The 230,686-nt window shown below is 55.4% G+C and carries 189 protein-coding genes (1 of these 189 cut by a window edge); 94 read left to right on the top strand and 95 right to left on the bottom strand.

Annotation, left to right across the window (positions count from 1 at the left end; translation table 11 throughout):
• Window positions 1–28 precede the first annotated feature (28 nt).
• Entirely contained in the window at window positions 29–2,494 is a 2,466-nt protein-coding gene (locus MUN82_RS00730) for a TonB-dependent receptor (protein WP_245093967.1), read from the top strand.
• 106 nt (window positions 2,495–2,600) lie between these two features.
• Here the strand turns inward: MUN82_RS00730 and MUN82_RS00735 are convergent, their stop codons facing one another.
• From MUN82_RS00735 to MUN82_RS00745, 3 genes are all read right to left on the bottom strand, one after another.
• Window positions 2,601–3,662: an IS110 family RNA-guided transposase gene (locus MUN82_RS00735; protein ID WP_245091357.1), complete on the bottom strand. Its 1,062-nt coding sequence runs from the start codon at window positions 3,660–3,662 to the stop codon at window positions 2,601–2,603.
• A 425-nt stretch (window positions 3,663–4,087) separates the two neighbouring features.
• The gene (locus MUN82_RS00740) at window positions 4,088–6,625 is read right to left on the bottom strand and encodes an ABC transporter permease (RefSeq protein WP_245093969.1); all 2,538 of its coding nucleotides are present in this window, start codon (window positions 6,623–6,625) and stop codon (window positions 4,088–4,090) included.
• A 70-nt stretch (window positions 6,626–6,695) separates the two neighbouring features.
• On the bottom strand, window positions 6,696–7,364 hold the full coding sequence (locus MUN82_RS00745; RefSeq protein ID WP_245093971.1) for an ABC transporter ATP-binding protein: 669 nt from the start codon (window positions 7,362–7,364) through the stop codon (window positions 6,696–6,698).
• A 271-nt stretch (window positions 7,365–7,635) separates the two neighbouring features.
• On the opposite strand from MUN82_RS00745, the gene MUN82_RS00750 reads away from it, so the two are divergent.
• From MUN82_RS00750 to MUN82_RS00785, 8 genes are all read left to right on the top strand, one after another.
• Complete coding sequence (locus tag MUN82_RS00750; protein WP_245093973.1) at window positions 7,636–8,343, top strand: arylesterase; 708 nt, start codon at window positions 7,636–7,638, stop codon at window positions 8,341–8,343.
• Between the two features lie 96 nt (window positions 8,344–8,439).
• Window positions 8,440–8,730, top strand: a complete 291-nt coding sequence (locus tag MUN82_RS00755) for a YciI family protein (RefSeq protein ID WP_245093975.1) — start codon at window positions 8,440–8,442, stop codon at window positions 8,728–8,730.
• A gap of 631 nt (window positions 8,731–9,361) precedes the next feature.
• The gene (locus tag MUN82_RS00760) at window positions 9,362–10,171 is read left to right on the top strand and encodes a TlpA family protein disulfide reductase (RefSeq protein ID WP_245093977.1); all 810 of its coding nucleotides are present in this window, start codon (window positions 9,362–9,364) and stop codon (window positions 10,169–10,171) included.
• Between the two features lie 104 nt (window positions 10,172–10,275).
• The gene (locus MUN82_RS00765; RefSeq protein ID WP_245093979.1) at window positions 10,276–11,478 is read left to right on the top strand and encodes a TlpA disulfide reductase family protein; all 1,203 of its coding nucleotides are present in this window, start codon (window positions 10,276–10,278) and stop codon (window positions 11,476–11,478) included.
• 179 nt (window positions 11,479–11,657) lie between these two features.
• Window positions 11,658–12,065, top strand: coding sequence for a BlaI/MecI/CopY family transcriptional regulator (locus MUN82_RS00770; RefSeq protein ID WP_245093981.1), 408 nt, complete (start codon window positions 11,658–11,660; stop codon window positions 12,063–12,065).
• Entirely contained in the window at window positions 12,062–14,623 is a 2,562-nt protein-coding gene (locus MUN82_RS00775) for a M56 family metallopeptidase (protein ID WP_245093982.1), read from the top strand. The genes MUN82_RS00770 and MUN82_RS00775 overlap by 4 nt, the downstream gene beginning before the upstream one ends.
• Window positions 14,624–14,810: 187 nt before the next feature.
• A complete protein-coding gene (locus tag MUN82_RS00780; RefSeq protein ID WP_245093983.1) occupies window positions 14,811–17,354 on the top strand; it encodes a DUF5916 domain-containing protein in 2,544 nt (847 codons plus the stop codon).
• Between the two features lie 104 nt (window positions 17,355–17,458).
• Complete coding sequence (locus tag MUN82_RS00785) at window positions 17,459–17,863, top strand: VOC family protein (protein WP_245093984.1); 405 nt, start codon at window positions 17,459–17,461, stop codon at window positions 17,861–17,863.
• 97 nt (window positions 17,864–17,960) lie between these two features.
• On the opposite strand, the gene MUN82_RS00790 is transcribed toward MUN82_RS00785, so the two are convergent.
• Window positions 17,961–18,689 carry an NADPH-dependent F420 reductase gene (locus MUN82_RS00790; protein WP_245093985.1) on the bottom strand — a complete coding sequence of 243 codons (729 nt, stop codon included), beginning with the start codon at window positions 18,687–18,689 and terminating at the stop codon, window positions 17,961–17,963.
• Window positions 18,690–18,803: 114 nt separating this feature from the next.
• Window positions 18,804–19,151: a DUF3592 domain-containing protein gene (locus MUN82_RS00795; RefSeq protein ID WP_245093986.1), complete on the bottom strand. Its 348-nt coding sequence runs from the start codon at window positions 19,149–19,151 to the stop codon at window positions 18,804–18,806.
• Between the two features lie 123 nt (window positions 19,152–19,274).
• Between MUN82_RS00795 and MUN82_RS00800 the strand changes: the two genes are divergently transcribed.
• A complete protein-coding gene (locus MUN82_RS00800) occupies window positions 19,275–19,766 on the top strand; it encodes a hypothetical protein (RefSeq protein ID WP_245093987.1) in 492 nt (163 codons plus the stop codon).
• A gap of 155 nt (window positions 19,767–19,921) precedes the next feature.
• On the opposite strand, the gene meaB is transcribed toward MUN82_RS00800, so the two are convergent.
• From meaB to MUN82_RS00820, 4 genes are all read right to left on the bottom strand, one after another.
• Complete coding sequence (gene meaB / locus MUN82_RS00805; protein ID WP_245093988.1) at window positions 19,922–20,890, bottom strand: methylmalonyl Co-A mutase-associated GTPase MeaB; 969 nt, start codon at window positions 20,888–20,890, stop codon at window positions 19,922–19,924.
• A gap of 122 nt (window positions 20,891–21,012) precedes the next feature.
• Window positions 21,013–22,107 carry a WD40 repeat domain-containing protein gene (locus tag MUN82_RS00810; protein WP_245093989.1) on the bottom strand — a complete coding sequence of 365 codons (1,095 nt, stop codon included), beginning with the start codon at window positions 22,105–22,107 and terminating at the stop codon, window positions 21,013–21,015.
• A 91-nt stretch (window positions 22,108–22,198) separates the two neighbouring features.
• Window positions 22,199–22,735, bottom strand: coding sequence for an NUDIX hydrolase (locus MUN82_RS00815; RefSeq protein WP_245093990.1), 537 nt, complete (start codon window positions 22,733–22,735; stop codon window positions 22,199–22,201).
• 37 nt (window positions 22,736–22,772) lie between these two features.
• Entirely contained in the window at window positions 22,773–23,516 is a 744-nt protein-coding gene (locus MUN82_RS00820; protein WP_245093991.1) for a L,D-transpeptidase family protein, read from the bottom strand.
• A gap of 133 nt (window positions 23,517–23,649) precedes the next feature.
• On the opposite strand from MUN82_RS00820, the gene MUN82_RS00825 reads away from it, so the two are divergent.
• From MUN82_RS00825 to MUN82_RS00845, 5 genes are all read left to right on the top strand, one after another.
• A complete protein-coding gene (locus MUN82_RS00825; RefSeq protein WP_245093992.1) occupies window positions 23,650–24,810 on the top strand; it encodes an NAD(P)/FAD-dependent oxidoreductase in 1,161 nt (386 codons plus the stop codon).
• A 46-nt stretch (window positions 24,811–24,856) separates the two neighbouring features.
• On the top strand, window positions 24,857–25,297 hold the full coding sequence (locus MUN82_RS00830) for a DUF4174 domain-containing protein (RefSeq protein ID WP_245093994.1): 441 nt from the start codon (window positions 24,857–24,859) through the stop codon (window positions 25,295–25,297).
• Between the two features lie 66 nt (window positions 25,298–25,363).
• Window positions 25,364–26,341: a YitT family protein gene (locus MUN82_RS00835; protein ID WP_245093996.1), complete on the top strand. Its 978-nt coding sequence runs from the start codon at window positions 25,364–25,366 to the stop codon at window positions 26,339–26,341.
• Window positions 26,342–26,404: 63 nt separating this feature from the next.
• Window positions 26,405–26,941, top strand: a complete 537-nt coding sequence (locus MUN82_RS00840) for a DUF4136 domain-containing protein (protein WP_245093998.1) — start codon at window positions 26,405–26,407, stop codon at window positions 26,939–26,941.
• Between the two features lie 60 nt (window positions 26,942–27,001).
• Window positions 27,002–27,505 (top strand): ankyrin repeat domain-containing protein, encoded by a 504-nt coding sequence (locus MUN82_RS00845; protein WP_262922859.1) that lies wholly within the window; start codon window positions 27,002–27,004, stop codon window positions 27,503–27,505.
• Between the two features lie 215 nt (window positions 27,506–27,720).
• Here the strand turns inward: MUN82_RS00845 and MUN82_RS00850 are convergent, their stop codons facing one another.
• Window positions 27,721–28,818, bottom strand: a complete 1,098-nt coding sequence (locus MUN82_RS00850; RefSeq protein ID WP_245094002.1) for an acyltransferase family protein — start codon at window positions 28,816–28,818, stop codon at window positions 27,721–27,723.
• A gap of 751 nt (window positions 28,819–29,569) precedes the next feature.
• Between MUN82_RS00850 and MUN82_RS00855 the strand changes: the two genes are divergently transcribed.
• Both MUN82_RS00855 and MUN82_RS00860 read left to right on the top strand, forming a co-directional pair.
• Window positions 29,570–30,556: an SDR family oxidoreductase gene (locus MUN82_RS00855; RefSeq protein WP_245094004.1), complete on the top strand. Its 987-nt coding sequence runs from the start codon at window positions 29,570–29,572 to the stop codon at window positions 30,554–30,556.
• A 150-nt stretch (window positions 30,557–30,706) separates the two neighbouring features.
• A complete protein-coding gene (locus MUN82_RS00860) occupies window positions 30,707–31,831 on the top strand; it encodes an MBL fold metallo-hydrolase (protein ID WP_245094006.1) in 1,125 nt (374 codons plus the stop codon).
• Window positions 31,832–31,862: 31 nt separating this feature from the next.
• Here MUN82_RS00860 and MUN82_RS00865 read toward each other — a convergent pair whose 3' ends face one another.
• The 3 genes from MUN82_RS00865 to MUN82_RS00875 all read right to left on the bottom strand — a co-directional run bounded on the left by MUN82_RS00865 (window position 31,863) and on the right by MUN82_RS00875 (window position 37,843).
• On the bottom strand, window positions 31,863–33,245 hold the full coding sequence (locus MUN82_RS00865) for a Fic family protein (RefSeq protein ID WP_245094008.1): 1,383 nt from the start codon (window positions 33,243–33,245) through the stop codon (window positions 31,863–31,865).
• Window positions 33,246–33,823: 578 nt separating this feature from the next.
• Window positions 33,824–35,944: a methylmalonyl-CoA mutase gene (gene scpA, locus MUN82_RS00870; RefSeq protein WP_245094010.1), complete on the bottom strand. Its 2,121-nt coding sequence runs from the start codon at window positions 35,942–35,944 to the stop codon at window positions 33,824–33,826.
• A 108-nt stretch (window positions 35,945–36,052) separates the two neighbouring features.
• Window positions 36,053–37,843 (bottom strand): methylmalonyl-CoA mutase family protein, encoded by a 1,791-nt coding sequence (locus tag MUN82_RS00875; RefSeq protein WP_245094012.1) that lies wholly within the window; start codon window positions 37,841–37,843, stop codon window positions 36,053–36,055.
• Between the two features lie 436 nt (window positions 37,844–38,279).
• Between MUN82_RS00875 and MUN82_RS00880 the strand changes: the two genes are divergently transcribed.
• The 4 genes from MUN82_RS00880 (at window position 38,280) to dnaA (ending at window position 42,818) form a co-directional block, all read left to right on the top strand.
• Entirely contained in the window at window positions 38,280–39,266 is a 987-nt protein-coding gene (locus tag MUN82_RS00880) for a porin family protein (RefSeq protein ID WP_245094014.1), read from the top strand.
• A 72-nt stretch (window positions 39,267–39,338) separates the two neighbouring features.
• The gene (locus MUN82_RS00885; protein WP_245094016.1) at window positions 39,339–40,109 is read left to right on the top strand and encodes a 5'-nucleotidase C-terminal domain-containing protein; all 771 of its coding nucleotides are present in this window, start codon (window positions 39,339–39,341) and stop codon (window positions 40,107–40,109) included.
• A gap of 133 nt (window positions 40,110–40,242) precedes the next feature.
• A complete protein-coding gene (locus tag MUN82_RS00890) occupies window positions 40,243–41,166 on the top strand; it encodes a bifunctional metallophosphatase/5'-nucleotidase (protein WP_245094018.1) in 924 nt (307 codons plus the stop codon).
• A gap of 155 nt (window positions 41,167–41,321) precedes the next feature.
• Window positions 41,322–42,818 carry a chromosomal replication initiator protein DnaA gene (gene dnaA / locus MUN82_RS00895; RefSeq protein WP_245097628.1) on the top strand — a complete coding sequence of 499 codons (1,497 nt, stop codon included), beginning with the start codon at window positions 41,322–41,324 and terminating at the stop codon, window positions 42,816–42,818.
• A gap of 52 nt (window positions 42,819–42,870) precedes the next feature.
• On the opposite strand, the gene MUN82_RS00900 is transcribed toward dnaA, so the two are convergent.
• Both MUN82_RS00900 and MUN82_RS00905 read right to left on the bottom strand, forming a co-directional pair.
• Window positions 42,871–43,356, bottom strand: coding sequence for a hypothetical protein (locus tag MUN82_RS00900; protein WP_245094020.1), 486 nt, complete (start codon window positions 43,354–43,356; stop codon window positions 42,871–42,873).
• A 192-nt stretch (window positions 43,357–43,548) separates the two neighbouring features.
• Window positions 43,549–43,977: an OsmC family peroxiredoxin gene (locus MUN82_RS00905; protein ID WP_245094022.1), complete on the bottom strand. Its 429-nt coding sequence runs from the start codon at window positions 43,975–43,977 to the stop codon at window positions 43,549–43,551.
• 268 nt (window positions 43,978–44,245) lie between these two features.
• Between MUN82_RS00905 and MUN82_RS00910 the strand changes: the two genes are divergently transcribed.
• From MUN82_RS00910 to MUN82_RS00940, 7 genes are all read left to right on the top strand, one after another.
• Complete coding sequence (locus MUN82_RS00910) at window positions 44,246–45,742, top strand: GH3 family acyl-acid amido synthetase (protein ID WP_245094023.1); 1,497 nt, start codon at window positions 44,246–44,248, stop codon at window positions 45,740–45,742.
• 86 nt (window positions 45,743–45,828) lie between these two features.
• On the top strand, window positions 45,829–46,674 hold the full coding sequence (locus MUN82_RS00915; RefSeq protein WP_245094025.1) for an endonuclease/exonuclease/phosphatase family protein: 846 nt from the start codon (window positions 45,829–45,831) through the stop codon (window positions 46,672–46,674).
• 15 nt (window positions 46,675–46,689) lie between these two features.
• Window positions 46,690–47,076 (top strand): PIN domain-containing protein, encoded by a 387-nt coding sequence (locus tag MUN82_RS00920; protein WP_245094026.1) that lies wholly within the window; start codon window positions 46,690–46,692, stop codon window positions 47,074–47,076.
• The gene (locus tag MUN82_RS00925) at window positions 47,061–47,516 is read left to right on the top strand and encodes a 3-oxoacyl-ACP synthase (RefSeq protein WP_245094028.1); all 456 of its coding nucleotides are present in this window, start codon (window positions 47,061–47,063) and stop codon (window positions 47,514–47,516) included. Before MUN82_RS00920 ends, MUN82_RS00925 begins: the two co-directional genes overlap by 16 nt.
• A gap of 104 nt (window positions 47,517–47,620) precedes the next feature.
• The gene (locus tag MUN82_RS00930; protein ID WP_245094030.1) at window positions 47,621–48,805 is read left to right on the top strand and encodes a 1-deoxy-D-xylulose-5-phosphate reductoisomerase; all 1,185 of its coding nucleotides are present in this window, start codon (window positions 47,621–47,623) and stop codon (window positions 48,803–48,805) included.
• A 77-nt stretch (window positions 48,806–48,882) separates the two neighbouring features.
• Window positions 48,883–50,226 carry an RIP metalloprotease RseP gene (rseP, locus tag MUN82_RS00935; protein ID WP_245094031.1) on the top strand — a complete coding sequence of 448 codons (1,344 nt, stop codon included), beginning with the start codon at window positions 48,883–48,885 and terminating at the stop codon, window positions 50,224–50,226.
• Window positions 50,226–50,723 (top strand): DUF6702 family protein, encoded by a 498-nt coding sequence (locus tag MUN82_RS00940; protein ID WP_245094032.1) that lies wholly within the window; start codon window positions 50,226–50,228, stop codon window positions 50,721–50,723. The genes rseP and MUN82_RS00940 overlap by 1 nt, the downstream gene beginning before the upstream one ends.
• A 143-nt stretch (window positions 50,724–50,866) precedes the next feature.
• Here the strand turns inward: MUN82_RS00940 and MUN82_RS00945 are convergent, their stop codons facing one another.
• Window positions 50,867–52,891, bottom strand: a complete 2,025-nt coding sequence (locus MUN82_RS00945) for an OmpA family protein (RefSeq protein ID WP_245094033.1) — start codon at window positions 52,889–52,891, stop codon at window positions 50,867–50,869.
• 268 nt (window positions 52,892–53,159) lie between these two features.
• Between MUN82_RS00945 and lon the strand changes: the two genes are divergently transcribed.
• The 6 genes from lon (at window position 53,160) to MUN82_RS00975 (ending at window position 64,290) form a co-directional block, all read left to right on the top strand.
• A complete protein-coding gene (lon, locus tag MUN82_RS00950; RefSeq protein WP_245094034.1) occupies window positions 53,160–55,655 on the top strand; it encodes an endopeptidase La in 2,496 nt (831 codons plus the stop codon).
• Between the two features lie 108 nt (window positions 55,656–55,763).
• Window positions 55,764–56,822, top strand: coding sequence for a type IX secretion system protein PorQ (porQ, locus tag MUN82_RS00955; protein WP_245094035.1), 1,059 nt, complete (start codon window positions 55,764–55,766; stop codon window positions 56,820–56,822).
• A 165-nt stretch (window positions 56,823–56,987) separates the two neighbouring features.
• Entirely contained in the window at window positions 56,988–58,406 is a 1,419-nt protein-coding gene (gene hslU, locus MUN82_RS00960; RefSeq protein WP_245094036.1) for an ATP-dependent protease ATPase subunit HslU, read from the top strand.
• 120 nt (window positions 58,407–58,526) lie between these two features.
• On the top strand, window positions 58,527–59,252 hold the full coding sequence (locus MUN82_RS00965) for an SDR family NAD(P)-dependent oxidoreductase (RefSeq protein ID WP_245094037.1): 726 nt from the start codon (window positions 58,527–58,529) through the stop codon (window positions 59,250–59,252).
• A gap of 286 nt (window positions 59,253–59,538) precedes the next feature.
• Entirely contained in the window at window positions 59,539–62,733 is a 3,195-nt protein-coding gene (locus tag MUN82_RS00970; RefSeq protein WP_245094038.1) for a SusC/RagA family TonB-linked outer membrane protein, read from the top strand.
• Between the two features lie 12 nt (window positions 62,734–62,745).
• The gene (locus MUN82_RS00975) at window positions 62,746–64,290 is read left to right on the top strand and encodes a SusD/RagB family nutrient-binding outer membrane lipoprotein (RefSeq protein ID WP_245094039.1); all 1,545 of its coding nucleotides are present in this window, start codon (window positions 62,746–62,748) and stop codon (window positions 64,288–64,290) included.
• Between the two features lie 61 nt (window positions 64,291–64,351).
• On the opposite strand, the gene prfB is transcribed toward MUN82_RS00975, so the two are convergent.
• The 8 genes from prfB to MUN82_RS01015 form a co-directional block, all read right to left on the bottom strand.
• Window positions 64,352–65,429 (bottom strand): peptide chain release factor 2 gene (gene prfB / locus MUN82_RS00980; RefSeq protein WP_245094040.1). Its coding sequence is split into 2 segments (ribosomal slippage): window positions 64,352–65,377 and window positions 65,379–65,429, totalling 1,077 coding nucleotides; the frame shifts between segments, so codons are not numbered across the junction.
• Between the two features lie 171 nt (window positions 65,430–65,600).
• Entirely contained in the window at window positions 65,601–66,665 is a 1,065-nt protein-coding gene (locus tag MUN82_RS00985; RefSeq protein ID WP_245094041.1) for a branched-chain amino acid aminotransferase, read from the bottom strand.
• Between the two features lie 45 nt (window positions 66,666–66,710).
• Complete coding sequence (locus tag MUN82_RS00990; RefSeq protein ID WP_245094043.1) at window positions 66,711–67,259, bottom strand: cob(I)yrinic acid a,c-diamide adenosyltransferase; 549 nt, start codon at window positions 67,257–67,259, stop codon at window positions 66,711–66,713.
• A gap of 67 nt (window positions 67,260–67,326) precedes the next feature.
• A complete protein-coding gene (locus MUN82_RS00995; RefSeq protein WP_311136414.1) occupies window positions 67,327–68,043 on the bottom strand; it encodes an ABC transporter ATP-binding protein in 717 nt (238 codons plus the stop codon).
• A gap of 11 nt (window positions 68,044–68,054) precedes the next feature.
• Window positions 68,055–71,090 carry a hypothetical protein gene (locus MUN82_RS01000; protein WP_245094044.1) on the bottom strand — a complete coding sequence of 1,012 codons (3,036 nt, stop codon included), beginning with the start codon at window positions 71,088–71,090 and terminating at the stop codon, window positions 68,055–68,057.
• Between the two features lie 12 nt (window positions 71,091–71,102).
• Entirely contained in the window at window positions 71,103–71,390 is a 288-nt protein-coding gene (gatC, locus tag MUN82_RS01005; protein WP_185281045.1) for an Asp-tRNA(Asn)/Glu-tRNA(Gln) amidotransferase subunit GatC, read from the bottom strand.
• A gap of 65 nt (window positions 71,391–71,455) precedes the next feature.
• Window positions 71,456–72,313, bottom strand: a complete 858-nt coding sequence (locus tag MUN82_RS01010; protein ID WP_245094046.1) for a lysophospholipid acyltransferase family protein — start codon at window positions 72,311–72,313, stop codon at window positions 71,456–71,458.
• A 93-nt stretch (window positions 72,314–72,406) separates the two neighbouring features.
• Complete coding sequence (locus MUN82_RS01015) at window positions 72,407–72,994, bottom strand: NUDIX domain-containing protein (RefSeq protein WP_245094047.1); 588 nt, start codon at window positions 72,992–72,994, stop codon at window positions 72,407–72,409.
• 389 nt (window positions 72,995–73,383) lie between these two features.
• On the opposite strand from MUN82_RS01015, the gene MUN82_RS01020 reads away from it, so the two are divergent.
• On the top strand, window positions 73,384–73,647 hold the full coding sequence (locus MUN82_RS01020; protein ID WP_245094049.1) for a hypothetical protein: 264 nt from the start codon (window positions 73,384–73,386) through the stop codon (window positions 73,645–73,647).
• A gap of 101 nt (window positions 73,648–73,748) precedes the next feature.
• Window positions 73,749–74,324 carry a ribonuclease HII gene (rnhB, locus tag MUN82_RS01025; RefSeq protein WP_245094050.1) on the top strand — a complete coding sequence of 192 codons (576 nt, stop codon included), beginning with the start codon at window positions 73,749–73,751 and terminating at the stop codon, window positions 74,322–74,324.
• 49 nt (window positions 74,325–74,373) lie between these two features.
• Here the strand turns inward: rnhB and MUN82_RS01030 are convergent, their stop codons facing one another.
• Together MUN82_RS01030 and MUN82_RS01035 are read right to left on the bottom strand one after the other, a co-directional pair.
• The gene (locus MUN82_RS01030; protein ID WP_245094052.1) at window positions 74,374–74,817 is read right to left on the bottom strand and encodes a response regulator; all 444 of its coding nucleotides are present in this window, start codon (window positions 74,815–74,817) and stop codon (window positions 74,374–74,376) included.
• A 55-nt stretch (window positions 74,818–74,872) separates the two neighbouring features.
• Complete coding sequence (locus MUN82_RS01035) at window positions 74,873–76,411, bottom strand: sensor histidine kinase (protein ID WP_245094053.1); 1,539 nt, start codon at window positions 76,409–76,411, stop codon at window positions 74,873–74,875.
• Between the two features lie 199 nt (window positions 76,412–76,610).
• Here MUN82_RS01035 and gcvT point away from each other — a divergent pair, with 199 nt between their 5' ends.
• Together gcvT and MUN82_RS01045 are read left to right on the top strand one after the other, a co-directional pair.
• On the top strand, window positions 76,611–77,714 hold the full coding sequence (gene gcvT, locus MUN82_RS01040) for a glycine cleavage system aminomethyltransferase GcvT (protein WP_245094055.1): 1,104 nt from the start codon (window positions 76,611–76,613) through the stop codon (window positions 77,712–77,714).
• A gap of 106 nt (window positions 77,715–77,820) precedes the next feature.
• A complete protein-coding gene (locus MUN82_RS01045) occupies window positions 77,821–78,534 on the top strand; it encodes a 2-phosphosulfolactate phosphatase (RefSeq protein ID WP_245094057.1) in 714 nt (237 codons plus the stop codon).
• A gap of 170 nt (window positions 78,535–78,704) precedes the next feature.
• Here MUN82_RS01045 and MUN82_RS01050 read toward each other — a convergent pair whose 3' ends face one another.
• Window positions 78,705–79,031: a nucleotide pyrophosphohydrolase gene (locus tag MUN82_RS01050; protein ID WP_245094059.1), complete on the bottom strand. Its 327-nt coding sequence runs from the start codon at window positions 79,029–79,031 to the stop codon at window positions 78,705–78,707.
• An 87-nt stretch (window positions 79,032–79,118) separates the two neighbouring features.
• Window positions 79,119–79,559 (bottom strand): D-aminoacyl-tRNA deacylase, encoded by a 441-nt coding sequence (dtd, locus tag MUN82_RS01055; RefSeq protein ID WP_245094061.1) that lies wholly within the window; start codon window positions 79,557–79,559, stop codon window positions 79,119–79,121.
• Between the two features lie 74 nt (window positions 79,560–79,633).
• Between dtd and MUN82_RS01060 the strand changes: the two genes are divergently transcribed.
• Genes MUN82_RS01060 through purN form a run of 4 tightly spaced genes read left to right on the top strand, consistent with a single transcriptional unit; the run spans window position 79,634 to window position 83,508 of the window.
• Entirely contained in the window at window positions 79,634–81,154 is a 1,521-nt protein-coding gene (locus tag MUN82_RS01060; RefSeq protein WP_245094063.1) for a hypothetical protein, read from the top strand.
• 32 nt (window positions 81,155–81,186) lie between these two features.
• The gene (locus MUN82_RS01065; RefSeq protein WP_245094064.1) at window positions 81,187–81,885 is read left to right on the top strand and encodes a WbqC family protein; all 699 of its coding nucleotides are present in this window, start codon (window positions 81,187–81,189) and stop codon (window positions 81,883–81,885) included.
• A gap of 9 nt (window positions 81,886–81,894) precedes the next feature.
• On the top strand, window positions 81,895–82,824 hold the full coding sequence (locus MUN82_RS01070; RefSeq protein WP_245094066.1) for a glycosyltransferase family 2 protein: 930 nt from the start codon (window positions 81,895–81,897) through the stop codon (window positions 82,822–82,824).
• Window positions 82,825–82,830: 6 nt separating this feature from the next.
• On the top strand, window positions 82,831–83,508 hold the full coding sequence (gene purN / locus MUN82_RS01075) for a phosphoribosylglycinamide formyltransferase (RefSeq protein WP_245094068.1): 678 nt from the start codon (window positions 82,831–82,833) through the stop codon (window positions 83,506–83,508).
• Window positions 83,509–83,519: 11 nt separating this feature from the next.
• Here purN and mltG read toward each other — a convergent pair whose 3' ends face one another.
• Window positions 83,520–84,587: an endolytic transglycosylase MltG gene (gene mltG, locus MUN82_RS01080; protein ID WP_245094070.1), complete on the bottom strand. Its 1,068-nt coding sequence runs from the start codon at window positions 84,585–84,587 to the stop codon at window positions 83,520–83,522.
• 86 nt (window positions 84,588–84,673) lie between these two features.
• Window positions 84,674–85,846: a ribonuclease D gene (locus MUN82_RS01085; protein ID WP_245094072.1), complete on the bottom strand. Its 1,173-nt coding sequence runs from the start codon at window positions 85,844–85,846 to the stop codon at window positions 84,674–84,676.
• Window positions 85,847–86,393: 547 nt separating this feature from the next.
• On the opposite strand from MUN82_RS01085, the gene MUN82_RS01090 reads away from it, so the two are divergent.
• Together MUN82_RS01090 and MUN82_RS01095 are read left to right on the top strand one after the other, a co-directional pair.
• Window positions 86,394–89,372: a SusC/RagA family TonB-linked outer membrane protein gene (locus tag MUN82_RS01090; protein ID WP_245094074.1), complete on the top strand. Its 2,979-nt coding sequence runs from the start codon at window positions 86,394–86,396 to the stop codon at window positions 89,370–89,372.
• 57 nt (window positions 89,373–89,429) lie between these two features.
• Complete coding sequence (locus MUN82_RS01095) at window positions 89,430–90,827, top strand: RagB/SusD family nutrient uptake outer membrane protein (protein WP_245094076.1); 1,398 nt, start codon at window positions 89,430–89,432, stop codon at window positions 90,825–90,827.
• A 77-nt stretch (window positions 90,828–90,904) separates the two neighbouring features.
• Here the strand turns inward: MUN82_RS01095 and MUN82_RS01100 are convergent, their stop codons facing one another.
• Window positions 90,905–91,378, bottom strand: coding sequence for a hypothetical protein (locus tag MUN82_RS01100; protein WP_245094078.1), 474 nt, complete (start codon window positions 91,376–91,378; stop codon window positions 90,905–90,907).
• 173 nt (window positions 91,379–91,551) lie between these two features.
• On the opposite strand from MUN82_RS01100, the gene MUN82_RS01105 reads away from it, so the two are divergent.
• Window positions 91,552–91,827 (top strand): hypothetical protein, encoded by a 276-nt coding sequence (locus tag MUN82_RS01105; RefSeq protein ID WP_245094080.1) that lies wholly within the window; start codon window positions 91,552–91,554, stop codon window positions 91,825–91,827.
• Between the two features lie 181 nt (window positions 91,828–92,008).
• The gene (locus tag MUN82_RS01110) at window positions 92,009–94,597 is read left to right on the top strand and encodes a M14 family zinc carboxypeptidase (protein WP_245094082.1); all 2,589 of its coding nucleotides are present in this window, start codon (window positions 92,009–92,011) and stop codon (window positions 94,595–94,597) included.
• A 77-nt stretch (window positions 94,598–94,674) separates the two neighbouring features.
• Here MUN82_RS01110 and MUN82_RS01115 read toward each other — a convergent pair whose 3' ends face one another.
• The 3 genes from MUN82_RS01115 to MUN82_RS01125 form a co-directional block, all read right to left on the bottom strand.
• Entirely contained in the window at window positions 94,675–95,061 is a 387-nt protein-coding gene (locus MUN82_RS01115; protein ID WP_245094084.1) for a hypothetical protein, read from the bottom strand.
• A gap of 93 nt (window positions 95,062–95,154) precedes the next feature.
• Window positions 95,155–96,399: an S-adenosylmethionine:tRNA ribosyltransferase-isomerase gene (locus MUN82_RS01120; protein WP_245094086.1), complete on the bottom strand. Its 1,245-nt coding sequence runs from the start codon at window positions 96,397–96,399 to the stop codon at window positions 95,155–95,157.
• A 96-nt stretch (window positions 96,400–96,495) separates the two neighbouring features.
• Window positions 96,496–97,284, bottom strand: a complete 789-nt coding sequence (locus MUN82_RS01125; RefSeq protein WP_245094088.1) for a class I SAM-dependent methyltransferase — start codon at window positions 97,282–97,284, stop codon at window positions 96,496–96,498.
• A gap of 416 nt (window positions 97,285–97,700) precedes the next feature.
• On the opposite strand from MUN82_RS01125, the gene MUN82_RS01130 reads away from it, so the two are divergent.
• A complete protein-coding gene (locus MUN82_RS01130) occupies window positions 97,701–98,276 on the top strand; it encodes a hypothetical protein (RefSeq protein WP_245094091.1) in 576 nt (191 codons plus the stop codon).
• A gap of 145 nt (window positions 98,277–98,421) precedes the next feature.
• Here MUN82_RS01130 and priA read toward each other — a convergent pair whose 3' ends face one another.
• Window positions 98,422–100,962: a replication restart helicase PriA gene (gene priA, locus MUN82_RS01135; RefSeq protein ID WP_245094094.1), complete on the bottom strand. Its 2,541-nt coding sequence runs from the start codon at window positions 100,960–100,962 to the stop codon at window positions 98,422–98,424.
• A gap of 359 nt (window positions 100,963–101,321) precedes the next feature.
• Here priA and MUN82_RS01140 point away from each other — a divergent pair, with 359 nt between their 5' ends.
• Both MUN82_RS01140 and MUN82_RS01145 read left to right on the top strand, forming a co-directional pair.
• Window positions 101,322–102,083 carry a ferritin-like domain-containing protein gene (locus tag MUN82_RS01140; protein WP_245094096.1) on the top strand — a complete coding sequence of 254 codons (762 nt, stop codon included), beginning with the start codon at window positions 101,322–101,324 and terminating at the stop codon, window positions 102,081–102,083.
• 47 nt (window positions 102,084–102,130) lie between these two features.
• Window positions 102,131–103,009, top strand: a complete 879-nt coding sequence (locus MUN82_RS01145) for a ferritin-like domain-containing protein (protein ID WP_245094098.1) — start codon at window positions 102,131–102,133, stop codon at window positions 103,007–103,009.
• A 58-nt stretch (window positions 103,010–103,067) separates the two neighbouring features.
• Here MUN82_RS01145 and MUN82_RS01150 read toward each other — a convergent pair whose 3' ends face one another.
• From MUN82_RS01150 to rpsF, 4 genes are all read right to left on the bottom strand, one after another.
• The gene (locus MUN82_RS01150) at window positions 103,068–105,236 is read right to left on the bottom strand and encodes a GSCFA domain-containing protein (protein ID WP_245094100.1); all 2,169 of its coding nucleotides are present in this window, start codon (window positions 105,234–105,236) and stop codon (window positions 103,068–103,070) included.
• 241 nt (window positions 105,237–105,477) lie between these two features.
• A complete protein-coding gene (rplI, locus tag MUN82_RS01155) occupies window positions 105,478–105,921 on the bottom strand; it encodes a 50S ribosomal protein L9 (protein WP_245094103.1) in 444 nt (147 codons plus the stop codon).
• A gap of 105 nt (window positions 105,922–106,026) precedes the next feature.
• Window positions 106,027–106,278, bottom strand: a complete 252-nt coding sequence (rpsR, locus tag MUN82_RS01160; RefSeq protein ID WP_185281021.1) for a 30S ribosomal protein S18 — start codon at window positions 106,276–106,278, stop codon at window positions 106,027–106,029.
• Window positions 106,279–106,282: 4 nt separating this feature from the next.
• Window positions 106,283–106,657 (bottom strand): 30S ribosomal protein S6, encoded by a 375-nt coding sequence (gene rpsF, locus MUN82_RS01165; protein ID WP_245094106.1) that lies wholly within the window; start codon window positions 106,655–106,657, stop codon window positions 106,283–106,285.
• Between the two features lie 384 nt (window positions 106,658–107,041).
• Between rpsF and MUN82_RS01170 the strand changes: the two genes are divergently transcribed.
• The 18 genes from MUN82_RS01170 to MUN82_RS01255 all read left to right on the top strand — a co-directional run bounded on the left by MUN82_RS01170 (window position 107,042) and on the right by MUN82_RS01255 (window position 131,844).
• The gene (locus tag MUN82_RS01170; RefSeq protein ID WP_245094109.1) at window positions 107,042–108,394 is read left to right on the top strand and encodes a cytochrome c3 family protein; all 1,353 of its coding nucleotides are present in this window, start codon (window positions 107,042–107,044) and stop codon (window positions 108,392–108,394) included.
• Window positions 108,395–108,537: 143 nt separating this feature from the next.
• The gene (locus MUN82_RS01175) at window positions 108,538–111,573 is read left to right on the top strand and encodes a TAT-variant-translocated molybdopterin oxidoreductase (protein WP_245094111.1); all 3,036 of its coding nucleotides are present in this window, start codon (window positions 108,538–108,540) and stop codon (window positions 111,571–111,573) included.
• Between the two features lie 83 nt (window positions 111,574–111,656).
• The gene (gene nrfD, locus MUN82_RS01180) at window positions 111,657–113,114 is read left to right on the top strand and encodes an NrfD/PsrC family molybdoenzyme membrane anchor subunit (RefSeq protein ID WP_245094113.1); all 1,458 of its coding nucleotides are present in this window, start codon (window positions 111,657–111,659) and stop codon (window positions 113,112–113,114) included.
• Window positions 113,107–113,634 carry a DUF3341 domain-containing protein gene (locus tag MUN82_RS01185; RefSeq protein WP_245094115.1) on the top strand — a complete coding sequence of 176 codons (528 nt, stop codon included), beginning with the start codon at window positions 113,107–113,109 and terminating at the stop codon, window positions 113,632–113,634. Before nrfD ends, MUN82_RS01185 begins: the two co-directional genes overlap by 8 nt.
• The gene (locus MUN82_RS01190; RefSeq protein ID WP_245094116.1) at window positions 113,634–114,374 is read left to right on the top strand and encodes a c-type cytochrome; all 741 of its coding nucleotides are present in this window, start codon (window positions 113,634–113,636) and stop codon (window positions 114,372–114,374) included. The genes MUN82_RS01185 and MUN82_RS01190 overlap by 1 nt, the downstream gene beginning before the upstream one ends.
• A 6-nt stretch (window positions 114,375–114,380) precedes the next feature.
• Window positions 114,381–115,682, top strand: a complete 1,302-nt coding sequence (locus tag MUN82_RS01195) for a quinol:cytochrome C oxidoreductase (RefSeq protein ID WP_245094117.1) — start codon at window positions 114,381–114,383, stop codon at window positions 115,680–115,682.
• 87 nt (window positions 115,683–115,769) lie between these two features.
• A complete protein-coding gene (locus MUN82_RS01200; protein ID WP_245094119.1) occupies window positions 115,770–116,858 on the top strand; it encodes a cytochrome c oxidase subunit II in 1,089 nt (362 codons plus the stop codon).
• A 24-nt stretch (window positions 116,859–116,882) separates the two neighbouring features.
• The gene (locus tag MUN82_RS01205) at window positions 116,883–118,745 is read left to right on the top strand and encodes a cytochrome c oxidase subunit I (protein WP_245094120.1); all 1,863 of its coding nucleotides are present in this window, start codon (window positions 116,883–116,885) and stop codon (window positions 118,743–118,745) included.
• A gap of 148 nt (window positions 118,746–118,893) precedes the next feature.
• Window positions 118,894–119,979, top strand: coding sequence for a COX15/CtaA family protein (locus tag MUN82_RS01210; protein ID WP_245094121.1), 1,086 nt, complete (start codon window positions 118,894–118,896; stop codon window positions 119,977–119,979).
• A 55-nt stretch (window positions 119,980–120,034) separates the two neighbouring features.
• Window positions 120,035–120,886, top strand: a complete 852-nt coding sequence (gene cyoE, locus MUN82_RS01215; RefSeq protein WP_245094128.1) for a heme o synthase — start codon at window positions 120,035–120,037, stop codon at window positions 120,884–120,886.
• A 12-nt stretch (window positions 120,887–120,898) separates the two neighbouring features.
• The gene (locus MUN82_RS01220; protein ID WP_245094130.1) at window positions 120,899–121,486 is read left to right on the top strand and encodes a cytochrome c oxidase subunit 3; all 588 of its coding nucleotides are present in this window, start codon (window positions 120,899–120,901) and stop codon (window positions 121,484–121,486) included.
• Window positions 121,487–121,507: 21 nt separating this feature from the next.
• Entirely contained in the window at window positions 121,508–122,284 is a 777-nt protein-coding gene (locus tag MUN82_RS01225; RefSeq protein ID WP_245094132.1) for a cytochrome c oxidase subunit 3, read from the top strand.
• An 85-nt stretch (window positions 122,285–122,369) separates the two neighbouring features.
• Window positions 122,370–122,714 carry a cytochrome C oxidase subunit IV family protein gene (locus MUN82_RS01230; RefSeq protein ID WP_245094133.1) on the top strand — a complete coding sequence of 115 codons (345 nt, stop codon included), beginning with the start codon at window positions 122,370–122,372 and terminating at the stop codon, window positions 122,712–122,714.
• Between the two features lie 36 nt (window positions 122,715–122,750).
• The gene (locus MUN82_RS01235; protein WP_511184982.1) at window positions 122,751–123,368 is read left to right on the top strand and encodes an SCO family protein; all 618 of its coding nucleotides are present in this window, start codon (window positions 122,751–122,753) and stop codon (window positions 123,366–123,368) included.
• Entirely contained in the window at window positions 123,343–123,897 is a 555-nt protein-coding gene (locus tag MUN82_RS01240) for a DUF420 domain-containing protein (protein WP_245094135.1), read from the top strand. Before MUN82_RS01235 ends, MUN82_RS01240 begins: the two co-directional genes overlap by 26 nt.
• 65 nt (window positions 123,898–123,962) lie before the next feature.
• The gene (locus tag MUN82_RS01245; protein WP_245094136.1) at window positions 123,963–124,220 is read left to right on the top strand and encodes a CAMCR motif-containing small membrane protein; all 258 of its coding nucleotides are present in this window, start codon (window positions 123,963–123,965) and stop codon (window positions 124,218–124,220) included.
• Between the two features lie 123 nt (window positions 124,221–124,343).
• Entirely contained in the window at window positions 124,344–128,075 is a 3,732-nt protein-coding gene (locus tag MUN82_RS01250) for a sensor histidine kinase (protein WP_245094138.1), read from the top strand.
• Window positions 128,076–128,256: 181 nt separating this feature from the next.
• On the top strand, window positions 128,257–131,844 hold the full coding sequence (locus MUN82_RS01255) for a DUF8818 domain-containing protein (protein WP_245094140.1): 3,588 nt from the start codon (window positions 128,257–128,259) through the stop codon (window positions 131,842–131,844).
• Window positions 131,845–131,965: 121 nt separating this feature from the next.
• On the opposite strand, the gene MUN82_RS01260 is transcribed toward MUN82_RS01255, so the two are convergent.
• From MUN82_RS01260 to MUN82_RS01290, 7 genes are all read right to left on the bottom strand, one after another.
• On the bottom strand, window positions 131,966–134,068 hold the full coding sequence (locus tag MUN82_RS01260) for a beta-N-acetylhexosaminidase (RefSeq protein WP_245094143.1): 2,103 nt from the start codon (window positions 134,066–134,068) through the stop codon (window positions 131,966–131,968).
• Between the two features lie 311 nt (window positions 134,069–134,379).
• The gene (locus MUN82_RS01265) at window positions 134,380–135,717 is read right to left on the bottom strand and encodes a DUF58 domain-containing protein (protein WP_245094145.1); all 1,338 of its coding nucleotides are present in this window, start codon (window positions 135,715–135,717) and stop codon (window positions 134,380–134,382) included.
• 154 nt (window positions 135,718–135,871) lie between these two features.
• On the bottom strand, window positions 135,872–136,906 hold the full coding sequence (locus tag MUN82_RS01270) for an AAA family ATPase (protein WP_262922833.1): 1,035 nt from the start codon (window positions 136,904–136,906) through the stop codon (window positions 135,872–135,874).
• Window positions 136,907–137,053: 147 nt separating this feature from the next.
• Complete coding sequence (locus tag MUN82_RS01275) at window positions 137,054–138,355, bottom strand: DUF4350 domain-containing protein (RefSeq protein ID WP_245094148.1); 1,302 nt, start codon at window positions 138,353–138,355, stop codon at window positions 137,054–137,056.
• A 14-nt stretch (window positions 138,356–138,369) separates the two neighbouring features.
• Window positions 138,370–139,113, bottom strand: coding sequence for a DUF4129 domain-containing protein (locus MUN82_RS01280; RefSeq protein ID WP_245094151.1), 744 nt, complete (start codon window positions 139,111–139,113; stop codon window positions 138,370–138,372).
• A gap of 105 nt (window positions 139,114–139,218) precedes the next feature.
• Window positions 139,219–140,136 (bottom strand): hypothetical protein, encoded by a 918-nt coding sequence (locus MUN82_RS01285; RefSeq protein ID WP_245094154.1) that lies wholly within the window; start codon window positions 140,134–140,136, stop codon window positions 139,219–139,221.
• Between the two features lie 19 nt (window positions 140,137–140,155).
• Complete coding sequence (locus MUN82_RS01290) at window positions 140,156–141,106, bottom strand: stage II sporulation protein M (RefSeq protein WP_245094157.1); 951 nt, start codon at window positions 141,104–141,106, stop codon at window positions 140,156–140,158.
• Window positions 141,107–141,301: 195 nt separating this feature from the next.
• Here MUN82_RS01290 and MUN82_RS01295 point away from each other — a divergent pair, with 195 nt between their 5' ends.
• The gene (locus MUN82_RS01295) at window positions 141,302–142,015 is read left to right on the top strand and encodes an RDD family protein (protein WP_245094160.1); all 714 of its coding nucleotides are present in this window, start codon (window positions 141,302–141,304) and stop codon (window positions 142,013–142,015) included.
• A gap of 280 nt (window positions 142,016–142,295) precedes the next feature.
• Here the strand turns inward: MUN82_RS01295 and MUN82_RS01300 are convergent, their stop codons facing one another.
• On the bottom strand, window positions 142,296–143,933 hold the full coding sequence (locus MUN82_RS01300) for a bifunctional GNAT family N-acetyltransferase/carbon-nitrogen hydrolase family protein (RefSeq protein WP_245097633.1): 1,638 nt from the start codon (window positions 143,931–143,933) through the stop codon (window positions 142,296–142,298).
• A gap of 272 nt (window positions 143,934–144,205) precedes the next feature.
• Between MUN82_RS01300 and MUN82_RS01305 the strand changes: the two genes are divergently transcribed.
• Window positions 144,206–144,439: a hypothetical protein gene (locus MUN82_RS01305; protein WP_245094162.1), complete on the top strand. Its 234-nt coding sequence runs from the start codon at window positions 144,206–144,208 to the stop codon at window positions 144,437–144,439.
• Window positions 144,440–144,581: 142 nt separating this feature from the next.
• Here MUN82_RS01305 and MUN82_RS01310 read toward each other — a convergent pair whose 3' ends face one another.
• From MUN82_RS01310 to MUN82_RS01360, 11 genes are all read right to left on the bottom strand, one after another.
• Window positions 144,582–145,238 carry a CoA transferase subunit B gene (locus tag MUN82_RS01310; protein WP_245094165.1) on the bottom strand — a complete coding sequence of 219 codons (657 nt, stop codon included), beginning with the start codon at window positions 145,236–145,238 and terminating at the stop codon, window positions 144,582–144,584.
• Window positions 145,239–145,282: 44 nt separating this feature from the next.
• Complete coding sequence (locus tag MUN82_RS01315) at window positions 145,283–145,660, bottom strand: GxxExxY protein (RefSeq protein ID WP_245094167.1); 378 nt, start codon at window positions 145,658–145,660, stop codon at window positions 145,283–145,285.
• Between the two features lie 49 nt (window positions 145,661–145,709).
• Complete coding sequence (locus tag MUN82_RS01320; protein WP_245094169.1) at window positions 145,710–146,405, bottom strand: CoA transferase subunit A; 696 nt, start codon at window positions 146,403–146,405, stop codon at window positions 145,710–145,712.
• Between the two features lie 30 nt (window positions 146,406–146,435).
• Window positions 146,436–147,644 carry a carboxypeptidase-like regulatory domain-containing protein gene (locus MUN82_RS01325; protein ID WP_245094171.1) on the bottom strand — a complete coding sequence of 403 codons (1,209 nt, stop codon included), beginning with the start codon at window positions 147,642–147,644 and terminating at the stop codon, window positions 146,436–146,438.
• A gap of 78 nt (window positions 147,645–147,722) precedes the next feature.
• Window positions 147,723–148,922 carry a carboxypeptidase-like regulatory domain-containing protein gene (locus MUN82_RS01330; protein WP_245094172.1) on the bottom strand — a complete coding sequence of 400 codons (1,200 nt, stop codon included), beginning with the start codon at window positions 148,920–148,922 and terminating at the stop codon, window positions 147,723–147,725.
• A gap of 244 nt (window positions 148,923–149,166) precedes the next feature.
• On the bottom strand, window positions 149,167–150,114 hold the full coding sequence (locus tag MUN82_RS01335; RefSeq protein WP_245094174.1) for a bifunctional riboflavin kinase/FAD synthetase: 948 nt from the start codon (window positions 150,112–150,114) through the stop codon (window positions 149,167–149,169).
• Window positions 150,115–150,324: 210 nt separating this feature from the next.
• Window positions 150,325–151,140 carry a tRNA pseudouridine(55) synthase TruB gene (gene truB / locus MUN82_RS01340; RefSeq protein ID WP_245094176.1) on the bottom strand — a complete coding sequence of 272 codons (816 nt, stop codon included), beginning with the start codon at window positions 151,138–151,140 and terminating at the stop codon, window positions 150,325–150,327.
• Window positions 151,141–151,142: 2 nt separating this feature from the next.
• Window positions 151,143–151,973, bottom strand: coding sequence for an undecaprenyl-diphosphate phosphatase (locus MUN82_RS01345; RefSeq protein ID WP_245094178.1), 831 nt, complete (start codon window positions 151,971–151,973; stop codon window positions 151,143–151,145).
• Window positions 151,974–152,054: 81 nt separating this feature from the next.
• Window positions 152,055–152,378, bottom strand: coding sequence for a DUF3098 domain-containing protein (locus MUN82_RS22330; protein WP_311136415.1), 324 nt, complete (start codon window positions 152,376–152,378; stop codon window positions 152,055–152,057).
• A gap of 72 nt (window positions 152,379–152,450) precedes the next feature.
• A complete protein-coding gene (locus MUN82_RS01355; RefSeq protein ID WP_245094180.1) occupies window positions 152,451–153,344 on the bottom strand; it encodes a cell division protein FtsX in 894 nt (297 codons plus the stop codon).
• A 135-nt stretch (window positions 153,345–153,479) separates the two neighbouring features.
• Window positions 153,480–156,473, bottom strand: a complete 2,994-nt coding sequence (locus MUN82_RS01360; protein WP_245094182.1) for a glycosyltransferase family 117 protein — start codon at window positions 156,471–156,473, stop codon at window positions 153,480–153,482.
• A 286-nt stretch (window positions 156,474–156,759) separates the two neighbouring features.
• Between MUN82_RS01360 and MUN82_RS01365 the strand changes: the two genes are divergently transcribed.
• Entirely contained in the window at window positions 156,760–158,142 is a 1,383-nt protein-coding gene (locus tag MUN82_RS01365; RefSeq protein ID WP_245094185.1) for a sensor histidine kinase, read from the top strand.
• A gap of 115 nt (window positions 158,143–158,257) precedes the next feature.
• Window positions 158,258–158,938: a response regulator transcription factor gene (locus MUN82_RS01370; RefSeq protein ID WP_245094188.1), complete on the top strand. Its 681-nt coding sequence runs from the start codon at window positions 158,258–158,260 to the stop codon at window positions 158,936–158,938.
• 19 nt (window positions 158,939–158,957) lie between these two features.
• Here MUN82_RS01370 and MUN82_RS01375 read toward each other — a convergent pair whose 3' ends face one another.
• On the bottom strand, window positions 158,958–163,517 hold the full coding sequence (locus MUN82_RS01375; protein WP_245094191.1) for a translocation/assembly module TamB domain-containing protein: 4,560 nt from the start codon (window positions 163,515–163,517) through the stop codon (window positions 158,958–158,960).
• 347 nt (window positions 163,518–163,864) lie between these two features.
• On the opposite strand from MUN82_RS01375, the gene tsaD reads away from it, so the two are divergent.
• From tsaD to MUN82_RS01395, 4 genes are all read left to right on the top strand, one after another.
• Window positions 163,865–164,872: a tRNA (adenosine(37)-N6)-threonylcarbamoyltransferase complex transferase subunit TsaD gene (gene tsaD, locus MUN82_RS01380; RefSeq protein ID WP_245094193.1), complete on the top strand. Its 1,008-nt coding sequence runs from the start codon at window positions 163,865–163,867 to the stop codon at window positions 164,870–164,872.
• Window positions 164,873–165,046: 174 nt separating this feature from the next.
• Window positions 165,047–165,514 (top strand): SsrA-binding protein SmpB, encoded by a 468-nt coding sequence (gene smpB, locus MUN82_RS01385; protein WP_245094196.1) that lies wholly within the window; start codon window positions 165,047–165,049, stop codon window positions 165,512–165,514.
• Window positions 165,515–165,604: 90 nt separating this feature from the next.
• Complete coding sequence (locus MUN82_RS01390) at window positions 165,605–166,402, top strand: C40 family peptidase (RefSeq protein ID WP_245094199.1); 798 nt, start codon at window positions 165,605–165,607, stop codon at window positions 166,400–166,402.
• A gap of 290 nt (window positions 166,403–166,692) precedes the next feature.
• Window positions 166,693–167,187, top strand: a complete 495-nt coding sequence (locus MUN82_RS01395; RefSeq protein WP_245094201.1) for an HNH endonuclease — start codon at window positions 166,693–166,695, stop codon at window positions 167,185–167,187.
• A gap of 242 nt (window positions 167,188–167,429) precedes the next feature.
• Here MUN82_RS01395 and MUN82_RS01400 read toward each other — a convergent pair whose 3' ends face one another.
• Window positions 167,430–168,308, bottom strand: coding sequence for an alpha/beta fold hydrolase (locus MUN82_RS01400; protein WP_245094204.1), 879 nt, complete (start codon window positions 168,306–168,308; stop codon window positions 167,430–167,432).
• A 117-nt stretch (window positions 168,309–168,425) separates the two neighbouring features.
• Here MUN82_RS01400 and MUN82_RS01405 point away from each other — a divergent pair, with 117 nt between their 5' ends.
• Both MUN82_RS01405 and MUN82_RS01410 read left to right on the top strand, forming a co-directional pair.
• The gene (locus MUN82_RS01405; protein ID WP_245094206.1) at window positions 168,426–169,649 is read left to right on the top strand and encodes a PdaC/RsiV family protein; all 1,224 of its coding nucleotides are present in this window, start codon (window positions 168,426–168,428) and stop codon (window positions 169,647–169,649) included.
• A 234-nt stretch (window positions 169,650–169,883) separates the two neighbouring features.
• Window positions 169,884–170,765: a sterol desaturase family protein gene (locus tag MUN82_RS01410; RefSeq protein ID WP_245094209.1), complete on the top strand. Its 882-nt coding sequence runs from the start codon at window positions 169,884–169,886 to the stop codon at window positions 170,763–170,765.
• Between the two features lie 10 nt (window positions 170,766–170,775).
• On the opposite strand, the gene MUN82_RS01415 is transcribed toward MUN82_RS01410, so the two are convergent.
• Both MUN82_RS01415 and MUN82_RS01420 read right to left on the bottom strand, forming a co-directional pair.
• Entirely contained in the window at window positions 170,776–171,987 is a 1,212-nt protein-coding gene (locus MUN82_RS01415; protein ID WP_245094212.1) for a porin, read from the bottom strand.
• A gap of 169 nt (window positions 171,988–172,156) precedes the next feature.
• Window positions 172,157–172,858 (bottom strand): hypothetical protein, encoded by a 702-nt coding sequence (locus MUN82_RS01420; protein ID WP_245094215.1) that lies wholly within the window; start codon window positions 172,856–172,858, stop codon window positions 172,157–172,159.
• A 389-nt stretch (window positions 172,859–173,247) separates the two neighbouring features.
• On the opposite strand from MUN82_RS01420, the gene MUN82_RS01425 reads away from it, so the two are divergent.
• Window positions 173,248–173,661 (top strand): tellurite resistance TerB family protein, encoded by a 414-nt coding sequence (locus MUN82_RS01425; protein WP_245094218.1) that lies wholly within the window; start codon window positions 173,248–173,250, stop codon window positions 173,659–173,661.
• 81 nt (window positions 173,662–173,742) lie between these two features.
• On the opposite strand, the gene MUN82_RS01430 is transcribed toward MUN82_RS01425, so the two are convergent.
• Complete coding sequence (locus MUN82_RS01430; protein ID WP_245094220.1) at window positions 173,743–174,549, bottom strand: alpha/beta fold hydrolase; 807 nt, start codon at window positions 174,547–174,549, stop codon at window positions 173,743–173,745.
• 157 nt (window positions 174,550–174,706) lie between these two features.
• Window positions 174,707–175,729: a hypothetical protein gene (locus tag MUN82_RS01435; RefSeq protein ID WP_245094223.1), complete on the bottom strand. Its 1,023-nt coding sequence runs from the start codon at window positions 175,727–175,729 to the stop codon at window positions 174,707–174,709.
• A 347-nt stretch (window positions 175,730–176,076) separates the two neighbouring features.
• Here MUN82_RS01435 and MUN82_RS01440 point away from each other — a divergent pair, with 347 nt between their 5' ends.
• Window positions 176,077–176,943 (top strand): DUF4261 domain-containing protein, encoded by an 867-nt coding sequence (locus tag MUN82_RS01440; protein ID WP_245094226.1) that lies wholly within the window; start codon window positions 176,077–176,079, stop codon window positions 176,941–176,943.
• A gap of 7 nt (window positions 176,944–176,950) precedes the next feature.
• Here the strand turns inward: MUN82_RS01440 and MUN82_RS01445 are convergent, their stop codons facing one another.
• Window positions 176,951–178,762 carry an ABC transporter ATP-binding protein gene (locus tag MUN82_RS01445; protein WP_245094229.1) on the bottom strand — a complete coding sequence of 604 codons (1,812 nt, stop codon included), beginning with the start codon at window positions 178,760–178,762 and terminating at the stop codon, window positions 176,951–176,953.
• Window positions 178,763–179,063: 301 nt separating this feature from the next.
• On the opposite strand from MUN82_RS01445, the gene MUN82_RS01450 reads away from it, so the two are divergent.
• Window positions 179,064–181,136, top strand: a complete 2,073-nt coding sequence (locus MUN82_RS01450; RefSeq protein ID WP_245094232.1) for a tetratricopeptide repeat-containing sensor histidine kinase — start codon at window positions 179,064–179,066, stop codon at window positions 181,134–181,136.
• Window positions 181,137–181,209: 73 nt separating this feature from the next.
• Window positions 181,210–182,781, top strand: coding sequence for a M28 family metallopeptidase (locus MUN82_RS01455; protein WP_245094234.1), 1,572 nt, complete (start codon window positions 181,210–181,212; stop codon window positions 182,779–182,781).
• Between the two features lie 231 nt (window positions 182,782–183,012).
• Here MUN82_RS01455 and MUN82_RS01460 read toward each other — a convergent pair whose 3' ends face one another.
• From MUN82_RS01460 to MUN82_RS01470, 3 genes are all read right to left on the bottom strand, one after another.
• The gene (locus MUN82_RS01460; RefSeq protein ID WP_245094237.1) at window positions 183,013–184,482 is read right to left on the bottom strand and encodes a carbohydrate-binding protein; all 1,470 of its coding nucleotides are present in this window, start codon (window positions 184,480–184,482) and stop codon (window positions 183,013–183,015) included.
• 455 nt (window positions 184,483–184,937) lie between these two features.
• A complete protein-coding gene (locus MUN82_RS01465) occupies window positions 184,938–185,312 on the bottom strand; it encodes an L-rhamnose mutarotase (protein ID WP_245094240.1) in 375 nt (124 codons plus the stop codon).
• A gap of 79 nt (window positions 185,313–185,391) precedes the next feature.
• Entirely contained in the window at window positions 185,392–186,252 is an 861-nt protein-coding gene (locus MUN82_RS01470) for a dienelactone hydrolase family protein (protein WP_245094243.1), read from the bottom strand.
• A gap of 212 nt (window positions 186,253–186,464) precedes the next feature.
• On the opposite strand from MUN82_RS01470, the gene MUN82_RS01475 reads away from it, so the two are divergent.
• Both MUN82_RS01475 and MUN82_RS01480 read left to right on the top strand, forming a co-directional pair.
• Window positions 186,465–188,105: a carboxylesterase/lipase family protein gene (locus tag MUN82_RS01475; RefSeq protein ID WP_245094245.1), complete on the top strand. Its 1,641-nt coding sequence runs from the start codon at window positions 186,465–186,467 to the stop codon at window positions 188,103–188,105.
• 196 nt (window positions 188,106–188,301) lie between these two features.
• Window positions 188,302–188,979: a GAF domain-containing protein gene (locus tag MUN82_RS01480; protein WP_245094248.1), complete on the top strand. Its 678-nt coding sequence runs from the start codon at window positions 188,302–188,304 to the stop codon at window positions 188,977–188,979.
• Between the two features lie 43 nt (window positions 188,980–189,022).
• Here MUN82_RS01480 and MUN82_RS01485 read toward each other — a convergent pair whose 3' ends face one another.
• Together MUN82_RS01485 and MUN82_RS01490 are read right to left on the bottom strand one after the other, a co-directional pair.
• Window positions 189,023–189,394: a cupin domain-containing protein gene (locus tag MUN82_RS01485; RefSeq protein ID WP_245094250.1), complete on the bottom strand. Its 372-nt coding sequence runs from the start codon at window positions 189,392–189,394 to the stop codon at window positions 189,023–189,025.
• A 20-nt stretch (window positions 189,395–189,414) separates the two neighbouring features.
• Window positions 189,415–189,660, bottom strand: a complete 246-nt coding sequence (locus MUN82_RS01490; RefSeq protein WP_245094253.1) for a Kazal-type serine protease inhibitor domain-containing protein — start codon at window positions 189,658–189,660, stop codon at window positions 189,415–189,417.
• 243 nt (window positions 189,661–189,903) lie between these two features.
• On the opposite strand from MUN82_RS01490, the gene MUN82_RS22335 reads away from it, so the two are divergent.
• A complete protein-coding gene (locus MUN82_RS22335) occupies window positions 189,904–190,338 on the top strand; it encodes a YtxH domain-containing protein (RefSeq protein ID WP_311136416.1) in 435 nt (144 codons plus the stop codon).
• 135 nt (window positions 190,339–190,473) lie between these two features.
• Complete coding sequence (locus MUN82_RS01505; protein ID WP_245094255.1) at window positions 190,474–191,172, top strand: YtxH domain-containing protein; 699 nt, start codon at window positions 190,474–190,476, stop codon at window positions 191,170–191,172.
• 400 nt (window positions 191,173–191,572) lie between these two features.
• Here MUN82_RS01505 and lysS read toward each other — a convergent pair whose 3' ends face one another.
• From lysS to MUN82_RS01540, 7 genes are all read right to left on the bottom strand, one after another.
• A complete protein-coding gene (lysS, locus tag MUN82_RS01510; RefSeq protein ID WP_245094258.1) occupies window positions 191,573–193,129 on the bottom strand; it encodes a lysine--tRNA ligase in 1,557 nt (518 codons plus the stop codon).
• A 134-nt stretch (window positions 193,130–193,263) separates the two neighbouring features.
• Entirely contained in the window at window positions 193,264–194,292 is a 1,029-nt protein-coding gene (locus MUN82_RS01515; RefSeq protein ID WP_245094261.1) for a hypothetical protein, read from the bottom strand.
• Window positions 194,293–194,534: 242 nt separating this feature from the next.
• On the bottom strand, window positions 194,535–196,685 hold the full coding sequence (locus tag MUN82_RS01520) for a carboxy terminal-processing peptidase (protein WP_245094264.1): 2,151 nt from the start codon (window positions 196,683–196,685) through the stop codon (window positions 194,535–194,537).
• A 286-nt stretch (window positions 196,686–196,971) separates the two neighbouring features.
• A complete protein-coding gene (locus MUN82_RS22340; protein WP_311136417.1) occupies window positions 196,972–197,781 on the bottom strand; it encodes a hypothetical protein in 810 nt (269 codons plus the stop codon).
• A gap of 185 nt (window positions 197,782–197,966) precedes the next feature.
• A complete protein-coding gene (locus MUN82_RS01530) occupies window positions 197,967–198,335 on the bottom strand; it encodes a hypothetical protein (RefSeq protein WP_245094267.1) in 369 nt (122 codons plus the stop codon).
• Window positions 198,336–198,423: 88 nt separating this feature from the next.
• Complete coding sequence (locus MUN82_RS01535) at window positions 198,424–199,623, bottom strand: proline dehydrogenase family protein (protein WP_245094270.1); 1,200 nt, start codon at window positions 199,621–199,623, stop codon at window positions 198,424–198,426.
• A 127-nt stretch (window positions 199,624–199,750) separates the two neighbouring features.
• Window positions 199,751–200,203 (bottom strand): hypothetical protein, encoded by a 453-nt coding sequence (locus tag MUN82_RS01540; protein ID WP_245094273.1) that lies wholly within the window; start codon window positions 200,201–200,203, stop codon window positions 199,751–199,753.
• Between the two features lie 141 nt (window positions 200,204–200,344).
• On the opposite strand from MUN82_RS01540, the gene aroB reads away from it, so the two are divergent.
• Both aroB and MUN82_RS01550 read left to right on the top strand, forming a co-directional pair.
• The gene (gene aroB / locus MUN82_RS01545) at window positions 200,345–201,385 is read left to right on the top strand and encodes a 3-dehydroquinate synthase (RefSeq protein ID WP_245094275.1); all 1,041 of its coding nucleotides are present in this window, start codon (window positions 200,345–200,347) and stop codon (window positions 201,383–201,385) included.
• 111 nt (window positions 201,386–201,496) lie between these two features.
• Window positions 201,497–202,729 (top strand): 3-phosphoshikimate 1-carboxyvinyltransferase, encoded by a 1,233-nt coding sequence (locus tag MUN82_RS01550; protein WP_245094278.1) that lies wholly within the window; start codon window positions 201,497–201,499, stop codon window positions 202,727–202,729.
• Between the two features lie 166 nt (window positions 202,730–202,895).
• On the opposite strand, the gene MUN82_RS01555 is transcribed toward MUN82_RS01550, so the two are convergent.
• The 6 genes from MUN82_RS01555 to xseA all read right to left on the bottom strand — a co-directional run bounded on the left by MUN82_RS01555 (window position 202,896) and on the right by xseA (window position 207,281).
• The gene (locus MUN82_RS01555) at window positions 202,896–203,309 is read right to left on the bottom strand and encodes a response regulator (protein WP_245094281.1); all 414 of its coding nucleotides are present in this window, start codon (window positions 203,307–203,309) and stop codon (window positions 202,896–202,898) included.
• Window positions 203,272–204,117, bottom strand: coding sequence for a sensor histidine kinase (locus MUN82_RS01560; protein ID WP_245094284.1), 846 nt, complete (start codon window positions 204,115–204,117; stop codon window positions 203,272–203,274). The genes MUN82_RS01555 and MUN82_RS01560 overlap by 38 nt, the downstream gene beginning before the upstream one ends.
• A gap of 93 nt (window positions 204,118–204,210) precedes the next feature.
• Window positions 204,211–204,936 (bottom strand): hypothetical protein, encoded by a 726-nt coding sequence (locus MUN82_RS01565; protein WP_245094286.1) that lies wholly within the window; start codon window positions 204,934–204,936, stop codon window positions 204,211–204,213.
• Window positions 204,937–204,945: 9 nt separating this feature from the next.
• On the bottom strand, window positions 204,946–205,350 hold the full coding sequence (locus MUN82_RS01570; RefSeq protein WP_245094288.1) for a hypothetical protein: 405 nt from the start codon (window positions 205,348–205,350) through the stop codon (window positions 204,946–204,948).
• Window positions 205,351–205,460: 110 nt separating this feature from the next.
• Window positions 205,461–205,679 carry an exodeoxyribonuclease VII small subunit gene (gene xseB, locus MUN82_RS01575; RefSeq protein WP_187319121.1) on the bottom strand — a complete coding sequence of 73 codons (219 nt, stop codon included), beginning with the start codon at window positions 205,677–205,679 and terminating at the stop codon, window positions 205,461–205,463.
• 66 nt (window positions 205,680–205,745) lie between these two features.
• Complete coding sequence (xseA, locus tag MUN82_RS01580; protein WP_245094291.1) at window positions 205,746–207,281, bottom strand: exodeoxyribonuclease VII large subunit; 1,536 nt, start codon at window positions 207,279–207,281, stop codon at window positions 205,746–205,748.
• Between the two features lie 169 nt (window positions 207,282–207,450).
• On the opposite strand from xseA, the gene MUN82_RS01585 reads away from it, so the two are divergent.
• Entirely contained in the window at window positions 207,451–209,577 is a 2,127-nt protein-coding gene (locus MUN82_RS01585; RefSeq protein ID WP_245094293.1) for a M13 family metallopeptidase, read from the top strand.
• 269 nt (window positions 209,578–209,846) lie between these two features.
• The gene (locus tag MUN82_RS01590; RefSeq protein ID WP_245094295.1) at window positions 209,847–211,964 is read left to right on the top strand and encodes a M13 family metallopeptidase; all 2,118 of its coding nucleotides are present in this window, start codon (window positions 209,847–209,849) and stop codon (window positions 211,962–211,964) included.
• Between the two features lie 150 nt (window positions 211,965–212,114).
• Here the strand turns inward: MUN82_RS01590 and MUN82_RS01595 are convergent, their stop codons facing one another.
• From MUN82_RS01595 to MUN82_RS01605, 3 genes are all read right to left on the bottom strand, one after another.
• A complete protein-coding gene (locus MUN82_RS01595; RefSeq protein WP_245094298.1) occupies window positions 212,115–212,891 on the bottom strand; it encodes a peptidylprolyl isomerase in 777 nt (258 codons plus the stop codon).
• Between the two features lie 98 nt (window positions 212,892–212,989).
• Window positions 212,990–213,895 (bottom strand): manganese catalase family protein, encoded by a 906-nt coding sequence (locus tag MUN82_RS01600; protein WP_245094300.1) that lies wholly within the window; start codon window positions 213,893–213,895, stop codon window positions 212,990–212,992.
• A 130-nt stretch (window positions 213,896–214,025) separates the two neighbouring features.
• Window positions 214,026–215,243 (bottom strand): zinc dependent phospholipase C family protein, encoded by a 1,218-nt coding sequence (locus MUN82_RS01605; protein WP_245094302.1) that lies wholly within the window; start codon window positions 215,241–215,243, stop codon window positions 214,026–214,028.
• 134 nt (window positions 215,244–215,377) lie between these two features.
• Here MUN82_RS01605 and MUN82_RS01610 point away from each other — a divergent pair, with 134 nt between their 5' ends.
• Window positions 215,378–216,406 (top strand): hypothetical protein, encoded by a 1,029-nt coding sequence (locus MUN82_RS01610; protein ID WP_245094305.1) that lies wholly within the window; start codon window positions 215,378–215,380, stop codon window positions 216,404–216,406.
• A gap of 116 nt (window positions 216,407–216,522) precedes the next feature.
• On the opposite strand, the gene MUN82_RS01615 is transcribed toward MUN82_RS01610, so the two are convergent.
• Both MUN82_RS01615 and MUN82_RS01620 read right to left on the bottom strand, forming a co-directional pair.
• The gene (locus MUN82_RS01615; RefSeq protein ID WP_245094308.1) at window positions 216,523–217,053 is read right to left on the bottom strand and encodes a CinA family protein; all 531 of its coding nucleotides are present in this window, start codon (window positions 217,051–217,053) and stop codon (window positions 216,523–216,525) included.
• A 74-nt stretch (window positions 217,054–217,127) separates the two neighbouring features.
• Entirely contained in the window at window positions 217,128–218,186 is a 1,059-nt protein-coding gene (locus tag MUN82_RS01620; RefSeq protein ID WP_245094311.1) for a sodium:calcium antiporter, read from the bottom strand.
• Window positions 218,187–218,357: 171 nt separating this feature from the next.
• On the opposite strand from MUN82_RS01620, the gene MUN82_RS01625 reads away from it, so the two are divergent.
• Window positions 218,358–218,606 (top strand): acyl-CoA-binding protein, encoded by a 249-nt coding sequence (locus MUN82_RS01625; RefSeq protein ID WP_245097639.1) that lies wholly within the window; start codon window positions 218,358–218,360, stop codon window positions 218,604–218,606.
• A 178-nt stretch (window positions 218,607–218,784) separates the two neighbouring features.
• Here the strand turns inward: MUN82_RS01625 and MUN82_RS01630 are convergent, their stop codons facing one another.
• Together MUN82_RS01630 and MUN82_RS01635 are read right to left on the bottom strand one after the other, a co-directional pair.
• Complete coding sequence (locus MUN82_RS01630) at window positions 218,785–219,009, bottom strand: CDGSH iron-sulfur domain-containing protein (protein WP_245094313.1); 225 nt, start codon at window positions 219,007–219,009, stop codon at window positions 218,785–218,787.
• Window positions 219,010–219,075: 66 nt separating this feature from the next.
• Entirely contained in the window at window positions 219,076–219,594 is a 519-nt protein-coding gene (locus tag MUN82_RS01635) for a GNAT family N-acetyltransferase (protein ID WP_245094315.1), read from the bottom strand.
• A gap of 147 nt (window positions 219,595–219,741) precedes the next feature.
• On the opposite strand from MUN82_RS01635, the gene MUN82_RS01640 reads away from it, so the two are divergent.
• Complete coding sequence (locus MUN82_RS01640; RefSeq protein WP_245094318.1) at window positions 219,742–220,389, top strand: hypothetical protein; 648 nt, start codon at window positions 219,742–219,744, stop codon at window positions 220,387–220,389.
• A 33-nt stretch (window positions 220,390–220,422) separates the two neighbouring features.
• On the opposite strand, the gene MUN82_RS01645 is transcribed toward MUN82_RS01640, so the two are convergent.
• The gene (locus tag MUN82_RS01645; protein ID WP_245094321.1) at window positions 220,423–220,860 is read right to left on the bottom strand and encodes an STAS/SEC14 domain-containing protein; all 438 of its coding nucleotides are present in this window, start codon (window positions 220,858–220,860) and stop codon (window positions 220,423–220,425) included.
• 284 nt (window positions 220,861–221,144) lie between these two features.
• On the opposite strand from MUN82_RS01645, the gene MUN82_RS01650 reads away from it, so the two are divergent.
• The gene (locus MUN82_RS01650) at window positions 221,145–221,768 is read left to right on the top strand and encodes a deoxynucleoside kinase (RefSeq protein WP_245094324.1); all 624 of its coding nucleotides are present in this window, start codon (window positions 221,145–221,147) and stop codon (window positions 221,766–221,768) included.
• A gap of 170 nt (window positions 221,769–221,938) precedes the next feature.
• Here the strand turns inward: MUN82_RS01650 and MUN82_RS01655 are convergent, their stop codons facing one another.
• From MUN82_RS01655 to MUN82_RS01670, 4 genes are all read right to left on the bottom strand, one after another.
• Window positions 221,939–222,604 (bottom strand): DUF2461 domain-containing protein, encoded by a 666-nt coding sequence (locus MUN82_RS01655; protein ID WP_245094328.1) that lies wholly within the window; start codon window positions 222,602–222,604, stop codon window positions 221,939–221,941.
• Between the two features lie 308 nt (window positions 222,605–222,912).
• Window positions 222,913–223,749 (bottom strand): MOSC domain-containing protein, encoded by an 837-nt coding sequence (locus tag MUN82_RS01660; RefSeq protein WP_245094331.1) that lies wholly within the window; start codon window positions 223,747–223,749, stop codon window positions 222,913–222,915.
• A gap of 301 nt (window positions 223,750–224,050) precedes the next feature.
• Entirely contained in the window at window positions 224,051–226,372 is a 2,322-nt protein-coding gene (locus MUN82_RS01665; protein WP_245094334.1) for a T9SS type A sorting domain-containing protein, read from the bottom strand.
• 476 nt (window positions 226,373–226,848) lie between these two features.
• On the bottom strand, window positions 226,849–228,474 hold the full coding sequence (locus MUN82_RS01670; RefSeq protein WP_245094337.1) for a S8 family peptidase: 1,626 nt from the start codon (window positions 228,472–228,474) through the stop codon (window positions 226,849–226,851).
• A 423-nt stretch (window positions 228,475–228,897) separates the two neighbouring features.
• Between MUN82_RS01670 and MUN82_RS01675 the strand changes: the two genes are divergently transcribed.
• A protein-coding gene (locus tag MUN82_RS01675) for a right-handed parallel beta-helix repeat-containing protein (protein WP_245094340.1) crosses the window boundary here: on the top strand, window positions 228,898–230,686 show its 5' portion. The gene runs 110 nt beyond the window's last position; 1,789 of the gene's 1,899 nt are visible here — the first part of the coding sequence; it begins with the start codon at window positions 228,898–228,900; its stop codon lies beyond the right edge, outside the window.

Raw genomic sequence — 230,686 nt, forward strand, 5'->3', positions numbered from 1 at the left:
GCTGTCTGGCTCCCTATCACTTTCTGCTATGTTGAAGTATATCACCCTTTTATGGGTGCTGCTGGGCGTGCTATGCCCGGCCGTAGCCCAAACCAACAGCACCGGCCGCATTGCAGGCACCGTGCTCAACGCCACCACCAAACAGCCCGTAGAGTTTGCCACGGTGGCCCTGCTAAGCAAGGGCACCGGCAAGCCGCTCGACGGAACCGCCTGCGACGCCAAGGGTGCCTTTGCTTTCGAGAAGGTAGCGCAGGGCGAGTACAGCGTCTCCATCAGCTTTGTGGGTTTTGAGACGAAAGTGGTGGAAAACGTGACACCGGGCACTGCGGCCGCGAACCTGGGCCAAGTGCTGCTCACGCCTACCACGCAGCAGTTGGCCGAAGTGCAGGTGGTAGGGCAAAAGGAACTGGTGGAAACCCACGCCGACCGCATCGTGTACAACGCCGAAAAGGACATCAGCAACGCGGGAGCTACGGCCGCCGAGATGCTGCGTAAGGTGCCTCTGCTCACCGTTGATAATGACGGCAACGTGGAGCTGCGCGGCTCTACCAGCGTGCGGGTGCTCATCAACGGCAAGCCCAGCACCATCTTGGCCAGCAGCGTGGCCGACGCCCTGCGCCGCCTACCCGCCGACAAGGTGAAAGCGGTGGAGGTAATTACCTCACCGGGCGCCAAATATGACGCCGAGGGCTCGGGCGGGGTGATTAATATCGTCTTGAAAAAGAACGATTTATCCGGCATCACGGGCTCGATAGACGCTACGGCGGGCACGCGCTATAGCAACCTCAATACCAACCTGACCATTCGGCGCGGGAAGCTGGGTATCACGTCGGAGGCGGGTTCCTACGCCCACTACAACCGTAGTCGGGGTAGCCTCAACCGCACCGATTTTTTGCCTGAAAACCAAACGGCGCAATTGAGCCAGCAGAACAGTCGGCGCAATGGTGGTGGTGGGGTGTATGCTCGCTTAGGCTTCGACTATGACCTGACAGAAAAGGATGCCGTGACCCTGGGGGCGTACACCGACCTCTACCGCTCGGCCAGCACGCAACACCTGTATTCTACCTACGTGGCGCCGTTGAGCTTCGACCAGTTTGCGCGCGACATCCGGCGGCCGTGGGGCGCCAACTGGTGGCCCGAGTTCAGCCTAAACGGCAGCTACACGCACACCTTCAAGCCGAAGCACGAGCTGAGCCTGCTGGCGCTGCAAAACTATGTATCGAACACTTCTATCTACAATCTCGACCAGACCCGCCCCGAGCAGGGCTTCGACTACCGCGAAACCGGCAACAACCGCAGCCGCAGCCGCGAAACCACCCTGCAACTCGACTACACCCAGCCCATTGACAGCACCAGTATGCTGGAACTAGGGGCCAAAACCATCTTGCGTAACGAACAGAGTGACTACCGTATCAGCGCCGATAGCCTCGATGGGGGAGGGTTTCGGTTGGTGCCGTCGCGCTCCAACGAATTCAACTACCAGCAAAATGTGGTGGCGGGCTACGCTTCTTACGGTCTGCGCTTGCTCAAGAGCTACAGCCTGAAAGCCGGGGCTCGGGTAGAGCACACCCGCGTGGATGGCGACTTTCTGACCAGCAGCACCAGCGTGCGGCAGCGCTACACCAACTTTATTCCTACCCTGAACATCTCCCGCGAGTTTGGGAAGGAGAAGGAGCACAAGCTGAATATAGGCTACTCGCGTCGGCTCCAGCGTCCTTCCATCTTCTTGCTAAACCCTTACATCGACGTGAGCAACCGGCGCGTGGTGCGGACCGGCAACCCCAACCTGACGGCCGAGCTAACCGACGCCTACGAGCTGGGCTACAGCACTACCATTCAGAAAACCACCTTGAACGTGTCGGCCTACCTGCGCCGGACCAACAACGCGTTTCAGCCGTTTGCGCGCACGGTGTCCACCAGCCAGGTGTTCCCCACCGATACCAGCAATACCACGGTGTTCCTGACTACCTCCGAAAACGTGGGGCAACGCGCTACCTACGGTGCAAATCTGTACGGCTCCACGAAGCTTTCTGAGAAATGGACGCTCAACGGCAGCCTCAACGCCTACTACGTATCGGTGACGAGCGGCGCGCTGGGTATTGCCAACCAGGGCTGGGTCTACAATGGAAACGTGTCGTCGGCGTGGACCTTTGAGCACGGGCTGAGCGCACAGGCCGCCGTGTACGTCAACTCGCCGCGGGTGTTCTTGCAGGGCCGTACCAACGGCAACGTGTGGCACAACCTGTCGGTGAAGAAGGAGCTGTTCGACAAGAAAGCCAGCCTTACCCTCGGCCTCGACAACCCCTTTGCCCGCACCATCCGCTACCGCACCACCATCACGCAGGCCGACCTGTTCTCCTCCCAGGAAATAACCGACGCCTACAACCGCGCCGTGCGCCTAAGCTTCAACTGGAAGTTCGGCAAGATGGACGACTCGCCTAAAAAAGCCCGCAAAACCATCAGCAACGACGATAGGCAGGGGGGGAAGGGGTAGAGAGGGTGTGAGATACTGTGATAAAGAGCAAGAACTTGGGCAAGTTTTTTATCTTTAGGCTCCTTCAAGGAGAGCCTTCGGGTTCATCCTGTGTAGCCTCGGCCCATTAATCGGCCGGGGCTACTTCTTTTTCGGCCATGTGGGCCGGGTGGAACTGCGGGTCGTAGGGGCGGTCGTTTTTCCAGAGCGAATAGCAGAGCAGCAAGAGCTTGCGCATGACGGCAATGACGCCGGGCTTGCCGCTGGGCTGGCGGGCGCGCAAGCGGGCATAGAAGGCTTTTTGCTGCGGATTATAGCGCAGGCTGCTCACGGCTGGCAGGTAGAGCGCCGTACGCAGGCGCACGTTCCCTCGGCGGGAAATGCGCGTGGCTTGGGAAGAGAGGCCGCTTTGGCGCTGCACCACGTCTAGGCCGGCGTAGGAGGCGAGCTGGCGCTCGTTTTCCACCAGGATGAAGCCGTTGGTTTCGGCCACCACCACGATGGCCGTGGTCAGACCGATGCCGGGGATGCTGGTCAGGTGGGCCAGTTTGCGGGCCAACTCCGGCTCCGCGTCGAGCAGCAGCGAGAGGTCTTGGTCGACGGCTTTTAGCTGTTGGGCAACGAGTTGCTGCTGAGCGGCCAAGCGCTCGAGGGTGCGGGCGTCGGGCTGGTAGCTGTGCTGGTAGGCGTGGCACCGGGTTTTGAGCTGTCCGCCCTGCTCGCTTAGGCGCTGACGCTCGCGGGCCAGGGCCCGCAGCTGGCGCAGAGCGGGCGTTGGTGGTTGCCAGGCGGGCAAGGCCCGCTCCAGGCCCAGGCGGCAAAGCAGGCGGGCATCGAGTTGATCGGTCTTGCTCTTGAGCTCGGTGCTCTGGGCAAAGTGCTTGACTTTGTTGGGCAGTAGCACGCTCAGGGCCTGTGCGTTATCGGAGAGAAAATAGGCTAAGGCTTCGTAGTAGACCCCAGTGGCTTCGACCACGAACCACAATGGGGCGGCGGGCGCCTGTTGCTTGGCCGTCCAGGCCAGCAGGGCCGTGAAGCCGGCCAGCGTGTTGGCAAACGTGGTTTCTTTACCAAAACGCAGCTGCTGGCTGGCCTCGATGCGGCCGAAGCAGGCCACGAAGGTGTCTTTGGCAATGTCAATGCCCACAACGTATTTCAGCGGGGCGGTGGGGGAAGGGACGCGGGGCATCGGCACGGGGTAAAAAGGTGGAAAGCAACCAGCCAGCAAGGTTTTCACCGCAACTCTCCTTGTACAAATGCGGGATGCCATCCGCGCCAGGGCGGGGCTCCCTCCATACTGTGCAGTCTTCAGGCAAAAACGGGAAACGGGGCACAGATTCTCACACGCAACGTCGACGCCAAAGCACCGCATTTAGGGATGGATGGTGTCCCCGTTTCCTTTTCTAGCTACCCTTAAGTTAGGGTAGTACAATCATACAAGGGTAGGAGGGTGTGGGGGTAGGAAGGGTAAATTAAAATACGTCTGTCATCCTGAGCGCAGCGAAGGACCTTCTGCCCGCGGAACGAATCGTTGTTATGTCAATAGTTCTCACGTGATAAGGTCCTTCGCTGTGCTCAGGATGACAGACGTATTTTCACCTACAACTTCACCACCTAGCCCTCCCCACGCAGCACTGCCAGCGGAGGCCGCGTCAGCACGTCGCGGCTGTTAAAGAGACCGATGACGATGGTGAGGACCGTGGTGAGTGCCGCGAGCAGCAATAGGGGTAGGGGTGCGGCGGTGAAGCCAATATCAAACACCCAAATAGCCAGTGCCCAGCCGGCCAGCACAGCCAGCACAAGGCCCGTAGCTGCTGCCAGCAACCCCAGCAAGGCATATTCTACCAGCGTAATGCGTAGCATCTGGCGGCGGCTGGCACCTAAAGTGCGCAGGAGCACGCTTTCCTGCACGCGCTGGTAACGGCTCACAATCACGGAGCTGACGAGCACCACCAGGCCTGTAGCAATGCTGAAGAACGCCATGAAGCGAATCACGAAGGAAATCTTGCTCAGGATGTCGTCGAGAGTTTTCAGGATGAGGCCCAGGTCGATGGCCGACACGTTGGGGAAGCGTTGCACCAGATCACGCTGCACGCTGCCGAGCACCGTGTTGTCGGGCACGTGGGTGAGGAGTACATAGAACTGCGGCGCGGGCTCTAGTACGCCGCTGGGAAACACGACGCCAAAGTTGGTTTGTACCCGCGTCCAGTCCACAGTGCGCGTGCCACTCACGATGGTTGTAAGCGGAGCACCCTGCACGTTGAAGGTTAACGTATCGCCTAGCTTGAGCTTTAAACGCTCGAAAAAGCCCGTTTCCATGGAAATATGCGGAGTGCCATCGGCGGCGAGGTAGGGGAGCTTGCCTTCGGCCAGTTGCTCGGAGCTAATGAGCGAGTCGCGGTACGTAACGCGGTACTCGCGGGTGAGAGCCCCGCGTGAGCGGCCGTTGGTGCTGTCCTTCTTTAGCTCGACGGTAGGATTGCCGTTCAGCTCCGTCAACCGCATCGTTACGATGGGTACCTGTTGAATGACGGGTAGGCGGCGCTGGGTAAGCAACTGCGCCACGCCCGCCCGCTGCGCCGGCTGAATGTCGAACAGCACCAGATTGGGCTGGTTCTCGCCACCCGCCACCTGCACGCGGCTCAGCAGTAAGCCCTGGGTGATGTACAGCGTCGCCATCAGAAACACGCCCAGCCCGATAGAAATAATGAGCAGCAGCGTTTGATTGTTGGGCCGATACAGGTTAGCCAAGCCTTGCCGCCACATGTAGCTCCAGGAGGTAGGGAAATAGCGACGCACCAGCCAGCGCAGGCCCGCCGCTACGCCCGCCAGTCCGCCCAGTGCCACCAGCAGGCCCGCCGCAAAGCCCAGCGCCAACTTCACCTCACGCGTTTGGAGGTAGGCAAAGCCCGTCACAAACACGAAAATCAGCCCATACACGAGGTAGCGCAGCGGGTCGGGCGCGGTAGTGTCTTCTTCAAACGAGGCCCGCAAGGTGCGCAGCGGCGACACCCGCCGGATGCTCAGCAGCGGCAACAAGGCAAACAACACCGCCACCAGCACACCCGTAAGCACGCCCTGCGCCACCGCTCCCCACGACACCTGAATATCCACCGCTACGGGCAGGAACTCGGCAAACACGCGGGGCAATAGCAGCTGCACGGCTGTGCCCAGCGCCGCCCCCAGCAGGGCGCCCGCCAAGCCCAGGGCGGCCACCTGCAACAGGTAAATGAGCAGCGCCTGGCTGCCTCTGGCGCCCAGGCAACGCAGCACAGCTACCGAGGCAATCTTCTCGCGCACGTATAGGCTTACGGCACTCGCCACGCCTACGCAGCCCAGTAGCAAGGCCACAAACGCCACTAGGTTCAAGAAGCGGGTGAGGTCAGCGAAGGAACGGCCGGTTTGCTGTTTGCGCTCGGCAATAGTATCGGAGCCTATGTTGGCCTGGTCGAGGCGTTTTTCCAGGGGCTTGATGGTCTTCGCTACATCAGTGCCGGGCGCAAACAGGTAGTAGGTGCGGTACTGCACCCGGCTGCCGCGCTGCAGCAGGCCCGTGCCCGCCAGCGCCTCGCCGGAGATGAACACCGTAGGTGCCACCGCCGCGCTAAAACCTGATTGCCCCGGCGTTTCGCGCACGCGCCCAGCAATCAGAAAGGTGAGCTTGCCTACCCGGATAGAGTCGCCAGGCTGGGCGTTAAACTGCGCCAGCAGCGCATCGTCTACCAGCGCTACCCGCTGCCCGCCCGTAGCCTGCCGGAACTGCGCTACTGCCGACTCAGGCTCGGTGCGCCAGGTGCCATAGAACGGAAAACCGCCCGTGATGGCGCGTACCTGCGCCAATCGCACCCCCTGCCCTTTCGGGAACTGTACCAGCGAGGCAAACGATACCTCGCGGCTGCGGGTCCGGCCAAGGCGGTCGAGGGTAGGGCGCAGGGTAGAGTCGATGGGCTGGCTACTCGACAGCACCAAATCAGTACCCAGCAACTCGCGGGCCTGCTCGTCGATGCTACGCGCCAGGTTGGCCCCAAAGCCATTGATGCCTACCAGCGCTGCGATGCCTAGCACAATGGCCGCGCTGAACAGCAGGAGCCGGGAGCGGCTGCGGCGACTATCGCGCCACGCCATGCGCCAGAGCCAAATGAAATTCGTCATAATATGCAGAAGAGGCGCGTCGCACGCGCCCGTCGTTGTAGGGTGGGGTAGGGGGGCGTGTAACGCGCCCTTACAGGCTATCAGAAACCAGCTGCCCGCCTTTCAGCCGAATCACGCGCTGGGTTTTGTTGGCCAGCTCCGGGTCGTGTGTCACCAAGACCAATGTAGTGCCGGCTTCGCGGTTCAGCTCAAATAGCAGTTCTTCTACCGTGGCGCTGGTTTCGGCGTCGAGGTTGCCGGTGGGCTCGTCGGCGAAAAGAATTTTGGGTCGGTTGGCAAACGCCCGCGCCAAGGACACGCGCTGCTGCTCGCCGCCCGAAAGCTGGGTAGGGTAGTGGTGGCCGCGCCCGCCCAGCCCTACCCGCTCCAGCAGACCTTGGGCCGTGGCAGTGCCATTCGAGATGCCGCGCAGCTCCAACGGCACCAACACGTTTTCGAGGGCTGTGAGGGTAGGCAACAGTTGGAAATTCTGGAAGATAAAGCCCACATGCTCGTTGCGCACGGCTGCCCGCTGGTCTTCCGTGAGAGTATCGAGTTGAATACCGTTGAGCCACACGCTGCCCGAAGTGGCGCGGTCGAGGCCGGCGCATAGACCCAGCAGCGTCGTTTTGCCGCTCCCCGACGAGCCAATAATCGCTAGCGTATCGCCAGCCATCAGCTCAAAACTAACGTTTTGGAGCACCGTAAGCGCCCGGCCGCCGCTGGTGTAGGACTTGGTAAGATTTTCTATTTTGAGCACTGAGAGAAGAAAGCCAGATGAGAGAATCGTCTAAGTAGGTAACGTTGTAAGGCGAAGAATACTTTATGCGCGATGGGTTTTCCATCATAGAACGTCACGCTAAGCTGACCGTCATTTCGAGATTCCTCGGCAAGCTCGGCATGACGGTCTATGATATATTCAGATTGACAACGAAGCATACAAGTAGACCCTACCCAAACGCGTCTGCACCGGTTAGGTTAACCTTTGCGGCGTGTTCTGTCGTTACCACTCTACTTCTTAGACCTTCTGTATGAAACTTATCTGGACCTTTTTTAGCTGCTGGCTACTACTCGCGCTGGCCAGCTGTAGCACCAACGACTCCCAAACCACCACCGAAACGCCGCCCGCGGCCGGCAAACCCGCCGCCCCCTCTGCCGCTGGCAAACCTACCGTGCTATTCTTCGGCAACAGCCTCACCGCTGGCCTAGGCGTGGAGCCCGACGAAGCCTTCCCGGCCCTGATCGGCCAGAAAATTGACTCGGCGGGCCTGAGCTATACGGTGGTGAATGCCGGATTAAGTGGTGAAACCACCGCCGGCGGCCGCAGCCGGGTAGGGTGGGTGTTGCGCAAGCCGGTAGCGGTGTTTGTGCTGGAACTGGGCGGAAATGACGGCTTGCGTGGCATCCCGCTCACTGACACGCGCCGCAACCTGCAAGCCATCATCGACACGGTGCGGCAGCTGAGCCCGCAGGCGCAGATTGTACTGGCCGGCATGCAAATTCCGCCCAACCTGGGCGCCGACTATGCCGCCAAGTTCAAGCAACTCTACGGCGAATTGGCCCGCAAAAACAACCTCGTGCTAATACCCTTCCTGCTCGAAGGGGTAGGGGGCGTGGCCAAATTCAACCAACGCGACGGCATCCACCCCACGCCCGCCGGCCACCGGCTGGTGGCGCGTACGGTCTGGGGAATCTTGCAGCCCGTGTTGCAACAGCCCCAGCCAGCGGCGGGTAGCTAAAGCTGACCAAATAGTACTGCAGCCCGTTATTCTTCGACAAGCTTGGAATGAGGGGCTGATGATTTGAAGTAGTATGCTAACTCCCTAAATCACTCTATGCAACAATACCTGATTACTGCCTACGATTACACCGACCCTGAGGCCCTGCAACGTCGCCTTGCGGTGCGCGAAAACCACTTGGCTGGTGCGCGTCGGCTCAAAGCAACCGGCAACTTCCTCACCGGCGGCGCTATTTTGGATGCCGATGGTAAGATGATCGGCTCTATGATGGTGGCGCAGTTTGCCACTCCCGAAGAGCTGGCTGCCTGGCAGCGCGATGAGCCCTACCTCACCGGCCGCGTGTGGGAGAAGGTAGATATACGGCCCTTTCGGATGGCCGATGTGTGAGCCCGAAGGGTGCCGCTAATTCTCTGCGGAAAGTGCTAGTAAAACAAAGGGCTACCGACCAGTTAGGTCGGTAGCCCTTTGTTTTTTGGGCGCGGCTGTTGCGTAAACTGGCTTGTGATATAATAGGTGCATGTTGTTCTATGTATAGAAATTTATATATTATTCCCCGAAGCTTATTATCAACTGATTAACTATTCTTAACCGAACGAAAAGTATGTGGATCTATAGCAAAAAGTATTTGCCGATTTTTCTCCTGCTAGCCTTGCTTGCAGGGTGCCAGCAAAAGCCGAAGAAGGAGTACAGTTATCGGATCGTAGTTGACGCGGAAGGGTGTAAAGACTGCTACGCCAGGCTGTTTTTTTTTCAAGACACCACCGGTCACTCCGTTATCGATAGTATAACTAGCCGGGATGGTCATTTCACGTTGCAAGGCAATATCACCCAGCCAGGATTCTATGATGTGTCTTTCCACAGCGAAACAGACAAGACTGTTTCAAATATGATACAAGTGTATTTGCCAGCAGACTCAGTTCATATAAGAGCCGCAAAAAATAATATCCGGACAAAATTCTACCATAGGCCTAATATGGGTTCTTATATGAAAAATACGGTCGTTTCTTCTTCCTCCCCCTTGCAAAAGGAATTAGAAGAGTATTTCATCATACAAGACAGTTTGTGGCATCAATTCTTTGTAGATAGAGAACTAGTCAGAGCCAAGTTTGCCCAGACCTTCGACTCAGGCAACAAAGCCTTAGTGGAGCAGTGGGCCGACTCCGTTAGAAACTTTGAGTACAAGGTTTCCGGCTACTACGCCGCGGCTGCTCATGTATTCGCGCAACAGTACCCCGCCTCCGTAGTGACACTCTACGCCATGCTCAACAACCGCGGCGACCGGCCCTCGACGGAGCGCTTCCGCCAGTACTATCAGGCCATGCCTGTTGAGTTGCAACAAAGCTTCTACGGTCGAAAGCTAGACAAGGAACTGGCCAGAAACGAAAAGCGCGACGTGAACAACCAGCGCTTTGTGGGCCAGCGGGTACAGAGTCTGGCCGGTAAGAACCCGGACGGAAAGGAACTAGATGCCGAGCAGATCTTTCAGCAGAATAAGTTTACACTGGTCGAGTTCTGGGCCAGTTGGTGCGGCCCCTGCCGCATGGAGATGCCCAAGTACTACAGCCTGCACAAACAGTACCAGGGCAAAGGCTTTGGCATGGTAGGCGTCTCGCTAGACACCAACCACAACAAGTGGCAAAATGCCATTGCCGAGGACAGCTTGCAAATGCATCACCTATCAGAGTTGAAAGGCACGAGCGGGGAGGATATGCAGCGGTTTGGCATCAATGCCATTCCGGCCAATCTGCTCGTAGACGAGACGGGCAAGATTGTGGCCGTGGACATTCCCTACCCTAAGCTCAAAAAGAAACTGCAACAGGATTTGTAGAGGCCGATCTGATGCTTAGGTTTTTCTGTGTTTCAGCCTTTCGATATAACTGATTAGCTAATTCTAACCGAGCGAAAAATATGTGGAGCTATAGCAAAAAGTACTTGTCGATTTTTCTCCTGCTAGCCTTGCTTGTAGGGTGCAAGCAAGAAAAAAAAGAGAAATACAGTTACAAAATAGTTGCTGATATAAAAGAATGTAAAGACTGCTACGTCAGGCTGTTTTTTATGCACAATCCTGATGGTAACGATCTTATTGATAGTACAGCAGCTCGAGACGGACGTTTTACATTGCAAGGAAAAATTGCCCAGCCTGGCTTCTATAAAATATTCTATCAAAGTCAAACGGATAAGAATATAGCAGATTGGTTGACGGTATATCTGCCAGCAGACTCCGTTCATATTAAGACTATAGGAAGTAGCGCTCAGACGAAGTTTCACAAGGTGTCTGATGCTGATCCTCCCCAGAAACATGTAGTCATTTCCTCCCCTTCTCCCTTGCAAAAGGAGTTGGAGCAGTATTTTTTATTGGAAGACAGCCTCAGCCATCAATTCTCTGTAGACATAGAACTGATCAAGGCTAAGTTTACTCAGACCTTCGACTCGGGCGATAAGGTGTTGGTCGAACAGTGGGCCGATTCTATCAAAAACTTCGAATACAGGTTCCCTAGCTACTTAGCTGCGGCTGCTCATCTGTTTGTTCAACAACATCCTACCTCCGTGGTGTCGCTCTACGCCATGCTCGGCAACCGTGGCGACCTGCCATCGGTGGAGCGCTTCCGCCAATATTACCAAGCCATGCCTATCGAGTTGCAGCAAAGCTTTTATGGTAAGAGGCTGAATGAGGCATTGGCTGAAGGTGAAGAGCGCAACGTAAACAATCAGCGCTTTGTAGGCCAGCGCGTGCAAAGCTTGGCGGGCAAGACCCCAGATGGTAAGGAACTGAATGCCGAACAGATATTTAGACAGAATAAGCTGACGCTAGTCGAGTTCTGGGCTAGCTGGTGTGGCCCCTGCCGCATGGAGATACCCAAGTATTATAGCTTACAGAAGCAGTACAACGACAAAGGTTTTGGCATGGTAGGCGTCTCGCTGGACACCAACCACAATAAATGGATGCAAGCCATTGCCGAGGACAGTCTGCAAATGCATCACCTATCAGAACTGAAAGGGACTCGTGGGGAGGATATACAGCGGTTTGGCATCAATGCCATTCCGGCCAACCTGCTTGTAGACGAGACGGGCAAAATCGTGGCTGTCGACATTCCCTACCCTAAGCTCAAAAAGAAGCTGCAAAGCACCTTGTAATTGTCGATCCGGGAGAGGTAGGTGCGGCTATTATAGATGGTAGGAAACCATATAGCGGCAGCAGTAAGACCGTAGTAGTATAGTATACGAAAAAAATCGTAGATTACTCTTGCTTCTACGACATGTTTCGTATATACTTGCAATACGAATCAATTCGTACAACGTAATCACCTCGCTTTATGTCCGATACCCCCATCCCCAAGCCTACCGAATCGGAGCTGGAAATCCTGCAGGTGCTCTGGCAACAGGGTCCCAGCACCGTGCGCTTCGTGAACGACGAGCTGAACCGCAAGCGCGAAGTAGGCTACACCACCACGCTCAAGCTGCTGCAGCTGATGCTCGACAAGGGCCTAGTACTGCGCGACGACGATGCCCGCACGCACGTCTACCGCGCTGCCGTGCGGCAGGAAGAAACCCAGAGCCTGTTGCTCGACCGGTTTGTGGAGCAGGCCTTTGGTGGCTCGGCTATGAAGTTGGTGATGCAGGCCCTTGGCGGCGGCCGCACCTCGCAAGCTGAGCTGGAGCAGATCCGGAATCTGTTAAATGAACTAGGCGATACCGACAATCCTAACGCAGACAAGCAATGAACTGGCTCGAACAAACCCTTTCGCCCGCCTTAGTACGCGCCTTAGGCTGGACGCTGCTCCACTCGCTCTGGCAAGGTGCCGTAGTGGCCCTAGCTTTGGTAGGACTCTTGCTGCTCCTGCGCCGCCACAGTGCGCAGGTACGCTATACCACGGCCGCTGTAGCCCTGCTCACGCTGCTGGTGCTGTCGGCCGTTACATTTAGCAAATACTACCTGCTGGCAACGCCTGTAGCACCGGTACCAGCTGCTGTCACCTATGAGGTAGTGAACCTAGCAGCGTCTACTGGCACGGGTGAGGTAGCTTCGAAGCTACCTACCGCCGCGCCGGTAGCCACTACATCGGTATGGCAGCGCAGCCTGCTCTATTTTGATCAAAACATGCCGGTGCTAGTGGCAGCCTGGTTGCTGGGTCTGCTGGCCATGACGCTACGCCTGCTGGGCGGACTAGCCTACGTGCAACGTCTGCGTCACTACCGCGTGCAGCCCCTGGGGCAGGACTGGCAGCGCCGATTGGCGGAGCTGGCCCAGCGCGCTGGCTTGCAGCGCCCCGTGCAACTGCTGGAATCGGCCAGGGTGAAGGCGCCGCTGGTGGTAGGGCACCTGCAGCCCGTGATTCTGCTGCCGCTGGGTACCGTCACGGGGCTGAGTCAGACATATATGGAAGCTATTCTGGCCCACGAACTGGCCCACATAGCGCGCCGCGACTACTTGATGAATCTGCTACAATCTGTGGCCGAAATCCTGTTTTTCTATCATCCTGCGGTGTGGTTTATGACGGCCTGCCTGCGCACCGAGCGCGAAAACTGCTGCGACGACATGGCAATTACCTTGGTAGGCGGCAACCCCCTCACCTTGGCCCGCGCCCTGGCTGCACTAGCGGAGCACACCGTAGCACCAAAAGTCACCCCACAGCTGGCTTTGTCGGCAGTAGGGCCCAATGGCTCGTTGCTGGGCCGTATTCGGCGGCTGGTGCAGGGCCGCACGGCCCCTACCTTCACGGAGGGCTTTATGGCCGCCTGCGTAGTGCTGGTGGGGCTAGTGCTGCTGAGCACAGCCGTAACGCTGGCCGGCCCGCGCGCCGCGACCAATACGTCTGATACTCTTGTAGCCGCTTCCGAAGCAGCTGCAGTGGAACCGGACCCTGTGCTGGTGCGCGAGACGACGGCCCTAGCACCGGCCGCGGCGCCCACCGAAATGCGCATTCTCAGTATCTCGGCTGATGGCAAAGCGCTGGCGCAGATTGGCGCCATGCAGGTGAGCTTCGACACAACCCTGAACCCAAACGTAATGCGCCAACTGCGTGCGTTGGGACGCATTGAGGGTAACGGCAACGGTACCGTAGTCATCAAAAAAGACAAGAAAGGCCGCCTGAAAGAGCTGTACGTAGATGGTAGCCGCGTGGAGTTGGAAGAGTCCAAAGGCAAAAAGGCTAAAGGCGAGCAGGTGCAGGTAGTGCAGTTGCCTCCTCTAGCTAAGAGCAATATCAGTATCGACCTAAATGAGATGACGCGTAATGCATTGAGACAGGCCGAACGCGAGTTGAATCAAATAGATATAAATGCTATTACTGAAGATGCTTTAGCCGAAGCAAATCGTGAACTCAGATTAGTTGATATTCAATGGAATGTAAACCAGGCATTACGAGAGGTAGACAAGGAATACAGAGAAGCACGAAAGAATGCGACAACTGAAGACGAAATAGAAAAGCTAGAGGAGCAATGGCAGAGCAAACGCCATGAAGTAGATAAAGCTCTTAGAAATCTAGTAGAAGATCGGCACGAGATTCAAATTGAATTGAATAAACGTCAGCGTAAACTTGACGAAGCTCATCGGGAGGTAGAGGAATCGCGCCGCGAGATGGAAGAAAGCCGCCGCGACATGGAGGAATCGCGCCGAGAAGCCGAAGAGGAGCGACGCAATGCATTGGATGAAGCCTTGGAAACTGCGTTGCTGAAGGACGGCCTGATTAAATCTGCCGATAACTATCAGCTGCGACTGAGCGCAACAGAGCTGACCGTAAACGGCACCAAGCAGTCGGCCACGCTACAGAAGAAATACCTGGCGCTCTACGAATCGGCTAGCGGACGCAAGCTGAGCGGCACGGGTTCCGTGAACATCAACAAGAACAGCACGGGCCGCACCAACATTATCAGCGGGCCGCGGGGTAGCACGCGGCTGTCTGCCTCCGTAACGCGCTCCGGCACCGGTCGAGTGATGCCTACCCCGCCCGCGCCACCTGCCCCGCCGGCAGCGCCCGGTACGCCTGCCATGCCCGCTCCGCCGGCCCCACCGGCTGCTCCAGCCGCACCTAACGTGCCGGTCCCACCCGCGCCGCCTACCCCACCCACGCTCGGTACTGATGAACTACGCACGCAGCTGCGCAAAGACGGACTATTGGGAGCCAATGAAAAGAGCTTCCAGTTTCAGCTGGATAAAAATGGCCTGCGTGTAAACGGCAAGCCACAACCGGCGGCAATGACGGCCAAATACCGCCGGATCTATGACATACCCACTAGCGGCAACTCCAACCGCACGGTGCAAGTGTCAGTAAGCGAATGAGAAGAGAAAAAGGCCGGTAGCATTACGCTACCGGCCTTTTTTGTAGCAGTAGTAGCGTTGTTGGCAGTGGCCGTTTTTATTCTTCGGCGACTAAGCAACGCTTGTGGTCGGGTCTGCATCTATGGCCCCGTATAGCTGATTCATTGGCCTGCTTTTCTATCGTCCTACCTCTTCCCGCCCTGTATTTATGTTGCGTTTTTGTAGCCTGCTGTGGGTAGGCTTGGCTATGCTGTGCCTGCCCGCCGTGGCCCAGACTTCGGCGTCAGCTTCGGCCGTTACCCTGGCATCCAAAAAGCAATTGCAGGCCCTGCGCATCACAGAAGCCATCAAGCTCGATGGTGTGCTGGACGAGACCGTATGGCAGCAGGCGGAGGTAGCCTCGCAGTTTATCCAGAACCGCCCCGCGCCCGGCCGACCCGAGCGCCACCCCACGGAGGTGCGCATCCTCTACGACGACGCCAACCTCTACATTGGGGCCGTGATGCACGATGTTAGTGCCGATTCCATTCCGCGCCAGCTTACGCAGCGCGACGACCTCGACGGTAACACCGACTTCTTCGGTATCTTCCTCGATACCTACCACGACAAGCTCAATGGCTACGGCTTTTTCGTGACGACGGGTGGCGTGCAAGGCGATGCGCGCTACTCGCCGGCCGGCGGCGAAGACTTCAACTGGAATGCCGTCTGGGACTCGCGCACCGCCTTGCGCGGCACCGACTGGGTGGCTGAAATCCGGATTCCCTACTCTGCCATTCGCTTCAGCAACGTGCCCGAGCAGCTGTGGGGCCTCAACTTCATGCGCCAGCGCAAGCGCGACAACCAAGGCTTCTTCTGGAATGAAGTGAAGCCCGCCGTGGATGGTTTCGTAAACCAATGGGGCGAGCTACGCGGCATTCGCGACGTGAAGCCACCCCTGCGCCTCTCGCTTACGCCCTATTTATCAGCTTACGTGAACCGCAACGCCGTGAGCGTAGAAGGGCAGCGCCGCACCACCACCAGCTTCAACGGTGGTGCGGATGTGAAGTGGGGCATCAACGAGAGCTTCACGCTGGATGCTACCCTGGTGCCCGATTTCGGACAGGTGCAGAGTGATAACCAGGTCTTGAACCTGTCGCCGTTTGAGGTGCAGTTCAACGAAAACCGACAGTTCTTCACCGAGGGCACCGAGCTGTTCAACAAAGGCGGCCTGTTCTACTCACGTAGGGTAGGGGCGCAGCCCATCGGCTATGGCAGCGTGGAGGCCGGTGAAAACGAAAAAATCATCCGCAACCCCGGCGAAACACGTCTGCTGAACGCTACCAAAGTGTCGGGCCGTACTAGCAAGGGGCTGGGTATCGGGGTGTTCAATGCCTTGAGCAACAACGTGTACGCTACTCTGCGCGACACCGAGACTGGGCAGGAGCGCGAGGTGCTAACGCAGCCCTTCAGCAACTATAGTATTGTGGTGCTGGATCAGTCATTGAAAAACAACAGCTACGTCTCGCTTATCAATACCAACGTTACGCGCTTCGGCCGCACCTACGACGCCAACGTGACGGGCGGCTTGTTTCGCTTGGCCGATAAAAAGAACGCTTACGCTGTGAACGGGCAGCTGGTGTACTCGCGTCGGCGTGGCACTGTGTTTGGATCCGATACGCCCATCGACGACCAGGATGGCTACAAATACAAGCTGAGCGCTGGTAAAATCAGCGGCAACTTCACCTGGACTGTCAGCCATGGCATCGAGTCGGCCTCTTATAATCCCAACGATTTGGGCATTCTATTCGGCAACAACAACATCACGCAGGGCGTCAACTTCAGCTACAACAAGTATAACCCGTTCTGGAAGGTCAACAACCTGTATACGTGGTGGGGCATCGACCACTCGCTGCTCTACCGGCCCACGCGCTACCAGAACGCCGTACTATATGGCGGCGCCAATACCACCTTCACAAAGAAATTTCTGACAACAGGCATTAACTTCGATGCCAGCCCCGTAACCCGCGACTACTATGAGCCGCGCAAGTTGCCGCTCGGCGACTACTACGTGCGCATACCCGCCAATGCCAGCGTAAGCGGGTTTATTTCCAGCGACTACCGCAAGAAATTTGCCTACGACGTGAGTCTGGGTACGCGGTGGCATACCAAAGATGAGCGCTTAAATCGGCCGCGCCGCATGCACTACGACGTAGGCGTGTCGCCGCGCTACCGTGCCAGCAACCAGCTATTGTTCATTTACAGCATCGATTGGAGCTTGCGCGAGAACCAGATTGGTTACGTGAATGGTGGGCTGCGGATTGCAGAACCGATGGATTCGGTGTTTCAAGGGCAGGTGCCGCTGGGGCGGCGTCGGGTCGTGACGGTTACCAACGTGCTATCGACGGCCTATACCTTCACCAACCGCATGTCGCTCACGCTGCGCCTACGCCACTACACCAGCGACGTGCACTACCAGGACTTTGCCCGCCTCGACAAAAACGGCGAGGAAACCCTAGTCGACTACCGCCGCAACCGCGACAACACCTACAATGCCTTCAACCTGGATATGGTGTATGCGTGGTGGTTTGCGCCCGGCTCGCAGATTAGCATTGTGTGGAAAGCGGCCAGCACGGCCACGCTAGACGGTAACGAAGCTACACCACTATACTTCGCCAACCTCAACAATACCATCAATACCCCGCAGAATAACTCTGTGTCGGTGAAGGTGTTGTATTACCTCGACTACCTGGCCTTGCGCCGCAAGCGGGCGTAAGGGCGCGTGCAACGCGTCCTTCGTTGCTGATGTTGCTACTGGGGTAGGGCGTATACAATGCGGCAAGCAGCGCGTCTCTACCAGTCACTTGCTACCTTCGACGCATGAAACAGACCATTGGCGGCATCACCCTCTTGGTGTGCGACTACGACGAAGCCCTTGCATACTACTGCGAAAAGCTCGGGTTTGATGTGCTAGAAGATACCGCGCTGGGCGATGGCAAGCGGTGGGTGCTAGTGGCGCCGCCCGGCAGCACGGGCACGCCGCTGCTACTGGCACAGGCCGCTACTCCAGAGCAACAAGTCAGCATCGGCAATCAAGCCGGCGGGCGCGTCTTCCTGTTTCTGCATACCGATGATTTCTGGGCCGCATACCGCCATATGGAAGCACAGAGCGTGCAGTTTCTGGAAGAGCCCCGCCACGAACCCTACGGCTGGGTAGTGGTATTTGCTGATTGCTACGGTAACAAGTGGGATCTGTTGGGGCCGGCTACTTTTGAAAATGGGTAAATTCTATCGCGCAAAGACCATAGAATTGTCCCCACGAATAAAAAAAGAACGTCATGCTGAGCGCAGTCGAAGCATGACGTTCTAAATCGCAAATTGGCTACTTCAGCTTGATGCCTTGCGCCTCCATTTGCTGTTCCTGTTTGGCGTGGTTGTCCAGAAAATCGGTGTGCTGGGCCGCCGTACGCTCCGTGCCGAGGCTAGCCAGTTGCTCGCGCACCTTATCAGCTGGCAAATCGTTGCAGTAGATGGGGCCGCCGGGCTGCTGACGCCACGACTCGTGTAGGGTGCCACCATCCACGGCATCGAAGCCCAACTCTTCTACCAGCGCCATTACCTTCTGCTTAGCGGCGTCATCGTCGCTGGCGACGGGTAGGGCAATGCGGCCGGGCGTACCGGCGGGCTGGCCGTTTTTCTCCAGGTGCTCGGCAAAGATGTTGTTAAAGACCTTCACGACCGGACGACCCAGGTGCTGCTGTACCCAGCCGCTCTCGGTGAGGTCGCCGGTTTCCAACTCCGTCATCTGGCCGTCGCGCAGCAAGGGGTAGTAGTTGCTGGTGTCGATTACGGGTACTTCGGCGGGCACACCCGCGAATAGGTTGTTGGGTAGATCGGGGATGTTTTTCAGCGGGATGGTTACCACGATGAAGTCGCTGCCGCGCTGGGCCGCTTCCTCGGCCGTAACGGGGGTAGCACCGGTTTTCTGGGCTACGTCGTGCAGCGTCTCGGGGCCGCGGGAGTTGGCAATGTATACCTGATGGCCGAGGCTAGTGAGCCGCACGGCTAGAGCGCTGCCGATGTTGCCGGCCCCAATGATTCCAATGTTCATAGTTTGGGTGGTTTACGCGCCGGCATTGTACCGGTGCGGGTAGGTAAACAGCGGAAGTGGAATTTTGCTTTTTTAGTTGAACTGGCAGTTCCTGCTGGTCCAGGTCCATACATTTCAAATGTATTGACGGTCAGCAGCTATAATGCTGAAGTCACGAGGATTTACCGGGTCATACAAAACGGTTACCGTAGTGCCTTCTGGATAACGAGGTACTGCTAGTGCTACTCCGTGTTCATGCAGTGCCTCAATTGTCCGACCGTCCTGAGTCTCAAACCGAATAATGGGTCTAACTACAGTGGTACTTCCCCATTTTATTTTGTTCTGTACTATGACGCCCCGCGCACGCACACCGTTCGTCTGTAATCTATCGTCTCGTTCTTTAGTATTATAAAGAGTAAAAAGTAGCATAGCTGCAACTGCAATAAAAATCAATATTGTAAAAGGATTAAATACAAAAATCATAAGTGCGTAAGGGATTTTCGCAGTGGGTTAATGGCTATTTTAAAGCGAATTTAGGCTGTTGGTATTATGTTTGACAGACGCGCTGTCTTGTTTTTATCCTTTTTTCAACTTTACTTTTTTCTTGTGTATTCGCGTACCTTCCTAGCCGTATCCTTAGCCCTATTGGGCGGCCTCACTAGCTGCGATGATAACTCTGACATAAAGCCTACTCCTATTCTATCGGCAACTGACTTGCTGATGGCTAAAAGCTGGAAAATGACAGCTGTAACCGAAAAAGAAGGCAGTGAGCCAGCTAAGGACCTTTATACGGACGAGCCAGCTTGTATTCGAGACAATGTGTATCAGTTCCAAACCGATGGCGTCTTCGTAATGGATGAGGGGGCTACCCGCTGTGACCAAGCGCATCCGCAGACCCGTACGGGCACCTGGGCGCAGTCGAATAGTGGCATGCTCCTAAAGGCTACCATCGCTCTATCTACCCAGCCTGGGGCCGAAGCGAGTATGGAATTAAGTGGCACCATCGAATCGGTTTCCGCTACCCGCCTTGTGCTCGTGAACAAAGAGACGACGGCCGGGGTAACTACTGAGACCCGTACGACATTTACGGCTCAGTAAGTGGCCGCATAATTAAAAAAGCCGCTCTAATCAGGAGTGGCTTTTTTATTGACCATTTGGCCGTTGGAGACCAACGCGGCGAGCGTGTGCGGGTACCACTGTAGGGTAGTATTTCACAAACAACCTCCGCAACCATAAGCACGTGCAACGCGCCCCTACAGCAACTCCTGCGCCGCCCCAAAGGCCGATTTACTACCCTCGCGCACGGCCTGTTCGAGGGCGGGCAGGCGCTGCTGCACGTCGGGCTGGGCATAGAAGCGGGCCTCTAGGGTCTGGCGGATGGTATCGTGCAGCCAATGTAGGTTTTGCTCCTGGCGACGGCGCTGAAAATAGCCGCTGGCCTGGGTGTGCTGCATGTATTGCTGCACCACTTCCCACACCTCGGGCACACCCGCACCTGTGAGGGCCGAGCTAGTCGTTACCACGGGGCTCCAGCCGCTGGGTGCCAGCGGAAACAGGTGCAGGGCGTTCTGGTACTCGCGCCGGGCTAGGCGGGCGGCTTGCTCGTTGCCGTGGTCTGCTTTGGTGATGGTGAGGGCATCGGCCATTTCCATGATGCCCTTCTTGATGCCTTGCAGCTCGTCGCCAGCCCCGGCTAGCATCAGCAGCAGAAAAAAATCGACCATGCCGTGCACGGCGGTTTCACTTTGGCCTACGCCTACGGTTTCTACGAAAATAACGTCGTGCCCAGCCGCCTCGCAGAGTAGCAGTGCTTCGCGGGTGCTACGCGTGACGCCCCCCAGCGACCGTCCTGCCGGCGACGGTCGAATATATGCCGCTGGGTGCGCTGCCAGCTGGTTCATGCGGGTTTTATCACCCAGGATGCTGCCGCCGCTGCGCTGGGAGGTAGGGTCTACAGCCAGCACGGCCAACTGGTGCCCCTGCCCAACTAGACGCAGCCCCAGCGCCTCAATAAACGTGCTTTTGCCTACCCCCGGTACGCCTGTGATGCCCATCCGCACCGAGCGCCCGGTGTGGGGTAGCACGGCATCCAGCACCTGCTGGGCCAGCTCCTGGTCGGAGAGTAGGGTGCTTTCCACCAGCGTAATGGCCTGACTCAGCCGCACGCGGTTGCCGGCGAGGAGGCCATCGGCGTATTCGTGGGCGGTAAGGCGTTTGGGCATAGCAAGGAGGGTAGGGAGCGAAGTCGCAAGCTAAGACGCGCAGGCGAAACGCACCCAAAAACCATCTGTTACTCTGTCCTCTGCACCTCCACTCAGGATGACAGACTGTGCTAAGGCGCCAGCTACTTCGGCTCTATCAAAAAGCTGGGTAGACCCAGTTTGCTGCGGCGGCCACTTAGGCTTAGGCCATCGTCTTTGTAGTCGGCGGCTTTGCCGGTGGCGTTGGGGTTTTGGATGACGCCCAGGTAGCCGTTGTCTTCGCGGGCCACGTAGATTTTGCCGTCGGGACCGAGCTGGAGGGCGCCCACTTTGCGGTTAGCTGAGTTGCCAATTTGGGTGGCTTTGCTAGTTTTCAGGTCGAACTGCCAGATTTGGGCGTCGCCGCCACCGGCGCCGTTGCGGGTGCCGTAGAGCTTGGTACCGTCGGGCGAGAAGGCTACGCCGTAGGCTTCCTCGTACGGACCAAAGGCGCGCGGCTTGCTCACCTTGCCGGTGGTGCGGTCGAAGTCGAATACCTCGAACTTGTTGGCCTCGCGCCACAGCGCCACCGCTAATTGTTTGCCGTCGGGCGCAAATGCCATGGCCCCAATGGCGTTGCGGCCAGGACCGGCGTGCATAGAGCCCACGTTGCTCAGAATGGGCTTGCCAGCTTCTACCCCTTCGGGCGTGACGAGGTAGGCCACAAAGCCGTTAGAGTTCCAGCGGTGAGCCACTACCCACACGTCGCGGCCATTTTGGTGGCGCACGGCGGCCAGCTTTTCGGCCACGGGCGAGATGAGCAGCAGGTTGGCGCGGGGTACGTCGCCGAGGCCATTGTCGCGGGTCATGTCTACAATGGAGTAGCGCAGGCCCACATTGGTTCCTTGCGGTGCTACCGTGAAGACGTAGAAAATGTTGCCGCTGCCGGGGTCGGGCACCACCAGAGCGCTTTGGGTACTGGAGTTGCTACCCTGGAGCTTGCGGCCGTTGGGCATCACCTGGTGCTGGCGGTTCCAGATGGTTTCACCGTTGGTATAGAACAGCAGCTGTCCGCGCTTGTTGGTGGCCACGGCGCAACCCTCGTAGGTGGTCATCTTGCCATCGTTGAGGGAGGTAGGGGCGCCGTTGGTGAAGCTGAGGCCGGCTTGTTGGCCGAAGTACCAGAAGTTTTGCTCGCTTTGGGCATGGGCAGAAAAAGCCGCACAGCAAGAAATCAACAAAAGCAGGAAGAAGCGCATAGGCTGAAAATCAGAAAAAACTAGTCATTTCCAGGAAGTCTAACGAAATGCCGTGCCAGAATGAGGTATTCGTATGCTTAATCATTCTGTTTTATACCTCCCACTCCCCCGCTACAAGCCGAGGCAGCAGCGTCCGCACCATGTGGTAGCTGGCGCCCCACAAGGGGTAGGGCCCTACCCGGTAAAACGACACCGCCATCGGTGCCAGCCAGCCAGGTAGCTGCCAGGTTTCTGTCACGCGAGCATCGGGGAGCAACAGGTCGTCGACTACCACGCTCAGCACCTCGGCAATTTCGGTGGGCTGCCAGCGCCATTGTGCGGGCGGCTCGATGTGCCCCACAAACGGCCATATCCGAAACCCCGAAACCTCCGTGACAATGGGCGGCAACTTGCCCAGCACCCGCACCTGTGCGGAGGGTAGGCCAATTTCTTCTTCGGTTTCGCGCAGAGCCGTGGCTTCCAGGGTAGCATCCTGCAACTCCCGCTTGCCGCCCGGAAACGCCAACTGCCCACCGTGCACACCAAAATCGGTGCGCCGAATGACTATCATGCGCAGCTGGTTAGCGTCGTCGCGGTAGAGCGGAAGGAGTACGGCAGCATCGCGCAAGGGTGGGGTAGGAGCAGGCATAGTGGGGAAGGAGGAGACGCCGGGTAGGGTCGGGCTATTAGCGTACGGTATAGGCGCCTCTGGCATCGGTAGCCAGCTGCGGCAATTGGTGGTTCTGCTCGAAAAACAGATAGCCGGCACGCAGGTTTTGCCAGAAAGCAGCGTGTGCACTGTGCCGCCGCGCAGCCAGATTTTCCGGCGTGAGCGGAAATGGGAAAATGTGCATCCCAATCGTATCCTGTCCGGCAGCGCGGGCCTCTACGGCCAGCACGTACAGCTCCTCGATACCGGCGTCGGTGATGGGTAGGCAGCCCACGGTAGCGTTGGAACCGTGAATAAAAATGTCGCCGCCAGGATGCTGGGAGTCGCTCTGGCGCAAGTCGCTGGCATTAGGATAGTTGAGACCGAGCGAGAGATGGTACAGGCTGCTGGGATTGAAACGGTCGACTTGGTAGAAGCCCTCGGGCACCTGCCTGTCGCCCTCTCGGTGCTTGGGCCCCAGTGTGCCCGAGGTGCCTGCCAGATAGAACGTCCGAACCAGCACAAAGGGCGTGGCGGTGGTGCGGGTGCGCGCCCACACCTCCAAGCTCCGCCCTACCTTGAACGCGCGTATGAAAAGCTCGGGCTGGTCAGGGTCGATGCCGTGGGCAGCCAGGCGCAGGCGCCATCCCGACCACGTACGCTCATACGCGGTGCGCACGCGCGGAAAACGCTGCTGCTCGTCGCGGAAAGCACTTTGTGAAGGATTGGATTGGCAGAACGTAAAAAGTAGAAAGCCTGTGAAAAGCAGTAGGCGTATCATCTGATAAATAGGATAAAAAGCAGGAACGTGGCTGTTATCTATATAGTGTATAGAGTATATCATAACTTTCGCTTGAGCCCATACCGAGCATCTTTAAACCATAGAAATAAAGAGCGCCTGCTAACTTGCACGCGTGGAAACCCCTCCCGACTACGACGTGGCCATTCTGGGTGCCGGCCCGGCCGGCGCGGCCTGTGCGCTGGCCCTGCACGGCCATGGCTTGCGCGTGGTGATGGTAGACAAAGCCATGTTTCCGCGCGACAAAGTGTGCGGCGATGCCATTCCCGGCTTGGCGCTCAAGGCCCTGCGCCAGCTCAATCCGGCTTGGCATGCCGAGCTGCTGGCCACCCTCACGCCCCGCGCCGACACCCGCGACAGTCGCGTGGTGGCACCCAACGGCCGCGAACTGCGTATCCGCTGGCAGCTGCCTACCTTCAACAGCGCCCGTCTGCACTTCGACGACCATTTGCTGAACCTGGTGCGCCGCCGTACAAATACCGAAATCCGGGAGAGCTACGCCGTGCGCGATGTGCACACCACAGCTGCGGGCGTGCAGCTCCTACCCACCGATTCGTCGGTGGCGCCCATCACAGCCCGCGTGCTGGTGGCCTGCGACGGCGCCAATTCCGTGGCGGCCCGCTGCCTCACCCAGCGCACCATCGACAAGGCTTACCACTGCGCGGCCGTGCGGGCCTACTACTCGGGCATTGCGGAGGTAGATGGCACCACCACCGAGTTTTTCTTCCTGCACGAGTACATGGCTGGCTACTGCTGGATTTTTCCAGTAGGCAACGGCGTCTACAACGTGGGCTTCGGGATGCTCTCCGAGGCCGTGGCCCGCCAGCGTGTCGACCTTAAGAAAATGCTGCCGCAGCTGCTGGCCACGCACCCCGAGCTGGCGCGGCGCTTTGCCGGGGCGCAACAGCTCTCGGAGGTAGAAGGCTTTGGCCTACCCCTGGGCGGCCGCCCGCGTCCGTTGGTAGGGGAGCGGTACCTGCTCTGCGGCGACGCGGCCTCGCTCATCGACCCATTGCAGGGCCACGGCATCGATACAGCCATGCAAAGCGGTATCCTGGCAGCCCAGCAGGTGGTGCGCAGCTGTCAGCAGAATAATTTCAATCACGCCTTCTTAGCTGACTACGAGCAGCAAATACACCACAAAATCAGCCGAAAACTAGCACGCAGCTACCGCCTTATGCGCCTGGTAGCCCCGCGCCCCTGGCTGATGAACGTGGGATTTGCCCTGGCCCGGCAGCCGCTGCTGAAGCGGTGGTTGCTGCGGGTAGCAGGGTAGGACCCTAAGCTTATCCTGCGGCCGCAAGTTTGCGTAGGTACCGATTATGAACACTACGTTTCGTTGCCTGGGTGTGCTAAGCGGGGTAGGCCTGTTGTTGACAGTGCTGCTGGGTGCCGCCCCGCCGGCCTCACTCGCTGCTACCCTGAAAGCCAATCAGTGGAAAAAGCGCGTGCTGCTCCTCCACGCACCCACCGCCGCCGATGCCACGCTGAAGCGCCAGCGCGCCCTGCTTGCTGCCCAGCTGGAAGGCCTCAGCCAGCGCGATATGCTGGTGCTGAACGTGATAGAAGATCAGCTCAGCACCGCCGACAGCCACTACGTCCGCCAGGAATTGAAGCTGCCCGCCGATAGCTTCACTGTTGTGCTGATTGGTAAAGACGGCGGCGTGAAACAGCGCAGCGCCACGCCCCTACCCCCCAACGAACTGTTCGGCACCATTGATAAAATGCCCATGCGCCGCCAAGAAATGCGCAGCGAGAAATAAAGGGATTGTAGCCATAAGGGACAACCGTAGGCTGTTCCTACGTATAGGAAGTATAATTCCTTATACATGTCTAGTAAGCCTACCCCCACCGAATTACAAGATCAGCCCAAAGGTCCCGCGGCCACCGCGGCCACCGAAACCATACCACCGCACGAGGCAGATGCTAAGCCAACTGTGTATGGACCACGTTGGTGGCGCAAGCAAGTGATGCAGGGCCTGATGGTGGTAGCTGGTATTTTCTCGGCAGCGCTGGGGCTCGAAAGCTTTCTGCTGCCCAACGGCTTCATCGACGGCGGCGTGACGGGTATTTCTTTGCTCACCAACCACACCACGCATATTTCGCTGTCCTTGTTGATCGTGGTGCTCAATATTCCCTTTGTGGTGATGGGCTATTTCCAACTGGGTCGCAGCTTTGCAGCGCGCACGCTGGCCGCCATTCTGGGTCTGGCCACGGTGCTGTACTTCGTGCATTTCCCGGTGTTGGCCGAAGACAAGCTGCTGGCCGCTGTGTTTGGAGGCTTTTTCCTGGGCTCAGGTATTGGCCTGGCGGTACGCGGCGGTGCCGTGCTCGATGGTACCGAAATCCTGGCTGTGTATCTCAGCAAGAAACTTCCTTTGACGGTCGGGGATATTATCCTGCTGATCAACATTGTCATCTTTGGTGTGGCGGCATTGCTATTATCCATCACCACAGCACTCTACTCCATTCTGGCCTACCTGGCCGCCGCCAAAATGGTCGATTTCATCATCGAAGGCATTGAAGAGTATACCGGCGTCACCATCATTTCGCCTAAAAGCGAAGATATCCGGCGCATGGTAACCGAGGAGCTGGGTCGTGGTGCTACCCTATACATGGGCAAGAGCGGCTACCAGACTCAAGGGCACGACCAGAGTGGCATCGACATCATTTTTACGGTCGTGACGCGGCTAGAAGTAACCCGTCTCACCGACGAAATCGACAAAATAGACCCCAATGCCTTCGTGGTGATGAGTAGCGTGCGTGACACAAAAGGCGGCATAGTAAAGCGACGCCCGTTGCATTAAAATAAGCAGCGTTGTGGAAGGGGTGTAATAGGCCATACAGGGCCAGGTTGCGTACACAGGCAGATGAAGAAGCTACTGCCACTTTTGCTAGTCCTGGCAGCCTGCGTGCCCAGCGCCCAGGTCACGGCCGTTGACCAGATGGCCGGAACCGATTTCACGGCTTACCATACCTACAACTTTCCGGCTGCCGGTGCCCGCAACGAGGCCGGCTACCAGGTGATGAGCCCAACCCTACCTGTGTGGCAGGCCGCTATTGCCCGCGAGCTGGAAAAGCGGGGTTACCGCCGCGCCCCCCAGCCCGATGTGTGGGTGCATGTGGGAGTGGTGGTAGCCGACAAGGTGCAAACCCGCGAAACGCAAATCTGGGAAGCCCCGCCCTACATGGGGCAACGCCGCTATGGGTGGCAGAGTCAGCAGGTGCCCGTGCAGGCCTACCGCGAGGGTACTACCACCGTCGACGTGGTAGATGCGGCCCGCAACACGCTGGTGTGGCAGGGCAATGTAGCGGGTGCCATCACCAAGAAGCCCAACCGGCAGGTAGAGCAAATCGACAACAGCGTGGCCGAGCTGTTTGCGCGCTACCCGGTGCCCGCGCCCTAAAACATCCGGTTGTGCTGCCTAGTTGGTACAACCAGCCGCGCATGCCCGCGTATCAACATCATCACTAAGCTTGTTTCCTTGGAAAACCCATTCACCTCCGCTCGCCCCGAAGACCTGTTGTTTGATGCCGCCCGCCGGGGCGACGTAGCCTACCTACGCGAGCTGCTTGCCACGGGCGTCGATGTTAATACGCAGGACGCCAAAGGCTTCACTCCCCTCATCATTGCTGCCTACGACGACCACCTGGAGGCCACCAAACTTCTGCTAGAATCGGGTGCTGATGTGAACGTGCAGGACCGCGCTGGCAATACCGCTCTGATGGGTGTGTGCTTCAAAGGCTACCCCGAAATAGCCCGGCAGCTTATTGCCCACGGCGCCAACTTGGACCTGCAAAACGGCAACGGCGGCACCGCCCTTATGTTTGCTACCTTGTTTGGCCGCAACCAATTGCTACCGATCTTGCTAGAGGCTGGTGCTGATACCAGCATCCGCGACGTGCGCGGCCTCTCGGCCCACGACCTAGCAATACAGCAAGGCAACGAAGCCGCATTGGAGCTTTTGTAAGCAGACGATATAAAGACTGGATAATGCCGCGGGTCGCCAGCTTCAACTGACGGCCCGCGGCATTATTCATTATAGCTTCACAGCAAGTAGGAGGCTACAACATTTCTTCAGATAGCGTAGCGACGCATGGCATGCGCCCCATTGTTAACATGGTGCGGTGCCAAAAGATGCGTTAGAACGTAACGCGGCAGTTTCGTAAATGCGGTATGCTGGCGCTAATAGCCCATGAAATATTTGCTCTTATTGCCGGCAACAGCCTTTATTACCGAAATGGCAGCGAAGCAAAACAACAAATCAGCTGCAAAAATGAGCGTAGAGTTGAAAAAAGTAGGCTGCCAATTGAGCAAATCTTCTTGCATCAAATAATCAATGAAATACAAGAAATAATAATGTAGAAAATACAAGGCAAAGCTGACGTTGGATAGTTTCGTTAGGTTAGTAGACAGAAATTTATTCTGCATGATTTTGCCATTGAACTTCCATAGCAAATAGATAATAGTCCAGCAGATCAGCAGCTTTTGGCAATACAGAAACTGCTCAATAAATCGAATTTCCTTTTGATTGAATACGGTGCCGAGCACGAGAAAAGCAGCCGTAAGTCCAATCAGAATGGGCCATAGCATATCGGTGATAGACAGCAGCCGCTTGTGGTACCTGCTCGCAAACATGCCCAGCAGATAGATGGAGATGTAGTGGATAAAAGCCAGGTGAAACCGGTACAGATCTGATGATCTGGTGACTAGCAGCGACAGGCACATGAACACAGGAAGGAAATAATAGACTGTCCTGTTGCGGTCGAGATAGACAAAAACCGGTGCCAGCAGGTAGTAAAAGCAGATCATGGGAATAAACCAGAAGGGCACGAGGTGCATCCCGGTCACGTAATAGGCAATGAGCTGCGTGGGTAGAGAATAGGTATAGAAGGCCGGAAATACTTCTGTTATATCGGGATTGTGGTGGTGGGTGGCAAAACGAATAAGTAAGATAGGAAGCGAAACCAGCACGTAGGGCACCAGAATATTCTGCACCTTCTTGTACCAATATGTCTTCTTTTCGAACCGCTTGGAAAGGTACTGGAACAAGAACCCGGAAATGAACATGAACAGCAACGTGCCCCGTTGCAAGATGATGGGTTCAAACTCGGGCTTGAGGATGCCGTAGCAGTGGATAGCAACAATGAAGAGGATAGCAACAGCACGAGCATTCTGGATATAATCCAGGAAAGCCGGTTTGCGGACAGTGGATGTTGCTATGTTGGCTTTATCTAAGAAAATAGGCGCCCGCTTTGCTACAAAAGTATTTGCTGTTTCCATATCAAGCCCTTGCTAAAGTGGAGCAGAAGATGTTGTTCTATTAATAGTGCCTTTAAAGGCAGGTAAATAGTACTATATCTGTAAAGAGGTATTTATATCTGCATAAATGCCCATTTCTATGGCTTTTTTCAAAGACGCCACAGAATACAATAGGCATATGCTGTACAAATTAAGTTCGGCTATACGCCTTCGGTATAGAAAGGTTGTAGTATGTTAAAATCTAGATGAATTTCACTGTGCTGATAAGGAGAGCAGGTATGTACAACAAATTGTAAGAAGTGGTGCAGTACCCCTATGGTGATAACCTTTCCGACCTATAGAAAGTAGTATATTGTGCTATAGATCAAGTGTTTGAGTAATATGTAGTGTTAAATATAATATATGCTTAATTTGAATAAATTTAATTTTACAATAACCACGTTTCTATTCTAGTTATACGTGTAGTGTAAATGTTTTATAATAATTCGGTGTTATGTAATTATTATTACAGAGTGTATTGTGAAAAACTAAATCGTCTTATCTTAAAATAAATACAAGTCATATCTCCGATTTTTGAAACTATATAATCGCTTTACAAAAGCCATACATAGATACCAGTTTATATTTATGTGAGATGATAGATTTATATCAGATACAGATGAGCTACAGCTGTTTCTATCCACTATCCAGAAAGCCGCTTTAGTGTATACTAATGGCCTTCACAGGAGAGGATGCGTAAGAGGTAGGAATTCAGTTTTTAATTCCTACACCTATGAAACTCAAACCCATCGAGGAGCAGACAATTGTTATTACGGGCGCTACCAGTGGTATTGGCTTGGCCACTGCCCAACTAGCCGCTAAAAAAGGCGCGAAGCTAGTGCTGGCAGCGCGCAGTGAGGCAGACTTACAGAAAGTGGCCCAGGAACTAGGCGGCGAAGTAGCCACTGTAGCGGCCGATGTGGCCAATGCCGATGAGGTGCGGCGCATTGCTGAAACAGCCCTGGCACGTTTCGGCAGCATCGATACCTGGGTGAACAACGCCGGGGTAGGCATTGTCGGGATGATTGAGCAGGGGAGCGTGGAAGACTACCGCAAGCTGTTCGACACCAACTTTTGGGGCGTGGTGAATGGTTCGCTGGAAGCCCTGAAGCACCTGAAACCAAAAGGCGGCGCACTGATTAACCTGGGTAGCGAGGTGTCCGATTTGGGCGTGGCGCTCCAGGGGGTGTATGCCGCCAGCAAGCACGCCATCAAAGGCTTTACCGACGCGCTGCGCGCCGAGCTGGAGCATGAGGGGGCGCCGGTATCGGTTACGCTCATCAAACCGGCCGGTATCAATACGCCCTTTATGCAAAATGCGCGTAACTACCTTGACCGGGAGCCGAAGCTACCCGACCCAGTGTACGCGCCCGAAGAGGTGGCCTACGCTATTGTGTACGCCGCCGCGCATACCGAGCGCGACGTGTATGTGGGTGGGGGTAGCAAACTGTTCAGCTCCCTGAACAAGGTGGCTCCCAATGCCGTCGACTGGGTGAATGCCCACGTGATGCCCAGCCAGGAGGTGCGCCCCGATCAGGCGCCCAGCAACCCCGAAGGTGGTTTGCATCAGCCCGGCGTTGGGGGCCGCGTGCACGGCGACCATCCGGGTTATGTGTTCCAGAAAAGCTACTACACGCGTGCCTCCCTGCATCCAGTAGCCTCGGGGGCACTCTTGGCCCTGATAGGCGGCGCCGTGGCCCTGTGGCTGTCAAAGAAATAAGCGTTTCTTAGAAACATAAAGCCCCCTGCACCGGATACGGGTAGGGGGCTTTTGTGTGGCTGCGTACAGCCGCTGCTCCACAATAGGTATCGGCTACTGATCAGCCGCTATTCTTTCTTCATTGATTTTTTTCTACAGTACTCCGGCGTTATGCGCAATTTCTGGAAAATCGTTGGGTGGTTTGTGGTGAGTGTGGTGGCGGTGTTGGTAGTGGCAGGGGTAGCATTTGCGCAACTGAGCCCGGAGCTGGGCGGCAAACCAACCAAGGCGCAACTGGCAGCTTATGCCGAGTCAGGGCACTACAAGGATGGGGAGTTTCAGAACCTGGTGCCGACGGAAGTGATGACCGGGGGAAACACGGTGAAGGTGTTCTGGCAGTTTTTGTTCAGCAAAACGCCCAACAGCGAGCCGCCCGGCCCGTTGCCTACCCACCAGCTCGACTCGCTTAGTATCACCCGCAAAACGCCGGACATGGTGCGCGTCACGTGGTTCGGGCACTCGGCTAGCTTGGTGGAAATAGCTGGCAAAAACATCCTTTTTGACCCCATGCTGAGCGTGAAGATGGGGCCGCTACCCCTCGTGACGCCCAAGCGCTACAACGATTCCCTGGCCATCACGGCCGAGGAGCTGCCGCTCATCGAAGCCGTTCTGATTTCACACGACCACTACGACCACCTCGACTACAAAACCATCGTCAAGCTCAAGGACAAGGTAGCCCACTTCTATGTGCCGCTGGGGGTAGGGGCACACCTACTGGCCTGGGGCGTAGACCCGGCCCGCGTGCAAGAGCTGGACTGGCACGACTCCATCCAGCTACCCGGCCTGACGATTGTGAGCACGCCGGCGCGTCACTTCTCCGGGCGCGGCCTGGGCAACCGCAACAGCACCTCGTGGTCGTCGTGGGTGCTGAAAACGCCTACCCACCGTGTGTTCTATAGCGGCGACGGTGGCTACGGACCGCACTTCCAGACCATCGGCCAGCAGTATGGCCCCTTCGATCTGGCGCTGCTGGAGTGCGGGCAGTATGATAAGAACTGGGCCGAGATTCACATGCTGCCCGAGCAAACCGTACAAGCCGCCCTCGACGTGCAGGCGCGGGTGTTTCTGCCGGTGCACTGGGGTGCCTTCACCGAAGCCCACCACCCCTGGAACGAATCCGTGAAGCGCGCCACCGCCGAAGCCGCCCGCCGCAACGTGCCCTTCACCACTCCCGAGCTAGGCCAACCCGTGAATCTCGGCGCTGGGCCGCTGCCGCAACGGCGGTGGTGGGAGTAGAGGCTTTGGCGAGGATACAGACTGATTGCAATTACTGTGGTTCAATATTCAACAATGCTTTGCTTTCTAAGTATTCATAAAGCTTTGTTATACTTTTGTAAATATTGTTTTTTATTAACTCTGTATCATAGTCAGAGTGATACACTGACTTTATTGAATTTTCGCGCCAGTAATATTCTAGTGTTTTGTTATCAAAACCAGTTAATACTACGTTACTTACAGTAAAATGGTCTTCTTGAAAGTTGAATACGATCATAATTCCTGTATTAAATCCATTTCCTAATTGTCTAAAGTGATGAAATCTTTTCTGAATTGTTATAAATTCTAATTCCTTATTTAAAGATTTAGAGTAGTTTTTCAAACTATCTTTGAATTCATGTAAGTCATTTTTTTGAATTGTGTGGGATGAATTATCAATATTTGAAGATAAATAAACTAAATAACTTTTTTGCATAAATAAGTCTTCGAAAATTTTGCTCTGGTTATCTAGAATATCAATCCATTTTTCTAGTAAATCGGTGTAAATGTTTTCCTGTGTCTCTTCATTCCATAGAATTTGAATAGCATCTTTTTGATATAAAACTTGCTTTTTTAATAAAGCTAATTTCTTGTCTAAATCATCCGGTTCGTCAATAGATTCACCTTTAGCTGCGCGAATCATGAGCTGAAGTGAAGCGGCCACATTTTCGTTAATAAAACGATAAAAAGGCTCTATTTCACCAGCATCAGCTTCGGCTAATGCCGCTAAGTAGCGGTTACGGTCTGTTGCTTTAATCACCGTCATAGGGTAGCCGTGACGTAACAGAATCAGGTTCATTAGCAGACGCGACATGCGACCATTGCCATCATCGAAAGGATGGATGCGTACGAAGCGATAATGAAATTCGGCGGCCAATGCTACAGGGTGCAGAGTAGACTGTTCTGCCTCCTGACGGTACCAAGCTACGAGGTCCGTCATCTTGGCCGGTGTTTCCTCGGGGCTGGCGAAATAGAACATTTCGCCGGTAACCGTTAAAACGTTATTGGGGCTAGATTTGTAGCGACCAGGTTGAACGTGCTTGCGAGTTGGTTGGCCATCGGGTGTTTGTGCTGGCACGTCGTAGCCTTCACCTAATAATACCTGATGCATTTCGCGGATAAACTGCTCCGTAAGTGGCCGTTCGTCATGCACCATTTCTTCGAGCCCACGAACGGCTTCGTTATGCCCTTTGATATCGAGGTGGTCGCGCAGCGGTTTGCCTTCCGCCGTGAGACCATGTAACAATAGGGAACGAGTTTCCCCAAGCGTAAGTGAGTTACCTTCTATAGCGTTGGAATTATAATTCCAATCCAGCCGAAACTTTTGGAGAATACGGGCTTCCTGTTCCGGAGAAAGAGGACGTAACTCATCTAACTCCCTTTTCAGTAGATCCATTTCTGAGAATAACGACATATTGCAATGCGTGCTAGTTTGTAAGTCAACTGATTTGTAATCTATTATTTGTGTTGCTAAAGATGTGTATGGGTGAATTGTAAATTCAGTTGAGTAGAAACAAATTATGCTAATTTATTCTATAGTTGCTTCTTTCCACAAGTGTTCTAAAGCAAATTCTACAGTAATAACAGTTAAGGAGTAGCTGAAAAGCATTAAATGAAATTCTGGTTGTATAACCAGAATAAAGCCGACTACTGGAAGTAATATAAGAGGTGCTAATACAGAAATAATTATATCGTAATGCAATGTTTTGTGCCATGCTAATTTATTATAGTTATTCTTGTCTTCTAGTACAAGCAATTTGCATAAACGTACTAATGTGGCTACCAATAATATCAAGTATCCCCAATCCTTTTCAGACCAGTACTCAACTATCTTTAAATAGATATATACAAACCCCTTGTATAGTACAAAGAAGATTATCAAGGGCATGATTGTAACTAAAATACTTCTATAAACTTTACTCTGATACATACCACCTAAAAATAAATATTTTTTAAAGCTAAATAAACATTAGCTTACTCTCCCAACTTACCCAAAATCTCCTGCGCCGCCATGGCAATAACCGTCCCCGGCCCGTACACCCCGGCTACGCCCGCGTCATACAGAAACTGGTAGTCCTGCGCCGGAATCACGCCGCCGGCAATGACGAGGATATCCTCGCGGCCGAGCTGCCGTAGCTCCTCCAGCAGCTGCGGAATCAGGGTTTTGTGGCCGGCGGCGAGGCTGCTGACGCCCACCACGTGCACGTCGTTTTCAGTGGCTTGGCGGGCTACCTCGGCGGGCGTTTGGAACAGGGGCGCAATGTCCACATCGAAGCCTACGTCGGCGAAGGAGGTAGCAATGATTTTGGAGCCCCGGTCGTGGCCGTCTTGGCCCATTTTGGCCACCATCATGCGCGGGCGTCGGCCCTCACGGGCGGCGAAGTCGTCGGCCATCTGGCGGGCCTGGGCAAATTGCTCATCGTAGCTCATCTCCGCCGAATATACACCCGAAATAGCCCGAATGGTAGCCTGGTGGCGGCCATATACTTTTTCGAGGGCATCGGAGATTTCGCCGAGGGTAGCGCGCAGGCGGGCGGCGTTTACGGCTAGGTCCAGCAGGTTCTCCTTCCCCGAGCGGGCGGCCTCGGTTAGCATATCTAGGGCGCGCAGCACGGCCACCGAGTCGCGCTCTGTGCGGATGGTGTTCAGCCGCGCAATCTGCGACTCGCGCACGGCGGCGTTGTCGATGTCGAGCAGTTCGATGTTCGTCGGCTCGTCAATCTTGTATTGATTCACGCCTACTACCACCTCCTTGCCCGAGTCGATTCGGGCCTGCTTGCGAGCAGCGGCTTCCTCGATGCGCATTTTGGGTAGGCCGGTTTCGATGGCCTTGGCCATGCCGCCCAGTTCTTCCACCTCCTGAATTAAGGCCCAGGCTTTGTCAGCTAGCTCGTGCGTGAGGGTTTCCACGTAGTAGGAGCCGCCCCAAGGGTCTACCACACGCGTAATGTCGGTTTCGTGCTGGAGGTAAAGCTGGGTGTTGCGGGCAATGCGGGCCGAGAAGTCGGTGGGGAGGGCAATGGCCTCGTCGAGGGCGTTGGTATGCAGGCTTTGAGTGCCGCCGAGCACAGCGGCCAGCGCCTCCACGGTAGTGCGGGCCACGTTATTATACGGGTCCTGCTCGGTGAGGGAGTAGCCCGAGGTCTGGCAGTGCGTGCGCAACGCCAGCGACTTCGGGTTTTGTGGATTGAACTGCTGGATGAGCTTGGCCCAGAGCAAGCGGGCAGCGCGCATCTTAGCAATTTCCATGAAGTGGTTCATGCCAATGGCCCAGAAAAACGACAGTCGCGGCGCGAAGTCGTCAATGCTCAGGCCCGCCGCTAGGCCAGTGCGCACATACTCCAACCCATCGGCCAGGGTATACGCCAGCTCAATATCGGCGGTGGCGCCGGCCTCCTGCATGTGGTAGCCCGAGATGCTAATGCTGTTGAACTTGGGCATGTGCCGCGCCGTATACTCGAAAATATCGGCAATGATGCGCATGCTGGGTAAGGGCGGATAGATATAGGTGTTGCGCACCATAAACTCCTTCAGAATATCATTCTGAATGGTGCCCGCCAGCTTGTCCGGCGTCACGCCCTGCTCCTCGGCCGCCACAATGTAAAAAGCCATAATCGGTAGCACCGCCCCGTTCATGGTCATGCTCACCGACATCTGATCCAGCGGAATCTGGTCGAACAGCACCTTCATGTCCTCCACCGAGTCGATGGCCACACCGGCCTTGCCCACGTCGCCCTCCACGCGGGGGTGGTCGGAGTCGTAGCCGCGGTGCGTAGCTAGGTCAAACGCCACCGACAAGCCCTTTTGCCCGCCCGCCAGGTTGCGGCGGTAGAAGGCGTTGCTTTCCTCGGCCGTCGAGAAACCCGCGTACTGCCGCACGGTCCAGGGCTTCTGCACATACATGGTGGAGTAGGGGCCGCGCAGGTAGGGCGCCACGCCTGCCCCGAAGCCTAAGTGGTCGAGGCCAGCCACGTCCTGCGCCGTGTAGTAGCTTTTCAGCTCGATGCCTTCGGGAGTAGGAGCGGAGGTAGGCGCGGCAGCGGGAGTAGGCAGCGTGCCAGCGTTATAGGGAATATGGGCGAAGTCAGGCGTCATGGGAGTAGAAGTAGGGGCGTGTGGTGGGCGCCTAACGGTGGGGGAGGGAAATGGGGTAGCTTGCAGGGGGCAGCAATGAAACAGCCGTGGGGCGTGTAGTACGCGCCCCTATCGTTTGCCCTGCAAGCGTGCCAGCACGTCTTCGGTGCTGTAGCCTTCCACCACAAACTCTTGGAAACCAAAAAACTGCACGGCTTCCTGCAAAGTAGCCAGGTCCGACGTGAGCAAGGGCGAGGGTAGGAAAGACGGGTCGTCGGCTGGCACCCGGTGCACCAAGCGGGCTAGGCGACTGAACTGCTCCGGCGTGGCGTACATTAGGGTGGCTTCCTCGGAAGAAGAGAACAGCACCGATACCGTGCCTTCCGGATGGCTCTCGCGTAGCTCCGGCCGCTCCGACTCGGGAAGGGTCTGCAGAAACGATTCCAGAATGTGCTGATTGGTATGCGCGCCCAGTAGCACCACGGCTGCCCGCTTCAGCTTCTTCTCGCGCCGCTGGAAGTGCAACGCCGTAGCCAGTTGCAACACCTCCGAAGGGTAGGCCGCTCTGGTCGAGTCGAACTCCGCGCTACGCAACAGGCGCTTGGGGTTGAAGCTGAACTGTTCGCGCGGATTCTGGTAGCGGTTGGTACCTACAATCACCTGCTCGCCGGTGGCAATGCGCCGGAACTGCGCCTGTGTGGTAGTTTGCAGCTGACTTATAACAAGCCGGGTAGCGCGGGGGAAGCCACCCGCCGCGTGCACCTCCTGAAACAGCGCCCAGGCGTTGCGGGCTAGCTCGTCGGTCAGGGTTTCGAGGTAGTAGGAACCGGCAGCTGGGTCGGCTACTTGTTGCAAGTGCACCTCCGTGCGCAGCAGGGTAGGAATGTTACGGGCCAAGCGGTCGGCAAAGGCATTGGGCGCCGCAAACAGGCTGTCGAAGGGCGTCACGCTCACAGCATCGGCACCGCCTACCACGGCGGCCATGGCCGCCGTGGTGGTGCGCAGCAGATTGGTAGGCGGGTCGAGCGTGGTCTGGCTCCAGGTGGCCGTGCTGGCGTAGATGCGCAGTTGGCTGGCCATTTCGGTGGGTAACTGGTGGGCATACAGCAGCGTAGCCCATAACCGGCGCAGGGCGCGCAGCTTGGCTATTTCGGTGAAGTAGCTAGGGTTGATGGCCACTTGCACCTGCACGGCGGCGGCCACCGTGGCCACCTCCAAGTCGTTGCTGGGTAGGCAATCGAGGTAATACGCCGCCGCGCTCAGAGCAAAAGCCAGCTGCTGTGTGGCCGTGCCGCCCCGATTACCGAAGTACGCTCCGTTCAGCGTCAGTGCTTTAAACTCTGGTAGGTGCTGGGTCAACTGCACTACGGTTCGCAGCGCAGCAAGCTGCCCCTGCAAGTCCGGCAGATGATCGGTTATGGGGTCGAAGCGCAGAAAGCCGCGAAGAGTATTGTCACTAGCTGCTAGCAGACGCTCAAGCAAGAGTAGGGGCGTGGCGCGCACCGAGTAGCCCACATACGTAGCAGCCAGGGGTAGGCGCTGGGCCAAGTAGGCAACATCGAAAGCGGTAGTATCGGCCAGGTCGAAATGGGCACCATCGGCCCCGCGTTGCAGCGCCTCCACTGCCCGGTCGATGGCGGCATGGCCGTTGTCTTGGGCTGGTACCAAGTAGGTGGGTACATTCAGCCAAGCGTTGGTTTCAGCGCTGCGCACCTGGGGCGTGGCGGGCGTAGCTAGAGCATCCAGGGCTTCGCGGTGGTAGAAGGGTTCTACTACCACGCCTTCGGGCGATTGCCAGCGCAGGGTAGCCGGATCCTGGCCTTTCAGGTCGCGACGGATGCGCTCCTGCCAGGCGGCCGTGCTTAACGGGCTGAATTCAGAAAAGGAAAGCGGGGTGGAAGAGGATGGGGTATCGGCCATAAGATGTACCACTACTATGCGGAAGACCAGGATGGGACGCTGGAATATGGGATAAAGTTACCGGGTTATGACAAAGGTGCTAGCTGGTAGATGTTGCGCTCTGATTATTGTACTAATGCTATAGCTTTGAGGTTTGGTTAATGCAACCAGCTATATCTTCTAATAAAGTCAAAGTATGCGTAAACTATTACGACTAATTTTTTTAATACTAATGTGCTTGCCAATACTAGTACAAGCACAAACTGATTTCCGAGTGGGGTACGTAGTGCAACCTAATGGCGATACGCTGCGAGGTGAGGTAGACTACCGAGGTGCGCAACGCAGTGCATATGTAGCTCGCTTTCGGCAGCAAGGACAGGTTACTGAATACTCGCCAACACAACTGCGCGGCTACGGTTTCCCCGGCGACCTACTATATCAATCCGAGACAATACAATTGGCAGACTCCACCAAGCAGGTGGTGTTTCTAGAGGTGGTAGTATCTGGGCCAGTGAGTCTCTTCTATATGCGAGACCGAAATGGTACGGATTTGCTTTACCTACGGAATGTAAATAGTGAATTACAAGCCCTAACTCAGACAACCGAGCGTATCGAAAGAGATGGCGCACGCTACGATCAGAAAGATAATGCCTTTCAACGCACATTAGCCGCGGCTTTGGTGGCGTGTCCGGCTGTTCAACCGAGTTTATCTCGACTCGCATATACTACCCGTGCTATTGCAAATGTAGTGCGTCAGTATAACCGTTGTGTAAATGGTGGCTCACATGAGGAGGCTGCATCAACGGAGAAACCTATTTCGCTGGCAGTGGCAGTAATGGCTGGTGGGACTGGCAGTCAACTCCGTTTTGTAAGTGATGTTAATTATGCGAATACTAGTATTAGGTCGGGTCTTGTACCGGTGGGTGGAGTAGCGGCTCACCTGTGGCTGCCTGGCTTGAACAAGCATTTGGCAGTGCGGTTGGAAGCTTTGTATATGGCTAATACTACGTATAAGAACACGTACGAAGGACAAGAAGATATGTATACTGTATACCGGGAAACGTATGCCCAACTTAGCAGCATCCGCGTACCGGTATTGCTACGCTATAGCTGGCCAGGAAAACGTATTCAGCCTTTTGTACAAATAGGAGTAAGCGGCAGCTACTTGCTAAATAGCAAGAATGAAACTCGCTATCGTTACCTCAATCGCGCAGCTTTTCCAGACTATTATCCGTGGCGTGCCATTATAGAACAGCCGCGTAAATTCGAGCAGGGGGCAATAGGAAGTATCGGCTTAAGTGTACTACCTGCTAGTAAGCATGCTATAAATGTTGAGCTTCGGTATGAACGAACAAATGGTTTTAGCGATGCTTATTCAATAACAACTCGGTTGGCATATTATTCTCTACTGATGAGTTACAACTTAACGAAACAGGCTCAATAGCAGAGCTGGGGCGTGGTTCAGTATGGCATACATCGCGAAAAAGGCACAATTCGCGTACCTTTGCGCTTCTGTATGCCCTACCTGCTTATGTCGTTTTTTCGTACGCGTACCACTGCTCTTGGCTGGCTGCTGGCTGTAGCCCTGCTGCCTGCTTGCCAGCGCGCCGTCTACCAGCCCCAGGCTGCCCTGGCCCCCGTTACGGCCCGCCCCGTCGATAAAAATCAGCCCGAGGATGCAAAGATGGCCGCTGAAATTGCCCCCTACCGTCAGCGCGTTACGGAGCAGATGTCGGCAGTATTGGGTACGGCCCCAGTAGCCCTCACCAAGAACGCAGGCGAGTCGCCCCTGGGTAATTTTGTGGCCGACTTGCAGCGGGAACGTGCCGCCGAAGCCCTGCACCAGCCCATCGATTTGGCTGTGATGACCAACGGCGGCCTGCGCACAGCCTTCCCGGCTGGCCCCATCACACTAGGCTCGGTGTTTGAGCTGATGCCGTTTGAGAACAAGCTAGTGGTGCTGGATGCTCCTGGCCCCGTAGTGCAGCAGCTATTCGACTACTCCGCTCGCATCAAAATGGCCGTTTCCGGAGCTACCTATACCGTTTCGCCCGATGGTAAAGCCACCAACATTCGTATTGACGGACAGCCTTTCAATCCGGCCCGCGTCTACGCCATTGCCATTTCTGACTATTTGGCCGGCGGTGGCGACAACCTCCTGTTCTTCAAGCCCCTCACCCAGCGCGACACGGGCGTGCTGCTGCGTCAGGCCATTGCCGACAAAATCACGAGCCTCACGGCCCAGGGTAAACCCGTAGAAGCCCGAGTAGAGGGTAGGGTGAAATGAAAGGTTGAGTTGTACGCGTTGAATTTTGAATGGCTTAGAGAGGTTGTGGAAAGCGCCGCTCTATCCTTCTCATTTCATACATGTGCTAGAAACTCGACTCAAAACGCAACATTCATACTTCAACATTTCCAACGTGAACCGTCGCGATTTTATAAAGCATTCGACGCTGGGTGCGGCCAGCCTGGGGCTATTGGGCCTAAACCACTCGGCGGCTGCGGCCGATACCAAGGGCCGGCTGGTGATTTTGCACACCAACGATATGCACTCGCGCATCGACCCGTTTCCCGACAACGGCGGGCAGTGGGCCAACATGGGCGGCATGGCCCGCCGCGCCGCCCTGATTCAGCAGATTCGACAGCAGGAGCCGCACGTGCTGCTCCTCGACTCGGGCGACATCTGGCAGGGTACGCCCTATTTCAATTTCTTTGAGGGAGAGCTGGAGTATAAGCTGATGACGGAAATGGCCTACGACGCCAGCACCCTCGGCAACCACGACTTCGACAACGGCCTAGAAGGGCTGCAAAAACAGCTGCCCAACGCGGGCTTCCCCTTTCTCATTGCCAATTACGACTTCTCAGGCACCATTCTGGCCGGTAAGTTTAAGCCGTATAAGGTATTCGAGAAAGCCGGGCACCGCATTGGCGTGTTTGGGGTTGGCATTGAATTGGCGGGTCTGGTGGCCGATAAGAACTTCGGGGCCACTAAGTACCTCGACCCCATCACGGTTGCCAACAACATGGTAACCCAGCTGCGCGGCCCCGAGCGTTGCGACATGGTCATTTGCCTTTCGCACCTAGGCTATCAGTACAAAGGCCCTAAAGTGGACGACTTCAAGCTGGCCGCTGGTGCCCCCGGCATCGACCTGATTCTGGGCGGCCACACCCACACGTTCCTCGACAAACCCGATATGGTAGCCGGCCCCAACGGCCACCAAACGCTCATCAACCAGGTAGGCTGGTCGGGCATCAACCTGGGCCGCCTCGACTACACATTTGCGAAGGCTACCCGCCGCCCGGCCGTGGCCGCCGCTGCCGTAGTGCCCATTCACACCGCCTAACAGGAAGTTGACAAAAGCAAGAGGAAGGGGCGTTTTTTTGTCTCCTGACTTTTCCACATTTTTGTCTCCCTTTGCCGGAAACGAACCGCTCCTCGGTCCGTGACGACGGCTTTTTGTCCACTATTCGCTCGCCTTTTTGTTGCTGCAACTGTTTGATGCTGAAGGATTTTAGAACCGTATGGGTCAACTGTCTGCGCGTCATCAAAGCGAATATTGGTGAGCAGAGCTTCCGCACGTGGTTTGAGCCCATTGTGCCGGTGCAGTTGCACAATAACGTATTGATTATCCAAGTACCCAGTCAATTTTTTTATGAGTGGCTGGAGGAGCATTATGTGGACGTGCTCAAAAAAAGTATCTTCCAGGAGCTGGGGTCCGAGGGCCGATTGGAGTACTCTATTGTAGTGGATCAGGGCAACGCTCAGTCGCAGCCGCGCACCCTGAACCTGCCTACCTCGCGCAAAGCGGCTCAACCTGCACCTACGGCCGGACCGGCTGCTGCGCTGGCTGCTGGGCCTATGTCGTCGTCGGCGCGGCACGTGGCGGGAGCGGCGGCGGCTCCGGCGGCCACACCATCTACCCTGCGCAACCCATTCGAGGCCATCAAGGTAGTTGACCGCAACTACGTCAACTCCCAGCTCAACACCACCTACACCTTCGAAAACTACATTGAGGGTGACTGTAACCGCTTGGCCCGCTCGGCGGGTTTGGCAGTGGCCAACAAGCCGGGTACTACCTCCTTCAACCCGCTGATGGTATACGGAGGGGTAGGGTTGGGCAAAACGCACTTGGTACAGGCTATTGGCAACCACATTAAGGCCACCACGCCCGATAAGTTTGTGCTCTACGTTTCGGCGGAGAAATTCACGAACCAGTTTATCGAGAGCGTGCGCATCAACTCGGTGCAGGATTTCGCCAACTTCTATTTGCTGGTGGATATTCTGATCTTAGACGACGTGCAGTTTATGTCGGGCAAGGACAAGACGCAGGAGATGTTCTTTCACATCTTCAACCACTTGCACCAGGCTGGCAAGCAAATCGTGATGACTTCTGACCGGCCCCCGCGCGATTTGAACGGCCTAGAAGACCGCCTACTCTCGCGCTTCAAGTGGGGCCTAACGGCCGACCTGCAAAGCCCTGACTTTGAGACGCGCATGGCCATCATCCAGAACAAGATGCAGCAGGATGGCATCGATATTCCGCCGCAGGTAGTGGAGTACCTGGCGCACTCCGTGAATACCAATGTACGCGAGCTGGAAGGCGTGCTGATTTCGCTGGTGGCCCAAAGTAGCCTCAATCGCCGCGAGATTGACCTGGAAATGGCCAAACAGGCACTTCGCCACATCATTGAGGAGGTAGAAGCCGAAGTAAACCTCGACTTCATCCAGAAAACCGTGGCCGAGTATTTCAGCCTACCCGTGGAGCTGCTGAAGGCCAAGACTCGCAAGAAAGAAGTGGTAACGGCCCGGCAGGTAGCCATGTATTTTGCCAAGGAACATACCACGCACTCGCTGAAAAGCATCGGGCACCACTTCGGGGGGCGCGACCACAGTACCGTGATTCACTCCGTGCAAACCGTATCGGACCTGATAGACAGCGACAAGAGCTTCCGCAGCTCGGTACAGGAGCTACGCAAGAAGTTTGCGGGGAAGTAGGAGTGAGATAGAAGTTTAAAAAGCAGACCGGTCTGCTTTCTTTCTGACGCGTCTACTTTTCCTGGGAGTCGCGCAGGGGAATCTGATGGTTGGCCGCAAACCGCTGCACCTGCTCGTGCAGAATCCGGCGTCGCCGGGAGCCGCGCACCTCGCGCAGGCTCAATACATAACTATTTCCATCCCGGAGCTTTACCCGTAGCTGGCGTAGGGCCAGCTCCAGTGAGGAAATATCCTCGGCCGGGAAAGCCTGCTTAGGCTGAAACAGGCCGCCTTTGTGCACCATGTAGGCGGGGGTGAACTCCAGATACGTCTGCGTGCCGAAAATAGGCGCGTTGTTGACCAGCACGTAGCCGATATAAATCAGGCTGAACACCAGAAATACGTAATCCAGAAAGTGCTGATCAGTGCTATTGCTATCAGTCACTAGGCGCGAACCGACGTAGAAAATCCAGAGCAAGCCGATAGCCATCTGCCCCCAAAACGGGATGCGCGAGTTGTTGGCGGGTTGCAAACGGATACGGGTAGAGGTAGGGGGCATACAGCGCAAGCTAAGGGTAGGACAGCTGCAAAGTAACTCAGTTTTCTGTTGTCCGCTGGTGATTGGTAGAGTAGATCGTCATTTCGAATGGGGTGAGAAGTCTCGCGTGCTGATGTTAAATACTACCTGATATCAGTACGCGAGACTTCTCACCCCATTCGAAATAACGGTCCTTTTCTGACGATAATTAACTTATTTCAGCGTGGCTGAGGTGAGTTCCATCTCGGGGACGGCGCTAAGCAGCTGCGAGATGGGGCAGTTTTCCTTGGCGTTTTCAGCCTGCTTCTGAAACTCTTCCTGCGAGAGTCCTTCCACTTCGCCTTCGGTGGTAATAGCAATTTTCACCACCTTCGGTACGTCGCCGGAGGTGTCGAGCGTTACTTTCGACTCCGTGCGGATTTGCTTCACCTGATGGCCGGCTTTTGTGAGCTGGCTGGTCAGAAACATGGTGTAGCAGCCGGCATGCGCCGCGCCTACCAGCTCCTCGGGGTTGGTGCCTTTTTGGCCCTCAAAGCGGGCGCCTACTGAGTAAGGTGCCTCTACTACGCCACTCTGGGTGCTGATGGTGCCGCTGCCTTTAATGTCGCCGTTCCAGACGGCCTTACCACGTTGGTTGATCATGGAAAATGAAAATGAGATGGTGGAAAATGGCTGTTGAGTTGATACATACCTTGAACGTGGACAGTAGGTTGCGGCAGGACCATTCGTGCTTTTTTCCTGCGAGCGAGGTACCAGGGTAGGCCGCTTCGGCATGTAGTGACTGTAGGCGCTCAGGCTGACCACTTGGCCAACGAGTCGTTTTCTGCGTAGGGCGTACTAAACGCGCGTCGCCCGTGCTAGTGCAGGTTCCTTACCTTTGGGGAATATACTGTTCAGCTGATTTTTTACTATGGCGTTGAAAGCTACTCTGAGCCGACCCTTGGCGGCCTATGTTGCCCACCGCTACCAGCGCTGGATGCAAGACCCGGTAGGTACGCAGCAGCGTGTGCTGACTGGGTTGTTAGGTCTGGCTAGCCGCACATCATTCGGCCACGACCATGATTTTCTAGCCATCAGCGACGCCGCCGGCTTGGCCCGCCAGGTGCCGGTGCGCGACTACGAAGCCCTGCGCCCCTACCTCGACCGGGTGCAGGCCGGTGAGGCCGATGTATTGTGGCCCGGCCATCCGCTGTATCTGGCCAAAACCTCGGGTACCACCAGTGGCGCCAAATATATTCCGATAACCAAAGACAGTATTCCCAACCACATCAACGGTGCCCGCGATGCGCTGCTGCACTACATCGACTACACTGGCCGTAGCCGGTTTTTGGATGGCCGGCTGATGTTTTTGTCGGGTAGCCCGGAGCTGGAAATCGTGAACGGCATTCAGACGGGCCGATTGTCGGGTATCGTCAACCACCACGTGCCGGCCTACCTGCGCCGCAGCCAGCTGCCCAGCTACGCCACCAACATCATCGACGACTGGGAAACCAAGCTCGACCAGATTGTGGAGGAAACCCTGGGGCAGCCCATGTCCCTGATTTCGGGGATTCCGCCCTGGGTACAAATGTATTTTGACCGAGTTGTGGCGCGCACGGGCAAGACGGTGAAAGAAGTTTTTCCGGAGTTCAGCCTGTTTGTGTATGGCGGCGTGAACTTCGAGCCCTACCGCAAAAAGCTGTTCGAAACGCTGGGTGGCCCCGTGGATAGCATCGAAACCTTCCCGGCTTCCGAAGGATTTTTGGCGTTTCAGGATCAGCCCGGTAATCCGGGGTTGCTGCTGCTGCTGGATGCTGGTATTTTCTTCGAGTTTATTCCGGCCGAACGCTTTTTCGAAGACAACCCGCCCCGCCTGACTATTGGGGAGGTAGAGCTAGATCAGCAATACGCTGTGGTGCTTAGCAGCAACGCCGGCCTATGGGGCTACTCCCTCGGCGACACGGTACGCTTTGTAAGCCGCTTTCCGCACCGCGTGGTGGTGTCGGGACGCATCAAGCATTTCCTATCTGCCTTTGGCGAGCATGTGATAGGGGAGGAGGTAGAGCAAACCCTACGCGAGGCCATGCATCAGCACCCTGAGGTAGAAGTGGTAGAATTTACGGTGGCCCCGCTCGTCAGCGATGACCCCGCCGTGCCCTCCCGCCACGAGTGGCTTATCGAGTTTGCCCAGACCCCGCACGATACGGCCGCCTTTGCCGCGGCCCTAGATGCAGGCTTGCGCCAGCGCAACGTATACTACGATGACCTGCTGACAGGCAATATTCTGACCTCGTTGCAACTCACTGCCCTACCCTCCGGGGCGTTTCAGCGGTACATGAAAAGCCAGGGCAAGCTGGGTGGGCAGAACAAGGTGCCGCGCCTCAGCAATGATAGGATGTTGGCTGAAGGCTTATTGCGTGCGCAATAGTATTGGGGAGGGAAGGAAGGTGTAGTTCAACCAAGAAGGCTAACTTGGCCGGTAAATTCGAGGTTTTTACTCTTTTCTTCTTTCCCATGCGCCTACTCGTTCTCTTGCTTAGTTGCCTGCTGTTCACGCAAGCTGCCGTTGCCCAAAAAACTGCCACTACCCCCTTGCGCGTGGCTACCTACAACCTGCGTATGAACACGGCCAGTGACGGCCCCAACGCCTGGCCCAACCGCGCGGAGATGGTGCGCAACCTCGTGAGCTACTACGATTTCGACGTGTTCGGCACGCAAGAGGGCTTTCGAACCCAGCTCAACGACGTGGCCCAGCTCAAGCAATATGCCTTTGTGGGCAAGGGTAGGGACGATGGCAAGGAAGCCGGCGAGCACTCGGCCATTTTCTACAAGAAAGACCGCCTGAAGCTGCTGCAAACCGGCGACTTCTGGTTGAGCCAAACGCCCGACAAGCCCGGCAAGGGGTGGGATGCCACCTGCTGCAACCGCATCTGCACCTGGGGTAAGTTCCAAGATCTACAAACCAAAAAGGAATTCTACTTCTTCAGCGCCCATTTCGACCACGAGGGGGTAGAGGCTCGTCGGGAATCCGGCAAGCTGATGGTGCAGAAGATCAAAGAAATTGCCAAAAACGCCCCCGTTATTTTCGTCGGCGACCTTAACTCTACGCCCGATACTGAACAGGTGAAGATCATCCAGGCCTCACTGCGCAACGCATACGATGCCACGCAAAAGCCGGCATATGGTCCGGTAGGCACCTTCCAAGGCTTCAAGCTGGACGCGCCCTTGCAAGACCGCATCGACCACATCTTTGTGAGCAAAGAATACACCGTGCTCAACTACGCTGTCCTAACCGACTCCATGCGCGGCCGCTACCCCTCCGACCATTTTCCGGTAATGGTAGATGTGGTGTTGAAGTAGAAGCAATTACTGAATATGTGGAGTGACGTAATTGACTACTACGAAATAAGAAGCGCTGGCCCATACGTAGGCACTGCTAAGACTGAGGTAATTAAAGCTCAATTCGATAAACTGCCGGAAATACAGCGGCAGGGATTAATTGAGTATAAGGGTATTGGTAACTATATCGGCATAAGTTTTTGCTTGATAAAAGGAAACAACGGTAACTATGCTTTAGATCACGATACTTGGACAGAGGAATTTAATATGATTCCAATTATATGTGCAAAATCAGAAAATGGAAAAACACCACAGTACCATATAAGCTTTTTAATCAGACTTGCTCGCATATTGAATTGGGAGCTTATTAATGAAGAGAATGACGCAGGTGAAGAAAACGTGATACTATGGCAGCCTCAGTGAAACCCGCTCTCCACGCCGCCTGCCTTGCCTACCTTCAGCAGCGCATCGATGCCGCTCAATCGGCGATGCTAGCCGCGCAGGAGTCGGCCAACTCTGAAACCAAGAGCAGCGCCGGCGACAAGTACGAAACCGGCCGCGCCATGGCCCACGAGGAACGCAACCGAAACGCTGTGCAGCTCCGCGAAGCCCTGAATCTAAAAGCTGAGCTGGAGCGCATCAACCCCGAAGCGGCCTGCGATACAGTGCGCCCCGGCGCGCTAGTTACTACCAGCATGGGCCGTTTCTACCTAAGCATCAGCGCCGGGAAACTGATAGTGCAAGGTGTCGATTACTTCGCCGTGTCGCCGGCTGCGCCGGTGGCCGCGGTGCTGAGCGGCAAGCGAGTAGGAGAGGAAGCAGTGTTTAATGGGAAGAAAGTACAAATAGAGGATATTCTATAGGGTGCGAGGTAGGGACGACTGTCCGCCGTCCCTACCTCGTCCTCTCCGCTGACAGGCCGGAACAGATATTGCCTGCGAAGCAGAACTTCGCCTTACTTTTGTTCATGCCTACTCCTACCCCCAAGCGCGTCACCCTGCTCGGCTCTACCGGCTCCATTGGTACGCAGGCGCTCGACGTGATGCGCGCTCATCCTACCCGCTTCACTGTTACGGCGATTTCGGCGCACTCCAATGCCGAGCTGCTGATTACCCAGGCCCGCGAGTTTCGGCCCGCCGTGGTAGTCATTGGCGACGAAGCTAAATACGAAACCGTGAAGTCGGCGCTGGCCCAGCAGCCCGAAACTGAGGTGCTGGCCGGGGCCGCTGCCCTTGCAGAAGTAGCCGCCCGCCCCGATTCAGACATTGTGCTCACGGCCATGGTAGGCTACGCGGGGCTGTTGCCCACGGTGGCAGCCATTCGGGCGGGCAAAGACATTGCCCTCGCCAACAAAGAAACGTTGGTGGTAGCGGGGCAACTCATCACCGAGCTGGTGCAGGAATACAATGTGAAACTGCTACCCGTCGACTCGGAGCACTCGGCTATTTTCCAGTGCCTGGTAGGCGAGGAGCAAAATCCGATTGAGAAAATCATCCTCACAGCTTCGGGCGGACCATTTCGGGGTAGGAGCCGGGCAGAGCTGGCAACCGTCACCAAAGCGCAGGCCTTGAAACATCCTAACTGGGATATGGGTGCCAAAATCACCATTGACTCGGCCTCGCTGATGAACAAGGGCCTGGAGGTGATTGAGGCCAAGTGGCTGTTCGGCCTGCGCGACGACCAGATTGACGTGGTGGTACACCCGCAAAGCATCATTCATTCCCTGGTGCAGTTTGAAGACGGTTCTCTAAAAGCTCAGCTCGGCCTACCCGACATGAAGCTGCCCATTCAGTATGCCCTGGGCTACCCTGAGCGCCTACCCTCCAATTTTCCGCGCTTCAACTTTCTGGCCTACCCTCAATTCACCTTTGAGGAGCCCGATACGGCTACCTTTCGCAACCTCGCGCTGGCCTTCGAGGCCATGCGCCGGGGTGGTAATGCGCCCTGCATCCTCAACGCTGCCAATGAGGTAGCAGTGGCGGCGTTTCTGCGCGACGAAATCAGTTTCCTGGAAATGTCGGACTTGGTGGAAAGTTGCCTCACCAAGGTTTCGTACCTTGCTACCCCATCGCTCGATGACTACATGCACACCGATCAGGAAACGCGCCGCATGGCACAAACGCTGGTCGGCAGCGGAACAAAGTCGGCATAGGAACTGTCATGCTGAACAACTGTCATCCTGCACGCAGCGCAGAATGACAATCTTACATTTTTAATTTCTTCGCTACTTTGGAAGGATTAGTTATGGCCGGCAACCTGTTGCTGGGCCTTTCGCTTTTGGTTGGTTTGCACGAGTTTGGTCACTTCGCCGCCGCGAAGTATTTCAAGATTCGCGTCGATAAGTTTTACATCTTCTTTGACTTCCTGTTTCCGATGCCGGGCGTGCTCAACTTCGCCCTGTTCAAGAAGAAAATTGGGGAGACTGAATACGGCCTGGGCTGGTTTCCGCTGGGTGGCTACGTGGCCATCCACGGCATGATCGACGAGACGCAGGACGCCGAAAGCCTGGCCGCTGAGCCGGCCCCCAATGAGTTTCGGGCCAAGCCGGCCTGGCAGCGTCTGATTGTGATGCTGGGAGGTATCATCATGAACGTGATTACCGGTATCGTCATTTTCACGGCACTCACCTATACTCACGGCGAAAGCTACCTGCCGGCCTCGGAGGTGCGTTACGGCGTGCTGCCCAACGAGTTGGGTAAGGAAATCGGCTTTCAGATGGGCGACAAAATTGTGAAAATCAACGGTCGGCCGTTCACTGAGTTCAACGAGGTGTATGAGCCCGAAGTAATTTTGGGCAGCAACAGCTACTACACCGTTGAGCGCAACGGCAAGCTCGTCGATATCGACGTGCCGGCTGACTTTATGGACCGCCTCTCTGAGAAAGACCAAGGTGCATTCGTGGTGCCCCTCGACCCGTTTCAGGTAGATGAGGTGGTGCCCAACAGCGCCGCCGCTAAGGCCGGCCTCCAGCCCGGCGACCGGGTAGCCGCCGTGGCCGGAACGCCCATTCACTACTTCCCCGAGCTGCAACAAGAGCTGAAAAAGCAGGCCGGCAAAACCATCCCGCTGACAGTGGAGCGTGCTGGTGCCCCTACCCAACTCACCGTGACGGTAGAGCCGGAAGGTACTATCGGGTTCCGCCCTAAGTCGCTGCTGCATTTCGATACGCGCCACTACTCGTTGGCTGAGTCGGTGCCGCAGGGTACCAAGCAGGCCTTCGGCATCGTGACCACGCAGGCGAAAGCATTTGGGAAGATTTTCCGGGGTGAGGCGTCGTTTCGCAAGTCGGTGGGCGGCCCCATCGAAATTGCGCAGCAATACGGTGGCAAGTGGGACTGGCTGCGCTTCTGGACGCTCACCGGCATGCTTTCCATGGTGCTGGCATTCATGAACCTGCTTCCTATTCCGGCCCTCGATGGCGGCCATGTAATGTTTCTGCTCTATGAGATGATAGCCGGCCGTAAGCCTTCCGATTCCTTCCTTGAGGGTGCTCAGAAGGTAGGCATGGTGCTGATTCTCGGGCTGATGGCTTTCGTGCTGATTATCAACCCCATTCTGAAAAACTTCCTCTAATGCGCGGATGGCTGTTTTTGTTGCTTTTGTTGATAGGCGTAGTGGGCCAGGCGCAGGCCCATGCCTACCACGCCAGCATCATGGACGTGCGCTACAACTCGCAGAAAAAACAGCTGGAAGTGGCGGTGAAGGTATTCACCGATGATTTAGAAAAGGCCCTGTCGGCGAACCAGCCTAGGCCCGTGAGCGTGTTGGAAGACCCGAGGCCGCAGCTGGCTACCCTCACTACGGCGCTGCTGCGGCGGGCATTGGCATTCGGCACCAAACCCGGCGAGTCCCTACCCTGGCGCTACGTAGGCATGGAGCGCGACCATGATGCGCACTGGCTCTATTTGGCAGTACCGCTGTCTACCGCGCCGCCGGCCCTCTACCTGCGCAACCACCTACTGCTCGACACCTTCGATGACCAGATGAACATCGTAAATGTGGAGGCCAACGGCAAGAAGCAAAGCGCTTTGTTTCGCGGTGGCGAAGACGTACAGAAGCTGATGTTGTAGGCTTATAGATCAGCACACCCGGCTGTCATCCTGAACGCAGTGAAGGACCTTATCACACAAGAACAAGTCGTTGGTACGAGTATCGTTCTGACGTGACAAGGTCCTTCACTGCGTTCAGGATGACAGCCGGGTGTGCTCTACCTCTACCAGTCCGAACCGCCACTGGCTGCGGGCTTCTTGCTTTCGCCTTCAGGCTTAATCAACTGAAACTCTACCCTGCGGTTCACCTTCGCGTCTTCCTCAGTTACTTCTTCCTTGAGGGGCTTGGTGCTACCCAAGCCGTTGCTGTCGATGCGGTTGGGCTGGAGCTTGCCTTTCTGCTCGATGTAGCGCCGAATGGCCTCGGCACGATCCTGCGAAAGTTTTTCGTTCACGTCGGGGTTGCCGCGGGCATCGGTGTGGCCCGTGATGCTGAGGCGGTAGGTAGGGTGGTCGACCATAAACAGAGCGATACGGTCGAGGGTGCCGTGCATAGTGGATAGCACGTTAGCTTTTGTGGCCTCAAACTCAATATTGCGGAAAATGAGGGGTAGGCTGCTATCGAAGCTGGCCGTCATCAGTTTCATCAGCGTATCCGATTTCAGGTCGAATTGCTTTTCTACCGTGAAATAATCGGGGCTACGGATAAGCATTACATAGTGTGAGCCTTCCATTAGATCGAAGTCAAACGAGCCATCGGGCCGCAGGTATTTGCTGGCGACTTCAATCCCATTGTTTGTGTCGATGATGCTAACGATGCCGTTAAGCGGCTTGTTGGTCACAGAGTCCACCAACGAGCCTTCGAAGTGCGTAGTGGCCAGCGGCTGCGCCTCCATAGGTAGCGGGAAGGAGTAGAGGTCGAGGTTGTGAGGCGTTTTAGCCTCAGCTCGGGCGTAGTACAGATTTTTGGAGTCGCGGTCGATGGTGAAATAGTATTCCGAGCCTTTGCCATTTACCAACGGGCCAATGTTGCGCGGCTCCTGCCAGCGGCCATTTACGCGGTAAGTTTTGTAGATATCGAAATCACCAAAATTGAGCAACTGCCCCCGCGAGCTGAAATACAGTACATTATATAAAGGGTGGTAAAACGGACTTACCTCGCTTTCACGGGTATTCACTACGGGCCCCATATTTTCGGCTTTCGCCCATTCGCCGTTTTTGGTTTTGTAGGTGTACCAAATATCCGACAGGCCAAAACCGCCTAAACGGTCGGAAGCGAAATACAGGGTGTCCTCATTGGGCGAGAGGGTAGGCTGCGAGTCCCAGGCCACAGAGTTGACGTTTGGCCCCAGGCTCTTGGGCGTCGACCACTGCCCATCCTGGAAGGTAGAGGAGTACAGGTCACAGTTGCCGTGGCAATCGGGGCACTCGCACCGGGCAAAGTAGATGGTTTTGCCATCGTGCGAGAAACATGCCGAGCCCTCGTTGTACTGCGAGTTGATGGGTTTGGGTAGGGGCTCAGCATCGGTCCAGTATTCGCCCTCGCGGCGCGAGGTGTACAAATCCTCGTCTACTACCTGCTTGATGTTGCCGCGCACCTTGCGCTTGGAGGAAAACACAAATAGTCCAGCTTCGCTGCTCAATGCAGGCCCATAGTCTTCCACCGGCGAGTTGATGCCCGCACCCATGCTGGTATACACCCCCACGGGCGGATGAAACGTGGCTAGGTTCTTCCGGTACTCCACCATGGCATAGTACTCCTGCATGGGCACGTACAGGTCGGCCGTTTTCTGCTCCAGCGAGTCGTAGTAGAGCTGCACTTTTTTCAGCTCGCGGCGGCGGTGCTTTAGGGCCAGGCTGTAGTAGATTTTGGCCTGCTGCTCGTTGTCGGTGCGCTCGTAGAGCTGACCCAGCCGCCAGAGCATGTCCGTGTTTCTGGCAAAGTTCTCAATGCCAAACTTACCCACATAAGCTGCCAGCAGCTTGCGGGCCTGCCCCCAGTTGTGGCGCTTCTCAGCCTGCTGAATAGCCTTCAGCTCCTTTTTGTTTTGGTAGAACGCAAGGCGGTTAACATTGGGAAACGTAGGCGTGCCGTCGGGGCGCACGCGCAACTGCTTGGTAGCGCTGGCGTTGCGTGCCAGCTCCCGTTGGGCGAGGGGAGGGGTAGAAGTTGTCTGCTGGGCCTGAGCGGGTAGGAAAGCCGCGCAGCTGCCCAGCAGCACCAGCCACAAACAAAGGGAGCGTAGCATAAGAAGTCAGACAACGCTACCGTTGTCAGGATAGAAAGGAGGGTACCAAAAATAGTGAATTCCTGATACTACCGGGCAGTAGCGTATCCCAATCTGGGGCAAGTGCCGTGCCGTGTTGGCGCAGCTTGCCTCAAAAAAGAATTTTAGCTCGTGATGGCATGACGCTTGCCCAATCCGTAATCTTGCAAAAGGCAGCCGCAACCAAACGTATTTATGCCAGGTAAGCTGTCATTCTGGCACGAACTAATCGTGCATCCCCGCTATTCCCATGAGTAAATCCTTCTTTCAAGACGCTACTCCCTACTTGCTGGCCAAAGACACGGTAGAGATGGTTTCTATTGTTGCCACCGACCCCGATCAGCCGCTTACCGGCGAAGATGCTCCCGAAGTGTTGCCGCTACTGGCCGTGCGCAATACGGTGTTGTTTCCGGGCGTGGTACTGCCCGTTACGGTGTCGCGTAAGAAAAGCGTACGGCTGGTGCGCAAAGCCTACCGAGGCAACAAGATCATTGGGGTGGTAGCCCAGAAAAATACCCAGAGCGACGACCCTGAACTGGCTGATCTGTACCAAATTGGTACTATGGCGCGTATCCTGAAAATGCTGGTGCTGCCCGATGGTAATACCACTATTATTATTCAGGGACAGCAGCGCTTCCAGATTGAGGAGCAGGTGCAGGATATGCCCTACCTCACGGCCCGGGTAGGTTACCTGACCGAAACCTTCCACAACAAAAACAGCAAGGAAGTGAAAGCCCTCGTGGCTTCGCTGAAAGAGGCGGCTGCCAAAATCCTGAAGCTGAATCCTGAGATTCCGCAGGAAGCCCAGGTAGCGCTGGATAATATTGACTCGCCGGCTTTTCTGACGCATTTCCTGTCGTCCAACATCAATGCGGAGGTAGGCACTAAGCAGCACCTGCTGGAAATAAACGACGGCGTGGAGCGCGGCACGCACCTGCTGGAGCTGATGCTAAAAGAGATTCAGCACCTGGAAATCAAGCGCGAAATTCATACGAAAGTCCACACCGACATCGACCAGCAGCAGCGCGACTATTTCCTGCGTCAGCAAATCAAGGTGTTGCAGGATGAGCTTGGCTTTGATGGACCCGATCAGGAAATCGACAAGCTGCGCGCTCGTGCCAAGGATAAGAAGTGGCCTGAAGCAGTGGCTAAACACTTCACCAAAGAGGTGGATAAGCTCACGCGTCTCAACCCGCAGGCTGCCGAGTACCCCGTGAGCGTCAATTACGTGGAGTTTTTGCTCGACCTACCCTGGGGCGAGTACACCAAAGACAACTTCAACCTAAAGCGTACCCGCAAAATCCTCGACCAGGACCACTACGGTATGGAGAAGGTGAAGGAGCGCATTGTGGAGTACCTGGCCGTTCTGAAACTGAAGCAGGACATGAAGGCGCCGATTTTGTGCCTCTACGGCCCGCCCGGCGTGGGCAAAACCAGCCTGGGGCGTTCCATTGCCAAGGCGTTGGGTAGGCAATACGTGCGCATGAGTTTGGGTGGCGTGCGCGACGAGGCAGAAATCCGCGGGCACCGCAAAACCTATGTAGGCGCCATGCCTGGCCGCATTGTCAGCCAGATCAAGAAAGCCGGTGCTTCCAACCCCGTGATTATTCTGGATGAGGTAGACAAGGTAAGCGCTGATTTCCGGGGCGACCCTAGCTCGGCGCTGCTTGAAGTGCTGGATCCGGAGCAAAACTCCACCTTTACTGATAATTACCTGGAAGTGGAGTATGATCTTTCGCGAGTGTTATTTATTGCCACGGCCAACTCCCTCGATACCATCCAGCCCGCCCTGCGCGACCGGATGGAAATCATCGACGTGACGGGTTACACGCTAGAAGAGAAAACGCAGATTGCCAAAAAGCACCTGTGGCCTAAGCTCCTCGCCGACCATGGTTTGCAACCTAAAGATGTGAATATCACGACGCCCGCTCTGCAACGCGTGATTGACGACTACACCCGCGAATCGGGCGTACGTAGTCTGGAACGCAAGCTGGGTGCAGTGGTGCGCAACGTGGCCAAGCATAAGGCCTTGGAGGAAGCCTACCCGGCTACCTTGGAACCAAAAGATGTGGCTCGCATTCTGGGCGCCGCCATCTTCGACCGTGACCAATACCAGGACAACGACACTGCTGGCGTGGTAACGGGGTTGGCCTGGACTTCGGTGGGTGGGGACATCCTCTTCATCGAAAGCCTATTGAGTCGGGGTAGGGGCAAGCTCACGCTCTCGGGGCAGCTGGGCGACGTGATGAAGGAATCGGCTATTACGGCGCTTTCCTACCTGCGCAGTCGGGCCGAGGAGCTGGGTATCGATTACCGCCTGTTCGACCAGTACGACCTGCACATTCACTTTCCTGAGGGTGCCGTACCCAAAGATGGGCCTAGCGCCGGTATTGCCATATTCACCAGCATTGCATCGGTATTTACGCAACGCAAAATTCGCAGCCATCTGGCTATGACGGGCGAAATCACCCTACGCGGTAAGGTATTGCCGGTGGGCGGTATCAAGGAGAAAATCCTAGCGGCGCGTCGGGCGGGCATCAAAGACGTGATTTTGTGCCAGAAGAACCGCAAGGACATCGACGAAATCCCTGCCGAATACATCAAAGGGCTCACCGTTCATTACGCCGACCGCGTGGATGACGTGCTAGCCGTGGCCCTGTTGCCGGAGCTGGTGAAGCACCCCATGAAGCTGACCGTGCGCGACGAGCCAATTACACCGGCTGTACCAAGTGTGGAAGTGCAGTAGCGGTTTCCATAGCTGTCATTTCGACTATTCTGCGCATCAGGCAAAGAGAAGAAATGACAGCTAGGTTCGGATGCGCACCCCTTGCAATTTCCTCAGTATCTTCCGCCAATGATTGCACCGCTACGCCAGTACTTGTTGGGGATTGTCAGCATGTTGGTACTGGGCATAGCCAAGCCAGCAGCGGCGCAGATTGGCGGGCGGCGGGCCTTCTCGTTTCTGAATGTACCCGCGGGTGCTAAGCTGGCGGCGCTGGGTGGTGCTAACGTTTCTTCTCGCGACGCCGATGGCACCATGCTTTTCGCTAATCCGGCTTTGCTGAACCAGGAAATGGATGGCCGGCTAGCCCTGAGCTACGTCGATTACCTGGCAGACATCAGCCAGACCAGCGCTGTGTATGTCTTCAACACCCAGCGTGCCGGTCGTTTTGGGGTGGGGCTGAACTACCTAAGCTATGGAGAATTTCAGCAGGTAGATGCATCCGGTAATGTAATTGGCGAGTTCTCGGTGAATGAATATGCCATCAGTGTAGCCGACTCGTACACCAGCGGCAATTTTACGCTAGGCGGCACACTGAAGCTTGCCGTATCGGGTATTGCTGGCAACCACTCAGTGGGCGTGCTAGCCGACATGGGGGCGTTATTCAAGCACCCCGAGCAAGATTTCACGGTAGGGCTGGCAGTGCGCAACCTCGGGTATCAGCTGAAGCCTTACACCGGCTCTAGCCGTGAGCCTATGCCGTTGAATGTGGAACTGGGTACTTCTTTCAAGCCCGAGCATTTACCATTCCGCTTCTCCCTCACGGCGCACCATCTGCAGCAGTTGGATATTGTATACCTCGATCCTACCCAAAGCACGCAGCTGGACGAAAATGGCAACCCTATCCTGCCCAAAAAAAGCCTGGGCGATAAAATTGCCCGACATTTTGCGGTAGGTGGGGAGCTACTGCTCAGCAAGAACCTACACCTGCGCGTCGGGTACAACCATTTGACTAGGCGTGAATTGCGCCTGGTTGACGTAGGCGGGGGCGCGGGCTTCAGCTTTGGGGCGATGATACGCATCAGTCAGTTCCAGCTGGATTATACACGGGCTGGCTACCATGCTTCGGGCGCTGCCAATTATTTCACCATTGCGCGCAACATTGATTCGTTGTTTACGAAGGAGAAGTAGGGTAGGGGGCAGCAACTCTGTCGGATTGGAGCGGATAAAACACAACCCTGACCAGCTAAATCAGTATTTGTGGCAGACGCAAGCCTTCAGGCAACGTTTTGCCGGATAGTTGCTTCTCACTTGCATAGCCCGACCACATCTTTCGGGCGCTTTCACTTTTGATGTATGATAGAATCCGATGTTTTTCTGACGCCGGCGCAGATTGTAGCCGAGCTGGATAAGTATATCATTGGTCAGCACGAGGCCAAGCGCCACGTGGCCATTGCCTTGCGCAACCGTTGGCGCCGCCTGCATGCCCCCCTCGACATGCAGCACGAAATTGTACCCAATAACATCCTGATGATTGGCTCTACGGGGGTAGGCAAAACCGAAATTGCCCGCCGTCTCGCCAGTATCGCCGACGCGCCTTTCACCAAAGTAGAGGCCTCTAAGTTCACGGAGGTAGGCTACGTGGGCCGCGATGTGGAAAGCATGGTGCGCGACCTAGCAGAACAATCAGTGAATATGGTGAAGCTGCGCCGCAAGGAAGCCGTAAAGACGCAGGCGGCGCAGGTGGTAGAAGACATTATCCTCGATGCCCTGATTCCACCTATCTCTGGCAATGCTACCCCCATCACCCGCCAGGGGGTAGGCTTCGGCACTGCCGCTGATGGCAGCCAAATGCCTACTTCCGACCAGGAACTAAACGAACGCACCCGCGACAAATTCCGCGAGAAAATCCGGAGTGGTGAGTTGGATGAGCGCAAAATTGAGATAAAAGTAGAACAGAGCAGCACTTCCGGTATTGGTATTCTAGGCGGACAGACAGGCATGGACGAAGCCTCGCTCTCGGGCTTGCAGGACATGTTAGGGAACATGCTACCCAAGAAAACCAAGAAACGCCGCGTGACCATTGCTGAGGCCCGCCGCATTCTGCTGGATGAAGAGGCCGCTAAGCTTGTTGATATGGAGGAAGTGAAGGAGGACGCTCTGCGCCATGCTGCCAACTCGGGCATTATCTTCATCGATGAGATTGACAAGGTAGCTAGTCGTAGCGGCAAAGGTGGCGGTGGCCCCGATGTGAGCCGCGAGGGTGTGCAGCGTGACCTCCTACCCATTGTAGAAGGCTCTGCTGTGAGCACCAAATACGGTATCCTCAATACCGATCATATCCTGTTTATTGCCGCCGGTGCCTTCCATGTCGCCAAACCCTCCGACCTGATACCGGAGCTGCAAGGTCGCTTCCCCATCCGGGTAGAGCTGCAAAGCCTGTCGAAAGATGACTTTTACCGTATTCTCAAAGACCCTAAAAACGCTCTGACCAAGCAATACGAAGCGCTGTTGCAAGCCGAAGAGGTGGAGCTAACCTTTGACGATACCGCGTTGGAGCGCTTGGCCGAAATTGCCTTTGAGGTAAACAGCGAGGTGGAAAATATCGGGGCCCGCCGCCTGCACACTGTTATGAGCCGCCTGCTCAACGACATTCTGTTCGACGTGCCAGATAAAATCGGCGCTAATGCCCGCATCCAAATCACGCGCGAGCTGGTAGACGAACGCCTGAAAGACATGGTGCGCAACCGCGACCTGACGCAGTATATTTTGTAAGGTAAAACAGACCGAAAACGTACGGGCCGATCAACGGCGTCCTGCTCTCCCGCGTAGTAGCGCAGAGACAGGGCGCCGTTGATCGGCTCGTACGTTTTTGAGACTCTACCCATTCACCCTATGCATTATTACATCATCACAGGTGCCAGCCGTGGCTTAGGCAAGGCGCTGGCAGAAGCCGTTCTTTCCTATCCCGATACCAACGTGCTGGGCGTATCACGCCACGCCACCATCGAGCACAACCGGTACCAGCATCAGCCCCTGGACCTGTCGGATATGGAAGCGCTTCAAAATAACATCACCAAGATATTTCCAGCGTGGCCAGATGCTGATAGTATTACCTTAATTAATAATGCCGGCGTGCTAGGTGAAATTGCCTATGTGGGCGAGCAAACCAACGAACATTACAATTTCGTGTTTGATGTGAATCTGGTTGCTCCCTCCATGCTGATGAATACTTTCCTAAGCGCCTATTCCAGCTTAAAAGCGCCCCGCACTGTTCTCAATATCAGCAGTGGCGCTGCCCAGCGACCTGTGGATGGTTGGGGAGCCTATTGTGCCTCCAAAGCAGCACTGGAAATGCTGAGTCAGGTAGCGCAAAAAGAACAAGACCTGCGCGGCTCCGGCGTCCGCATCCACGCATTGGCTCCAGGGGTAGTAGACACAGGTATGCAAGAGCAAATACGCCAAGCAAATGGAAAACAGTTTAGTGAGGCAGAGCGATTTGAGGCGCTACATAAGGATGGTAAGTTGATCAAATCAGAAGAAGTAGCACAGAGAATTGTAACGTGGTTGCTCAAGCCAGGGGGGGAATCGGAAGTCGTACTTAGAATAGGATCTGTATAGGGGTATGCCACCGCTCTATAACGACAAGTGAATTCCGTTTGAATAAGTCAGCTATAACTTGCGGACGTTTAGATAGAGTGTATATAAATTTACCATATTACACATAGTCAACGTTTTATGTGTAATATGGGATGATTGTGTAAGCTTATATATTTAATTAATAATAATGAATATGTTAAATTTAAATTAAAAAAATGCTAATATCAGCGCTATTTTTACCTATACTTGCCATGTTAAGTCAATCCGTTTACACCTTTTTTTTCAATTCACTCACCAAATCAACCACATGAAAAAAGGCTTACTTCTAGTCTTGTTTCTGATTACTGTCCTGTTGCAGCAGGCAGTAGCACAGGACCGAGCTATTTCTGGGCGCGTTACCGATAGAGCTAATAGTCAAGGCTTACCCGGTGTGACCGTTCTGGTAAAAGGAACCACAATTGGTGTATCAACCAATGAAGACGGCGTTTACTCAATCAACGTACCGGCTTCAGCTACTACATTAGTTTTCTCTTCTATTGGTTATGTTCCAGTAGAGCAGCCTATTTCTTCTTCTACAATCAACGTAGCACTTGGTGCAGATTCCAAGCAATTAGGAGAAGTTGTTGTGACTGGTGCCCTTGGTATTGAGCGTCAGGCACGCGAATTAGGATATTCTACAGCCACTGTAGATTCTAAAGATTTAACTCAAGCACGTGTTACTAACGTAACGAATGGTCTTGCTGGTAAGGTAGCAGGTCTACAAATTCAGACTGTCAACAATGGTATTAACCCTGATGTACGTATTACACTTCGTGGTAACCGTTCGTTAACAGGCCAGAACCAAGCGTTGGTGGTAATTGACGGTGTGCAGCAGCCTGATCAGAATGTTCTGAACTCTCTGAACCCAGATGATATTGCTGACATCACTGTGCTGAAAGGTGCTAACGCGGCTGCTTTGTATGGTTCACAAGCTACAAATGGTGCTCTAATCGTCACTACTAAGAAAGGTGGCGGCGGCAAGCCCACTGTTACTTTTTCTCATACGTCACAGTTTGAAAGCATCAGTTTTTGGCCAAAGCTGCAAAGCGAGTTTGGACCTGGCTCAACTAGCTGGGAACAGGTATTTGATCCTATCGAAAATCAACAATACGGCCCTCGTTTTGATGGCAGTCCAGTAGAAATTGGTAGCACACTAGCAAACGGTGACAGGCAAACTGTTCCTTATAGAGCTAATAACAAAGAGTATAAGAATTTCTTTAACACCGGTTATCAAATGCAGAACGGTGTTTCGTTTTCAGGAGGCACTAAAGAAAGTAAATTCTTTCTATCAGCTCAGAATTTGAAAAACCATGGTATTGTTCCAAAGGATAAATTCGAGCGTAATTCTTTCCGTGCTAATGCTTCCACCCAAATAGGGAAGCTATCGGCTGGTTTTAACGTATCATATGCGCAGACTCAAACTAATACTACGAGTACCCTCAGTGGTACTCAGCCTGTATATTGGTCTGTTCTCAATACATCTCCTCTAATTCGCTTAACTCAATACAAGGATTGGCGCAATGACCAATTTGCAAACCCCAATGGGTATTACAACGAGTATTATGAGAACCCTTATTATTCAATAGATAATAACCGTAGTAATGGGCGCCAAAATAATCTCATTGGTGATATTAATGTAGGTTATAAGGCTACTGATTGGCTTTCTTTCCAATACAGAATAGGTCTCACTCGGCGTGACCAAGTGAGTAAAGACTATACAGAGAAATTTACTTACACTGCTTTCACTTTAAATCGTCCTGAGAATTTTAGAAGGAATATTCCCGGTTACGTAAACGATTTGAGTAGCTCAATTACTCAAGTAAACTCGGATCTGTTTGTTAATGCAATCAAGACGTTCGGTGACTTCTCGATATCGGCCATTCTCGGTAACAACATCCGTCAGAATAATGCTCAATATTTAACAGCTACAGCTAATGCGCTTTCTGTACCTGGAATTTATAATATTGCTACTAACCGAGTAGGTGAATTATTAGGTGATCAAGGGCAGTATCAGTTCCGGCAATACGCGTTTTTTGGTGATTTGACTCTAGGATATAAGAATTTTCTATTCCTACACGGCTCCGGCCGTCAGGAAAATGTATCTATTCTTAGCAAAGGCAATCGGAACTATTTTTATCCTTCTGTAGATGCGTCTGTCGTTTTCTCCGAAGCTATTCCTGTCTTAAAAGATGTAAGCTTCTTAGATTACGGTAAGGTTAGAGCTGGTTACGCTAAAGTAGGACAAGTAAACCTTCCTACAGGCTTAACAGGCGCTGGAGTTGCTAACTCTCTCGGTGCTTATCAACTTGCTCCTGTTTACAATGCAGGTAGTGGCTTCCCCTTCGGATCTTTAGCTTCTTATACATTATCAAACCGTGATGTTACGCAAAATCTCCAGCCAGAATTTACGCATTCATATGAAGCTGGTTTAGAAGTGAGTTTCCTTAAAGGTAGGGTTAATGCTTCCTCTACTTATTATTTCCAGAAATCGATTAATCAAACACTGGCAGCTAGCGTTCCTCCTTCTACAGGCTTTACTTCCTATTTATTCAATGCAGGTGAAGTTCAAAACCGAGGCGTAGAAGTTACACTGAATTTCATTCCGGTTCGGACTGATAATTTTACTTGGCGTGTAGGTGGTAACTACAATTACAATAATAACGAGGTAATTAAAGTAACTGATCAAGTAAGTTCTCTTGCTCTAACTTCTGGTGGACTTGCTCAAAGTTATGCTATTGAAGGTAAGCCATTTCCCTATTTACAAGGTTCAGATTATGTTCGTGATAAAGAAGGGAGAGTGATTTTGACTTACCTTAACTTGCCTGACGCTGTGGGTCAAGATGGAAATCCAGTAACGCGCAAAGGTTGGGTGCCATCACGAGCTGGTGCTAACGCAGACTTTGGTAATACGCTTCCTAAACATACTGCTGGTTTTAACACGAGTTTCACCTATAAAGGGATTACTTTAGCTGGTCAAGCTGAATATCGCGCCGGATATTACATCATGAACCAAATCGGTTCAGATCTGGATTTCACAGGAGCATCAGCACGTAGTGCACAGTATGGTCGTCAGCCATTCTTGTTCCCTAATTCTGTGATATTGGAAAATGGAGTCTCTGTTCCAAATACTAGTAACTTAACTCCTGGTGGTGCTGAATTTTGGGCTAATACTTCGTATAACCGTAGCATAGCCTCGAATTATATTACTAAAGGAAACTTCTTCAAACTTCGCGAGGTTACGCTGAGCTATAGCCTACCTGCAAGCTTGCTCGGTTCAACAAAGTTTATCAAAGAAGTCAACTTGAATGCTTTCGGCCGTAACTTGTTCCTTTGGGTTCCGAAAGAGAATCAATATACCGATCCTGAGTTTAGCTTTACTGCAGGAAACGGAATTGGTATAAATGACAACCGCCAGACACCTCCTACTCGGTTTTACGGCCTCAGTGTGTCAGCAACTCTGTAATCAAGATCACCAATGAAAAATATAGCAAAGCTTTTTGTTGTCGCATCTTTGCTATCCGTAGCAACGGGTTGCGAATCTTTTCTGGACGTTAATACAAATCCAAATAATCCTTCTTTAGAATCATTGCAGCCCAATTTTGTATTGGCTCAATCTTTAAAAGTCACAGGTGACTTGTCCTATAACACTCTCAATACATATGGTAGTTGGGTCGCTGGTTATTGGGCACAAGCTGGTGGCGTTAATGGCTACGGAGAAGAACGCACATATACTTATACCGCCATATATAATCAAGACTTTTGGCGTGATACGTATGACAATCTTAAGGATTACGATATAATTGAGCGTGACGGACCTGCTGCCGGCTATCCTTATCACGCTGCAATTGCCAAAATCATGAAGGTATTCGATTATCAAATGTTGGTAGACGAATACGGCGATATTCCTTATACACAAGCGCTGCAAGGGGCATCAGTAATTACTCCTAAGTATGATAAAGCTGAGGATATCTATAAAGACTTCATCGTGAAGCTCGATGAAGCAATAACAGAAATAAAGGCTGTACCTGCTGCTACTGCTAAGCCTGGAACGGAAGATATTATCTTTCGAGGTGATATGAATAACTGGGTGAAATTTGCTAACACACTTAAATTGCGCATACTCATTCGGCAATCGTTCGTTCCAACTTTAAACGATTACGTGAAGTCTGAAATAGCTAAGCTTCAGTCTTCTGATGGTTTCATTACCACTGACGTACTTGTACAGCCTGGCTACCTGCAAACCACAGGTAAGCAAAATCCATTTTGGAACCGATACCGTGCTACGCCTGCAGCAGATGCCACTGCACGTAACTATCAGGCAGGAACTCAATACGTTATTGATCAGTATAAAAATAACAACGATCCTAGACTTGCTCAACTATATGTTCGAGCAAATGACGGAACCTATAAAGGGCTAATCCCTGGTGATCAAGCTCCCCCCCTCGGAGGACCAGCTATATCTCGTTGGAAAGATTATGGTGGTATTTTGAAGGGATTTGATGCTCCTAGTCCTATAATGTTGGCAGCAGAAAGTTACTTTCTTCAAGCTGAAGCTAAATCTCGTGGCTTCTTGTCTGGTGGAGATAGTGGTGCTGGAACAGACTTCAATAATGGTATTCGAGCATCCTTCGTGTATTTCTATACCCCTGCTCCATCTGCTCCTGCTGATTCCCGTGTACTAGGTCAAGTAGATAGTGATTATCAGACCTATCTTGCTGCAAACACCAATAATCCTATGGTAAATTGGAGTACTGCTTCTAACCGTGCTGATAAGCTTGATAAAATTATTTATCAGAAATATTTAGCGATGAATTCGGTAACTGGAGGGGAGGCATGGAGTGAATATAGAAGGACAACTTATCCAAAGTTTCCAGCTTCACTAGAATCGGCCTCTTCACGTGCTGATAAGCTACCTGTTCGCTTGCTCTACCCACAATATGAGATTAGCACAAACCCAGAAAATATTCCAAGTGGTGTTAATCAATTTACATCCAAGATATTTTGGGATGTCTTAGATTAAAGAATGGTTTCCATAAAAAAAGGCGGTCAACTTGACCGCCTTTTTTTATGGAAATATATAATTACCCCTGCATCAAATACGCCTTGATATACTCATCCAAATCCCCATCCAACACGGCTTGCACGTCGGTGCGCTCTACGCTGGTGCGGAGGTCTTTAATGAGCTTGTAAGGGTGCAACACATAGTTGCGGATTTGAGAGCCGAAATCGATACGTTTTTTGCCGGCTTCGATCTTGGCGCGCTCCTCGTTGCGTTTGTCTAGCTCTTGTTGGTAGAGGCGGGACTTAAGCATGCGTAGTGCGTGCTCTTTGTTCATGAGCTGGCTGCGCTCAATCTGCACGGCGATGATAATACCAGAAGGTGCGTGGGTGAGGCGTACGGCAGTTTCTACCTTGTTTACGTTCTGTCCACCGGCGCCACCGGCCCGGAACGTGTCCCAGGTGATATCGGCAGGGTTGATCTGGATATCAATGGTCTCATCTACGACAGGGTAGGCGTAGATGGATGCAAAGGATGTATGACGCCGGCCACTGCTGTCGAAAGGAGAGATGCGCACGAGACGGTGCACACCACTTTCACCTTTGAGGTAGCCATAGGCAAAATCGCCAGTTATTTCTAGTGATGCTGACTTGATGCCAGCGCCTTCGCCAGGCTGGTAGCTGAGCTGTTTCACCGTGAAGCCGTGTTTTTCGCCCCACATGATGTACATGCGCATCAGCATCTCGGCCCAATCCTGGCTTTCAGTACCGCCAGCGCCGGGGTTGATTTCCAAGATGGCGGAGAGCTGATCTTCCTCCTCAGAAAGCATGCGCTTGAATTCCAAGTCTTCAACGGCTTTTTGGGCTATTGAGAATTCCTGTTGCAACTCAGCTTCGGTGGCTTCACCTTCGCGATAGAAATCAAACAGTACTTCTACATCAGCAATGCGTTGCTCTACGGTCTCGTAGTCGTCGGTCCAGAACTTCTGGCTTTTGATTTCCTTGAGCGTGAGTTCCGCTTGCTTGGAGTCGTCCCAGAAGTCGGGGGCAAGGGTGCGCTGCTCGGTTTCTTCTATCTGCTCTTTGCGGGCATCGTAGTCAAAGATACCTCCTCAGGGCCTCAGCACGGCCCTTCAATTCCTTCACCTGATCTTGCGTCATTATGGGGAATATTAAATGATGAATACGCAAAGGTCGGTAGGATTACCGACTGTTATGAGGTAGGGCGCAGAATAAGCATGAAATGCAAAGCTCGGCTTCGCAGTGAATAGCTAGAGTCGAAGGATGACTTAGCTGCTCTCTGCAAAGCCGAGCTTGCTGTTGTTGATTTACTTATATGCTCACCATCCAGTTGTGCTCATCAGGAGCACTGCCTACCCGGATATCGGTGAGAGCAGCGCTAACCCGGCGGGCAAAAGAGTCATCGGAGAGAGGGAGCAGTTCGAAGTCTTGGCCACGGTAACCAATAACGGCTATGGGCGCGATGGTAACGGCGGTGCCTACCCCGAATGCTTCCTGCAGCGTACCATTGGCCTGCGCCTCCAGAATTTCCACGGAAGATACTTTGCGCTCTTCCACAGTCATGCCCCAATCGCGGGCAAGTTGCAGCACGCTTTTGCGCGTGATACCGTCTAGGATAGACGAGCTGACGGCGGGCGTAATCAGACGGCCATCTACCACAAACATCACGTTCATGGTACCAGATTCCTCAATGAAACGGTGTTCGGAAGCATCGGTCCAAAGCAGTTGGTTGTAGCCATCTTGCTGGGCAAGCTTGGTAGGATACATAGCCGCGCCGTAGTTACCGGCATTTTTGGCGAAGCCCGCACCACCTTCGGCAGAGCGCACATACTTCTCCTCGAACCGTACGCGAAGCGGCTTATTGAAGAAAGCAGCTACCGGGCACGTGATAATGACAAACCGGTAGGTGCTAGACGGCCGAACGCCCAGCATACCATCGGTGGCAAACATGAACGGGCGGATGTAGAGCGAGGTGCCGGGGGCGTTGGGTACCCATTCGGCATCCACCCGAATCAGCTGGAGCAACCCTTGCATAAACAGCTCCTCGGGTACGGCCGGCATGCACATGCGCTCCGCCGACAGGTTGAGGCGACGGAGATTATCGAGTGGCCGGAACAGGGTGATAGCACCTTCAGAGTTTTTATACGCCTTCATACCCTCAAAAATGGCCTGTCCGTAGTGCAGCGCCGAGTTGGCGGGGCTTACTTCAAAGGGGCCGTAGGGCACGATGCGCGGCTGCTGCCAGCTCCCGTCGTGGTAGTCTACCACCAGCATGTGGTCAGAGAAGGTCTGGCCAAATTCGAGGCGGCTTAGATCTAGCTGTGGGAGGGTAGAAGCCGTAGTGCGTTGGGTTGGGATGTCGAGCGTGAGAGCCATAAAAAAGCGGGAAAAGAAAACAGGGTGGGTGGGTAGGAAACGAGGCTATAAGCGGGGCTTCCAGGTGACTTCTTCGGCACCAAGGTCGTGGGCCATCTGGCGACCCAATACAAACAGGTAATCGGACAGACGGTTCAGGTAGACGACCACCAGATCAGCTACGAAAGATCCTTCGCGCAGATGAATCACCAGGCGCTCGGCGCGGCGGCAGACGCAGCGCGCCACGTGCGCTACTGATACCGATGGGTGTCCGCCGGGCAGGATAAACTCGCGCAACTCGGGTAGAGTGGCGTTCATCCGGTCCATCTCCTGTTCCAGCAGCGCCACGTCTTCCGCGTGCAAATCTGGAATCTTCATCTTCGATTTTTCAGGATCCGAGGCCAGCGAAGCGCCGATGGTGAAGAGTCTATCTTGGATTTCCTTGAGTAAGCCACGGCGGCTGCCATTTACATCTTGGTCGCGCAGCAGGCCGATATAGGCGTTCAGCTCATCCACCGTCCCGTAACAATCAATGCGTAGGCTGGACTTCGGCACACGTGTGCCGCCAATAAGAGAAGTCAGGCCCTGGTCGCCGGTTTTGGTGTAGATTTTCATGGGGTAGGGGTGAATGGGTGAATGAGTGAAGAATGCAAAACAGCTAATCATTCACTCATTCGCTTATTTACCCGTTCACTACGTGCGTTGTCACGTGCTCGTTGATGATGTCGGACTCGATTAGACCGTCGCGTAGGCGAACCACGCGGTGGGCGTAGTTGGCAATATCTTCTTCGTGTGTCACCATGATAATGGTATTGCCCTTCGCATACAGCGCCTCAAACAAATCCATAATCTCGTGGCTGGTTTTGGAGTCGAGGGCGCCGGTGGGTTCGTCGGCGAGGATGATGCTGGGGTCGTTGACGAGGGCGCGGGCAATGGCCACGCGCTGGCGCTGGCCACCGCTCAGCTCATTGGGGCGGTGCAGGGCGCGCTCGGCCAGGCCCACGCTGCGCAGGGCTTCGCGGGCGCGCTCCTGCCGCTCGCTCTTGCCATAACCGGCGTAGATGAGGGGTAGGGCCACGTTATCGAGGGCCGTAGCGCGGGGCAGTAGGTTAAAGGACTGGAAGACGAATCCGATTTCGCGGTTGCGCACGTCGGCCAGCTGGTTGTCCGACATGTGGCTGACGTCGTTGTTATTCAACACGTACCGTCCGCCAGAGGGCGTATCCAAGCAGCCTACAATATTCATCAAGGTAGACTTGCCGGATCCCGAAGGGCCCATAAATGCCACATACTCGCCCCGATTGATGCTGATGGATACGGATTGCAGCGCATGAATCTCCTCCATGCCCATGCGGTATACCTTGGATATATTGGTGGTTTGGATAATAGGCTGCGGCATGGCCAGATAGGTTAGTTCCAGGATTCTGTGGCGGTGGTTAGCGCGGCCCGGCGGGCCTCGTACTGCGCAAGAAAGGTAGCGTATTCGGGGGGCGAAAGCAACGCACGCAACTGGTTAAGCGGATCGGTGGCATAGGTGCTCAGCCCTACGGGTAGAGTAGCCAGCACATACGCTCGTAGGAGTTGGGTCGAATTAGGGGCATACTCCAGACCGCGTACCAATGCGTCGTACGCTTGCTGATATTTCTGCTGATTGGTATAGAAGTCGGCAGCGGCCAATATGGCCTCCGGCTCAAACGGTGCCTCGCGTAGCAAAACGGTAAATGGTTTATCGGCGGTAGTAGATTGGACGTGCGCCGCTAATAGTGCCTGATAGGTCAAATATTTGGGCCGATCAGTAACCGAAAAATAGCCAGTTGATACCAATTGTTGCAATTCGTCCCATCGTTGCTCGGCTAGATACAGCTTGCCGCGCACCACATTCCAACGGGAGGCCAAGCGGCTTTTGGTGGCGGGAGGGGGCGCTGCCTGCTCTACTATCTGCCGAACCGATGCCACTTGTCCGACTTCTAATGCGCGAGGCAACTGGGCCAGCAAGGCTACTGGCCGCACCGAAGCGGGCAGGGCTACTGCTGCTGGCAGCCACTGAGCCGGCGGTAGCGTACTACCCTGCACCACCAAAAAATGCGCTTTCACAGAATCAGGCGCGGTGGCATAGTCGGTGGGGTAGGAGAGAGTAAGCACCTGGCGCAGCAGGCGCCCGGCATAGTCGAGGCTATCGGGGGCAGGTAGAGCCGTGCGGCCCCATTCTGGCTCACCATTCAGTGCAAACGCATAGGCGCGCCCTACCCTCGCTTCGGGGTAGCCATGAACCAGCGCTGAGGTGAACAGGTTTTCAGCACGTGTGTAGAGTTGTTGTTGCAGCAGCCAAGTACCCATCAGGTTCTGGTAATAGGCAGCGCTGGCATTGGTGCCAAGCGTGAGCGGTTGCAGCGTAGTTTGTGCTGCTGCCAGCCGGCCACCGTAGTGCTGGGTAAGCGCTAGCAGGAAGGTAAGCTGCTCGTGGTAGGCGCTGTCGATGGGCTGCTGGTGTAGCTGCCGTAGGGTAGAGAGGAGACTGGTGTCGCGAGCGGTGGCGTGAGCCAGCGCGAGGTGGTAGAGCCGGGCAAACGTAGGCAGCGACAAGCCTTGGTTTACCTCCGGCTGCGGCACCGTGGGCGCGGGCTGTTGCGCAAGCCGCGCCAGCAGCAGCTCATTGCTCTGCAACGCGGGCTGCTCGTTGGTGGCGGCGTGGTTGGCAGACCATTCCCGGGCGGCAGCCAGGTCTTGCTGCTGGATCAGAAAGGCCAAGCGGTTGGTGCGGATAGCCTCGTTGGCGGGGGCAGCCGCTTCGGCCCGGTTCAGGTAGTAATCTACAGAGTCGGTGAGGGTAGAGCGGGAGTAGAGCTGAGCCATGTCGCTGGCCAGAAGCGCATCATCCGGCGCTGCCCGCAGGCCTTCGCGCAACGCTTGCTGACGGTCGAAAAAGTCAGCTGGTTCGTTGTAGAGGGCGGCCAGCCGCAACGACAGGCGTGGGGAAGGCGCCCGGCTTAGAGCGCGGCGTAGTGCGTTAATTTCATTCTGGCGCTGAAACCGGAAGCGGTAGAGGGCCGCCCGCCCCCAACTGGCTTTGTGGTTGAAGCGGTCCAGCACGTCGCTTTCAGCATAGTAGCGCTCGGCCAGCAGGGCAATGGGCGTTACTTCTGGCTGCTGCTCGCTCTGGAGGCGGGTCACATCGCCTAGATTGTTGTAGAAACCTGCCTCTACCTGATCCAGCACGAAAAAATGCGTGCGCAGTCCGGTAATCAGCAACAGACCCAGGCCCATAATGTAGACCACGTAGAACGGCAGGCGGCGCGGCTGGTACACCACCCGGTACACCGGCAGCCGTTGCTTGATAAGTGGCCCAAAATTGAAAATTAGATACAGCAAAAAGCCGCCACCACATCCCAGAAAAGCCAGCGCCGTGAATTGCCGGGCCGCTTCCAGCAACGGGTCGTTGAGGGTAGCCAGGGCGTAGCCCAACGTGGCGGCTGCTATGGCCAGCAGCGTGAGGTAGAGCGGAGCCATGCCCGTAGCGTAGGGCAGCCACTCGTTGTAGGTGGGGGCGCGGCGGCGCAAGCCCAACCACCCAACCAGTGCGGCAGGCGGCAGAAAGACCAGTGGATCGAGGCGGAAGGTAGCCGTGAGCTGCACTGTGCCGTTTCGCCAGTAATACAGAAAAAGCAGCGTGAGGTACAGAATACTAAGCGCTAGCAAGGGTAGGCGCCCGAGGCGGTAGCGTGGCTGTTCGCTCAGCGTGCCTACCCACAGCAGGCCGTGCACATTCTCGAAGCCTAGCCATAGTACTACCAAGGCCACCGCCACGGCGCCGCCACGGGTAGCATAGGTAGCTAATTGCAGCGCCGTGATGTCGGTGGGGTAGGAACTGCGCGTGAAGAGCAGCGCGCTCAGTCCTGCTACCAGCACTGCAAAGGCTGCCAAGCGCTGCCAGCGCGGCACATCGGGCCAGAAAGCATGGAAAGCATACGCTGGCAGCCCCAACGTTACCAGCGCTATTACCAGAAAATACTGCCGTTGCGCATCGAATACCCCCAGCAAATCGGGGCTCAAAGACATCAGCAGAAAAAACACCGATGCCATGCCTGCCACAAAAACCGGCCGGCTGAGGGAGGTGATGGTAGACAGAAAATAAACGAGACTACCCGCCAGCACCGCCAGAAAGACCAGCGCTGCCGTTGGCCGCACAAAGGGGCCTGCTACATCGTGAGTTTGCGTGAGCAGGTAAGCGTTGGCCCGCACGGGCAGGCCCGCCAGCCCTACTCGCACTGTATCGAGGGTGAGGGGTAGGGGCTTGAGCTGTGTGACCGGCTGGAGCGGCAGCGTGTACTGTGCCCCGGTGAAGTAATGAAACAGCGCCAGCCCTACGGCTAGCACTGCCAGCAGCGCCGGACCCAGCAGCCAGGGGCTCCAACGATGCAGTGGAACAGAAGGAGCAGAAGTCGGCACTAAAAGAGGGAGTTAATCCAGAACTTTGGGCACACGGAAATAGTCGGAGTCTTTGCGCGGGGCGTTGCGCAAGCCCTCCTGGTGGCTCACGGTGTTGTGGGCTTCATCGGGACGCAGTACGTTGATTTCCTGCGATAAATGCACCAGCGGAGCCACGTTGCTAGTGTCGAGCTGGCGGAGCTGGTCTACCCAATCTAGAATTTCGTTGAGGGCGCCCAGCATCTCTTGCTCTTTGGTAGCGTCAAACTCGAGGCGGGAAAGGTGGGCCAGCTGGCGCAGGGTATTGATATCGGTGCTCAAAGCAAAGTGGCGTTAGGGTAGGGAAAACAGCAGCAGTCAACTACATCGGCTGCCAGCTTTCAAAATTACGAATTTGGCAGACTTAGTTCGGTCTGGTCGTCGCGGTGCGGCGCGGTTTCCTGCGCTACGGCACGAGGAACAGGTGGGGTAGGGCGCCACGTGAAGGCCGGTGGTAAGCCGGCCGCTTCGGGTTGAAATTCGCTGGCAATGAGGTCGTGCGCGCGTTGTTTCAGGGCAGGCACATCGGCCATCGTAAGATTTATCGTCGGAATGGGCTCGTGCAACACGATGCGCAGGGGCGTGTAGCGGATGCGCAGCCCTCCTACGTCGGGCATAAAGCGGTGGTTCAGCGGCATTGACACGGGTACCAGCGGCACGCCGGCGGCAATAGCCAGCTGGAAAGCACCGTCTTTAAACGGCATCATCTTCTCGCCGGGCTTCTCCGAAATGGTGCCTTCCGGAAAAATGACTACCGAGCGCCCCGCCGCCAAACTTTGCTTGGCCAGTACCATCGAGCGGCCCCGGCTCACGGCGCTGTCGCGGTTTACGGTGATATACGTGCGCCCAAAGATGGGGCCCCACAGAGGAGTATCCGCCAGGGAGCTTTTGCCGATAATGTTCAGAAACCCCGGAATGGCGCGGAAAAGCAGCGGAATATCAATGTAGGAGCTGTGGTTGGCCACGTATACGCACGGCTGGCCTGCGGGCAATTGATTCTTGCGCACAATGCTCACCGGCATACCCCACATAAAAATGGCCGACGACGACCAGAACCGGTTGACGCGGTGCAGCCATGGGTGCCGAGTAGGCTTGCGCGCCAGCACCCATTGCAACGGGTAGGTGTAGAAAAACGGCGACACAAACCAGAACGTGCACCAGGTAGTGTAGAGTCGTTGGCCAATAAAACGCAGTAACTGACGCATAGGGCAAGTAATGTAGCGAACAACAAATACAGCGCTCCGGAAGCGCCGCAAGCATACGCAGAGATTTCTAAAGCAACAGTGAAGACCGGCCGCCTACCCCAGTTGCTGCCGGCTGGCTAGCACGCGCTCGGCCTTCAGCAAACCAGCCACACTAATGGCATCGGTGATGCGGTTTTGCATCACCATTTCCACGGCTTCGGCCAGGGGCAGGTGCCATAGGCGTAGCTCTTCGGTTTCCTCGGGCTCTACTTCACCGGGTACCAGATCCTCGGCCAGGAACACGAATCCTTCTTCATCGGTGACAGAATTGGAAGTATGCAGGCGAGCAATGTTGGTCCAGCGGCGGGCTGTGAAGCCGGTTTCTTCGCGCAGCTCCCGCTGGGCTGATTCCAGAGTGTCAAGCTCCACGGGGCCGCCGCCCATCGGAATCTCCCAACTGTACTCGTTCAGTGTGTAGCGGTATTGGCCTACCAGCCAAGTGTAGCCCTGTGCATCAACGGGCACAATGCCTAGGGCTTTGTTTTTCATCGACACTACCCCATAAATGCCGGGGTTGCCGGCCGGGTTCAGCACCTGGTCTTCGCGCACGCTAATCCAGGGGTTCTGGTACTGCACGGCGGTGCTCAGCACTTGCCAGGGGTTGCGGGTTTCGTCAAAATCAGCGGCTGGAACGGAGGTCATAGGAAGAACTAAATAGGGAAGATACCTCACAAAAATACGATTACACGGTTACTATAGCGGCAGCTGCTGGTCGGTTAGAAGTATGCATTGGTCGACAGAAGCAAGCAAGTAGTCCAGTTTAAGTAGTATTATTCGCTGCTATATGGTAGCTTTGTCTTAATAAAATTAAATAACACAGGTCAGGATAGTGGAAAGGAAGGTTCTGCCTGTGTGCGTTGTTCGGCGAAAGGAATAGGGTGGATGATTTTAACCCCGGACAACGTTCGGAAAGGCCATTGCGGTACGCAATGGCCTTTTTTCGTTGCGGCTGTCCGCTAACCTCCAGCGTAGAGCTGCCGTATCAGACAAGAGCAGGTAGCCGTTCACATTCCGGCTGCCCATTCTGCTCTATGGCTAACGACCCTAAAAAGAACAACCAGACTAACGCCAACCTGCCCAAAGAAGGCGACCCGCTATTCAATCTGCACCATGCCCAAGCCGAAGCCGAACTGGCCAAGCAAAATGGTGGCCTCGGCCCCACCACCAATGAGTACATGACCGAAGACGAGCTGAACGACGTGGACGCCTCTATCGCGCCGCGCGACAGCCAGGGTTTTGTCCGTGGTAAGGACGATTCCGACGTGATTGGCAGCAACGCCGGCGACCATAAATAGCCTGCATCGTATCTGATAGCTATAAAATGGCCCGGCTGGTAGCATATGCGCTGCCGGCCGGGCCGTTTTCATGGCCGGTGTGCGTACGTTTGCACTCACGTATGCTGCTTCCTTCTCACACTACGCACCCACACGAGGCTGGCCTCGACGAAGCTGGGCGGGGCTGTCTGGCTGGGCCGGTGTTTGCCGCCGCCGTGATATTGCCCCCCGATTTCCACTCGCCCTACCTCAACGACTCCAAGCAGATGACCGCCCGCCGCCGCGAGCAGGTACGTGCCGATATATGCCGTGAGGCCATTGCCTGGGCCGTAGCCGAGGCTTCGCCAGTTGAAATAGGAGAGATAAATATTGCGCAGGCCAGCTACTTGGCCATGCACCGTGCCGTGCAGCAACTGCCCATCGTACCCGATTTCTTACTGGTGGATGGCAACCGCTTTCGGCCCTACCCAGGACTGGAACATGCCTGTATTATTGGCGGCGACGCGCTGTACCGCAACATTGCGGCGGCATCAGTACTGGCCAAAACGTTTCGGGATGAGCGCATGCGGGAGCTGGCAGAGGCGTATCCGCACTATGGCTGGGAGCAGAACGCGGGCTACCCTACCCCCAAGCACCGGGAGGCTATTCGACTACACGGCCCCTGCGAGCATCACCGGCTTGGCTTCCGGTTGGTGTAATGTATTGCGAGTTGTTGGTAAAGGCGCGAGTGGCCCTACCTAGCATCCTCTATTGGTCTTTTAGGCGCAGCAAATCCAGAAACAGGCTGAAACCGTCGATAGTGGTAGCACCTTCACCAAACTTATCGAAGCTGAGCGGCTTGATGATGTAGCCGCTCACGGCTAGGTTTTGCGCTTTCAGGCGGTCAGTTTCCAGGTCTGAGGTAGTCGTGATGAACACGTTGAGGCCCACCAGCTCGGGGTCGGAGCGGAATTCTTTGAGCAATTCCAGCCCATTCATGCGGGGCATATTGATGTCGAGGATAACCACGCTGGGCTTGCTGATGCGGGACTCGCCATTCTCGCCGCGCAACAGGTTAAGGGCTTCGCGGCCGTTGCGGGCAATGTGCAGCGGCACGGCCACATTGTGTTTGCGCAATTCGCGCTGCACATTCATAATATCCAGTTGGTCATCTTCAACCAACAGGATACTGGGGGTAGGATCGGCAGACATACGGAAAGAGTACTAAGCAATAAAGTCTATAAGTGACTACGCTTAATACGATAGGTCAGGTGTTTGGATTACGTAAATTAGTTGATAATAAAGCGGCTTCGTTGGCAGGCATCTGCTTCGCCCAGCTGAAAATGAAGGTAGCGCCGGCGCCCTCCGCCGATTCTACTCGGATGGTGCCCCCGTGGCGCTCCACGATTTTTTTCACAATAGCCAGGCCCACGCCGGTACTTTCCAGCGTGTCGCGCTCGGTCAGCGTCTGGAAAATGACAAAAATCCGCTCGTGGTATTCCGGCGCGATGCCGGGACCGTTGTCGGCCACCGCAAATATATACTGCCGACGATTTTCCTGCATGCTGATGCGTACGTGGCCGGTAGCGGGGTGGTCGTGGTATTTGAGCGCGTTGCTGATCAGGTTGGTAAAGACCTGCTGGAGCGGCACGCGGCTGGTAACAAAGGTGGGGAGGAAAGTAGGCAGCTCCACCTGAAAGCCCGCGGGCGGCGCCAGAGAATCCACAATCTCGGTGAGCAGCTCCCGCACGTCTACCCACTCTTCGGATTGCTGCACCCTGCCGATGCGGGTAAGGTCCAGAATGCCGGTAATGAGGTGCTCCATGCGGTGCACGCGGGTGCGCATCAGGGTCAGAAACTCGCGGATATGGGTAGGGAGTTCCTGGTCCATATCTTCCTCAATCCAGCGCGAGGCGCTTTCGATGCCGCGCAGGGGCGCCTTCAAATCGTGCGAAACCACGTAGGCAAACTGGTCTAGCTCCTCGTTGCGGCGGGCCAGCTGCGTAATGTTGGTGTCGATGGTGCGGGCCATGCGGTTCAGCGACTGCGCCAGCTCGCTCAGCTCGTCGCGCTGGGTGTCGCGTATACCCGTACTGTAGTTGCCACTGGCAATCCGGCGGGCCAGCTGTACCATGCTGCCAATACGTCCCGAAATCTGCTGCACAATGTAGGACGCCCACAGCAGGCTTAGCACGCCCGCCAGCACCGATATGGCAATGGACAAGATGCGGGCCTGCTGAATACTCTCTGCAAGCTTTACGCGCTGCTTGTCACGGCTGTCAAACTCTTCTTTATCAAATTTTTCAAACAAGACTCTGATCTGGTCAACCAGCTGCTTACCCGTCAGGGTAGTCATGAGGCTGCTGTGGGGCATTTCGAGCAGTAGGCGCTGCTCCACATTACGGCGGTGTGCCTCACGCTTTTCGCTTACCAGCATGTGCGAGTAGTCGGCCCATTGCTGGTATAGGTGCTGGGCCCGCTCGATGCGCCCCTGCTGCGGCGAGCCGCTTTTAAGCTGAGTCCGCAGGCGCAGAAACCGCCCCAGCAAATCCCGCTCGCCCTTGTAGTAAGACTCCAGCATTTTCTCGTTGCCAACCAGCAGGTAGCCCCGAAAGCCCGATTCCATATCCACAATGCTGCGCAGGAGCAGGGTAGCCTCGGCCGTGATGCGCTGCGACTCCTCGACGCGCTGAGAGTTGCGCAGCACATTGCGCGAGAGCTGGTAGTTGACGGCCACCACGACCGCAAACAGCAGCATCACCACAATAAAACCAGCGAAGAGCTTAGTGGAAAGTTTCAGTTTCATGAATACCACAAACAGTCGGACCGCTGGGGGAGCTAAAAAACCGAGCCGTATTTTCTTTGGCGGCGCGCTGCCAGCGGGTGAGTTTCAAAGATAGCAGGATACAGGCAGGTGCGGACCACCGGCCGGAATTGGCTACTTTTGTCCACATCCGACCCCGGTTGGCCCTGGTTTGTTTTCCTACCCTTCTTCTGTTTTCTCCATGAGCGAAGCTCTCAAAACCGTTGCCCTGAACGACGTGCACCAGCAGCTGGGTGCCAAAATGGTGCCTTTCGCGGGCTTCAACATGCCCGTGCGCTACTCCTCTGACCTTGAAGAGCACCGGACTGTGCGCCGGGGCGTGGGTATTTTCGACGTGTCGCACATGGGTGAGTTCCGAGTGCGCGGTCCGCAGGCCCTCGACCTCATCCAGCGCGTCACCACCAACGATGTCAGCAAGCTCCAGGACGGCAAGGCGCAGTACTCGTGCCTACCCAATGAGGAAGGTGGCATTGTAGACGACCTGCTGGTATACAAGCTGGCCGATGAAGACTACCTGCTGGTGGTAAATGCTGGCAACATCGACAAGGACTGGGCCTGGATTTCGGCGCGCAACACGGAGGGCGCGGAACTGGAAAACCAGTCGGATGAGTGGAGCCTGTTTGCTGTGCAGGGACCCAAGGCCTCGGCAGCGCTTCAGTCGCTCACCGACACTGACCTAAGCAGCATTCCGTATTATTCCTTTGTGCAAGGCACACTGGCGGGCGCACCAGGCGTCATCATCTCGGCCACGGGCTACACCGGCGCGGGCGGTTTTGAACTGTACGTGCCCAACGAGCACGCCCGACAGGTGTGGGAAGCCGTGCTGGAAGCCGGGCAGGAATACGGCATTAAGCCCATTGGCCTGGGTGCCCGCGACACGCTACGCCTGGAAATGGGCTACTGCCTCTACGGCAACGACATCACCGACAAAACCTCCCCCTTAGAGGCCGGTCTGGGCTGGATTACCAAATTCACCAAGGACTTCACCAACGCCGAGGCCCTGAAGCAGCAGAAAGCCGAAGGCGTAACGCGTAAGCTGGTTGGCTTCGTGATGGATGGTCCCGGCATTCCGCGCAGCCACTACGAGCTGGTGAACGAAGCCGGCGAGAAAATAGGAGAGGTAACATCAGGCACCCAATCGCCCTCGCTCAGTAAAGGGGTAGGGCTAGGCTACGTGCAAACCGCCTACAGCCAGCCCGGCAGCCAGATTTTTGTGCTAGTGCGCGGCAAGCAGCTGCCAGCTACCGTTGCCAAGCTGCCTTTCGTATCGGGCACAGAAGCCTAAGCACTGAGTAGATGGACAGGGGTAGGGACGGCTCATCAGCATCCCTACCCCTGTTCTTTGTATAGGGTCATCACGACTATCGGGCGCCTGCAAGGTGCTTATTTACATGCCAAACCTAGATATTTGTTTTTCGCCTGACCTGCTGTCGCTCTACGATTTACGTGGGCGCATAGCTGTAGTGGTGGATATTTTGCGGGCTACCTCTAGCATAGTCACGGCGCTGGCGCAGGGCGTTACGCACTTAGTGCCCGTGGAGACGCTAGCAGAATGCCGCGCGCTGGCCGCCGATAATTACTTGACTGCTGCCGAGCGTGATGGGGTGCAGGCCGAAGGCGTCGACCTGGGCAATTCGCCCTTCGGTTACCTCGATGGGGTAGTGCCGGTGCAGGGCCGTTGCGTGGCCATCACGACCACCAACGGCACCCGCGCCATGCACCTGTCGCGTGCGGCCGATGAGGTGGTGGTAGGGGCCTTCCTGAATCTAGGCGCCGTGGCCGACTTTCTGCGCCAGCAGGGCAAAGATGTGGTAGTGGTGTGTGCTGGCTGGAAAGGACATTTTTGCCTCGAAGACACGCTGTTCGGCGGCGCACTAGCTGCCCGCCTTGCGCAGGACTTCGACATAACCAGCTCCGATGCTACCCTGGCCGCCCTCGACCTGTGGGAAAAAGCCAGCCCCAACGTAGCCGCCTACCTCCTGAAATCGGCCCACGTACGCCGCCTCAACCGTCTCGAAGCTCACAAAGACATGGAGTTCTGCGTGCACCAAGACGAATACAACTTGGTGCCGGTGTGGCGGAATGGTGAGATTGTGAAGTTGTGAGCTGGTGAAATGAGCGTAAAAAACGGTCTGTCATCCTGAGCTTGCGAAGGACCTTCTCACGTTAGAACGACAGATGTACCAACGACTCGTTCTGCGGGCATAAGGTCCTTCGCAAGCTCAGGATGACAGACCGTTTTTTACGCTTATTCCACCAGCTCACAACTTCACCTTTATCTCAACTTCTCATTCTCTTGATGACGAGTGGCGTCTCGCTGCGTCTTTTTCAAAAGGTTTCGCTGCAAAGCCTCGGTTAAGTTGACGCCGGTTTGGTTGGCCAGGCAGATAACCACGAACAACACATCGGCCAGTTCATCGGCCAGCACTTTGTCCTTATCCGATTCTTTGAACGACTGTTCGCCGTATTGCCGGGCAATGATGCGGGCCACTTCGCCTACCTCTTCTGTCAGCATCGCCATGTTGGTTAGCTCGTTGAAATAGCGTACTCCTGTGGTTTGAATCCACTGGTCAACGGTCTTCTGGGCTTCTTCGATGGTCATGAGCGGTGAGATGGTGAGTTTGATGTTCTACTGGCGCAAGTTGCGCAAACTGCGCTGTTAGAACGTCAAACTTACCATTTCACTATCTCACCGTTCTAGCACAATCGTTACGGGGCCGTCGTTTACCAGCTCTACCTGCATGTCGGCGCCGAACTCGCCAGTGGGTACGGGCTGGTTCAGTAGCTGCGTGAGCTGCTCCACAAACTGCTCGTAGAGCGGCACGGCCACGGCTGGCGGCGCAGCGCCTATATAGCTGGGGCGCGTGCCTTTGCTGGCATCGGCCAGTAATGTGAACTGACTGACAACCAATACCTGTCCGTCCACATCCTGCACCGAGCGGTTCATCTTGCCTTCGTCGTCGGAGAAAATGCGGAGCTGCACCAGCTTCCGGGCCATCCAGTCGAGGGTAGCCGGGGTGTCGGTGGGCGTGAAGCCGACCAGCACCAGCAGGCCCGGCCCAATCTGACCTGTTACGCGGTGCTCTACCGTGACTTTGGCGTGGCGCACACGCTGCACAACTATTCGCATACAACAGAAGAAAAGCTTGGATTGGGCACAGATTAGCGAACTTCGTGGTGCGTTGCTACCCGCCAGCCCGCCGAATGAAAGAAGAAATCAGAACGAAATACGCTAATCTGTCGCAACTAGCCATGTGGGCGTGGCTGCTACCCGCGCTGCTGTTGGTGCTGGCAGTGCGGCTGCACGGCTTGTCGCAGGCCTCCTTAGCTGATTTCGACTCGGTGCGCAACTGGCAGATTGTGCAGGAGGTAGCTGCAGGCAATCTGCACGACTGGTTTCACCATCGCAGCCCCGGCTTCTACCTGTTCTTCGCGCCTCTGGCGGCTCTGCACCCCGATTTTCATTGGTTTCTCTACCTGAACGCCCTGCTATCAGTAGTAGCGGTAGGGTGGCTGACGCATTTTATCAGTATCGAGGCGGCCCTGCGTCCTTTCGAAGCGGTCCTGCTGGCGTTGCTGCTGGGCACCTCCACGTTCCTGACCTTTTCGGGTCGCGATTTTGCGCTCAGTTCTCTCAGCCTAGTGCTGTACGTGGGACTGTTGCGAAGCTATTTTTTGCGGCTGCAGCAGCCCTCTCGGCGGCAATTGCTGCGCGCAGTTACTTGGGTAGCAGTGGGACTCACCGTGAATTATAAGTTCTTGCTGGCCCTACCCATTATCGGCCTTTTCGAGCTGTTGCGGGCCGATAAGCTGCTGTTGCAGCGCGGCATGCTGTGGCGGGTGTTGGGTATTCTGGCTGCGCCTTACGTGGTGCTGAGTCTGATCGGCTGGATGTCTGGCCTACCCTGGTGGCGCTGGCTAGCTATGTACTACGACATCGTATTTCCTACCCAGCCTAATGCGGCCGGGCGCACGGGTCACATGCACTTCGATGTATTGTATTACCCGCGCTTTCTGCTCGATTTCGAGTCCCCGCTTTCCTGGCTGGGGGTAGGGCTGTTTCCGGTGGTGTTCTGGCGCGAGGTGCGAGCTACCTGGCAGCGGCCCAGTTTGGCGCTGTACGTGGCCGTGTGGGCGTATTGCTGGCTGGCGGGCATGTCGCTGCTGCTGAAAGCGCCGCGGGGGCTACTATTTGCTTACGGCTTGTTTGCTATCCTGGGGTTCCTGGTGCTGCGACGTTTAGGCCGTGGGCAGAGCGTAGTAGTAGCGGTACTCACTATTGGAGCCATTGGCTGGAATTTCACTCGCATCCGGGCCGAAGTGTATGCCTACACCCCCACAAACTACCCGGCAGTGGCTACGTGGCTGCATGCGCATGGGGCGCACCGCATGGTGAGTACGGTAGGGCTGAGCCTGGCGCCTTATCTTGCGCCTACCGATTCTATTCGGGCAATTACCACAGAGCGGGTGTTGCCCACGTTTCGGCGGCGGGGCTACCGCTACGTATTGCTGGATGGCTACTGGCGCGTGACCAACATTCGGCAGTTCGACTCGCTGCGCCGGCAGCCGCCCGTTGCGGCGTGGTCGGAGCCGATGCTGGTAGCCCCTCTGAATTTTCTGGAGCACTCTGAGTATACAGCCCTCTCGTACACTGAGACGCTGCAGCTGCAACGGCTAGCGCAGCGCGACACCACACAACTCCTCTTATATAAATTACAAGAGTAGGTGCAGTGGCACGACGAATAATTATGCCGTAAATGAAAAAGGTAGCTATTCTGCAATCAAACTATATTCCCTGGAAAGGGTATTTTGATATTATTCACGCAGTAGATGAATTTATTTTATACGATGATATGCAGTATACACGCCGCGACTGGCGTAATAGAAATAAAATTGTTACATCACACGGCTTGCAATGGCTGACTATACCGGTGCAACAATATGACTTCAAGCAAAAAATAAAGGATACGCCCGTCATAAGTTCAATTTGGCAACAAAAACATTGGCGTAGCATCCAGCAAGCGTATGCGAAGTCTTTGTTTTTTAAAAATTATGAAAGCATTTTTCAAAGTTTATACGAGGCTAATCAATATACTTATTTAAGCGAAATCAATTATACTTTTATTAAGGCTATTTGTGACGTGCTTGGTATCACTACCAAAATTTCCTGGTCGATGGAGTATACCTTAGCTGCGGGAAAAACTGAGCGGCTGGTGAAGCTGGTGCAGGATGCAGGCGGTACAGAATACTTATCGGGGCCAGCGGCCAAGGACTACCTGGACGAGTCGTTGTTTGCAGCGGCTGGTATTGCGGTGCGTTGGATGGATTACAGCGGCTATCCGTCGTATCAGCAGCTTGGCAATCAGCCGTTCGAGCACGGTGTTTCGGTGCTGGATCTATTGTTCAACGAAGGCCCGAACGCGCCGAAGTTTATGAAAACCTTTTCTACTCCCTAGCTTTCGTACATGACGGCCGTTGCTTATTCTGTTATCGTACCGGTGTACCAAGGCGAAGAAACCCTGCGCCCATTGGTGGCACAACTGCGCGATTTCTTTGCGCAAGCCGGCTGGACGTACGAAATCATCCTCGTGTACGATTGTGGCCCCGACCAGTCGTGGGCGGTTATTCAGGCGCTGCACCAGCAGTTCGGGAACCAGGTAAAAGGCGTGCGGCTGTCGCGGAACTTTGGGCAGCATAACGCTCTAATCTGCGGGTTTGGGCACGCCCGTGGCCAGTTCATCATTACCCTAGACGAGGATTTACAGCATCGTCCCGCAGATATTGCCTTGCTGATTGCGCAGCAGCAACAAGGCAATTTTGATGTGGTATATGGCAAATATGAAACCCTGCAACACTCCGCTTTTCGTAATTACACTTCTCGTCTGTTAAAGAAGTTGCTGCGCGTAGGTATTCCGGGATTACACTCAGATTACTCGGCTTTTCGGCTGATAAAAACCAGTGTGGCGAAATACTGTCTGGAGATGAATAATTCGTATACGTTTCTGGATGGTTATTTATCCTGGATAACAGATAGTGTGAGTAGCGTAGCCGTGGCACATCAACCACGAGTCGCTGGAAAAAGTAGTTATACTCTACGAAAATTACTCAATCACTCTATCAATATATTTGTTACATTTTCTGATTTGCCCGTGCGGATTTTATCCGTGCTTTCTATTCTTGTCTTTTTAGTTACGCTGATATATTCCACTTATGTGTTGATTCGTAAGCTGATCTATAATGACTTTCTTTCTGGTTTCCCTTCGCTGATTATTGCCATTGGTTTTGGGGTAGGGCTTATTATGCTAGGCATGGGTGTTCTGGGCGAATACATACACCGCATTAATTTAAAAACCACCCGGCGGCCAAACTTTGTGGAGCGGGAAACGCTGGACTAGCACTACATGAAGCACCGAATTGCTTTTCTGGTTTCGGGTGGTGGGGGCACGCTGCGCCTGGTGCATCAGGCAGCGCGCCGCTTGCAGTTACCCTGGGAAATCTGCCTGGTGCTGGCCGACCGGCCCTGCGGTGCTCTGGCCTATGCCGACGATCAGCAATTGCCGGTAGCGCAAGTAACCTATTCCCGGCAGGCGCCCGAAGCGTTGCAGGCGGCGCTGCAACAAGCCCAACCCGATGTGGTGGTATTGGCTTTCGACCGTATCCTGGATGCGGCAACGCTGGCATTGTTTCCTGGGCGCTTTATCAACGTGCATTATTCCTTGCTCCCGTCTTTTGCCGGTCTGGTAGGCATGAAAACCGTGGAGCAGGCGCGGGCGCAACAGGTACGCATATTGGGCGCCACGTGCCATGAGGTGACAGAGCAGGTAGACGGCGGCCCGGTGTTGGCCCAGTGCGCCCTACCTGTCGACTGGCAACGCGATGCGCCTGCTACGCTGCACCAAGTGCTGTTTCGGGGCGCGGGGCTAATATTATTGCAAAGCCTGTTGCACCGGTTTGGGTGGGTAGGCGGCCCCGAGCAAGAGCAACTCCGCTACCTGCAAAAAACGCTGCTGTGCTCCCCGCCGCTAACCTTTGATGCCGGACTGCTGACCGAGGAGTTGTGGCAGCAAGTAAGTGGCTAATCTTAACATTATTACCGCATGATCTTCAGGCTATCCAGTGTGTGCTGGTAACGGCGGGCATTCAGCTTGTGCTCGGCGAAGGTTTCGGCAAAATCGGAGTAGCCGCTCCGGTCGGGGCGGGCGCAAAAGAAGAGGTACTGGTGTGCCGCCGGGCGCAGCACGGCATCCAGGCTCTGGCGGTTGGCCGAGGTGATGGGGCCAGGCGGAAGGCCAGCGTGCTTGTAGGTATTATAAGGCGAGTCCACCAGCTTATCCCTGTTCAGCACCCGCTTCACCCCAAAGTTACCGATGGCCCAGAGTAGGGTAGGGTCTGCTTGCAGGCGCATACGGCGGCGCAGGCGATTGAGGTACACGCCGGCAATAATGGGCTTATCTTGCGGCATGGCCGTTTCGCGTTGCACGATGCTAGCTAGCACATGCACCTGGGTAGGCGATAAACCCAACGAATCGGCCTGCTGGCGGCGCTGGGCAGTCCAGAACCGCCGGTGTGTGGCCGCCGCCGAATCCAGAAACTGCCGCGCCGAGGTGTTCCAGACCAGCTGGTAGGAACCCGGCAGAAACAGCGTCAGCACGGTGGTAGTATCAAGTCGGTACTGCTGCTGAAGCCACTCGTTGTCTTGCAGCAACTGCCGCAATGCCAGCGAATCAGTTTCCAGCTGTTGGACTATCTGCCGGATCAGCTGCGGCTTGTATTTGAAAGCACTTAGTTGAAAATCAACTGTGTCCTGCTCACCTTGCAGCAGCTTGTCGAGTAGGGCCGCATTACCGAGCCCAAAATCGAGGCGGTAGCGGCCGGGCCGAATCTGTGCAGGGTAGCCGCGCCGTTGGGCCAGCCAAGCAAACGTACTGGGCTCGTGCAGGAGCTCCTGCCGCCGCAGCGTATCCAGCACCGACTCAAACGAGGTGCCCGTGCGAATGTACAGGTAGGCTGGCCCCAGTGGTGAGGCCACCACGTTGGGTTTGCGCCACACCCGCCACCACGCATAGCTACCTGCCAATCCTAGCAACGTGAGCACGCCAAACAACCCAAATGCCACCCGCCAGCGCAAGCGGGTAGAAGCAGAATTTTCTGTCATCATACAAAGATAAAACACAAAAAAGCCCGGCACGAACCGGGCTTTTTCGGGAAAAGTCATGGGCTTTCGGAAAATACAGCCGTTTGCTTTTATTGGAAAGGCGATGCAATCGTGTCGTACGGCAACTGGTGCTGCATGGCGGTATCGCGCAGAATGGCGCGTTGCCAGGGGCGCAAAGCGTGGTCAGCACCTTCTTCGATGATATCGGATATCAGCCGGTTTGAGAGCACCAGATTGGCTACATATACGTTGATATCTTCCGTAATAAAGGTTTTCAACTGCAGTAACAGTTGCTCGCGGGCGTCGGCGCGGGCAGCCTTCTCGCCGGTGAGGCGGCGCCGAAACGGGAAGCGGCGCTGCTCTGGCGGTAGGGTAGGCTCAGGTACTGGCACAAACACGTCGGGTAGGAAGCCCGCCAGTTGATCGAGGTAGGGGGCTCGTTTCAGCTCGGGGTGTAAGCCCCGGGCGGCTTGCCACTCGGCCAGGGTGCGGGGCGTGTCGCGGGCCAGTTCGGCCAGACGGTCGTTGGCAAAGACCATGTATGGCGGCCGATCAATTTGCCGGGCTACTTGGTCGCGTAGTAAATACAAATCGCGAAACAGCGGCATTTCGGGCGGCAGAATGCGGTATTTGCCCGCAATGCGTAGGTAGGGCCGTTCGTCGCGGGTGTAGCGTACGTCTTCCAGCGCAACGTTTTCCTCTTCGGCCCATTGGGAGCGGCCTAGCGCCGCTAGCTTCGTTTGCAGGCGGTCGGCCAGCTCAAACAGGTAGAGCACATCGTTGGCGGCATACTGCTTCTGTGCATCCGTGAGGGGCCGCTTCAGCCAGTTCGATTTCTGCTCTCCCTTGTCTACTTCGATGCCCAGCTCGCTCTGAATCAGACGGCCCAACGAAATATTGTTGTCTGACTCGCCCAGCAGGGTGTACTGTACACTGGTATCGGTGATGTGGCGCACGTGCACGCCGTACAGCTCATCAAGCAGCAGAATGTCCGACTTGCAGCTGTGAAATACCTTGTCGATGGCTGAGTCGCGCAGCAGCTCCCAAATGGGCTCCAGCTCGTGGGCCGGGTTGGTAAGAGGCAGCGGGTCGATTAGGTAGACAGTGCGACCATCAAAAAGTTGAATCAGCGCCAGATTGCGGCCGTAGCGGTGGCGCATATCGTCAAACTCCAGGTCAATGGCAATGCGAGGCTGGTTGCGTAGGTCGGCGGCGCACTGCTGCACCTCGGCAGCCGTAGTGAGGTAGTGGATGGGGGGCATTACGTAAGCTAAGCTAGCATAGAAGATACCACATGTAAAGCACAGAGGTAGTGAGTAAAGGTAGGAAGGACAGCCGGCAAAATCAGTAAATTGTGCAACACCTTCGAGACTGCTACCTTGAGAGAAAAAAATATGCGTGATGTGAGTGCTGGACGGATAGCTACTTATCCTGAATAACGTATTGATTTAAAATCTTATTGAATTATCTTTTGAATGTTTTACACTAATTGACGACAAGGAAAATAAGCAAGATACTAGAACAAATAATTTTTGGCTTATAGATTTGTATATCCTGCCTCACCACTCTGTCTTCTGTTGCTGTATGACGATGGAGGAAACTCGCTGATTGAATAACTTCATTAAGCAAAGAATACAGGAGAATAACTATTGGCCGCTGAGCAGCTGCTGTGCATAGCATGTGATGTTACACGTACTTCGCCAAAGAGTTATAGAGAGCACGCCATAACCTTTTCATAACGACAGCACAGTCAATAATGCGCTGTCATGTTGATGTACATTTTCTTTAACCAACCCTCAGACACACTACATGAGACAGAAACTTTTACTAACTCTGGTATGGGCCCTGTTGCTGACTACGGCAGCCTGGGCACAAACACGTGCCGTAAGTGGCCGTGTGATAGGACCGGATGGCGGCGGTATTCCGGGCGTGACGGTGCTGGAACAGGGCACGACCAACGGCATCAGCACAGGCGCAGAAGGTAACTACACTCTTACTGTGCAGCCTAATGCTACCCTAGTGTTCAGCGCTATCGGGTATGTAGGACAAACAGTACCCGTAGGTGCCCAGTCAGTAATCAATGTGACGCTGAGCAACAACGAAACGCTGCTGAATGAGGCAGTAGTGGTGGGCTACGGCAGCCAGACCAAGGCCGACTTAACAGGCTCCGTGACCCAACTGACAGCCAAAGACGTAGAGAATACGCCGGTTGTGAGCTTCGAGCAGGCCATCCAGGGCCGTACGCCGGGCGTTACCATCAGCCAAACGTCGGGTAAGTTGGGAGCTGGTCCTCAAATTCGCGTGCGGGGTTCTTCGTCGGTAACGGCTTCCAACCAGCCGCTGTATGTAATCGATGGTATTCCCGTAACGTCACAGGACGTAAGTTCGGATACGGAACCGCTGAACCCGCTGGCTGATCTGAACCCGAATGATATTGAATCTATCTCTATTCTGAAAGATGCGTCGGCTTCGGCTATTTATGGTTCACGTGCATCCAATGGAGTGATTCTGGTGACCACGAAGAAGGGACGGCAAGGACGCACAAAGGTGAATGTAGGTTACTATTTGGGTACTAGCTCTCCTACCCATACGCGCAAATTTTTGAATGCTGATCAATACCGCGAACTGCTTACAGAAGCGGCGGCTAATTCTCCTTTCGGTGCGCTCGATTTGCAGCAAGAGTTGGATGACAATGGCACCGGGATAGACCTGAACTCAACCGCTAATGAGAATTGGGTGAACCGTGGTCTGCGTCGTGGCAAAGTGTCGCAGTATGATTTCAATGTGAGTGGTGGTGACGCCAAGACGCGCTTCTACCTAAGTACTACCTACAACGACCAGACCGGTATTATTGTTGGCAACCGCTACCGTCGGGGAAGTGCCCGTCTAAATCTCGACCACAGCATTAGCGACAAATTGAAGGTAGGGTTGAACCTATCATTGACCCGTTCTGTGAACGACCGTACGCCCAACGACAACGCGTTTGCTAACCCCATTCAGCTGAATGCGCTACCACCATTGCAGCCAGCTTATCTAGAAGATGGTTCGCTCAATAGAAACACGCTCTACTACAATAACTTGCTGGACCTGCAAAACGGTATGAACCGCGCTGGTAATTATCGATCTTTCAGCACGGCCTACCTAACCTACCAACCTGTGCAAGGCTTGACTCTGCGGACCGAAACAGGGGCAGACTTCCTGAGCTTGAACGAAGAACTTTACCGCGCGGCTGGTACGCAGGATGGTGGGAACACTGGCTATGGATACAACAACCAAGTACAGGTAGTAAATTACACTACCAACAATACGGCTACCTACAACAAAGTCTTTAATGAAGACCATGGGGTAGAAGTACTAGCTGGTTTCTCGTTCCAACGGTCCGATACGAAAGAAACGGCTGCCGAAGGCCGCGGTTTCCCCAACGCTGAGTTTACTAAGGTGGCCAGCGCTGCTATTAAAACGGCAGGTACATCCTCGTCGCGCTCGGAGTTTACTTTCATCTCTTACTTTGGCCGTGTCAACTACGCTTTCCGCAACAAGTATCTGGTGTCAGGTAGCGTGCGCCGAGACGGTTCTTCACGATTTGGTGTTGATAATCAGTATGGTACATTCGGAGCCGGTTCGCTGGGCTGGGTGATTTCAGAAGAAAGCTTCCTGCGGGATAACTCGCTGATTAACTTTTTGAAGCTGCGTGGCAGCTACGGGGTAACGGGTAATGCTGAAATCGGAAACTATTCTTCTCGCAGTTTATACACTGCCTTGCCTTACGCTGACCAAGCTGGTTTACAGCCGAGCGCTACCATTGGTAACCCTAACCTGACGTGGGAAACCACCGCGCAAACCGACTTAGGTTTGGAATTCGCTTTGTTCAATAATCGAATTACGGGTGAGGTAGATGTTTACGAGAAGAAGACCAGCGACCTACTGCTAAATCGCCAATTGCCTTACACGAATGGTTACTCAGTAGTAACAGAAAACGTAGGCAAGCTGCGCAACCGTGGCTTGGAAATATCTCTGAATGGTTTAGTAATCGATAAAGCTGTAAAATGGAATGTGGGTGGCAACATATCGTTTAACCGCAACGAGATTACTTCGCTGACAGCTCCTATCCAAAGTGCCTACTTAGGTAGCGTGCGTGAAGGTCAACCTATTGGGGTGTTCTGGGGCCGCGAATACGCAGGTGTAGATCCGGCTAATGGCGATGCGCTCTATTATACCGAAGGGGGTACTACTACCAACGACTACACGCAGTCGCCCTTGAAGAAGGTAGGCAACCCGAATCCGAAATTTACGGGTGGTGTAACGACAACAGTTTCTTGGAACGGCTTCGACTTCAGCGCCCTGGGGCAGTTTGTGTACGGCAACGATATCTATAATGCATCGGGCATCTACCAGTCGGTAGCCGGCGATTATTTTGATAATCAGACCATCGATCAGCTGCGGCGCTGGCAGAATCCCGGCGACATTACCAACGTACCGCAGGCGCGCCTGTACGGTAGCAACGGTACAGTGGTGTCGTCGCGTTGGGTAACGGGTGGTTCTTTCTTCCGTGGCAAAACCGTTACGTTAGGCTATACTTTCCCCGACTATATGATGAATAAAGGCTTTGTGCAATCTGCCCGTATTTATCTAACGGCACAAAACTTATTCACCATCACTAACTACGACGGGTATGACCCGGAGGTAAATACGGCGGCGTTTGGCCAAGCTAACTACTTGATTGGCCACGATTTCTATACGCCGCCATTGCCAAAGACCTATATGATAGGTATCAACATCGGCTTTTAACCGAAACTAACGAGACTGTACTTGATGAAAACGATATTTTTCCGCTCAGCCACACTGTTGGCACTGGGGCTTACCCTTGGCTCGGGCCTGACCAGCTGCGAAAAGCAGCTGGATCTGGACCCCTACCAATCCGTAGATGCCGCTACGGCACTCAATACGCAAGACAAAGTAGGTAGCGCCGTCATAGGATTGTATAGTCAGCTAGACGATCCAAGCCTTTATGGTACCGACTTGATTCTGGTACCGGAGCTACTGGGAGCTGATAATTATATCACGTTCCAGGGCACTTTTACAAACTACCGACAGCTAACGGCACGCACAACAAACGCACTGAATTCCTCAGCTGAAGCAATATGGCGTGAAGCTTACCAGGAAATTAACCAAACCAACCTGGTGATTGATGCGCTTCCCGTAGTAACGGATCCTACGCTAAAAGCTACCTACGAAGGGGAAGCTCGTTTTGTCCGGGCGCTGATGTATTATAATCTAGTGAACCTGTATGCGCAACAATACGTGGCAGGGGGCACCAACACGCAGCTTGGTGTGCCTATCAGCCTAGTACCCGTTAAATCACTGCAGGAAGCTTCGGTGCTGGGTACTCGTGCTACGGTAGCCCAAGTATATAGCCAGATATTAACTGATCTTACGCAGGCTGCTCAACTTCTACCCACTGCCAACGGGGTACGCGCTACGCGCTACACTGCGCAGGCATTGCAGGCACGCGTGTATCTACAGCAAGGTAACTACACCGCCGCTGCTACTGCCGCAAATAGTGTTATTGCCAATAGCCGTAAAGCACTGTCGCCCACGCTACAGGCAGTATTCACAAACCGTAACTCTTCTGAAACTTTGCTAGAAATTCAGCAAAATGAGCAGAATAACGCGGGAACTTCCAATAGTGGATTGGCAACGCTGTTTGCTAGCATTGGCCAATTGGGACGCGGTGATGTAGCTGTACAATCTACTTTCGCTAATCAATACAGTACAGCGGATGCCCGTGGAAGGGCGCAACTGCTGTATGTAGGTACGGGAGCTAGAGCTGGTTCTTTGCGTTCCGGTAAGTGGACTACCTATGGACAGAATATTCCAGTAATTCGTCTAGCAGAAATGTATCTGATTCGCGCCGAAGCGGCTCTGCAGGCTGGGAACCGGTCAAGTGCATTAGCAGACGTAAATATTGTGCGGCAACGTTCGAGTGCTACGCCACTAACCGATGCTGAACTGACTCAGCAAGCTATTCTGCGCGAACGACAATTAGAGCTGGCTTTTGAAGGATTCCGCATCTATGATTTGAAGCGTACTAATACTGATTTAGTACGCACGGTAACAGATGAAGATGGAAACCCGAGAAACGTGGTTACACCTATCACGAATAACTTACTTACGTTGCCAATTCCCCAGCGGGAAATCAACGTAAATGCTCAGTTAGTACAGAATCCTGGCTACGGAGGCTAGTAGCATATATTTAACAATAAAAAAGAAGCCCGCATATTTCTATGCGGGCTTCTTTTTTAAGTAAGGGTAATAGGAAATCAATCCTCTTCCTCTTCATCTCGCGTAAAATCCAGCTCTCGAGCCAACTCAAGCGCTTCCGCTATTAGGTCGTCCATGCCGGCTACAGAATCGGCTTCCAGCGTTTCGCCGAAAAGGTTTAGCAACTGCTCGCCTTGCTCATTCACATAGAGGTTGGAGTAGAGACGGTCAAATAGTTTGCCTTCTTTGGTGATGACAGCGTCAATTTCCTTGGTAGAGCCGGCGCGCAGGGCGCGGTGCAGCAGGTCTAGCACGGCGCGGCTGTCGGCGTGGTCGCCCAGGTCGGCCAGCAGCTTCATGAGGGCCATGGCTACGGCCAAGCGCACCCGCTCGAAGCGAAACGGCAACTCGGAGCGGCTGGCGCGCTCCAGGTCGTGGTAGGCCGCCAAAGTAGGCTTGCTGAGGTACTGTGTAGCGTCAGCAGGGCCGGGGAAAGCCTGATGCAGGAGTTGGTCGTAGGTGGTAGCGCTCATGGAGAGGGTAGGGAGTGAAACGAGAAGCGGAGCTGAACAGGCAGGTGCTAAAATAGAGCAGCTATGTAACCCCGGTGCCCAAAGATACGATTGCTACTAGGTTGCTGGTCACAGCGGGCTGCTTGTGACGTGCGACGGCGACTGGTTTTACTACACTCACACATCCTACGCATATGACGCATAAACAGAAATGGTTGCTTTTTTCTCCGGCGGGGCTGATAGTAGTTGGCTTTGGCAGCTGCCTGATTCAATGGGCTGCCAAGATGAAAGATGATAAGGCGCCTACCGCGCAGTGGGTAGGCGCGGGTACGGTGGCACTGGGAGTATTCAACGCTGGCCTAAGCCTGCTGGGGCGCGGCATCTTGGAAAATGCGCTCTACGAAATCCGCGAGAAAGGCCCTTCGGCCGTAACGGTTGATAGTATTGCGCCGGCTATGTATGTAGAGTAGTCTATCCTAGGCATAGTTGGTCAACAGACCGCTTTCTTACTCTGTAGCAGGGTAGGAAAGCGGTCTGTTTGCGTTGGCATGGTGCTACTGCTCTGAGAAGAAGTACCGAAAACGAACGGTCAACACTATATTCGGTGCCGTGAACTGCCCGCGGGCACTTATCTATTCTTTCTACACCCCAATGACCAAACTTTTCTCCTCACTGCTTGGCTGGCTGCTGGGCTTCTGGTGTCTGACCAGCACTGCCAGTTACGCGCAGCTGCCCGCTGCCCCGGCTGATGGTCCGCTGCTTACGCCAACGCAGTTTTTGGGCTATCCGCTGGGCTCCCGTTTCACCCCTCATGCGCAACTGTTGCGCTATGTGGCGCACGTAGTAGCGCATACGCCCAACGGGATGCGTCTACAACAGTACGGTAGCACCTACGAACACCGTCCGCTGGAGGTAGTACAGGTAGCCTCCCCCGCAAATATGCAGCGCCTGGATGCCATTCGGCAGAGCAACCTGCGCCGGGCTGGCTTGGCTGAGGGTGCAACCGAGGCGGCGCAGCCGGGCATTGTATGGCTGAGCTATAATGTGCACGGCAACGAAGCGGTGTCGTCGGAGGCGGTGATGCAGGTGCTCTACGACTTAGCCAACCCCCAGGACCAGCAGATGCAGCAGTGGCTGCAAAACACGGTGGTACTCGTGGACCCCTGCGTGAACCCCGACGGCCACGACCGGTACGTGGAATGGTACAACCGTGTGGCCGGGCAGCCAGTCAATGCCTCGCCCTACGCCTGGGAGCACCGCGAGCCGTGGCCCGGCGGCCGCCCCAATCACTACTACTTCGATCTGAACCGCGACTGGGCCTGGCAAACGCAGCAGGAAAGCCGCCAACGCATTGCGCTCTACACGCAGTGGCTACCCCAGGTACACGCCGATTTTCACGAGATGGGCGTTGATAATCCGTATTATTTCTCCCCGGCGGCCAAGCCGTTTCATGAGGACATTACCAAGTGGCAGCGCCAGATGCAGGATGCCATTGGCGACTACAACCGCCAAGTGTTCGACAAAAACAACTGGCTCTACTTCACCCGCGAGGTATACGACTTGTTTGCGCCTACTTACGGCGACACGTGGCCGAGCTTCAACGGCGCCATAGGCATGACCTACGAGCAAGGCGGCTCGGGTAGGGCGGGTGTGCGCATTGCTCGCACCGAGGGCGACACGCTCACGCTCACGCAGCGCATCAGCCACCACCACGCGGCCAGCCGGGCTACCATTCAGGCGGCGGCCGAGCGCCACGACAAGCTGCTGAGCGAGTTTCAGCAGTATTTCACCGATGGCCGCACCAAGCCCCGTGGCGTGTATAAAACCTATGTGCTTTCTGGTTCCTCCGACCCCGCCCAGTTGCGTGCCCTCACGGAGTACTTGGAGCGCCAGCAGATACATTATGGCTACGCCAACCGCAGGGCGCGCGTGCGAGGTTACAGCTACGACTCGGGCAAAGACGAGGTAGTGGAAGTGCAGCCGCAGGATGTAGTAGTGAGCATGTATCAGCCCAAATCGACGCTGGTGAAGGTGCTGTTTGAACCCCAGCCAGCCCTGGAAGACTCGCTCACCTACGATATTACGGCCTGGGCATTGCCTTATTCGTTTGGCCTGAAAGGCTATGCGCTGAAAGAGCGTTTGCAAGGCGTGCGTTCTGAGGCGTCAGCAACTAAGTCCCCCTCACCCGCAACGCGCAACGCACAGTTCGCAACGGATAAGCCCTACGCCTACCTAAGCCGTTGGACCAATCAGCACGATGTGCAGTTTCTGAGTCAGCTACTGCAAGCCAAGGTGAAGGTGCGCGTGGCCGAAAAGGCGTTTGAGGCAGGCGGGCAGCAATACGCGCCTGGCACACTGGTAATTACCCGCGCTGGCAACGAGGCTATGGGGAGCAGGCTCGATCAAGTGGTGCGTGCCCAGGCCGACTCGGCCGGCGTGGCGGTGCAGGACGTGCAAACCGGTTTTTCTACCACCGGCAGCGACCTGGGCTCTAGTTCGGTGCGCTTTGTGGGGCAGCCTACCGTAGGGGTGCTGGCGGGCGAGGGCGTAAGCCCCGGCGCGTTTGGCGAGGTATGGCATTTCTTTGAGCAGCAGATTCACTACCCCCTCACAGTACTGGGCACCAACTACATCAACAGCGTACCCCTACAGAAATTCGACGTGCTGATTCTGCCCGATGGCAATTACTCCGATGTGTATTCTGACCGTGGACTGGAGGCGCTAAAAGCTTGGGTGCGGGCAGGTGGCAAGCTGATTGCCCTAGAAGGCGCCGCCCGCTTCCTGGCGGATAAAAAGGATTTTCTGCTGAAAACCAAGTCAACGGACAGCGCTACCAGCAAGAAAAGCAACCCCTACCAGCAACTTCGTCGCTATGCCGACGCCGAACGGGCGCAGCTTCAGGAACAAGTGCAAGGTAGCGTCTACCGCGTGCAGCTCGACAACACGCATCCGCTGGCCTTTGGCTACGGGCCTTCCTACTTCGCCTTGGTCCGCGACCCACTCAACTATCAGTTTCTGGGCGATGGGGGTTGGAACGTGGGCGTGCTCAAGAAGAACAGCTATGCGGCGGGCTTCACGGGGGTGCAGGCACGCCGCCAGTTGGTCGATACGTTTGTATTAGGTGCCCAGGAACTGGGTAGGGGGCAGGTGGTATATATGGCCGATAATCCTCTGTTTCGGGCGTTTTGGCAGGGCGGTAAGCTGCTGTTCAGTAATGCGGTGTTTCTGGTAGGGCAATAGGGTCTTTACTTTAATACAAACAAAAAGCCCCACCAAACTTGGTGGGGCTTTTTGTTTGTATTGAAAGACGGGACAAACTAGAACGTCTTATCGGCTTGCTCCTCAACAGCGTTGGCGCCTTTTTTCACACCACGCTTGGTTTTGCGAGCGGCTTTCTTTGCAAAGTCGCCAGTAGCTTCAGCACCTTGCTTCACGCCGTGCTTGGTTTTACGGCCGGCCTTCTTAGCAAAGTCGCCGGTAGCCTCAGCACCGGTTTCTACAGCATTGCCGGTTTTTTTGGCGCCCTTCTTCACAGCGCGGCCGGTGGCTTTAGCTCCGGTTTCTACACCTTCTTTGGCGTCGTGAACAACCTCACCAGCTCTGGAGCGCTCTTCGGTGGTTGTAGTGGTGGTTTGCGTGGTAGTCTGGGCAAAAGCGGCCGAAGAAAGGGCCACGGTAGCTATAAGCAAAAGAAACTTTTTCATGATGTCAGGGGGAAAAATATGTCTCTCTCCTATACGATTCGTGCGAAAATGGTTGCCTTTTGCGCGTAATCTTCCTGCCAGCTCCTGGCCATTTTAGCCATTCGGAAGCAGCAATGAACTGTCGCCGTAGCTCAGAAAACGGTAGTCGTGAGCCAGGGCATGGTCGTAAACGCGCCGCCAGTCGGGGCCTAGCAGAGCAGCTACCAAAAGTAGCAAGGTGCTTTCGGGCTGATGGAAATTAGTGATGAGGCCCCGCACCACCCGAAACGTGTAGCCGGGCGCGATGAGAAGCTGCGTAGTGGCGTGCAGCGTATCGGTCTGGTGCTGGTCGAGGTAAGCCAGCAGTGCTTGCAGGGCCGCTTCCAGGGTAGGAGCAGGGGAGGGATGGTAGGGCTCCCATTGCGTGAGATGCAAGGCTGCTACGGCTGCTTGGGGCTCACGCAACAATTGAGCCCCCAGCCAATACAAGCTCTCCAGGGTGCGCAGGCTGGTGGTACCCACGGCAATAACCGGCCGGGGCGCGTGTGTCAGCAGTCGTTGCAGTAAGTCACGCTCCACGCTGATCGGCTCGGCGTGCATGGGGTGGTCGGCCATGTGGTCGGCCTTCACGGGCTGGAAAGTACCGGCCCCCACGTGCAGCGTTACGGTAGCCCGCCCAACGCCCCGCGCATCCAGCTCGGCCAGCACCGCGTCGGAAAAGTGCAGGCCGGCGGTAGGCGCTGCCACTGCCCCTTCGTGGGCGGCATACACCGTTTGATAGCGCACGGCATCCAGGTCGGTATCGGCGCGGTTGAGGTAGGGAGGAAGGGGCAAGTGACCAGCTGCACGCAGTACCTCGGCAAAGGGTAGGGTAGGGGGCGTCCAGCGGAAGGCAATCAGCGAATACCCCTCCGCTACTTCTTGCCGCTCAGCCGTGAGCACTGCCGTTTCGCCGTTCACCTCAAACTCCACCTGTACTGGCCCGGCTTTCCAGCGTTTACCATTGCCTACTAGGCATTTCCAAACGCAGCTGCCGGTTTGCTGCATGGCGAGCTCAATGGCGCGGTGCGGGGCCACTGGTTCCAGGCAAAACAGCTCTACTATGCCACCGGTAGGTTTGTGCGCAAACAGGCGCGCCCGTACTACCTTGGTGTCGTTGAAAACTAATAGCGAGTCGGTGGGCAACTCGGCGGGTAGGGTATGAAAGCGCTGATCGGTGATGTGCCCTTGGCGGTAGACCAACAGGCGCGACTGGTCGCGGTGCGCGAGGGGCTCCGGCGCAATGCGCTCTGGGGGTAGCTGATAGGTGAAGTCCTGGATGGAAAGCTGGCGCGGGTCGGGGGTAGGGGCAACAGACATACGGCAAAGGTCTGCAATCAGGCAGCAGTGAACAACGCCGGGTGAGGAATTGGCTTCCGCCCAACGTTAGTCTGATACTACTTAATTCGTTATCAACTACTTTGCTCTCTGGAAAAACATCAGGTGCTGTTGGGGTAGTGTTTCCACGCTCTCTATAAATTCCAGCCCTACCGCCGCCATTTCCTTGCGGGCCTGGTCTATGCTGAGCTTGTGTAGGCGCTTGATGGGCACGCTAGGGTCCTCGGCGCGGTACTCCACCAACGCTACGCGGCCAGTGGGAGTCAGCGAAGCACGCACAGCGCGCATCATCTCGCGGGGGTAGTCAAACTCGTGGTAGGCGTCTACAATCAGCACTAGGTCAACCTGGTTGGCCGGCAGATTGGGGTTCTGCGTGGTGCCCTTCACAGCCTCTACATTCGTAATATGTTGCTTGGCCTTGTTCTGCTGAATGGCCGTTAGCATTTCAGACTGAATATCCACAGCCAGTACCTTGCCCTGCGGCACCAGTGGCGCCATCCGAAACGTGAAATAGCCTGTGCCCGCCCCTAGGTCGGCTACTACATCGGTAGGTTTCAGTTGCAGTTCCCGCAACAGAATATCCGTGCCCTCTTCCCGGTTACGATTGGGGCGCTCCAGCCAGTCGGCTCCTTCGTGGCCCATCACGTGGGCAATCTGCCTACCCTTGTAGTACTTGCTGATACCGTTGGGGTCAGCGGCTGGCCGAAACTCGTAGCCTGTGGTGTCGGGTGCCATCAGGGTATGGCGCTCCGCGGTGAGGCTCGTGGTATTGACGCTTTCGGTGGGCAACTGCGTGCAGGCAACGGAAAATGCAACACTACCGCACATAGGTAGCAACCACCGCGTAGGAAGAGCAGATAAAGACATGAAGTCAGAAATATTGGTGGGAGTAGCCTCTGAAACGACTGGCAGTGAAGAAGCGTTCTGCCGAGGCACCGGATTACATGGATTACGCCGAAAGTACCAGTTTACTTACCATAGCTGATAGACTGATAGGCACGTGTACTACCTGGTTCGGACGGTGCATAAGACAAGTAGCAGTACAGTTACCTAACGATGATATAAAGAAAAAAATATGGGAACCGCTGAAAAAAGGAGTACCCTGAATCAGCGGAATGCTAGCTGCTGCCGGCGGTCAGATGGGGTATTATCATCTAATTTACCATATATAATATGCTTACTATGTGTTGTTTAGTTATAGTGGGTGCAGCGAAATGCACTACCATTTCAGCCGCGCTACTGCTTTATTCGTATAGGGCGATATTCATTCTACCTTTGCCTGTATGAAAAAACACCTTCTCTCTCTGCAACGTGGTGTTGTTGCCTTGCTGGTAACTGCCACTGCTCTCACAAGCTGCAACCGCGCTGAGTACGCCATGTTGCCCAAAACGCAGGCCTACCATGGCATGCAGTACACCGCTACGGCGCCTAAGCCTACTCCAGCTCCTGAAGTAGCCGCTCCACAAACGCCAGCTGCTGCTCCTATCGAAGCTCCGGTAGTAGCTACAGCGCCTGCAGTTGCAACTGCACCAGTAGAGGCTGCTGCACCAGTAACTACACCGGCACCCGCTACCAAGCCAGCCAAAGCGCAGAAGCTGAACCTGATGCAAAAAGCTCTGGTGAACAAAGTAACCAAGCAGGCGAATAAGGTAGCCAGCAAAATGCAGATAAAGCAGAAAAACGAAACGGCCGAAACCAACCGTCTCGATGGCAATATCCGCACGGGTATCATTCTGGTGCTGGTTGGTTTGCTGGTGAGCCTGCTCTCCTTCATTAGCGGTATCTTCGGTGTGCTAGGTGGTATTATCGCCATCGTAGGTATCGTATTCATTGTATTGGGCTTGCTCGACATGGCTTAATGGTTTAGAACCACATTACCAAAGAAGCGCCCGGCTATCTGATAGATAGTCGGGCGCTTTTTTATGCACTTTTAGTTGTTAGAAGCAAGTACAGTGCTCGAATACTCTTTTTGAAACCGCAGCGTGCCGCGCGTTAGGCCTAAGATTACATCGGGTCCACGTCGGCCGCAATACGCGCCTGCTTGAATTCCTTTTGGTCCTTCACGATGTTAATCGAATCGCGAATATCATTCTTCGCCGATTTCAGAACGGTATGCTCGCGGCTGAGCTTGATCGTGATTTCCTGCAAATAGAAATTGCGGATTCGGAAAATATACGGTGCTTCCGGCCCTAGCACGGCCTCACGGCCCAGGCGGTCCACCAATTCCTGTGTGAGTAGGATTGCCGCTTGCTCGGCTAGAAGCTGGTCTACGTGTTTCACAGTGAGGCGAATCACGCGCATAAACGGCGGGTAGCCGTGCTCGCGCCGCTGCGTGATTTCGTACTCGTAAAACTCCAGGTAGTCGTTGCGAATCACCTTGTCAAAAATCACCTGCAACGGGTCGCCGGTCTGGATAATCACCTTACCCTTCTTCCCCTTGCGGCCGGCGCGGCCACTCACCTGCACAAACATCTGGTAGGCCCGCTCGTGCGCCCGGAAATCGGGGTAGTGAATGATGCTATCGGCATTGATGATGCCCACTAGGCTTACGTTGGCAAAGTCCAGCCCCTTGGTCACCATTTGGGTACCTACCAGGATATTCGTCTTTTGCTGCTCAAAGTCGCTGATAATCTGCTGGTACGCATTTTTGGCGCGCGTAGTGTCCAGATCCATGCGCTGCACCTGTGCTTCAGGCAGCATGATCTTTAGGTCGTCTTCCAGCTTTTCTGTGCCGAAACCTACCGTTTTGAGGTTGCGCGAACCGCAGGCGGGGCACTCCACTGGCATCCGCTCGTGGTATCCGCAGTAGTGGCAGCGCAGCTCGTGCACGTGCTTGTGGTAGCTCAGGCTCACGGCGCAGCTCTTACACTTCGGTATCCAACCACAGTCGAGGCAGTTGATGAAGGGCGAGTAGCCGCGCCGGTTCTGAAACAGAATCACCTGTTCCTGTGCGCCCAGCTTGCGCTCCATCTCCTGCATCAGCTCAGGCGTGAAGTGGTTGAGCATGGTTTTCTGCTCTCGGCTCTTGCGAGTATCTACCAACTCAATTTCGGGTAGGCCAGCCTCGCCGTAGCGCTTGGTCAGCTCTACTAGGCCGTAGCGGCCCGCGCGCGTCTGGTAATAGGTTTCTACAGCAGGCGTAGCCGAGCCCAGCAGGGTTTTGGCCCCCTGAAAGTTGGCCATCATCAGGGCTACCTCACGGGCATTATAGCGCGGCGCCGGGTCATACTGCTTGTAACTTGACTCGTGCTCCTCATCCACAATCACCAAGGCCAAGTTATCAAAGGGTAGGAACACGGCGGAGCGCACGCCCACCACCACCTGAAACCGACCCGACAGCACCCCGTTCCATACCTCTACCCGCTCATTGTCGGAGAATTTGGAGTGGTATACGCCCAGCCGGCTGCCAAACACCCGCATCAGGCGCGTCACGATCTGGGCCGTGAGGGCAATTTCGGGTAATAAGTATAGCACCTGCCCACCGCCTTGCATGGCCTGCTGGATGAGGTCGATGTAGATTTCGGTCTTGCCCGCGCCCGTCACGCCGTGTAGCAGCACAATATCTTTTTCAGCAAACTGCCGCAAAATATCCGCGTGGGCTGTGCTCTGCGCCTCACTCAGCGTGAAATTCAGTCGCGTTTCGGCCGTGTGGTCCAGCGGGAAGCGCGACACAATCACGTCGAACTGTTCCAGAATACCGTTTTTAATCAGCGTATTGACGGCCGAGGCCGAGAGGTGTGGAGCACTGGAAAGGTAGGCCTTCTCGATACCCTGGTGGTTGGCATGCTCGTTTTGGTAGATGGGTACCTTTTGCAGAAAGCGCATCAGCACGTCCAGCTGCTTGGGCTTGGTAGCCAACCGTTGAAACAGCTCTTCCAGCGCCGCTTCGGCCACAAACGTGTGAGCCAAGCGTACTTTCTTCACCACCTTAGGAGAGTACTTGTCGCTCAGATGCTCGAACAGAAAGATAACCTCCTTCTGCATCAGCGACTTGATCACGCGGTGAAAAGAGCTAATGCCGAGTAGGTCGCCTACCTCCGTAAACGTCAGCGACTTGCCTTCCTCGCCCCCCCGCAGGGTTTCCACAATGCGTTCTTCCTGCTCGCTGAGGGGGTAGGGATTTTCCTCTACCCCAAAAGCTGGATGCAACTGAATGCGGCTCTCGGAACTAAGCTTAAGCGCAGCGGGTAGGGCAGCATTAATCACCTCGCCCAACGTGCACATATAATAGTCAGCTATCCAGCGAAACAGCTTCAGTTGTGGCTGCGTCACTACCGGCGCGTCGTCGATGAACTCCAGGATGTACTTCGCTTGATACTCCTTGGGTGGCGTTTCGTGCACGGCGGCTACAATACAGCTCAGTGTTTTTTTGGCGCCAAACTGCACAATCACACGTCCGCCAATCACCACATGATCATTCAGCTCATAGGGTACACGATAGGTATATAGTTTGGGCAGAGGTAGGGGCAAAATCACGTCCGCGAATAACGTAACGCGGTCAGTGGCCACCGGTTCCGGCTGCACAAAGTCAAACGAAAGGCTCAAAAGAAGAAAGCTATCAGGCGAAAGTCAAAAGCGGACTGCAAAGATAACCGTTTCGGGGGCGCATAGTTGCCCCTATTCTGACTTTAACCCGGCGTTCAGAAGCGGGAGTGCCTAGTACAGTAATTGTCTTAGCAAGCTCTACTATGAGCAGATGCATTCAATTGAATGAAAAGCATTTCGTTCATCAAGCCGATGATGTTACATAGGCTCTCGCTCTTGTAAAAAGCATATCAACTTGCTAAAGTACTGCGGGTTGCGTGCATAATTTGGGTATTATAGGCAAACAAGAAAAAGGGGTAAATCCAGGTCCGCAATGGTTTGCGTAGGCTTTGTATTCTCACCTTTTAACTCAAAAAAATATGTCTAAAGTGATGCACGATGCCACTAAAGCCCAAGGCCTTAGTGAGGAGCTACAGACGCCACTGGAGCGGCGCACTTTCTTGCGCTACACCGGGCTGGGGTTAGCCATGGGCGGCTTAGCTCTGGCCGGTTGCAACGATGTGATGGAGGATGTAGTGAAGACCCAAGATGCCAGTGCCAATGCCACTGACATGGCGAACATGGTGGATGTAGGTAGTGGCGATGTAGGCGTGTTGAACTATGCGTATGCACTGGAGCAATTGGAGGCTGCTTTCTATGCGCAGGTATTACAAACGCAGTACTACAACAGCACTTCGGCTCCGCAACGGGTGGCTCTGCGCGATATTGAGGCACACGAGCGAATCCACCGCGAATTTTTCAAGCAGGCTATTACTGCTGCCGGTGCTACCCCTATTAAAGACCTGGAGGTAGATTTTTCGAGCATTGACTTTCGCACCAAGCAGGGTGTGCTCAGCGTAGCCAAGGCATTTGAGGACCTAGGAGTAGCAGCCTATAACGGTGCTGGTAAGCTCATCAAGACGGCCGCTTACTTGGCTATTGCCGGTAAGATTGTATCGGTAGAAGCCCGTCACGCCGCTATTATCCGCGACTTCTTGGAGTACAACACGTTTGTGGGCGCCGATGTGGTAGACCAGAATGGCCTGGAAAAATCGATGACACCCGCCCAGGTAGTGGCTATTGCCAACAATTTCCTAAAAGAAGGCTCGAAGCTGAACGTGAGCAACCTGCCCACCGAGTAATCGCGCTTTATACTCTCACATCCTTCTGTTCTGTAAACCACTACTCCATGAATATTCTCAACATACTCGCCGAAATCGAGAAGGTAGATCCGGAAGTCTACGAGCGGCTCGACCAGCGTCGTCAGGTGTTCAAGCACTTTGCCGGCTTCGGCAAAAAGCTCGCTACGGCAGCCGTACCCCTGGCTATGGGGGCAATGTTTCAGAAAGCCTACGGGCAATCGTCAGGCTTAGGCAAGCAGGTAACGGACGTGCTGAACTTTGCCCTGACACTGGAATACCTGGAATACTACTTCTACGATATGGGCGTGAAAACGCGGAACCTGTTTGTGCAGGCTGATCTGGCCGCCATCACTATCATCCGCGACGATGAATTGAAGCACGTCAACTTCCTGAAAACTGTACTGGGTAGCAGCGCTATTGCGCCGCTCACTGCCAACGATTTCGACTTCACTGGCTCAAAGGGTGGCAAACGTGCCCCGCTGATTCCGGAAGTATTTCGCGACCGGTTTAATTTCCTGGCGCTAGCACAGGCTTTTGAGGACACCGGTGTGCGCGCCTATAAAGGCGGCGCTCCGCTGCTGATCGACAACAATACCGTGCTTGAAGCTGCTCTGAACATTCACTCAGTTGAAGCCCGCCACGCGTCCCACATTCGCACCATGCGCCGTGGGGGCACGCAGGCCAATGGCCTTCCCAAGAGTTGGATTACCGGTAACGATGGCGGCGGCCCGCGACCTGGCATAACGGCTCCAGTCTACGGCCCCGGCATGCCGGCTGATATGTACCCCTCCGAAGCAAACGTAACGCAGGCCGGTATCAACCTCACGTCTATTCCCAACGTGACGGCCGATCAGGCATCTGAGGCGTTCGACGAGCCGCTGGATGTGACGACCGTCTTAGCTATTGCCAGCAACTTTTTGAAATAGCCTGGCAATACCAAGTGCACAAAAGGGCAGCCCTACGGCTGCCCTTTTGTTTTCTACTCTATGTCGCGGGGGTATCGTCGGGTGTTGCTGGTTTCTTGCGGGCTGGTCGAGTGCGTCGCTTGGGTGGGGTAGGCAGTGTTTCCGACGCTGGTGCAGTATCGGCCACAGGCAATTCTATTGAGGGCTGTGGTGTAGGATATGCCGCCGGGGAAGGGGATTTAGCAGCCTTCTTGCGGGGCTGTTTGGGCTTAGGTACGGCTGGATCTGGGGTAGCAACTGGTTCTGGAGCCGTGGCATCAGTTGGAACGGGTGCAGCGGGGGCCTTCTTGCTGCGCGAAGCTCGGGGCTTTGCTGGAGCCTTGGACTTGGTTGTTTTGCGAGTAGGTATTGCTTCTGTCTCGGGCTGAGAAACAGGTGGTACTCCGTCACCGACCACCTCCATGCTTTCCGGCGCTTTTGTAGGTAGTTCAGGCGCTACAGGCGAGGACGCTACCGGTTCTGGTACCGTAGTGGGGGAAGTGGTTGCAGCAGGAACGCTAGCTGTATGCTCTTCGGTGTTGGGTGGGGTAGGGGATGGCGCAGGTGTAGGTGCTGTTTCCGAAAGCAGGACCGGCACTATAGCTTCTTCTGAAAGCTGTTCGCTACCCTCTTCGGGCATGTTATCCGCAGAAACCATGTCAGGCGTAGCATAGAGAGGGGCTAGCTGACGGCCACGATTCTTGCCCGAACGTCTGGCCTTTTTCTTATCGGCCAGTATCTGGCCGGCTGTACGACCTTTTCGGGGCTTTTGCGCTGTATCGGTCTCCTCTGCTTCCGCGTGGGTGGAAATGGTAGCCTCAACAGCTTCTGCCTCAACCGGCTCTGCTACGACAACTGATTCGTATACTGCTTCAGGGGTCGGCAGCAGGGTAGTTTCAGTTACCGAAGGATCAGTATCCGATTGAGTTGCTAAGTCCGCTTCCTGCGCGGCCAGGGCTTCGAGCGCAGCACGTTTGCGGGCCGTACGCTTGGCCCCACCTCGGCTTCGCCGCTTTTTCTTGGGAAGAGGAGTCGCTATTTCATCCACTACCAGTTCGGGTTCTGACGCAACGGGTGTTGAGGGTAGAGACTCCGGCATTTCTTCTTGCATAGCTTCCTCTCCCACCACTGCTACAGACTCTGCTGGTGCTATAGTTGTAGCATACTCGCCGATATCAATACGCTCTTCATCGTCCTCTGGCTCTGGTGCCGGTGTAGGGGCAGGGGGCAGGGGTAGGGCTAAAAGCTGCTGTTCTACCGCATCCATTTCGGCTGCTACATCCACTTGCTCGCTTAGGCGCCGCAAGCGCTCCAGTGTCGCCTCCAAAAACTGACGGTGCTCGGGAGCAGCTGCATACAATGGCCGATGATTGAGTGCCTGCCGTAGCGAATGCCACTCCTTCTTGAAGCGACCGAAAGCAGCGTCGAAATATGTGCGCGTAAATCGTTCCCAGATGTACTCCTGCGCCACCGTAGAAGGATGCAGCATATCATCGGCATAGAAGCGATAATCGCGTAAATCATCGAGTAGCAGTTCGTAGGCTGGAAAATACGATACGTCGGGTAGCAGCTCACTCAAGTAATGGCAGGCCAGCCGAAGCGCCGATTTGCTCACAGCGTTCAACGGAAGCGTATCCTTCAGATGACGCACAGGGCTCACCGTCAGAATAAACCGTAGCTGCGGATTGTGCCGTCGCAGGTAAGCGTGCGTCTCCGCCACAGCATTAATAATTTCATCCGGAGTCAGCAATTCTTTCTCAAACTGATCAGCCGAAATTTTGTGGCAGTTGCTTACCAGCTCACCCGTAGCACGCAGCCGGTATACGAAAGCAGTTCCCAGCGTCAGCACCACCACGTTGGCAGTGCGCAAAAACTCCCCGGTTTGCTGTACTAGCTCCTGAATTTGCTGCAATAGCGTTACTGGCGAATCGGCGCCAATAGTAGCATGCAAGTCGTAGCTCTGCCAACGGCCACGGGCTTCTACCAAGTGCTGCTGCCAATCCATATCCTCACCAGCCGCTGCGCGTAGCAACTGGCAAGCTGTGAGTGGGTTGAAAACAATGCCAAACGGATTCACAACGGCTGCGACCTTATGCTCGACTAGGCGCGCGCCAATGGTCTCCGCGAAACAGGAGCCCACCGTCAACACCCGTGCGGCATGCGGCAACTGGTGAGGGTAGGAAACAAGAGGAAGTTCAGTACGAAACATGCAAGGAAGCTAGGGCCGATAATCAGCCAACAAATACGCTATACCACTCATAAATCGCGCGCCACCGAAGCGCGGCAACTGCATGAGTAAGGCTCTTACGGACAAAGATGGGAGTAAATTGCGTATATAAACCAGTTCACTAATACGGAGGTCAGCGCCAGCCGGCTACAGCACTGCTCCTTCGGCAATGAAAAAGCCCGACTACGAAAGCAGTCGGGCTTTTCACTAAAAAGAGAAGAGCTTATTCAGCTACTACATTGAAGCGAACCTGGTGCTTCACTTCTTTGTGCAGGTTTAGGGTAGCCGTATACTCACCAGCTGTTGAAGGCTCTTGATCAAACGAAATACGCTTGCGTTCTACCTCAATACCTTTGCTTGCCAGCGCATCAGCCAGCTGAAGCGTAGTTACGCGGCCGAAGATCTTGCCAGTTTCGCCCACTTTAGCAGGAATTTCCAGAACCATATCCCCGATTTTATCGGCAATGGCTTGTGCGTCGCCCTGGATTTTATCCGCCTTGTGCGCAGCTTGACGTACGTTCTCAGCTACGATTTTCTTATTTGATTTGTCGGCCAGAATAGCCAGACCCTGGGGCAGCAGGTAGTTACGACCGTAGCCGGGCTTTACCGTTACGATGTCGTTCTTCTCGCCCAGACCCTTCACGTGGTCTTTCAGAATTACTTCCATGACTTTGTTGGTTTCTGGTTGTTGGTTTTTGGTTTCTTGGCAGTATGCCTACCTATGGGCGGCAAACCAGCCAATAACCAAAAACGAAAAACCAATAACTAGAAACTATTTTAACGAATCGGTTACGTAGGGCATCAGTGCCAGATGACGCGCTTTAGCTACTGCCTGCGCTACTTTACGCTGAAACTTCAGGCTGGTGCCCGTGATGCGGCGGGGTAACACACGACCCTGCTCATTCACAAACTTCAGCAGGAAGTTCGGGTCTTTATAATCGACATACTTGATGCCGTTTTTCTTGAAGCGGCAGTATTTCTTACGCTGCTCCTGCTTGTGGATTCTTTCGTTGGCTAGGCTCATGGTATTAGGCGGCGGCTTCCGATTGTTGTTTGGCTTTCTGCTGATTCATCTCGCCATTGCGGCGGCGCTGGTTATAAGACACCGCATGCTTATCCAGCACGGTAGTCAAAAACCGGATAACGCGCTCATCGCGGCGGAACGCCAGCTCCAGCGTATCCACGATGTTGCCCTCGCCAGTGAACTCAACCAGGAAATAATAACCAGTTGATTTCTTCTGAATAGGATAGGCCAGCTTGCGCAGGCCCCAGCTCTCTTGGTTGACAATGTCGGCGCTATTTTCCTTAAGCACCTGGGTGAACTTCTCGACCGTCTCTTGCACTTGGCTCTCGTTCAGCACGGGAGTCAGAATGAAGACCGTCTCGTAATTTCTTACTTCCATTACGACGGGGTGAAAATTAATGAGTGAAAATTATAATGAGGCGGCAAAGATACGCTTTTCTTACCCTATTATCTATAAGTAGCTTATTATTTATTACATGAAGGCAAACCTTAACTAATTGGAAGTCAGAATTTGCTCTGTTCCTCACTACATATTTTTACTATATTATAGAGATAGATATAACTCCTCTAAGTAACAGCTACTTAGTAGTGGTGCATCGTTGTTATAAGTATAACTCCTAGAATGTGAGGTATTTTAGAATGCTTCTAAGCAAGCTCGTAAAGGCTAATTTTCGGCTTTTGTGGTTTGTTGTCTGCGATTCCCAACCTACATTTGTGGCCTTGATGCACGCCTGCGTTTCTTTCTTCCCAGTCAATTTGTGCTATGGATAGCATCCGATTTCGTACTCTTCCCAAACTGCTTCTTGCTCTTTTCCTGACGGTTACTACCGTAGGCCAGTCATTGGCACAGGAGGTTGGTTCAGCGCCAGCCGTTAGCAAAGAAGGTGTAACGCCCGGCGCTACAGCCGGTGCCGATGGTGCCCCCGCAGCTGCGGAAGGTGCTGCTCCTGCTGCTGGCGGCGGCGATGCTGCTGCTATTGCCGCCGGTGATGCGTTGTTCAAAGGAAACTGCGCTCAGTGCCATGCCGTCAACGATGTAGTGGTAGGACCCGCATTGGCCGGTATCACGAAGCGTCGCCCGATGCCTTGGATTATATCATGGATTAAAAACTCCAGTAAGATGGTTGCCAGTGGCGATCCATATGCTGTGAAGTTATTTGAGCAATACGGCAAGCAACAGATGCCTAGCTTCGCTCTGTCGGATGATGAGATTAAGTCGATTATCGCTTACACTGTTTCGCAAGAAGGTGGTGCTGCCCCTGCCCCAGGAGGTGCACCAGTTGCTGGAGCGGAGGGTGCTGGTGAGAGTGCCAATGCCCAAGGTAGCACGGAAGCTGGTCAGTACATCGACATGCTGCTGATTGTACTGGTAGTAGTGCTGATTGTGCTAGTGGTAACGCTGGTTATCATAGCCAACCTAATGAAAGACGTGCTGCGCGGTCGTAAAGACCTGAGTGGCCGCGACGTTGAACAACTGAATCAGCGTTTTGACTTCGCGAAGATTTACAAGTCAGGTGCCGTACGTGGTATAGCCGTTACAGTATTCATCTTGGTAGTGCTATATGAATCAGTACAAGCCGCCATGGGTATTGGCCTGACGCAGGGATATCAGCCTACCCAACCTATTGCTTTCTCGCACAAGCTACACGCTGGTGAAAACCAGATTAACTGCGCCTACTGTCACACCTCGGTATATAAGAGCAAGTCAGCTAATATTCCGTCGGCTAACATCTGTATGAACTGCCACTCGCAGGTTAAGACAGAGTCGCCGGAAATCAAAAAGATCTACCGAGCCATTGAGCGCAAGCAGCCTATTCAATGGGTACGCATTCACAACTTACCTGACTTAGCGTACTTCAACCACTCACAGCACACCCAAGTGGGTGGCCTAGAGTGCCAGACTTGCCACGGCCCAATCCAAAACATGGATGTGGTGTATCAATACTCTGCTTTGACGATGGGTTGGTGCATCAACTGCCACCGCGAAACGCCCCTCAACACAAAGGGCAATGCCTATTACGATAACCTCGTGAAGTTGCATGACAACAGCAATGGAGCTGTACCTTTCACGGTGTCGTCGAACGGTGGTACCGAGTGTTCGAAGTGCCACTACTAAATTGTATGTCTCAGCAGGCTCTTTGCACACAATAGAGCCTTGCTGAGACAACCAATAAAAGATATTAAACAAGCCTTACTTGGAGATTATGAGAAGTCAGTATTATGACCTCAATCTCTAAGACCCTAAGTCCCCATACACAAATGCAAGAGTCGCCTAAGTACTGGAAGGGAATTGAGGAACTGGAGAACTCGCCGGAGTTTGTGAAGAACGCGTTGACGGAATTCGCGGACTTCTTGCCGGTGAAAGAAACCTATGGCTCTTCCGACGCCGTGGTAGCCCCACGCCGCGACTTCCTCAAACTGATGGGTTTCGGTATTGCTGCCGCTACCCTTGCCAGCTGCGAAACGCCGGTTCGCAAGGCTATTCCGTATCTGAATAAACCTCAGGAGGTAGATCCAGGTATTGCTAACTTCTACGCCTCCACTTACTTCACGGGCCAGGATTACAACAGTGTATTGGTAAAGACCCGCGATGGTCGACCAATTAAGTTGGAAGGAAACCCTGAGTCGCCACTTACGCGTGGCGGTCTATCGGCACGTGCACAAGCCTCAGTGCTGAGCTTATACGATGGTGCACGTCTGCAACACTTCGCTATTGATCGTAAGAAGGCAGACAAAGCGAAAGTAGACAACGAAATCCGTGCGAAGCTAGCGCAGGCTGGCCGCATTGCCATCGTATCACCTACCATCATTAGCCCTTCTACCAAGAAGGTTATTGCTGAATTTGCAGCACGTTACCCTAACACGGAGCACGTGCAGTATGACGTTGTTTCGGCAAGTGGCTTGCTGCAAGCTAACGGCGGAATACTGCCAAGCTACAACTTCGGTCAAGCTAATGTCATTGTAAGCCTTGGTGCTGATTTCCTTGGCACGTGGCTGTCGCCGGTAGAGTTTGCTAAGCAATATGCTGCTACACGCAAAGTGTCGAGCGACAAGAAGACGATGTCGCGGCATTACCAGTTTGAGACGGCAATGTCGCTGACAGGTGCTAACGCTGACATGCGTGTTCCTGTGAAGCCATCCGAAATGGGTGCTGTAGCACTAGCTCTATACAATGCGGTAGTAGGTGGCGGTGGTGGTTCGTATAAAAACGCTACCCTTGCCAAAGCTGCTAATGAGCTGAAGGCAAATCGTGGCCGTAGCGTTGTGGTGTCAGGCTCTAACGATCCGAACATACAAGCGTTGGTGGCAGCCATCAACCAATCGTTGGGTAATGTAGGCACAACGGTTGATTTGGCTAATCCTTCATTGGTTCGTCAGGGTAGTGATGCCCGTATGACGCAATTGGTGAATGATATCAAAAACAAGAGCGTTGGGGCTGTTATTTTCTATAACGCTAACCCGGTATATGATCACCCGATGGGAGCTGACATTGCAGCAGCACTGCCGGGCCTACCCCTTACCATTTCGCTCAACGACCGCCTCGACGAGACAGGGTTTCTATGCAAATACGCTGTTCCCGATCATCACTACCTAGAGTCGTGGAATGACTACGAGCCGAAGCGTGGCTATCTGAGCTTAGCTCAGCCAGCTATTTCACCGCTGTTTGCTACCCGTCAAGCGCAAGAGAGCCTATTGGTTTGGGCTGGTAACAATACAAGCTATTACGATTTCCTACGTGCACAATGGCGTGGTGTACTTGGCACCAGTGGTTTCCAGGCTGCTTGGGATAAAGCTGTACACGATGGCGTAGTGATGGGTTCAGCCTCGCCTGCAGTTACTCCTGTTACGGCAATAGATGCCGCTGCTGCCGCTGCTGCATTGAGCGCACCAGCCAAATCAGGCGAAGTCGAACTTGTTCTATATGAGAAGGTAGGTGTTGGCAACGGTTCGGAAGCGAATAACCCATGGCTGCAAGAGTTACCCGATCCGGTTTCTAAAGCCACATGGGGCAACTATGTATGCGTGCCTTACGATATGGCAAAGGCCAATGGATGGGAGCAAAACGAAGTTCTAAAAGTAACGGCTGCTAATGGCAAGTCAGTAGAGCTTCCCTTGCTTATACAGCCTGGTCAAGCGAAGGGTACGGTTGCCATTGCTATCGGATACGGTCGTCAGCGGACGGGTAAAGTAGGTGACAAGGTAGGAGCCAACGCTCTGCCATTAGCTACAATGGCTGGCAATAGCATCGTATATACGACCACTGCCAAGCTGGAAAAAACCGGTGCTATAGAGACGATTGCTCAGACCCAAACGCACCATACCATTATGGACCGCAAGGCCGTGGTGCAAGAAGCAACGTTGGCAAAGTATATCGAAAATCCAAAAGAGGTAACCGAATACGAAAAAGTTGCTACCCCAGATGGTTTAGAAGCTCCAGCTCGCGTATCGTTGTGGCAGGACTACGAGTACAAAAACCACCATTGGGGAATGGCTATTGACCTCAACTCATGCATCGGCTGCGGCTCGTGCGTGATTGGATGCCAGGCCGAAAATAACGTAGCTGTAGTAGGTAAACAGGAAGTAATCAACCGTCGCGAGATGCACTGGATGCGTATCGACCGGTACTATAGCTCCGACCACCACCGAGACGAGTTTGAGACGGAAGGTAAGTTGGCTACGTACGCTGCGATGGAAAATCCGGCTGAGAATCCAAAAGTGATTTTCCAGCCAATGCTTTGCCAACACTGCAATCACGCTCCTTGCGAAACGGTATGCCCGGTGCTTGCTACTACCCACAGCTCCGAAGGTCTCAACCAGATGACCTATAACCGTTGCGTAGGTACACGCTATTGTGCTAACAACTGCCCCTACAAGGTGCGTCGTTTCAACTGGTTCTCGTACTACACCAATGAGAAGTTCGAAGACGTAAACGGCCACATGTTCACTGACCTTGGCCGCATGGTACTCAACCCCGATGTAACAGTTCGAGCCCGTGGCGTAATGGAAAAATGCTCGTTTTGCGTACAGCGTATCCAGTTGGGTAAGCTGGAAGCCAAAAAGCAGAAACGTCGTCCAAAGGATGGAGAAATTGTTTCGGCTTGCGCACAGTCTTGCCCAACAGAAGCCATCGTATTTGGCGATATGCGTGACCCTGAGTCGCGGATTTCAAAGCTACTGCGTCGCGAAGATGGCGAACGAGCTTTCCACGTCCTCGATCAAATCAACGTGCAGCCGAATATCACGTACCTGACCAAGATCCGGAACGTGGAGAACGGAAATGAATTTGTGATCTAGCCATTGAGAATAGGAGTAGACTCATTGTAACTACGAGTTATTATAATGAGTCTACTTCCTGCCACTTCCTTAAATAAACCACTATGCAGCACGTATCGCCTGTACGGGAGCCGCTCGTAACCGGGGGGAAAACGTACCACGACATCACGCAGGACGTGTGCCGGCAGGTAGAAGCCAAGCCGAATATTCGGTGGATGGCGGCCCTGGCCGTTGCTCTATTCTTCCTTGGCGTATTCATCTATTCCGTTTACCGTACCTTGTGGTATGGCATTGGGGAGTGGGGACTCAATAAAACTGTTGGCTGGGCCTGGGACATCACCAACTTCGTGTGGTGGGTAGGTATTGGTCACGCCGGCACCCTTATCTCAGCCGTACTGCTGTTGTTCCGCCAGAAATGGCGTTCGTCTATTAACCGCGCCGCCGAGGCTATGACCATCTTCGCGGTAATTTGCGCGGCCATGTTCCCAGTGTTGCACATGGGACGTCCATGGCAAGCTTATTGGGTGTTTCCTTTGCAAAATACTTTCGGTTCGTTGTGGGCAAACTTCAATTCGCCGCTGCTGTGGGACGTATTCGCCATCTCGACCTACTTCTCCGTTTCGCTCGTGTTCTGGTACATCGGTCTGATTCCCGACTTCGCTACCATTCGTGACCGGGCAAAAGGACCGATTGCTAAAGTTGCCTACTCCATGCTGAGCATGAACTGGAAAGGCTCAGCCAAGGCTTGGTCTCGCTATGAGACGGTGTCGCTGATTCTCGCCGGTGTATCTACTCCGCTGGTACTGTCGGTGCACACCATTGTATCGATGGACTTTGCGACCTCCGTGGTACCGGGCTGGCATACCACCATCTTCCCGCCCTACTTCGTGGCGGGGGCTATCTTCTCGGGCTTCGCCATGGTGCTCACCCTAATGCTCATCACCCGGGTGGTGTTCAAGCTGGAGGACTACATCACGCTTGAGCACATTGCTCTGATGAACAAGATCATGATGATTACGGGCTCGATTGTGGGCGTAGCGTACATCACCGAGTTCTTCATTGCTTGGTACTCGCAAGTTGAATTCGAGCAGTACGCTTTCATCAACCGGGCGACGGGCCCGTACTGGTGGGCCTACTGGTCGATGATGACCTGCAACGTGATTACGCCCCAGTTGGTGTGGATCCGCAAAGTGCGCTACAGCATTCCGATGACGTTCGTGCTCTCCATCATTGTGAACATCGGTATGTGGTTCGAGCGCTTCGTGATTATCGTGACCTCGCTGCACCGCGACTACCTGCCGTCGAGCTGGGCTATGTTCTCGCCCTCAATTATTGACATCGGCGTCTACGTGGGCACCATAGGTCTGTTCTTCACGCTGTTCCTGTTGTTTGCCAAGTTCTTCCCCGTCATCAACATGGCTGAGGTAAAGACTATCTTGAAATACACCGTGGATAATGGTCCTACATATACTGGTCACGACCCTCACCACACTCCAACGCCTCACCACGCTACTCCTGGCGTACCAGCTTCTGCTCCCGTAACTTACACTAAACATGACTAAGCGTTTCGCCCTCGGCGTTTTCGATGACGAAGACGTACTCCTGCATGCAATCGAGAACGTGCGCGCAGCGGGAGTGAAGATTTATGACGTGTTCACGCCTTTTCCTATTCACGGTATCGATGATGCACTGGGAATTGAGCGGAGCCGACTACCCATTGCAGCCTTCTTTTATGGCTTATGCGGCTTGTCTTTCGCTCTGTGGATGCAGATCTATATGCTAGGATTTGACTGGCCTATGATCATTGGTGGTAAACCTCACATTTCGCTACCAGCGTTCATTCCGGTTGCATTCGAGTTGACAGTACTATTTACTTGTCATGGTATGGCCATCACCTTCTTTATCATTACAAGTATGTATCCCAAACCGAAAGTACAAGTAATGGATGTGCGTTCTACAGATGATAAATTTGTAATGGCTATCGAGCTAAAGGACGGCACAAGTAATTTAGGCCAGTTGACACAGTTGTTGCGCGATAATGGTGCTTCAGAAGTCAATGAAAAAGAAATGACTAAGAACTAATGGCGCAGTCGCTGAAAACAAATCTGCAAGCGTCGCTGATGGTAGTTGGAGCTATTTGCACAACTGCTTGCCATGACGCCAATGACACCGGTATTGAATATGCACCGGAGATGTACGAATCTATTCCGTACGAACCTCTGCGGCAAATCACGGCTAATACCATCAACCCAATGGGTATCAACCAGCGCACCCCGCCGGTAGGTACTGTACCGTTGGGTAAGCTGGATTATTACGATCATATTCCGAAAGATAGCGTGGAGCAAGCTTCGCGTCGTATGAAGAATCCTCTGCCCTACACACAGGAAAATCTTTTGGAAGGCCAGACACTCTATGCCCGTAACTGCCAACATTGCCATGGCGAACAAGGCGATGGACAAGGGCCTGTAGGGCAAAAGTTCAAGGGTGTACCTAATTATTCTGCTGGAGCCTACAAGACAATGAACGATGGTCATATCTACCATGTCATTGAATGGGGTAAGGGCCGTATGATGCCACACGGTTCACAGGTTAATCCTGAGGAACGTTGGAAGATTTCTATGTATGTGCGCGCCTTGCAACTTGGCGAGGGCTCAGAAGGCTTAGCTAAAATGGTAAAGGTAGGTCCAACGAGTACTACCGCTGACTCAACAGAAACTTCTGATTCGTCTACTCAGGCTCCTGTAGGAGAAGCTCAGGCTGGTACTGGTTCAGCTACTCCCGGACAGGGAAATACAAAGGCAACTAACGGAACGGCGAACTAAGGCACTATGGCAACACTGACGCACCATGAAAGCGCCACGGCTGAACACCTGGAACTTTCGTCTAATACCCGTAAAAAGTTTATTTGGCTAATTTTAGCTGGCATTGTTCTATTTATTGTCGGGGTGGCTTTAGCTTTCTTCGGCGGATCTGAACATGCAGCTGGACATGAGGCGGCTAGTCATGCTAGCGCGCATCATGGTAGCCCGATATGGATCAAACGCATTCTCATAAGCGTGTGGCACAGCAATATTTTCTTCCTTGGCTTATCTGTTGTAGGTACTGTCTGGGTAGCAATTAATACTGTCGCTTATGCTGGTTGGTCAATTGCTATCCGACGCGTACCAGAAGCAACTAGCGCTTGGATTTTGCCTGGTGGCGTTATTTTGATTGTTGTTTTTCTGCTGAACCTATGGCATAGCGATATCTTCCACTGGACAACCCCAGGTATTATGACTCCTGGAAGCGAGAGCTATGATAAGATCATTGCTGGGAAAAGCGGCTTTCTAAGTGTACCCTTCTACTTGATTCGTACGGTATCATACCTTGTAATCTGGTGGGTTTTCACTGAGCGCTTACGCAAGTTGTCACTAGAAGAAGATCTAAACGGTGGAACTTACTACTTCCACCAAAGCATCAAAACAGCCGCTCTGTTTCTTGTGCTGTTTGCTGTAACAGAATCAATGTCGGCATGGGACTGGGTTATGTCAATTGACACACACTGGTATAGCACTATGTTTGGCTGGTATGTTTTTGCTAGCTGGTGGGTATCAGGTATTGCTGCTATTACGCTTTGCACCATTTTTCTGAAGCAAGCTGGGTACCTGCGTTTTGTAAATTCCAGTCACTTACACGATTTGGGGAAATTTATGTTCGGTTTCAGCATCTTCTGGACATACGTATGGTTCTCTCAATTCATGCTGATTTGGTACGCTAATATTCCAGAAGAATCAGTGTATTTCAACCAGCGTCTCGGCGGTTTCGATAACGCTTATACTGGCCTGTTCTTCTTTAATCTAATCATCAACTTCGCTTTCCCTTTCTTAGTGTTGATGACTCGCGATGCAAAACGGCAAATGATTATGCTGAAGATTGTGAGTATAGCTATTCTCATAGGTCACTGGTTTGATTTCTACTTAATGATTATGCCTGCAACTATGCGGGGCAATAATGGGTTTATCATTGAAATAGGTACAGCGTTAGTGTTCTTAGGTAGCTTCTTGCTATTACTTACTAAGCGGCTGTCACAGGCTTCACTGGTTCCCGTCAATCATCCCTTCCTCGACGAGAGCATCCATCACACGACTTAAATTTTAGAAGCTGGAAATTATAGGCAGAAAGAGTTAGTTCTTATGATGCCTATAATTTTCAGCTGCTAGCTTCTAACTTCTTCACAAATGATTGCTCTTGGTATTCTACTGGTTTTGGTGTTGCTACTGGTCGTGTTTGGCCTGTTGTTCCGCCTCCAGATTCTGACATCCATTTTTTCGGGTAGCTCCAATCGTGAAATTGGCGCTAGTAACCGTGTCAATGCGATTCTGTTCTTAGTATTTCTAGTTGTTGGCGGTGCCGCCTTTGCGTGGTCTTTTGCAGACAGCTTCGATGATATGAATCCGCCTATTGCCTCTGTGCACGGGCACGCTTTAGAGCGGATGTTCTGGACGACAATGGTTATTTTGGGAATTGCCTTCGTGCTAACTCAAGTGTTGTTGTTTGTATACTCGTACAAGTATCAGTATCGTGAAGGTCGTCGGGCTTTCTTTTTTGCGCACAACAACAAGATTGAGATCATCTGGACGCTGATTCCTGCCGTTGTAATGGCTGCTTTGGTATTCGCTGGTTGGAAAGAATGGACACGTATTACGGGCCCTGCACCTAAAGATGCAGTAGTTATCGAAGTAATGGGCAAGCAGTTTGGCTGGCTAGCTCGCTATCCTGGTCGTGACCAAAAACTCGGGGTAGTAAATTATCGGCTGATTGACGCTTCTAACGATTTCGGCCTTGATCTGAATGACGAAAGCTCACTGGACGATATTACATTCTCATCGGGTGCTCTTCATATCCCTAAGGGCCATCCCATTATGTTCAAGATTCGTTCGCGCGACGTTTTACATGCAGTATATATGCCTCATTTCCGAGTGCAGATGTATGCTGTGCCGGGTATGCCTACCAAGTTTTGGTTTACACCTACTCTAACAACTGAGGAAATGCGAGCTAAGACAGGTAATCCTAAGTTTACCTATGAAATTGCTTGCAACCAGATATGCGGTCGGGGGCATTTTGCCATGCGAATGGAGGTAATTGTAGAGGAACCAGAAGACTACATTGCTTGGTTGTCACAGCAGAAGTCTTTCTCATCGCAAAATCCTGAGCTTATGGCTAACTTGAAAAAGAAAGCACAAAGTCAGAAAACGGTTGGAGCAACTGCTCCGGTAGGCCCCGCAGCTACAGCTGCGGTACAGTCGGCTACTCCAGCTTCGTTGTAACTAATTTTTAACGCACGCTTCTTTATGGCTGCTAATATTCCTACAAACGCACAGGCGCAAGGCGGCATCGGCGTTTCGGTCCCCCATACCGAACACGATGAGCATCTGCACCATGATGAGCACCACGAGCAAAGCTTTGTTTCGAAGTACATTTTTAGTACGGACCATAAAGTAATTGCAAAGCAGTTTCTCATTACAGGTATTTTCTGGGCTATCTTAGGCGGTACGCTGTCTAGTTTGTTCCGTCTGCAACTTGGTTGGCCAGAGGCTACTCTAGAGTGGCTAACTCCTGTATTAGGCAAGTGGATAGAAGCTGGTAAGCTGAATCCAGAGTTTTACTTGGCTCTGGTGACAATGCACGGCACTATTATGGTGTTTTTTGTGCTAACAGCAGGCTTGAGCGGTACATTCTCAAACTTCTTGATACCGCTACAGATAGGTGCCCGTGACATGGCTTCGGGCTTTATGAACATGCTCTCATACTGGTTCTTCTTTATTTCCAGTGTGGTTATGTTCTCATCATTGTTCATCGAAACGGGACCGGCTGCAGCGGGTTGGACAATTTATCCTCCCCTAAGTGCGCTACCGCAAGCTATTCCAGGCTCTGGTGCTGGTATGACATTGTGGCTGGTATCGATGGCATTATTCATTGTATCGCAGTTATTGGGTGGTGTTAACTATATCACTACTATCATTAACCTGCGTACCCGTGGTATGTCAATGTCAAAGCTGCCGTTGACTATCTGGTCGTTCTTCCTGACGGCTGTGCTAGGTTTGCTAGCTTTCCCTGTACTTTTCTCGGCTGCACTACTACTAATATTTGACCGTTCGTTCGGTACTAGCTTCTTCCTGTCGGATATTTACATTGCTGGTCAAGCATTGCCTAATACCGGTGGTAGCCCAATTCTGTTCCAGCATTTATTCTGGTTCTTAGGTCACCCAGAGGTATATATTGTAATTATGCCGGCTATGGGTATGGTATCAGAGATTATGGCTACCAATGCCCGTAAACCCATTTTTGGCTATCGTGCCATGATTGGTTCGCTACTTGGTATTTCATTGCTATCATTTGTCGTGTGGGCTCACCATATGTTCGTGACAGGAATGAACCCATTTCTGGGCTCAGTATTCATGTTCTTGACCCTGATTATTGCAGTGCCTTCTGCAGTAAAGACATTTAACTGGCTCGCTACCTTATGGCGGGGTAACATTCGCTTCACTACAGCGATGTTGTTCTCTATTGGCTTTGTGTCGCTTTTCGTATCAGGTGGTCTGACAGGTATTATTCTAGGTAATGCTGCTTTGGATATACAAATGCACAATACCTACTTCGTGGTAGCTCACTTCCACTTAGTAATGGGTAGCTCGGCATTCTTTGGACTGTTTGCTGGTGTATACCACTGGTTTCCCAAGATGTTTGGTCGTATGATGGATGAGAAGTTGGGATACATTCACTTCTGGTTGACTTTCTTGGGGGTTTACTTAGTATTCCTACCCATGCACTATGTAGGCATTGCCGGTTTCCCTCGTCGATATTATTCTTGGACTGGTTTCGATGCATTCAGCCAGTTTGCTGATTTGAACAAGTTCATTTCAGTAGCAGCTATCCTCGCCTTCTTCGCGCAGTTCGTATTCATCTTCAACTTCTTCTACAGTATATTCCGTGGTCGTCGGGCTACGGAGAATCCTTGGCAGTCGAATACATTGGAATGGACTACGCCGGTTCTTCCGGGCCACGGCAACTGGCCAGGGGCTATTCCAGCAGTGTATCGTTGGCCTTACGACTACAGCAAGCCAGGTGCAGAGACGGACTTCATTCCGCAAAACGTACCGTTCTCGCAAACACAGTCGTCTAATATGCCTTACGAGCGAGAAATGGCCGATTAGTTTTTGCCTAAATACACGAAAAAGGGCCTCTGTATCCACGGTGGCCCTTTTTCGTGTATTTAAGCGATATTAAAACTAAGTTTTTGCTTAATTTTTTGAAGCCATACACTCGTGTAATGGGTTACACGAGTAAGAATATATTTCACCTATGTACGCACCTGCTTTTGTTCGCCGGTTTCGTTTTTTTGGTGTGCTCACGGTTGTATCGGTTTACTTGTTAATACTGGTAGGAGGTATCGTACGTAGCACAGGATCCGGAATGGGTTGCCCTGATTGGCCGAAATGCTTTGGTACTTGGATACCACCCACTGATAGCAGCCAACTTCCGGCTGATTATAAAGAAGTGTATACAGCACAGCGGGTAGCTAAAAATAAACGGCTAGCACTTACTTTAGAGAGGTTTGGCTTTCGACAAGTAGCCAGCAATATTTTTGCGCATCCGACACAATACATAGAAACAGACTTCAATCCGGTGAAAACCTGGATTGAGTATGTGAACCGTTTAGTAGGTGCTCTGATTGGGGTATTTGTGTTCGTAACGGTTGTACTAGCTTTTCCCTACTGGCGTCGCGACCGAGTGGTGTTTTGGCTGGCATTCTTAGCATTCGTTCTTACTGGCGTGCAAGGTTGGTTAGGTTCTTTGGTGGTTTCCACCAATCTATTACCTATCATGATAACTGTACATATGGGGCTTGCACTGATTATAGTTGCCATATTGATTTATGCAGTCGAACGTTCGCAGCGGGATGTAGTAAAAGCTGAGAATACCGCAGCAACTGTGTCAGGAGGAATGTCTGTCTGGCTTTGGTTAATGGTGTTACTTACATTCGGCCAAATAGTGTTGGGCACGCAAGTGAGAGAGCAAGTGGATTTAGTAGCTACGGCTAATAGCTACATGCAACGTCACACTTGGATTGAGCAGTTAGGGGACGTTTTCGCAGTGCACCGTACATTTTCAGCAGTGCTACTGCTGCTGAACGCTTACGTAGTATACAAGCTGTACCGGCAGCCTAATCAGCGTTTACATCGTTTAGCTACGATAGTCATTGGTGTAATTATCGTAGAAATTCTGGCTGGTGTTACATTGTCTTATTTTAGTATACCAGCTGCAGTGCAGCCTGTACATCTTTTATTAGGCACGTTGCTGTTCGGTTCGCAGTTTATCCTACTGCTGGCTTACCGGCATGTGCGTAAAGCAATGAAGGAAGCCACGTTTCCGCGGGTTGTTGCGTAACTTTGGGTTCGCGTTTGGTCGGATTCAAAGGCCAATCATTAGTTCAACCTCTCGGATGTATAAAGCCAGAGCTTTTTTTCAGCTACTCAAGTTTCGTTTGGCCCTGACAGTGGCCTTCTCTAGTGCCATTGGATACTTGTTGGGCGCTCGTGAGCTTGACTTAGGTAGGGCACTTTTAGTGTTAGTGGGTGGCCTATTAGTGACGGGCTCAGCCAATACCATCAACCAGATTTTCGAGAAGGACCTCGATAAGTTGATGAAACGTACTGCTAAGCGGCCAATCCCTACTGGAGTGATAAGCGTTAAGGAGGGTTGGGTGTTTGTTTTTGTAACGGGCTTTTTGGGGTTAGGAATCTTAGCATACCTCTTCAACCCCCTGACGGCAGCACTTTCGTTACTGTCGCTAATTTTATACGGGTTTATCTATACGCCTCTTAAAACGATTTCGCCAGTGTGTGTAGCTGTTGGGGCTATACCAGGTGGAATGCCCCCCATGATTGGGTGGGTGGCGGCTACTGGCGTATTAGGGGTAGAAGCCTGGATTCTATTTGGTATTCAGTTTATGTGGCAGTTCCCACACTTTTGGGCTATTGCTTGGGTATTAGATGACGATTATAAAAAAGCTGGTTTCAAAATGCTGCCTACCCCTGGTGGAAAAGATTTGCGCACAGCTATTCAGATTATGACCTATACGATGGTGCTGATTCCCTTAAGTTTGCTGCCCACCGTTTTCCATATGACGGGTACTACTTACGGAATAATTGCGGTAGTATGCGGAGTTTTATTCCTAGGACAAACGTTCTATCTCATGCGCACCTGCTCCAAAAAAGCAGCTATGAGCATCATGTTTGGTTCTTTTCTCTATCTACCCATTGTGCAGATCGCGCTGGTCTTCGACAAACTGTAACTTACTCCTCATATGCATACTTCCGAAGTTTTAACCGCTAAAGAACCTGGTACTGGTCAACACCCGTACCGTTTGCAACTGATTTTGTTGATGATCAGTAGCTCTATGATTTTTGCAGCCTATACCAGCGCATACATTGTGCGGCGCGACGAAGGCAACTGGCTGGAGTTTGCTTTACCTATGGCGTTGGCTATCAATAGCGCTATTATTTTAGTAAGCTCCGGTACCATGCAGTGGGCCTATATGGCTGCTCGGCGCAACAGCATCAAACAAGTACGTATTGCTCTGATACTAACCTTTGTACTAGGATTGGCTTTCTTGGTAGGGCAGTGGAACGTGTGGGGAGATTTAGTTGCTAGCCGAATTTTCTTTGGTGGCACCGACGCCAATCCTTCTGGTTCGTTCGTATACGTGCTCATGGGCGTACACGCCTTCCACCTTGTTACTGGCCTAATTTTCTTATGGATTGTGCTCCGCAAAAGTTTGCGCTATGAAGTGCATTCCAAACAAATGCTTTCGATAGGTAATGCGACTATCTACTGGCACTTCCTCGGTGGGCTTTGGTTGTACCTGTATTTGTTCCTACTTTTGAACCACTAGTATTGTCTTACCCCGCATAGTATGTCCACTTCTTCCTCAACGCTGGCCCCCACGACGAATTCGGTCGAACTCGAACAGCCACGTTCCGGCACCTGGGACGGCGGTAACGAACCCTTTAAAGCGAGCTACGGCAAGCTGATGATGTGGTTCTTCCTGCTGTCGGATGCTTTCACGTTCGCGGCCTTTTTGACCACTTATGGCATGATTCGCCACCGCAACCCGGTGTACGTAGGTGATGTCAAGGATTTTGAATTCTCAACGGCTTACTGGCCTATTCCCGAGAAGGTATTCAATGCCTTTCCTGGTTTCCACGGGCAGGATCTGCCTTTGGCCTTCGTGGCGTTGATGACCATGATTCTCATCTTTAGCTCCGTTACGATGGTATTGGCTGTAGAAGCGGGCCACCGTATGGATAAGAATGACGTGCAGAAGTGGTTGCTGTGGACCATTTTGTTCGGAGCTACTTTCTTGGGCTCTCAAGCATGGGAGTGGAGCCACTTTATTAGCGGCCACGAAGAAGGTACTTTGATGAGTGATGGAACCATCTTCCATGGTGCAAACCTGACGATGAATCAATATGGTCCTGTATTGTTTGGCGACTTGTTCTTCTTTATAACTGGTTTCCACGGCACACACGTATTTTCAGGTGTCTGCTTACTGGTATGGGCCTTTATTGCTACTACCAATGGCACTTTTGAGAAGCGTGGCCACTATGAGATGGTAGAGAAAATAGGCCTTTACTGGCACTTTGTGGACTTGGTATGGGTGTTTGTTTTCACCTTCTTCTACCTCGTTTAACCATAGAAGCAGATGGCTGGTCACTCATTGTTAGATTGAGGTGATCAGCCATCCACTTGTTTAATCATTCAATCATTCAGTTATAATGGCACATCACGTCGAAGTTCAGCATAACGAGCTGCGGGAAATTCCGAAGCCCAATACCGGCTGGATCTGGAAAACCTTCTGGGTATTGGTAGGCATCACAGCCGTGGAATTTGTTATTGCTTTCACCATGGAGGCAAGCACCCTGCGCAATAGCATTTACATTGTGCTGACCATTTTCAAAGCTTTCTTTATTGTAGCTGAATTCATGCACTTAAAGCATGAAACCAAAGGGCTTATCTGGAGCATCCTGATTCCAACTGCTTTGCTCATCTGGCTACTGGTAGCTTTAGTGACGGAGGGTTCTTACGCTGGCGAACTGCTTCAGCATACTTTCGGAAACTAATTTATGCGGCCCCGGCAAACCCTGTTGTTGGGCCTCATGCTGCTTGTGCCCGTTTTAGCTTTTTTATTTTTAAAAAGCTTCGGCACTAATCATTACGCGCTGCCAATTTTCTTTCCCGAACGTGTTGACTCAACACAAGTAGGTGGAAAGTGGCAGCGCGATACTGTTTATCACCATCTCAGTAGCTTTGGACTAACAGGGCAAACCGGACATGCCATAGATCTAGCAGGAATAACAGATCGTGGTTTATATGTGGCCAGTTTTTTATGTGCCAATTGCCCTGGGGCTTCGCCAGAGCCCATTGCGCAGCTAGCTCGTGTGCAGGAACTGTACCGTCAAGACCCTCAGGTGAAACTAGTGACGTACATAACAGCTGGCCTCACACCAGAGAAAGCAGCCGAGCAGTATGGTGCTATTGCGGGCAAGTGGTGGTTTCTGGCCGGTGATACTACAGCTGTGCAGCGTGTAGCCGAAGATTATCATCTGTCGCTTGTTGATAACAGCACTATTCAAACGTCGAACTTGTTTCTAATAGACCGCGACCAGCACGTGCGCGGCATTTACGACGGTACCAAGCACAAAGAGATTGATCGGCTATTGACCGAAATAGGCGTTCTATTGTACATCTATGAGCACGACGACGCAGGCCGCTAACCCTGGCGGTAACACAAAATACAAGATATTGGCGGGTGTACTGGGCGCAGTAATACCGCTAGCAGTAGCCGTTCTGTATTTCTTTCCGGGAATTCTGAAGGTAGAAGGTGTCAACGTGAAGATGCTGCCAGCTGTAAATGCCGGGTTGAACTCCTTGACGGCTGTTTTTCTGGTGCTCGGATATTATTTCATTCGTCGCAAGGACGTAGTGCGCCACCGTGCCATGATGGGCGCGGCTTTTCTGCTAGGTGCGTTGTTTTTGGTATCTTACGTAGCCTATCACTCACAGGGCATTGTCACAAAGTTCGGTGGGGTAGGCGCTATCCGGGGCGTGTATTACTTTCTGCTGCTGACGCATATTGTGCTGGCCGCTGTAACGGTTGCTTTGGTGTTGTTTACACTGTATTATGCCTTGACTGAACAGTTCGCCAAGCATCGGCGTATCGCCCGTTGGACCTTCCCCATCTGGCTGTATGTATCTGTCACGGGGGTGATTGTGTATTTCATGATTGCACCGTACTACGTTTAGCGTTTTGATAGTGTAAAACAAGTAGTCAAGTTGAAACTTAACACCAGTCTAGGTGTTCAAACTGTATGAAAAAGGCTTTCACTTCCAGTGTATTTCTACTACTGCTGAGCACACTACTAAGCGTGCTTCCATTGGCTACGCAAGCGCAATGCGTATTATGTAAATCACAGGTAGAGGCGTCGCGTACAGAAAAGGATGGTTACGACGTGACAGGTTTGAACAAAGGCATTGTGTACCTGATGACAGTTCCCTACCTCCTGATGGGTACGGTAGGCTACTTCTGGTATCGCAACGTACAGAAGAAAAAAGTTGCGCAACAGTAAGGCAGTTGTATTCTTCATACAGCAATTGCATTAAGTCGTGAATGCCGCCAAATGGCGGCATTTTTGTTAGTTTCCGGGTAGGTTTGCGCTGTGGTGCCTAGTGTCTGTTAGCCTTCTGCCTTGTTGAAATCGAATCGTTTCTTTCCGTTGTTTTTGCTGCTGGCAGCCGTTTTGTGCTTCGCCGGGGCCTACGTCAGCAATCAGTACGCGCAACGTTCGGGCTCTTTGTTCCGAGCTGATGCCTTGCGTTTGCAAAACCTGCTGACGGAAGCTGAGCTTACGGCCCGCTACGAAGCCGAAACAGTGGTAAGCAGTCTGCGGCAGTATAAGCCAACGTTTGGGGAGCTGGTAAGCAGTACTACCTACCCTTGTTTTGTATACGAGGGCGAGGAATTGGTAAGCTGGTCAGATCATACACTGGAACCCGATCAGGCGCTGGTAGACGAGCAGTTTCGGGAGAAGATGGTAGAAATGCGTTTTGGGCATTATCTGGTGCTTCGCCAAGTGCTCGGACCGTATACAGTCATCACCTATGTGCCCCTGGAGCAGCACTACGGTATCAGCAACCGCTACTTACGCAATGGGGCCGGGCAGGCATTGTTCCGGGGGATGAATATCCGACTGGTTCCTACCAGTGCCAGCCCGCGCCTACCCCGTTTGTATACCGATGCGGGAGATTACTTGTTTTCGGTTGAGAGTCTGCAACCCAACCCTATCACAGGTAAGTACCTACCCTGTTTCCTCCTCTTGTTAGGCCTAGGGTGCTATTTGCTATGTTGGTGGCAAATGGCGCGGCGGCGCTTTCAAGCGGGCAAGGCGCTGAGTGGCGCCATCGTTGTAATCCTGGCGCTGGTGGTATTGCGGGCGGCACTGCTCTTTGCGGGCCTACCTTTCTCTTTAATTGAGCTACCGCTCTTTGACCCGCGCGTGTACGCAGCCTCTTGGCTGTCGCCTTCATTGGGTGATTTGCTGATTAATGCGTTGCTATTGCTGGTAGGAGCCTACTATGCGTTGTTGCTGTTTCGGCGCTACCGGATTGTGCGGCGGGTGCGGCAGGTGCGTAGCCAACTCATGCGGCTGCTGCTGGGCGTGGTGGCAGTGCTGGGCTATTTTGGGCTGATGGTGCTGCTGTACCAGTTCTTCTCCAATAGCTTCAACAACTCGCAACTGGTGCTCGACATCACGCAGAGCATTCAGGTAAGCGGCTTCAAGGTATTGCTGTGCCTAGCGCTGGTGCTACACGGTGGGGCATATATGGTCGGCTTCTTTTTGCTGTCGCAATTGTTTACGGCGTCGGTACGGCCTACATCCAAGCTATCGGATGTGGTGCTGCTGAGCTTTTTCATGCTGCTGTTTCTGCCAACTGGCCTCATCCTCAACCAGCCCTACCTCACGTTGCTGGGGCTGGCGCTGCTTTTCTTTGCTGTGCTGCGCCTTACAGGGTTGAAGCAATTGGTGAACGTAGTGCCGTATCAGATCTACCTGTTTATCTTCCTGATGTTGGCCGTCATATCGGCCGTAGGGGCGCTGGCTTTATATGAGTTTGCTGATCAGCAGCTTATCTTATCCAAACAAAAGGTAGCGGGCAATCTATTGATCGATAACGATCTACAAGGTGAATACCTGTTGGCGGAACGCACGCGTCATATGGCTGCCGATCCACGCATTCAGAAGGTCTTAGCCAATCCGTTTGCCAACCAGGAAGTGGTGCGGCAGAAAATCGATAAGTACTACCTGCGCGATTACTTTGATAAATATGAGGTAGCCGTTACGCTGTTTGGCCCCTCGGGCACCACGGCCGATAGCAGCATATTTCTACCAGCTCTGCGCCGCCGGTTGCTCGCAAACGCTACCCTCACCGATCAGAAAGGCATCTACCTGATTCGCGGTAGCAACTCCTTCAGTACGCGGCGCTACGTGGCGCTGGTGCCCGTGCCGGCTGACAGCAGTCGGGAAAGCACTATTGTGCTGGAATTGTCGCTTAAGAAGCTAACTGCCTATAGCGTAGTGCCCGAGCTATTGATAGACCAAAAATTCTTTCAGCCGGGACTGGGGCCGGAGTTAAGCTATGCTGGCTACGAAAACAACCAGTTGGTGTACAGCGAGGGAGACTTTGACTACGTGAACCAGCTGACCAACAGTGTATTGAATGATAGCAGGTTGTATAGTTCGGGCCTGGCTATCAATGGCTTTCACCATCTGGGCGTGAAAGGGCCGCAGCAACGGCTAGTTATCGTAACCACACCCACCTACTCATTTGGTAACTGGCTGGCTAATTTCTCCTTCCTGTTTCTGCTACATACGTTTTTCTGGCTGGTGTGTATCGGCATCTACACGCTGGCGCAGGGCCATTCGTTGGAGGTGTTCCGAACCAACTTCAGCACCAAGATTCAGCTGTTTCTGAACTTCGGAATTTTGGTGCCACTATTGATTGTGAGCGTAGCAACGGCCAGCCAGGTAACGAGCTCCTACAAACGCGACCTGTTGCGGGCCTATGAGCGCCGCGGCAAGGCCGTGCAGGAAAGCCTGCTTCGCAACCGGGCTATTCTTACCGACTCTGCCAACCACAGCGCTATTATCGACCTAGCTGAAAACGTAGCCAGCATCACCGATACGGACCTGAACCTGTATGACGCCCACGGCATGTTGCAGGTGAGCAGTCAGCCGCTCATTTTTGAGGCGGGGTTGCTGAGCCCGTTGATGAATCCGCAAGCCATGGCTTCGCTGGCCGAGCACGGGCAGCCGCGCAAGCTACTAACTGAGCACGCCGGCACGCTATCGTTCAACGCACTCTACCTACCCTTACGCGCTGGGACGGTGCGCGCCGGCAAACCAGCGCCGGTTATCGGCTACGTGGGCATTCCATTCTTCGACTCTGAGAAAGACCTGGACGGGAAGCTGATTGAACTGATATCAACCAGTCTGAACATCTTCACGGTGATGTTTATTCTGTTTTTGATTCTGACGTTCGTGGCCTCGCGCATTCTGACGGCCCCGCTCAAGCTCATCACGGCCAAGCTGAAGCAAACGACCCTCACGGACCGCAACGAGCTGCTAGAATACAACTCGGCTGATGAGATTGGGCTGCTGGTGCGTGAGTACAATGGCATGCTGATGAAGCTGGAAGCCAGTAAGTTGGAGCTTGCGGCGCAGGAAAAAGAAGCCGCCTGGCGCGAAATGGCCCGACAAGTGGCCCACGAAATCAAGAATCCGCTCACGCCGATGAAGCTTTCGTTGCAATACTTGCAGAAAGCCATTGCGGAGCACCGGCCCAACGTGCAGGAGCTGATCGGGAAGATTTCGCAAACGCTCATCACCCAGATTGATGTGCTCTCGGATATTGCCACGTCGTTCAGCACCTTCACCAACCTACCCGCCATGCGTCCCGAGCGCCTGGATATTATTCCGATTCTGCGGCGGTGCGTGAGCCTGCACCAAAGCAATGCCATTGGCGGGCATCTCTACCTGCTACTGCCGGATGATGCTGATAGTGGGAACTATGAGGTGTTTGCCGATGAAAACCTGCTGGTACGTACTTTTAATAATTTGCTGATCAACGCGTTGCAGGCAGTGCCGCCGGGTCAGCACCCCGATGTAGGCCTGTGGTTGGAATATCAGCCGGACGGTCAGCACTTGCTGATTTGTGTGCAGGACAACGGTGCCGGTATCCCGCTGGAAGTGCAGGACAAGATTTTCAAACCAAATTTCACTACCAAAGAACAGGGTTCGGGTATTGGCCTGGCTGTAGCCCGACGCGGTATTGAAAGCGCAGGCGGGCGTATCTGGTTTGAGACGGAAGAGGAGGTAGGCACCACATTCTTCGTAGAACTGCCCTTGGCGCCGGAGAAGAAGTAAGATGGTGAGTGGTGAACTTGTGAAAGGGTAGGGCTTATTAAGGGTGTAGTTTGCGCAAACGGCTCAATTAGAGCATCATATTCATTCTTTTACAAGTTCACAGCCTGCCCATTTCCGTTCGGCACGAATCGTGGGTAGGTGTGCGTTAGGTAGCAAACAGATACGGGCGAAACTGAATAGCATGAGGAACAGCTTTACGCGTCAATTTTTGCGCTGGGGCTGCCTGTTGTTGCTATTCGTGGCGGCGCGGGGGCCACTGCTGGCTCAGGAGGCCGGTCCGCCCAGCACCCGCCGCTGCCGCTGGGTACAGCTGGCGCCTGCCCGCGACACGGCCACGTTTCGCCTACCCGACTCGCTAACGGTAGTCCCTACCTCCGTGACAGTACCGGGCCACACAGTAGCCTATGATGCGCGCACCGATACCTACCAGTTTCTGCGTCAGCGCACGCGCTACCCCTCGCCTGAGCCGGGGCAGCCCGACCTTATTCTACCCCGGCAAGAGGCCGATTCGGTACTGGTGTGTTACCGGGTGCTACCGTTGGCGCTGGCCGCGCCGCGCTACCGGCGTCCACGCAGCTTGTTGGATAGCGTGGCCTTTCGGGAAAAGCCTGTGGGGTACGAAGATTTTGCAGTGAAGGAGCAGATTCTGAATACGCCGGGCATCAACAAAACCGGCAATCTGTCGCGGGGGGTGTCGTTTGGCAACACGCAGAACGTGTTTGTCAACTCTGCCCTGAACCTGCAACTGGAGGGCAAGCTCACGGACAAAATCAACCTGACGGCGGCCATTTCCGACCAAAACGTGCCGTTTCAGCCAGAAGGAAATACGCAGCAGTTGCAGGAATTTGACCGGATTTATGTGACGCTCACGCACCCTAACTGGAGCCTGACGGCTGGTGACGTGGTGTTGCGCAACAAGCCCGACTATTTCCTGCGCTACTACAAGAACATTCAGGGGGCAGCTATTGAAGCCAACTTCAAGCAGGGCCCGCGGGCGCGCAGCAGCACCGTGGTAGCAGCTGGTATGGCAAAGGGTAAGTTTGCGTCTATCGACGTGTTGCCCATCGACAACGTGCAGGGACCTTACCGGATGCGCGGCCCGAATGGGGAGCAGTTCATCATCCTGCTGGCCAATTCCGAGCGCGTGTACCTAGACGGCCGCCTGCTGACGAGGGGATTCGACTTCGACTACATCGTAGACTATAACCAAGCGGAAATTACTTTCACTCCCAACCATCTCATTACCAGTAATTCGCGCATCAAGGTAGAGTTTGAGTATTCTGACTTCAACTACTCTCGTTCGCTCACTACCCTTAGTCATTACCAGCAACTAGGCAAATTGCAAGTGCGGGCCAACTACTACCGCGAGGCCGATAACCCCGATAACTCGCCCAACCTGACGCTGAGCGAGGCTGACCGCGCCCGTCTGCGCAGCATCGGCGACAACGTGAACTTGGCGACTACCTCCGGCGTCGATTCGGTGACCTACAACCGTAACCAGGTGCAGTACAACCGCAACGTCATCACGGATGCCAATGGCGACCGGCGCGTGGTATACCAGTTTGCTACCGGTGCCGACACGCTGCGGGGCGTCTACAATGTGCGCTTTACCAACCTAGGGCCTAACCGGGGCGATTATGTGCTGAGTACAGTCAATAACGATGTGACTGCCAACGGGCAGGTGTACCGTTATGTGGCGCCCGTGGGCGGCGTGTCGCAGGGGAGCTACGCGCCGGTGCGCCTGCTGCCTACCCCGCTGCTCAAGCAAATGGCTACGGCCGGGGCTACCTATCAGGTTGACTCAACGGCCAGTGTATTTGTAGATGTGGCGTCGTCGCAGTTGGATGTGAACCGGTTTTCGCCGGAAGCGGCGCAGGGACAGGCCATGCGGGTGGGTTACGCTGTGCAGAACCGCCGCATCAACCTGCCGGGCCTGCGCGACTACCGCTTGCAGAGCGACCTGACGTTTGAATATACTAGCCATCGATTTTCGCCGATTGACCGGTACCGCGACATTGAGTTTGACCGTAACTGGAGCAACAACATCAATGGCTCAGTAGCCGCTCAGACCAACACCACCAGCCTGACGCCGCGCGAGGATAATATTCTGAATTTTTCGGTGGGTGCGGTGAAGGATATCAATAACAGCATCAGCTACCACTTGAGTCGGCGCTACCGCGCTAAGGAGGTAGACGGTACCCAGCACTGGCTTGAGGCGGCGCACCAGTTGGGCAACGTTCAGCTGCGCGGCAACCTGTTTCTGTTGAACGCGCAGGTAGGGCGGCGGGAGTCGAAGTGGGCGCGGGGCGAGGCCACGGCGCGCTACGTGGCCGGCCCTGTGGTGCCCGGTTACGCCTACCGCTTCGATAAAAACCGCGTGGCCCTACCCAACGGCGACTCGCTGTTTACGGCTAACTACTACGACGAGCACCAAGTGTTTGTGCAGAGCCGCGATTCGGCCCGCACCCGCTTCCGCCTCGACTACACTTATCGCCGCGACCAGACGCCTCTGAACAATGAGCTGCAAACCCGCGGCCGTGCTCAAACCTGGCAGGGCTCGTTGGCCAGCCGCATTGGCCGCAACCAGGATATTGCGCTGGTAGCCACCTACCGCGACCTGGTAGCCCGCGACAGCGCCCGCCAGCGCACGGTGCTAGGTAAGATAGACTGGAACGCAACCTTCCTCGACAACGTGTTTCGCTCGGAGTTGAATTACAGCGTGGCTACTGGCCGCGAGCTGCGGCGGGACTATTCCTTCCTGCCCGTCACCAACGGCCAAGGCACGCACTACTACGGCGGCGACGCCGACGGAAACGGCCGCCAAGACAAGGACGAGTTCTTTGAGGCGCCTACCTCAGATGCGCAGTATCGCACATACATCAAGGTGTATTTGCCCACTGATCAGTACATTACGGCCTATACCAACCGCCTGAGCTACCGCTTGAGCACCACCGCACCCCGGGGTTGGCGCGAAGCAGGCAAGCTGCTGAGCTTTGTGGCGCGGTTCTCGGCCATTACCACTATCACGCTCGACAGTCGCACTACCGACAACAGCCTGCGGGCGCGCCTGAATCCGTTTTCCTATCAAGTAGAGGATAACCAGCTACTAGGAATGAACAAGTTACTGCGCAATACGCTGTACTTCAACCGCTCCAACCCAATTTTTGGGGCGGAGCTGACGGCCCAGCAAACCCAGCAGAAGGTACTGCTCACGCAGGGTTTCGATATCCGCAATCTGGCTTCGCAGAGCTTGTTGCTGCGCCGCACGCTGGCTCAGCAATTTACGGGGCGTTTCACAGTATCGCGGAGCGTGCGCGGCAACGAGTCGAGCTACCTGGACACGCGCAACTACCGGCTGCGGCTCTACGAGGTTGCCCCCGAAATCAGCTACCAGCCCAGCAGCACCTTGCGCTTCACAGGTACGTATCTGCGCACCGTAAAGCAGAACACTTTTAAAGACGGTACCGACGCCGACGCTCGCGGTGCCTTCGATCAGCTAGGCCTCGAAACGCGCGTGAGCCAGGTGAGCAAGCGTACCATCACGGCCGCTACACGCTACGTGCGGGTAGGGTTCGACGGCGACGTAGCCTCGGTGGTGGGCCTGGAAATCCTGCAAGCCCTGCGCCCTGGTAATAACATCACCTGGAATCTGAATCTGGAACAGCGCCTCAGCAATGGCCTCAACATCACAGTAGCCTACGACGGCCGCAAGCCCAACGGCCTACAAGCTGTGCACACAGGTAGGATGCAGGTATCGGTGTTGTTTTGATTATTATTCTTTGTCATCCTGAGCTTGCGAAGGACCTTCTCACGCTAGAACAAGTCGTTGTTACGAGCATCGTGCTGACGTGAGAAGGTCCTTCGCAAGCTCAGGATGACAAAAAGTAAGTTTACGGTAAACCGTTTAACAACCGTTGCAAAGCTGGCAGCATGGCCAGCTCCGCTTGCCCGGCCGGTGCTTTAGCGGCTTCCAGCTGCTGTTGTGCGGCCTTTTTCCAGGCGGCGGTAGGCGTCTGGCCTTGCTCTAGCAGTTGCAGCCGCTCCAAGGCCAGCGCCGAAAGGGCGCTCAGACGGGCCGAAAGCGGCCCATACTCACGCAGGCTGGCTGAGGTGTTGAAGAGCAGTTGGAGTTTCACATCGTTGGCCTGCCACTGCGTGAGGGGCGCCCGCACTGCCGCCAAGGCCGGTAGGGCGGCGGGTAGGGGGGAAGCGGGGGTAGTACCTACCTGCGCCAACAGGGCATCTACCGCTGCGCTAAATTCCCGCGCCGCGTCCGATTCGGCGGGGGCCGCATCTACTAGGCGGTTGAGTGGGGTTTGGGTTGTGTATTTCATACCCTGAAAGTGGCGCTTGTACTCCTTTACGGGTTCTAGCACGCTGGCAAACGTGCGGAGCGGTGCCACGGGCTGCCCGGCGGCTAGCTGGCGCAGCAACTGCTCCGGCACGCGCCGGTGCCGAATGCCCAGCCGTTCCAGCTGCGCCGATACCAGCGCAAGACGACGGTACATATCTGGCACATCCGTGACGGTAGCCGGCGACCAAAACCGCTCCGCTATGGCCGCGGTGCGAGGCCAAATGCGGCTATCCACGATGACGCTATCCGCAAACTCAGCCCACATGGTGGCCTCGCCACCCAGCACCAGTTTCTTCTGGGCCTCGGTGAGCGGGGCGTCGGCGGGCAGCGGGTCGACGGCATAGTGGCTGGCGGCCGAGTAGTTCAAGTCGATGTAGTAGCCGTTGGAGAGGATGGCTGTGTGGTTGGTCTTCACGGCATCATACAGGCCTTTTTTGCCTCGCCAGCTCTGAATCACGGCCGATTCGGGTAGGCCTGGTCCCAGGATTTCATCCCAGCCCACCATCTTCTTGTTGTACTTGGTGAGCATAGCGAGAATGCGACGGTTGAAGTAGGTTTGCAGGGCGTGCTTATCGGGCTGTCCATTGCTTTTCACCAGCTTCTGTTCCTTCATGAACTGCACAATGCGCGGATTGCGCAACCATTGGCGTCCGTCATTCTCGTCACCGCCAATGTGGAAATACGGGTCAGAAAATAACTGCGTCATCTCGCCTAAGAGCGTGTCTATCAGCGTGTAGGTGGTTTCGCGGGTAGGGTCCATGGCAATGTTGAGCACGCCCCAGCGCGTGGCCACGCCGTAGGTAGAGTCGTTGGAGGCCAGCTCGGGGTAGGCGGCCAACCAGGCCGTAGCGTGGCCCGGCATGTCGAACTCTGGCACCACCCGAATGCCCCGCGCCGCTGCATAACGCTGCACCTCCCGCACCTGGGCCTGTGTGTAAAACTGTCCTTCGCCGCCTACCTGCGCCAAGCGCGGCAACCGCTGGCTTTCCACCCGAAAGCCCTGATCATCCGACAAATGCCAGTGCAGCACGTTCAGCTTCACGGCCGCCATAGCATCCAGATTGCGCTTGATAAGGGGCACGGGCATGAAGTGCCGGGCTGCATCAATCAGCAGCCCCCGCCACCCAAACCGGGGCTGGTCCTGAATATCAACTTCCGAGAAGTACAGCGCATTTTTATCTTTGGTCACGAGCTGTTCCAGCGTGGCCAGCCCGCGCAAGGCACCCAGGCTAGTAGGGGCGGTGAGAGAAATGCCCATAGGCGTCACGCGCAGGGCGTAGCGCTCCTCATCGCCATTGGCCATGCGGCCCGGCTTGCCGTACCGGATGCTGAGGGTAGGGGGCGTTTGGTTGGCCGCTGGTTTGGCTTTGGCGGGTGGCCGAGTAACACCAAGCTGCCGTAGCAGACGAGTTTGTACGCGCCGTGCCGCTGCCGCCACCGCGGTATCCGGCTGCGTATCGGCAGTGATGTGGTAAGAAAAGGTGTTGCGCAGGGGTATCCGCGCCGCGCCCCAGGTGGCCGTGGCGGGCACCGGCATTAGTTGATGCGTAGGAGGGGTAGGAGCTAACTGGGCCTGACTAGCTACTGCAGAAAGCAGTAACGATAAGAAAATCAGTCCGCAACGAGAAAAGGAAAGCATACGCAAGTGGGATGGGAGAACCGCAAGGTACTCCTACCAACGCAAACAGCCTGCCGGAGCCCTTGCCGGAATTTCTCGTAGAGGTTCGCACTCGCTCGGCTGTGCCGAGTGAGGACTACGCTTGAGGGGCTCTGCCCCGAATCCGGATGCGCCGTTTGGGCAGAGCCACGCTACCGCCAAGCAAACGCGCGCAGCAAAGCTGCTAGGGCGTAGTCCTCACTCGGCACAGCCGAGCGAGTGCGGAGGATTTGGTTAATCGTTGAACTCCGGGAACCTCTGCGCTTCCCTCCACGAGCCACTGCGGGAAATCCTCAAATCAGCCCTCGCGCCTTAAATTCCAGATAGCGGTTGAGCGTGTTGATGGTAAGTTGCTCGGGCGCCGTGAGTAGCGCATGGATACCGTAGCGCTGCAACTCCAGCACAATCTGCCGTTTCTCCTGGGCAAATTTCTCAGCAATGGTTTGATTATATACGTCCTCGGTGGTTTGGGCCGGCGCGTCCAAGAATTGGTGCAACTCCGTATTCTCGAAGAACACTACTAGCAGCAAATGGTCCTTGGCTAAGCGGCGCAGGTAGGGTAGCTGGCGCTGCATCCCGCTCAGCGTCTCGAAGTTGGTAAATAGAATTAGCAGGCTACGCTGGCGGATATTGGTCTTGATGGCCGTATAGAGTGTTTCGAAGCTGGTTTCGAGGTACTTGGTGCGCTGACGATACAGTACTTCCAGCAGCTTGCGCAGGTGGCCGCTGCGGCGCTCAGCCGGTACCAGGGCGCTCAGCTTGTTGGCAAACGTCACCAGCCCGGCTTTGTCGTGCTTGAGCAGGGCAATATTACTGACCACCAAGGTAGCGTTGATGGCATAGTCGAGCAGGCTGAGGCCGTGGAAGGGCATGCGCATCACCCTACCCTTGTCGATGAGGCAGTATACTTGTTGAGCGCGCTCGTCCTGAAAGTGGTTAACTACCAGCGCGTCGGTGCTGGCGCCAGCGCGACGGGCGGTGGCTTTCCAGTTGATGTTGCGCGGGTCGTCGCCGGGCACGTAGGGCCGGATTTGCTCAAACTCCATGCTGTGCCCTACCCGCCGAATACGCTTCACGCCCACCTCCGTGAGGCGGTTGCTGATGGCCAGTAGCTCGTACTGCCGCATTTGCAAAAACGATGGGTAGACCGGTACCAGTTGGTCTTGTCCATAGCGGAAGCGCCGGCGCACTAGCCCTAGCGGCGAGGCCACAAACACATTTACGGCCCCAAACGAGTACTCGCCGCGCTTAGTAGGCCGCAGCTGATAGCGAATCACCTGCGTTTCGCCTGCCTTCAACGCCGCTCGAAACAGCACATCGCGCCGCTGAAATTGATGCGGAATTTCATCAATGGTTTTGGTGTAAACGGCGAAGCGGTAACGATTTTCGAGGTAGATGGCAATGTCGTTGTCGGAGCCGTTGGCGAGCTTTTCGCCCATGACCCGCCGCCCAAATACCTGCCCACCAGGAGCGTACAGCAACAGCGCATCCAGTGCCACTAGCACCACCAGCAGCCCTAGCACCACCTGCATCGGCCCCAGCAACGAGGGTAGGAAAAACGCCACTACAAAGCCGGTCGTCAGTGCTGCGAGCAGGATGAAAAAGCGGGTGGTGAGGAAGAGGGATTTCATCTGGTTTCAGAGGCGAGTAAGAAAACGTCTGTCATCCTGAGCTTGCGAAGTACCTTCTCACGCAAAAACGACAAGCGTATCAACGACTCGTTCAACGGGCATAAGGTCCTTCGCAAGCTCAGGATGACAGATAACTTTTGGGATTACTCATACTCTACCGCGGTACCTCAATCTGCTGCACAATCTGTTTGATAATCTCGTCTGCCGTGAGGCCTTCCATCTCGCGCTCGGGGGTGAGCAAGATGCGGTGACGCAGGACAGCGGGCGCCAGAAACTGCACGTCGTCGGGCGTCACGAAGTCGCGGCCGCGGAGAGCGGCCAGGGCTTTAGCGCCGTTGAGCAGGGCCAGCGACGCCCGCGGCGATGCGCCCAGATACAGGCCTTTGTGCGCACGCGTCTGGCCTACGAGGCGGGCAATATATTCCAGCAACTTGGGCTCTACCCGCTGCTGGCGCACTTGCTGGCGCAAGGCCGCAATATCCTCCGCCGACAGCACTTGCTGCACTACCTCCAGCGGCGTGCCCCCAAAACCCGCGTGGTGACCCTGCAAAATGGCTACCTCATCCTCCAGGGTAGGGTAGCCCACGTTCAGCTTGAATAGGAAACGGTCGAGCTGGGCCTCGGGTAGGCGGTAGGTGCCTTCTTGCTCCACCGGGTTTTGGGTGGCTAGCACCACGAAGGGCTCCTGCATGGGGTAGGTTGTGCCGTCCTGCGTGATGTGGCGCTCCTCCATCACCTCGAATAGCGCCGACTGCGTTTTGGCCGGCGCCCGATTGATTTCGTCAATCAACACCACGCTGGCGAAGATGGGGCCGGGCCGAAACTCAAAATCAGCCGTATTGGGACGGAAAACCGAGGTGCCCAGCACGTCGGAAGGCATAAGGTCGGGCGTGAACTGGAGGCGACTGAAAGGCACCGCCAGCGTGCGGGCAAGCAGCTTTGCGGTGAGGGTTTTGGCCACCCCCGGCACCCCTTCTAGCAGCACATGCCCATCGGCCAGAATGGCGGTGAGCAGCATTTCCAGCAACTCGTGTTGTCCCACAATCACCTTGCCCATCTCCTGACGGATAGCCGTTACTGCCGAAGTAAGGCGGCCGAAATCGGTGCGCGGTGCAGCGAAGCTGTCAGCAGGCGGCGGGGTAGGAGAAGTGGGGGTAGATGGAAAATTAGAAATAGGATTGGATTCCATGCAGAGTAATCAGAAGTGAAAGGTGGAGCGGAATATTTTAATTAGGCATTCTATATGTTAATCGATTAACGTATTCTATTATGTAAAAGGTAATTTATTTGAATAGTGCAAAATAAATAAAGTTATATTTTGCTGCTTAATACAATTTTATCGAGCGAGCTTTTTGAACTGCTGCAATTCCTTGCTCAGGCGTAGCAACTCCTGATCTGACACCGCCGGAGCCGTGCGAATAAAGTTAATTCGCCGCAACAATGCATCTACCTGCGGGCGAGGCACGCCGGCTTTCTGCGCCACTCGTTCCCGAAAGGCTTCGTCGTTCAAATCGGAAGTAGACTCCTGAAAGCGCGTGCGCACGTAGTCCAGAAACAGGTCGATTTTCTTTTCGGCGATGAGGGCGTGGTTGCTGCTCTGGCGGTAGAGCGAGGCCACCGTGCGTGTAAAGAGCAGCGTGGTATTGGGCAATGGCCGCAGCACCGGAATGATGCGCTGGCGACGACGTGCTTCAAACACCATAAAGAGTAGTACGCCCACGCAAAATAGGTAGTAGGCTACTCGCAGGGCATCGTGGTTCAGGAGCACACGCAACAAGCTCTGCTCGCCCTCGCGGCCCTGCTTCTGGTATTCGTCCCAGAGGGTAGGGCGGCCCGCGGGTAAGTAAGAAAAGGCAGCGTAAGCGAAGTTACTGGTTTGCGGGCGCAGCACGAAGTAGTTGGTAAATGCCATTGGCACGGAGCTGAGGTAGAAATAGCCGTGACCATAAGCACAGCGCGCCAACACGGTGCGGTCGCGGGCATCTACAGCCAAAGGCTGCAACTGCCCGAGGCTGTCGTTGAGTAGGCGCGTGGATGCATTTAGAAGTGGGTAGCGGAACTGCGTGCCTGCAGCGCGTCGTAGGGTAGGGGCCAGCAGGCGCAGCGTGGTAGAGTCCGAAGGGAGGGCGTTGCCGAGCGTATCCTGGGCCAAGAAATCGCGGGTGCTGAAGTGCAGCGTGTCGCGCAGACCCCGCGAAAAGTCGCTGGCCGCAATAAAGACGGTGTTGCCGCGGGCCACGTAGCGCAGCAGCGTGTGCAGATCGGGACGGCTGACGTTGAATTCGGAGTTGATAAATACGTACTGGCCGCGCTCGGCCATCGGCAGCGCCGCCGTATCTACTTTCAGCTCTTCTTCCAGCTCGGCGGCTTCTTGCTCGTCGGGGTCTGCCTCGCTGGCCTCAGCGGGGTCGGCATAGCCGTCAGCTAGCTCGTTGTAGATGGGCAGGCGCACGGGCTGCACACGCGCGTCAAGCACCTCGGGTAGGGTTTGGAAGAGCACATAGGTGCCGTACGGGATTTTATCCTGGTTGCGAAAGGTAGGCGTCCAGTTGATGGGCTTGGGTCGATAATACTCCAGCGCCACGTAGCCCACGAAGAGCGCCACAAGTCCCAGCAGATACCAGCGAAAGGTTGTCATGAGCGGTTGTAGCGTTAGGCGGCGCGTCGGTTAGTGAGCTGGGCCAGTAGGGCCTGCCGACTGGCGTGGGTATGGGCGTAGTGCTCGGGCGTGAGTGTCAGCTCGCCGTACCACACGTACTCAAACTGCCTGGATACCTCCGAGAAGGCCGTGCGTAAAGGACCAGCCGGCAACTCGCGCTCGTAGGCGAGGTTGGTTTTATCGGGTTGCCATTCCAGATGGCCAGCGTCGGTGAGTTGCTTGAGGGCTTGCAGGTAGCCCAGGCGTACGGCCAAGCGGTAGTTGCCGGCGGCCTCGGCCTCGGCCAGCAGGGTAGGGAAGTCTAGGGCGTGAATGTCTTCGGCCTCGGTATCGTAGGCTAGGGCGGCGCGGCGCGGGTTGCGGCCGAAGGCACCGGTAATGTCTACCTGCAAGAGTTTCAGAATCACAAAGACCAAAGCGCCCAGAAACAGGGCATAAAACACGTAGCGCCAGAACCCGTGGTAGCTGCGACTGCTCAGCCACTCGCCCACGCGCTGCCACACCCGCGCCCAAAACAGGTCCCACGGACTCATTTCGCTGCGTACCTCCACATACTGAAAATCCCGCTGCCCACGGAAGTCCCGTAGCTGCTCGGGGTCGGGTCGGCGCAGGCGCACGGGGGGTAGGGAAGTCGTAGTGAGGGTAGGGGGCGGGGTAGGAGCCGCACTGGCCGGCAGGCCACTCAGAAGCAAGAGCATCAGCAGCATCCTACCCCATCGAATCCAGAAAGAAGCCAAAGCAGATGCTGGTTTATTTGAAAAGTATTTGAGTTGCAAGTCGTGAGTTGTGTGCGGAGCCGCGTAAGGGCACCCTGAGTTATTCCTGCACCGCTAACTAACAACTCAATACTCGCCTTCCTCATCAGGCCGGTAGGCGGCAGATGAAACTGTGGTAGCAGGCTGCTGCCCAATGCTGTCGACTAGGTGGCGCATGCCTACTCCATCTTTGCGTTCTACTAGGTTGAAGTATTGAAACAAGATGGCCAGCATGGTAGGGGTGTAGAGCAGCACCTGTCCTATCGTAGCGAATACCTGCGTGGCGATGGCCAGCATTTCTTCGCCGGGAATGGGAATGTGCGCCATCTTCAGTCCCATCAGCAAGTAGGTAGGAATTTGAAAGATAAATCCCGCGAAGCTCTGAATTATCCACATAATGAACAGAAGGCCGAAGGTAGACCACCAATGCCCGCTCACCAGCTCGAAGCAACGGCTGAAGTTCTTGCTAAACCCATTGCGCTCCATAATCATCACGGCGAAGAACAAAGACAGCGCCACCGCTAAATACACGCCCGGAAAGAATAAAAAGACAAAGCCGAGACCCGTCAGGACGGTCAAGATAATGCCCGACAGTAGGATCCACCACACCGAGGAGCGCACCTGAGACCACACGAGAGCCGGCGTTACTTCCTCATCGGCGGGTAGGGTCATGCGCAGGCGCACGTACTCGTAGAGGGTAGCTGTGAGCAGCAAGTAGGTGAGGAGCGCCCCGCCTACCCCGGTCATGAAAGCCAGGCCACTGCTCACGGAACCAAACGCACCGGAAGCCAAACCACGGCGGCCTTGCCCAAGCAAGCTGAAAACGCCAGCCTGCCCGATACCCATGCCAATACCGCTAAGCAGGGCCACAGGCAGCACTAGATAGAGTAGCACCCGGGTCAACGGCCTACCCTGGGCTTGAATAAAGGCAAACGTGGCGTTGATTTTCTGCCCGAAATCTCGCTCCTGACGGTAGTCTAATTCGTGCGTAAACGTATGGCGCATAGAATAAAAAATGAGTGTCTTACAGATGGTTGGCGCGACGCAGCACCAGCCGCGGGTACACCACAAAGTACCAGAGAATAAAGGCTGCCGACGTGCCTATAATCAGCAGACTAAGCGCCAGGGGCATTTCGGTATGGCGCGTCACGAAGCCTTCTAAGAAGCCGGCTACCACAAAAATGGGCACCAGACCTATGGCAATCTTCACCCCGTCGCGGGCCGACTGTCGAAAGGCGACGGCGCGGGAGTAGGTGCCCGGAAACAGAAAGCCCCGCGCCATCACCAGCCCTGCGCCGCCGGCCAGCACAATGGCCGATATTTCCAGCGTGCCATGTATCCAGATGGTGAGCACCGAGGGTAGGAGCACACCTTTTTGGTAGAAGAAATACTGGAAAGACCCCAGCATCACGCCGTTGTGGAATAGCAGATACACAGTGCCCAGCCCTGCCGTAATGCCGGCGGCAAACGTCATGAGCGCCACCCGAATGTTGTTGACGGTGATAAACAGAAACATCGGGGTTTCGTCTTCGCCTTTATACACGGCCATGGGGTCGCCTTTGGCAATGTTGGCCAGGGTCTGGTTCACGTAGCCGTCGCCGAGCACCACGCGCACAAACGTGTCGTCGTAGGCAGCAGACAGAGCACCCAGCGACGTGAACAGCAGAAACAGCAGCAACGCCGTGAGCAAGGTGCCGTGGTGGCGGGCTACTACTAGGGGCAACTCCTCGGCCCAAAACTGCCGAAACCGCCCTGTACGCTCGGTTTTGTTTTTGTACAGCGCCTGGTGCAGCTTGCTGGTGAGGGCGTTCAGGTACTGCGTGGTAGGGGAGTCGGGGTAGAAGGTTTGGGCAAAAGCCAAGTCGTCGGTGAGGGCCACGAAGCGCGCCGCCAGCTCATCGGGACCGGCGGGAGGCTGTAGTTCGTACTGCCGCCAACGCTCCTCATTTTGCCGCAAAAAAATAGCTTCCCGCATTATATTTCGACTAGTTATACCAGAGAAAGAACCTTTTTCGGGCCGAAACGTGGCAGCAGTCAATTACATCTGCGTTTCGGCCTATTCCAGAGGTATTTCCCGTTCTAATGTCCAACCAAAATCTGCGGTACGCAACCCGGGTTCTATAAAAATTTGCCGTACTAATAGCCGGCGGTATTCTTCTTCTACTTGTATATGAGTACGATTCGCATCCATACCACCCAAAACGTAACGCTGGAGTACGAAATAGCCAGTGTGGGCGACCGGATAGTGGCAGCCCTGCTGGATTATCTGCTGTATGGCGTGTGGGTGCTGCTGTGGGTAGTGCTGGCCGCGCAGCTAAACCTCAACCCTGGACCCATTGGCATTTTTCTGCTGATACTCCCCACACTGCTCTATTTCCCGGCTTGCGAGCTATTCTTCAATGGCCAGAGCCTGGGCAAAAAAGCCCGCCACATTCGGGTGGTGCGGCTGGATGGCACGCCCGCTGGCCTCGGCGACTACCTACTGCGGTGGCTGCTGCGTCCCATCGAGATTGTGGCGTTTTCAGGAGCCATAGCGTTGCTTACTATTATTATCAACGGCCGTGGCCAGCGCCTCGGCGACCTAGCAGCCGGCACTACTGTGGTTAGCCTACGCCCCCGGGCCCAGCACGCCACCCCAGCCGCCTACCTCCCCGATACCAACTACCAAGTGGTATTCCCGCAAGCCGCTCAACTCTCCGACCACGACATAGCCCTGATTCGGCGGTTGCTGCAACAGGGTTTGCAGCGCAACAACTACTTGCTGCTGCACGAAGTGGCCAACAAAGTGAAAACCCTCACCACGATCCGCACCGACCTCCCCGACGAAACGTTCCTGCAAACCGTCCTCCGCGACCACACGCATTTGGTGAGTGCGGGAGGGTAAGCTGTAGGGTAGGAGGGTGTGGGGATGTGAGGGTAGGAAGTGAAACGATCTGTCATCCTGAGCGCAGCGAAGGACCTTCTCACGATAGAACGACAAGCGCAACAACGACTCGTTCTGCGGGCATAAGGTCCTTCGCGCTGCTCAGGATGACAGATCGTTTCACTTCCTACCCTCCTACCCTAAAAAAACAGCCGCCCGGAAAGTCCGAGCGGCTGTTTGGTATAGTGCACACGCTAAAAGATACGAAAGAACTTGCTAAAACGGTTTTGCTGAGAGGAATCTACTCCGCCGAAGCCTTGCGACGGCTTGTTTTCGGGGCACGTTCGGCGCCCATTTCCAGTAGCTCGTCGGCGCGCTCGTTCTTACCTACCCAGCTCACCGAGTAGAGGTCCTTGCGCCGGTCGCGCAGGTTGCGCACGGCCCCGCTGGTATTCAGGTCTTTCAGCAAGTCCAGGTCGAGGTCGGCAATCAGAGTCATCTCCGTATTGGGCGTGGCCTCGGCTACAATGGCATCGTGGGGGAAGGCAAAGTCCGAGGGGCTAAACACAGCGCTTTGCGAGTACTGAATGTCCATGTTCTCGACGCGGGGCAGATTGCCCACCGAGCCGGTAATGGCTACGTAGCATTCGTTTTCGATGGCGCGGGCCTGGGCGCAAAGCCGCACGCGCTGGTAAGCGTTCTTGGTATCGGTCCAGAAAGGCACGAACAGAATTTTCATGCCTTCGTCGCTCAGCATGCGGGCTAGCTCCGGAAACTCCGCGTCGTAGCAAATCAGGATGCCGATTTTACCAAAGTCCGTATCAAAGCATTTCAGCTTGTCGCCACCGCGCATGCCCCAATAGCTGGCTTCGTCGGGCGTTACGTGCAGCTTGTACTGCTCGTCCACGGTACCATCGCGGCGGCACAAGTAGCTAACGTTGTAAAGTTTGCCGTCTTCGTAGAGCGGCATGGAGCCGGCAATCACATTGATGTTATAGCTCACAGCCAACTCCATCATCTTGGTTTTGATGGGCTCCGTGTAGGCCGCCATCGAGCGAATGGCCACCGATGGCGACTCCTCGTTGGTGAGGGCCATCATGGGCGCGTTGAAGAACTCCGGGAATAGCACACAGTCGGCCTTGTAGCCCGATACGGTATCCACGAAAAACTCCATTTGCTGGAAGAAATCCTCCAGGTTTTGCGTGGCGCGCATCTGCCACTGCACAATGCCAATGCGCACGTTCGACTTCTGGTTACCAATCAGCTTATCGGTTTCCTCATCGTAGTACACGTTAATCCACTCCAGCAGCGTGGCGTAAGCTTTGCTCTCGGAGTCGTAGGGTAGATAGCCCCGGATGAGCTTGCGTACGTAAAAATCGTTGGCGAGCTGGAAGGTGAGAATGGGGTCGGTCAGCTCCTTGTTACGCACCATTTCCACGTACTTAGCCGGGGTCATTTCGTTGGCGTAGGTAGCGTAGCCGGGAATTCGGCCGCCGGCCACCATGGCGCGCAGGTTCAGGTTTTCGCAGAGCTCTTTGCGGGCATCGTAGAGACGGCGCCCCAGGCGGAGCGAGCGGTACTCGGGGTCCACAAACACGTCCACGCCGTAGAGGGTGTCGCCGTTGGCGTCGTGGGTGTCAAACTTGCCATTGCCCGTAATTTTGGCGTAGGTGTGCTTGTCGCCGAACTTGCTGTATTCCACGATGATAGCCAGCGCGGCGGCCACTACCTGGCCGTTGTCTTCAATACAGATCTGCCCTTCCGGAAATTTCTTCAGCAGGTTGTTGTACTCGTCCTGGGCCCAGGCACCTTCCATATTGGAATACACCTTGTCCATGATTTCTTTCACGGCTTTGAAGTCGCCGCGCTTCAGGGTGCGCAATACCAGCTTGTGGGCCGGCGTGGCGTCGTGGTTTAGTAGCTCGGGAGCGGCGGGCATGCCGGGTAGGGTTTGCTTTTTAGCGTGGCCGCCGCTGGTTTTCGTGTTAGGACTTGTTGCGGGCATATACAAAAGAAGGTTGAATTGCAGGAATATAGCGCAGTATGAATACTGCTTGCTTGGGTACGCCTACGTAGAAACCGGCGTAGTTGATGTTAAAACTACGGATACAGTCAGACAGGAAGCAACCAGTAGGCGCACAGTATTCTACAACCTCCTACCCCGCGGATTCGTTTCGACAACCATACTCCTTATCCTAATCCCCGATGCCAATGTCTACTCCTCGCCTTGCTTTGCTGGGGCTACTGGCCGCCGCTGCTAGCCTCAGCGCCTGCAACTCCACCCCCGCCGACTCTACCACGGCCGCCAATGCCGATGTGGTAGTGCATCAGGATACCACCCAGCGCGACACCGTGCCCACCATGCCCGCCGCGGTGCCCTCCACCGAATACACGGCCCCCAACACCGTCGTGACCGAATCGGCCGACAGCTTGCATAAGAAGTAACGTAGGGGCGGTCAAATAGAACGTCATTCTGAGCTTGTCGAGGAATCTCGCGTGCTGACGGTGGATACTATCTTTCATCAGCACGCGAGATTCCTCAACAAGCTCAGAATGACGTTTTGGTATCATCCCAATAACTCCTACCTCACAGCTGCATCTCTGGCACATCACCCTTGGGTATCACCAGGCGGCCGGCTGTAGCAGCCTGTATTTGTTCTACGGATACGCCCGGTGCCCGCTCGCGCAGCACAAAACCGTCAGGCGTCACGTCGAGCACAGCTAGCTCCGTTACGATTTTCCTGACGCAGCGCACGCCCGTGAGGGGTAGGGTGCAGGCAGGGAGGAGCTTGCTGCTGCCGTCGCGAGCGGTGTGCTGCATGGCCACGATGATGTTGCGGGCCGAAGCTACCAGGTCCATGGCGCCGCCCATGCCTTTCACCATCTTGCCGGGTATCTTCCAGTTGGAAATGTCGCCGGTTTCGGATACCTCCATGGCACCCAAAATCGTCAGGTCCACGTGCTCGCCCCGGATCATCGCAAACGAATCGGCCGAGCTGAAAATGCTGGAGCCGGGTAGCGTGGTCACGGTTTGCTTGCCGGCGTTGATAAGATCGGGGTCTACTTCGGCCTCCGTCGGAAACGGCCCCATGCCCAGCAGCCCGTTTTCGGATTGCAGCTCCACATTGATACCTTCAGGAATATAGTTGGCCACCAGGGTAGGGATGCCAATACCGAGGTTGACATAGTAGCCATCGCGCAGCTCCTGAGCAATGCGTTGGGCGATTTGGGTTTTTTCTAACATGGTTTTTTTCGCGCGGAGCGCGCAGAGTTTTAGGGCGTCTGTCTTTATAGGCCGTTTACCAGGCGGGAGAGCTGGGAGCGGAGCAGCGCCGTGTTGAAATTCATGAGTAGACCGAGCTTGTAATAGGCGAGTTTCAGGTAGGTTAATAGCTGCTTGTGATGCACGGGCAGCAGCGTTTCAATGGATTTTAACTCGACTACTACTTTGTTTTCCACCAATAAGTCAAGTCGAAAGCCCAAATCCAGCTTTACCTCATCATAGATGACGGGAATGGGTTTCTGAGTTTCTACATGCAGTCCGTACTTACGCAGCTCATACGCCAAAACGGCTTCATACACCGATTCCAACAACCCCGGCCCTAAAGCAGTGTGCACCTTGAAAGCCGCACCAATCACGCGGTCAGAAATTTGATTCTCGTGCATATGTTTTCCAGACAGACGCCCCAAAACTCTGCGTACTCCGCGCGAAAAATTAACGCCGCACCGTACGCTGCTCAATTCGCTTCTCGTACTCCCTACCCTCAAAAATGCGCTGCACAAAAATGCCGGGGGTGTGGATGTGGTTAGGGTCTAGTTCGCCGGCTGGTACCAGCTCCTCCACCTCGGCCACCGTTATTTTGCCAGCGGTAGCCATCATGGGGTTGAAGTTGCGGGCCGTGCCTTTGTAGATGAGGTTGCCAGCCGTGTCGCCGCGCCAGGCTTTCACGAGGGCAAAATCGGCGTGCAGGGCGGTTTCCAGCAGATACATCTTGCCATTGAACTCGCGGCTCTCTTTGCCTTCGCCTACCTCCGTACCGTAGCCAGCAGGCGTATAAAAGGCCGGAATACCCGCGCCGCCCGCCCGCACGCGTTCGGCCAGCGTGCCCTGCGGAATCAGCTCCACTTCCAGCTCTCCACTCAGCAACTGTCGCTCAAATTCAGCGTTTTCGCCCACATAGCTGGAAATCATCTTGCGCACTTGCCGGGTTTGCAGCAGTAGCCCAATGCCAAAATCATCGACGCCCGCGTTGTTGCTGATGCACGTCAGCTCCCGCACGCCCCGGCGCAGAATTTCCTGAATGGCATTTTCGGGGATGCCGCACAGGCCGAAGCCGCCCAGCATCAGGGTCATGCCATCAGTGAGGCCCGCCAGCGCCGCCTGGGCATCGGGTACTACTTTGTTGATCATGGGTGGGGGTAGAGTGGGTGGACGGGTAAGTTAGCGTTTCATACGCAACTCCGGCACCGGGGGCTGGTAATCCTGCGGCAGCAGCTCGCCTACCCGCTCGAAGCCCCAATAGCCCTCCGTGACCACCGCGCCCAGGGTGCGTATCACGCCGGCGGCCGTTACCTCCGCTTCTGGCATGCGCAGCTGCACCACCGAGCGTTGCGCACGAATATCGGCCCTTGGCCCTGGAAACAGCCGTTGATACGCCGGGTCTTTCTCTTCGCCCTCGTACGTCACGGCCAACAGTCCCCGGAACCGCAGCCACGTTTGGGGCGGCGCATACCGTCGCATGCTGTCACTGGGTAGCGCATCGGGGCTGAGGGCCGACGTGATAGGCGGCTCGCGCAGGGCATGCACCACGGCCATGGGTAGGCCGCGGCTTTGTACGCCCAGCGTGCTGCGCGTCAGCATGTAGTTGACGGCCCAGGCGCGGTGCTGGTTTTCCTCGCGCTGCAAGCGCTGCACCCGAAAGCCCGCCTCTGCTACCTCATTGCGGTACACACTGCGCAGAAAATGCATGAACGAGCCCTGATACGCACGCTGTCGATTTTCGGCCCAGCGCCGGCGCTGCCGCTCGTTGCGCGGTGTCAGGTCCTGAAAGCTGACCTGACTATCGGTATAAGTGGTTTGCTGCCCGTAGTTCACTTGAAAATCCAGGTCATAAAACGTGACGCGGTAGCCCAGGGCCTCGTTGTCTACCTGTAGCTGGTAGGGCGTGTAGGCCATAAGCACGTCTTTCTGGTCGTCGTACTCCACCACTACTCCATCTGGATTACGGATTTTACACTGCTTCGAAAAAGAAGAACTACCCAGAAAGCGTTGGGTGAACCGGGCGTAGTCGGCGGGGCGGTTGCGGTGGGGGCGCACCACCACTTCGCTAAGTTGGTTGGTGGTAGGCGCCAGCTGAATGATGAAGGTCTGCGGGGCGTCGGCTACCGTGATGGTCTGTTTGTAGAGCTGGTAGCCCAGGTGGGAAACCACTAATGTGTAAGAGCCCGCCTTCAGGGTAGGAAACGCAAATTTCCCCTGCGCATCTGTAGGGGTACCCACGGTGGTGTTGGCAAAAAAAACGTTGGCCATTTCCAGGGGCTTACTGCTCTGCGCGTCAAGTACTTGGCCGCTTAGTGTGCTTTGCCCCAGCGCATATTCATTAATCAGTGCAAATAACAGCAACAACCCAATGCGATAGATAGAAGGCATAATAAGAAGATATAGCGTACTACTAAAAGCTGTCTGTAAGGACATAGCGCGTTTCGGGAGCAGGCCGCTGCTAAAACGCTATTGCTTCGGCGGAATATAGTCATAGGGTAGCATTTCACCCATTTTCTCGAAGCCCCAGTACCCATCGTTGTAAATAGCCAGCGGGTGCGCCAGGCGGCCGTTCGGGAAAATCTGCACGCTGGGCACTTGTAAGTAGAGAGTCGATACCTCCTCGGTAGGGGCGGGGCCGGGTTGCAGCTGGCCAGGTACTTCCGGCCGGTAGCGCGGGTCGGGCTTTTCGGGGAGGTAGGTGATTTGCAGCAGGTCGTGGAAGCGCAGCTGGCAGGTATCAGCCACCAACTGGCGCAGGCTGTCAATGGGTAGAGGGCGGGTGTAGAGGTAGCCGTAGCTGCGCGGCTCCTGCCGCTGGCGCTGTAACGAGTCAGGCAGTACCAACGATTGACCGGGTGGTAAGGTAGCCAGCAGATGCTGCATAATACTATCGGCGCGGGCCCGGCGTGGGTTGTCTACAATACGCAGCTTCTGCACTCGAAAGCCCTGGTCCTCCACCCGGTTTTCGTACACGCTGCGCAAAAAATGAATCTGCGAGCCATGGTAGGCCTGCCGGCGGTTGTCGGCCCAGCGCCGCTGCTGCCGGGCGTTGCGGGCACGCATTTCCTCAAATACCGGCGAACCGTAGAACTGTACAAACTGCCGCTTGAAATCGACCGAGAAGTGCAGGCCGTAGTACTTCACACGGTAGCCCAACGCTCGATTTTCCACCAGCACAAAGTCGCGGCTGGTGGCGGTCAGCTCCTTGGCCTGCGGGTCGTAGTCTACCAGCACGTCGTCGGGGTTGCGGATGCGACACTGCTGCGAGAAAGTAGTGGAACCTAGAAAATACTCCTCAAACGTGCGGTAGTCGTCGGGGTTATTTTTGTGGGGGCGCACTACCACTTCGGCTAGTTGCTGGGCAGTGGGCAGCAGCTGAGGATTGACGGTCAAGCTCTTATCCTGCACCAAAATAGCCTTGCGGTAGAGCTGGTAGCCGAGGTAAGAAACCAGCAGCTCGTATGGCCCCGCTGCCACACCGCGCAACTCAAACCTACCCTGCGCATCGGTGGTAGCACCGTAGGTGGTGTTGGCCAAAAACACACTGGCAAACCCCAACGGCTCGTGCGTTAGCGAGTCGCGCGCCACACCGCGCACGGTGATTTGGGCGCTAGCTGCTTTGGCCAGGCAAAAAAAGAGTAGGAGTAGAAAGCCAACGCGCCGCATAACCGAGAGGTATGGATGGCTATACTACGAAAGTTTCGTAGAAGTTTCGATAAAGATAGTTAGGCGTACATGGCGCGGGGCTGTGCCCCGTGCCAATTATTGGTAGGCCTCTGGCCTGCATTCATCTGAATGGTAGCAGCGTAATCGTGCTAGCGGGTGGGCCAGAGGCCCACGAATAGTCGGCACGGGGCACAGCCCCGCGCCATGCGCTTAAGATTACCCTTGCTGCTGCCGGGCAGCCTAACTATCCTAGTTGCTGCCGCGCAGCCTCAGCATCTAGTGCTAGCTGCGCTTTCAGAGCATCCAGGCCGTTGAATTTCTGTTCGTCGCGCAGGCGAGCTACAAACTCCACGGTAAGTAGTTGGTCGTACAGGTCACCGTCGAAGTCGAGCAGGTGGGCTTCTACAGTTTCAGCTAGATTACCGCCCACGGTGGGGCGTATGCCGATATTGAGCATGGCCGGGTGGGTGGTGCCGGCGGCCGTGGTGGCACGTACAGCGTACACGCCGCGGGCCGGAATCAGCTTCAGCGGCTCTGAGCACTGGATGTTAGCGGTAGGATAGCCAATGGTGCGGCCTAGTTGCTGGCCCTTCACTACAATGCCGGTGAAGGGGTAAGCGTAGCCGAGGTAGCGGTTGGCGGTGGCCACGTCGCCGCTTTCCAGGGCGCGGCGGATGCGGGTGCTGCTCACGCCCACGGCGTCTACATCCTCGCGCGGAATTTCTTCTACGCGCATCCCGTAGCGGTCGGCGTGCTGGTGCAGGTAGTCGAAGCCGCCCTCACGGTTCTTGCCGAAGCGGTGGTCGTAGCCAATTACTAGCCGCTGCGTGCCCACCGTATCAAGCAGGATTTTCTGGATAAATTCTTCCGACGTCCAGCTCGCGAATTCCTTGGTGAAAGGAATAATCAGCAGGTAGTCAATGCCGAAGTCGCGCAGCTTGGTTTCGCGCTCGGCTAGCGTATTCAGCAAGCGTAGCTCCAGCAGTTCGGGGTGGGAGGGAGGCGGCCCCAACACCAGACGCGGGTGCGGCCAGAAGGTAATGACCACCGTGGGGCCGCCGTGCTGCTGACCCACCTTCAGCAGGCGGTGCAGAATTTTCTGATGGCCCAGGTGCACTCCATCGAACGTACCGCTGGTGACCACGGCATTGCCGAGGTAGGGAAACTGCGCCGGGTCCCGAACGACGTGCATTTGTTAAGTAGAAATTAAGAGCTGTGAATTATGAATGGGCGGTGGGAGAGCGAACAAATATCGAGAGGGTTGTGCGAATTCGGAAAGTCTTTTATCCTTCATCTGCCATCCTGAGCATTCCGCGCATCAAGCGGCGACGAAGGTGCTTATGCCCGCAGAACGGCTGACGTACGAACGATTCGTTCTACTGTGAGAAGGCCCTTCGCAGGCTCAGGAGGATAGATTATTTTCTTTCTGCTGCTCTGAGTTACTCCCAGAATTATTTTCGTAAAACTCGATGCCAGTGCGGGCTGGGCGCGGTTTACGCGGGCGCTCTGGGCGCGGGGCGCTACCCTCGGGCCGGGGCGGGCGCAGCGCCTGAATAGCTTCCATCGTAAAGGCGTCTTCTAGCCGGTACTCGCCAATGCGCGTGCGCACCAACTTGGTGAGGTGGGCGCCACAGCCCAGCGCCACGCCAAAATCGCGGGCGAGGCTGCGGATGTAGGTACCCTTGCTGCACACCACCCGGAAATCCACTTCTGGCAGCTCTATGCGCGTTAGCTCGAAGGCTTTGATGGTGATTTCCTTGCTCTTGATTTCGGCCTCGCCACCTCGGCGGGCTACCTCATAGGCCCGCTCGCCGTTCACCTTCACCGCCGAAAACAGCGGCGGCGTTTGCTGAATGGCGCCCACAAACTGCTGGGCAGCAGCCAGCAGGTCGGCTTCGGTGAGGTGCTGGTAGGGCGCCTCGTGGTCCACGGGCGTTTCCAGGTCAAAGCTGGGCGTGGTCTGGCCCAGGCGGAACGTGCCGGTGTACTCCTTTTCCTGCGCCTGAATCTGGTCGATTTGCTTGGTGAGCTTGCCCGTGCACAAGATCAGCAAGCCGGTAGCCAGTGGGTCTAGCGTGCCGGCGTGCCCAATTTTACGGGGCCGCAAGGTGTTTTTCACCTTGCGCACCACATCAAACGAACTCCAGGTGAGCGGCTTGTCTACCAACAGGACTTCGCCCGCTTCAAAGTCGAAATCAGCCAAGGTTCTCGTGCTCATACCTATACCAGTTGCAGGTTGATTTTCAGACCAATCAGCAGCAACAGAATACCGCCCACAATAATCCGGTAGACACCGAAGGCGCGGAAACCATACTTGGCCACAAAATTCACGAACAGCCGGATAGCCAGCAGCGCCACTACAAAGGCCACCACGTTGCCTACTAGGAGCTGCATTATTTCGTCGCGTGAAAACAAATCTCCCAGCTGAATGCCTTGCTCGGAGGCCTCCTGGTAGTAATCGAGGAGGTCTTTGGCGGCAGCGGCAGTCATGGTAGGCATAGCCAGAAAGAAGGCAAACTCGGCAGCAGCGCGGCGGGTCAGCTTCTGCGTAAGGCCCCCAATAATGGTAGCGGCCGACCGGCTTACGCCCGGCACTACGGCAATACACTGAAACAAGCCAATTATAAAGGCCTCGCGGTAGCTAGGCGTCGTTACGGGGTGGCCGCCGCGTTCCTGCTGCTGTTGCGGAAACCACTTATCTACAAACAGCAGCACTACGCCGCCTACCACCAGCATCAGCGCCACCACCGTCACCGATTCCAGCAACGCATCGATGTGCTTTTTTAGCAGCAGCCCTACCACCACAATGGGCAGAAAAGCCACCAGCAGCTTCAGGTAGAAATCGAAGCTCTGGAAAAACCGGCGCCAGTACACCACCAGCACCGACAGAATGGCCCCCAGCTGAATAACCACCAGGTAGAGTTTGGTGAACGACGTCGCCGTGATGCCCAGCAGGGCCGACGTGATAATCATGTGCCCGGTGCTCGACACGGGCAAAAACTCGGTGAGTCCCTCCACAATGGCCAGGAGGATGGCTTGCCAATACGTCATTGTGCGTAAGCTGATAGCCGATAGCGGTTAGCTACTAGCTTTGGTTCTGACTAGCAGAAATGTAAAAGATGCGTGCGCCCTCTAGGAGCGCGGCTTGTTGTAGGTAGGGCGCGGCGCCGGCGTGGGTGGCGCAACGGGCGTAGTGGGTGGGGTAGCCAGGGGGGTAGGCATGGTATCCTGGGTAGGCTTGGGCGTTTCGACAGGGCCGCCGGGCTTGGCCATAATGGCCCAGAACTCAATCAGAAATCCGATAACCAGCAGAATCGGCCCGAGCGTGATACCCAGGAATCCTTCGCCGTAATCGGTCGAGTCGAGGGTCATGGTAATGAAACCGGCCGCTAGCACTGCCAGTCCAATAAACATCAGGCGGTAGTTGCGGGGACCAAAAGCAAAGCGTTGATTCATGAGAGTAGAGGTCTTGGAGGCGGAGGGGCTTGGTTGGATGTTCTATAGATAACCAAAAGCCTAAGAATCTATTTAATACAAATCGTCCAGCGACAAGCGCAGATATTTCTTCACGGCGCGATAGGAGCTGAAAAAGCCGATACTGGCTCCTAACGCTACCATCACCACAAACAGGACCAAAAGGAGGCGCTGATCTAGAAATAGTTGAATTTCGGGTACGTTGAGAGCCGCGTATTGCAGCAAGCCCCACAGCAGCAACCCGCTCAGCACGCCGCTAGCCACGCCCTGCCAGGTAGCACGCCTGAGAAACGGCCACTGAATAAAAGCCGAGGTAGCGCCCACCAACTGCATACTCCGAATCAGGAAACGTTGGGAGAACAGGGCTAGCTTGATGGTATTGTTGATGAGAATGACCACAACCACCGTGAGCACCACTGCAAAGCCCAACAGCACCAGACTGAAGCGGCGCAGGTTCTGGTTGATGGAATCGATGAGGCTCTGCACGTACTGCACCTCAAACACGCCGTCTTGCTTTTTCAACTCCTGCACAATGCGGCCTAGCTGCACCGAGTCGGCATAGTCAGCATTGATGCGGAGGATATAGGCATCGCGCAAGGGGTTGTCGCCCAGAAATTGTTGAAAATCCTCGCCGGTCTGGTCAATCAATTCCTTGGCGCCTTCTTCTTTGGAGAGAAACCGCACCTGCGGCTGGTTGCCTTTGTAGGCGATGTACGGTTTGCTGGCAAAGTCCTGCTGCAAGCGCAGAAGCTGGGTTTCGGGTAGGCCGCGCTCTAGATACACCTGCATTTCGATGCTCTCCTTCACGAGGTTAGAGATTTTGTAGCCCGAAATCAGTAAAGTGCCAAACAACCCCACCACCAGCAGCGCCAGCGTAATGCTGAACACCACCATCGTATGCGGATAGCTACCGAGAGTCTTTTTGCGAATGGAGCGCGCCTGGGCCATACCGGCAAAAGTAACGTGAAGTTTTTGAAGTGTTGCTTTTTGAGGCCTTGGGGTTTTGGGGTCTGGGGGTAGGGTAGAGCTGTCATGTTGAGCGGAGCCGAAACATGATAGCCGTATCATCTGCTATTCATCATTTTACCGCAGGTAGGGCGCCAGCAACTGATAAGCACGTTCGGCTCGGTGGGTGTCGCCTATTCGTTGGGCGGCTAGGTAGAGCTGTTGCGCCGTGCCCATGTGTTGACCTACCTCCCGTTCCATCAGGGGGTTGGGGTGACTGGTGTAGTAGGTTAGCGCCCGTTGAGTACGGTCCAGGAGCACATCCATTAACTGCTGAGCGCGCTTGACCTCGCCGCCGGCTACCAATGCGGGTACCAGCGCCGGCGAGTAATAATCGTATGGAATGGCTGCATCGGGTAGCACCGCTAGGCACTTATCAGCAACCTGCCGGGCGGTGGCAGTGTCGCCGGCGGCAAGGTAGGCGTTGGCCAGGCGTACGAATTTATCGCGGTAGCTGGCTGGAAACATCAGGTTGGTTTCGTCGTGGTAGACGTTGGGGTTGTTGAGGCCGCGGTAGGCGAAGCGCTGCATCAGATTTTGGTATAGTAGTTCTTTCGCCACATAGCCATCGTCGTTGCCACGCGGGTCGTAATCGGGGTTGCGCAACGGGAGCACGCGCCAGGCCAGCCCTTCTAACTGGAAATACGGCTCCAGCCCCAAGTGGTCCTGCGACAGCGCCACGCTGGTAGCGAAGTAGACGGGCCGCTTCCAGTTATTGGTGGCGAGTATATCCAGAATAGCCAAGCTCTTTTTCTCCAATGCCCGTTTGCTTACGTTGAACTCCATTTTGCTGACCAACTGGCTGCGTCGCTCTTTCGGGATGCTACCGCTTTGCAGTACGGCCGCGGTATCGACGGGCAGGTAGAAATTGGGCGATGGGAAAGAAAGTAGGGTAGGGCCACCTTCGCCGTAACTGACTTTGAGCAAGTCGCTATCTTCCTGCACCAAGCGCAGAAAGTCTTTTAGGTTTACTTCTGATACGCTCGGGTTTTCGACGTACGGCAGGTAGTCGTTGGTGCCCTGCGTGTAGCGCGAGCTGCTCAGAGAAAGTGCTACCGGCGCCGATTGATAACTACGCTGCCTCATCTGATCGATGTGCCAATCGGTATTCATATAGGGTAGCACCGCTATGCGCACGTCGGTGCGAAAACCCTCGACCTCCTGGGCATACCACAGCGGGAAGGTGTCGTTGTCGCCGTTGGTGAACAAGATGGCGTTCGGGGCGCAGGAATTGAGTAGATTCTTGGCCGAATCCACGGAGTTGTAGCGGTCCGAGCGGTCGTGGTCGTCCCAGCCCTGGGCCAGCAAGATGCCCGGTGCCAGCAGCCCGAGCAGCGTCACGGCGCCAGCGCGGGCTGCGTCGGCTTTGACGAGCTTGCCCAGCAAGTCAGCCAGCGCGAGCACGCCCAGCCCGATCCAGATAGCAAAGGCATAGGTAGCGCCCGTGAAAGTGTAGTCGCGCTCCCGGGGCTCGATGGGGGGCTGGTTCAGGTACACGACGATGGCTAGGCCCGTGAAGACGAACAGCAGGCCCACGATCAAGGCGTTCTTGCCGTCGCTGCGGGCCTGGTAGAACAAGCCCAGCAAGCCCAGCAGCAGCGGGATGGCGAAGAACTGGTTGCGGGCCTTGCTCTCGGCCACGCGCTCGGGCAGGCCCTGGCTGGTCTCGGTGGGCCACACAGTGCCGGCCTGCTGCACGTCTGATTCGCGGCCAGCATAGTTCCACAGGAAGTAGCGCCAGAACATGTGCCCCATCTGGTAGCGGAACAGAAACGACAGGTTCTGCCCCATGGTCGGCTTTACCTCCTCCCGAATGTCTACCCATTTCTGATAGTACGATACCCGCTGAGCAGCACCAGCATCCGTATATATGCGGGGTAGGATCATTTTATCCTGATCCTGGTACACGAGTTCCTGCTTCTGCTCGGCCACCACATACTTATCGCCCTGGCGCACGTAGCGCGGGCCGGCATCTACCTGATCAATTGGCTGCGCAAACACGTGGGGTCCATACAGCAACGGCCGCGACCCGTACTGCTCGCGCTTGAGGTAGCTCACGAAGGAGAGTACATCCTCGGGATTGTTCTCGTTGATGGTAGGATGGTAGGAACTGCGAATTGGCACGATCAGGTAGGACGAGTAGCCGATCAAAATGAACACGAAGCACAGCATGAACGTGTTCAGCAGCTGACTGCGCCGCTGAAAGCTCTGCCGAAAGCCCACCCAAATCAGTCCTATCAACAACGCCATAAACAAGACCAATCCGGCATTAAACGGCAACCCAACCGAGTTGACAAAGAACACCTCAAAGCTGCCGGCCAGCGTAGGCAAACCAGGGATAATGCCGACTAGAATAGCGCCTACGATACCTAACCCTACCCCTAGTGTAAGCACACCGCCCCACAGGGTAGGCCGCGGCTGGCGACGGAAGTAGTAGAGAAAGCCCAGGGCCGGGATGGCCAGCAGGTTCAACAGGTGCACGCCGATGCTCAGGCCGATGACATACGCCAGCAGCACCAGCCACTTGTCACTGTCGGCCTCATCGGCGCGGTTTTCCCACTTCAGCATCAGCCATACCACCGCCGCCGTGCCCAAGGCCGACATGGCATACACCTCAGCCTCCTCGGCGTTGAACCAGAACGAGTCGGAGAAGGCAAACGAGAGCGCGCCCACTGCGCCCGCGCCCACAATCAGCAGGCTCTGCCCGAAGGTCGGCGTCAGGCCCCGGTCGTCATGCAGGCCGGGGCGGCGCAGCACCAGCTTTTTGGCGAGCAGCGTGATGGACCAAAACAGAAACAAGACGGTGAAGGCGCTGCTCACGGCCGACAGGCCGTTGACGAGCACGGCCACTTTCGTTACGTCGCCGAAGCTGAGCAGCGACACGAGGCGCCCCAGCAGCAGGAAGGTGGGGGCGCCGGGCGGGTGGGGCACGAGCAGCTTGTAGGAGCAGGCGATGAACTCGCCGCAGTCCCAGAACGAGGCCGTGGGCTCCAACGTGAGCAGGTACACCAGCAGGCTCAGGGCAAACACGCCCCAGCCCACACCATTATTCAATCGAGAATACGAACGCATATAGACAGTGGTCGGATGGATATTTCAGTGAAAAGCCACTTGTCATCCTGAGCTTGCGAAGGACCTTCTCACGCTAGAACAAGTCGTTGTTACGAGCATCGTGCTGACGTGAGAAGGTCCTTCGCAAGCTCAGGATGACAGATGATTTTATCGGTAATTGCACTGGTGCAAAGGACCCTCAAGCGCACGTAAACGACTGTTATTTTGTGTTAAAGAATGTTAACGGCTTGATTCCCTACCCCCACCGGCCGTACTTGCAGGTACTCGCCCTTCAGCCGTGCCGCCCATGAAAAGTCGCCTGCGTGTTATCTTCTGGCTGATTAGCCTGTGTATGCTGGGTATCAATGGGTTTCAAGCCTATTGGCTCTACACTACGTACCAACTAAACACAGCGCAATTTGCCCGCACGGCCCACGAAGCGCTGCTGGCGGTGGTGCAGCGCCAACAGCTGGCAGCCGCGCAAATACTGCTGCAACCGGCCGCTACGGGCAGCCGCTACGGCCACGTAGCCCTACCCATCCGGCAACTGGATGCAGCCGACCGAAGCCAGCTGCAACAGCTCTGGCAAGCGGGCAGCCAACGGCCAGTTGGTGCCTTGGCAGCCCGCCGGCACGACGATAGCGTGGCCCAGGCGTTTCTGCAACTGCTCCTGCGCCACGCCGGCACGCCTACACTCAACCTCAGCCAGCTAGCCGAGGCCTATCAAACCGAGCTGCGCCAGCGCCAGGCCGAAACCGCGTTTCTGTTTGATACCCTAGCTACGGCCACCAACCAGCGCGCCCAACAGGTGGCCGCGCCGATGGGCTACCCCGTGCAGACGCCCGCCGTGGCCTTACCCCACCTGCCGGGCGTGGCCGTGCGGGCTTCCTTCCAGCCGCCGGTGCCCTACCTGCTGCGGCAGATGGGGGGCTTGCTGGCGGGTTCGGTTGGCTTGTTGGTGTTGACAACAGCGTGTTTCGGGTTGATGCTGAGCACGATTCTGCGCCAGAAGAAGCTGTCGGAGATTCGGGAAGATTTCATCAACAACATGACCCACGAGCTGAAAACGCCCATTGCCACCGTATCGGCGGCGGTGGAGGCTTTGCAGCACTTTGGGGCGTTGCAAAACCCGCAGCGGGCCAAAGCCTACCTCGCCATTTCGCAGCAGGAGCTGACACGGCTGTCGGGGCTGGTGGAGCACGTGCTGCACATGGCCGTGGCCGAGCGCGAGCCACTCCGACTGACGCCCGAAACCGTGCAACCTGCTGAGTTGGTAGCTGAGCTGGTGCAGCAGCACCAACTCACCAGCGCCAAGCCTGTGCATTTTGATGTAGACGTAGCCGCTACCGCGGTGCACTGCGACCGACTGCACCTGCGCAACGTCATTAGCAACCTCATTGACAACGCCATTAAATACTCCCGCGAGCAGGTTACCATCCGCATTCAGGGCCAGCCCGAGCCTAGCGGCTGGCGCCTCACCGTGGCCGACGACGGTATTGGCATTCCGGCCAGCTACCAGCCCGCCGTATTCGACCGTTTCTTTCGGGTGCCTACCGGCAACCTGCACCCTGTCAAGGGGTTCGGATTGGGCCTGTACTATGTGCGCCAAGTGGTGGAGCGACACGGCGGCCACTTGCACCTGCAAAGCGAGCAGGGTAGGGGTAGCACGTTTTCATTATGGCTACCGTAGGAGCACGTTGTATGCGCACGCCATTGCTGATGTCTTCACTGACTGGCCCTCCACCCTATATCCACTCAAAAGCCCACCGCAACAGGCAGTTGCAAGCTGCCCCTATACCTGATCCATGCCTACCGTACTGCTCATCGAAGACGAAGCCTCGCTGGCTTTGATTATCAAAGACAGCCTAGAGGTACGTGGGTTTGCGGTAGAGCACGCTGCTGATGGAGAAGAAGGGCTACGCCTGTTTCGCCAAACCACACCTGATATCGTGGTGGCCGATGTAATGCTGCCGCGCCTAGATGGTTTCTCACTAGCCGAACAGTTGCGGCGCGAAAACACCACGGTGCCCATCATCTTTCTCACGGCACGCTCCCAACCCGCCGACGTCGTGCGCGGCTTTGAGTTGGGCGGCAACGACTACCTCAAGAAGCCTTTCAGTATAGACGAGCTGGTAGTGCGCATCCGGGCGCTGCTGCAACGCTCCGTGCCTGCCACCAGCACGGCGCCCCAGGAGCTTTTGCAAATAGGACGCTACGTATTCGCGCCTACCCAACAAAAACTGCGGCTGGCCGACACCGAAATCGAGCTGACGCACCGCGAATCGGAACTGCTCCGGCGCCTCTACGACCACCGCAACCACGTGCTGGAGCGCTCCACGGTGCTACTCGACCTCTGGGGGCAGGACCATTTTTTCAATGGCCGTAGCCTCGATGTATTCATCACCCGCCTGCGCCGCTACCTCCGCGCCGACCCGCAGGTACAAATCCTAAACGTGCGCGGTATTGGCTATAAGCTGGTGATGTAGGGTTTTCTGCAACGCGTCCCTACTTGATGTTCGTGCGCGGGTCGTCGTCGATGTTCAACTCTTTGCGAGTGGCATCGCGGCGGCGGACGCGTTTACGGGCAAATAGCTCCCTAAAAGTGTTGAACTGCTCAGTGTGCAGCAAGCTTATGCCGGCACGCTGCTGGTTTTGCAAGTTGGCAATAGACGAGTAGTCGCGCGGGGTTGTCTCATAGCGCAGGCGTGCCCGGAATTTACCATCGGGACGCAGGTAGTATTCCAGGCTTAGGTCGCCAAGCAGAGAGCCTTGCACCTGTGCCGTATTGGTAGGATTAGAAATGGTGCTATTATTATAATTAGTAGTGAAACCACCCTCGCGGGTGATTCGCAGTCGGCCGTTCAGGAAAGAATAGCTCAGACGCACTTGCAAGGCCTGCAACTGCTCGGCGCTCAAACCATTCAGATTGAAGCTGATTTCTAGATTGGGGTCGATTTGCGATGTGAGCACACTGAGCTGGGTACTCAGCACCTGCCCCACGCTATTGCCAAACGCGTTATCCGAACCTCGAAACGACACCGACGACAACGTGCCTGGCGATGTAAGCTGCCGGAATACAATCAAGCTGAATACCTGCCGGTTCAGCTCCTGCTCATCGTTGCGCAACGCCGATAGGAACGGCGCCAAATCCCCTTCCAGCGACGAGGGAATATCGTTGAACTCCAGATTCAGGTTGATCTGGGGTAGGAGTAGGGGGCCGCTCAGGTTCATCACCGCCGTTACGGGCACCACCGACGAGTTGCCGGCCAGCAGCGGCGCTACCGAGGTGCGCTGCGTGTAGGCGGCCGTCAGGTTCATCTGACCTTGCAGCGGGTCGCCGTTCCAGGCAATGGTACCGCCCGGCCGCACGATAAATTCTTTATTGACAAGGCCTTGTAGGGTAAAGTTGTAAGCGCCGCGCACAATTTCAATCTGCCCGTACATGTTGAAGTCGCCGCGGGTGTCGATGTTCAAGCGGAGCTGCCCGCTGGCCGTGCCGCGGATGATGTCGCCGGTGCTTTCGTCCAGCAGAATCTCCACGTAGGCATCAGGCGTCACGTCCAGGTTCATGTTCAGGCGCAGCCCCGAAAGATCTACCTTGGCCGTGTCGGTGGTAGCTACCTGCACGGTCGTCGTGTCCCGAATGTTGTGGTTGACAAACCGGATATAATTGGCCTGTTGGGCCTTAGCCGCGTTATCAAAGGGTAGGAATACCCGCGTGCCCGCTTCGCTTCGAGCCGATACGTTCACCAGCAAATCGTCGGTAGGGCCCGATACGCGGGCCGTACCCGTGGCGTAGGCCGTCCCGAAGTACAGGTCATTGTCGCGGCGCGTGGTGTTCAGGGCTTGCAGCTTGCGGAAGTTGGCCCGCAAATCCAGCCGCATATTCTGGAAGCCGTCGTGGTAAATGTTGCCATCCACGGTGCCAGAGTTGCCAAGCGGGTCCGACAGCCGGATGTTGTTCAGAGCAATTCGGTCGTCGGTGAAGGTGATGCGGTCGGAGAACGTATAGGTGGTGCCCAGGTAGATAAAGGTGAGCTTGCCGTCGGCCACGTCCAGTGTGCCTACCAGGTGAGGTGCGGCCAGCCTACCCGTCAGTTGCAGCCTACCCACGGCCGTGCCACCCAAGTCCTTAAACAGTGTACTGAGAATAGGCTCGGCCAGCTTCACGGGGGCCTCGTCGAGCACACCAATCAGATTGAGCTGGTTGGGTACGTCCTGGGGCGTCAAGGTGCCGGTCACGTTCACCACGCGGTGGTTGTCGCGCTCCACATCCAGGTTCACGGCCATGCGGGCGTTGGGTGCGTCCCAGGTGCCCTTGCCTTTTACGCTGCCCAGCAGCACGTTGTCGAGGCGCAGTGAATCTACCTTCAGTTCAGTGTCGAGCGCTAGTTGGTTGAACACGCCACTTACAGTGCCTTGCATGTTCACGCGGCCTTTCAGGCGGTTATCGGTGAAGTCGCCCAGCGTTTGCAGCTCAAAGTTCTGCACGTTGATGGCCAGCTCCTTCGCTGGGTCGCGCGAGATGGCGCCCTGCGCGCTGATACTCTGCGCGCCGTTGGAAAAAACAAAGTTCTTGATGTCGACTTCCTTCCCGCCGTTGGAAATCATCACCGAGTTATCGGCCGCTATGGTCCACTGCTTACCCAGCAAGTTCACGCCCGACTGCCGAAAAATAACCTGCACGGCATCGGGTAGGAAACCCAGCGACCCATTAATCTGGGCGCGGTTGGTGGTATTGGTTTGCGCCAGGGCCGTTGAGAAGTTGATTTTCTCCTGATCCCACACACCTTCCACGTAGAAGTTCTCGGTGGCACCCAGCCCCGGCAAGTGCTGCTGCGCCGACGTGATGCTGGCCTGGGCCAGCACCTCGGGCTGGTTGGGCAGCTTGGAGGTAGTCACGCTGAAATCGGTGTCCTGCACCCGCACCGAGTCGTAACGAATCTCGTCAAAATGCCCGCCCAGCGTGAAAATAGACGTGTTGCCGTTGCGGAACGACCCATCCACCCGCGAGTAATCCGACACGGTGAGCTGGGGCATAAACAACTGCAGCACCGGGTTGGCCTGTTTGATATACAAGTCCAGATCAATCTGATACTCGGGGGTAGGGCGTAGGCGCTTGCGGCGGTAGTAGTCGGCAATGGCCGCGTCGTTGCTCTCAAAGTTGAGGCGGTATTCCTGTACCAAACGCTCCACATCGTCAATCACGCGGGTGTAGTCGAAGTTGCCCTTGGCGCGCAGGTCCAGCACTTCCGAGCGCAGGGTAGTGAGGCGCTGCCCGTCCTGGCGCGTGCTCACCACATCAAAGGTATCGATGGGTACGGTGTTGCCCTGGTAGCCGAGGCGGGAGTTGCGCAGCAGTACCCTACCCTCCAGCTCGTCGAGGCGTAGGCCCTGAAACTGCACGTCGGCCGTGGTGGCCAGCGTCACGTTCTGACTGGTGAGGCCCAGGGCGCGCAGGTTGGCGCGGTCCACATCAGCGCGCAGGTCGAAGGCCTCAGCACCGGTGCGCAGGTTCACGGTGCCGTTGGCGGCCAGCTTCACGTTGGGGTCATTTACCGACACCTTGCCCTGAAATGCCTGCTGGCGGAAGTTGCCGTTGATGGCGATGTTGCGGTAGCGGTAGCCATTCAGCCAGATGCGCTGCACGGTGGCATTGGCCTGCACCCGCGCCGCCTCCTTGATGAAGCCCACGCCCTGCACGCGCCCGTTCAGAGTCACGTCCCGAATCACACTTTGGTCGCCCAGCAGGCGGCCCAGTTGGAAATCGGTGGTCTTGACCTGGCCCTCGTAGCTGGAATAGCGCGGGTCGGTTTTAAACTTCAGGTTGACGTCCGATACAACCTTTCCTAGTTGGGTGTCAAACGAGCCGTTGGCTACAAAGTCGTTGTAGTAGCCCAAAAACTGTCCATTCAGTTTCACCGCGCCCAGGCGGTCTACGTAGCCGCGCCCGCTGGCCGGGATGTAGCGCCGCAGGTCGCGCCCATCTACCACTGAGTTGCGCAAGCGAGCCTCAACAAAGCTTTCCGTGAAATTGGGTAGGCCATCCACGTTGATGTCGCCCACCACGTGGGTGTTGCGGCCGTAGCGCACGTCGAGGTTTTTGGTACTGAAGCGCCGCACGTAGCCCTTGGCCTGGCCGGAGATGAGCACGGTTTCGTTCAGATCCTCAATCTGCGGGGCAAACTTGGCAATGTCGTCGGAGTACAGGCGCGAGGGTTGCAGCCGCGCCGTCACCTGCACCGAGTCGTTGAAATCGGCAAAATTTAAGAAGTGGTTGTAGTCGAAGCGGACGTAGTTGCTGATACGGCTGTTCTGCACGCGCAGCATCAGGTCCGCAAACTCCCAGAACTTAGGCGCATAGATCATAGCCGCCGACAACTCCCGCACGCGGGTATCGGAGTTGCTTTCGGTGGTGCGCAGCCCCTGAATACGCGCCGCCACCGTGTCGCCTACCAGCCGGATGTTGCTGAAATCGGCGTAGATGCTGTCCACGCGCATGTGGGCATAGTCCACGGCCTGCCCGTAGGTAGGGGCGCGGGGCACGTCGCGCCGGTCCAGGATAAAGCGGCCGTTGCGCAGACCGATACTTTCTATTTGGAAATCAAACGGCTTGCTGACTTTGGTGGTGTCGCTCGGCCCGACCAGCCGTCGCACTGCGCTCAGAAATTGCGACAGGTTGGTGGAGTCGGGCTGGTTGGCGTAAGTAATCAGCGCGAAGCGCGGCTCCTCCAGCGTGAGCTTGCCTACGTGCAAGTGGCTTGGGTCGAACACCGAAAATAGGCTGATGTCGGCATCGGCTCGGCCAATATTAAAGAGCTCATTGCCACGCCTATCCAACACCTGCACGCCCTCGAGCAGCACCCTGGAAAACGGCCGGATGTCTACCCGGTCGATGCGCACGGGCTGGCCCAGCTTTTCCGTGAGCACCGTGGCGGCGCGTTGCACCAGCCGCGTTTGCACGGTCGGGATGCGCAGCGCAATCAGCAAGCCCACCACCAACAGCAGCACCAACCCAACCAGGCCCAGTAGTGCTTTGAGAGTGATGAAGAGGAAACGAGGCACAGGATACAGTGAGAAACGCGAATTGAAGAAACGAAGATGCGGATTTTAACGCGGGGTAGAATGAAATAACTAACAGAACGTCATGCTGAGCTTGCCGAAGCATCTCTACCGCTTCGTTGTTATTAGAATTTAGTCACGGTAGAGATGCTTCGGCAAGCTCAGCATGACAGTCGCCAGGAGTAAACGCTCCGCATAGCCGGGCACCCAAGCCCTACACGAATTGTTCAGGTAAAAGTTTGACGATTGTCCTGCTTTAGGGTTTAACGTTTTCCGCGACCTTTGCAGTCTGTACCGTTGGTTGTCTTGCCAATCAAGTACGCCACCGGTGCCGCTTTTAGTTTCTGATTATGAATGCTCCTCTTATTCTGGCCATTGAGTCGTCGTGCGATGACACCTCGGCGGCCGTGATGGCCAACGGCGAAATCCTGTCCAACGTGGTGGCCACACAGCAAGTGCACGAGCAGTACGGCGGGGTAGTGCCCGAGCTGGCCTCGCGCGCCCACCAGCAACACCTGATTCCGGTGGTGCAGGAGGCGCTACGCCGCGCAAAGGTAGCGAAAACCGACCTCGACGCGGTGGCGTTTACGCAGGGGCCGGGCCTTTTAGGGTCGTTGCTGGTGGGTAGCATGTTTGCCAAAACGTTTGCCCTGGCCCTGGACAAACCGCTGCTGGCCGTTAACCACATGCGGGCGCACATTCTAGCCCACTTCATCAAGGACCCGAAGCCTGCCTTTCCGTTTCTGTGCCTCACCGTGAGCGGCGGCCACACCCAGCTGGTGGTGGTGCGCAGCGCCATGGAAATGGAAATCATCGGTCAGACCATCGACGACGCGGCCGGCGAGGCCTTCGACAAAACCGCCAAGCTGCTGGGCTTGCCCTACCCCGGTGGCCCCCACCTCGACAAGCTGGCCCGCCAGGGCAACCCTACCCGCTTCGCGTTTCCGGTGGGCGCCATGCCGGGCTACGACTTTTCGTTCAGCGGCCTGAAAACGTCGGTGCTGTATTTCCTGCGTCAGCAAACGCAGCAAAACGAAAACTTTGTGCAGGAAAACCTGGCTGACCTCTGCGCCAGTATTCAATACACCATCATTCAAACCTTGATGCGTCAGCTGCGCCGCGCTGCCCACGACCAGCAGCTCCGGCAAGTGGCCCTGGCCGGCGGGGTGGCCGCCAACTCGGGCCTGCGCACGGCCTTGCAAGAGCTGGCCGCCGAGGAAGGCTGGCAGGTGTTTATCCCCGACTTTGAGTTCTGCACCGACAACGCCGCCATGGTCGCCATGACCGGCCACTTCCAGTACCAGGCCGGCCAATTTACCGACCAACTCATCAGCCCCGACCCGCGCCTGAAGCTGTGAGTAGGGTAGGGGGCGGGCTAATGGTGAGCTTGAGAAAAAGCTCTTTCGCCGAATAGTCTATTTGGCGCAACGCCGCCGTTCCCTTACCGTTGTAGTGAGTCCCTATATCCCTACCCACTCCGCGAAGGCCCTACCTGGCTGGCCGCGCAATCCCGAGAATCTGCACCATCTGCAATGAAGAAAGAAGAGAAACCCAAGCGCATTAATATTCTAAACCGCCGCGCCAGCCACGAATACGCGTTTCTGGTGAAGTACGACGCTGGTATGATGCTGCAAGGCACTGAGATAAAAAGCATCCGCGAGGGCAACGTGAACTTGCAGGATGGCTTCTGCACGTTCCACGGTGATGGCAGTCTGTGGGTGCACAACCTGCGCATTGCTCAATACACTGAAGGAACCTACAATAATCACGAGCCCACCCGCGAGCGGAAGCTGCTACTCAATAAGAAGGAGTTGCGCCAACTGGCCGGCAAAGCCCAAGAGCAAGGCCTCACCATCATTCCCATCCGCCTGTTTGTGAACGACCGGGGCTTTGCCAAACTGGAAATTGCGCTAGCTAAGGGTAAAAAGCTCTACGACAAGCGCGAAGATCTGAAAGCCAAAGACCAGAAGCGCGAAATGGCCCGCGCGCGGGAATACTAAAAGGTGAAGGTAGAAAGGCGACATTGAGAAAATCGTTTTCGTCAATGCACCTTTCTACCTTCACAACTTCATCTTTCACAATTTCACCTTTTGGAACACGGAATCTGTGCGTTGAGCACCATGCCGGTGCGGGCCGAGCCCAGCGACAAGGCCGAGCTGGTAACGGAGCTGGTGTTTGGCGAGTGCTACTCCATTTTGCTGGTGCAAGGCGCCTGGCAACAAATCCGCAGCACTGCCGACGAGTACGTGGGCTGGATTGATGGTAAGCAGCACACGCCCGTGTCGGCGGAGTACCTGGACGCGTGGAAAGCCCAGGACCACCCCCGTAGCCTGGACCTAGTGCAGATAGTGAGCGACGCCACTACCCGCGTGCCCGTTATTATTGGCTCGCGCCTACCCTTTTTCGATGGCATGACCCTGCGCCTGGGCGAGCAGCAGCTCTTCTACAACGGTGCCGCCACCAACCCCCAAAATGGTCACGGCCCGCACGGCGACCTAGACAAGCGCCTCGCGCTGCTTCTGAAGGTAGGGCAGTTGCACCTGAAAGCGCCCTACGTATGGGGCGGCAAGAGCCTGTTCGGCATCGACTGCTCGGGGCTGATGCAGCAACTCTTTGGGCTGGTGGGTGTGCAGCTCCCCCGCGATGCCCGCCAACAGGTAGAACTGGGCCAAACGGTGCATTTCGTGACCCAGGCCCGCCCCGGCGACCTGGCCTTTTTTGATAATGCTGAGGGGCGCATCATCCACGTGGGCATGGTGCTGGAAGACCAGCGCATCCTGCACGCCAGCGGCGAGGTACGCATCGACCCCCTAGACCACAACGGCATCTTCCGCCGCGACCGGCAAAAATATTCCCACACCCTGCGCCTCATTCGGCGGGTGCTATAGGTGAGATTGAGTTACTAATACGGCTGTCGTCCTGAGCAGCGCGAAGGACCCTCTCACGTGTGAACGACGCTCGTAACAACGACTCGTTTTATCATGAGAAGGTCCTTCGCGCTGCTTAGGTGGACAAGCCTCCTAACGACTCGTCCTGGCGTTCATCGTTCTGCCGTGAGAAGGTCCTTCGCAAACTCAGAAGGACAGACGCTTTTTTGTGAACCATTTACACCACTTTACTGCTTGTTTATACGCTGAGAATCACCTAGCTTTCGTTGGTTAGATTCCTCATAAAGTGTATGGATCAGAAAGTGCTTGTCTTGAACGGCGACTACACCGCCATTACTCTGTGTAGCGTGCAAAAGGCGTTTGTGCTGCTCTACCTCGACAAAGCCGAAATGGTGGCTAACTCCGAGCACGGCGCCCTGCGCACCATCAGTCAGTCCTACCCTAAGCCGAGCATCATCCGGTTGCAGCGCTACGTGCGGGTGCCCTACAAAGGCATCACCCTAAGCCGCCACAACATCATGAAGCGCGACAACTTTGAGTGCCAGTACTGCGGCTCCACCAAAAACCTGACGCTCGACCACGTGCTGCCCCGCTCGCGCGGCGGCACTTCCAACTGGGACAATCTGCTTACGGCCTGCTCGCGCTGCAACCACAGCAAGGGCCACCGCACCCCCCAAGAGGCCGGCCTCGTCATTAGACAGATGCCCAAGAAGCCTACCCTCTCTGGTTTCCTCAAGCTCAGTGCCGGCACCATAGATCAGAACTGGCACGCCTATCTCAACTAAGCCGGTAGCGCTGCTACCGGCTTTTTTGTGCTCTTTTTTTGAGAAGGAGGCTAAAAACCCGTCTGTCATCCTGAGCAGCGCGAAGGGCCTTCTCACGTGAGAGCAGCAGGCGTCACAACGACTCGTTCTGCGGGTATAAGGTCCTTCGCGCTGCTCAGGATGACAGGCGGGTGTAGAAGTAAAAAACTCTCCCCAGACATTGTCCGAGGAGAGTTTTACTAGTGCTTTAAAGGTGATTCAGCCTAGTACTGATCCTGCTCCGAATCGGTGCGGTCGAAGCTTTCGGAACCGTGGGCGAAGGTGAGTAGGTCTTGGCTGAGCTTCTCCTTATCGGTCACGAGTAGGCCGTGGGGGGCGCCGTCGTACACGATTTGGGTGGCGTGGCTTAGGTACTGATCTAGGCGCTTGGCGCTGTTCTTATACGGTACCGTTTTGTCATCCTCGCCGTGGATAGACAGCACGGGTACTTTGATAGTCTGTAGATCTTGGCGGAAGTCGGTTTCGCTGAAGGCGCGGGCGCACTGCTCGGAGGCGTAAGGCGCCCCCTGCAAGGCCAACGACTGCGACCAGTCGAGGGTAGCCTGACTAACGGGGTTGCTCAGCAAGCCGTCGCCGTAGAACTGCTTGCCGAAGGTGGTCAGGAAATCGGGACGGTCTTTCTTGAGGCCGTCTACCATATCGTCGAACGTCGATTTGTCAACACCGTCGGGGTTGTCGTCAGTTTTCAGCAGGTAGGGCGTCACGGCCGAAACGAAGGCTACGCGAGACACGCGCGCGCCCTGATGGCGGCTCATGTAGCGGGCCACTTCGCCGCCACCCATCGAGAAGCCTACCAGCGTTACGTCTTGCAGGTCGAGGCCTTCGAGCACGGCTTTCAGGTCGTCGGACAGGGTATCGTAATCGTAGCCATTCCAGGGCTTATCGGAGTGGCCGAAGCCCCGGCGGGTGTAGGCCACTACGCGCACGCCATTCTTCGGCAATTCGTTCAGTTGATACTCCCAGGACTCGTAGCTTAGTGGCCAGCCGTGAATGAGTACAACGGTTGGGCCTTGTCCCAAATCGACGTAGTGTAAGTTGATATCTTGACCTTTGGCATCTTGGCCAACGCTGATAAAGCTCATGGTAGGGGAGTTTGGTTGTGGAAAACTAAATGCGTTTGTGACCTATACGGTGCAGCTTTGCGTAGAGAAGGCCGATGTCAAGATTTTATACGAGCTTGTGCTTTTCCTTTCTTTTCCATGTCTCTCAGAAGAAACAACAGCTGTTGCGCGGTCCTGATCGGTCTATATCTAATGGGCTGCCAGTCTGATACATCCAGCCAGCATACCGCTGCTGGTACTACCGCAGCCACCTCCAAACCCGCGGCCTCCGCCGCACCTGCTGTTTGGTACCGGCAATACCACACCCTGCTGCCCGGCGCTACCGATAGCGTAACGGTGCACTTGCAAAACCTAGGGAGCGGGGGCGATGCACCGTCTATCGGGCGGGTGATTGGCTTCTACGCCGGTCCCGACGGGCAGCCTTTCGAGCTGGCCAGCAGCCCAACCGGCACCCTCGACAGCCTGGTGCTGCGCGACGCCAGCCACGCACACTTGAACGCCAACGGCTACGGCCCGGTGTGGCGTCTGCGCCGGGAGGGCACGGCCTGGGTAGGCACGCGGGCAGGCCGGGCCGTGCGCCTCCAGCCTCTCTCTGCCAGTGAGGGCATTGCTTTCGACGCGCAGGTGTTCCGCGACTCAGTACGCGCCCGACCCCAGCACCCCGCCGACAGCGTATGGGGCCGCATCAGCCTGCACGCGCTCCTACCCACTAGCAACCAGCAACCCCTCGCCAGCAACCTGCTGCACCTGCTGCGCGGCGACACGGTGTTTGCGGGAAGTGCGCCGGCTTTGCCTACTATCTGGGAAAACATGCGGCGGGTCTTCTTCAACGATTATCAGGAGGATATGAAGGCGGTGTTTCAGCAGATGGAGGCCGATACCAGCCGCGCCAGCCGCCGTCCCATGGCCATGCTGAACTACACCGACGAGCGCGACACCTACGTGCTCTGGAATGCGGGTAACTTATTGAGCCTGGGTATTTTCAACTATTCCTACACTGGCGGCGCCCACGGTAACTATGGTACTCACGTGCTTAGCTTCGATACCCGCACCGGCCGCCCGCTGCCGTATGCGGCCATCTTCCGGCCCGAGGCTGCGCCGCGCCTGGAAGCGCTACTGGCACGCTACGCTCGCCCTAGCCTGGGCCTGAAGCCCAACGAGCCGCTGCGCAATGCCCTGTTCGACGAAACGCTACCTGTGACGCGCAATGTGTACCTGACTAGCGGCGGGGCCGTGTTCGTATACCAGCCCTATGAGGTGGCCGCCTATGCGTATGGCGAAGTCCGGGTGTTTGTGCCACTGCGGGAGCTGCGGCCATTGCTGCAACCCGGTCTGCCTCTGGAAGAGGGTAGGGCCCTATAAGTTGCGGATAGTGCAGATATGTAGGGTGGCCGCGTAGCGGCCGAAGGGTTGTAGGAAATGCTGTCTTTAAAATGATGCGTCGCGTAGCGGCGCAAGAAGTATCTGTGCTGCATCCTCGCCCTTGTAGCAGCCTTGTACCGCTATCCAGCGCGGCTCTTTTCATCTGGCCTAGCTACAACCCTTTGGCCGCTACGCGGCCAACCCACGTATCAACAATTCACAACTCAACATCCCATGCGTTTTTTCTCCGTCAACTCGCCGCTGCTGAAACAGTTTGACCGTTGGGCAACACCGGTGCTGGCGGTGGTAGCTGTAGCTGTATTTGTGGGCGAAACGGTGTGGCCGTTGCGGCGGCGCACCCGGCCACGTACCGAGCGGTGGCCGCGTAATGTAGGCGTGTCGGTGCCCTCGCTCGTGGGGCTGCGCCTGGGGTTGTTGCCGGCTATGGTAGGCCTCACGCAGGTGGCGGCCCGTCGGCGCTGGGGGCTGAATCGCCTGGGATGGCCAGAGCCGGTGCGCTTGCTGTCCGAGCTGCTCATTCTGGATTACGTGGCCTACTCCTGGCACCGCCTGCTGCACGCGCCGCTGCTATGGCGCCTGCACCGCGTGCACCACACCGACCTGGACATGGACCTGAGCACGGGCTGGCGCTTCCATGTGGGCGAGATGCTGGCCAGCATCCCGTACCGCGGTGGCGTGCCCATGCTGCTGGGCGTGCGGCCCGGCGTGCTGCTTGCCTACGAGGCGGTGTTTGAGGCCTGCACTGCCTTCCATCATTCCAACACCCGCCTACCCGTAGTGGTGGAACGCCCGTTGGCCGCGTGGATGATTACGCCGCGGGCGCACGGCATTCATCATTCCGTAGTGCACCGCGAAACGCAAAGCAATTTTGGGGTGGTGCTAAGCCTGTGGGACCGGCTGCACCGCACGCTGCGCCTCAACGTGCCGCAGCAGCAAGTGGAAATCGGTATGCCGGCCTACCCCGATGCGGCCGCGCAAACCGTGCGTCATCTGCTCGTCATGCCCATCGAGCCGCTCCAGCCCTGGACCCGCTTTGACGGCACTGTGCCCGACCGGCCCTGGCCTACCACCCCGCTCGACGAACTGGCCGGGTAGGGACTGCAGCTTAAAAGTTTACCTGGGCCTGCAAGCGCAGCAAACCGCCGCGCTGGTGGTTGTCGGGCCGCTGAAAGTCCTCGAACCGGCGCGAAGACAGTGTGTACATCGTGACTAACTCGAAAGCGGGAAAAGGCTGCCACTCCACACCAAACTCGGCTTCGTGCACCGTGTGGCTGCGTGCGTCGCGCTCGTGCTTTTTACCGCCATCGTAGTACTGCGCCCGCACAAAGGGGTAGAACTGCTGCTGCCGGAAGTGCAAGCGGTAGTTGAGCATGATGTAGCCCCCGTGCAAGCGGCGGGTTTCGATGCTGTCGGTGCGCGGGTTGAACTCGGGGCCGCGACCTATGTTGTACTCAGCCTGCACGCCAAAGGGCTGGGGGTAGAGCACAAAGGTGGCCGCCATGCGTTGGTCGGGGTAGCGCAAATCGGGGCGGTGTTTCACGCCGCTGGACAGCTGGTCTTTGCCCACCACATATTCGCCGGTATACGCCTGCAAGCCCGGCTCGATGATGTGCTGGCCTACCTCCAGCGGGTACGTAACGCGGGCTACCACGTGGCGCTGGTTGTTCAGGTCGGGCCGGTTGGCCGTTTGGCCATTAAACACGCCCACGCCCACTACGCCGTAGTCGCCGGAGCCTTTCAGGCCGTCTTTCACCAGCTTCGCAAACCGCTTGCGCACGGCGGTGGGGGCCCAGTATACAAAAGCCCCCAGGTCCCGCTCGTTGGCCACGGAGCTGTTGAGTGCGTCGTTGCGGTCCAGGGGTAGGCGGTTTTGGCTGGATTGCATGTTCTCGAAACCGTATGGAATCTTGCTCTGCCCTACCCGCACCCGAAACTGACTGGCTTTGTCCAGCCCTACATCAATATAGGCATCGCGCAGCAGACCTACGTGCAGGGTAGAGCTGCCGCTGACGGTGCTGGCAAAATCGGGCTGGATGTAGAAATAGACTCGCTCGTGCAGCTGGCCAAAAAAGATGAGGCGCACCCGCCGCAGGGAAAGGCCCCCGTTGCGCCCCCACGACTTATCGCACTGCTCGCACGTCAGGTCGGGGTTGGTTTCCAGCAATCGGTTGTAGCGCGCCTGCGCGTAGCCGCGCACCGATACCGACTGAAACCACTGCTTGGCGGGGGCCTGCTCAGGAGAAACCGGCGCGCTGGTCGTTTGGCCGTACACCGTTCCGGCAATGAGCAGCAGAAAGAGGAATAACAGTTTCTTCATGATTAGGTAATGCTGACGCAAAGTGCGGCATTACCTATTACTTGATTGTTGCCCTGTTATTAAGCGAATGTTACCAATTGTAAGTTGGGTGGTTGAGCGTCAATGATTAATAACGCATACGGGCGGCCCTACCTTGGTAGAGCCGCCCATATCAGTGCCTGATGACGGATTATTCCTCGTCGGTAGCGGCCGCTGTATCAGGCTGCGTGGTGGCCTCGTAGGTGTCAGCATATTTGAAGTCATCGAGCCAGTAGGCTGAGCTAACCACATCAAATACCACCGACGTTTCTGCTTGCTGGCTGGGCGTGAGCTGCCAGAGAATAGCTGGAGCTTCGGGAAAGCTATTGCCATCAAGCTGCTCGTGAAACAGGCGCTTCAGAAGCGTGTTGTCGGGCATACCTTGGGCAAGCAGACGTAGTAGCGGTGCTTCGGGCGCCGTGTCGAAAATAGATAGCGCCGCCGCGTCGGGGGCCGTAAGTTTCACCTGAAACTGCACCGCTTCGGCGCGCGGAAACTTACCATTATAGGCGGTGTAGAGTAGTTGTGTGGCCTTGAAAAATCCTTCGTGCTGGTCCAGCTCCGGGTTTTCTTCCCACAGCTTCTCGGTCAGCATCTGGTGAGCCAGGTTTTCTATCTGGCCTGCCGTCAACTGGTCTTCAAATAGATGTTCCAATACTAGCTGAGCCGCTTCGGCGGGTTCCAGATCGGTGAGGCTCATCAGGGCCATATCCTTCAGTTCGTTGGGCGCTATTTCGTCGGGATTGTCGTAGCCAGTTCTTACGAGAAGGGCTTTATAGTCCTGCGGCTGCCAGGAGTTGGGCAGCTCCGTGAGGGTATCAAAAGACAGGCGCTCTACGGTGAATGTATACATGCGAAGGGTAGGGAAGGTGAAGGTCGTGCCTGGGTTTGTGCAAGGCGTACCGATGAGCTATGTACGGCAAGCAGACCAGATTCGTCGGAAGGCTCGTTGCCAATGCAGATAAAATATTCATGAGCTATAGGCTAAAACCAAAACGCCTACCTCATCCTGTGAATGGGGAGGAGACGCTCTGACTGCCAAGCGTTTCTTGAGCTGCCGCCGTGGCTTAGGCAAGGAGGCAGTGCAGACAGTAGGCAAACCAGGCTACTCCGCAGTGGCTCGAGCTACATGGAGTGGGGAATAACCTTGCGCGGAAGCTCGCGTTGAAATAATCCCTGTTCCCTACCTGCCTTTCTGAGAAGGTACCCAGGAATACATTACACAAACAGCCTTAGAATATCATGCAACATACCCGCACGCTCGAAGATCTGCTGAATACGCAACAGAAGAAACTCGCCTTTTTTCAGAACCTGCTTTTACTGGCCGCCGCCGATGGTGAGCTGCAAGAAGAAGAAAGCCAGTTTCTAATTGAAGTAGGCAATCGGATAGGCCTCACGGCCAAAGAAGTAGCGCCCTTAGCCGATAATCTGGCGGTACTCAGCTTCATTGTACCCGCCGATGGACCACAGAAAACCCTGGAGCTGCAAACGCTGGTGCAAATGATGTTGCAGGATGGCAACATGGACGCTCGCGAGTACGATCTGTGTCTGGACTACGCGCGGCGTATTGGCTACAGCAAACAACTGCTCGACGATATGGTCAGTCAATTGTCAGGCAATGGTCCCGTCCCCAATAACCCACCTACGGTAAGCTAAGCGAAAACCGCACGCCTACCCCTACAAAGCAGCAGGTGCCTGATAGCCTGTATCAGGCACCTGCTGCTTTGTAGGGGTAGGCTATTGAAAGGGTGCCCGAAAAAACTGGTTGACTTTTCGGTTGAACTCGTCGGCGTGCTCTTGCAGAGTGCCGTGGCTGCTGTTGGGCACAATCCAGAGCCAGGCGCGGGGTAGGCTCTGGTAAATAGCCACCGTATGATCGGCCCGAATCACGTCTCGGTCGCCAGCAATGATGAAAGCAGGCGCCTTGATACTGGCTAGCGCTGAAAGCGGCACGTGCGGCTCCTTCCAATCGAGCAAGAATACTTTCCAGTCGTTTCGGCGCTTGGCGTCGGTGAAAGTCTGGCCCTGGCCTTCGCGGTAGCCGCGGCGCATCTGCTGCCACAGCTCCGGGGTGAGGGCGGTAGAGTCGGGCCACAGGTTGGCGCCGGTGGCAGCCAGTCGTTTCACTTTGCCAGGGTGGCGTAGGGCCAGCACCAGCGCCGTAATGCCGCCGTCGCTCCAACCCAGCACGTAGGCCGAATCGAGACGCAACTGAGTGAGCAGGGCGGCGCAGTCGTCGGCCATCATCTCGAAGCTCAACGAGTCGCCAGCATCCACGGAGCGGCCGTGGGCGCGGCTGTCGAGCGCAATCACGCGGTAGTGCTTGGCGAAGTAGGGGATGTTTTTCGCAAAGTCTTGGCTGCTACCCCCGTTGCCGTGCAATAACAGTAGGGGGGCGCCCGCACCGTAGGTTTCGTAGTATAGCTTCACGCCGCGTACGGTAGCATAGTGGCCGGCGGCGGTATTATGGCCGTAGGGTACGGCCTTCTGCCCGTGCACCAACTGGCTCAGTAGCAAAAATAAAAAAGTAATATAGCAGCGCATAGCAGCAGATTAATAGCCGAATAGAACGGTCATGCTGAGCGCAGTCGAAGCATCTCTACCGTAGCAGTAATTTAATCGTCAGAAGTTACTCATGGTAGAGATGCTTCGACTGTGCTCAGCATGACCGTTCTAACGCAATCCACCCTACCCCCAGCGCCTACCTACGCCCCATGTACAGCAGGGTAGACCTCCCGGAAGGACCGTACTTATCGTTAATCAGGAAATAGCCGCCGCGGTAGGCTGCTAAGCCTTCCCAATTGTAGGTCATATACTCACGAGGTAGCTCAAGCAAGGGCTTCCAACTAATCTTATCGCGTTTGTAGTGCAGGCTGATGAGGCGGCAGTAGTTCTGATACTTGCCGTTGCCATCCAGCACCAGGCGAGCATTGGGGTCGGTGGGGGTAGGGCGGTACACGCTGTCGTCGGCGCCGTTGTAGAAGTAGTTGATGGCCGTGAAGCGGTTCTTGCCCTCATACACCAAATCGGTGATGCGGAAGGGTAGGCGCTGTACCGGTACCTGCTGCGGGATATCGGGCAGGCGAGTGGCGTTGGGGATGCGCAAGGCGTAGTTGTCGTGCCGAAAGTAGTTGTACTCAAAGAACAGCAACAGGCTCTTGTTGTAGCCCGTAGCCGCCTCGAAACCGGCGTTGTGAATGTGAGAGTTGTCCGTAAGGGCCGGCTTGGGCAGCGGCACCAGGTAGTCCGTATCCAGCACGATGGTGGCGCTGGCTGCGTGCACCGCGCCTTTGATCAGGTAGCAATAGGTGGAGGGGGTAGTGGTTTCGATGGTGAAATACGCCGTGTCGCCTACCAACGTAATGCCCTCCAGCCCCTCGTATTCCTGACAAGCCGAGTCGAGGCGGGCGCGTATCTTATCCAGGTGCTGGATAGCGTATTTCTGATACGTCAGCGCCTGCGTGGTATCTGCCAACTGCCGGTCCAGGCTGGGTAGGTCGATGCCGTACACCTTAGCCTCCGCCCGGTCCTGCAACCGGCTCTCGGAGAGTAATAGCAGTTGATTGCCGTAGGTAAACAGCCCAGAAAACTGGTTGTTGCGGTCGGCTATTTCTGCGGGTAGGCGGAGCGTGTGGATGCTGAGCGGAGCTTTCCGCTGGGCGCTGGTCAACGTGGCGGGTAGGAGAAGCAGCAGGACAAGAGCAATCCGGTAAGAACGCAGCATCGGCAGGAGCAGTTAGGGCAAAGCAACGTGCAAAGATTGCCAAGCGCCCGCCCGGCTCCAACTTCTGCGTGACTAACTCCATCAGCGTACTGCAATTCGGGGCTAATTTTCCAGTGTAGTTCGGTAGCCTCTATGCCTGCGGTAGTACAGGTGGCGTTTGGTAATGCGCTTGCAGTAGATTCGTCAGGTGCGCTTCCAGCAGGCTCTCCAGGCTGCGGCCCGTTGGACTAAGTCGTCGGGTAGGGTGATAGTGAGCTGGGTCATGGCGGTAGTGGTTGGGTAAGGAAGACAGCTGCTATTATGTAATTTAGAATCTTGAATCTTCGGCGACACTTACCTACTGCAACATGGGATTATTTGACTTCTTCAAAAAAGAAACTAAACCGGATAAGCAAGAGGAAGATACTGTGGAAAATGTTCCGCAAATGCTTTACGCCAAGCTCTTGTTTGCTGATGAAATACAATTAGATAAAGAGCGAATAGTTGCTGAGTTACGAAAGGAGTTTAAAAATTTTGAAGAAGCAGATAATCTAGAGCGCACCTTACTCTATATCTTTTCTGATTATGTATTTAATTATCAAGATGGTGGTGTTCCAGCACAAGGCGCACTATTTATGGCAGAAGATTCAACGTTTGACCCGCAATCCGTAGCGGTAGCGTTGACCCAGAGCTGGCATTGGCCTGAGGCTGCGGATGTTATTAAAACATGTAAACAGGAATGTTTGGTTACCGATTTTATGTCGCGCGGCTTAGATTACGAAAAGCGCGTGGAGTACTTCCAAAAATTCCTCTCGGCCCTAATCAAAGCTACCAAACCACAGGCGGTTTATTTTACGCAGAGCGATAAGCTGGTAGAGCCATTTGCCTATGTATTCGCTCTGGCAGAGGAAGAACCAGATGTGCTGAATGGATTGGTAAACGTGCGCTTTTTTAATGTCGCTAATAGCACGGAGGAGGAAATGTTTGTGGATACATTAGGACTGCATTCCTTAGGTCTGCCAGATTTTCAGATTCGTTTTCGGGATTTTGAACCGAACGAAGTAGTAGGTAAACTGTGGAGTTATGCTAACTACATTTATCAAAACGGAGCTGTCATCGAACCAGGAAATACAATTCAAGGTCTCTCGGTGAACGACAAGTGGACCTGCTATTACGCTGATGCGGCAGTAGCACCTACGCGCATTGTCATCGATTTGGAAACACAGGCTTCATAATTCTTTTCTACCCCGCCGTATCTGCCACCTCATCCCCATCATCCACCAGCACCCGCGCCAGCTTCTCGATATTAAGGCTCCGCGCTGAGGCATCGAAGATTTCGCGGTAGGTCCCTTTTAGATCGTATAGCTCGTCGTGGGTGCCGCTTTCCACCATGCGGCCTTGCTTCATCACGTAGATGCAGTCCGAATCTACGATTTGGGCGAGGCTGTGGGAGATGATGACCACCGTGCGGCCTTGCTTGATGGCATCAAGGGAATTTTTGATTTGCTCGGTGGCAATGGCGTCGAGGGAGGCCGTGGGCTCGTCGAGGAAGATGATGGGCGGGTTTTTCAGGAACAGGCGCGCAATGGCAATGCGCTGCTGCTGCCCGCCCGAGAGCTGCTGAGCGTCGCTCTGGTACTGCTGGGGTAGGGCCACAATCTGGTCGTGGAGGTAGGCGCTGCGGGCAGCGGCCTGCACCTGCTCAAAGCTAGCCGAGAAGTTGCCGTAGCGGATATTCTCCTCAATGGTGCCCTTGAAAATGTGGTTTTTCTGTAGCACCAGGCCCAAGCTCTGGCGCAGGGCGTGGGTGTCGTAGTCGCACAGGGGCTGGCCGTCGAGGGTGAGCGTGCCGCTGTCGGGCGTGTAGAACTTGCAAAGCAGGTTGATAATGGTGCTCTTGCCGGCGCCCGAGAGGCCTACCAGCGCCGTGGTCTTGCCAGCTTCAATGCGCATGTTTACCCCGTGCAGGGCGGCCGTGCCGCTGGGGTAGGCAAACGACACATCGTGCAGCTCGAAGGTGCCGTGCAGGTGGTCGGGGAGGAGGGCACCGGTAGGCTCGGTCTGGTCCTCGGCGTCGAGGATGCTGAAGAAACCCTCGGAGTAGGTGAGGGCGTCGTTCATCTCGTCGTAGATGCGGTGCAGTTGTCGGATGGGCGCCGACACGTTGTTGAACAGCAGAATGTGGAACATAATGGCCCCAATACTGATCTGCCGGTCGAGCACCAGGTAGGCCGTCAGGATGATGATGAGCACCACGCCTACCTGCTCCACAAAGGTCTTGAGGCCGTCGTAGAGAAAGTTGGTTTTGCGCGTTTGGAGCTGGGCCGTTACCAGCTGCTGTTGCAGACCATTCTGCTTTTCCTCCTCATAATCTTCGCGCACAAAGCTCTTGATGACCACCGCCGAATCAATAATATTGACGAGGCCCTGGTTTTTCTCCTCGCGCAGGCGGCGCAGCGTGCGCCGCACCCCGTTGAGCTTATCGGCCTGGGCGTAGCTAAGCCAGAAGTAGATGGGTAGGATGAGCACGGCCGTGATTCCCACGTACACGTTGGCAAAAAACATGACTACCAGCGCCACCACGGCATTGGCAAACAGCGGCAGAATGTCGATGAAGAAGTTCTGCACCAGCTTCATCAGGCTCTCCACGCCCCGGTCGATGCGGGTTTGGAGCTTGCCCGTCTGGTTGCCGCCGCTAGCGTAAAAGCCCAATTGGTAACTCAGTATCTTATGAATAGCGGCCTGCGAGAGAGTAGTGGAAATGCTAATGCGAATCCGCTCCCCGTAGAACTTCTGCCCAAACTGGATGAAGGCATTCACTACCTCCTTCACCAATAGCACCGCGCTAATGCCCGCCAGCAGCGTAGCGCCCTGTGCCAAGGCTTGGTTCCGGTTGAGCATGGTTTGCACCGTATCCACGGTGTAGCGCAGCACAAACGGATTCACCTGCGCCGCCAGCGACCCGACTAGTGTGAGTAACAAGGTGCCCAGCACCAGCCGCCAGTAGGGCCGGACGTAGGGTAGGAGGCGTTGGATAATTTGCCAGAGGCTCATGCGAATCGGCTTGGAGGAGAAGTAGCCGGTTAGACGCGGGAGCAGGGCGTGGGGTTATTCAGTAGCTAGATAGCCGCGCTCTACCAACGAACGTTTGTGTATGCTTGCAATTGATTCCAGCAGAGTAGTAGTTAGAACAATAGTAGTTTTCTCATGCAATAGCAGCCGGCAAAGGAAATGCTGCTGATCCAGAAAAATCAGGGGTAGGAAATGCTGTTCAGGCTGTCAGCTGCGCTATTTTTACAGCAGCAGTCTGCCTGCTTGGCCACACCTTTTCTGTCATTTCGTCTTTGCTCTGGGCATGAAGCACCGTCTACTTTTCTTGTGCTGGTGGGCGATGCTGCTAACCGGAACAGCGCGGGCCCAAAGTCCGCAAACAAAGGCACTACACCAAGCTCTGGCCCAAGCCACTGCCGATACCAGCCGGGTGCTGCTGCTGGCCGACCTCAGCGCTTCCTACCGCTACTCCCGCCTCGACTCGGTGCAGTATTACGCCCGGCAGGGGCTGCGCCTGGCTCAGCAGTTGTCCTACCCCAAGGGCGAGGGGCGGTGCCTGTCGCGCATTGGGATGCTGCTGGGCGAGTGGGGCAATCTGCCCCAGGCCCTGCGGGTGAACCTGCAGGCTCTGCGCCTCAACGAGGCCGGCCACGACCAGGAAGGCACTGCCCGCACCCTCAACCAAACCGGCCTGCTCTACTACGCTCTCGACGATGGCCAGCCTGCGCTAGACTATTTTTTCCAGGCGCAGCGCATCTATGAAAAAGGTATTGGCGACGATTCGCAGCTGATCAGTGTGCTCACCAATATCGGCACCAGCTACATGCTGCTGAATCGGCTGGACGCGGCCGAGCTGTTTCTGCGACGCGCGTATGGGCTGACGGTTCGCTCACGCACGGTAGGCCATAGCTGCTGGGGCACCCCACTACCCTACGTACTGCGTGAAATGGGACTGCTGGCCAGCATGCGGAATCAGCCAGATAAAGCCATGCGTTACTACCACCTGAGCGCCCAGGCGGCCGTGCCCGAAAACGACCGGCGCAGCCAGAGTCGGGCCTACCAGTATTTGGCCGAGCTATATCAGCTCCGCCAGCAGCCAGACTCCAGCATCTACTACGCCCGCAAAGCCCTGGCCGTGGGGCAGTCGTTGCCGTTTATGGTAGGTGTGATGCGCAACAGCAACTTGTTGGCTGCACTCTTTACCAACCGCGGACAAAACGATAGCACGCTGAAATACATGCGCATTATGGTAGCCGCGGCCGATAGTCTGCACAATCCGCAGCGCATCAAGCAGCTGGACGCTATTGGCTTTGCTGAGCAGCAGCGCTTGCAGCTGCTGGAAGAGAGACAGGCGCAACTGCAACAGCACATACGGGTAGCTGTGTTGGTGGCGGTGGTAAGTGTGCTGGCACTGGCTACGTTGCTGCTCTGGCGCAGAAACCGGGTGCAGCGCTTGGCCAACCATCGATTGCAGGGCCTCAACGCGAAAATATCGCGGCAGGCCTCCGAGCTTACCCAGCAGCGCGACGAACTGGGCCGCACCCTGCAAGAACTGAAGATAGCCCAGAGCCAGCTGGTACTGCGCGAGCGAATGGCCGCCCTGGGCGACCTCATGAACGGCGTGGCCCAGGAGGTGCGCCACCCTGTGCAGCGCGTGCGCGAGCTGGCCGGCATCAGCGAGCAGCTGTGCCAGGAGCTGCGCGGCGAGTTTTCCCGGTGCGCCACCTACCTGGAAGACGGGGAATATCTGGATGAGATGCTGCAAAACCTGGCCCAGCACCAGACCAATATTGTGCAGGCCGGCCAGCGAGCCGATGTGATTGTACGCGGTATGCTGGAATATGCCAGCGCCCAGCCGGGGCCGCGCCAACCCACCGCCCTCAACGGGTTTGCCGAGGACTACCTGCGCATCACCTACCACGACCTGCGCGCTAAGCACCGCTACCTTGCGGTGGCCCTGTTTTTTGAGCTTGACCCGGCCGTGGGCAGCGTACCCGTGGTGCGCCACGACCTAGGTAGGGCGCTGATCGGCTTGTTTGCCAACGCGTTCTACGCCGTGCAGCAGCGCCAGCAGCAGCTGCCCGGCGAAGAGTACGTGCCGCAGGTGAAGCTAAGCACCAAACGCACCGCAGGGCAGGTGGAAATCCGGGTGCGCGACAACGGGCCGGGTATTCCGGCGGCCGACCTACCCAATATTTTCCAACGCTTCTTCACCACCAAGCCCGCCGGCGAGGGCACGGGGCTGGGCCTGTCGCTAAGCTACGACATCATCACGCGAGGCCACGGCGGCACGCTCACAGTAGAGAGCGAGGTAGGAGAGTGCACGGAGTTCTGCGTCACGCTGCCGGATGCCGAGATGAACCCGGCGCAACCGTAATGCAGGTTCTGTGTCCCTCATCCGCGGCCACCGTGCGCCGCGTTCTGTTCCAAAACCATTCTTCGCGAAGAGTATGAAAAACGTAGTACTACCCCTGCTGGGCGTGCTGGCGTGCAGTGCCCCGGCGCTGGCGCAACAGGCCGAAAAGGTAGATCAGGCCATGGTCGCCAAGATCAAAGATGAAGGCATGAACCGCTCCAAGGTGATGGAAACGGCCTTCTATCTGACCGATGTGAGCGGCCCGCGCTTGGCTAACTCACCTGGCCTGATGCGCGCCAGCGAGTGGGCCAAAAAGCAGCTCACCGACTGGGGCCTCGCCAAGGCTAACATCGAGGCGTGGGGTGATTTTGGTCGGGGCTGGGAAATTGAAAAGTCCTACGTAGCCATGACCAAGCCCTACTATCAGGCTATGCTGGGCACGCCGAAGGCCTGGACGCCCTCCACCAACGGCCCCGTCAAAAAGCAAGTGGTGCTGGTGAAAGTGGGTTCGGAGGCTGATCTGGACAAATACAAAGGCCAGCTGCGCGATAAGGTGATTATAACCGAAGTAACCTCCATGCCGAAGCTGGGCCTGGAGCCCGATGCCCGCCGCTACACCGATGAGGAGCTGCAAAAAATGGCCGCGCCCGTAGCCGCCGACGCTACCCCCCGCCGCCCCTCCATGACCGACGAGCAACGCGAAATCATGCGCGCCCGCGCCGCGCTGCGCAGCAAGCTGGCACCGTTCTTCATTAGCGAAGGCGCCGCTGCCGTGCTCAGCAACCCCCGCGGTGGCTCGGTAGGCACCTACTTCACCAGCAACGGCGCCCCCTACGCCGCCGATGCTCAGCCGGTGCTACCCGAGCTGGAAATGGCCACCGAAGACCAACTACGCATGGTTCGGTTGGTAGAGGCAGGCATTCCGGTGGAAGTGGAGCTGGAAACCAAAACCAAGTTTCAGACCCAGGACCTGAAGGGCTACAACGTGGTAGCCGAAATCCCCGGCACCGACCGGAAGCTGAAAAACGAAATCGTGATGCTGGGTGGCCACCTCGACTCCTGGCACGCCGCCACCGGCGCCACCGACAACGCCGCTGGCTGCGCCATCATGATGGAAGCCGTTCGCATCCTGGAAGCTCTGAAAGTGAAGCCCCGCCGCACCATTCGCATTGCGCTGTGGAGCGCCGAGGAACAAGGATTGCACGGCTCCAAAAACTACGTGAAAAACCACTTCGCCGACCCTGCTACCATGCAGCTCAAGCCCGAGCACGAGAAGCTGGCGGCCTACTTCAACCTCGACAATGGTGCCGGTAAAATCCGTGGTATCTATGCCCAGGGCAACGAGGGCGTGATGCCCATCTTCGCCTCCTGGCTCCAGCCCCTCAACGACTTGGGCGCTACCACCGTTACGGCCCGCACCACCGGCGGCACCGACCACCTGTCGTTTGACGCGGTGGGCCTGCCTGGCTTTCAGTTCATCCAGGACCCACTCGACTACGGCACGCGTACCCACCACACCAACATGGACACCTACGAGCGCCTACCCCCCGAAGACCTCAAGCAGGCTTCGGTGGTAGTAGCCACCTTCGTATATAACGCCGCCATGCGCGACCAAAAGCTACCCCGCAAAGCCCTATCCACTGCCAAGACAGTAGGTCAGCGGTAAGCTGATACCTTTAAGGTTACAACAAAAAAGGCGGTCAAGTTGACCGCCTTTTTTGTTGTAACCATTTGTTATACTGAAATAATCGTGTGTCATCCTGAGCATTCCGCGCATCAAGCGGCGACGAAGGACCTTCTCACACTAGAACGACCATCATAACAACGACTCGTTCTTGCGTGAGAAGGTCCTTCGTCGCCGCTTGATGCGCGGAATGCTCAGGATGACAGAGAATATTTATAGTACCACCAGCTTCTTCACTACCTTTTCCGTAGCACTAGACACCTGCACCATATACACGCCACTGGGTAGGGTAGCTTTTTTACCTAGATCTAAGGTGCTTTCGGAAGTAGTTTGCTGCCACACCTGCTGCCCGTTTGCATTGGTAACGCGCACCGTGAGCGGGGTAGTTGGGTCAGGGTTTTGCAAGCGCAGTAGCAGCGGCGTGCCCGCCGCCCGCGGGTTAGGGTACACCTCTACGCCCAGCGAGGTAGGCAAGGTAGCGGCTGCCGCGCCGCCGTCTTTGGCAGTGGCTGCGGCAGAGAGGGTAGCCGTTGTCACCTTTGTGATGCGTAGCCAGTTGAAGTTCCAGCCGCCGGTTTGGGCAAACACGCCGAAGTTGTAGGTGCCCGCATTCACGTTCACGGTCTGCGACACGGTGGTCCAGTTCTGCCAGCCGCCCGTGGCCGGAATGCTCACATTTCCGAGTTGGGTGGAGCCTGCGTTTAGGTCCGACGACAGGGTAGCGCCACTGGGGCTGGCCACGCGGTACTCAATCTTGTAGGCGCCGGAAGTAGGGAAGCTCACGTTGTTGTAGGCCATCCAGTCGCCGGCGTCGATGTAGGCTACGTTCTGGCCGCCGCCCGTATCGGTGGTGTTTTCCAGCTGCACGCCGTTCATGCTGCCGTAGCTCTCAGCCTGAATGGTAGTGGAGGTAGGCGTCGTGGTACCGCCGGTTTTCTGGTATACCCGCACGTAGTCGACATACATGGTAGCGGGCAGCTTGCTTTCGTCTACGGTCTGGCCGGGCCAGTTGCCGGCCACAGCCAGGTTCAGCAGCAAGAAAAACGGTCGGTGAAATTCCTCGGTACTACCCACGTTGTTGAGAATGCTCATCTCGTGGTACTTCACGCCATCCACAAACCAGCGGATGGCGCTGGCGTCCCACTCCACCGAGTACACATGGTAGCCCGAGAGGTCGAGGGAGGTGTTGCCGCCGTATTCGGCGTGGCCATTGCTGTCCCAGTGCGGCGTGCCGTAGATTTTATTTTCGGAGTTGATGTGCTCCATGATGTCGATTTCACCGCAACGAGGCCAGCTTACTTGGTCGATGTTGCCGCCCAGCATCCAAAACGCCGGCCACAGGCCTTGGCCCAGCGGTACCTTGATGCGGGCCTCCATCTTGCCGTAGGTGAACTCCTTGATGCCCTTGGTAATCATGCGAGCCGAGGTGTAGGGCATGCCGCCTACCGTCTGCTTCCGGGCCGTGATTTGTAAGATGCCGTTGGCTACCGTAGCATTGGCGGCCTGATAATACTGCTTCTCATTGTTGCCCCAGCCGCCACCGCCGGTTTCAAATTTCCAGCTGGAGCTGATGCCGTTGGTAAACTCATCGGCCCACACCTGCTGGTAGGTTTGGGCCTGCACGGCCACTGGGCCAGCTAAGCATAGTGCAGCGCCCAGAAGTTTGGTAAGCGTGTTTTTCATAGAAGTGGAGATTTTGGTGGAAAGGAAAGAAAGAGCAAGGGTAGGGGGCCGGCAGAGGCGGCACAGAGGGTGGGGCCAAGGCCCGGTCAGCATTGGTACCGAGTAGGGTAGCACAGCACCGAAAGCAACCAAATGTTCCAACTTTCCGGACAAAATACAATAGCTCACGCCGCGCCGCCGCACACAGAAAATACTTCGGTCATACTATGCGTATCCGCAGCTATACACTTGCCGCACACGTGGCGCGGGCCTGCATTTCCGACTGCACGGGTAAAAGTGCCTCTGTTGTCTGCATGCACCTACTGCCTACTAAACAAGGGAAACAAGCCGCGTACGCCGAAATTTTTTCGAAAAAAATCTGCAGCTCGCCAATCAGGAAAGTACTAAAAAGCACATTGCCCTACCCCCAGGCGGTGGGTAGGGCAATGCAAGGGCAGCTGAGGAGTAGCCTGCGGCTATACGTCCATGGTGTAGATGCGCTCCATCAGGCGCCACTTTTCGGCGGCGGTGGCCGTGGCGGTAGTTTGCTGGCATGCCGATACCACGGCTTCCCACTCGGCCTGCCGAGGCTTGGTGGCCAGGGTTTGCATAGCGGTATCGTGGTCGAAGTCAGGCACAGTGTCCATAATCATAAAGGCTTGATTATCGACTAGGTAGATTTCCATGTGCAGGATGCCCACCTCCCGCATTCCCTGCGCTATTTCGGGCCAAACGCCCTCGGGGGAGTGCAGTTTCCGGTAAGTAGCCAGCAGTTCCGGATTGGGCTGGAGGCTAAGGGCTTTGCAGTAGCGTTTGTAAGGGGTAGGGTGGGGTTTTTCAGGGTATCCCATTTGTGCAAGAGAAAGTGAACAGAGGAAAAGTCTCGCGAGGAGGTGAGGTGGTGCGGGCGTTGTCAGTGGTGGTTTGGGCTTAGCCCAGCTGCTTTTTGAACAGCTCCAGCGTGCGTTGCCAGGCCAGCTGCGCAGCAGCGGCATTGTAGCGGGCCGGGGAGGTGTCGTTGTTGAAGGCGTGGTTCACACCCTCGTACACGTAGAGCTGGTAGGGAATGTTGGCGGCCTTCAGGGCGGCCTCGTAGGCCGGGATGCCGGCATTTACTCGCTCGTCCAGGCCGGCGTAGTGCAGCAACAGGCGAGCTTTGATGTTGGGCACATCTTCGGCCTTAGGCTGGGTGCCGTAGTACGCCACGGCTGCGTCCAGCTTGGGGTCGTGGGTAGCGAGCTTGTTGGCCATAGCGCCGCCCCAGCAGAAGCCTACGCAGCCGGTGCGGCCGTTGCAGTCGGGACGAGCGCGCAGGTAGGCGAGGGCCGCCAGGTAGTTTTGGAGGGTTTTGTCGGCGTCGAGCTTGCCAATGAGCTGGCGGCCCTCGTCCTCGTTGGCCGGCGTGCCGCCAAACTCCGACAGCGCATCTACACCCAGAGCTAGGTAGCCGGCCTGAGCCACGCGCCGCGTCACGTCCTGAATATGCGGCGTCAAGCCTCGGTTTTCGTGAATCACCACCACCGCCCCGCGCTTCTTCTTTTTCTTCGGCTGCGCCAGGTAGCCCTTCATGGTCACGCCGGCCGCGCCAGGCCACGTCACGGTTTCCGTCAGTAAGTCGTCAGCGGTGGTGTCTATAGTAGCGGCTTGAGCGTAGCCGGGCTCCAGGGCGGCCAGGGCCGTGGCGGCCAGCGCCGTGCTACCCACCAGCTTGGTTAGCCGCTCCAGAAACTCCTTGCGCGAGAGCGGGGCGTGGGTGTATTCATCAAATAGATTGATAATGCGCTGATCCATAGAAGGAAGAAAACGGTGAGAGGGTAGGGGTGAGGCAAGCCGTAGGCAACGCCGGGGTAGACAGCATACATGCCCGCGAGGGCTCCTTGGTAGAAGCGGTAGTCTAATATAGAGCAGGTAGCTTGCATTTGGTGCGTATTCCTGCTAACATCAGCAAACGGGGCCACAGGCCACGCGTATGTATTGCTCTTTTCCCTTCCCATCCCTATCCTATGAAGCTATTCGTTTTCGCGGCCCTACTGGCGGTGCCGCTGGTGCCAGCCACTGCCATAGCGCAAACCAAAACGGCCCCTGCCACCGACCTCACCCGCAACCGGGTGCAAACGGCCAACGGGCCGCTGGAAGGCGCCACAGCAGCCAGCGGCATCCACGAGTTTAAGGGCGTGCCGTTTGCGGCGCCGCCCATAGGCGGACTGCGCTGGCGCGAGCCGCAGCCCGTGAAAAACTGGACTACCGTACGTTCTGCCAAGCAGTTCGGCCCGCGCGCCATGCAGCTCCCCCTATTTGGCGACATGAATTTCCGCTCTGACGGTGTGAGCGAGGACTGTCTTTACCTGAACGTGTGGACCCCCGCCAAAACGGGCCGCGAAAAGCTGCCGGTACTGGTGTATTTCTACGGTGGCGGCTTTGTGGCCGGCGACGGCTCGGAGCCGCGTTACGACGGCGAGAGCATGGCACGGCGCGGCATCGTGGCCGTCACGGTCAACTACAGACTGGGCGTATTCGGCTTCCTGGCCCACCCCGAGTTGACCAAAGAGTCGCCCCACCATGCCTCCGGCAACTACGGCTTTCTGGACCAGAGTGCGGCCCTGCGCTGGGTGCAGCAAAACATTGCGGCCTTCGGCGGCGACCCAAAGCAAGTGACTATTGCCGGGGAGTCGGCCGGGTCGATGTCGGTGAGTGCGCAGATGGCCTCGCCGCTGTCTAAAGCATTGTTTGCGCGGGCTATTGGCGAGAGTGGCTCCATGCTGAACACGAGTTTCGGGCCTGTGCCTTTGGCCGAAGCTGAGCAAACCGGGGTAGCCTTTGCTACCAGCCTGGGCGCTGGTTCGTTGGCCGCGCTGCGCGCGCTGCCGGCCCAGCAACTGCTAGAGGCTACCGGCAAGCCGGGAACGGCCCGCTTCGCGCCTACCCTCGATGGCTACTTTTTTACGAAGATGCCCACGGCCACGTTTGTCGCAAGCGAGCAGGCGCGTGTGCCGCTGCTGGTAGGTTGGAACTCGCAGGAAATGGGCTACCAGGCGCTGCTGGGTCAGGATCAGCCCACGGTGGCCAATTACACCAAAACCTTGCAGAAGCTCTACGGCGACCAGGCTGCTGCCGCGCAAAAAGCCTACCCTGCTACCACCGACGCCGAAGTGGAGCAGGCCGCTACTGACTTGGCCGGCGACCGGTTCATTGCCTATAGCACTTGGAAGTGGGCCGAAATGCAGCAGCAAACCGGTGGCCAGCCCGTCTACCGCTACCTCTATGCGCGTCCCCGCCCCGCCATGACGCCCGAAATGGGCAACGCCACCGCCGGCTTGGCTGGAGGCGTGGTAAAGCAAGCTGCTGATGCTCCCAAGGCGCCCCCAGCAAAAGGAGCAGTGCACTCTGCCGAAATAGAATACGCCCTCGGCAACCTGAGCACCAACAAAGTATACGCCTGGACTCCGGATGACCGCCAAGTGTCCAACACATTGCAAACGTACTTTGCCAACTTCATCAAAACTGGCAACCCCAACGGGGCCGGACTGCCCACCTGGCCTCAGGCCAGCAGCGGGCAGGTACTGCGCATTGATGTGAAAACGCAGGCCGAACCTGATAAAACCCGCCCGCGCTACTTGTTTATGGAACAGCAAAGAAGCAGATAAGTGCAAGGGGGTAGGCGCTACTTACTGCGCAACCGCCCCGAACCAGACATGTGGTTCGGGGCGGTGTGGTAAACTACTACGCGTACAGGCTGCGCAATACGACTAGTAGTGGCAGAAGCGCAACAGTAGAATCAAACAAAAAAATCTGGTTAGTAAGTTGTTGTGTTTATATTATACTAATTATATATCATACGCAATGCTTTCCTCCGCTGATCTGATTCCTGCCGATGATGAGGCTCGGCTACGGGCGCTGGTGCCTTTTCAGGAGTTGCTGGCGCTACCCGATGTGGTCTTCGATGCATTTATTGAGCTTATTGCCTTAGCGTTCAATGCGCCGGTTGCCATGCTGTCGTTTGTGGATGCCGACTCGGTGTGGATGAAGGCGCTGTATGGTCTATCGGAGCCCCGGCGGGTGCCCCGTACGCAGAGCCTATGCTCTATTACCATTCTGCACGAGGGAACCACTGTCGTACACGATTTAAGCACCGCAGTGCTACCTACTCCCATAAGCGACCTGCTCAACGAGATGCTGCACCTGCGTTTCTACGCTGGGCACCCGCTGCAAACACCGCAGGGCTACAACATTGGTGTGCTAGGCATTGCCGGGCGCGCAGCCCGCGCTTTCGATGAAGACCAGCAGCAGCGGCTGTGTAAGTTGGCTTCAGTAGCCATCCAATTGCTACAGTTGCGGCTTATTCTACCCCATAGCAAGGCCAAACCTTCGCCGGCCTGGATTTTTTTCCATGATGAGCTAACGCAGTGCATCGTGCAGTTGGAGGCTGGTAGCACAGGCACCCGCCTAGAGCAAATTGATCTAATTGCTGAGCTATTGCAGCGCGACCTGAACTACATAAACCAGACATTGCGCACATGATGCGCTAGTCAGCGAGTGCATAGACGTCGTTTTCTGGCAGCAGTTACTCCGCTTCCCGGTTCACCGTATCAGGGCTGAAGGCCGGCACGCAAATAGACCAATACTCGCACTCCTCCGCAAACGGATTGGAGTAGCGCACCCGGGCGCCCGCCTGTATCAGGAGCGACTCGCCCGCACCCAGTTCCAGCACGTCGCCATCCACCTCGAAGCGCTTGCGCCCCCTGACAATCAGCGTAATCTCATCGAAGGCCGGCGTTTGATGCGGCTCGCTCCAATGCGGTGGGGCCACCATGTGGGCCACGCTGTACTGCGGCGTGTGCGTGCTGGCCAGGCCAATATGCTCTTCGATGAGCTTGCCATCGGTGGTGGGCACCCGGAAGGGAGCCTGCTGGCGGAAGTAGCGCTTTTCGGACATGGGGAGGGTAGGGGCGGTGGTTATTTGGATGTAGTGTCCGCGCAGGCGCCGCGGGTGTAGCTCGTCACGCCGGCATTGTCGGCGGCGCAGCTGTTGGAGTACGTTTTGCCGTCGCAGCCACACACGGGGTCATAGTTCATGGGGCACATGGCATCCTTGCGGATTTTAGCCGGATCGATGCAGGCCGTAGCCGAGGTAGGCGGAGTAGCGCGGTTGCAGGCAGCGCTGCTCAGCAGCAGGCAGGCAAAAAAGAATTTAGAAAGCATAGACGAGCAAACAGATAGCGTGGCCGCAAAGCGCGGTTCTAGCAGCAAGTACGAAATAAGCAGGTAGCCGTTGAAATATTCGGGTATTCCTATTTTTTGGCGGCTGGCGTAAACCTCGGCTCCCGGCCTTCGTATAGAAAGGCAGATTGCTACCCTGCTGGCGTGTAGCCTAGCGCTGATGCTCCTGTAAGCGGTTGCCAATCGTTCATCTGATTCTACACACAACTTTTCTCTCCTAACACAATGTCCTATCAAGAAGAAGACAACACGGGTAAAATCCTTCTCGCTGCTCTTGCTGGTGCAGCCGCTGGTATCGTAACTGGTCTGCTCATTGCACCCGAAAAAGGTAAAGAAACCCGCGAAAACCTGAAAAGCGCCGCCACCAAATACAGCGGTCAGCTAGGTGAACAGTTGTCGAAATATGGCGAAGAGCTGGATTCTAAGTTCAAAGGCTACGTTGAGAAACTAGAAGATCTGGGTATCGGCGAAGTAGGCAGCAGCCTGAATCTAAAAGGCAACTGGGACGAAGCGAAAGGCAAGCTGAAGCAGCAATACGCACAGCTCACCGACGAAGACCTGGAGTATGCCGATGGCAAAGGCGACGAGCTAGTAGGCCGCTTGCAGCAGAAACTGGGCAAAGGCAAAAAAGAAATCGTAAAGCTGCTCAACGACCTGTAGGTCTGGCAACTTTTCCCACTGAAAAAAGGCCTGACGTAACACGTCAGGTCTTTTTTGTTACCCCTGGGTTAACCCTAGCTACCTAGGTTGCGTTATTCGCTGACAGACTGCCTTTTCACTCTTTTCCCTATTCTCATGAAGGACAATAAAGACAACGCCGGTAAAATTATCCTCTCCCTGCTCATTGGCGCTACTGCTGGCGCTGTAGCTGGCTTGCTGCTGGCACCCGAAGCAGGCGAAGAAACCCGCGCTAACTTGAAGAAGTCGGCCGCCAAGCTTGGCGAAGACGTAAACAAGCTGCTGCAAAAAGGTCAGGAAAGCATCGACCAAGCCAAGACCAATGCTGCTGGTCTAGTAGAGCAGGGTCGGACTGCTGCTAACGACGCCTTGGCTTCGCTGTCGGCGGAGGCGCAGGGCTTGGCTGGCAAAGCCACTGACCTAGCCCACCAGGCTACCGAGCAAGCTAAAAAGGTAGCCGACGAGGTAAGCAGCAAAGCGCAAGCGCTGGCTGGTACTGCCACTGACAAAGCGCAGGCGGCTGCTGATACTGTAACTGGACAAGCAAAGGGTTTGGTTGACCAAGCGAAAGATGTAGCCGACAAAGTAACTGGCCAAGCAAAGGACCTGGCCGGATCCGCGGCCGATAAAGGTGAAGACGTAGCCGAGCAGGCTGAAACAGAACTGAACAGCGCTACGGCCGAGGCAAAGCACATTGTAGACCACGCAAAGACGGCTACAATTAACAAACCCGCAGGACCACAGCCTACCCCCAAAGTAGACCCCATAGAAGCCAAAGCGCATCATAACGCCAACACAAACGGTGACGTAGCGTAACTTTTTTCGAAAAAGTTATCAGTTTTGTAACCCTACCCTGAGCTAGCCGTTAAAGAATATATAACCGGCTTAAATAGATGAACGGATAGTTGTTTGTCGTAAAATTGCCGACAGTAGGAGCTTCTGCCTGAACTGGTCAAACATTCAGGTCGTAAAATCATACTTGTCCATCGCAAGCTTCTGCAAACAGACCGTTCTGAATGGTTAGCCGATTAGATTCGAAAGGCCGCCCGCAATTACTGCGAGCGGCCTTTCCTCGTTTGTAGTATGCTTGTTTGAACTATGATACTAAGTAAAGCCGAAGCATCTCTACTGGTGGTAAATCAATTACTCACAGTAAAAGATACTTCGGCTTTACTTAGCAGAGAGTGCAGGACGCAACGCTAGCAACTAACCCGACTTACGCCTCCGGGTGCGGAGCATTTTCCGATTTAGTGTACTCCGGCTTCATCTGCGGGAAAAACAGCACATCTTGGATAGATGTAGAGTTCGTCATAATCATGCTCAGACGGTCGATGCCGATGCCCAGGCCGGCCGTGGGTGGCATGCCATACTCTAGGGCCCGGAGGAAGTCCTCGTCGAGCACCATGGCTTCAGTGTCGCCGCGCTTGCCTAACTCCAGCTGTTCCTCAAAGCGGGCACGCTGGTCAATGGGGTCATTCAACTCGGAGAAGGCGTTGCAGATTTCTTTGCCATTGCAAATAGCCTCGAAGCGCTCTACCAAGCCCGGCTTGTCGCGGTGCTTCTTCGCCAGCGGCGACATCTCCACAGGGTAATCGGTGATGAAGGTAGGCTGAATCAGCTTCGGCTCTACGTGCTCTCCAAAAATCTCATCAATGATTTTGGCTTTGCCCATGCTGGGGTCCAGCCCTACTTTCAGGTCCTTGGCAGCAGCGCGCAGCTCTTCTTCGTTCTTGCCATCAATGCTGAAGCCGGTGTAATGCTCAATGGCTTCGGCCATCGTGAAGCGCTTCCAGGGGCGCTGGAAGTTGATAACGTTTTCGCCTACCTGCACTTCGGTTTTGCCGTGCAGAGCCAACGCCACGCGTTCCACCATTTCCTCTACCAGGTCCATCATCCAGTAGTAGTCCTTGTACGCTACGTACAGCTCCATCTGGGTGAACTCGGGGTTGTGGAAGCGCGACATGCCCTCATTGCGGAAGTCCTTCGAGAACTCATACACCCCATCGAAACCACCCACAATTAGGCGTTTCAGGTATAGCTCGTTGGCAATGCGCAGGTAGAGCGTCATGTCCAGCGTGTTGTGGTGCGTTTTGAAGGGACGCGCGGCGGCACCACCGTACAAGGGCTGCAGGATGGGTGTTTCCACCTCCAGGTAGCCTTTGTCGTTGAGGTAGTTGCGCATGGCTTGCACCAGTTGCGTACGCTTCACAAAAGCGTCGCGCACGTGCGGGTTCACCACCAAGTCTACATAGCGCTGGCGGTAGCGCTGCTCAGGGTCCGTAAAGGCGTCGTAAGTTACTTTTTCGCCGGTAGCCTCGTCTACGCGCTCTTTCACTACAGGTAGAGGGCGCAAGGCTTTGCTCAGCAGCTTGAAGTTCTTCACGTGTACTGAGGTTTCGCCCACCATCGTTTTGAACACGTAGCCTTCTACCCCCACGAAGTCGCCTAGGTCAAGCAGTTTCTTAAAGACGGTATTGTACAGCTCCTTGTCCTCGCCGGGGCAGATTTCGTCGCGATTCACGTAGAGCTGAATGCGGCCGGAGGCGTCCTGCAACTCGGCAAACGAGGCCTTGCCCTTCACCCGAATCGACATCAGGCGGCCAGCCAGGCGTACCTCCTGGAAGTTGTTCAGCTCGGGGTGGTAGTTATCGTGAATTTCCTGGGCGTAGAAGTTCACGTCAAACAGCTCCGATGGATACGGCTCGATGCCGAGCTTGTGTAGTTCGTCCAGCTTCTGGCGACGAATCAGCTCCTGTTCGCTAAGATGATGCATAGGGTAGGGGTATGGCAAACGGCGGCAGCCGCTAAAGTCAGGCTGCAAAGGTAAACCATGGCGCAACAAAAAACGCTGGTCTAGCAGACCAGCGTTTACGTATATATGCAGTAGGGCTGTTATAAGTAGTTGGATTAGGCAGCTACGCCAAGTTGCGGCTCATGCTGCTCGCCGGTCAGCTGCGGCTCTACCCGTGTGCGGAGGCGCTCCTGCACAAAGCCGTGCTGCAAGTGCTTAGGCAGATCGGCTATAAGCTGCTGGTAGCGTTCCAGACCTATAGCCTTGGCTACATAAGTTTCGTGAATGCCATTGAGGTAGCTCACCACATGCAGCAGCGACTCGTGGAACAGTTTGAAGTCGATGTCGGCCTCTACGTAGCGCTCAATCTCGCGGCTGGTCTGGGAGATCTGCAAGCGACCCAACAGATCAAAAATGGTAGTGTAGCCTAGGCGCCAAGTAATCTGCTGCCAGTGCGCAGCCGTCCACTTATCCAACGGCTTGCCAGTCTTTTGGCTACGGATGGCCGTGTTGGGATTGTTCTGCACCTGCTGGCGCGTCCACTGCGCTTTCATCTTGCGCGTGGTGCGCAAAAACTGACCAATCTGGGCCTGTGCCTCAATCTCCTTGCCGGCAATGTGCAGCCCTGCCTTATAGCCCGCCAAGGGTAGGCGGTGGATGCTAAAGTCGCCGTAGCTGCCAGCAGCGTAGAATGATACCGGCCGTGGGTAAGCATTACGCACTACCAAGCGTCCTACCTCCCGCCGAATAAGCGAGGGGTTGTTGCTGCGCACACCCGTGGTATACAGGAACGCCTGCAAACCAGCTAAGATAGTGTGATAGGCCTGCGGGAAAGTCCAGTGCAGAGCATTGCGCAAGTAGTCCTCGTCGCCTAGCTCGGCAGTAGCGCGCAAAGCGTACTCAGTGCTCCAGCACGCATGCAACAGACGCGTAATGTTCTGCACATCTGCATCCGTCAGCTCGGCCTCATGGGCACGGAAGTAGGGAAGATGCTGCAAGCCACCCAGCGCATCATCACCTTCCTGGATATGGTAATTCAGGGCGAAGAAGTAGTTGAGGAACACCTGGGCCGGAATGGATTTTCGCCACGTTTCCTCAGCTTGTTTCTGCTCGTCCGTTACGAGCGGAATGATCGGGGTTTCCATTGTCGTCGTCATGCTAAGTAAACAGGTAATGGTCGCTTATTAGTTGCATATTTACTAAAAATATTCGTAATATATTATTGGTTGTAAATGTTTGATTTTAAGGTTAATACGAATAAATAATATCTTGTAAATATTTAAGTATTCTCAAGGATATTTGCTAATAGTATTGGTCATAGTACTTGGAAACAAAAAAGCCCCGGCACCACAAGGGTACCGGGGCTTTTTTCTCAGACGAAAATCGTTTAGGCTTCGTCCTGGATAACTAGTACGGCCTCACGCAAGGTCATGTCCTTACGCAATGGCTTCACAAAACGAACGGCACGATTCACCTTTATCGTATCGCTACCCTGAGCTTGAATGTCGGTAGCCAACGCACTGATATTGATGGTAGCCGCCGCTTTCTGCGCAGCTTCAAACTTATCCGATTCAATTTTGGCCTTGTCCTGCTCGGCTTTGTACGTCGTCAGCTTCAGCGACACGCTGGTGTCGTTCTTGCGCTGTACCATACGCTGCACCATCTCGCTCATCAGCTTGAATCGCGGGTCGGTAGCTACGCGTTTCTGGCTGGCCGCGGTTAGCTTGGCTACGTTTGGCGCATCGGCCCAGGTTTTGTAGCGAGCAGGCGCAATTTCGTCCCATTTCAAAGGGTACTCCGATTCTTTCTCGCCTTGGTCGAGGTAGCTATACGGGTCAGGCAGCACAATGTCCGACATCACCCCTTTGAACTGCGTAGAGCCACCGTTGATGCGGTAGAACTTCTGCGTTGTCAGCTTCAGCGAACCGAAAGGCTTAATGCTATTGAACTCAGCGGGTAGGGCATCGTCCAGATCGAAGATGCGCTGTACAGTGCCTTTGCCATACGTGCTAGTCGAGCCCATCACAATGCCCCGCTTGTAGTCTTGGATGGCCGCGGCTAGAATTTCGGAGGCCGAAGCGCTGAACTTGTTCACTAGTACCACTAGTGGGCCCGTGTACTGCACGCGAGGGTCACGGTCGTTGAGGACGGTAGCAGCACCCTGGCGGCTACGCACCTGCACTACCGGACCGCTATCGATAAACAGACCAGCCATTTCTACAGCATCAGTTAGTGAGCCACCGCCGTTGAAGCGCAAGTCAAGTACTAAGCCCTGGATATTTTCTTTCTGTAATTTCTCCAGCTCTTTCTTTACATCACCAGCTGAGCTGCGGCCACCGTTGTCGTTGAAATCGGCATAGAAAGAAGGCAGCTTGATGTAGCCGTACTTCTTCCCATTTTCGTTGATGGTAGCCGATTGGGCGTAGGTGTCTTCAATGATAACCACGTCGCGGATAATCGGGATAATCTTCGTGCTACCATCAGATTTCTTCACCGTGAGGCGTACCTCCGTGCCTTTCTTGCCTTTGATGAGCACAATAGCCTTATCCAGGCGCATGCCTTCTACAGACACTGGCACTTCAGCGCCCTGGCCTACCCGTGTAATGATATCGCCGGCTTTCAGCTCGCCCTGACGATAGGAAGCACTACCCGGAATGATATCAGCCACTTTAATCTGGCCGTCTTTCTCTTGTAAAGAGGCACCAATGCCTTCAAAACGACCTGTCATGGCCTGATCGAAGTTGTCTTTGTCGCGGGGAGCGAAGTATTCGGTGTGGGGGTCGTAGGTATTAGCTACCACGTTGGCATACATCGCCAGGCGGTCGTTAGCATCAGTTTGCAGCAGGTCGCGGAACTGGTCGTCGTAGTACTTCAGCACACGTTTGCGAGCTTCGGCCTCCATTTGCTCAGGCGTGCGGTTGGGCTCGTTGGTTGTGAGGGTAGCACTGTTGGCAGTAGAAGCAGCTAAGTTGCCTTTGCCAGTGCGCTTGGCTTGCTCATCTATTATCTCCGACATCTGCACCAGAGTGCGGTATTTCAGAAACTTGCGCCAGTCCTCACGCTGGGCGGCCTTATCAGCCGGAAAAACCATCTTTTCCGGATCGGTTTCCATCTTTTCCTCCACAGTAAAGTCAAATGGCTTGGTCAGGATGTCGCGGTACAGGGCCTGAATATCCTTCACCCGCTGATCCATCAACTGCGTGCTCATATCCAGAAACTCGTGCGACCCACGTTTCACCTGGTCGTCGATGTCTGATTGATACTTGCTGAGCTGCGCCACATCTGACTTCAACAGAAACTTCTTGTTGACGTCAATACGCTTGAGATACAGATCAAACACGCGCTTCGAGAAAGTATCGTCTATCTTTTCGGGCTGGTAATGCGCGATATTGAGCCCGCTTAGCATTACTTTGATCAGCACATCGTCTTTTTGGGGCGCAGTAGCATCGTTGCGCTGGTACAGCTTATAAGAAGCCAGCACAAAGATGGCCATCACCAACGAGGCGTACAGGCCTATTTTGAGTCGTGGGGAAGACATGAGAAAAAAATAAAATGGAGGAAAACCAAATATAGGGAAAACACACTCTATCTACGTACGTGCGTACAAATTGCGTGGTTCAGCCTTAGAACGCCCAAAGCAGGCAAATAAGTGCCTTATGTTTAGCAGTGATTGCAGGTAGAAGAGACTGCTTCGCAGTTGAGCAACCGCTACTTGCTGAACAATAAAAAGACAGTACAAAAATTCAGCCCGAAACACAAAGAAGCCTTTCCTGAATCAGGAAAGGCTTCTGTAGTATATCTACCTAAGCAGGTAGAACGTGTTTCTAGTACTTATAGATACGGTCGCCTTGATTGCGACGGAATTCCTCTTCAAAGTAGCGAGCATCTTCTTCGTTGCGGGGTTTTACACCCATTACGATGCCGCCGTCTTTTACGTCCTGCTCATATTCAGCAGCGTGCTCCTCAGGAATACCCGAGCCTACCAGCGCGCCTACTAGGCCACCCGTCAAGCCACCAGCACCAGCACCAGCCAGCGCAGCGGCAATAGGACCAGCAATTACCAAGCCCAAGCCGGGTAGAGCTACTGAAGTACCAATGGCAGCAATAGCACCAATCACGGCACCAGCAGTACCACCAATAGCCGAGCCTACACCAGCGCCTTCCATAGCTTTGTCGCCTAAATCAGTCGCAGGGGTGTCTTCGCCGAAGTGCGTTTTGCGCGTTTCGTCCGACATCAACAGGTTAACGTCGTCCTTGCTGTAACCACGCGAAGACAATGAGTTATAAGCATTTTCAGCGCTGCTCCGGTCACGGAAAGTAGAGGTTATCATGCTGCCCGAACGATAAGGCTCGCCAGTTACAGCGTGTGCAGCCTCGTCGGCCGTATTTTGAATGCCATCAATACCGCGGCCTACTGCAGCACCAACCGAACCAGCTACTGCCGCACCTTTAGCAGTAGCGCTGTAGTCGTCGCCGTCAATAGCAGGGCTAGCGCCTGTGCCAGCATTATAGCTGGTGCCTTCATTGCTCGTGCTGGAGCTGTTGCCTACCCCTGTGCCAGTGTTAGTAGTACCATAGTTAGCACCGGCACCGGTGCCCATATTTTGCGGGTTGTTGCGGTCGTTCGTGTTCATTAGGAAAGAGTCTTAGAGGTGATAAGTAAAAAGGTGTATCTCAGACCAGTGCATGCACTGCATGCCTGAATCTTGAAATACACCTGTTTTAACGAGGGCAGTACTACAGGGTTGCAATGGGCGCTGTAGTTGCCCTTATTTTGCACTCTTACCTTGTTTAATTGTATCTGGAAGCGGGCTATTGCCTATAGGAACTGATGATAATTCTCGTCGTTTTGCCAAAAATCACGGCATTCATTCCGTAGTGAGTTCACAAATTCAGGGTCTTGCTTCAGCTGTCGCCACTCACCCATACCCAACCGCTCACACATCTTAAAGAAATTATCGCCTTGGCCTTTAGCACCTTTAATCTTCACTAAGCAGCTCAGTAGCGGACGTTTGGCGTGAAATTCCGATTCGGATATTTCGGCTAGAATTTCAACCAAACGCGACTTTTCGTGGGAGATATCCAGGTTCAGTCCTAGTTCTGCTTCTTGAATGAGATTCAAAAAGCTGGTAGTACCAACTTGCTGACGGGCAAAGCGAATAAGATGCGTACGGACGCGATTAATCATGTGGGAAAAACAGGGGTGGAACAAATACCCCGGGTGGTAGGGGCACAACGACAAGGGGAGCTAAAACTATGCCGTTCCCGGTGGCATATCAAACCGACATCCGCCGCCGTGCTATCTCCTTCTGAATCAATAAAAACTCGCGGCTGCTCTGCCCGGCAATAGCCGTGTTTTCGTCGGCGCGGCGCAGGAGGTAGGGCATCACAGCGGCTACTGGGCCATAGGGCACGTACTTGGCCGTATTGTAGCCCGCGTGCGCTAGATTGTAGGTAAGGTTGTCGCTCATACCGTATAGCTGGGCAAACCATACGCGGGGGTCGGCAGGTGCAATTCGGCGGGCTTGCATCAGCTTTGTGAGTAGGAGGGAGCTAGCTTCATTGTGGGTACCCGCACACAGGCTGATACGGTCCAGGTGGTCAACGCAGTAGCGCAGGGCATCGTCGTAGAGCTGGTCGGTAGCGGCTTTGGTAGTGTTGATGGGGTTGGTGTAGCCGCGCTGGGCGGCAATACGGCTCTCCTTTTCCATATAGGCACCACGCACCAGCTTGCCGCCGAGGTAGTAACCTTCGGCCTTGGCGGTGTCGTGCGCCTGTTGCAGGGCTTCCAGTCGGTCGTGGCGGTAGAGTTGGTAAGTATTCCAGACAATAGCCGACTCACGGTTGTATTTGGCCATCATCTCATACGTTAGCGCGTCGATGGTGTCTTGAAACCAGCTTTCCTCTGCATCAATAAATACTCGTACTCCGTGGCGATGCGCCAAGCCGCAAATGGCATCGATGCGGGCGTGGGCGCGCTCGTAACTAGCTTGCTCGGCAGGCGTGAGGGGCTTGCCAGCCTGCTTCTTTTCGAGCACGGCACTGTCGGCTACTCCCGTTACTTTAAAAACTGAAAACGGAATGTGCTTAGAGCGATGGGCCAGCTCTATAGTTGCCAGTAGCTCGTCGCGGGTGCGGTCGAAACTCCGGTCATTGCCCTCGCCTTCCACAGAATAGTCGAGAATAGTGCCAATGTTATAGCGGCCCAGCTCCTCAATCACCGGTTTGCATTCCTCAATAGTTTCGCCCCCGCAGAACTGCGAAAAAATACTGTGCTTTACCAAGAATTTGACGCCAGGAATGTGCCACCGTAAGGCGGTTTTCATAAGGGAGCCGCCTGCCTTCACAGTGGCTGGGCTGTTCATGGCCGCAAACAGGGCGTAGGTTTTGCGCAGGTCCGCGTCCGACTTGGCGGCGAAGGCAACAGCAGTATCCTCAAATGAGACGGGCGGAGCTTGGGTAGCAGGAGCAGGCATACAAGAAGCAAATCGGGAATAAGGCAGCGAAAAAGCCATTTTCGCAGGGCGAAGATACCTTTTTAACACTGTTTTCTCCGGCAGAGTTGCACCTGCTTGAAGGCACTACATCCGGGTGGTATCTTCCTTATTGGGTAGGGTAGGAAATAGCGGGATACCCTGCCACAGATGGCGTCGGCCGTTTGCGGGCGAACATATGTCCGCGCCCCTCCGAGTCTGTATCGCGCAGGTAGAGGCGGTTGCCAACAATGGTGTAGTACTGATGCGCCCGATATCCATGGTACACAATCAGTTGCTTGCGCCGGCTGCGGCGACGCAGCGAGAACTGCGCTGCCCCAGTCATAGAGTTGTCCTGGTAGAAGCGGGCTCGGCCGCGCCGGTCAAAATCTACGGCACTGGTATGTCCTACTACGGCAGGCGTCAGTTTTAAGGAGTCGGAAGGCAATGTAGTTTCCACCCATTCCCAGCGGCCTACCAACTGGTCTTCCACACCCGCCACCGAATCCCGACTGCAGCCTGTTGTTAGGAAACCGCCCACGCACAGAAGTATAAGGCTTCCCTTTGCGTATAGTTTGTTCATAAATAGATACTTAGATAGTGTAATAGAAACCCCACGCTAACATGATTCAATAAAGCCACGAAAGGTTGCAGCAAATCACGCTATTTTTACCGGAGTCCTTGCGGATTTTATGCAAAAAATTTACCAGAAAATTCAATAGCTGTGGTAGCTCCTCTTTTCATCGGCTCCGAATCGTTGGCTGAACTGGCTGCTTTGCTGGCACGCCCTGCCGTAGGGCAGGTAATAGTAGTAACAGACGACAACACGCAACGCCTGTGTTACCCCTTACTACGGCCCTACCTGCCCGCCAAGCACAGCGTAGTGGTACTACCGGCAGGAGAGGAGTTTAAGACACTTAGTAGTTGCGAGTTGGTGTGGAACGAACTTACGACGGAGCGCGCCGACCGGTTTGCTGTGGTCGTGAACCTGGGTGGCGGGGTAATCACGGACCTAGGTGGCTTCAGCGCAGCCCTATATAAACGGGGCATCCGGTTTATGCAAGTGCCCACTACCTTGCTGGCACAGGTAGATGCCAGCGTGGGTGGCAAAACCGGTGTGGACTACCAAGGCTTCAAAAATCACATTGGCGTGTTCCAGGAGCCGGCGGGCGTGTTCATCGACCCACAATTTTTACAAACGTTGGACCCGCGGCAGCTCAAATCGGGATACGCAGAGATTGTGAAGCACTGGCTGATTGCCGATGCCGACGCCTTTGCCACTGGCCGCCACATAGGTCTATTTGTGGAAGACTGGACGCCAATAATTCGGGCATCAGTAAAAACTAAAGAGGCAATTGTAGCGCAAGACCCATTGGAAAGTGGCTTGCGCAAAATTCTGAATTTCGGCCACACGGTGGGTCACGCACTGGAAAGCTACCTGCTCACGCAGCCCAGCCGCGAGATTCTGCACGGCGAGGCCGTGGCCGCGGGCATGATCTGCGAAAGCTGGCTATCGGTGCAGAAAGGTCTGCTGAGCCCCGAAGAGCTGGACAAGATTGAAACGTTCTTGTTCTCAATTTATGAGAAGGTGCCGTTCGTATCGCTGGAAACGGAAGCCATTGCCGATTTTGCCCGGCAGGATAAGAAAAACGCCGGTACTACCATCAACTGCACGCTGCTAGAGGCCATTGGCCGCGCCGTATACGATCAGCCTATTACGGTGCAGGATGTAGCCGATTCGCTGCGTTACTACCAAAAGATATAGCAAGTAATAGTCGCGCCGGTTTTGCTTAAGCAATGGCATTTCCAAAAACGGTCGGCGCACAGGCTTACAGCATACAGTACCCGATCTTTCACACCTAATGTACCCTTTCTTTTGTCTACTACCCTTACTTGGTCTAATCAGCCTTTGAGCGGCACGGCACAGCTGCCGGCTTCTAAAAGCGAAAGCAACCGCGCCCTCATCATTCGGGCGCTGGCGGGCGGTGGCCAACTCGACAACCTATCCGATGCCAACGACACGCAGCTAATGCAGCGCCTGCTAGCCAACCCCGCGGCTACAGAATTCGACGCGGAAGATGCCGGCACAGTGATGCGCTTTCTAACCGCCTACCTTGCCGCCACCAATAGCCACGGCCTGCTCACGGGCACTGCTCGGATGCAAGAGCGCCCTATTAAGGTGCTGGTAGATGCTCTGCGCGAACTGGGAGCCACCATTAGCTACGAAAAGCAGGACGGCTATCCTCCGCTGCGCTTAGAAGGCTGGCAGATGCCTACTACGAGCGAAGAAGAAATGCCAGAACTGGCTGTGCGCGGCGACATTAGCAGCCAGTATATCTCGGCACTGCTAATGATTGCGCCCACGCTCCCGCAGGGCCTGCTGGTGCGCCTGACGGGCAAGGTAGGCTCACGGCCCTACATCCGGATGACGCAGGCGCTGATGCAGCACTTCGGGGCCGACTGCCGCGACCTGGGCAGCGTGCTGCAAGTGCGCCCCCAGCCCTACCACCCCGCCGACTATACCATCGAAAGCGACTGGTCGGCGGCAAGCTACTGGTACGCCATGGTAGCGCTGGGGCCGCAGGGCTCTGAGGTGACGCTACCAGGTCTGCGGGAGTACTCCTGGCAGGGCGACCAAGCTATTGTGGGCATTATGGCTCAGCTGGGCGTGGCTACCGAATACGTTGCCGATGGCGTGCGCCTCACGCAAATTACGCCGTCCACGGCCGCCATTCAGGACTTCACCGATTGTCCCGATCTGGCCCAAACCGTGGCTGTAGTAGCCGCCGCTCTGGACGTGCCCTTCGACATGACCGGCCTGGAAAGCCTGCGCATCAAGGAAACCGACCGCATTGCCGCGCTGCAAACCGAGATGGCCAAGTTTGGTGGTGCTCTGACCGACTTGGGTGAAGGCCGTTTCCGGGTGTCGGCTACCGATTTCCGGGTGGCTGGGCAGTCGGTGGCTACCTACCACGACCACCGTATGGCCATGGCTTTTGCGCCGCTGGCTATGCGCGGTCCCCTCACGGTAGAAGCGCCGCAGGTGGTGCGCAAGTCCTACCCTCAATTCTGGAACGAGCTGCAAAAAGCTGGGTTCGAGGTGAAGTAGAGACGCATACTTGCGTCTTGTCGTTGAAATGTAAACCGTCCTGTTGAGCGGAGCCGAAGCATCTCGCGTGCCGATGAAAAATAGTAACTCACATCAGCACGCGAGATGCTTCGGCTCCGCTCAGCAGGACGGTCAAATAATAATTGCTAATCTATCCCAGGGTGGGCTAGTTGTATAGCACCCGCGACCAAGCCTCACTGCCGTTGCGCATCACTGTGCGGATGGCGCTTTGCACTTGCTCGGGGTCAGCGTTTTTGAGGAGGTAGCCGTGGGCGCCCTCGGCGCGCAGACTTTCAATTAGCTCTGGCTCGTCGTGCATCGAGATGATGATGACGCGCACGTGCGGATACTGGGCGCGCAGCAGACGAGTGGTCTGGAGGCCGTCGAGGTTGGGCATTTGCAGGTCCATCAGCACCACATCGGGAACCAGGCCCTGGTCGAAATGCTCCAGCAGTTCTTCTCCATCACCGGCTTCAAACAGCACCTCCATCCCCGCAAAGCCGCTTAACAATGCGTGTAGACCTTTGCGAAACAGAATATGATCATCGACCACCGCCAGGCGAATAGGGGTGTTGCTCATAGGTGGTGACAGGAATAACAGGATCGGAAGCAAGATACTCAAGGGGTAGGGAAATCCAAACCCTGCTGCCCATGCCCGGTGCCGATTCATGTTGCAACATACCACGTAGTACGGCCACCCGACTGCGTAGGTTAGTGAACCCCAAACCTATACGAGCGCCCACGGCCGGCTGAGCCTCTACCAGCGCTGGGTCGAAACCCACGCCGTTGTCGATGTACTGGATGGAAAGCGAATCGGGGCCGAAGTTGACGGTGATGTCGATGTTGGCGGCCTGGGCGTGGCGCAGGCCATTGCCGAGTAGCTCCTGCACCACGCGGTAGATAATCAGCTCCTGTTGGGCCGAAAGGCGGCGGGGCTGCCCGTGCTGGGTAATCACCACGCGGGTAGGGCCGTCGGCGGGCACAGTGCGGGCCAAGGCTTCGAGGGCGAAGGGCAGGCCAAACTTTTGCAGGGTAGCGGGCAGCAGGTTGCGCGAAATGCGCCGCACCTCGCCAATCACCTGATCCAGCAAATCGGTAGCGTCGCGCGTGAGGTCGGGGCGGGAGAGGGCGTTGAGGTGCATCTTCACGATGGCCAGGGTGGTGCCTACCCCGTCGTGCAGCTCGCCAGCAATGCGGCGGCGCTCTTCTTCTTGGGCCAGCAGGGCCGCTTCTAAGGCCTGCTGCTGGGCGGTGTCCTCCACAGCGCGCAATTGCTCCTGTTGCCGAAACAGCCGCCGCTGGTAGCGAATGACAAAGACGATGATGCCGCCCGAGAGCAGCATCAGCAACGGCGTAATCAGAACCAGCGGGAGTAACGATTCGGGCATAGCACCACAAGTAAGCGACTATACGCCCGGCGGGTCGTACTAGCTACGAAGATATATATTTTCTCGGCCCGCTAGCACGCTGGTAAAACTGAGCTAGTTTGCCGGAATAGGACGCGACCGACGGCGCCAGCGCAGCCATTCAGGCAGCGCCTGCCGGGGCGGCCGATCCAGCGGGAACCGAGCAAACATCAGTGCCTGGAACATAGCCGCTACTCCTGCTGAGAGGATGAACGGAATCATATTGAGGAATATAAAGTCGAAAGCTTTGTATTGCTCTAAATACGAATTGATGATAGCTACTATGAGTGGTACTGAATAAAAGACAATGACGCTGATGGAAAATAAAAAGTCGGGCCGTTTCTCGATAACGGGTACGTGTTCCTCAGTCAGAAGTAGAATATAATATAAGGCATAAGTAAGTACCATCAAATTGCCGAAAGTACGGGCGTATATATTCACTCCTTTCATAAACCCATGCCAGAAAACGGCATCACCGAATGCAATGCATAGGAATAAAATATAGCCTACCTGTAAGATCCGTCGAAAGGTGGGTTTCGGAATAAGACGATAGTAGACTTGTGATAAAAAGCTTATTTCTAAGATTGAAGTAAGATGAAAACAAAAAATATTATTGTGTAAGTATAGACGTCCGTAACGTCCTGTATACCAAATAGCTAATAGACCAATTGTATAATGAAAGACAGGTCGGAAGGTGTGTGGTATATGACGCAGTCGGGGCAGAGCTGTAGCGAAGGGTACTAAGGCAAAAGCTTCAGCCCCCAAAGCCATTGCGTATAACAGCGTATCCCACCAAGGCATGGTAGCGGTCTAATGAACTAGCGGACTATCGTCCGAGCAATGATCTGGGCAGATAGTTCCATTATCCAATACCGGGTCATCTACAGAGCCATCTTCGCACTCGCTTACGTCCAGTAGGTCGTTGCCGTGCTTATCGACGGCTACCAGCACCATACGGTTACGGTTGGTAGTGGTAGGATCAGTATCGTCGATGCCTTGGTAGATGCGGATGCCAACGCAGCGTTTACCCCAGCGCTTCATGAGCTTTTTGATGGCTTTGCGGCCGAAGAAAGTGGCGTAGGTAGGCTCTTGTGCTACGCCGTCTTCGTCAAACTCGGGGTGTTCTTGCTGATACTTTTTGGTCCATTTGGCAGCGGTATCCAGCGGAATAGGGCTGCCCACTGAGGGGCTGTAGGGAGAGGAAGAGTTAGACATGCGAAAACGACAGATCAGGTGTGCAAGAGCAGAAAGCGTTGTCAAATATACAAGGCTTCCTATGCTTACCAAGAAGCTGAACAGTGAGCAACGCGACCAAGCCAGATGAGTTAATCTTCGTCTGGCTCTTCGTCTTCCTCGTCCAGGTTCTCAAACACCTGATCGATAGTTGATTCGATGCCGCGCAGCTTCTGTTTGCACAGCCGAATCAGCTCGGCCGAGCGTTGCACCTGGGTGGTGAGGTCGTCTACGTCTACGCTGTCGGTTTCCAGCGTGCGCAGGATGGTTTCTAGCTCTTCGATAGCCTGGCGGTAGGTCTGGTCAGACACTTTAAGGAATTAAGAAGTAATAATCTAAGAATGAAAAGCAGGGTGCAGATGATGGTAAAGCGCGGCTTACTTCTCCGGTTGTTGGGTCGGGCGGGGGGCAGTGAGGCGGGCGTACCACTCGGCCGAGGGTAGGCGCAATAACACAGCGGCGCCGGCGCTCAGTTCCTCAGGCAGCAAGGGCGCCCCTGAGGGCCGCAGCAGCTCCACCGTGTGGGATGGGGTAACGGTGGCGGTTTCCTCCACGCCAGCAGCGGCTACGCGGTAAACCGTTGCCCGAGCTAAGCGCAGCTCGGCGCGGTGTAGGAGCCGCTCGGCAGCTAGCTGCACGTGGTAGCGGTGGTGCACCAGTTGCTCGCAGCGGCGGCGGTGAAGTCGCCGGAAGCGCCGAGCGAGGCGGTAGCCCAACAGCCGGAGTCGTAGCTGCTGGTGGGCCAGGGCGCGGGCCGTGGCGCGGGGTAGGCGCTGGCGCACGCGGGCCAATGTGCGGTGCTGCTGGCGCAACTCGGTGCGGGCAACGGTAGCGGCCTGCCGTGTGCGCTGTTGCAAAGCGGTATGGTGCTGACGAAGCTGCTGCTGGGCTGCGTCGCGAATGGTAAGGGCGTGGCGCCGCAGCTGCCGTTGCTGTTCGCGCACGTGGTCCTGGGCCAGCTCCCGGATACGCCCGGCGTAGCCACTCAGCACTGCATCCAATCGGGCCAGGCGCTCAATCAGGAAAACAGCTGTGGCCGTGGGTGTTTTCAGGCTGAGGTGGGCCGTGAGGTCTAGTACGGCTTCGTCGCGCTCGTGCCCGATGCCGGTGAGCACAGGTAAGGGGAAGCTACCGACGGCTGCCGCCAACCCAAAATCATCGAAGGCCAGCAAATCGGTTTTGGAACCACCCCCGCGGATAATGACCACCACATCGAACTGCTGGCGCTGCGGCCGCACAGCATCTAGCGCCGCCCGGATACTGGCGGGCGCCTCCTGGCCCTGCATGGAAGCGGCAAACAGCGTCACTTCAAAGGCATACGGTGCCTCGCGCAGTTGCTGCATAAAGTCCTGCAAGCCCGCAGCCGTGGGCGACGAAATAACGGCCAGCCGCTGCGGGGCCAGGGGTAGGGGTAGGCGCTGCTGGCGCTCCAGCAAATCCTGCTCGGCTAGCTTGCGGATGGTTTCGCGGCGCTGGCGGGCCAAGTCGCCCACGGTGTAGCTGGGGTCGAGGGCTACCACGTCCAGCGAAAGGCCATACTGCTCATGAAACTTCACCTGCACGCGCAGCATCACCTTCAGGCCAATCTGCAACTCCTGACCGGTTTGCTCCGCAAAAACCGGGGCCAGCTGCTGGTAGCGCTGACTCCAGATGGTGGCGCGGGCCTGTGCTTTTAGCTCGGCGCCGCGGCCGGTGGTGTGCTGGTCGGTGAGCACAAGGTAACAATGGGCACCGTCGTAGCGGGGGAGGGTAAGGTCGGCAATTTCGGCCACCACCCAGTAGGATTCCGCAAACCGCTCGCTCAGGGTCTGGCGCACGCGCGTGAGCAGCTCGCCCAAGGGCAGCGCTACCAGCGGCCGGCCGGGAGAAGCGGGCAAACCAGAGTCGGGACGACGATTATAGAGCGGTGGCATTCGTGCAAGATACGCAATTTGGGCGGCGCTAGACGCAATGCAACGCTTCCCGCGGGGTAGTGTCTTATGCAGAATAACTTGTATTTTGGGCAATGCTCCACCTTGTTTTTAATGAAACGAGGTGAAGACTACGTTGCTTTTCAACACCACAAAACCTGTTCTCTTGCACATGAAGAACCGTAATACTCTGACGCTGGCGGCCCTGGCGGCGGCGGGCCTGCTTTCGGCAGGCTGCAACTCTTCCAAAACCACCACAGCTACTACCGCTACCGCCGACACGACTACGGCCAACACCGCCACGGCCATGACGGCTGCTGCCGACGCGCCCAAGGGTGTCGGCATCGACATTGCCAACCTCGACAAATCAGCCAACCCCTGCGACGATTTCTACGAGTTTGCCTCGGGCAACTGGGTGAAAAACAATCCAATTCCGGCCGCCGAGTCGCGCTGGGGCTCCTTCAACGAACTGGCTAATAAGAACAACGCTACCACCCGCCAGATTCTGGAGGAGGCTGCGGCTAACACCACGGCTGCCAAGGGTAGCAATGCCCAGAAGGTAGGCGACTTCTACGCTTCGGGTATGGACTCGGTAGCCATTGATAAGGCCGGTCTGAAGTACTTGCAGCCCGAGCTGAACAAGATTGCGTCCGTGAAGGACCAGAAAAGCCTGCAACTAGAAATTGCCCGCCAGCAGACGCTGGGCACCGGACCCTTGTTCCGGGCTGGGGTAGGGCAAGACCGCAAAAACAGCTCGGTGTATGCCGTGAACTTGAACCAGGGCGGCCTGAGCATGCCCGACCGCGACTACTACCTCAAGGACGACGCCCGTTCCAAAACGGTGCGCAACGCCTACGTCGCCTACCTCACCAACACCTTTAAGCTGCTGGGCGACAGCGAAGCTACCGCCGCCAAAAATGCCCAGACGGTGCTGGCGCTGGAAACCAAGCTCGCCAAAGCCAGCAAGAGCCGCGTAGAGCTGCGCGACCCGTACGCCAACTACAATAAGATGCCGTTGGCGGAGTTCAACCAGAAATATCCCAACATCGCCCTACCCACCTTGCTGAAGCAAAACGGTCTGGGTACGGCGCAAGAGGTGATTGTGGGCCAGCCGGCCTTCTTCGAGGAGGTGAATGGGCTGATGAAGACTACGCCGCTGGCTGATATGAAAACCTACCTGCGCTGGCAGCTGGTGTCGTCGCTGACGGCGGCCCTACCCAAGGCCTACGGCGACGAAGCTTTCCGCTACACGCAGGTGCTCAGCGGCGCCAAGCAGCAGCAGCCTCGCTGGAAGCGCATGGGGGCCGCCACCGATGGCACGCTGGGCGAGGCCTTCGGCCAACTCTACGTCGACAAAGCCTTCTCGCCCGAAGCCAAGGCCAAGGCCCTGGAGATGGTAAATAACCTAAAAGCGTCGTTTGCCGAGCATATTCAGCAAAACACCTGGATGAGCGCACCTACCAAGGCCGAAGCCTTGAAGAAGCTGAACGCTTTCACGGTGAAAATCGGCTACCCCGACAAGTGGAAGGACTACTCCACCCTGAACATCTCGCGCGAATCGTACTTGCAAAACGTGCTAGCCGCCCGCAAGTGGAACTACGCCCGCAACGTGGAAAAGTACGGCAAGCCGATTGACCGCACCGAATGGGGCATGACCCCGCCCACGGTGAATGCCTACTATAGCCCGTCGATGAACGAAATCGTGTTTCCGGCCGGCATCATGCAGCCCCCGTTCTTTGACCCCAAGGCCGATGACGCGGTGAACTACGGCGGTATGGGCGCGGTGATTGGTCACGAAATGACCCACGGCTTCGACGACCAAGGTCGCCAATTTGACGCGGCCGGCAACCTGCGCGACTGGTGGACCAAAGAAGACGCCGAGAAGTTTACCCAGCGTGCTACCTTGGTCGGTAACCAGTATTCGGCCTTCTCACCGCTCGATTCGGTGTACGTGAACGGCAAGCTGACGATGGGCGAAAACCTAGCCGACCTGGGCGGGCTGAACCTGGCCTATACCGCCCTACAAAAGCAACTCGACAAGAAATACGGCAATAACCCCCGCCCGCAGTACGACGGCTTCTCGCCCGAGCAACGCTTCTTCCTGGCCTGGGCCCAAATCTGGCGTTCCAACTCGCGCCCCGAGGCCCTGCGCCAGCAGGTACTGACGGACCCTCACTCGCCGGGCATGTTCCGGACCATTGGGCCGCTGCAAAACATGCCGGAGTTCTACGAGGCTTTCGGCTGCAAGCAGGACGCCAAAATGGTACGCGCCGAAAACGTGCGGGCCAAAATCTGGTAAGCGGAACGTTAACTACTGTTTCGTGAAACCGTCATGCTAATCCTGTCGAAGCATCTCTATGTGAGTAATTTTTAGCGATTACAGGGAAGCAGTAGAAACGCTTCAATAAGCTCAGCATAACAATCTTTAGAAATAAAAAGGCAGCCTACAGGCTGCCTTTTTTATGTTACAGGCACTAGATAGTACAAAACACCTATTAGGTAGGAGCACAGGATTTCCTCCGTATCTTGCTTCTCCAATTCCCATTTTTTCTCCTTTTTCTACCACCAATGAAGAACCGAAATAGCCTGACGCTGGCTGTAGTGGCCGCGGCTGGGCTGACGCTGGCGGGCTGTAGCTCGTCGAAATCAACTACCACGGCCTCCGATACGGCTGCTACCTCTACGGCAACGGCTACCTCCGCTACGGCTACCACCCAAGCCGAGGCGCCCAAAGGTACCGGCCTGAACGTGGCGAATATCGACAAATCGGCTAATCCGTGCGACAACTTCTTTCAGTTTGCTTCAGGCAGCTGGTTGAAAAATAACCCGATTCCGGCCGCTGAGTCGCGCTGGGGCTCTTTCAACGAGCTGGCTGACAAGAACAACGCGGTAATGCGGCAGATTCTAGACGAAGCCGCGGCTAACACCACGGCTGCCAAGGGTAGCAACGCCCAGAAGGTAGGCGACTACTACGCCTCTGCTATGGATACCGTGGCCATTGAGAAGGCGGGCTTGAAATACCTGCAACCCGAGCTGGCTAAGATTGCCGCTGTGAAGGATCTGAAAGGATTGCAGGCTGAGATTGCCCGTCAGCAGACCATCGGCACCGGTGCGTTCTACTACAGCGGGGTAGGGCAGGACGACAAAATTAGCTCGCAGTATGCCGTGAGCCTGTACCAAGGCGGCCTTTCCCTACCCGACCGCGACTACTACCTCAAGGACGATGCCCGCTCTAAGAGCATCCGCATGGCCTACGTAAACTACCTCACCAACACCTTCAAACTGTTGGGCGATTCGCCGGCTGTAGCCGCGAAGAATGCCCAAACGGTGTTGGCTTTCGAAACTAAACTGGCCCAGGCCAGCCGCACCCGCGTGGCCCTGCGCGACCCCTACGCCAACTACAACAAGATGACGCTGGCGGAGGTGCAGAAGCAGTACCCCAACCTAAACGTGGCCGGCGCCCTCAAGCAAAATGGCCTTGGCGCTGCCCAAGAGGTGATTGTAGGTCAGCCTGATTTCTTCAAGGCTGAAAACGCCCTGCTGAAATCGACCCCGCTGGCTGAGCTGAAAACCTACATGCGCTGGCACCTGACCACCTCGCTGACCTCGGCCCTACCCAAGGCGTTTGGCGATGAGTCGTTTGCCTTCTCCAAAGTGCTGAGCGGTGCCAAGCAGCAGCAGCCTCGCTGGAAGCGCATGTTGCGCGCCACCGACGGTGCCCTGGGCGAAGCCTTCGGCCAGCTGTACGTAGACAAGGCCTTCTCGCCTGAAGCCAAAGCCAAGGCCAAGCAGATGGTAGAGAACCTGCGTGCCGCCTTCGCCGAGCACATCCAGAATCTGGATTGGATGAGCGCTACCACCAAGGAGCAGGCCCTGAAGAAGCTGAACGCCTTCACCGTGAAAATCGGCTACCCCGACAAGTGGAAGGATTATTCGGCTCTCACCATCTCGCGCGAGTCGTACTTGCAAAACGTGCTGGCCTCCCGTAAATGGGCTTACAAGGACAACGTAGGCCATTACGGCAAGCCGATTGACCGCAACGAGTGGGGCATGACGCCACCCACGGTGAATGCCTACTACAACCCGCCGATGAACGAAATCGTGTTTCCGGCCGGTATCATGCAGCCCCCATTCTTCGACCCTAAGGCTGATGACGCGGTGAACTACGGCGGCATGGGCGCTGTGATTGGCCACGAAATGACCCACGGCTTCGATGACCAGGGCCGTCAGTACGACGCTGAGGGTAACCTCAAAGACTGGTGGACCAAGGAAGACGCTGCCAAGTTCACCCAGCGCGCCGACCTCGTGGACAAGCAGTACTCGGCCTTCTCGCCGTTGGACTCTGTATTTGTGAACGGCAAGCTGACGATGGGCGAAAACCTAGCCGATATCGGTGGCTTAAACATTGCCTACACGGCTCTGAAAAAAGCCATTGCCGGCAAAAACGTACCCAACTACGACGGCTACACGCCTGAGCAGCGCTTCTTCTTGGCCTGGGCCCAGATCTGGCGCACCAACTCGCGCCCCGAGGCCTTGCGTCAGCAGGTGCTGACGGACCCGCACTCACCGGCCCAGTTCCGCACCGAGGGGCCGCTACAAAATATGCCGCAATTCTATGAGGCTTTCGGCTGCAAAGAAGATGCGAAAATGGTACGCGCTGAAAACGTGCGTGCCCGTATCTGGTAAGCAGACTATTGCCTGAAACGAAAAGCCCTGATGCAGAAGCGTCAGGGCTTTTTTTGTGAATTAGAAGGTTACAATTAGAAAGGCTAGCAACTAGCTCCCCTCCTTTTTTAAGGAGGGGAGCTAGTTGCTAGCCTTTTACTTTTTTATTGCTTAACCGCCTACCACTTCCATCTTCATATTCACGTCTTTTTTCGGCCATTTGTAGGCGTCAATCGGCTCGTCGGCAATTTTGTCTAGCACGTCTAGGCCTTCCACTACCTCGCCGAACACCGTGTAGCGGCCATCCAGAGAGGGTAGGCCACCCTCAGTGGCGTAGGTCTGCACTTGGGCAGGCGTGAGCTTACGGCCTGCCACGGCTTGCGACTGGTTGGGCGCTAACTTCTTGCCTTGCACAATATAAAAATCAATGCCCGACGACAGTTGACCAGGGTTTTGGTCGTCGTCGTAGCGGGCCATGGCCAGGGCGCCTTTTTTGTGGAAGTGCTCGGGCCGAATTTCGGGCGGTAGGCGGTAGCGGTTAATGGCGATGGTGCGGTTAGTAGAGCGCCCACCCTGAATCACCAGCCCTTTCTCTACCCGCTGGAATAACGTCTCATTGAACACGCCCTTACGAATCAGCAGCAGGAAATTGGCCTTATGAATGGGCGTATCATCGTAGAGGCGTAGGCGCATGGTACCCAGGCGGGTGTGCAGCAGCACTTCCGAGCCAGGATGCTCTCGGAGGTAGGGCGTGAGCAACTCCACCACATTGCTATCGGCCAGGGCCGTGAGGTTGGGGCCGGGCACAGGCGGCGGTGTAGTAGGTTGCTGGGTAGTAGCGGCGGTTTCCGGCGGACTTTGGTTGCAGGCGGTACTCAATGCCAGCAGAAGCGCTGCACACACAGACAAGGGCCGGGTATAGGTGCCTAGTAGATTGGAAAGAAACATAGGGTAGGGCCAGAGGGTCAGCAAAAAGGGCTGCTACCCTACAGCCAGGGTAGCAGCCCAAAAATAGCCGGAATCCGGCGCATCCAAATAAATGCTGGCTACAGCTTGATGCCGAGCTTCTTTGCAATATCCGCAAACATCTGCGGGTCGTAATCGTCGGCGCCGGGCGAGTTCAGTTGTGGCTCCTCTTCCAGCACAGGGTAGGGGACACCCTCAAAACCACCCTGTATCACTTCCAGTGGCTGACCGTCCTCGGGGTGGGTGCCATTCCAAATGATACCGGCCTGCTTGTAGTCATCGGGGCTGAAAGTATAGAGCTTTAGGTGGAGTTTCTGCTCGTCCTGCAATTTCTTAGCCTCTGGGAAGGCATCGTTGCTCAAATCGGGCACGGGTACCAGCTTGGTAACTTCCACACCCGTGAGGTGCTCTAGGGCTTTAGCATACGCTACCACGTGCAAACCGCCCCGAACCAACAAGTAGCCTACCATTGTACGGGCAGTTGGATCAGACACCATTTCGTACACGCGCATCTTATTGGCGCGCGCGCCGCACTCCAGAAAGAAATTGTGCAGCAAATCCAGCTTCAGGTTGCCGCTGGCGTGTACGTTTTGGCCAGTCCACGGATTCCCCATCGAGTCGATGGGTAGGGCGGCCTGGGCACTGCTCAGAAAGTGGTAGCTGTTGCGGGCGTCTACTACTCCCTCCAGCGGTGCGGGTACTGGGTCTTTGCCACGCGGCGTAGTACCCGTCAGCAACAAGTTGATGGCATACGAAACAGCCTCAATGTGGCTGTACTCTTCTGCGGCAATACTGCATGTGAGGTCATAAAAGGGGCGTAGGCGGTTGCGCCCCCGGAAATTAAACGACTGGAACGTATAGTTCATTAACGTCGACATTTCCCCGTACTTACCCCCCAGCAGCTCCTGAATAGCAGCTGCGTCGTTGGGCGACGGATTTTTAGGCTTGGGCAGCTCCACTGCCAAACGGTCATAACGCAGAATCATACAGAAGAAGGTAAGTGGTGGAAGTAAAAGTCCCGGACGCCGCAGTGGCTGCCCGGGACTTGTATTACCTTCTTACGCTGCTAGTAGGCAATGGTTATGTGTAAAATATTGACGATCAACCATAAATACCTTACCAGGCGCCGGTGCCCCAGTCGTCGCTGGCTTTTTTGGCTTTCACCTTGGTTTTGGTAGCAGGAGCCGCGGCAGGCTTCACTTTCACCTTCACTTTATCGGGGGTAGGGGCTGCTGCTTTAGCGGGCGCGGCGGTAGCAGCCGGCTGTGGTTTTTCTTCTAAATCAGACGCAGTGGGGGTGCTCATCTCGGTGGCGGCGCCAATCTGGTCGGGGCGGGCGGCGGCTTTCGGTTTCTCCAGGGCCAGCAGGCGCTGCTGAGGCACCAGCTGGTTGTCTTTCCAGAGCTTCAGGTCGGAAGCCAGACGGTCTTTTTCTTCCTTGGTGGGCTCATGGCCCAGCAGCTTGTCGAGGTTGGGGCTGCCGGCGTCTTTCCAGGCCGTGTACCACATAGAGGCTACCAGGGTAGGGGCCTGCTTGAGGCGGTAGGCTACTTGGCCGCCCACAATATCATGGTAAGAATCAGCGAAGGCATCGGAGTAGGAGCGGCGGGTAGTGCCGTACTTGTGCGAGTAATTGTACTTGGTTTCGGGGGTATACTTCAGCGTTACCTTTTCTTCCTCATCAAACGTGGCGCCCAGGAAGCCGTACGACTGCTGCACGGTTAGCCAAATGGCTGCCAGTGGGTCTTTCACGTACTTAGCCTCTTCGCTGTTGAGCTTGTACTTGGCAATGTGGCGCTCCGGTAGCTTCGACTCCCACAGGCTATGAAGGCCGGTTTGGTTGGTGAGCTGACCGTCGTAATTCTGGGTGGTATGCAGGGGCACAAAGGCGTCGCCGATATAGTGGCCCAAGTCCGACGACAGTCTCAGAATATTGGTGGTGTCACCGTCGCGGAAGGCCTGGGTGAGCTGGTCCTTCAGGTCGATAACCGTCCACGGCACGGTACCGTACTTGCGCAGCGTATCGGCCGAGTATTTGGCCACGGCCTTTTCCCAGGCTTTGGGCATGGCCCCAAACGGGTCGGTGCCGTAGTGGTCCATGTCGATGTAGTGCTTGGGCGCCTCCGTGGGGTCTACGTCGCGGCGCTCATCAGGAGCGGTGGAGAGCTTCACCAGGCGCGGCAGAAAGTGATAGTAAAACGGCTGCATGGCTTTGGGCAGCGCGTACACCGAAATCTGCGCAATGGTGCGGTGGCCCATGAAGCCCCAGCCCGGCGACAGGGTAGGCAGCAGCACCAACGTAGCAAGCAGCAGCGGAGTCAGTAGTTTTTTCATCTTTGACAACAGAAGAACACACAGTAGAATACCGTAAAGTTCGAGATTAAATACCTGAGCCTGACCACCAGAACTTCAGTTTTTCCGCCGATTCCTGCCCCAGTCCTATTTTTTCGCATACCTATCCTCATCCCGTGGAAATTTCCAAAAAGAAAAAGATCTACCCGCTCGATGCGGCCTTGCGCCACTACCTGCGCCAGTACGACCGCGCCACGGACCTGCCCATTTCCTACCTCGACCTTTTGCGCGTGAGCAACGCCTACCCCCTGCTCGACCGCCAGGGCCGCGACACGCTCTGGGAAACCGTGTACTACGAGCCCAGCGAGCTGCAGGAGCTGACCCGCGGCCTAACAGAGATATACGCCCTGCTGAAAACCGATGGCGACCTGTCGTTCACCGAACACCTACTGGCCGACCGCATCGACTACTGCCGCTTCGGCAATAGCAACCCGTTTCGGGTGCGCGTGGTCAACCAACTCAACGACAACTACGACTATTTCTACGTGAAGCGCGCCGACGCCTCCCGCGTATACGGCCTGGAGCTGGAGCACCTGCTTTCGCCCAACAGCATCAACTACTTGGTGCAGAACGAAACCTTGATTGAGGAGCACATTGTGGGCATTCCCGGCGACGACTTCATCCGCACCCGGCTGCGCACGCCCCAGCTCAACCAAGTGCGTATTGCCAAGGAGTTTGTGAAGTTCAACGAGCGGTGCTTTGCCCGCCTGTTGGGCGATATGCGCGCCTACAACTACGTGATTGACGTGACGCCCGATTTCGAAGACGAGCAGTACCGCGTGCGCGCCATCGACTTTGACCAGCAGAGCTACGAGGGTAGGAAAACCATGTACCTGCCGCAGTTTTTTAAAGACAACCGCCCGGTGGTGGAGCTGTGCAGCCGCTGGCTGGAGCCCGATACCGTGCGCCAATACCAGGCCGAGGAGCGCACCCTGATGGCCCGGCGCGTGCGCTCGGAGCGCTACCGCCTCCGCGACCTGATGGACTGCATGCGCCGCTCCGAGCTGGCCCCGCCCGAAAAGATTGCGCAGCTCAAGCAAGACCTCAACACCCACCACGGCACCACACAGTTCAGCCGCTGCCGCACCATGGGCGACGTAGTGCGGCTGAACCTGAAAATCATGCTGGTGCGCCCACAGCGGTGAAATGATGAAGTAATGCATAACAGGCCATGTGTCATCCTGCGCTTGCGAAGGATGACACATGGCCTGTTACTCACCGAGTACCGCAAGTACGTACTAACGGTAGTGCGCGGGAAGCGCTACTTGGAAAGGGCGGTTCGTTTAGAAGGATCTGCCTGGTATAATTTGAGAAGCTCCAGTAGCTTTTCGTAGACCAGCGTGGTGGCTTGCTGGCGCAGTTGTTCGCCGTCGCTGCCCGGAAACTCCTCCCGATACTCGTGGGCGCGGCCTTCCAGCAGAATCGTCACGAAAACAGTACCAACGGGCTTATCGGGGCTTTCGGAGGCACCGGGGCCACAGAGCCCCGTCACGGCTACGCACACCTCGGCTGGTAGCTGGCGGTGTAGCCCCTGGGCCATTTCGTTGGTCGTTTGCTGACTTTCTGCTGAGTAGGTGGTGAGCGTGTTCTTTTTGACGCCCAGCAATTTCTGCTTGGCTTCTGCATGGTACGTGACGACGGAACCCAATAACACCTCACTTATACCCTGCACGGGCGCCAGTTGGGCGGCTACCAGGCCACACGTACAGCTTTCGGCCAATGCTAACTGGAGCTTGTGTTGCAGACACAATTTGACCAGCATTTCGAGGTCAGGTTCTGTTGATTTAGGCATGGGATGGCGTAAGGGCAAGTGGTTTAATAAGTGATACGCTCGGCTCCACCGCTGGTTATGGAGGAGCTACCGGCTCACTGCTGAATGAAAAGCAAGCCCAGCATGCCCAGCGCGTACAGTACCAGTACCGCCCACGAGTCGAGGCCGAGGCGCCCTACCTGCCGCCGTGAGCGAAACACCAGTCCGACGGCATACACGCTGCTCAGCAAAATGCCCAAACCAGTGAGGTACAAATCGGACGCCTGGGCACGCGGCAGCACTGCTTTGCCTGATACCAGCGCGGCCAGCAAAAATAAGACGGGCAAAAAAGCATTGCCCCCAAAAATGTCGCTCACTACCAGCTCCGGCTTACCTAATTGCAAGGCTGCCAGTCCAGTCGAGACTTCGGGTAGGGAGGTGGCAGCGGCCAGCACGGTAGCGCCAAAAAATAAGCCTGTCATGCCCAGCTGGTCAGCCAGTTGCTCGCCGCTGACTTCCAGCGCCCAGCCGGCTAGCAACGTAGCCAGGGATGCCGCTCCAAATACCAGCGCTACGCGCTTCGTGCTGCTGTTCGCAAAGGGCTTCTGCTTTTGTTGGGTAGCGTCCTGGGGCTCGGGGCGGTTCGTGGTAGCGGCCGGGGCATGGGCCAGCCAGGGTAGGCCGTGCTCTGCTTTGCCAACAAGGAAAACACCGCCCAACCAAAGCAGTACCAGCACTACCTCAGCCGGCGACACGTGCCCACCCAACAGGCTAGCGGGTAGCTGGGCTCCCAGCACCACCACCGTTAACACCGCCACTACTAGCAGCGCTTCCAGCACGGGCTGTAGCGTGTGCACGCGGTGGGTAAGCGGTGTCGCGTGGCCCTTGCCGAAAGCATCAAGCCCCACCAGCACCAGCGTTTGCACCGCAATGCCACCCAAAATATTGCCCACCGCCAGATCTACTTGCCCGCGCAACGATGCGCTCAGGGTGATAACCACTTCCGGTAGATTCGTCACGATGGCCAGCAGCAGCAATCCGCCCAACGCATCGCCTAGCTTCAGGCGCTGGGCTAGCACATCGGTGGTATCAGAAAGGTAGGTGCCTGCCTGCCATACCACCACGGCGGCTACAACGAATAGCGCTACCAGCAGCGCGGGAGAAAAATGCGACATGGAGGGGAGGGGTAGGGTAGCACATACAGGCGTGCTGGCAGTAGTACGCAGCTTGGCTGATCAGGTAGAATAAGTACGCAGAAAGGCGGGAAAGAATGCTGCATGCAGCATTCTTTCCCGCCTTTCTGTAACTTGCCCGCATTGTCTATTCCTTACATCAACTACGTTTCTATGGTCACGCAGGAAGAATTTGAAGCCGCCGCCCAACGCGCCCAGCAACTCCCCAGCAAGCCCTCCAATACGGTGCTGCTCCAGCTCTACGCGCTCTACAAGCAAGCCTCCGAAGGCGACGTAACCGGCTCCCGCCCCGGTGGGTTCGATTTTAAAGCCATTGCCAAGTACGATGCCTGGGCTGGCCTCAGCGGGAAAAGCAAAGAGTCGGCCCGCCAAGAATATGTGGCGCTAGTCGACTCTCTTTAAGTGGTGAGATGGTGAAGTTGTGAAATGGTGAGTAACAATACGGGTGTCATCCTGAGCAGAGCGAAGGACCTTCTCACGCGAGAACGAATCGTTGGTACGCTAGTCGTGCAACGTGATAAGGTCCTTCGCAAGCGGACGCCAGATGAAGGATGACACCCGTATTGTTACTCACTATTTACTACTGCTTGGGAGCGGGGAGGTCGAAGGCTTTGGCGTCGTGCTCGAAGTGGCCTTTGTGGGAGCCGTCGCAGAAGGGCTTTTGGGCCGAGAGGCCGCAGCGGCAGATGCTGATTCGCTCGCGGCCGCCCAGGCCGTAGGGGTTGCCTTGCGCGTCTACCAGCTCAAAATCGTTGCCCTCTACGCGCAGGGAGCCATTGCTGAGAACCGTAAGTTTGGTTGCCATTGTTGAAAACAGGTTTGGTGAACCGTAAAGATAACCGCCACATTGGCAACTGGCCGCGCCGACGCGCTATACCAACTCCTTGCGCAGAATAAAATCGTTCATCCAGTACGGACCAATCGGAATATCATCCTCACGGTAACGTTGGAAGCCCAGGCGCTCATAGAAGGATACGGCCGGGTTGTAGCGGTTCACATTCAGCTCCAGCGTCTGTCCGCCGGCGGCGCGCACGGCATGTTCTACCGCCTCTACCAGCCGCTGCCCTAGTCCCTGGCCCTGGTGGGAGGGTAGCACGTAGATTTTGTGTAGCTTATACACCGCCTCCTCTGCGGGCAGGGGCGAAAACGATGCGTAACCGGCTGGGTGCCCCTCTACCAGCAGCAGCAGGAAGCTGTGCTGGTCGTCGGTCATTTGGCGATGCAGGGAAGCGGGGGTGTAAATCACCCGGTACATGTAGTCGATCTGTTCCTTGGAAAGGATAAATCGGTAGGTAGGCTCCCAAGTGGCTTCAGCCAGCGTGATGATGGTAGGAATATCCGCCAGGGTGGCAGGCTGAACGGCAATAGCAGTGGGAGAAGAAGCAGACATAGACCGCAAAAACGGCATTTTTCGCGGAAAAAGCGAACTTTACCTGCGTTCCATTACATCTTTGGGCCGGAAATTGTCGTTGGCAGGGCAGGGGCAGCCAGAGCTGCCTCATTTGTACCAGTGGCTTCGGCCCGTTTTCTTACGAAAATGAAAAAATACGCATTCTCCTTTTTTCTGGCGGCCAGCGCCTTCGTGCCGCTTACCGCCGCCACCGCACAAACCACTACTCCCAACCGCACGCAGTCGAAAGCCGAAACGGAGCTGCGCAATTTCTCGGCTTGGGTGAATCAGCAAGTGGATAAGGCTGATGCCAGCGCCCGCCGCAACTGGCCTGCCCTGAAGTCCAACTTCGACCGCCAGAGCCAGCGCCTCGACCGCGCCACCGACAGTCTCTCTACGCAGTCGAAACGTGAGTATGCGCAACAGAAAACGCGCTACCAGGAGTGGGCTGCCCAGCAGCAGCGCCTAGAAGCCCAGGCCGCGCAGCCTGCCACCGAGCAGCAGGCGCAGCGCCGCCTGCTCAACGAAGATGTACAGATCAGCAAGGCCCGCGCGTCGGAAATGGTGGATCTGTACTCGCGCTTCGTTGATGCCACCCGTGCCCAGCGCCGGCAATGGACTGACACTGAATGGGCTGAGGCCAGCACGGTTCTGAGCTCTCTGAATGCCCGCTACGAGCAAGTGCGCAGTCAGATTGCCATGGAGGACCGCCTGCGCATTCGCTCCTGGCAAGGGGAGTTCCGGACGCTGGAAAAGGCCCGGGGCATGAAGGATATTGTGACGGACGATAAGTAGCCGGGCGCAAACGGCCCTGGGGTGGCGCCAAGCTTACTGGGCTTGGAGCCACCCCAGGGCCGCTTCTTTATCGTAGTCGAAGAACAGCCGGATGGGCAATTGCGGCCGCACCCGGTCGGCAAAGCGCCGGCTGATGAGCTGGTTGGATATATCCGGCGATAAGACATAGGCAATGGCCTGTAAGCCCTGGTGAATGGCCTTGGGCAACCACTCAAACTCCAGCCAGGGCATGGCCTCGGCCCAGTCGCCGGTGGTGGTGGTCTTGTCGTTGTAGAGGCGCCGGATGGGCCGGAGGGCCTGGAGCTGTAAGAAAGCCTCTGCTACCTGCAGCACCTCCACGTTGGTGATATGGCCGGTCCAGACCACACACAGCAGTTCGCCCTGCGTGTGGTAATAGGCGGTGGCAATAAGCTGGCCGAGTGCATCGTGCACCGGGTAGCAGTCGGTGGGGAGAGGAGAGGCAATAGCCATGGCCAAAACCAGCGAAAGGGTAGGTAGAAAGGAAAATAGGCAGTAGCGTTGCGTGTGATGTATCCTGACGGCGAAGGCGCACAGTGCAGAAAAGGCAGCGGCGGTGCCGGCCGTAAAAAGCTAAAACAGAGTAGTAGAACAAGATACGTTTTTTGCAGAAGCATTGCCAGTAAGCAATGGGGCTATTCGTAGTGCACGAGAGCTAACAAAAGGAGGAACACGGTTGCCGGCTTTCCGCTACTTTTGTGGTTCTCTGCTTCTCTCGCTACCTGCTTTTTATACGTATGCACATCGCCATCGTCGGCAACATTGGGGCCGGCAAAACTACGCTGGCCAACAAGCTGGCCCACCACTTCAACTGGGAAGTGTTTCTGGAAGACGTCGACCACAATCCCTACCTCAAGGATTTCTACGACGATATGCCACGCTGGGCTTTTCACCTGCAAGTATATTTCCTGAACAGCCGCTTTCGGCAGGTGCAGCGCATCAAGGAGCTGCAGCGGGCCGGTAAAGGCGTGATTCAGGACCGAACTATTTATGAGGACGCGCACATTTTTGCGGCCAACCTGCACGAGTCGCGCCTCATGACGGAACGCGACTACCAGAACTACTGCAACCTGTTCGAGTCGATGATTAGCATGGTAGACGCGCCCGACTTGCTGCTCTACCTCAAAGCTGATCTGCCCAAGCTCATCCAGCAAATCGAAAAGCGCAACCGCGACTACGAGAACAACATCAAAATTGAATACCTCAAAAACCTCAACGAGCACTACGAGAAGTGGATCAGCGGCTACAAGCATGGCAAGCTGCTGGTCGTTGACGTAAACAACCTCGACTACGTGAACAACCCCGAGGACCTAGGCGTGGTCATCGAGCGAATTAACAGCACGTTGTTCGGGCTGTTTTAGAGGTGATAAAGTGGTGAGTGACAAATAGTAAACGAGTGTCATCCTGAGCGCAGCGAAGGACCTTATCACGCGTGAACAAGTCGTAACAACGATTATCGTTCACGCGTGATAAGGTCCTTCGCTGCGCTCAGGATGACACTCGTTTTTCAACTCACAACCTCACCATTTCCTTACTCCTCCCCAATCGCCTGATTGAGGAACTGTACCAGCGGCTGCGCTATGTGCAGGCTTTCGACGGCTTTTTCCACGAAGTTGGGTTGAAGTAGCTCGGCATCGGAGATGGGACGGCTGACCAGGAAGCTTTTCATCTTGAGCCATTCGATGTCGGGGTCGTTTTTGTCGTAGCCTTTGGGTGGGCGCTGGAGCCGGTCGCCCTCCAGGCCGTCAGGGAAGTGGCGCACAAACTCGGGGTACTGGCGCAGGGCGTGGAAGGCCTCAGAAGAGTAATGGATTTCCTGACGGATGCGTTGCAGGCTGGCCGCGTCGGGCTGCCACTTGCCGGCACCCAGCCAGGAGTTGCCCGGCTCCAAGGTCAGAAAATAGCCTGCCCAGCGCGAGTGCCTACCCTCCGCCTTGAGGCCCGCGCCCATGTGGCGTTTATACGGCTCCTGTCCCTGCTGAAACCGGTCGTTTTTGTTGATGCGGTACATCGTCTCCCCAGCCGTGAGAGTTTGTAGCGCCGGCTCGAAACGTTGTACCCCCTGGAGCACCTCCGCCACCAATTCTTTAAACACAGCGCGGGCCTGATGATATTCAGCCCGGTGCTCGTCCATCCAGGGCTTGTTGTTATTAGCGGCTAAGCCGCGCAAAAAATCCAGTATTGCAGCACGATTCATGGCTGGGCATACGAGTCAGGGTAGGCGGGAGTTGGGTAGGAAGTGGAGATGCAAGTCAAGGGACTTGTGTCATACCAAGTCGTCTGTCATCCTGAGCTTGCGAAGGACCTTCTCACGTTGAATGACTTTCATGTCAACGACTCGTTCACGCGTGACAAGGTCCTTCGCAAGCTCAGGATGACAGACAGCTTAGGGTGATAGATAATTTAGGATAGAAAGTGGCCATTGTGTTGTTCTTGCGACTTACCACCCCGGCCTTCGGCCACCCCTCCTTAAAAAAGGAGGGGAGTTCGTTCTTTAGCTTGGCTTTAGCTATTCTCTTTATTACTCAGCACCGTTAGCGAGTCGCCTACCCGGATGATGCCCTGGCTGCTGGTCGTAACGTTCTGGCCGAACAGCACCTTGCGGCCTACCGTGCGGTAGGAAGCCAGGGTACTCAGGGTTTCGGGGTACTTTTGGGCGGTTTGCTGGTCGATGGTGGTGACGACGCAACGCCCGCAGGCCCGCACGGCCCGGAAGGTGATGTCGCCTATCTGAAAATCGGCCCAGGTGTCCTCCGCAAACGGCTCGCCGCCGGTGAATACCAGGTTGGGCCGGAACCTATTCATGGGGACCGGGGCGGTGAGGCGTGCGCTCAAATCATCCAAGGCCGCCTGCCCAATGAGGAGGTAGGGGTAGCCATCGGCGAAGCTGACGAGCGTGCCAGCCGGGTTCAGCTCGGGCTTGTCGGGCTCTACCTCGCGCCGCACCATATCCGACATATACACCAGCCGGCATTCCTGGCCCAGGGCTTCGGTCAACCACTCATCGGCGGCGGGGGTGCCGCGCCAGGCAAAGACCATATCATCCCAGATGGTCACGAACAGCGTCTTTTCTCGATTTGCCTCAAAGGGAATGTAGAGGGGTAGCAGGTCAGGGCGTTGGCGGTGTGTGAGCAGAAAGCCGTTGAAAGCGGGGGCCACGTCCAGCAGGGCCATAGCGGCAATCTGCCGTTGCGTCATGAACTGGTTGCGCGCATCTACCACCAGCCAGCGCCGGTCGTATTGCAGACCTCGCAGGCCCACGGCTGCCTCCGTCAGGCGGATACCGCCCAGCGACTTAACGGGGTAAATGTAAATATCGGAGAGGGTAAGGGAGGTAGCCATGCGGTAAAGGTAGGGAGGCAACAGCAGAGACAATGGGAAGGAGTATCATTTCGAGCAGCGGAAGAAATCTTGCATGCTCTATTGGGTCGTTTCACGTACTCTCTCAATCTGTCCTGCTGAGCGGAGGCGAAGCATCCCGCGTGCTACGCTAATCCCAGCTGTCAGGGAGTTACCGGGAGCACGCGAGATGCTTCGACTCCGCTCAGCAGGGCGTTTTGAAGGGAATTGGACGAACAAAAAAAAGACCGGCGCGGGAGGCTAACCTCTCGCGCCGGTCCGGCAGTGAAACATACCCGACGGGTTATTGCTTCACAAACTTGCTTTTCTTGCCCTGCACCTGCACCACGTACAAGCCGCTGGGGAGGTTGGCTACCGATACCGTCGTCGTTTGGTCTTTAAACGAGTGGCTCAGCACACGCTTACCCATCATGTCGTACACTTCGGCTACGTGAGCACCGCTACCCAGGCCGCTGATGGTCAGTACATCGGGGGTAGGAACGGGGCTCAGCACCAGAGCAGGCGCGTTGCCGGCCGGTACTTCGATGGTTACTACGGGCGAGAAGCTTTCGGTGCCGTCGTTGTCGAGCTGACGCAGGCGGTAGGTGGCTTTGCCTTCGGGGGCATTGGCATCACGGAAGGAGTAGGCATTGCGCTGGCTGGTGCTGCCGTGGCCGGCTACAAAACCCAGCGTAAACCACTGGTCGCCGCCGGTGTTGCGCTGCACTTCAAAGCCTTTGTTGTTCTTCTCCGAAGCCGTAGCCCAGTTCAGACGAACGGCTGAGCCTTCCAGCTTGCCCGTGAAGGCAACGAGTTCGACGGGTAGGGGGTTGTTACCGTCGCCGAGGGTAAAGACGCCCGATAGGTTTACTGCAGTGCGAGCGAATACAGTATTTGCCGTTGCATTAACAGCGCCACCGATTCGCTGGTATGGACCCTGATTAAAAGCAGGAGAGCGGAACAAGGTCAGTTGAGCTTCCGGGATAGTGCGTAACTCGTTGTTCTGCTTATCCCGGTAACCAAACGTGAGGTCTACATCTACGTTGTTTTGGTTACCTGCTACGATGCGATATTGACGGCTAATGCTGGTAGGATTACCTGGCTCTTGAGCCGTTACGATCAGACCAGTCAAGCGTTGTACGGTAACTTGGCCCGGAAGTGTAGGGGCCGTGGTACCATTTGCACGAATGGTTAGACCAATGTTATTGAAATTATAATCTCGGTCACTGATGCCAATCTGCTCTGTCGACTCAACAGTACCGAGAACATAGCCGCCGCCTGCTTCATCAGCAGCAGCATCAAGAACTTCGTTTAACTGCGCGCCCGGGGCATTAACAGTATTACCTGTCAAAATAAGCGAGTTGTTGCCCGTAACAAGCCGAGCACCAGCGCTGAGCGTAATATTGTTGTTAATCGTTAGGTTGCTAGTCAGTGTTTTATCACCACCAGTGAGAGACAGATTTGCAAGTGTTAAGTTTTTAGCGCGAACAACTTGCGTTTCGTCTCCATCCAAAACAACAGCACTGGTTGCAGCAGAGCCAGGAGCAAATGTGCCAAAATCATTGATTGTAAAATCACCAGTGATGCGCAAAGGAGCCGCTTCCTGGTAAAATTTACCACCGTCAGCTACAGTAAATTTACCGCCTACATTAATAGGTGCCTGCGTATTAGCATATACGCTGACATCTTTGCCGATGTATAGGTTATTGCTGATATTCCAAGTAGGCGTGCCACTTGAAGTACGGTTGAGTTGTAGGGAATTATTAATGAAAGGGTGGTTCGCAGTGAAGTCGTATACGCTGATTTGACCAAAGTTTGAATTGTTCTGGTCAGGAGTAGCGTAGCTTTCACGGCTAAACGGGCCGGTGGCTCCGGCTTCTGTGCTGTTTACAGCTCCGTTGTTAGTACTAGAAACAGTATAATAACGTACGAACTTAGCATCAGTGCCAATAGGACCCGCTCCATTTCTATTTAAAACAGTTTTAGCGGGAATCTGACCGTATATATACCCGCCATTTAATGTAGGAGCAGTTACGTAACCTACCATATTGAAAGAGGCAGGCCTTCCGCCCATAATACTCCATGGAATGGAAATCTCGCGCGTACCGTTTGTGCTTTCATTGTTATAAACTACAGTAATACCTGTTCTGGTATTACCAGTGTTGTTATCACTCACTGGATTATTCCAGCCATTACCACCGTCTGGTTTACGATACTCCTTGTAATTTTTACGCAGGAACAGAGCTATATCTGCACGAAAAGGTAGAATACCGCTAGTGCCATCATAATTATTAAAAGCCTTATTCGAACCGTCGGAACTTGAGCCTCCGTTAACTGGGATAATCGGATTAGTATCTAGATAAATTACGGTTGCCTCTCTCTTGTTAACGTCGTTATTTACATCAGAAATGGCGATATATAGGTTGGTATCATCCCATGTCATATACCATGTCATATTAGGACGGTCAGAAACATCAGTCTCCTGAGTGTTTTCGTTACCATACTCAGTAGCGTCAGCACTACCATTTACGTTAACAGTCCTAAACTGCGCCTTCGCGCTCCCTACTGCCAGCACGAGTAAGAAAAGAGCACTAAAGACCTTTCGGGTTAGATATAAGTGTTTCATTTTGAGAAGGTGGAATAGAAGAATTCTGTCACAAATTTAACGTATAGATGAAAAAATTGTGTTAAATAAATCTTATATTTAACAAAAACAGGATTTAGTTATATAATAGAGAATGTGTTCTATCCTATATAGAGTTTCTCGTTATAGGACGCTCGTCTGAGTTAAATCCTGTATAGGGCCATTATTGGAATATGACGCGTTATGGGAGACAACAAAAAAGTCTATTACGCTTGTTATTTTTTGTGCTCTTGGATAGCGTAGGGAAGCCTGATTTTAGAAATATTCCCTTCAAAAATTATAATTGAATTATTTGAGTAGTGATGATGAGATGCAACCTTTTGGCATTGTTCGAGTGGTGGTTATAGCAGGCTGTTGTAAATATTTGTATCAGAGAACGATAAGAGCATAAAAGAAGCGGCGCGGCAGCTACCAAACTGGTAGCTGCCGCGCCGCTTGCGCTGTGGTTTGCAAAAAGGCTACTGCACCTGCTGCGCCATTTGCACGGCCTTGTAGAGGTTCACTAAACCACCCGTGTTCGATAGCTCGGCAAAGTCGATGGTGGTTTTGCCGCCGGGCTTCAGCACCTTGGTATGCAAAGGCGTAGCCGACTCGCGGATAATGCGTTTCAGATCTTCGGGGCTAAGCTTGGGGAAATAGGCTTTCAACACCGCCGCCATACCGGCTACCATGGGGCCAGCCATACTGGTGCCGCTCTCGTTGCCGTAGGTATTGTTGGGAAGGGTAGAGTAGATCTGCACGCCGGGCGCAAATACGTCTACGTTTTTCTTGCCGTAGTTTGAAAAATCGGCTACCAGCTCCTGGTTGTTGGTACGCGATGCGGCGCCTACCGTAATCATGTTCGGGATGGTCTTGCCATTCAGGAACACCGGCGACGGGTACTGCTTCTTGGTGTCGATATCGATGGACTCGTTGCCGGCCGAGTGCACCAGCAGCACGCCCTTGGTATCGGCGTAGCGGATAGCTTCCTCCACGGCCTCGCGGTGAGGCGAGAAGTACTTGCCGAAGCTCATATTGATGATCTGCGCCCCGTTATCCACGGCGTAGCGGATGGCGTTGGCCACGTCTTTGTCGCGCTCGTCGCCGTTGGGTACAGCCCGCACCGCCATAATGCGTACGGGTAGGCCCGCCACGCCCATGATGCCTACGTTATTGGTTCGGTCGCCGGCAATGATGCCTGCCACGTGCGTGCCGTGGGTAGGGTCGGGGCCGGTCACGTCGGCGTTGCCGTAGAAGCGTTGCTTGAGGTTGTCGGGGTCGTCGCCCACAATGCCGCGGGGGGTGTACTTGAGGTCGAGCGAGTACTCCACCAGGTTTTTGGTCTGGTCGTAGGCGCGCTTCATGTCGTCCAGCACCGATTCCAGATCAGCATAGCCCCCGGCCTTCAGGTTCTGGTAAAACAGCTGGCTGATCTTGCGCAGGTCGGCATTATCGGTAGGCGGGTTGCGCAGGGTAGCCGTGTCCAGGCGCGACACGCCTAGAGCCTGCTTCATCTGGTCGGCAATGGCCTGAGTCTGCGGATATGTGTCCTTCACTTGGTCGTAGTGCTCGTTGTCTTCCCGGTAGTGCGTCTGGTACGACTTCTTCACCTGCTGATACAAGTCGAACTCCGCACGCTTGGCGGCCGGCACCTGGTTGCGGGTTTTGCCCTGGTAGAGCGGCTCCAGACGGGCCAGCATGCGCGTATCCTCGTAGGCTTCCACATCGATGTTGCGGCCGTCCTGCCCCCCGATAAAGTTCCAGCCATACACGTCGTCGATGTAGCCGTTGCCGTCGTCGTCTTTGCCGTTGCCAGCAATTTCCTTGGGGTTGCGCCACATCACCCCGCGCAGGTCTACGTGAGCCGTGTCCACGCCGCCGTCAATCACGGCCACGGTAACGGGGGTAGCAGTGCGGCCTTTCAGGAGCTCCTGGTAGGTGCGCTCGGCGCTCAGGCCCATCACGCCATTGTTCTGCTGCGGGTCGAGCAGGTGCCACTGGGTAGGCTGAGCATCTGAGGACGAAGGAGTAGTTTGCGCGGCGGCAGCCAGAGGCAGTAGCAGCGCTACCAGGCCAGCCTGGTAGGAAAAGGGGAAAAAGCGCATCAGAGAAAGTTAAAAAGACAAAGAGGCGGGTAGTAACACAGTTGCCGATTGTAGATGCTGTGCCTAACACAACGCAACAGCAAGCTGGTTCTTGCCCGCAGTACAAGATTCAGAAAAATCCCGCTTAGTTACACCGTTTTGGGTTGGCCGCGCCGGTAAGCTGTGCAGAATGAAGTCGTACAACTGCTAAAAGCTATTTTTTACGTGTCATTATTCGTTGAAAAAATAGAAAGGTAAGCGAGTAAAGAATTGTATTTATAGAGTATAAGGTTATAAGCGACGACTATCCGACTGCGTAAATTAAAATTGTGTATATAAAGTGTTACAATCGGCTAAAAATCGGCAAAAAGCGTTTACAGTAGCGCTATTTTGATGTGGCACTATTCTTTATGCTCCTATTCCTGACGCCAAATCACCTCAGGAATGCAAATACGTTTACTACTTTTTTTATTTCTGTTGCTATCCGCCAGCCAGCAAGCGGCTGCAACCACGTATTACGTCCGTATTGCGGGCGATGATGCGCAGGCAGGTACTACCCCGGCTACTGCCTGGCGCAGCATTGCGCGGGTGAATGCCGCCCCGCTACGACCCGGTGACCAGGTATTGTTTGAGGGGGAGCAGACTTTTGTAGGCGGCTTGCAGCTGAAAGGCAATACCCAGGGCACATCCACTCAACCTATTGCATTTGGCTCGTTTGGTCGGGGGTGGGCTACCATCAGCAGCGGTGGCACTGTTGGCTTATTAGCTCGCAATGTGGGCGGTATCGAGTTGCGCCGCCTGTATTTTGCCGGCTCGGGGCGATTGAATAATAAAAGCGCCGGCGTCGTATTCGTGCTGGACTCGGCTGCCACGCAGCTCCCGCGCCTAGTGCTGGATAGTGTGGATGTAAGCGGTTATCAGCAGGCCGGCGTGACGATCAGCAGCCTGCGGGCAGGCAGCGGCTACTCCGATGTGCGCATTACCAACAGCCGCGTGCACGACAACGGCGAGGCCGGCATCAACTCCTACGGCCCGGCCGCGGCCACGCACCGCAACTGGTACGTGGCGCACTGCCAGCTGTACAACAACACCGGCCGCCTCGACCTGAAACAAACCCGCACCGGCTACGGCCTGCTGCTGGCTCACGTAACAGGTGCCGTGGTAGAGCAGTGCGAGGCCTACAACAACGGCCGCCTGAACGCCTACCCCGCGGCTGGCCCGGCAGGCATTGGGGCCTGGCGCTGCACCAACCTTACGGTGCAACAGTGTCAGTCGTACAGCAACCGCTCGGGTACGGTGCGGGGCGGAGGCTTTGCGCTGGAAGGTGGCTGCGCTACCACCGTGCTGCAATACAACTATGCTCACGACAACGAAGGCCCCGGCTACGCCATCAGTCAGCCTGATACGATGACGGCTCCCAGCACCAACCTGACGGTGCGCTATAACATCAGCGACAATGACGCACGCCGCGCCAACCAAGGTGCCCTGGCGGTGCTGGCGCCGGCCTCGGCAGAGCAGATGCAGCGTATCAGCCTGCACAACAACACGGTGCTGGTAACAAAGCCCGCCAACAATTCAGCACCCGTGGCGGTGCAGCTCGGTGGTGGCGCGGCCAGCGGGGTAGCGCTGCGCAACAATCTGCTCCAAACCACCGACGGTCTGACGTTGGTAGACGCTACCTTGACCAACGGCGTACGCTTGGAAGGCAACTGCTATTGGAGTGCTGGCGGCGCTTTTGTGCTGCGCTGGGGCACTACCATCTACGCCTCGCTACCCACCTGGCGGCAGGCTACCACCCAGGAGCAACTGGGCGACCGGCCCTGCGGCCTGAGCCTCAACCCCCAATTGCGCACTGCCAGCCAGAGCGACGCGACGACGACCACCCCAACGGCCGCTGCCACGGCTGCCAGCAACGACTACCGCCTGGCGCCCACCTCAGCGCTGGTAGGGGCCGCCCTGAATCTGTGGGATGAGTTCCGGCAGGAGGTAGGGCCACGTGACTACTTCGGCCTGGCCACGCCTACAGCGGGTGTGCGGGGAAATATCGGAGCATCGGAAAGCCCATCCGTGACGCTGCCTACGGCTACGCCTGCTGTTGTATCGGGCCCATGGTGTGCGGCTTACCCTACTCGCACCCACGAGCTGGTGCGCGTGGTGCTGACCAATACGCCTACCACCGACGTTGCCATTCGTCTCTACGACATGCAGGGCCGCACCTGCTTGACGCGCACGC

The sequence above is a fragment of the Hymenobacter aerilatus genome (genome assembly GCF_022921095.1).
Lineage (GTDB): Bacteria > Bacteroidota > Bacteroidia > Cytophagales > Hymenobacteraceae > Hymenobacter > Hymenobacter aerilatus.

Coding starts and splice junctions, on each gene's coding strand:
- MUN82_RS00730 (WP_245093967.1), top strand. CDS start 29: ATGTTGAAGTATATCACCCTTTTATGGGTGCTGCTGGGCGTGCTATGC.
- MUN82_RS00735 (WP_245091357.1), bottom strand. CDS start 3,662: ATGCCCCGCGTCCCTTCCCCCACCGCCCCGCTGAAATACGTTGTGGGC.
- MUN82_RS00740 (WP_245093969.1), bottom strand. CDS start 6,625: ATGACGAATTTCATTTGGCTCTGGCGCATGGCGTGGCGCGATAGTCGC.
- MUN82_RS00750 (WP_245093973.1), top strand. CDS start 7,636: ATGAAACTTATCTGGACCTTTTTTAGCTGCTGGCTACTACTCGCGCTG.
- MUN82_RS00755 (WP_245093975.1), top strand. CDS start 8,440: ATGCAACAATACCTGATTACTGCCTACGATTACACCGACCCTGAGGCC.
- MUN82_RS00770 (WP_245093981.1), top strand. CDS start 11,658: ATGTCCGATACCCCCATCCCCAAGCCTACCGAATCGGAGCTGGAAATC.
- MUN82_RS00775 (WP_245093982.1), top strand. CDS start 12,062: ATGAACTGGCTCGAACAAACCCTTTCGCCCGCCTTAGTACGCGCCTTA.
- MUN82_RS00780 (WP_245093983.1), top strand. CDS start 14,811: ATGTTGCGTTTTTGTAGCCTGCTGTGGGTAGGCTTGGCTATGCTGTGC.
- MUN82_RS00785 (WP_245093984.1), top strand. CDS start 17,459: ATGAAACAGACCATTGGCGGCATCACCCTCTTGGTGTGCGACTACGAC.
- MUN82_RS00790 (WP_245093985.1), bottom strand. CDS start 18,689: ATGAACATTGGAATCATTGGGGCCGGCAACATCGGCAGCGCTCTAGCC.
- MUN82_RS00795 (WP_245093986.1), bottom strand. CDS start 19,151: ATGATTTTTGTATTTAATCCTTTTACAATATTGATTTTTATTGCAGTT.
- meaB (WP_245093988.1), bottom strand. CDS start 20,890: ATGCCCAAACGCCTTACCGCCCACGAATACGCCGATGGCCTCCTCGCC.
- MUN82_RS00810 (WP_245093989.1), bottom strand. CDS start 22,107: ATGCGCTTCTTCCTGCTTTTGTTGATTTCTTGCTGTGCGGCTTTTTCT.
- MUN82_RS00815 (WP_245093990.1), bottom strand. CDS start 22,735: ATGCCTGCTCCTACCCCACCCTTGCGCGATGCTGCCGTACTCCTTCCG.
- MUN82_RS00820 (WP_245093991.1), bottom strand. CDS start 23,516: ATGATACGCCTACTGCTTTTCACAGGCTTTCTACTTTTTACGTTCTGC.
- MUN82_RS00830 (WP_245093994.1), top strand. CDS start 24,857: ATGAACACTACGTTTCGTTGCCTGGGTGTGCTAAGCGGGGTAGGCCTG.
- MUN82_RS00835 (WP_245093996.1), top strand. CDS start 25,364: ATGTCTAGTAAGCCTACCCCCACCGAATTACAAGATCAGCCCAAAGGT.
- MUN82_RS00840 (WP_245093998.1), top strand. CDS start 26,405: ATGAAGAAGCTACTGCCACTTTTGCTAGTCCTGGCAGCCTGCGTGCCC.
- MUN82_RS00850 (WP_245094002.1), bottom strand. CDS start 28,818: ATGGAAACAGCAAATACTTTTGTAGCAAAGCGGGCGCCTATTTTCTTA.
- MUN82_RS00855 (WP_245094004.1), top strand. CDS start 29,570: ATGAAACTCAAACCCATCGAGGAGCAGACAATTGTTATTACGGGCGCT.
- MUN82_RS00860 (WP_245094006.1), top strand. CDS start 30,707: ATGCGCAATTTCTGGAAAATCGTTGGGTGGTTTGTGGTGAGTGTGGTG.
- MUN82_RS00865 (WP_245094008.1), bottom strand. CDS start 33,245: ATGGATCTACTGAAAAGGGAGTTAGATGAGTTACGTCCTCTTTCTCCG.
- scpA (WP_245094010.1), bottom strand. CDS start 35,944: ATGACGCCTGACTTCGCCCATATTCCCTATAACGCTGGCACGCTGCCT.
- MUN82_RS00875 (WP_245094012.1), bottom strand. CDS start 37,843: ATGGCCGATACCCCATCCTCTTCCACCCCGCTTTCCTTTTCTGAATTC.
- MUN82_RS00885 (WP_245094016.1), top strand. CDS start 39,339: ATGCCCTACCTGCTTATGTCGTTTTTTCGTACGCGTACCACTGCTCTT.
- dnaA (WP_245097628.1), top strand. CDS start 41,322: ATGCTGAAGGATTTTAGAACCGTATGGGTCAACTGTCTGCGCGTCATC.
- MUN82_RS00900 (WP_245094020.1), bottom strand. CDS start 43,356: ATGCCCCCTACCTCTACCCGTATCCGTTTGCAACCCGCCAACAACTCG.
- MUN82_RS00905 (WP_245094022.1), bottom strand. CDS start 43,977: ATGATCAACCAACGTGGTAAGGCCGTCTGGAACGGCGACATTAAAGGC.
- MUN82_RS00910 (WP_245094023.1), top strand. CDS start 44,246: ATGGCGTTGAAAGCTACTCTGAGCCGACCCTTGGCGGCCTATGTTGCC.
- MUN82_RS00915 (WP_245094025.1), top strand. CDS start 45,829: ATGCGCCTACTCGTTCTCTTGCTTAGTTGCCTGCTGTTCACGCAAGCT.
- MUN82_RS00920 (WP_245094026.1), top strand. CDS start 46,690: ATGTGGAGTGACGTAATTGACTACTACGAAATAAGAAGCGCTGGCCCA.
- MUN82_RS00925 (WP_245094028.1), top strand. CDS start 47,061: ATGGCAGCCTCAGTGAAACCCGCTCTCCACGCCGCCTGCCTTGCCTAC.
- MUN82_RS00930 (WP_245094030.1), top strand. CDS start 47,621: ATGCCTACTCCTACCCCCAAGCGCGTCACCCTGCTCGGCTCTACCGGC.
- MUN82_RS00940 (WP_245094032.1), top strand. CDS start 50,226: ATGCGCGGATGGCTGTTTTTGTTGCTTTTGTTGATAGGCGTAGTGGGC.
- MUN82_RS00945 (WP_245094033.1), bottom strand. CDS start 52,891: ATGCTACGCTCCCTTTGTTTGTGGCTGGTGCTGCTGGGCAGCTGCGCG.
- lon (WP_245094034.1), top strand. CDS start 53,160: ATGAGTAAATCCTTCTTTCAAGACGCTACTCCCTACTTGCTGGCCAAA.
- porQ (WP_245094035.1), top strand. CDS start 55,764: ATGATTGCACCGCTACGCCAGTACTTGTTGGGGATTGTCAGCATGTTG.
- hslU (WP_245094036.1), top strand. CDS start 56,988: ATGATAGAATCCGATGTTTTTCTGACGCCGGCGCAGATTGTAGCCGAG.
- MUN82_RS00965 (WP_245094037.1), top strand. CDS start 58,527: ATGCATTATTACATCATCACAGGTGCCAGCCGTGGCTTAGGCAAGGCG.
- MUN82_RS00970 (WP_245094038.1), top strand. CDS start 59,539: ATGAAAAAAGGCTTACTTCTAGTCTTGTTTCTGATTACTGTCCTGTTG.
- MUN82_RS00975 (WP_245094039.1), top strand. CDS start 62,746: ATGAAAAATATAGCAAAGCTTTTTGTTGTCGCATCTTTGCTATCCGTA.
- MUN82_RS00985 (WP_245094041.1), bottom strand. CDS start 66,665: ATGGCTCTCACGCTCGACATCCCAACCCAACGCACTACGGCTTCTACC.
- MUN82_RS00990 (WP_245094043.1), bottom strand. CDS start 67,259: ATGAAAATCTACACCAAAACCGGCGACCAGGGCCTGACTTCTCTTATT.
- MUN82_RS00995 (WP_311136414.1), bottom strand. CDS start 68,043: ATGCCGCAGCCTATTATCCAAACCACCAATATATCCAAGGTATACCGC.
- MUN82_RS01010 (WP_245094046.1), bottom strand. CDS start 72,313: ATGCGTCAGTTACTGCGTTTTATTGGCCAACGACTCTACACTACCTGG.
- MUN82_RS01015 (WP_245094047.1), bottom strand. CDS start 72,994: ATGACCTCCGTTCCAGCCGCTGATTTTGACGAAACCCGCAACCCCTGG.
- MUN82_RS01020 (WP_245094049.1), top strand. CDS start 73,384: ATGGCTAACGACCCTAAAAAGAACAACCAGACTAACGCCAACCTGCCC.
- rnhB (WP_245094050.1), top strand. CDS start 73,749: ATGCTGCTTCCTTCTCACACTACGCACCCACACGAGGCTGGCCTCGAC.
- MUN82_RS01030 (WP_245094052.1), bottom strand. CDS start 74,817: ATGTCTGCCGATCCTACCCCCAGTATCCTGTTGGTTGAAGATGACCAA.
- MUN82_RS01035 (WP_245094053.1), bottom strand. CDS start 76,411: ATGAAACTGAAACTTTCCACTAAGCTCTTCGCTGGTTTTATTGTGGTG.
- gcvT (WP_245094055.1), top strand. CDS start 76,611: ATGAGCGAAGCTCTCAAAACCGTTGCCCTGAACGACGTGCACCAGCAG.
- MUN82_RS01045 (WP_245094057.1), top strand. CDS start 77,821: ATGCCAAACCTAGATATTTGTTTTTCGCCTGACCTGCTGTCGCTCTAC.
- MUN82_RS01050 (WP_245094059.1), bottom strand. CDS start 79,031: ATGACCATCGAAGAAGCCCAGAAGACCGTTGACCAGTGGATTCAAACC.
- dtd (WP_245094061.1), bottom strand. CDS start 79,559: ATGCGAATAGTTGTGCAGCGTGTGCGCCACGCCAAAGTCACGGTAGAG.
- MUN82_RS01060 (WP_245094063.1), top strand. CDS start 79,634: ATGAAAGAAGAAATCAGAACGAAATACGCTAATCTGTCGCAACTAGCC.
- MUN82_RS01065 (WP_245094064.1), top strand. CDS start 81,187: ATGAAAAAGGTAGCTATTCTGCAATCAAACTATATTCCCTGGAAAGGG.
- MUN82_RS01070 (WP_245094066.1), top strand. CDS start 81,895: ATGACGGCCGTTGCTTATTCTGTTATCGTACCGGTGTACCAAGGCGAA.
- purN (WP_245094068.1), top strand. CDS start 82,831: ATGAAGCACCGAATTGCTTTTCTGGTTTCGGGTGGTGGGGGCACGCTG.
- mltG (WP_245094070.1), bottom strand. CDS start 84,587: ATGATGACAGAAAATTCTGCTTCTACCCGCTTGCGCTGGCGGGTGGCA.
- MUN82_RS01085 (WP_245094072.1), bottom strand. CDS start 85,846: ATGCCCCCCATCCACTACCTCACTACGGCTGCCGAGGTGCAGCAGTGC.
- MUN82_RS01090 (WP_245094074.1), top strand. CDS start 86,394: ATGAGACAGAAACTTTTACTAACTCTGGTATGGGCCCTGTTGCTGACT.
- MUN82_RS01100 (WP_245094078.1), bottom strand. CDS start 91,378: ATGAGCGCTACCACCTACGACCAACTCCTGCATCAGGCTTTCCCCGGC.
- MUN82_RS01105 (WP_245094080.1), top strand. CDS start 91,552: ATGACGCATAAACAGAAATGGTTGCTTTTTTCTCCGGCGGGGCTGATA.
- MUN82_RS01110 (WP_245094082.1), top strand. CDS start 92,009: ATGACCAAACTTTTCTCCTCACTGCTTGGCTGGCTGCTGGGCTTCTGG.
- MUN82_RS01115 (WP_245094084.1), bottom strand. CDS start 95,061: ATGAAAAAGTTTCTTTTGCTTATAGCTACCGTGGCCCTTTCTTCGGCC.
- MUN82_RS01120 (WP_245094086.1), bottom strand. CDS start 96,399: ATGTCTGTTGCCCCTACCCCCGACCCGCGCCAGCTTTCCATCCAGGAC.
- MUN82_RS01125 (WP_245094088.1), bottom strand. CDS start 97,284: ATGTCTTTATCTGCTCTTCCTACGCGGTGGTTGCTACCTATGTGCGGT.
- MUN82_RS01130 (WP_245094091.1), top strand. CDS start 97,701: ATGAAAAAACACCTTCTCTCTCTGCAACGTGGTGTTGTTGCCTTGCTG.
- MUN82_RS01140 (WP_245094096.1), top strand. CDS start 101,322: ATGTCTAAAGTGATGCACGATGCCACTAAAGCCCAAGGCCTTAGTGAG.
- MUN82_RS01145 (WP_245094098.1), top strand. CDS start 102,131: ATGAATATTCTCAACATACTCGCCGAAATCGAGAAGGTAGATCCGGAA.
- MUN82_RS01150 (WP_245094100.1), bottom strand. CDS start 105,236: ATGTTTCGTACTGAACTTCCTCTTGTTTCCTACCCTCACCAGTTGCCG.
- rplI (WP_245094103.1), bottom strand. CDS start 105,921: ATGGAAGTAATTCTGAAAGACCACGTGAAGGGTCTGGGCGAGAAGAAC.
- rpsR (WP_185281021.1), bottom strand. CDS start 106,278: ATGAGCCTAGCCAACGAAAGAATCCACAAGCAGGAGCAGCGTAAGAAA.
- rpsF (WP_245094106.1), bottom strand. CDS start 106,657: ATGGAAGTAAGAAATTACGAGACGGTCTTCATTCTGACTCCCGTGCTG.
- MUN82_RS01170 (WP_245094109.1), top strand. CDS start 107,042: ATGGATAGCATCCGATTTCGTACTCTTCCCAAACTGCTTCTTGCTCTT.
- MUN82_RS01175 (WP_245094111.1), top strand. CDS start 108,538: ATGCAAGAGTCGCCTAAGTACTGGAAGGGAATTGAGGAACTGGAGAAC.
- nrfD (WP_245094113.1), top strand. CDS start 111,657: ATGCAGCACGTATCGCCTGTACGGGAGCCGCTCGTAACCGGGGGGAAA.
- MUN82_RS01185 (WP_245094115.1), top strand. CDS start 113,107: ATGACTAAGCGTTTCGCCCTCGGCGTTTTCGATGACGAAGACGTACTC.
- MUN82_RS01190 (WP_245094116.1), top strand. CDS start 113,634: ATGGCGCAGTCGCTGAAAACAAATCTGCAAGCGTCGCTGATGGTAGTT.
- MUN82_RS01195 (WP_245094117.1), top strand. CDS start 114,381: ATGGCAACACTGACGCACCATGAAAGCGCCACGGCTGAACACCTGGAA.
- MUN82_RS01200 (WP_245094119.1), top strand. CDS start 115,770: ATGATTGCTCTTGGTATTCTACTGGTTTTGGTGTTGCTACTGGTCGTG.
- MUN82_RS01205 (WP_245094120.1), top strand. CDS start 116,883: ATGGCTGCTAATATTCCTACAAACGCACAGGCGCAAGGCGGCATCGGC.
- MUN82_RS01210 (WP_245094121.1), top strand. CDS start 118,894: ATGTACGCACCTGCTTTTGTTCGCCGGTTTCGTTTTTTTGGTGTGCTC.
- cyoE (WP_245094128.1), top strand. CDS start 120,035: ATGTATAAAGCCAGAGCTTTTTTTCAGCTACTCAAGTTTCGTTTGGCC.
- MUN82_RS01220 (WP_245094130.1), top strand. CDS start 120,899: ATGCATACTTCCGAAGTTTTAACCGCTAAAGAACCTGGTACTGGTCAA.
- MUN82_RS01225 (WP_245094132.1), top strand. CDS start 121,508: ATGTCCACTTCTTCCTCAACGCTGGCCCCCACGACGAATTCGGTCGAA.
- MUN82_RS01230 (WP_245094133.1), top strand. CDS start 122,370: ATGGCACATCACGTCGAAGTTCAGCATAACGAGCTGCGGGAAATTCCG.
- MUN82_RS01235 (WP_511184982.1), top strand. CDS start 122,751: ATGCTGCTTGTGCCCGTTTTAGCTTTTTTATTTTTAAAAAGCTTCGGC.
- MUN82_RS01240 (WP_245094135.1), top strand. CDS start 123,343: ATGAGCACGACGACGCAGGCCGCTAACCCTGGCGGTAACACAAAATAC.
- MUN82_RS01245 (WP_245094136.1), top strand. CDS start 123,963: ATGAAAAAGGCTTTCACTTCCAGTGTATTTCTACTACTGCTGAGCACA.
- MUN82_RS01255 (WP_245094140.1), top strand. CDS start 128,257: ATGAGGAACAGCTTTACGCGTCAATTTTTGCGCTGGGGCTGCCTGTTG.
- MUN82_RS01260 (WP_245094143.1), bottom strand. CDS start 134,068: ATGCTTTCCTTTTCTCGTTGCGGACTGATTTTCTTATCGTTACTGCTT.
- MUN82_RS01265 (WP_245094145.1), bottom strand. CDS start 135,717: ATGAAATCCCTCTTCCTCACCACCCGCTTTTTCATCCTGCTCGCAGCA.
- MUN82_RS01270 (WP_262922833.1), bottom strand. CDS start 136,906: ATGGAATCCAATCCTATTTCTAATTTTCCATCTACCCCCACTTCTCCT.
- MUN82_RS01275 (WP_245094148.1), bottom strand. CDS start 138,355: ATGACAACCTTTCGCTGGTATCTGCTGGGACTTGTGGCGCTCTTCGTG.
- MUN82_RS01285 (WP_245094154.1), bottom strand. CDS start 140,136: ATGCGCCATACGTTTACGCACGAATTAGACTACCGTCAGGAGCGAGAT.
- MUN82_RS01290 (WP_245094157.1), bottom strand. CDS start 141,106: ATGCGGGAAGCTATTTTTTTGCGGCAAAATGAGGAGCGTTGGCGGCAG.
- MUN82_RS01295 (WP_245094160.1), top strand. CDS start 141,302: ATGAGTACGATTCGCATCCATACCACCCAAAACGTAACGCTGGAGTAC.
- MUN82_RS01300 (WP_245097633.1), bottom strand. CDS start 143,933: ATGCCCGCCGCTCCCGAGCTACTAAACCACGACGCCACGCCGGCCCAC.
- MUN82_RS01305 (WP_245094162.1), top strand. CDS start 144,206: ATGTCTACTCCTCGCCTTGCTTTGCTGGGGCTACTGGCCGCCGCTGCT.
- MUN82_RS01310 (WP_245094165.1), bottom strand. CDS start 145,238: ATGTTAGAAAAAACCCAAATCGCCCAACGCATTGCTCAGGAGCTGCGC.
- MUN82_RS01315 (WP_245094167.1), bottom strand. CDS start 145,660: ATGCACGAGAATCAAATTTCTGACCGCGTGATTGGTGCGGCTTTCAAG.
- MUN82_RS01320 (WP_245094169.1), bottom strand. CDS start 146,405: ATGATCAACAAAGTAGTACCCGATGCCCAGGCGGCGCTGGCGGGCCTC.
- MUN82_RS01325 (WP_245094171.1), bottom strand. CDS start 147,644: ATGCCTTCTATCTATCGCATTGGGTTGTTGCTGTTATTTGCACTGATT.
- MUN82_RS01330 (WP_245094172.1), bottom strand. CDS start 148,922: ATGCGGCGCGTTGGCTTTCTACTCCTACTCTTTTTTTGCCTGGCCAAA.
- MUN82_RS01335 (WP_245094174.1), bottom strand. CDS start 150,114: ATGCACGTCGTTCGGGACCCGGCGCAGTTTCCCTACCTCGGCAATGCC.
- truB (WP_245094176.1), bottom strand. CDS start 151,140: ATGAGCACGAGAACCTTGGCTGATTTCGACTTTGAAGCGGGCGAAGTC.
- MUN82_RS01345 (WP_245094178.1), bottom strand. CDS start 151,973: ATGACGTATTGGCAAGCCATCCTCCTGGCCATTGTGGAGGGACTCACC.
- MUN82_RS22330 (WP_311136415.1), bottom strand. CDS start 152,378: ATGAATCAACGCTTTGCTTTTGGTCCCCGCAACTACCGCCTGATGTTT.
- MUN82_RS01355 (WP_245094180.1), bottom strand. CDS start 153,344: ATGGCCCAGGCGCGCTCCATTCGCAAAAAGACTCTCGGTAGCTATCCG.
- MUN82_RS01360 (WP_245094182.1), bottom strand. CDS start 156,473: ATGCGTTCGTATTCTCGATTGAATAATGGTGTGGGCTGGGGCGTGTTT.
- MUN82_RS01365 (WP_245094185.1), top strand. CDS start 156,760: ATGAAAAGTCGCCTGCGTGTTATCTTCTGGCTGATTAGCCTGTGTATG.
- MUN82_RS01370 (WP_245094188.1), top strand. CDS start 158,258: ATGCCTACCGTACTGCTCATCGAAGACGAAGCCTCGCTGGCTTTGATT.
- tsaD (WP_245094193.1), top strand. CDS start 163,865: ATGAATGCTCCTCTTATTCTGGCCATTGAGTCGTCGTGCGATGACACC.
- smpB (WP_245094196.1), top strand. CDS start 165,047: ATGAAGAAAGAAGAGAAACCCAAGCGCATTAATATTCTAAACCGCCGC.
- MUN82_RS01395 (WP_245094201.1), top strand. CDS start 166,693: ATGGATCAGAAAGTGCTTGTCTTGAACGGCGACTACACCGCCATTACT.
- MUN82_RS01400 (WP_245094204.1), bottom strand. CDS start 168,308: ATGAGCTTTATCAGCGTTGGCCAAGATGCCAAAGGTCAAGATATCAAC.
- MUN82_RS01405 (WP_245094206.1), top strand. CDS start 168,426: ATGTCTCTCAGAAGAAACAACAGCTGTTGCGCGGTCCTGATCGGTCTA.
- MUN82_RS01410 (WP_245094209.1), top strand. CDS start 169,884: ATGCGTTTTTTCTCCGTCAACTCGCCGCTGCTGAAACAGTTTGACCGT.
- MUN82_RS01415 (WP_245094212.1), bottom strand. CDS start 171,987: ATGAAGAAACTGTTATTCCTCTTTCTGCTGCTCATTGCCGGAACGGTG.
- MUN82_RS01420 (WP_245094215.1), bottom strand. CDS start 172,858: ATGTATACATTCACCGTAGAGCGCCTGTCTTTTGATACCCTCACGGAG.
- MUN82_RS01425 (WP_245094218.1), top strand. CDS start 173,248: ATGCAACATACCCGCACGCTCGAAGATCTGCTGAATACGCAACAGAAG.
- MUN82_RS01430 (WP_245094220.1), bottom strand. CDS start 174,549: ATGCGCTGCTATATTACTTTTTTATTTTTGCTACTGAGCCAGTTGGTG.
- MUN82_RS01435 (WP_245094223.1), bottom strand. CDS start 175,729: ATGCTGCGTTCTTACCGGATTGCTCTTGTCCTGCTGCTTCTCCTACCC.
- MUN82_RS01440 (WP_245094226.1), top strand. CDS start 176,077: ATGGGATTATTTGACTTCTTCAAAAAAGAAACTAAACCGGATAAGCAA.
- MUN82_RS01445 (WP_245094229.1), bottom strand. CDS start 178,762: ATGAGCCTCTGGCAAATTATCCAACGCCTCCTACCCTACGTCCGGCCC.
- MUN82_RS01450 (WP_245094232.1), top strand. CDS start 179,064: ATGAAGCACCGTCTACTTTTCTTGTGCTGGTGGGCGATGCTGCTAACC.
- MUN82_RS01455 (WP_245094234.1), top strand. CDS start 181,210: ATGAAAAACGTAGTACTACCCCTGCTGGGCGTGCTGGCGTGCAGTGCC.
- MUN82_RS01460 (WP_245094237.1), bottom strand. CDS start 184,482: ATGAAAAACACGCTTACCAAACTTCTGGGCGCTGCACTATGCTTAGCT.
- MUN82_RS01465 (WP_245094240.1), bottom strand. CDS start 185,312: ATGGGATACCCTGAAAAACCCCACCCTACCCCTTACAAACGCTACTGC.
- MUN82_RS01470 (WP_245094243.1), bottom strand. CDS start 186,252: ATGGATCAGCGCATTATCAATCTATTTGATGAATACACCCACGCCCCG.
- MUN82_RS01475 (WP_245094245.1), top strand. CDS start 186,465: ATGAAGCTATTCGTTTTCGCGGCCCTACTGGCGGTGCCGCTGGTGCCA.
- MUN82_RS01480 (WP_245094248.1), top strand. CDS start 188,302: ATGCTTTCCTCCGCTGATCTGATTCCTGCCGATGATGAGGCTCGGCTA.
- MUN82_RS01485 (WP_245094250.1), bottom strand. CDS start 189,394: ATGTCCGAAAAGCGCTACTTCCGCCAGCAGGCTCCCTTCCGGGTGCCC.
- MUN82_RS01490 (WP_245094253.1), bottom strand. CDS start 189,660: ATGCTTTCTAAATTCTTTTTTGCCTGCCTGCTGCTGAGCAGCGCTGCC.
- MUN82_RS22335 (WP_311136416.1), top strand. CDS start 189,904: ATGTCCTATCAAGAAGAAGACAACACGGGTAAAATCCTTCTCGCTGCT.
- MUN82_RS01505 (WP_245094255.1), top strand. CDS start 190,474: ATGAAGGACAATAAAGACAACGCCGGTAAAATTATCCTCTCCCTGCTC.
- lysS (WP_245094258.1), bottom strand. CDS start 193,129: ATGCATCATCTTAGCGAACAGGAGCTGATTCGTCGCCAGAAGCTGGAC.
- MUN82_RS01515 (WP_245094261.1), bottom strand. CDS start 194,292: ATGGAAACCCCGATCATTCCGCTCGTAACGGACGAGCAGAAACAAGCT.
- MUN82_RS01520 (WP_245094264.1), bottom strand. CDS start 196,685: ATGTCTTCCCCACGACTCAAAATAGGCCTGTACGCCTCGTTGGTGATG.
- MUN82_RS22340 (WP_311136417.1), bottom strand. CDS start 197,781: ATGAACACGAACGACCGCAACAACCCGCAAAATATGGGCACCGGTGCC.
- MUN82_RS01530 (WP_245094267.1), bottom strand. CDS start 198,335: ATGATTAATCGCGTCCGTACGCATCTTATTCGCTTTGCCCGTCAGCAA.
- MUN82_RS01535 (WP_245094270.1), bottom strand. CDS start 199,623: ATGCCTGCTCCTGCTACCCAAGCTCCGCCCGTCTCATTTGAGGATACT.
- MUN82_RS01540 (WP_245094273.1), bottom strand. CDS start 200,203: ATGAACAAACTATACGCAAAGGGAAGCCTTATACTTCTGTGCGTGGGC.
- MUN82_RS01555 (WP_245094281.1), bottom strand. CDS start 203,309: ATGAGCAACACCCCTATTCGCCTGGCGGTGGTCGATGATCATATTCTG.
- MUN82_RS01560 (WP_245094284.1), bottom strand. CDS start 204,117: ATGCCCGAATCGTTACTCCCGCTGGTTCTGATTACGCCGTTGCTGATG.
- MUN82_RS01565 (WP_245094286.1), bottom strand. CDS start 204,936: ATGCCTTGGTGGGATACGCTGTTATACGCAATGGCTTTGGGGGCTGAA.
- MUN82_RS01570 (WP_245094288.1), bottom strand. CDS start 205,350: ATGTCTAACTCTTCCTCTCCCTACAGCCCCTCAGTGGGCAGCCCTATT.
- xseA (WP_245094291.1), bottom strand. CDS start 207,281: ATGCCACCGCTCTATAATCGTCGTCCCGACTCTGGTTTGCCCGCTTCT.
- MUN82_RS01585 (WP_245094293.1), top strand. CDS start 207,451: ATGAAGAACCGTAATACTCTGACGCTGGCGGCCCTGGCGGCGGCGGGC.
- MUN82_RS01590 (WP_245094295.1), top strand. CDS start 209,847: ATGAAGAACCGAAATAGCCTGACGCTGGCTGTAGTGGCCGCGGCTGGG.
- MUN82_RS01595 (WP_245094298.1), bottom strand. CDS start 212,891: ATGTTTCTTTCCAATCTACTAGGCACCTATACCCGGCCCTTGTCTGTG.
- MUN82_RS01600 (WP_245094300.1), bottom strand. CDS start 213,895: ATGATTCTGCGTTATGACCGTTTGGCAGTGGAGCTGCCCAAGCCTAAA.
- MUN82_RS01605 (WP_245094302.1), bottom strand. CDS start 215,243: ATGAAAAAACTACTGACTCCGCTGCTGCTTGCTACGTTGGTGCTGCTG.
- MUN82_RS01615 (WP_245094308.1), bottom strand. CDS start 217,053: ATGCCTAAATCAACAGAACCTGACCTCGAAATGCTGGTCAAATTGTGT.
- MUN82_RS01620 (WP_245094311.1), bottom strand. CDS start 218,186: ATGTCGCATTTTTCTCCCGCGCTGCTGGTAGCGCTATTCGTTGTAGCC.
- MUN82_RS01625 (WP_245097639.1), top strand. CDS start 218,358: ATGGTCACGCAGGAAGAATTTGAAGCCGCCGCCCAACGCGCCCAGCAA.
- MUN82_RS01630 (WP_245094313.1), bottom strand. CDS start 219,009: ATGGCAACCAAACTTACGGTTCTCAGCAATGGCTCCCTGCGCGTAGAG.
- MUN82_RS01635 (WP_245094315.1), bottom strand. CDS start 219,594: ATGTCTGCTTCTTCTCCCACTGCTATTGCCGTTCAGCCTGCCACCCTG.
- MUN82_RS01640 (WP_245094318.1), top strand. CDS start 219,742: ATGAAAAAATACGCATTCTCCTTTTTTCTGGCGGCCAGCGCCTTCGTG.
- MUN82_RS01645 (WP_245094321.1), bottom strand. CDS start 220,860: ATGGCTATTGCCTCTCCTCTCCCCACCGACTGCTACCCGGTGCACGAT.
- MUN82_RS01650 (WP_245094324.1), top strand. CDS start 221,145: ATGCACATCGCCATCGTCGGCAACATTGGGGCCGGCAAAACTACGCTG.
- MUN82_RS01655 (WP_245094328.1), bottom strand. CDS start 222,604: ATGAATCGTGCTGCAATACTGGATTTTTTGCGCGGCTTAGCCGCTAAT.
- MUN82_RS01660 (WP_245094331.1), bottom strand. CDS start 223,749: ATGGCTACCTCCCTTACCCTCTCCGATATTTACATTTACCCCGTTAAG.
- MUN82_RS01665 (WP_245094334.1), bottom strand. CDS start 226,372: ATGAAACACTTATATCTAACCCGAAAGGTCTTTAGTGCTCTTTTCTTA.
- MUN82_RS01670 (WP_245094337.1), bottom strand. CDS start 228,474: ATGCGCTTTTTCCCCTTTTCCTACCAGGCTGGCCTGGTAGCGCTGCTA.